The following is a 230,686-nucleotide window of genomic DNA, read 5'->3' on the forward strand; positions in this document are numbered from 1 at the left end:
GCCACCGTTGTCCATCTGCGGCACGACGACGCCCGTCTCGCGGATGCCGATGCAGATGCCAATGCGGCCCTGGAAGTATTCGCTCTGGTTGGTGATCCAGAAGCGGACCTTGCCCTGCGTATGCAGCGCGGGGTTGGGAAGGCTCGGGCCGTTGAAGGTGGTGAGGCGGACCCAGGCGTTGACGTCGGCCGGGTTGACCCACTTGAAGAACACGTCCATCGCCGCGTCGCCTTCGGTCTGCAGGCCGTCGGCGCGATAGGCGGCGTTGTTGGCATAGGTGCCGGTCTCGTTATGGACCACGTAGTTCGTCGTGGTACCCGACCATTCGGGCAGCTTGAACATCTCCTGCGACGTGGCCGGATCGTTGATGGGCGGGCCGTTGAAGCCCACCTCCTCCGAGGGGTACTGGGCCAGGGCGGCGAGCGGGCAGAGCGCGACCGCCAAGGCCAAAATGGAAGCTGTGCGTGCTGTGCGGGACATGCGGGGTTCCTCCAAAGCCGAGGTTGTCAATGTGGGCGCAAAGCCATCCCGGAGGCTCGCGCCCAGGTTTCGAAGTCCGAGCGGCCCACTGGCCGGGGCGGCGCTTCGTAACCGCCGCCCTAATCTAGAAAACACGCTCCGCCCCGTCAGTCAGCGGACGAAGCGAAGCGTGTTATGCAATCTGCCATCAATCATCTAGAACGGTCAAAAACCGAGCCAGCTTGACTATGGGACGGGTCACGGTCCCGGTCGTTACGAGCCGGGGCTCCGAAACCAGTTTCGATCTCCGGTCCAGCCGGTCTAGCGGCGGCGGAGGAACAAACCTGCGACCAGGACGAGCGAGAGCATTCCCGGCTCGGGGACGATTTCGATCGTGAGGTCGTCAAACCAAACGTCGGCGCCCGCACTGCTCAGGCCGGAGCCGATAACTACGCAGTCGAAGGTGTAGCCGGGAGCGCGCTGCTTCGTGCTGTCCAACTGATCGTTGACGTAGAACTCAATGGTGTCCGTCTTGATCAGCGCGGTCAGCTTGACCCACTCGAGCGACTTGGCGGTGTTGTAGCTGAACCAGCCGGCCTGCGGGCCGAGCAGGACGCGGCCGTTGATCTTGGTGGTATCGACGCCGCTGGAGGTGTACCCCTGGGCAATCATGTCTTGGAGCGTGCCGTCGTTGTAGCCGGCACCGGTGTAGCCGCGCAGCTCGATGTACTGCCGCGTGCTCCAGATCAGCGTGTCCAGATCCGTCCAGAACTCGATCTTGAGAGGCTGAACGTCGGTGCCGTCAACTTCCTGGCCGAGGTTCTTGTACATCCGGCGCTGGCTGTTGCTCGTTACCAGACCGAAGTGGACCGACTGCCCGTCGCTGTAGCCCTTCGCCTGGTCGAGCAGAGCGGGGACCGTCGGGTAAATCTGCGTGTAGACCGCATCCATCGCCGCCTGGTCGGCATACGAGTCGAAGTTGTCGAACCAGATCACCTCGGCCGACGCCATCGACGCCAGAGCCAGAATCAATCCCAATCCCAACACGTTGCGCATGTCACATCTCCTCCTACTGGGTGTTTGACGCGCCCCGACATCGCCGGTCCGACATTCTCCTCGCTGTCAGTCGCCGGATGCGCCGGGCTTCTTCGACTTGAACCTCGAAGACTCCGTTTTGACTCGAGCGTAACGCACGCCCGCAGCCGCTCCTGCGCGTTATCGCCGAGATAACGCTTCCTTCCCGTTGTTGGCCGCGTCCTCCGAGCCGCAGCCACTGCGCCACCCCGATGCACCGCAGAGCGATGCTGTGTTACAGTATACTCCCGTGTTTCGCGCCGAACAAGGAAAAACGCGCCGCACACCCATGCGTTCCGGGATGTGTCCGGCTGCCCGCCGCGTCAAAGGGCGATAATTGCAACTCAATGTCGCATAATGGATTACATTATCAGTGCCAGTACGCTGGACCCTCAGCGGACGCGCACGGTCCAGGGGTGCGCGATATAGGACGGTCTCCGAATTAATTGAATCTCGCGCTGCTTCCCGCGCAGAAAACGGTAAGCTGAAGGCACGGCGGCGCGCCGCACGGCACGCCGGCCGGGTGCGAGTTGTGTGGAGACGGAAGCGTTCTTAAGGTCGGTGCCCGCCGCGTGTGCGCCGCGCCCGCAGGGCACCGCAACATGCCACCAATGAAGAGGTAGCCAACATGCAGCGACCCCGTGGAACCTGGGGGCGGACGCAGTGGATCATCGTCCTGGGACTGTGCGGCCTGCTCACGGCCTCCGCCGGCGCCCAGATCGTTATCGACAACAGCGACGCGGGCTTCAGCGTCCTCGCCGAGGTGTGGGACACGGGCACGACGGCCGCGGGGCATTACGGCGACGATTACCGCTTTCGACTGACGACCGCGACCGGGGCCGCGTTTGGCGAAGTGGAGTGGCGCCCCAACCTGCCCGCCGCCGGCCTCTACGAGGTGGCGATCTACTACCCGCAGGGCAGCAACCGGGCGAACAACGCGCCGTTCACGGTGCATTATGCTAACGGCTCCCAGACGTTCGCGGTCAACCAGCGGCAGAACGGCGGACAGTGGAACGTCCTGGGAACGTTTGAGTTCGACGCCGGCACGACCGGCCGCGTGACGCTCACGAACCAGGCGAACGCCTCGGTCGTGATTGCCGACGCCGTACGTTTCCTGCTCACGACCGGCGACGTCGAGCTGACGATGGCGGTTAGTCCGATGGGCACGGGCACGACCACCCCCGCCGTCGGCGGACCGTACCCACAGGCCCTCAACGCAATCGTGCCCATCGCTGCCGCGCCAGCGCCGGGCTACGACTTCCATCATTGGGAGGTATCGGCCGGCGCGCCGGTGGCCAATCCGTCCGCGGCTTCGACCACCGTCACGATGGACGAGAGCAAGACCGTGACCGCGGTGTTCGTGGAGCAGGGCCCGACGCCGCCGGAATTCCGCGGTTTCTGGGCGGATGCGTTTCACCAGGGCTACAAGAGCACGTCCGAGATCGACACGATGATCGGGTGGGCGCTGGCCGGCAACTACAACGCGATCGTACCCGAAGTGCTCGCGTTCCAGGATCAGACGGGCAGCGGGCACGGGGCCTACTGGAATTCGAGCATCGTGCCCAAGGCGACCGACATCTCCGGCGGCATTGATCCGCTGGCGTACCTTGTGCAGCAGGCCCACGCCGCCGGCCTCGAAGTGCATTGCTGGCTGGTCGCGTTCCGCGTGTCGGCGGTGTGGCCGCCGAGCGGCAACGCGCTGGTGGCCGCACATCCGGAATGGCTGATGGTGCCGCAGGCGTCGATCGGGACGGTGGCCAAGGTCGGCAGCTATTACACGTTCGACGCCGGCTCACCCGGCGTGCAGGACTACCTGATGAGCATCGTGCGCGAGTTGTGCGAGAACTACGAGATCGACGGCGTGCACTGGGACTACATCCGCTATACGCAGACCGACGCGGGCTACCCGGCCGACACCAATTACGCCGGCTCGTCGCTCCGGCGTTTCCAGAACATCACGGGCTACGTCGGCGTTCCCGGGCCGAATGAGCCGTCCTGGAATGACTTCCGCCGGCGCACGATTACCGAGTTCGTCCGGCGGGCGATGTTCGAGGTTCCGACTTGCGTGAACCCGCGGCAGCCCTTGCGACACACGGCGGCGCTCGTGACGTGGTACCCGGCCAACACCGACTTTCACGAGACGAACCCGTACAAGGTGTTCTGCGACTGGGAATTCTGGCAGGACATGGGCTACCTGGACGCGACGGTGCCGATGTCGTACTTCGACGAGAACTCCTACCCAACGACGTATCGCGAGTGGGTGGACAACTCGGTGATGTGGGCGAACAACTACAACCGCCACACGTTCATCGGCCCGGGTATCTACATGAATACGTTTGCCGACAGTCGCACGCAACTGCTCTACGCGCGCAACGCGGGCGCCGACGGGATCTGCACGTATTCGTACGCGTCGACGAACGACGGCGGAGAAACCTGGTCGAGCTGGTACCCGTATGTCGCAGCTAACGTGTTCACCGAGCCGGTGCCGACGCCCACGATGACCTGGCGCGATCCGGAGACCGCGACCGACGGCACGGTGTACGGCCGCGTGACGGACGGCGCCACCGGCACGCCAATCGACAACGCGACGATCAAGATCAACGGGGTCGCGAGCGTCGCGACTGACGGAAACGGGTACTACATCCTCACCAAGCTGACAGCGGCCGCCGATGGCACTCTGGTTCCACTCAGCGCCGTGGCCGACGGCTACACCGAAGTGGCCCGGCCGGCGGTGCTGGTCGAGCGCGCCGGGTTCACCGAGGCGAACTTCGCGCTGGGCACCTGGCTCGCCGGCGACTACGACGTGGATGGCGACGTCGACTGGGACGACTTCCTGCGGATCGAGCCGAGCATCGTGGGGCCGGACAATGGTCCCCCGCCAGCCGGCGGCGACGTGTTCGACTTCAATGCGGATCTCGACGTCGATTTGGCGGATTTTACGCTGTTTCAGCAGTCCTTCGGACTGTAGCGTGCCGCGCACGGCGCGCGGCTGACACGCAGCATTTCACTCCTGAAACGTGCCCTGGTGAGCGTGGGCGCACGGTGGGTGGGTGTGCCGCGCGGATGCGTGGGGCGACTTGCCGCGCGCGGTAGAATAGGGTGTGCTTGTTCGGAGGGCCTGCCATGCACGCACACGGGGCAATCACGACCGTCGGCCAAACCGTTGTCGTCTTGCTGGTGCTGTCGGCCGGTGCGTTCGGGCAGGAACCGCCGGCAAGGGATCGCGATGTGACGATCACGATCACGTCACCGAACGGCGGGGAGGTCTGGACGGCTGGCACGTATCAGACGATCACGTGGACGCCGACCGGCGGCTGGCCGTTCAGCGCGGAGATCTCGCTCTGGAAGAGCGGCGCGTTCTACACCTACATCGGCACCACGTCGTCGAGCTACGGCAGTTACGACTGGCTGGTGTGTCCGCTGGTTGGTGACGGGGCGGACTATACAGTCCACATCGCCATCACCGACTCACCGACGCCAGCGGAAGACGACAGCGACGCGCCATTCGAGATCACGGGCTCCGCGCCGGTGCCGACCTTGGCGGTGACCAGCCCCAACGGCGGGGAATCGTGGGTCGCCGGCAAGACGCAGACGATCACCTGGAGCAGCACGGACCCGAGCGGGTACGTGGCGGCATGGTTGTATCAGGGCGGTGAGCGCGACTTGTTTGTCGGACACGTACCGATGAGCGCCGGGGAGCTGACGTGGGACGTGCCACCCTACCTCGGTGATGCCAGCGACTACACAGTGCGGCTCACCTGGGTGGATGAGTGCGGGCCGGCGCGCGAGGACTTCAGCGACGGGCCGTTCGCGGTCACCGACTCGCGGCCACTGCCGACGATCACGGTCACCGCGCCCAACGGCGGCGAAGTGTGGACGGCCGACACGGTGCAGACGATCACGTGGGACAGCACGTCGCCCGCGGGGGACATCGAAATCTGGCTGAACCACGATGAATCCGGGTACGAGTACATCGGCTCCGCACCGATGGCGGATGGCCAGTTCGTTTGGTCGCTCCTGCCCTGCGTGCCCGTGACCACGGATTGCCGGATCGAGGTGCGCTGGTCGGACGGCGGGCGGAGTGTGGCGGACGCGAGCGATGCCGCGTTCGAGCTGACGGGCGCGACCGAGCCGGTGCTGGTCGTGACCAATCCGAGCGCCGGCACCGAGTGGACGGCCGGCACGACGCAGACCGTCACGTGGATCAGCTCCGTGGCGCATGGCGACGTCGTGGTTGAGCTGTACAAGGGTAGTGCGTTCTACGCGGTCCTGGGCCGGGCGCCGGCGGCCGCCGGCAGTCTCACGTGGGACATTTGCCCCGACATCGGTGACGGCAGCTACACGATTCAACTGGCGCTGGAGAGTTGCGGTACATACGTGACGGGCGGGACGTTCGACATCGTCGGATCGGTGACGCCGACGCTCACGTTGATCAGCCCGACCGGCGGTGAGACCTGGATCGCGGGGCAGTCGTACACCATCCAGTGGACGAGCGCGAACCTGGCGGGCTATCTCGACATCTACCTGCCGGACAACACGCTGGTGCAGTCCGGACACGCGGTGGTGCCGATTTCGGCCGGGAGCTTCACGTGGGCCATTCCGCCGAGCCTGACTTGGCCGCCGCCGGCGCCGGTGACGCAGGCGGGCGGTGTGAAGATCCGGTCGTATGAATGCGGGCCGGCGGTGAGCGCGGCGGGCGGCGAGTTCACGATCGTGCTGGGGACAGCGCTGCCGGGCGACCTCGACGGCGACAACGACATCGATCTACGCGATCTGGCCGGGTTCCAGGCGTATTTCACGGGGCGTGGGCCAATGTTCCTCGACCCGGGGTATGACTTCTTCGACGTCGAGCCAGATGGCGACGTGGACATGGACGACTGGGCGGTGATTCGGGCGGGGTTCGACGGACCGCAAGCGTTTCCACGGCAGACGCGCGGGCGATGAGGGCGCGCGTTTGCGAGACTGAGAGGGCTGTAACGATGTACACGACTCAGCGCTGCAAGCGAGATGGGCGGGCGAGCGCCGCGCCGCGGATGCGGGCGTTCACGCTGACGGAACTGTTGGCGACGGTGGCGGCGATTGGTGCGCTGCTGCTGGTGCTGGTGCCGGCGTTGCAGGCGGCGGGCGGCCGGGATGATGCGGCGGTTTGCCTGCAGAATCTGCACGCGCTGGGGATGGCGGTGCGGACGTATGCCGACGAGTACGGCACGTTGCCAGGGCCGCTCTCGCCGGCGGTTTCGCACGACATCGCGGCGCAGACCGAAGAGTATTTTCGTGAACAGCAACTCAGTTGGAAGCTGCGAAGCGTGCTGGGCAGCGATGTTGGCGACCGCCTGATCACGTGTCCGACGGCGTCGGCGCTGAACCCGGACGCGAATTTCGTGACGTTCTTCCAGCTCACGTCGAGGGACGTTCGTCCGGTGCACTATGCGCTCAACAACGTTGGACCGAACGGCTCCGGTGGACCCGCACCCGGAGTGCGCACTACGAATCCGCCGACCTACTTCGGACTCCAGGCCCCGCCTCCCTCGTATGAAGTTACGATCGCGCCGAGACGCTGGGGGCAGATTGCGCAACCTGCTGAAGAGTGGATGATCGCCGACGCCTGGTATCGGCCGCGCACGAATCCGTCGCTGCCCGAACTCCAACAGGAAGGCCCATTGCAGACTTCTTGGACGGGCGAGGCGCTGCCGTATTTCGCGCCGCACGGCCGGAGCGCGCCCGAGAGCTATGTGTTCACCGGCTCAAGCGCCCGCAGTGCTGGCATTGTCAAGGTGCGCCAGAACAAGTCGGACGGCGCCACGAACACGTTGTTCTTCGACGGACATGCGGCGGGCGTGCCGTCGCGCACGCTCACCCGGAGTGGACTCGAACTGCTCTATGGTTTCCCCGGCACGGTGAATCCGTATACTCCGCTGCCGAGCCAGGCGATTTGGCGCTGAATGTGTATGCAGCGCCCGAAAGGGGCGCAGCGATGCACGGAGAACGCATCCAGGAACCGCGGCGGCGGGGATTCACGCTGACGGAGCTGGTGGCAACCGCGGGGGCGCTGAGTGCATTCCTCTTGCTCCTGGTGCCTGCGCTCGCGATCGATGGCGAACGCGAGAAAGACGCCCTGTGCCTGGCCAACCTGCGCGCGCTGGGCGTGGCAGTCCGGCAGTACGCGGACGACCACGGCAGCATCCTGCCGGGGCCGCTGCACGCCGCGATCTCCCATGGCGACATCGACCAGATGCCGGTGCTGATGCGACCTTTTCAGTTCCGGCGGGTACTGGGCAATATCCTGGGGGAGGACGCGGCGGAGCGCCTCAGCACGTGTCCGGTGCAGGCCGAGCTGAACCCCGACGCCAATTTCGCGCGGTTCATACACGCGACCAACCGGACCGTCTATCCCACGCACTACGTGCTCAACAACGTCGGTCTGAACTTGGACGAGGGCGGACCGATCAACCACTACCGCACAACGAAACCGCCGTTTTACTTCGGATATGCCAGCCTTTCGCCGACGCAGCCCACGCAACACGAGTACATGCTGCGCTACCCGCCGCAACACTGGGGCCGCATTGCGCACCCCGGCCAGGAATGGATGATCGCCGACGCGTGGTACCGGCCACGCACCAATCCCGCGTTTCCGGAGTTGCAGCAGGAAGGGCCGTTCCAGTCAGCCTGGTCAGGCGAGGCCCTGCCAGGCTTCGCCCCGCACGGCCGGCACGCGCCGGAGAGCTACGTGTTTACCACGACGTGGGAGCGCAGCGCCGCATGCGCCCGTATCCGACAAGACAAGTCCGACGGCGCAACAAACACGCTGTTCTTCGACGGGCACGCCACGGGGGTGCCGGCCCGGACGTTGACGCTGATGGGCTTCGAGCTGCTGTACGGCTTTCCGGGCACGGTGAACCCACAAACGCCGCTGCCGAGCCAGGCGATTTGGCGCTGACCGCGCGGCCGCGCCCGCCGCTCCCCAAGCTGCTATACTACCAGCCGACCCAGCACCGGGAGTGGCCGCATGCACCCGCGCGTCGAGCGTCTGCCCGAGCCCGAGCCCGACTATCGTCGCTTTCTCGCCGTCCTGCGGCGCGAGCGGCCGGACCGCATTCCACTGATCGAGCTGGCCGTGCACCCGGAGGTGGTGACGACCCTCCTGGCGGAGCCGCCCGTCGCGACCGGCAACCCGCGGGCCGACCTGCGCATCGCGAACCAGCGCGCGGTGCGCGTACAGCACCGCCTGGGCTATGACGTGGTGAAGGTCTCCGCGCCGATTCCGTTCGGCGTCCGGCGTTTGCAGGGGCAGGACAACTCCAGCGTCAGTCGCGGCGTGCGCGAGTGGCTCGATGAGCACCGCGGGCCGATCGGCAGCCTGGACGACGTGGAATGCTACGCCTGGCCGACGGTGCGCGACGTGGATTTCGGGCCACTGGAGGCGGCCACCGAGATCCTGCCCGACGGCATGGCGCTGATCGGGTTCGCGGGCGGCGTGCTCGAGTTCTCCATGGACCTGCTCGGCATGGAGCGGCTGATGACTTCGACACGGCGGGAGCCGGCGCTGGTCGCGGCGGTCATCGAGCGCGTGGGGCAGATCATCTACGGCGTGTTCGAGACATACTGCCGGATGGACTCGGTGTGCGCGATCTGGCTCGGTGATGACCTCGGGCACAAGCATGGTCCGCTGCTGTCGCCCAAGTGGCTGACCGAGCACATCGTGCCTTGGTACCGGCGGTTCGCGGAACTGGCGCACGAGCACGGGCGGCCGCTGCTCCTGCACACGTGTGGCAACACGGCGACGGTGATGCCGGCCATCGTGGACGCTGGGATCGATGCCAAGCACAGCTTCGAGGATGCGATCGAGCCGGTCGAATGCTTTTATGATCGCTGGATCGAGCGGATCGCGGTGCTGGGCGGCGTGGACGTGCATCTGCTGTCCGCCGGCACGGAGGCCGAAATCAAGCAGCGCACGCGCGCGATTCTGGAGCACGTGGCGCCGCGCGGCGGGTACGCGTGCGGCTCAGGGAACAGCATTCCGAGCTACGTGTCGGCGACGAACTACCTCGCGCTGATCGAAGCGGTGGCCGAATTCAACGCCGCGGCGCGCTGACGCGGGCTCACCACCAAGACACCAAGGCACCAAGAAGAGGCTTGAGTATGGATCACATGAGCGGTGGTGCGCGGGCCGGGAAGATTGCAGGATTGCGGCTGCCAGCCAGATTGATACCTGTTTTCTTGGTGTCTTGGTGTCTTGGTAGTTACTCCGTCTCTGCTGCCGCGGGGGACGAGCCGCAGGCGGGGAAGTACTTTCAGATCCGCGTGGTGGACGAGCAGACCGGGCGCGGCGTGCCGCTGATCGAGCTGAGCACGACGAACAACGCGCGCTACTACACCGACAGCAATGGCGTAGTCGCGTTTTACGAGCCCGGGCTGATGGACACCGACGTGCATTTCCTGGTCAAGGGCCACGGGTACGAGTATCCAAAGGACGGGTTTGGTTACGCCGGCAAGACGCTCGCGGTTACGCCGGGAGGCAGTGCCGAATTGAAGGTCAAGCGCATCAACATCGCCGAGCGGCTGTACCGCATCACGGGCACCGGCATCTATCGCGACAGCGTGCTGCTCGGTTTGCCCGTGCCGCTTGAAAAGCCAGTGATCAACGGGCTGGTCTGCGGCTCCGACAGCGTGCTCAACACGGTGTACCAGGGGCGGCTATGGTGGATCTGGGGCGACACGGGGCGACCGGCGTACCCACTGGGGAATTTCAACGCGAGCGGGGCCACGTCGCGGCTGCCGGCCGACGGTGGGCTCGACCCGGACGTCGGCGTGAATCTCACGTACTTCGTCGACGCCAAGGGCTTCGCGAAGGGCATGGCGCCGGTGCCGGGCGAGGGGCCGACGTGGCTGGATTCACTCTTGGCGCTGCCCGATGACACCGGACGCGAGCGGCTGCTGGCCGGCTACGCGAAGGTCCGGCAGAACATGGAGACCTACGAGCGCGGGTTCGTCGAGTTCGACGACGACAAGCAGGAGTTCGTGAAGATCGCGCAGTTCGACAAGGACGCGCCGGCGTGCCCAGGCGGACACCCGGTGCGAGCCGCGACGGACGACGGCGAGTATCTCTACTTCGGCAAGCCGGTGCTGCTCACACGCGTGCGGGCCGACCGGCAGCACTTTCTCGATGTCGCCGCGTGCGAATCGTACACCTGCCTGAAAGAGGGCACGCGCGCGGCGGATCAGCAGATTGACCGAGCGGCGGACGGCACAATTCGCTATGGATGGAAGAAGAACACGCCGTTCCTGGGGCCGCGTGAACAGGCGGACCTGGTCAAGGCAGAGGTGCTCAAACCGGAGGAAGCCCTGCTCCAGGTGCGGGACGCCGACACGGGCAAGGCCGTGCAGATTCATGGCGGATCGACTTACTGGAATCGCTATCGCAACCGGTGGGTGCTGATCGCGACTGAGCTGTTCGGCACGTCCGTGCTGGGCGAGCTGTGGTACGCGGAGGCGGATACGCCCGTCGGGCCGTGGGTTTATGCGCGCAAGGTCATTACGCACGATACGTACAGCTTCTACAACCCGAACCAGCATCCGCAGTTCGCAAAGGACAACGACCGAATTGTGTACTTTGAAGGCACGTACACGATCCTGTTCTCCGGCAACCCGACGCCGACGCCGTTCTACGAATACAACCAGATCATGTACAAGCTGGACCTGGCGGACGCGCGGCTGACCCTGCCGGTGCCGGTGTATGACATCTCTGAGGCGGGCGCGGGCCGGCGGTTTGCGACGTGCAGCGCTGTGCCGAAGGGCGCGGCAGAACCGCCGATCGCGTTTTTCGCGTGCGACCGCGCGGCGCCGGGGACGGTGCCGGTGTATGCCAATGCGAACGGGTTGGCGCTGGGTGATCCGGCTGCGGCGGCAGCGCAAGCGCCGGTCTGCTACGTGCTGCCGGCCGAAAGCACTGTGGAGTCGGTGACGACTGTGCCGCTATACGAATATGTTGGCGCCGATGGGCAACACGCGTACAGCACCGCTGCGGAGTGGTCACGGCCGGGGTATCAACGGGCAGGGGAAGTGTTCTGTCGCGTGTGGCGAAATCCGTTTGCGGCGGCGGTGCGGTTCGCACCGGGCGCGGTGCGTGCCCGTTGAGAGTGCCGCCCGAGAATCGACCGGTAATCGGTCCCACTGGAATATTCCTGGGTTTGACATCCGACACGAACTGTCTGGCCGATCGGCTCGTATGACGGTGGGGCGCAAAGGCGCAACACGTCGTGAAGGAGACTTGATGTGAGCCGCTTCAAGCCATGCGCATATCTTGCACTGTGTCCCATCTGTGTCCTACCGATCTGCCTGGCGCGAGATGGACTGCCAAACCGCGTACACGCGTGTTATGTCCGACTGGTGATCGGGTGCGACAAACTGACCTTTGAGGGGCAGGAGACCACGTGGGAGGCACTGCCCGGTCTGGTCCAGTCGGTCCCTGACCGCACCAGCACCGTGCTGGAGTTGGCCTTCTCGCCCGAGCTGGCGGTCTCCAACTCGGACCGGGCCCGCACCTTGCGGCAGGAGGCCCAGACGCAGGCCGCAGCTCTCGTGCAGGAACAGGAGCTGGCCGGACTGAACGAGATCGGCACGCGCAAGCTCGGTTCGCGCGGAACGCTGTGTCGCGCTGGGCCGTTCGAGCTCGACGCGGACATTCTGCTTGACCTGGTCGTGGGCCCGGAGCAGCAGCCGGATGCCGTGACCATTCAGTCGATTCGGTTCGGGACCCACGACGATCAGCTCGAATGCCAGATCAATGGCACGTTACGCGCTAAGTCGCCGGAATGCTACCGGGTCAGGATTGAACTCACCGATGCGCAGGGTCAACGCGTCGGCCATACCCAGCGGGTTCTGCAAGCTGACAGTGCCGGCAACACGGCACCGGCCGAGGGCGTGCTCCCGATCGGGCACAGCTTCTGCGCCATCGGGTCCAAGGCGCTGCTCGCGAGTCAGCCCACGCAGTTCACGTTCAGCATCGAACCGGTGCCGGTTGCGCCGCAACCTCCAGCGAAGTGCGACCTCCGAGGCACAGTGGTGGACGCCACGCCGAATTACTCCGCGGAGTATTTCGCGCTGCTTGAGCAGGCAGCGGCCTCCGGAAAGTTGGAGGAATTCAGACCTACCCTCGAACGCATATTTCAGCCGCGTCCGGTACCCAACGCCCTGGTCACGCTGCAGAGCGCTGCGCTGACGCGCGCCGCCGTCAGCGACACGAATGGCCAATTCGAATTCACGGGTCTGCCGTTCGGCGAGTATCAGCTCTCCGCTACGGCGCCCACCGGGCCGCCCGCAACCGGGGAACCGCGCATGGCAACGGGGAAGACCGGGATTACGCTCTGGGCCGGCAACTGCGAGGCGCGACTCGATCTGTACGCGGACCGCATCACCGTACGCGGGCGGGTCGTGGATGCCGATGGGCAGTCGGTCGCCGGGGCCAAGGTCACCGGCATCCAGGAGATTACCGAGTCTCCGTCGGACGAGGTCGTTCCCCATGTCGTGTCGGCGACATCGGGCGCGGACGGCATGTACGAACTGAGCGGGCTGAATCCGCCGAACGTGTGGCGCACGGCGGGGTACCTCTGCGGCGGCGACCCGACGCTGGATGGACATTCGTTTTACACCGTGGTGCGCGTCGATGCCGCAGGCTTCATCCAGGGTCGCGGGAGCATCCCACGGTTTCCCACAGTGACAGAGGAAGTGCTCGCCGCGTCCCGGCGACTGCTGACGATCATGCGTCAGTACGAAACCGCGGAGAAAGGTAGCTCCGAGGTGCAGGAGCGGGATGATCGCGGGCCGTTTCCGGCGAGCCGGGGCAACACGATCACCGGCATTGACATCGTACTGGAGCGCCGGCCGGCGAGCGGGCAGATCTCGGGGCGGCTGGTGGACACGCACGGCAGGCCGCGGCCGGCGCGCATGCTGGATTTCTCGCGGCTCAACGACGAGCTAGCGTCGGCACCCGGGGCCGAGTACGCGGCGAAGACGAAGCCGGACGGTGTGGCGACCGACGCGAACGGTGCTTTCGAGCTGCCGGATGTCTATCCGGGCGAGTACGCGATAATCGTGTACGGGGCGCCGCCGAACGGCTGGCACATGTTCCAGGTGCCGGTCGCAGGCCGCGTGGTCGACGTCAAGCCGGGGGCGCGCGTGGCGGGTTTCGAGATCCGGATCAATCCGGCGGAAGAATTCGCCATTTCCGGGCGGGTGCGCGACGCGCGGGGCAACCCGGTGCCGCGGCTATTCGTCGCGACCTCCATCTGCACGGGATTTCCCTGGTACGCCGAAACGAACAACGCGGGTGAGTTTCGGATCGAAGGCCTGGACGGTACGGGCCTGACATCTTTCAAGGTCAACTTCGGCCATGAGGGGCTGGCGCTGCTGAATGTCCCGCTGAATACGCGTGACCTCAACCTGGTCATGCCGGACAAGGGGAGCATCCCCGGGATGGTGCGGGACGCGCGGACCGGCGCGGCCGTCACGGACTTCGAGGTCGAAGTACCAAGCGTGCGGCTGCCGGATAGCGGCGCGGTCTGGGAACGGCCGCAGGTTCAGGTCGAGCGCGGCGCGGACGGCAACTTCACGATCTCGAACGTGCCGGCGGGCGAAGCCACCGTAATCGTGCGTGCCGCTAGGTTCGGCGCGCAGCGCTTCACGTTGCCGGTCGCAGCCAGCCGGGACAACCCGCTGGAATGCAAACTCGTCGGGCCGGCGGTGCTGACGGGCCGAACCACGCTGGACGGCGCGCCGCGCGGCGTGGCGATCGTCATCGCGGACAAGTGGTTGGGGTCTGACGAGAACGGCGCATTTCGGTTCGATCAGTTTCCGAACGGGGATTACACGGTCTGGTTCCCCGGCGGCGACTACACGGAGGGCTATGGCTGCAACTATCGCAGCGCCGCGGTGCAGCTACGCTCCGGCGAGACCACGCGGTTGGACATGGAAGTCGGCGGCACTTGTGAAGTACGCGGCACGGTCAAGTTCACCGGCGACGAGCCCGACTGCGTGGTGCGGATCGCGTCCAAGCCCGGCCCTGATCGCTGGCCCGACATGGGGCGACCCGGCCCCGGAGATTTCGTGCTGGCGTACTGCGGCGTGCGGCAATCCGGCGGAGAGTACCGGTTGCGCGCCCTGCCGCCCGGCCGCTACACGCTGACCGTCGGCCGGCACCGGCCAGAACTGCATGTGTACGTATCCGCGCTATCCAGGGTCGTCGAGCTCAAAGACGGCGAGACCCTGCAGCTCGATCTGGACGTGCCGCCAACCAAGTGAGCGTCAGGGCACCTGCGGGAACGTCTCGTCGATGGGCGTTTGGGCCAGCTCAACCAGAAAGGTCGTAAGACGCTCGCACGTCAAATCGAGGTAGCGGCGACCCTTGTCCGCCGTGGCGCGCGAGTGGTCGCCGACGCCGCAGTGATCGTTCAGCCGCGAAAAATCGCGACTGGTGCGCACCCAGCCCTTTTCCAGTGCCTCGAACCGGAACGCGCGGAAGTGACCGCTACCGGCCGCGTCGCGCTCCACCAGCTCCGGGTGCAGGGCCAGGGCAACCGAGGTCTCGAACTCGCCGGCGTGATCGTCGCGGGCCTCGAAGATCGCGTTGTATTGATCGAGCCCAACCATCCACCAATTGCATAGGAAGACATGCACCGGCAAATCGCACTGGATCTGCCGGACGAGCGGGATGAAGTCGTTGCCGCCGTGGCCGTTGACGAGCACGATTTTGCGAATGCCGTGTCGATGCAGCGAGGTGATGATGTCGCGCACGAGCGTGTCGAGCGTGCTCTGCGCGACGTGAATCGAAAGCGGGAATTCGGATAAGTTGCAGTCCACGCCGAACGGAATGACGGGCAGGCAAATAACCGACTGGCACTGCGGCCAAGCGGTTTCGCAGCACCGCCGGGCAATGTAGGTGGTATCGAGCGCGTCCTCGCCCTCGGGCAGGTGGCGGTTGTGCGCTTCGGTCGCGCCGATCGGCAGCACGGCGACCTCGTATTTGCGCTGTGCGATGCGATGCAAGTTGGTCGCGGACAGGTCCCACTCGTTAATCATTGCAGGCACCTTACTCATTCGTTTTCGCCGGCGTAGATACGTTCATCAGCACTTGTCCGACCGCGTTCCAGGTCTGGCGGCGCAGCGCATCGACCTTGCCGCTGTCGTCGGGATGCACGCGGTTGGCCAGCACGATGACGTACACGCCCTGCTCGGGATAGAAGCGGATCGCCGTGCCGGTGTAGCCGGTGTGGCCGACGGCATAGAGCGCGTCGACGCCCTGATCGCCGCGGTCCGGCGCGTAGATGTCCCACAGCAGGCCGCGTCGGTCGGGGACGCCCTTGGCGTTGACGCCGTCGGGATTCTGCACATGGGTCATGTCGTGGACGGTCTGTGCCTTCAGGATGCGCGCGCCGTCGAGCTCGCCAGCGTTGAGGATCATCTGGGCGAAGCGCGCCAGGTCGCCGACCGTGCTGAACAGGCCCGCGTTCCCGGAGACGCCGGCCTGCATGGCCGCGAGCGGATCGTGCACCTGCCCTTGCAGAAAGCCGCCATCGCCGGCGCCGTAGTCGGTTTGCGTGGTCGGAACGATGCGCGGCCGGAGCTGCTCGGGCGGGTTGTAGCCGCTGTCGGTCATCTTCAGCGGCCGGAAGACGCGCTCGGCGGCGAAGCGGTCCAGCGGCATCCCGGAGACCACTTCGACCAGCTCGCCGCAGAGAATCGCGTTGAGGCAACTGTAGACGACGGTCTTCCCTGGCGGACGGGCGAGTTCCAGGTTGCGGATGTAGGCCCGCATCTCCACGCGACAGGGGAAGCCGGCCTTTTCCTTGATGACCTTTTGCTGAGACGCATCCACGTACGGCGGCAGGCCGGACATGTGCGTCATCAGGTGGCGGACCGTGACGCCCTGCTTGTCGCCGGCGTTGAACTCCGGCAGGTACTTGCCGACCGGATCGTCGAGGCCGACGCGGCCTTCCTCGATCAGGATCATCAAGCTTGTGCCGGTCGCGATCGGCTTCGTCATGGACGCCAAATCAAAGATCGCGTCCGTGGTCATGGGCACCCGCGCCGGCTCGGTGCGCTGGAAACCATATGCCTTCTGCCACGTCTCGAAGCCGGTATCCATCTTGCGGCCGACCGCGATGACCGCACCGCTCATTTTGCCTTTCGCCAGTACCGCCGGCACGAACGCGTCGAGCGTCTCTTCCAGTGCGGCCAGGCCGCCCTCGAGTGGCGTGGTCTGCACGTCGAAGGTCCAGTCCCACTCGTTGTAGTAGAGATTGTGCCCGTCGATCTCGATCTCGCCGCGCTGGAAGTCGTTGGGCTCGCTCCGGAAGCTGGCCTTCGGCGGGTGCAGCTCGCGGGCGTAGTCGAGATTGACGATCATCCGGTACGCGTCCATGTGTCCGCAGTAGAAGTCCTGTACCTGCGGGTCCGCATGCTTCTGCACGCCGTACGAGGGATCCGCCGGCAACCAGCCCCAGGGCTCGACGTAGAACTCGGCCCAATCGTGCATGTTGGAGCCGTTGGGCAGGCTCTCCCAGCCGGACTGCCAGCGGGCGGGGATGCCCGCGGCGCGGCAGAGCGTCATGAACAGCAGCCCCTGCACGCCGCAATCGCCGCGGCGCGTGGTGAATGCCTTGTCGGAGATGTTCGCGATGGTGCCGTACTCCATTTCCGCGCAGTACTTCACGTTGGCATCGAGCCAGCGGAAGATGCGGCGGGCGCGGAGTAACGGGTTCGTTTCATCGCCGACGATTTCGTCCGCGGTGCGTTTCAGGTCGGGCGTGAACACGATGTGCGGCGGGCGCTCGGCCGTGTATTCGCGGTAGAGATCGCTGGACGTGTCATACGGCTTGACCTGCGCGGGGTCGAGCTGCGGGCAATAGGCGGCGGTCACGAACTCGAACTCCGCGGCAAAGCGCGGCGGCGTGTTCGGATCGGTAATCGTCTGCTCGAAGTAAAGCGTCCGTTGCGGGCAACCGTTGGGGGCGATGGTCGCACCCGGCGGATCGGTCGAGATCAACCGCACGTCGCGTTGCTGGCGATACTCCTGCGGGAACGGCAGCCAGCAGCGGACCTGCGCACCGGCGTGCACCCGCGGGTGGTTGGCGTTGACGCACAGCTCGTAACGCACGTGATGCCGCACCGGGCGAATCATCGGATCGGTGGCATCCTTCGCCGCGGCGACCAGGCCGGCAATGTGGCGCGGGAGATCGAACTCGTAACCGGTGGGCGCGGGCTCGGGCTTGCGCCGGGACTTCGCTTCCTCGCAGAAGCGGAACAGGTTGCCGGGCTCGCGGACGAAGTAGCGCACGGCACCGTCGATCATGCGATACTGCAGACCGCCCTGCTGCCGCCAGCGCTCGAGGTCGTCCGCGGTGACGCTCGGCAGGCGGGCGCGGAGCTTCTCCAGCAACGCCTCCGGCGTAAGCGCGTAATCCAGGCGGATGCGGCGGATGATCTCCAGCGCGACAGCGGGCGGACTGACGACCGGCGCGTTCGGATCGGGCAACGCCGCGCGGAGCATCTGCTCGGCGTCCGCAAAACGGCCCTGCTCGACCGCGGTCTGCGCGTCAGCCAGCAACTTCGCTTCGTCTTCCGCCCGGACGGCGGTCACCATCAGTCCCAGAAGCAGTACCCCGCCCCAGCGCGTGATTCGGTGCCAACCCATCGCATTCGTCCTTTTCGCCGGTTACGCTCTCCGTCGGCGTGTCGGCGGCGCCCAGAATACCGTCCCTCAAATGATGCGTCGAGGAAACCTGAAATGCTCCGTGCTGCATGCGGTTCGCTCTGGATTGTGCCGGTTGTCGTGGCCACGCTGGGGACTTCACTCGCACGGGCTCAGACCGCCCGGCCGGCCCCCGTGCGGCTCGGCATCGATGTACTCATCGCGGAAGGGTTCAAGCCGCTGGTCGGCAAGCGCGTCGGCCTGATCACGAACCCGACGGGCGTGACCGGCGATCTGCGCTCCACGATCGACGTCCTGCATGCCGCGCCAGGCGTGCAGCTCGTCACGCTGTTCGGACCCGAGCACGGCATGCGCGGCGAGACGCCGGCCGGCGATGATGTCGCGGACGACCGCGACGCGGCGACGGGCCTGCCGGTGCACTCGCTGTACGGCAAGTATCGCAAGCCGGCGCCGGAGATGCTCGCGGGGCTCGACGTGCTGGTGTACGACATTCAGGACATCGGCGCGCGCTCGTACACGTACATCAGCACGCTGGCGCTGGCGATGGAGGCGGCCGCCGAGCAGAAGGTCGCGTTTGTGGTGCTCGACCGACCCAACCCGCTGGGCGGCATCCGCATGGAAGGCCGGCCACTGGACCTGCAATTCCAGTCGTTCATCGGCCAGATTCCGGTCCCGTACCTGCATGGCATGACCGTCGGCGAGCTGGCCCAGATGATCAACGGCGAGGGCTGGACGAAGGACGGCGTGAAGTGCGACTTGCAGGTCATCCGCATGATCGGCTGGAAGCGCAGCATGTCCTTCGAGCAAACCGGCCTGGTCTGGATCCCGACGTCGCCGCACGTGCCGCGGGCGGATTCGACGTGGTACTACGCGGCCACGGGGATCATGGGCGAGTTGCAGGTGTTGAGCGAGGGGGTCGGGTACACGCTGCCGTTCGAGCTGGTCGGAGCGCCGGAGCTGAATCCGGAGAAGCTCGCCAACGAGTTGAACGGGCGGAAGCTGCCGGGCGTCTTCTTCCGCCCGACGTATTTCCAGCCGTACTACGGGCGGCTGGCGAAGAAGGTCTGCGGCGGCGTGCACGTGCTGTTCACGGACCGCGCGCAGGTGGAGCTGACGCCGATTCAATTCCACGTGATGGACGTCGTGCGCCAGCTCTATCCGGAAATCAAGTTCTTCGGTCAGAAGCGCGATAGCTCGTTCGACAAGGCGTGCGGCACGGACGAGATCCGCAAGATGTTCGCGGACGGCAAATCGATCGACGAGATCCTCGCCTTCTGGCGGCAGGGCGTGGATGAGTTCCGGACCAGGCGGGCGAAGTACCTTTTGTACGAATGACACACTGGTCGCCCATCGCGGCACTGCTCGGTTGCGCCGGCGGGTTGCTGGCCGGGTGCACGTCGGCGTCGCGGGCCGTGCCGACGTCGCAACCGACCTGGACCTATGACCAGGGCGGCATTGTACGCGGCGACGTTTCCCAGCCGCGCGTCGCACTGGTTTTTACCGGCGGCGATTATGGCGAGGGCACGGCGCATATCCTGGACGTGCTGCAGGCCGCGGGCATCAAGGCCTCGTTCTTCGTGACGGGGGCGTATATCGCGCACCCCGAGTACGCGCCGCTGCTCCGCCGCATAGTCGCCGAGGGACATTACCTCGGGCCACACTCGGATGCCCATCTGCTGTACTGCGCGTGGGAGGACCGCGGCCGATTACTGGTGACGGAGGATGAATTCCGAAAGGACCTGGAAAGGAACATCGCTGCGCTGCGCCGATTCGGCGCGCTGCGCGGTCGCCGGCCGATCTACTTCATTCCGCCGTACGAGTGGTTCAACGCGCACCAGGTCCGTTGGGCGCGCGCGATGGGTGTTGTGCTGTTCAACTTCACGCCGGGCAGCGGGTCGAACCGGGACTGGATTCCCGAGGGGCAGCGCGGCTTCGTGTCGTCGGAGACGATTCTGAACGGCATTCTGGCCTGTGAACGGCGCGACCCGCACGGGCTCAACGGTTTCCTGCTGCTCCTGCACCTGGGTTCGCAACGGCAGGACAAGATGCACGTGCAACTCCGTCCACTGGTGGAGACGCTTGCCGGGCGCGGCTACACGTTCGTACGCGTCGACGAGCTGCTCGCACCAGGTTAGAGCGGCCCCAGGTCACCCGCGGTACAGTTGTCCGCCACCTGCGCGGGCGTCTTGGCGCCTGGAATCGCCGTGTGGCAGGCGGGGTGGGTCAGGCAGAAGCGCAGGCTCACCTGGGCCATGGTCTGGCCGGGGTAGCGGTCGAACGTCGGGCCCAGCTTGTCGAGCTGCGCGAGGTAGGCGTCCAGCTTCTCGGGCGACAGGTTCATACGGCGGTGATCCTCGGCGCCGAACGTGCTCTGGCGCGTGAACTTGCCGGTCAACAGCCCGAAGAGCAGCGGGATGCGCACGATGACGCCGATGCCGAGCGCCTGGGCCTGCGGAAAGAGCACCTCCTCCGCGGCGCGTTCGAGCAGGTTGTAGCGCACCTGGATGCAATCGAGCAGGTCGGCGTGCCGCGCGAGCAAGTGCGCCTGCTCGGTCTCCTTGAACGACTGGATGCTCAGGCCCGCGTGCCGGATCTTGCCCTGGCGTTTCAGCGTCGCCAGCGCGTCCCACGGCTCGTCGCGCTCCAGCAGCGCGCGGTCCGGGCTGTGCAGTTGCAGGATGTCGAGCGCGTCCACGTTCAGGCGCCGCAGGCTCTGCTCGGCGGCAAAGAGCAAGTACTCGCGTGTGTAGTTCGGGCGGATCGGGCCGTAGCCCTGATCGTCGCCCGCGTCGCCGTGATAAAAATCACTGCCCGCTTTCGTGGCGATGACCACTTCGCCGCGGCCGCGTTCGCGCAGGACACCCGCGATCAGTTCCTCGGAGTGCCCGAACCCGTACACGTCGGCGGTGTCGATGAAGTTGACGCCCCAGTCGAGGGCGGCGTGCAGGGCGCGGCGCGACTCCTCGTCATCCGTCGGCCCCCAGTTCATGCCGCCGATCGCCCAGGCCCCGAAGCCAATCCGGGACACGCGCGGCCCGCGCGCGCCGAGTTGCGTGTACTGCATGGCGGACTCCTGTCGAAGCCGCGCCCGTTGGATCAGGGCGCCGTCCACAAGTTCAACAGCAACAAAAGCGACACGGTGCCGTCGATGATCGGCTCGTTGGTCGAGAAGTCGGCGTACACGTCATGGTACACGGCCACGTCCGATTGGAAACGCGCGAGCCGGTCGGTCCCGAAGTCGGAGAACTTCAGACCGTCATTGATCGCCTTCGTCACCGGGCCATCCACGAGCCCGCCGACTGGAAGCTGGCGCTTCAGCTTGAAGAACAGGTGATGCGGCTGGCTGGCCGCGTCGCCGTCCGCGGGCACACCGAGGACAAAGGACACGCCCCACGGATTGCGGCCGAAGATCCAGTCGCGCGCCTCGGTCGCCAGGCTGCGAAACTGCGCATCGCCGCTCATACGCTCGTAGAGCACCGCCTGCGTGGCCAGCGCGACGACGTCGTTCGTCGAGCACCACACGAGCGGCGTGCCGAGGCGGTAGGGGTTCTGCTCGGCGAGGGCCCGCACGCGTTCGAGCCCCGCGCGGTAGTAGCCGGCGAGTTGCCGGCGTGCGTCGGCATCGACGTGTGCGGCAAGTCGCCAGTGTGCGAGATTCACGTAGGGGAAGCACTCGTAGTGGCCGTGCTGCAGTTTGCCCATCCAGTCGCTCGCGCCGGCCTGCCGAGCATATTCGAGGGCCTGCTCCAGGTACGCGCGCTCCCGGGTGGCGATGTACAGCTCGGTCGCCGCCCACTCCAGGTCGTCGTAGAACGAGCGCTCGCCATAGTAATAGGGCGCCTTGACCGGCACCGACATGGCGCAGCCGGGCTTCGCTTGTGCAAGGCGATAAAGCGCCTTGGCGCGGTCGAGTTCGCCGGCCAAGGTGAGCGCGGCCGCCATGCGCCCCGCGAGACTGGCCAGCCCGGTCGATTCGTTCTTGTACTTCGGCCCCTCCGGTTTGCCCGTGGCCGGCCAGGCGGCGCGCGGCCCGCCCGGACCGCGGCCGTAATCGGTCTGGTCCTCGTGCCAGAGGCCGTCCGGCGGCGCATGATCGCGGTCGTCGCCGATCTGGACGTACAGCGTGTCCGCGTCCGGGTGAATCTTCACCAGCAGCGCCGCCCCGTAGCGGGCCTCGTCGGGCGCGCCGGCCAGAAATAGCGCGGCCACGCAATACGACGTGGTGATCATGTGCTTGATCCGGTCGGCGGCGTCGTGCCAGCCGCCGGTCAGATCGAGCTGCCGGCCGCTCAGCGCGTCGAACGCGTCCTGCTGGTGGCACTTCCGACCGGTAACCGGGTTGTCGCCGCAGCGCTGCAAACGCATGAAATCGAGCAGTTTCTCAGGCACCCCGGCATACACGTCGTCCCCGATCGCGAACGTCGGCGAGACGATATCCGCGAACCTCACGGCGTAGCGGCCGGGCTGGCGCAGCGCGGAGAAGTCGAGGCGGTAGTTATGCTGGAACGGACCCCAGCCGCCCTGGTCCGAACCGATGTCGGCAGTGACGTCGCCGACGCGGAACGACCCGGTGAGCGGTGCGGCACTCGAAAGCACGGCGATTTTCGGGTCGGCCGGGAGATAGCCGATCTGGTTGACGCGAATCCAGGCGTCGGTCGCGCCGGCCGGCCCGAGGCACGTTCCGAGTAGCAGCGCGAACCCGCAGCCACGTCTCATAACCTGCCTGCCGAGCATGAACCTTCTCCGCATGGGGTTGTGCGTCGCGTGAATAGTCCGCCTATTGCCCGAAGTTCCGCTGGAATTCCGCCAGGTCCCACATGTCGATGTCGAGGTCGCCGTCGGCGTCGCCGCGGGCGCACATGTGCGTGCTGCCGTAGACGCTGTCGGGGCCGGCCAGGCAGAAGAAGAATCGCATCAAGTCGACCGTGTCGATGTCGCCGTCGTTATCCATGTCACCCGTGCCGGGGCTGCTGTTGCACATGCTGATGTCCTGCCGGACCACGTCGCCGGGCAGGACCACGACGCCGGTGAGTTGGATCGTCGTGCAGTTGGTCTTCGACGCCGTCACGGTATACGCCGTGCCGCCGGCGGTCGCTGGAATCATCGTGACGACGAAGCAGCCGTTGCCATCCGTCTCCACCGCGGCCAGCGCCCCGACCTGGATCGTCGCGCCATCAATCGGGTCACCCGTGCCGGGGTCCGTCGCGCGGCCCCAGAGCGTGCCTTCGACCGCGGTGGCCGGATCGCGCCAGGGCATCGCCGGCGTCGCAACCGTGGAGGTGAACAGGTTGTTGGCGACGTACGTGTACCACGTCCAGTCCGCTTCCGGCGAGCCGTTCATGTCCTCGTCGGCCGTGTCCGCGTAGGCGTAATTGCAGGTGCCGTTCGCGCCCGCGTTGAGGGCGTACTGCATTTGCGTCACGCTGTCGGCCTTGCGGTTCAGATAGTTGCCCTGGCCGCAGTACATGTGCCGGCTGTAGCGCCAGCCGATCGCCGCGTTGACCCAGTTGCGATACCACTGCGCCTCATCGGACTCGTACTCGCGCTTGTAGTTCATCGGTACGCCGCCGTCGAGCCAGCCCTGCTGCATCCAGTACTTCCAGTTCTGGTGCAGGGTGTACGCACTCGAATTGGCGAAGTTGCTCGGCGCGTTGCCGAAGGTGATCAGGTCGGCGGTGAAACGCAACGGCTGCCGGGGATTCGTCGTGATAGCCGCCATCTCCACCCGCGTACGGCGCACCAGTTCATCGATCGTGCGCCGGCGAAAGTCGTCCCAGACCACGACGCCCGTCGGCGCCGGCGTGCCGGTATAGCCGGTCAATTGCCAGAAGCGCGCGAGGCCGGACCTGGTGTAGTCGAGGTCGGCGGGATAGCCCGCGTCGGTGACGGTATAGCGGATGTAGTCGTAATTGATGCCATCGATCGCGTAATTGGTGACCAGCTCGCGCACGATGCTGATCAGGTACTCCTGCACATCGGGGGAGCCGGGGTCAAGCACGTACTTGCCGTCCACCTTCGCGGGGCCGCCGTCCATGTACGCCAGCGGCACCATCAGCCATTCCGGGTGCGCGGCGAGGAGGCTGTTGCCGCTCGGCGGCCAGGACGTGCACACGCGGTACGGCACGAGCCAGGCGTGGACTTCGAGACCGTTGGCGTGGGCCTGCTGCACGAGGTACGCCAGCGGATCAATGCCGCCCGAGATGTCCGTCGCCTTGGGCAAAATGCTCGAATTCCAGTACGCGCCGTGTCCGCTGCCCGTGCGGTCGTGGTAGGCCAGCACCTCGGCGAAGATCGCGTTGTAGCGCCCGGTCAGCGCGCGGCTGATCAGGGAGTTGATTTGCGACGTGCTCTTGAAGCCCTCGCTGAAGGCATCCGCCCAGAACCCGCGCAGGGCCGGGCTGCGGTCGTCGGCCAGCGCGGCGGGAACCAGCGCGGCCAGTACGAGTGCCATCCCCGCCAGAACGCACCGGCCACGTGCAGCGACGTACTTACACATCTTCGCCATCCCAGGGCACCGTGGTTTCACGCGCGTCATTGCGGGCCACCCAGGTAGGGCAGTAGCGCCGCAAAATCCAGCGCATCCACATCCTCATCCAAATCAAGATCAAACTGCGGGCAGGGCGCGGCCAACCCGCGCGGTGCGTCCGCACACGCCTGCAGCGCCGCGATGTCCGCCAGGTCAACGTCGCGATCGTGGTCCGCGTCGCCACTCACGTACGTGAAGAGGTACGCCGTGCCGCGGTCCGCGTTGTTGAACGGCGTGCCGAACAAAATCTCCGCCAGCCCGTCGTTGTTGACGTCCGCCGCGCTCAAGGAGAAACCGATCCGGTCTTGCGCGGCCCCGATGATGCGGAGATCGGTATCGACCGCCGCGACATACGTCGCGCCCGGGTCAAAGTCACGGCCGAACAGCACCTCCACCACGCCGTTGGTTGCGGGGCCGCCGAACCGCTCGCAGGCCGCGATGTCCGCGTAGCCGTCGCCGTCGAAATCGCCGGCACTCAGCTCGTCGCCGAGGTTCTCCTCGAACTCGCCAATGAGCAAGAAGTCCGGCGGGGCGGTCAGGTAATTGATGGTCAGCGTGCCGGTCTGGTAGGTGGGGGAGCCGAGCAGGCCATAGATGAAACCGTCGCCGCGCTGCGTGTTATGCGGACCGGCATCCGCCCCCGGCGCCGCCGTGACCAGGTCCATCAGCCCGTCGCCATTGAAGTCTCCCGCCGCAGCCGCCACGCCCAGCTCGTCCTGGGCCCGCGCGCCGAGCAGCGTGATGTCCGCCGGCGCGACGGTCAACTGATACAGGTTTGCCCAGGTGGTCCGGCCGCGCCAGATATGCACGGCCCCTTCCGAGGTGAACAAACCCCGGCTGGCGTACTCGTTGGGCAGGATCAGCTCATCGATGCCGTCGCCCGTGAGATCGGCCGCCAGCACGAACGTGCCCAGCTCGTCGTACGTGCCCTTGCCGTCGATGCGCACGTTGTAGCTGGTCGCGACGGCGAGATTGCGCGTGTAACCCGGCGGGAACGGTCCACCGAAGATCACGTAGACGCGTCCGGATTGCGTCGCGCCGCCGTCCGCGCGGTGCACGCCCAGAATGAGGTCGGCATATGCATCGCCGTTGAGGTTCCCGAAACCGGCGCCATGCGCGTCGAGCCCGCCGAACAGGTTGTAGCCGCCCATGTCGCCGCCCGCGACCGGGCCGAGCACGCGCAGGCTCCAGTTGCTGGTGACGGCCAGATCGCGCACCGCCAGGTTGAAGAAGTCCGGGCCGCCATAGATCAGGTACGCGATGCCGCGGTCAGTGACGCCGGAGAGATCGGCGGTGGAGGCACACAGCACGAGGTCGGCAACCCCGTCGCCGTTGAAATCGCCCGTCGCGATCGAAGCGCCGAGGTTGTCGTCGACCGCCGCGCCGAGAATCGTCTGGTCGGGGGCGGTCTGCGTCAGATCGACGAGGCCCAGACCATGTCGGCCGGGTCCGCCGCGCAGCACGCTCACCTGGCTCAGAATCCCGCCCCAGGATTTCGAGGCGCCCACGATCACATCGTCGTAGCCGTCGCCGTCCAGGTCGCCGGAGGCCAGCGGCCGGCCCCAGTCCTGGCCGGCAATGGCCCCGCCGTAACGGGTGCCAGCATCCTGGGACTGAAACTCGCGCGGCGCGGCCTGCACGAGGCCGGCCACCGCGAGCAAGGTGGCGAGATAGCGAGTTCGCTGCATCACAAGTTCCTGGTCGGGCCGGTCACCGCTGCGCCCAGCGTCATTCCGGGCTGTTGATGTCCAGTTGCATCGCGCGGAAGTCCGCGATGTCCACGTCGCGGTCACCGTCGCCATCCTCGTTCAAGCACACGTGGCCGACGTTGTAGGTCAGGCCCGGTCCGCGCAGGCAGAAGCGGAAGATCGCGAAGTCCGTCACGTCGACCTTGCCGTCATGGTTGTAGTCGAACTGCGACGGCGGCGTGAAATTGGCGAGGAATTCCATGACGCGCTGCATCACCGCCGCCCGCACGCTGGCCGAGCCGATCGCCTCGAATGGGAACCCGAACGAGACGACATTGTACGTGGCGCCGATGTACTGCACGCCGGCCACGCCGCCCGTGCCGCCAACGTAGTTCAGGCACGCGTAAGCGCCCGGACGGGCCGTCAGCACGTCGGGCGTGCGGACGTCATACGGCGCGCCGCTGGCGACGCTGAAGCCGAACTCATCGATGTCCGCCAGGATGCTGCCCGCCGCCCCGACGGCCTGGTAGGTGCCGGCGCTGTCCGCCTGGAACCCGATCTGCAGCGTGTTCTGGGCGAACGTGGCGCCGTGGGACTGGTTGATCAGGTCGTAGGCCAGTTCCGCCCCGGAGATGAACAGGCCGCCGCCCTCGCCGAGAAACGTCGTGAGGCGCGTCTGCTCGCTCGAGCTCAGCGTCAGGTCCTCCGTGCTCTCGGTGCCCAGGATCCAGACGACGAAGTCAAAGCCGCCCAGTTGCAGGTACGAGTCCGCGACGGCTTCGTTGCTGCACGAAGAGAAGCCCCAGTCGCAGGCCGCCAACGCCTCGGCGTGCTGCACGACGTAGTCGAACGAGTTGCTCCGGCGCCAGATCTGCCGTTCGATCGACAGGCCGGCGTAAGCCTCCGGCTGCGTGAAGGTCTGAACCGGGTTGATCTGCCGTCGCAGGCGGTCGAAGCCGTTGACGAGCAGCACGCTGGCGACGCCTTCCGCCGGGCGGCGCACCGCGAGCACCTCGGTCGGCATCGATTCGCCGCCGGCGTTCGTGGCCGCGACGCGGAAGTAGCGCGTCTCGCCGATGGGCACGTCGGTGATCGTCGCGGTCAGCACGTTGCCGAGTACGATCGGAGCGCCGAAGCCGTAACCGTTGTTGGATTGATAGACCACGTAGCCGGTCGCCGGGTCCCCGCGGGCCCCGTCCGAGAGCGGCGCCACCCACGAGAGCACGACGTTTCCGCCACCGGCGTCGACCGCCCGGAAGTAGCGCGGCGTGTCGGGGGCGAACGCCAGCGGGATCGCGCTGCCGGGCAGGCTGTTGAGGAAGCGCGTGATGCCCTGCACGCAGGACCGTGCCATCGCCGAACGGACGCGATCGTCGCGCAGCAGCTTGGCATCCTGCTCGTTGTCGTGGAAGGCCAGCTCGACGATGGTCGCGTCGAACTCGTCGCCGTTGGCCTCGGTGCAGATGGCGCCGTACGAGCTGGTGTAGGTGGCCCCCGCGCGGTCCACCCAGGCGAACTCGAACTCGTCATCCATGATCAGCATGTCGTTGTCAACTTCGTCCGAGAGGATGTTCGCGTACTCCACCTGGTACGTGGTGGCGCCGAGATCGGTGATCAGGCAGATCTGGCCGCGCGCGACGCCGTTCGTCGCGTTCGTGTGGAACTCGAGGTAGACGCGCTTCCAGCGATCGACCAGCACGCCGCCGTCCGGCACCTGGTTCGCCTCGCGGCTCCACTTGGCGCTGGTGCGGACGTTGTCGCTGCCGTCGTCGTAGCCGGGGATGTCCCAGATGTCCGAATCGAAGCCGGCGGCGTTGTTGCCGAGTTCGCTCTCCGCCCAGTAGCGGCTGGCTTCCTCGTCGCGGTTATAGCCGCTGATCGTGCCGGGGCCGGGACGAACGATGTCGCCGACGCCGTCGCCCCAGCGAATCGCATCCGCGATGATCGCGCCGGCCTCGGTCGACTGGTTCGTGATCTCGACGTAGTTTTCGTCGCCGGCGACGAGGTGGTAGTCCCCGAGCCAAATCCAGGCGCTGCCGACCAGCCGGTGGTCCATCTTCAGCTCGCTGATCCCGCCACTGTGCTTGACGCGGTAGGTCTGGATCGTGCGGTTCGCGCCGGCAATCGTGAAGCAGTAGACCGGGTAGAAGCCGGTCACCGTGATGTTCGGCGTGTAGCGGGCAGTCGCCGTCTCCGTGGCGTCGGCCGAAGTCCACTGGTACACGATGCCGGAATTGGTCACGCCGTTCTCGTAGTACTTGGAACTGCTGCCCGCGCTCCACGTCCCGGTGTACGTCACCCCGGGATCATCGTTGTCCAGCACGATCTCGATCGGCTGCCAGCCCACCGGGCGGAACGGCACGACGATCGCGCCGGCGTTGAACGCGTATTGCACGAAATAGTTCAGCATGTCGATGTTGCCGTGGTCCTCGTTCATGTCGAGCAGCACCGGACGCTGCAGGTACCACGCAGAGTCGCCCGCCGTCCAGCCGTGCCCGGCCGCGGCAAACACCGTCACGCCGGTCAGCGCCCCCACCGGCTGACGTGCCGCTTGCGTCACGGGGCCGCGGGCCTGCGCCGCGCCGGTCCCCGTCGCCACGCTCAGCGGCAGTGGCACCTCGCGCGGCAGATCCGCATCGCGCGCGGCGCCGCTCGGCTCGGGCAGCATGAGTTGCTCGAGCGAGCTGTACGGCCGGTCCGTGCCGACGCGCACGCGAATCACCGTCCCGCCGAAGCGGTCGTCGTGCTGGAAGGGGCTGCCAAGCGCGAGCGCCAGGTTCTCCACGTCCACCGGCGACAGATACCACCCGTCCGGCCGCGCGGGGATCGTCAGCCGGATTTCGGCGACATCCCCCAGCCACCGCACGCTGTCGATGGTCGTGTCCGCCGGCAGCAGGCCCTGCCCGGTCTCGTTGCGCTCGCTCGTGGCGCGGGCCGCGAGCAGAGCGAGCACGGTGGGCGCCTGCGGCGCCCCGATGGGCAGGTACTGATCGGCCGGCGCGAAGAACGGCAGCCGCGCCGCGGAGCCGTCCGCGGCCCACGCCAGACCCGCAGCCAGCGCCGCGACCAGCAGACACGAACCGACCAGAGCCGCGCGCTCGATTTCCGATAGGCGGAGCATGGCTTCTCCTCCCCTCCTCAAGGTGGACAGAAACGATCCCTGAACACGGGTCAATAACTTCCCGATAACGGCCGGCGCAACGTGCGCGCACCAGCGCTATCGACTCAGCCGACAGTGTACTTGGGTCCGCAGTATGGATTCAAGGCTTAAAGACGGAAACCGTCCGAAAGCTTGGTGACTTCGACACGTCCGATAGTCATGTCGCTCGCGGAATCAAAGCGGAAATCGGCGCCCCCGTTCTGCCGGTTTGCACACCGCGCGCCCGGCATCGGCACCGTCGCGGTCTTCCAGCTCCCGCTGTCCGCGCGCACGATCACCGGCGCCGCCGGACGGTACCGGTCCGCCACCGTGCCGGTTTCCGCCGTCGAATCGAACTGCACCGTGATCGGGTCGTGCCCGGAGTCGAGGTACGTAACCCGCAGCGTGAGCGTGCCGCGGTGGTCGTAGTAATACGGGTCGGCCACGTCGTAGTACAGGTACCGCGCTGCACTGACACCCGGCCGCGTCCGCACGCAGCCCTGCCCATCCACCGTGGCGACTTCGTATACGCCATCCGCCACGTCGCGGCACAACCGCAGACCCTCCTCCACGAGCTGGCCATCCGCGGCGACGTGCAGCGCGAGGTGCAGCCGGCTGGCGAACTCGCGGCCCCCGCGGTTGGACGCGGGCGCGTTGAGCAGCGTCTTGACGACGCGGGCCCACTCGTCGGCCACCGGCACTTGCCCCGCCCTGTAGATGTCGCTGAAGTGCCGCGTCAGGTCGATGTAGAAGCGGCCGTCCTCCAGCGTATCACAGATCGCTGTGCCTTCATGCAACTCGCTCCAGGTCTCGAGGATGACCAGCCGCGGCCGGGCCTGCAGTGCCAACAGCCAGGAGGCCGCGTAGAAGCCACCGCCCAGCCGGTCGCGCGTCGGCGTGGTGCGGCCGGAGACCGGGGAGTCGTCGTAGCCCGGACCGATCTGCACGGCCCCGTCGCCGATCAGCGGGCCGCCGAGCGCCGCGCCCCAGCCGGTGCGCAGGTCCGCTTGGAACGACCAGGACGGCCCGCTGACGATCAGCGGCCGCCGGCCGGCAAAATCGGCCGCGAAGTGCGCGTAGACGTAATCCACGGTGCTCTGATCGTGTCCGGCCGCGAAGGCCGCTTCGTACAGTTGCACCAGCGGCCGGCCGTCAATGCACGCCCAGTGTCGCGGCGGTACCAGGCAGAAGAAGTCGCGGATCGTGCGGTAGAAGATCTCTTTGCCTTCGTCGGTGCGCAGGTCCACGTTGCCGCGGCCGGGCTGCGGATAGGCGTGCACGCCCAGCAGCGTCGAAGTGTCATAGAAGAGCGCGACGCGCGGCGTGGGGCCGGTCTGGGCCAGCTCGTCGAGCGCCGCCACCAGCGGTGGCAGGCCGCGCACCGAGAAGCGCAGGTCGTGCTTGTCGTATTGGTTCGGCGCCCCCCAGTACACGCACAACGCCACGTCGATGCCGGCGGCGCGCAAGTCCTCCATCTGCTGACGATGCCAGGCCGGGGATTCGTAACTCACCGTGCTGTCGTCCGGGAAGTGCTGCCGCAGGTTGGAGCGCGTCCGGGCGCGATCCCCGAAGAAGTGCTCGTCCGGCCAGCGATACCAGTAGAAGTAATGCGTCGCCACCACCCGGTCGGCGGGGGCAAAACTCGGCGCCGTCGCAATCGCATCCGGCGTCGGCACGGGCGGAATCCGCATTTCGTCGGCGGCGCCGCACCACGCCGCCGCGCCAATAACCAGCCATCCGAGCAATAAGACCACGCAGGCGCGCATCATATCTGTAGCTCCCAGTACCGGTTCACGGGGTCGTTCGCGGCGCGGTGAATTCTACCGGCTACGGCACGCCGTAGTAGCGCTGGAACAGCGCGACGTCGCGCAGGTCGACGTCCGCATCGGCGTCACCGTCGCCGGTCGCACAGAAATGGCCGGGCAGGAAACCGTACCCCGGGCCGCCCAGGCAGTAGAGCATCGGGGCGAGGTCGCCGGGGTCAATCCAGCCGTTGTCGTTGAAATCGCCCGCGGGTGTCGTCTCGACGAACGCCAGCGGACACGCCACAACCGCGCCCGCCGCGACGACGACGTCCGGCAGGCTCACCGCGCGGTAATCCGGATGCGTGGCACTCAGCGTGTACGTTCCGGGCGGCAGATGGACGAACGAATAGAACCCATCGGTGCTGGACAGGGCGGTGTGCGTGCAGCCGGCGGCGTGGACTTGCGCGTCGGTCACCGGCAGGCCATCGGGCGCGGTGACGTGGCCGACGATGATGCCCGTCGTCGGGTTGGCTTTCCACGGCAGCGCGGGCACGGGGGCCGCGACGGCATACACGCCCTCGCGATACGTCGTCCAAAAGCTGAACGAGCTCCAGGAGAAGACGCTGTTGCCGGCGGCGGCGCGCAGCCGCGCGAGGTTGATCTGATCGACGAGCGAACTCACGCCTTGGCTGGTTGAGTGACCGGGCACGATGTACGTCTCGCAGCCGCTGGTCGCCGCCAGCCAATACTGCAGCCACGTGTCCCAAGCCGTCCCCGCGCCACCGCCGTAGTACATCATGGGCACCAGCAGGTCCATCGCCCCCGCCGCGGCCCAGCCGAGCGCATCCTGATGCTGCGCCGTCGGCGCGGTGGTGGGGTTGGGGTACACGGCCGCGCTCACCTGGACGTGCGGCTTGAGCGCCATGATCGCGGCGTACATGTCGCGCACGCTGCGGGTGATCTGGTCCGCGGTCCAGGCTGAGAAGTCCAGGCCCTCGGGGTTGGTCCGTGGATCGAGGAAGCGCGCGCGGCTGACCGGGTCCCACGAAACGGTGTTTGTGCCCGGGGTGCGGATCCGGTCGAAATGCACGCCATCCACGTCGTAATGCTCGACAACGTAAAGCACCTGCTGTCGGGTGTAAGCCTGACAGGCCGGCACGCCGGGCGCGAACCAGACGTAATGCGATTCGCCGAACTGCGCCGGTGCCGTCAGGTTGTCATGGAGCAGCCAGTCGCGGGCGGCGGGATCGGCGGCGTTGCAGTGCGCGTAGAACGTGTGGTTCGGGTTCTCCGGCAACGTGTGGGCCGCGGCCGGCACACTCTGCCAGCAGGTGTGCGTGTTGATGTACGCGTGGAACTGGATGCCGTGGGCATGCGCGGCCTGGATCGCGTAGGCCAGCGGGTCCCAGCCGGGGTCCTGGCCGCCGATCAGCGGGGACCACACCTCGACCGGCGACGGGTAGAGCACGTCCGCCTGGCCCCGGATCTGAAAGAAGACCGCGTTGAAGTGCGCGTCCGCGAGGTCGGACATCAATTCGTCGATGGCGGCCTGGCAGATGTCTTGACTGGCGTGCGGCCACTCGAACCGCGTCGCCCACATGGCGCGGAATTCGGGCGTCTGCGCCGCCGCTGGGGCGCACCACGCGAATACCCACCCGCAGATGACGGCTGCGTCGAACCAGCGCATGCTTCACCTCCGGCGCCATTGTAGCGACGGGCACGGAGGCGCCCTACACGGAAAGCTGATCCGCGGCTCGAAGGATCAGCGGTCCTTCTGGGCCAGATTCTGAATATACGGCAGGATGACCGCACGCCGCGTGGCGCGCATCTCGCGCTGCCGTTCGCTCTGGCGGGCCAGTTCGTTCTCGTCGGCGGAGTCGAACAGCGACGCATACGAAAACAGGCAGAAATCGCCGGTCTTCGCGTGCGCGGCCTCGAGCTGCGCCCGGACGGCCTGCGCGGCCTGCTCGGGCGTCTGATCCCGATGCCGCCCGAACCAGAGGCCAGGGACGATGGGCACCGGCAGGCGCTCTTGCAGCCACGGCTCGGTGCGCATGACGAATTCCTCCGCGGTCTCCACGTAGTTCATGAGGATGACGGCGTCCAACAACTGCTCGCGAGCCCAGCGCGGGCCATCCTGGAAGTGCCGCAACGCGTTCGCCGCCACCGCGCCCACGGACGCCGACAGGGCCGCCTCCGGCCGGCTCTGCCGCAGCATGGCATGGATATCCGCCACGAGCTGCGTGACCTGGTCGGTGCGCCAGCGGTTCCAGGCCGCGGGGTCATCGTCGGGGGCCTTGCCGGTCGCCTCGCGATACAGCGCCAGCGTGCGCTCGTCGCGCGGGTAGTCGATGTCCGAGTCACGCGGCACCGCCGGCGGCTCGTTCGGGAAGCGGATGTAGTCCATGTGCAGGCCGTCGACGTCGTAGCGCGTCACCAGGTCGCGAAATACCTCGACGAGGTAGTTGCGCACCTCGGGCAGGCACGGGTTGACGCTCACATAGAACGATGAGAGCGCCTGCCGGTTGCCATGCTGGTCGTACCAGAACCACTCGGGGTGCTTGTTGTAGAGCTGTTCCGGGTTCGCCGGCGGCGTGGTGCCGCGCCAGGCCGGAACGACGTTCACCCACGCGTGGAGCTCGAGGTTTCGGGTGTGCGCCTCGCGGCAGGCCAGCTCCAGCGGGTCCCAGCCCGGATCCTGCCCGCCGAGCTCGTCCGCCCACGGCTCGAAGCTGGACTTGTAGAAGGCCGTGCCGTTGCCGCGGACCTGGAAGAACACGGTGTTGAAGCCGCCCTGCTGGCAGTTCTCCATGATCTGCGCGACGTCGCCAGGCGACTCGAAGTCGAAGCGCGTGACCCAGATGGCCCGCACGGGTTCGTGCATGCGCGTCCCCGCCTGGCAGCCGGTCAACAACAGCACCAGGGCACCTAGACACAAAGGTAGAACGCTGATCGAACGCGCCGCTGGACGGCGCAACCTACTCGCCTCGCTGGTCATCGTAGTCCTCGCCATGGTCGTTCTCCTTTGGTGCCTGAGAGCCTTGGTCGTTACTGCGGAGCAGTTTCCGGGCGCCGCCGGGCCAGCAGGTAGCCCCAGACGAACGACACGAGGCTGCCCAGTGGCGCGTACCAGGGCCAGGCCACCGTCGCTTTCTGCATCGTGCCGTCTGGGCCAATGATGTCCCATTGCGCCCACGCGTTGATCGCCAGCATGCCGGCTAGGCCGAGCAGCAGCACCAGCGCCTGCGCCGGCACCGGCAGGACCCGTGGTCCGGCAGCGGTCCGCGGACGACTCAGCGCCGTGTAGACAACCCAGCCGACGAAGAGCAGTCCGGCGAAGATCCAGCACACCCAATGGGATGCGTAGTTGTGCCAGGCCAACGCATAGACGTACGCCACCGAGAGCGGCGCCGACCACATGTAGCCGCGCCCGTCGACTCCCAGCGGCAGAAACGCCAGCGCGAAGCAACCCAGCAGCGCGCCGCCGGCGTATCCCGCCGCGGCCAGCGCCAGTTGCAGGATCGAAGGCTCCTTGTGCGCGACGTAATCCGTGAGGTACGCCAGCGTGCAGAGCAGGACGCCCCAGAAGATGATCAGTCCGCGGCTGAGCAGCAGGTTGCGGCGGTGCTCCTGCGCCGAATCGAGCTCGGCGTCGACGCGCTGCGTCGAACCCAGTTGGGCCAGCAGCGCCCGTCGCCGCAGGGGGGTGTAGAACGCGCCCATGATCGTCTGGCTGAGCGCGGTCAGCACGCCCATCACGGTGGAGATCGCCGCCGCCAGGGCCGCGGCCATGATCAGCCCCTTCAGGCCGACCGGCACTGCCTGGCAGATGAAGATCGGGAAGATGCGATCGCCCTTCTGCTGGAAGAGCGCGAGGGCCTCGCCGGCGAGCGGGTGGGTCTGGTAGTAGGCGAACAGGCCGACGCCGACGAGGATGACCGTCGTCGTCACGAGCTGTCCGAAGGTGCTGCCGATGATCGCCTTGCGCGCTTCACGCTCGTTGCGGCAGCAGAACATGCCCTGCACGAGGAGCTGGTCCGTGCCGTAGGAGAAGAGCCCGCCCCAGGTGCTGGCGATCACCGCGGTCCAGATGGTGAAGTCCCTGAACGGGCTGGGGCTGAAATCGAAGAAGGTGAACTTGCCCCACGGGCCGGATTCCTTGGCCGCCCAGCCGAGCCGGATGATCTCGGCGAAGCCGCCGTCGAGCCGATAGGCCACGACGAACAGCGCGGTCAGCGCGCCGACCAGGAACGTCAGGAACAGGGTGAGATTGGTCCAGATGACCGTTGTGATGCCGCCGAACAGGGCCCAGCCGATCGAGATGGCGCCGATGATGATCGCCGCCCAGGCCAGTTCGTCGAGCCCCGCATGCGTGGCCAGCAGGCGCAGTTGGTCGTTCAGCAGCACGATCAGGATCTGCAGCGTCAGATAGACGCGCGCCGCCTGCCCGAGCATCGCGCCCAGTACGAACAGCGCGCTGGTCATGGTCCGGGCGCGCTGCCCGAGCTGGTGCCCCATGTAGTCGTAGGGGCTGTAGATCTCGCGCCGGTAATACTGCGGCACCAGCACGTAGCCGACGATGATCCGCGCCAGCAGCGAACCGAAATACCCGAGCTGCAGGTACGTGAGGTTGCCGCCGAACTTGTAGGATACGTACGGCACGCCGATGAACGTCACGGCGCTGATCTCGGTGGCGATGATCGAGCCGCTGACGGCGTACCACGGCAGCTTGCGCCCGCCGAGGAAGAAGTCCCGCATCGTGGCCTGCTTGCCCGTCAGTAGTTTGCCGAGGATCGTCGTGAACGCGAGAAACGCGATCACGATGCCCCAGTCGACCAACGTGAATTGGGCGCTCAGTTCGGCTAGGAACACGTCAGGACCTCCGCAGAGACGGATCACCACAGAGACGCAGAAAACACAGAGCTGCACAGAGCAAGACGGAGCGGGCGGGCTGTGGCGTGTTGTGGCTCATCGCGGAACCGGGCCTCATGCTACAGCACCATCTGCACTATGCCGTCGCGCCGCTTCGCGACGTAGAAGTTCAGGAGCAGGCCGGTCCGCAGACCGGTCGAGCCGAGGGGATCTGGAGCTGCGCTTTGTCGAAACACCGCCCGCGCTCCATCCATCTCAAGTCCCCTCTGTGCGCCGCTGTGTTTTCTGTGTCTCTGAGGTGTTCTGTTGCCCCTCGATGATCCGTGCCACGTGCCCGTGCGCCGCGGTCAGCAGCTCCTCCGCCGTCGCCCGGTCCACGCCCTTCGCATGCATGACCAGCGCCGTTTTCACGTGTCCGCCCGAGCGCGCCAGCAAATCCGCCGCCGCCGCCCGTTCCAGCCCCGTCACGGTCATGATCATCCGCGTGCCGCGATCGACCAGCTTCTTGTTCGAGCGCGTGTTCACATCGACCATCAGGTTCTCGTACACCTTGCCGATGCGGATCATCGCGATCGTCGTGATCATGTTCAGCACGAGCTTCGTCGCCGTCCCCGCCTTCAAGCGCGTGCTGCCCGTCACGACTTCCGGCCCCACCAGCACGCGGATCGACACGTCCGCCTCGTCCGGCACGTGCTCCTTCAGCACACACCCGAAGAACACGGTCTTCGCGCCCCGCTCGCGCGCCCGGCGGATCGCGCCGTGCACGTACGGCGTGGTGCCGCCGGTCGTAATGCCCATGACCACGTCGTGCGGCCCGACCTCCATTTCGTCCATCTTCGCGGCGCCGTCCTGGGGGTAGTCCTCGGCCCCCTCGATCGCCCGCCGCAGCGCGTCCCACCCGCCGGAGATCACGCCCTGCACCATGCGCGGATCCGAGAGGAATGTCGGCGGGCACTCGGAAGCATCCAGCACGCCCAGCCGGCCGCTCGTGCCGGCCCCGACGTAGATCAGCCGGCCGCCGGCTTCGAACGCGGCCACCACCAGCTCGATCGTCTGGCAGATCTCTGCTTTGGCCGCCGCGACCGCGGCCGGAATGGTCGCGTCCTCGGCGTTCATCAGGTCCACGGCCTCAGCAATGGACATGCGATCCACGCGCATTGAATTCGGGTTGCGCAGCTCGGTCAGAAGATGGCCCCGGTCCTGCATCCGCGCGGCTCCCTGGGGTCTGGTTACATCTCGTCCCCCGGACGGTTTCGGCTAGTGTGGCAGAATCGCCTCCGGCTTGCAACGACTTGAGGGGCGATAACTGCCCGGGGTATAAACCCCGCGAGCGACCGAGTCGTGCAGCGCGAAGAGGTGCACCGATGCGCATGGCAACTGGCATGGCGGCCTGGCTGGTGACGATGGCTCTGCTCGGCGGCTGCCGGGCGCCGCAACCGGCAGCGCCCACCGTACCTCCCGCCCCCGCCACGCAACCCGCGGTCGATCCGATGACTGCCGTGAACACACTCATTGAGGCCCCGCCGGATTTCGTGGCGCAGCGGCTCGCGTCCGGCGCTTACCCGATTCCGCCCTACGCGAAGTTTCTCGCCGGCGTGAAGATCTGTCTCGATCCCGGGCATGGCGGGGATGCGCACCAGCGCGGCTACAAGCGCGGCCCCACCGGCGTGCGCGAGGCGGAGTTCAACTTCCGCGTGGCGAGCTATCTGCGCGAGCTGCTGACGTCAACCGGGGCGGAGGTCCTGCTGACGCGTGAGGGCGACGTGGATGTCTCGCTGGAAGACCGGGCCGCCATCGCCAACGAATGGAATGCCGACTTGTTCATCTCGCTGCACCACAACGCCATCGGCAACAAGCCGCAAGTGAACCACACAACCGTCTGGTATCACGCCGACGTGGACTACCGGCCGTCGAATCTCGATCTGGCGCGCTACCTGTGCGACGGACTGTATGACGCGCTCGCCTTGCCCGAAATCGCCGCCGTCCCGCTGAAGAGCGATCAACTGATGTACCCCGGCGGGTTCGGGATCCTGCGACACGCGCGGGTCACCGCGGCCCTGTGCGAGACGTCATTCTTCACGAACCCGGAAGAGGAGCAGCGGCTGCGCCAGCCGGAATACAACCTGCGCGAGGCCTACGGCCTGTTCATCGCGCTCGCCAAGTACGCCGCCGCGGGCCTGCCGCGGGCGCGGCTGGTCGAGCCGGCGGACGGCGTCCTGCCGCTCGACGCCGGTCGGAAACTGGTGTTTGCGCTCGACGACGGTCTGCGTGGGCGCAAGTCGTGGGGCAGCGAGCGGCAGATGATCCTGTCGGACTCGATCACGGCGCGGATCGACGGGCAGCTCGTGCCGCTCTCGTTTGAGAACGAGGGTTACCGCCTGACGCTCGAAGTCCCCGACGATCTCACCCCCGGGTCGCACGCGGTCGAGGTGCAGTTCCAGAACATGAACAAGAACTCGGTGCTGAACCCGCATTTCACGATTGAAGTGCAGGGGCAGACCGGGACCGTCACCACGCCGCCGTAAACGGCGATCCTATGCCCGGGTCTTGACGGCTGCGACGGCGGCACCGAGCGCGGGCGCGGCGCGCAGCCGGGAGGCCCGCAGGAAACCGGGCTTGAGCACCGCCTGCCGGGTCGTGCCGGAGCCATCGGTCAGGAACGCCCGGCACAAGGCCGAGTCGCCGGTGTGCGCGATGTTGGCCGCCAGGTACGTGTCCAGCCGCTCCCCAAACACGCCGCGGTAGCGCGGGTCAACGTAAATGAGCCCGACGCGTTGCCCGATGATCACGCGTTCCAGCAGGACCCCGCGAAACTCGTGCTCCGTCGCCAGCTTGGCATACGCCGGCCCGCGGTGCGGCGCTTCCGCCCGGCCGCCGAAGATCGTGCTGAGCCGCTCGAAGATCAACTCGGCCAGGACGAGCGCCGCCGTATCGAGCCACGCGGCCGCGCGCGGGTCGCCCGCCAGCGCCGCCGTTTCGGGATAAGGCGAGGCCGCGTCGCCCCCCTGCGTGCCGGCGTGCCGGAGCGCCCGCGGGCCTTGCAGATCCGCCCACACGCGATTCAGCGAACTCGCCGACACGAGCTTCTCGAACGTCGGCCCGAGCGCGCTGGGCATTTGCCAGCTCTTCTGGAGCCAGGGTTTGGCGGCGTCGAACGGCACAAGCCGGCCACGCAGCTTCATCGCGTCGGCGATGCCCGTGCCCCCGCCGACGTAGTACGCGTTCTGAACGTCGCGGAACAACCCCTCCGCCGCGTATTCCTCGCCGAGCCCGCAATAGTCCGCGTCGCTGCCCAGCGCGGCGACCGGGGCCGCCAGCTCGATCTGTGCGTCCGCCAGCCGCCGCTCCAGGTCCGCCAGGTACGTCGGCATGCGCGGGCCGTTGTTGATGACGTTGATGCCGCGCCCGTCCGGCGTCTTGAGACCGGGCATACCCTCGCCCACCAGGACGCGTCGGGCATTGCACTGCCGCGCCACATCAATGACGACCTCGGCCGCCGCCGCGATCCAGACGCGGCCCTGCTCGACTTCCGCCGCCGTAAGCTGCGGCCCGCCGGCGTCGCGCTGGGCAAGCTGGTCCGCCACCGGCAGCGGCGTGAAATCGGACAGGCGCTGGTACACGCGGGACGCCGTTTCCGGACGCAGGCGAAAGGCGCTGGCCTGCGCGAGGTCGTCGCACATGACCGCGTGAGCCTTCACTTCGGTCGCGCCACCGTCTACGCCGATCAGCAGTACGTCTTTCATCGCGGCTCCAGCCAATGCAATCACCGGGACACGAAGTCACAAAGCGGAATTCTAATGCAAAACGCGGACCGCCGTGCCAGCCCCGCCACCAACCGGCTCAGCGCACGGCAGTCCAGGCTCGGCTGGGTGTCTGGGTGCCTTGGTGGTGGTTCAATTCGCGGCGGCGGTGCAGCGCCTCCAGCCGCATCGCGTCCTTCGCGTTGTCGTTGCGGTCGATCGTCGTCTGGTCGATCGCGTGGTCCGTGCCGCCGGCGTGGCGAATGACCTCGTAGATCGGCTCCCACACGCGCCCGATCGTGTAGCGCTCGCTGATCCGCAGCACCAGATCGTAGTCCTCGCCGTAGTTGCGGCTGCTGGGCGTGTCGTTCGTCCCGAACCAGCCCACGTCGCGGATGACCTTGATGTGCGCCGCGCGCGGCGCGCCGGCCCCGTTGATCCGCAGCAGGTTGTTGCGCCCGTTGTCCGCGGTCCACTCGTCGTGCGTGACGACCGGGATTTCCTCGTTGCGGCGCAGTTGCTGCGTCGTCGCGTCGAGCGTCCACACCTCGTACGAGCCGACCACCATTCCGATCGTCGGATCCGAGTCGAACACCGCCAGCAGCTTCGCCACCGCGTCCGGCTTCAGGCGGTCATCGGAATCCAGCTGCACATAGTACTTGCCGCGCGCCGCGGCGATGCCCGCGTTCAGGCACAACCCGAGGTTGTTCACGTCCACCACGATCAGCCGCACCGGCGGGGCCTGCGGGTTGTAGCGCTCACCGCCGGGCATGTAGCTGCACACCGCCGCCGCGGTCGGATCCTCGTCGCCGCCGTTCACGACCACGATGACCTCGACGCGCCGCTCGGTCTGGGCCTGCACGCTCTCGATCGCCCGGCCGATGAATTCCGGCCGGTTGTTCACGGGAATCACGACCGACGCGATGCAGTCAGCGTGGGCCGCGGCCTCGTCCGGCTCGTAATGGACCGGCTGCACGTGCGCGCCTGGCGCCAGGTACGCGCCGGTGCGCTGCAGATGCGCCGTGAACGCCCGCTCCATCTCGAGCTGGACGTCTTTGCCGGCCAGCAGGTAGGCGAAGACGTTGTGCGCCTGGGCCGGGGCGGCGACGGAATACAGCGCGCCCGCGTAACGATTGGCGATATGCGCCGGCGGGTGCCGCTCGGTGAGCCGTAGCCGCAGGTCGTACCAGTCCGCCGCCTGGTAGGACTCGTCGAAGCCGCCCACTTCGCGCACCACGCCGGTGCGCAAGAGCACGGCGTGGCCGAAGTCCGTCGTGTCCCGACAGCGCCCCGGATGCCAATCGAGCAGATGGACGTCGCGGCGCTGGCCGTTGGCCTCGATGCGCTCGTAGTCCGCGTAAACCAGCCCGACCGGCGCGGCCCGGGTCGCCGCCATCAGCATGGTCTTCAGCGCGGAGCGCTTGAGCGTCACGGGTACCTGGTCGTTGTAGACCAGCAGCAGAAACTCGCCCCGCGCGGCGTGCAGGGCTGCGTTGCACAGCGCGGCCCGGTTGGCGTAGGTGCCGGGCAGGTGCACGATCCGCGCCGCTTCCGGCGCCGCGGGCAGAAAGTCCGGACGCGCCGTCGACCCGCGGTTGTCGACGATCAGAACTTCGACCGCCGGATGGTCCTGGCCCAGAGCGGCCTGGAGCCCGGCCATGAAGGCGGCTTCGTCGTAGGGCAACTCGGCGCCGCGCAACAGCGCGATGCTCACGTCAGCTTGGGGAAAGTGTGTGGTCATGGCGGTATTCTAGAGGTAATCGGCGCGCTGGCCAAGCCGGCCCCGCGCGGCGTGCAACACGCGCGGGTCGAGACGTGCACGCACTGGCGGCGCTCGCTATTTCTTCAGGTGCCGACCGATAAACTCCGCCGCATTGTCGACGGACTGGACTGCCAGCGCCTGCTCGCGATCCATCTCGATCTTGAATTCGGCCTCGAACGCCGTCACCAGTTCGACGCTCTGGACCGACTCCGCCCCCAGGTCGAAGACGAAGTTGTCGGTGGGCTTGATGTCGGCCGGATCGAGCCCCAGCACGCGGGCCGTGACGGCGATGACACGATTCAGTACGTCCTTGTCTGCCATGGCACACTCTCCCAGCAGCGCCGCCGCGGCGCCGTCGTGGTCAGTTCTGCGGAACTCCGTTGCTGTCCAACCGGATGCGCACGTCCGCCACGTGGCAGCCCTGTCCAACCGGATGCACGATCAGGGGGTTGATGTCGAGCTCGGCAATTCTTGGGAAATCACTGGCCAGCTGGCTCAGGCGCCGCAGCGCATCCTCCACCGCCGCCAGGTCGCTCGGCGGCTCGCCGCGCACGCCGTGGAGCACCGCCGAGCAGCGCAGCTCGCGGACCATCTTGCTGGCCGCCCCCGACCGGATCGGCACGATGCGGAACGTCACGTCCTTGAACGCCTCGACGTAGATCCCGCCCAGGCCGCACATCAGCATGTGCCCAAAGGTCTGGTCCCGGTTGATGCCCAGGATCAGCTCCTTGCCCGCGGGAATCATGTGCCGCACGATGACGCCCTGCAACTCGACCGGCTCCGGCCGGCTGCGCAGCGCGTCGCGCATCGCACTGTACGCCGCACGCACCTCCGCCGCGCTCGCCAGGTTCAACCACACGGCCTTCGCCTCGAACTTGTGCAGGATGCTCGGCGCCACCCCGCGCAGCACGACCGGGTAACCGCAGCGCTCGGCGGCGGCCACCGCGTCCTCGGGCGATTGCGTGAAGGCGTGCGCAACGAGCGGGAAGCCGTACGCCGCCAGCACTTCCAGGGCCTGCGGCTCCAGCAGGTAGCCGTCCGGGGCCGGATCAATCACCCGCGCGGCGCGGGCCCGATCGACGTCCGGGTAGACCTGGATCTCCGTCACCTCGCGCTCCAACCAGCGGCGATACCAGACGGCGTGGGCCATCGCCTCCACCGCCCACTCCGGCAGCACGTAGTGCGGTATGCCCTGCCGCTGCAGGATGCCGATGCCCGGGGCCACGTCCCGCGCCCCCATGAACGAGCACGACAGCGCCTTGCCGCTGTCGGCGTAACGCTCCTTGATCCGACACACCGTCTGCGCGATGGACTGGATGTTCGTCATCGACTGCGGCGTGAGAATCACCAGCACCTGGTCCACCCCGGGATCCTGGAACACCGCGTCGAGCGCCGCCTCGTAGCGGTCGTCACGCGCGTCGCCGATCACGTCAATCGGGTTCTTCATGTTCGCGGCGGCCGGCAGCGCCTTCTTCAGCGCCGCGGTCGTCGCCGGCGTGAACCGCGCCAGCTCCAGCCCGCGCTCGATCGCGGCGTCGGTCGCCATCACGCCGGGGCCGCCGGCGTTGGTGACGATCGCGATGCGGTTGCCGCGCGGCAGCGCCTGGTACGCCAGGAGCTGCGCGGTGTTGAACATCTCCTCGATCGACCCGCAGCGCACGATGCCCGACTGGTCAAACACGCCGTGGCAGACCTCCGCGCTGGCGGCCAGCGCGCCCGTGTGCGACTGGGCGGCGGCCGCGCCGGCGGCCGTCCGGCCGCCCTTGATGGCCAGGATCGGCTTCGAGTTGCTGCGTTTGCCGGTGATCTCGCGGGCCACGCGCATCAGGTCGCGGCCCTGCGTGATGCTCTCCAAGTACATCAGGATGACCGACGTGTCGGGGTCGTCCGCCAGGTAGCGCAGCAGGTCGACCTCGCCCACGTCCGCCTTGTTGCCCAGGCTGACGAATTTTGAGAAGCCGATGCCCTTGCCGGCCGCGTAATCCAGCACCGCCGTGCACAGCGCTCCGCTCTGCGACAGAAACGCGATGCGCCCGGTGGCGGGCATCGCCCGCGCAAAGCTGGCGTTCAGCCGCACCTTCGGCTCGGTATTGATCACGCCCAGGCAGTTCGGCCCGATCAGCCGCATGCCGGCCTCGGCCGCGAGCGCCTGGATGCGCTGCTCGCGCGCCAGCCCGGCCGGGCCGACCTCGCGAAAACCGGCCGAGATGATGATCGCTGCCCGGATGCCCTTATCGACGCACTGCTTGAGGGCCTGCTCACACACGTTGCCCGGAAAGACCAGGATGGCCAGGTCGACCGGGTCCGGTATGTCCAGCACGTAGTCGTACGCCCGCACGCCCGCGATGTGCTTCTTGCGCGGCGCGACCGGGTACACGACGCCGTTGAAGCGGCTGTCGAGCAGGTTGACGAAGATGTCGTGTGGCACGGTGCCGGGCGAGTTGGTCACGCCCAGCACGGCGATCGACGTGGGCTTGAAGATGGCGTCCAGCCCACTCGGACGCGTGTCCCCCGCGCGGGTTGACGGCGCGGCGGTCGTGGATGGGGTCGTACTCATCGCGTTTGCCTGTCCTCCGGTTTCAGACGCCCAGGCGTCGCCTCAGCGCGCCGCATGCGTTTTCATCGCCCGCCGCACGTGCGCATCACGGTCGGCGGCGGTCAGCTCGAACACGTGTCGCAACAGTTTTTCGTCGGCTTCGGTCAGTTGCACCTTGCGGCGCGACAGCGCCACGCGGGCCGTGTCGATCAGGGGGTTGAGCCCGAAGCCCTTGTTCACCGCGCCGTTCAGGAACCACGCGAACGGCGGGATGTACTTCGGCAGCGGCGCACCGGTCGCGACCAGAATTGCCATCGTCCCGATGATCGACCCGGTGTTCAGCAGAGTGCCGATGCTAGTCTTGACGTGATCGGCAATGAAACTGCCGACCTTGGTTGAGCCGGTGTCGATTGTCTTGCCGCCCTGCAGCACGCTCACCGTGCTGTAGTCGTTCTTCAGGTCGCTGTTGGTCGTCAGCGCGCCGAGGTTCACCCACTCGCCGACGTACGCGTGCCCGAGAAAACCGTCGTGGTACTTGTTCGAGTAGCCGTGGATGATGCTCTCCTCGACCTCCCCGCCTACGCGGCACATCGGGCCGATGCTGCAGCCTTCACGCACCTTCGCACCGAGCAGGATGCTCCCCGGGCCGACGTAGCAGGGCCCCTCGATGCGCGTGTAGGGGTGCACCTCGCACCTGGCCTCGATCGTCACCGGGCCGTTGCGCGTGTCGATGCACACGAACGGATGCACCTCGGCCCCCGCCGCCACGTAGACCTGCTCGCGCGGGCCGAACACCACCGCCGACTCGTGCACCTGGCCCTCGATCCCGTGTCTGCCGGCGGCAACGAAGTCCGCCTTCAACTCGTCCGGGTTCGCCAGCATGACGTGCCAGATGTAGTCGAACCACGCCCCGCCATAGTCCGCGCGCTCGGCCTGCCTCGCCGCCGCAACCAGGCCCGCATAATCGCGGATCGCGGTCACGTCCGCGGTCGTCCGCCAGACCGCCAGCTGGTCGTCGTGCCATTGTGCGACTTTCGGCTGCGGCGGTTTCCATTGCGTTCCGCGCACGCGCGCGTTGACGAACAGCACTTCCTCGCCGCGGCAGCCGGACAGGTCGTTCACGGCGACGCCTTTGCAGCGCGCCGCCAGCGTCGGGGCCAGGTAGTCGCGCGCCAGCAGCGCCGCCACGGGCGCGCCGGCCGCGCGCGCGATCTTGGCGGCCAGCGTGGTCGCCCCGCTCTTCAGCTCAAAAACGCCGCGCACCCAGACGAGCGGCAAGAAACGGCCGAACTGGTCATCCTCGAAGATCACAAGCTTCATACAACTCTCCGCAGTTGTCAGCTTTCTGCGCGCCGGCGCGTGCGGCCAGCGCGTCAGGCAAACGCCAGCACGCCGCGCGGGTTGGCCCAGAACCGCTGGCACACCTCCGCGGCGCCGCCCACGGCCCGGTCCTGGGTCAGAACCTCACCCTGCACGACCTTCAGATCACGCTTGTCCCAGTCCAGCACCATGCGGCGCAGGATCCGCTGGAACTCGCGCCGCAGCGGCGCGTTGTCCTGGAACATGTAGCCGCCCAACACCAGCACCTGGGGGTCGTAGGCCGCGACGGCCATCGCCGCCCCCAGCGCCAGGTAATTCGTCGTCTGCGCCAGGAGCGCCGCCAGCGGATGCTGGCCGTCCCGCGGGCGCGACTTGTACGCCGCCCGCACCAGTTCGGCCGTCGTCTCGCCATCCGGTTCACGCAGCAGCTTCTGCAGCGGCTCCGGCACCGCGGCCCGCGGCAGGCGCCGCAGCGCCGCGCACAGCGCCGGCCCGGACGCGACCGCCTCCAGGCAGCCGTTGTTGCCGCAGGCACAGCGCGCCCCGCCCGGCGCCACCACCACATGGCCGATCTCGCCCGCGCGCTGCGTCGCCCCGGCCAGCGGCTGACCACGCTGCACAAACCGGGCGCTGATCCCGCGGCCAACGTGGTAATAGACCAGGCTGTTCGCTTCGCGCCCCGCGCCGAGCAGCGCTTCCGCCGCCGCGTTCATCGTCGTCGAGGCACCCTGCACCAGTACCTCGCAGCCGTAGCGCGTGGCCAGCCGCTGGCGGAAGGGCACGTTGTGCCAGCCCAGCGCCGCGCACGTCACCACCACGCCGCGCTCATCCACGGCGCCGTTGATGCCCGCCCACAACCCGAGCAGGTCCGGCACGCCGAACCCCACCCGCGACAGCACGCCGCGCAGGTTGAGGTCGATCTGGTCCGCCACCGCCGACGGAGAGTGCTCGTCGGCCAGCCGCGCGGACACGTGATCCAGCAGGGTGCCGTCCGCCCCGACGACCGCGCAGTGCAGGTCGGAGGCCGCGATGTCCACGCCGGCGAAGCAGCCGACGTTGCGGTTGACGGCCAGCAGGATCGCCGGCCGGCCGCGGCCCCCGCCGGCCTGCCCGACGCGCTCCAGCCAGCCCGAGGTCAGCAGGCGCTGCACGGCCCCGTTGACCGTCGAGCGCTGCCGGCCGATCTGCTCGGCGAGCTTGCGCTGGGGGGTCGCGCCCAGGCGCTGGATGACTTGCAGCACGGACCAGTCCATCGGTCGAACTTTCGCGTGGGGCATTTTATTCCATTCCGAATCTATTCCCGACCCGGAACCCATCCATCCTAGAGATTCCGAGTTTTGCCTGCAAGAACGGCCGCTTGATTTTGTACCGAACCCGTATTAAATTGCGTCTTCGCGGCGCGCGGCCGCCCCGGGTGGCGACGGCGGCGCCGCGCCGCCAACCCCGTCACGACCACAAGGAGCACGCGCCGTATGGAAATCATCATCACCGAAACCTACGAAGAACTCTCGCGCCTCGCGGCCGACATGATCGAGCGGCAACTGCTCCGCAAACCCAGCAGCGTGCTTGGCCTCGCCACCGGCTCGACCCCCGTCGGCCTGTACCGCGAACTCGTGCGGCGGCACAAGGAGACCGGGCTCGATTTCTCGAAGGTGATCACCTTCAACCTCGACGAGTACCTCGACCTGTCGCCCTCGCACCCACAGAGCTACCGGTACTTCATGGACCAGAACCTGTTCCACCATATTAATGTGGACCCCAAGAACATACACGTCCCCTACGGCCACGCCGGCGAGGTCGAGGAGTTCTGCGAGTGGTACGAGTCGGAGATCAAGCGGGCTGGCGGCATCGACATCCAGGTGCTGGGGATCGGCGCCGACGGTCACATCGCGTTCAACGAGCCCGGTTCGTCGCTCGGCTCCCGCACCCGCCTCAAGACCCTCACCCGCCAGACCATCGAAGATAACGCGCGCTTCTTCGACAACCCCGAGGAAGTCCCGCGCTTCGCCATCACCATGGGCGTCGGCACCATTCTCGAAGCCCGGGAGATCCTCATCCTCGCCAACGGCGCCAAGAAGGCCGAAATCGTCGCCGAGGCGCTGGAAGGCCCCATCACCGCCCAGGTGTCCGCCAGCGCCCTCCAGATGCACCGCCACGTCACGGTCATCGTCGATGCCGCGGCCGGCGCCAAGCTCAAGCGCGCAGACTACTACCGCTGGATCTTCCAGGAAAAGAAACGCCTCATCCCGCGCCTGATCGGCAAGGTGACCTGATCCGCCCAGGCGCCGCGCACCACAGCACGCACCGGCCGCAACCAGCCGCTGGTCACGACCGGCGCGCCCGCTACAATGTGCCCATGTCGCCCGCATACCCCCCGCTGCTGCGTTCCAGCTACTCCGTGCGCACCCGCGCGGCCGCCCTGCTCTGCCTGGCCGCCGGCCTAGCCGCGGGCTGTGCCGCCCCCCCGCCCCGTAAGGTGATCACGCCGCCCCCCACTCCCCGCATCGTCAGCACCCCGGCACCCGTGCCCGTCGCCACGCCGCCGCCCGAACTGCCCGCCCGCCCGGTCGTGCAGCGCTTCGAGATCGGCCGCTCCGTCCGCGGCACCCCACTCGTCCTCGAGGTCTTTGGCAACGGCCCCGAGCGCATCTTCATCTTCGGCGGCATCCACGGCAACGAACCGACCAGCGCCGCGCTCGCGCGCCGCCTAAGCGCGCACCTGCGCGAAAACCCCGACGCCGGCGCCGGCTGCACCATCGGCATCCTCGCCGAAGCCAACCCCGACGGCCTGGCCGCGGGCACACGCGACAACGCTTCCGGCGTTGACCTCAATCGCAATTTCCCCGCCCGGAACTGGCGCGCCGGCCGCGGCGCGCGCGGCCCCCACGGCGCTACCCCCGGCAGCGAGCCCGAGACGCAGGCGATCCTGCGCGCCTTCGACTACCTCCGGCCCAGCCGCAGCATGGCCATCCACTCCATCGGCCGCGGCCGCCACTGCAACAATTACGACGGGCCGGCGGCCCCGCTCGCGCAACGCCTGGCCCGGCACAACGGCTATCCGGCCCGCGCCACCATGGGCTACGACACGCCCGGCAGCTTCGGCAGTTGGGCCGGCGTCGATCGCAACGTCCCGACGATCACCCTCGAGCTCCCCCGCGACGCAACCGCGGCCGACTGTTGGCGCGACAACCGCGCCGCCCTGCTCGAATTCATCCGCACCACAACCACCGCGGCGGAATAGCCGCCGGTGCACCCGTTCCCTGCTCAGTGAAGGGCGGGGTGGGGAGTACGTCGCCTGCGCAGGCTAATCGAGCGCCGGCAGGTACGGCTGCAGTCGCTCCGTGAACAGCGCATAGCCCGCGTCGTTCAGATGCAGCCCATCTTCCGTCAAATCGCGGCGCAGCTCGCCCGCGTCGCTCACCACCACACTGTGGAAGTCCAGGTGTGCACATCCGTACGCATCGGCTAGCCGCGCGACGTGCGGGTTGAGCTGCCGCACGAACGGATTGAGCCCTGCGTACGGCCCCGTCGTCGGCAGCACGTTCACCACCAGCAGCGGCACCCGCGGCAACCGCTCGCGAAGCGCCATCAGCACGCGCTCGTACGCATCGATGATCGCATCCATCGGCGGCTCGCCGTTCCGCCACAGCTCGCCCAGATCGTTCGCGCCGTTCTCGAACAAGATGAACCCCGGCGCGCAGCGGAACACGCTCAAATCCAGCCGCCGCAAAATGCCGCGCGGGCCGATCCCCAGCCGATCGGACACGATGCCGCGATTCACGATGTTCCGCCCGGGCAGAAACCGCTTCGTGTCGTACCACTCCAGGTGCGACGAGCCCAGCAGGACGATCCCGCCCGGCGTAACCGTCTCGCCCGCAAACTGCCGCATGCGCTCGTAATCGTGCTGCTCGGCGTCCATCCTCAGTCCCTGCACCGCCGGCTATGTGTACACCGTCTCCAGCCGCGCCTTCGGGTAATAGTGCCGGCAAATCGCCGCGTGGTCGATCCCCGCCAGCGCCATCCCCAGCGCCCCGATCTGACACATCCCTACACCGTGCCCCCACCCCGCCCCGCGCAGCGTCACTGCCACCAGCCGCCCATCCGCATCCCGCTGCGGCCGGACGGCGAACGCGCTGCTGTACAGGAACTTGCGATGCAGCACCTGCCGGATGCGATACTCGCTCTCCACGCGACTGCACACCACGTCCCCGCGCGCGTTGGCCCACTCGACTTCCACGATGTATGCCCGACCGCTCACCCCCCGGGCCCGCACCCGCAGGTCGCGCAGCTCTACCAGCTCGCGCGCATCCGTCAGCTTGTCACGCAGCAGAGCTTCGAGCTCCGCGCGCTCATACCGCACCGTCCAGCGGAAGTAATCGTCCGTCGTGTCCACCCGCCCGAGGTACCGCCCGATCGCCTCCACCGGCACCATGTTCGGGCTGCAATAGCACCGCGTCGTCTTCAGCCACGCCCCATCCAGGTACTCGTCCAGATCGTTCTGCATTGTGGCACCGGCGTCGCGCCGCTGGTCAGCGCCCGAGCTCGGCCAGGCGGGAGCTTTGCCCTCCCCAGCCAGCCCGGCCGCGCAGCGCGCCCTGAACGATTCCAGCCACCCGCGCTCCGCCGCGTCCGCCGGCGCGTCCACGATCGGCGAGATCCCCGGCTTGTCCAGCCCCCACACCGCCCACGGCGTTTCCGATATCCCGCCGCAGCTTTTCGCGTAATTCGCATCCAGCACCGCACCCGTCGGCGCCAGCAGCACTTCGCCGCGCGTGTTGCGCACCGCCGCCAGCGCCGTCGGCCCCAGATCCCCCGTGCCCTGGTACCGCTGGCAGCAGTCGTCGTTGCAGCGATCGAACGGTTCGGTCTCGTGCTTCGGCTCCGTCATCGCCAGCAGCCACGAACGCGCCACGACGCATTGCGCCTTCAGCAGATCCGCCGGGCACGCCCCGCTCATCTCCGCCGTGATGACCCCCGCGAGGTAGTCCTCCAGCGGCAATTCATTCACCAGCACCACGCCACGCCGCCCCGGCACCAGCTCCAGCACGCCCCCAAGTGTCTCATCGATCCGCTTCTGCCAGTGGAACCCCCGTCCCGCCACAACGCCGTGCACGGTTACGCCAGCGCCCGCCGGCGTCAGGCCACCGGCAGGCCGCGCGGTGGGGACGAGACGCAGCACGTCGCCGGCGATCGGGGACGCGTTGCCGACGGTCGCGGCCACGCCCGCGCCCGACCGCCGCACCTCCAGAACCGTGCCCGGCCCCAGTCGCCGTGGCTCGGTCGCCGGGCTTTCCAGCAGGTACGGCTCGTCCGGCACGCGCAGGCGGACGACGTCGAAGGCGTCCTCGTCGAGGATGATCCCGATCCGCACAAAAGGCTCGATTCGTGCGGCGGGCGTCCACGCTCGGATTCCCGTCGGTTTGGGTGCCTGGCTCATCTCACGCTCCTGCAGGCGGCAGCCCGCGACCGGGTCCCGCAAAGCTCCACTTCGCCCCCCGAAGAGGGACCGCGAAGCTCTGCTTTGCCACGTTTGGGGACAACAAGGCTCCGCGTTGCCATCTCCGGGGACCACAAAGCTCCGCTTTGCCATCTCCGGGGAGCACAAAGCTCCGCGTTGCCATCTCCGGGGAGCACAAAGCTCCGCTTTGCCGTGTCCGGGGACCACAAAGCTCCGCGTTGCCATCTCCGGGGACCACAAAGCTCCGCTTTGCCTTCTTCGGGGACAGCAAGGCTCCGTTCTGCGATCTTTGGGGACAGCAGAGCTCCGCTTTGCTCCCAGGCCGCGCGGGCCAAAGCTGCGCCCGGGAAGTGCCGATAGTACATGCAGCGGCGGCATGTGCAATCGCCCGGCACGGCTGACGCCGGCGAGATTTCGGCGCGCGGCGTCCTTTTTACGGAGAGTATTCTGGGAAACGGCGCCGTCCGGGAGCACAGGCCACGGAGTCTTCGCAGGCGAAGTCAGGCGGCGTCGGGTCATGTCCGTCAGCGCGGCCGAGGCGTCTGTCTCGGGCGCTGTGGCCGTCAGGCGGCCCTGAGGTTGGGACACGGCTCAGGCCGGTCGCCGGCAAAATGATTATATAATGCTTGAAGCCGGCAGAATGTTGTGTTAAATTGAAACAGGATCAGGTACACTGCGCGGCGCGCACGACCGGCATGCGATCATACCGGCCGGTGTGCAACCAGCGCGCAGCGTAACAATTGGGTTGACGGGCCACAAACTTGGTTGTGGCGGATTACGGCATTATTCCATACACCATGCGGAACGAAGCCATGCACAACGTATTGCGAACACGAAGACACGGATTCACTTTGATCGAGCTGCTGGTGGTGGTCGCGATCATCGCCCTGCTGATCTCGATCCTGCTGCCAGCCCTCGGCCGCGCACGCGATCAAGCCAAGGCCGTAAAATGTCTGTCAAACGTTCGATCGATGGGACAGGGCGTGATCTCCTATTCGACGGGCGACGAAGACCGCCTGCCCGGGGGCCTTCATCCGGCGATCAACCGTAACCAGGGGCTCGACGCGTTGATCAACAACCCTGACTATCCGATGTCAGAGGCGAACGCCCGCCTGTATCAAAACCGCCAGCTCACCTGGTGGTTGCGTTCCGTATACGGCGACACCCACAACTACAGCAACAGTGTCACCGACATGATCGCGACTTGTCCGGGCGCTGCGGGGATCAACCCCGACTCGAACTTCAGGACTGCGTATCAGATCACGAATCGGTACGTCTACCCGACCGACTACGTCGTGAACAACGTCGGCGAGAACGATCCGGACGGCGGCGTCTTCGGCGGTGGCCGCACGACTACCCCTCCCTACTATTTCGGCTACAGCGCCCCGTTGGGCTCGGGCGCGGCGGGGAAAGCGCTTGAGGCCAAGTACCCGCGTCAACGTTGGAGCCGGGTCAAGAAGCCCTCCGAGGAGTGGATGGTTGCCGATGCTTGGTTCCGGTCGAAGAATAACACAGCGGCCCGGGAGTTTCAGCAGGAAGGGCCGTATCAGTGGAACTGGAGCGGCTACGCATTCCCGAATTTCCCGCCGCACTTCTCGCGTCGGACATACCGGCTAATGAGTGAAGCGCAGCGCGACTCCGAGACGTCGCAACTGCGGCGCATCAAGAAGGACGGCAAGACGTCCACCGTCTTCTTTGATGGACACGCCGAGATGGTGCGCTCAAAGACGCTCAAGATGCCAACCGGGCAGGAACTGCTGTACGGCTTCAAGGGCACGGTCAACCCCGCGAAGATCTCGCCAGACCCCAACAGCGTGTTCTGGTACGCATCCTGGGAATGATCTGGAGCGAGACCGCAGGATAATCCGCAGACGGTGATCGATAAGCTCCGCGCCGCACGGCGCGGAGCTTTCTTTTTGCGGACGCATGGAACGGCCGAGCGCCGTCGCGCCGGGCGTGCCGTGCCTGCGGCGGATCGACCACTGGTTGGTCGGCTGGCCGGGGGCCCGTCCCCAGGAGACGCACGCGACACGCGCTGAGTTGGCAGCCAGACCCCTCCGCCTCGGCGGCGCAGGAGTCGGGTCAGATCAGCGAGACGCGCGGGCGCTCGCGCGGCTCGGTCGGCGCCGAGAGCGGCAGCACGACCCAGAACGTCGCCCCGTGACCCGGCTCGCTCGCCACGCCGATCTCACCCCCCAGCATCCCCGTCAGCTCCTTCGCGATCGCCAGCCCCAGCCCCGTGCCGTGGTGCGCGCGCGTCGCCGACTGGTCGATCTGCCGGAACTTCTCAAAGATCACCTGGTGGTGCTCGGGCGCGATGCCCGGCCCCGTGTCGGCGACCTCCAGCCGCACGTGCGTCTCATCCGCCCGCGCCGCCCGCAGCCACACCCGCCCCCCTTCCGGGCTGAACTTGATCGCGTTCGACATCAGGTTGAACAGGATCTGCCGGAGCTTGCCGGCGTCCGTCTGCAGCGCGGGCAGCCCCTCGGGCACCTCCAGCTCCAGTTGCAGCTTCTTGCGGTCCGCCAGCGGGCGCACGTGGTCCACCAGCATGCCGCAGACATGCGCGACCGGCACCGCCTCGACCCGCAACTCCGTCTTGCCCGCCTCGATCTTCGCCAGGTCCAAAAGATCGTTGATGATCTCCAGCAGGATCCGCCCCGAGATCAGGATGTTCTCGGCGTAGCGCAGCGTGCGCGGGTCGGCATCGCCGGTCGGCGCCTCGCGCAGCAGCTCGGCGAACCCGATGATGCTGGTCAGCGGGGTGCGCAGCTCGTGCGAGACGTTGGCCAGGAACTCGCTTTTGACGCGGTTGGCCTCGTACAGCGCGACGTTGGCCTCGGCCATCAAGGCGAGCTTCTCATCCAGCAGCCGGTTCGCCTTCTTCAGCTCCTCCTGCGACACGCGCAGCCGTTCGAGCATCGTGTTCAGGTTCTCGGAGAGCTGTTCGAACTCGTCGCCGCTGCGAATGTCCGAGCGCACCGCCAGGTCGCCGTCCGAGACGCGCAGTGCCACGGTGCGCAGCTCGTGGATCGGGGCCAGGATGAACTTCGTGGTGATCACGTAGAACACGAGGATCGCGAAGATGCCTGCCAGCGCTCCGGCCGCGACAATCACCACGCGGTTCAGCAGCGAGTACTGCTGGCTCATCTCCGCCGGCAGATCGACCAGGATCAGCCCGGCGAGCTGGTTCTCGCGGTAAGGCCGCGCGCTGCGCCCTTCCTCGTGGCAGTTCAGGCAGCGGCGCGTCACCCACACGGCCCGCGCATAGCGGAAACGGCAGCCGGTCTCTTCCCAGGTGGTGCGCAGATACTCGTCGTTGCTGGGGTGCTTGCGCAGCGTGCGCAGCGCGCGATCGACGAACGGGTCACGCTGGCTGAGATTGACGATCGACTCCGGGTCATCCGGGTTCAGTTCCAGCGGCACGAACCGCGGCTCGTGGGCCGCCAGCTCCGGCATCAGGCTGAACTTGCCGCTGTGCACGCCGCCGGCGCCGGCCGCGGTGTCGCGCGCCGGCAGGCTCAGGCGGAAATAGCCCTCCGCGATGGCGCGGGCCTCGCGGTACGGCTGCTGGAGCACGATCGATTCCATGTAGTACCACGGCACCGCCAGCGCGGCGCCGATGATCAGCACCACCGCCAGGCCGAACAGGAACCGGTACTTGGTGGCCAGCGAAATCCGGGGCAGTCGCATGCCGCTTGTCCTGCCTACGCAAACGCAGGCCGGATTATACCGGCCGCCCACGCCGCGTCCGCCACGCCGTCGCCGGTTTGCCCTCCGCGCGGCGCCCGGCGTATAGTGTGCCCGCGGGAACGGCGGCGCGGCGGGTGCGCGGCTCCGGCGGCGGACCGGGCGGCCTCCAAGACCGGCCCCACACGGCGAGGGTGCGAGGATGTCTGCAGGTTGGTGGTCCCACAGCGCACCGGCCGGCGACCGGCGGCGATACTGGCGGGCCTGCGGGCTGTGCCTGTTGGCGGCGCTGGCGCTGCCGTGCGGCGCCTGCGTGCAGATGGTCCGCCAGACCGACCAGGACGTGGCCCGCCTGATCGAAGCCCGGCAACGCGCCGCGCTGGGCCGGGCCGTGACGGCGGACGTCGGCATGCCCGACCGGCTGCCCCGGCCGGCGCGCTCCGCGTACAACCGCAACCCCAGCCCGACGACCGAAGACGTCCCGGCGTCGTTCACCGCCGCGTCGCAGCCGACGACCGCCGCCGTCGAGAGCACAGCGGCGCCGCCCCCCGTGCCCACGACGCGCCCGCCGGGGGTCTTCACGTTGACGGCCGCCCTGGCGTACGCGCAGCGGCACCAGCGCGAGTACCAGTCGGCGAAGGAAGACCTGTACCTCGCGGCGCTCGCGCTGACCGTCGAACGGCACCTCTGGACGCCGATCTTCGCCGCCAACCTGCGCACCGTGTACGGCAACTACGGGGAGGCGACGGACTTCGACCAGGCGATGCGCTTCGCCGCCGATGTCGCCGTGACGCAGCGACTGCCGTACGGCGGCGAGTTCACGGCCGGCGCGGTCAGCACGCTCATTCGCGACGTGAAGAAGACCATCACGGCGTCGGAGGGCAGCAGCGCGGAGCTGGGGTTGAAGGTGCCGTTCCTCCGTGGCGCCGGGCACATCGCCCAGGAAACGCTGATCCAGCTCGAGCGCGAACTGACGTACTCGGTGCGCGTGTTTGAGCGCTTCCGCCGGCAGCAACTGGTCACCGTCGCGCAGGCGTACTTCAACCTGCTCGCGGTGAAGCAGCGCGTGGCCGACAGCGAGGAAAGCTACCAGAACTTCGTCATGGACTTCGAGCGGGCCGCCGACATGGAGAGCATCGGCCGCGGCACGCCGCTCGACACGCAGCGCGCCGAAGGCGCCATGCTGAACCAGGAGAATGCGCTGGAGGCGGCCCGCGAGAATTTCCGCGCCAGCGCCGACAACTTCAAGCTGCTGATCGGCATGCCGGTCGACGAGTCGCTCGAGCGGGAGGACCTTGAGGACATCGAGACCATCGAGCGGCAGATCGCGGACGGCCGCTACCCGCTGCTGACCCGGCCCGGCGCCGTGAATGACGAACAGGGCGCGACCGCCGTGGCGCTGCGGCGGCGGCTGGATCTGCTCACGCTGGCGGACCGGATCGACGACGCGCGGCGCGGCGTGGCCATCAGCCGCAACGCGCTGCTGCCGGACCTGAACTGGGACTCGTCGCTGGCGCTCGAAACGGACCCGGCGCACTACCGGCTGGGCGGGTTCCGCTTCGACCGCGCCAACTGGCGGAGCGAGATCGTGCTCGGGCTGCCGCTGGAGCGAACGCAGGAGCGCGCGGACCTGCGCCGCAGCCTGATCGATGTGCAGCAGGCGCAGCGCACGTACCAGGAGCAGACGGACCGCATCCGGGCGCAGGTGCGCGCCGCGGTGCACGGGCTGATCTTGCAGGAGCGTTCACTCGAGATTCAGCGCAAGAGCGTCGAGGTCGCCGAGCGCCAGCGCGAGTTCGCCCAGATCCAGTACGAGGACGGGACGATCGACAACCGCGACAAGATCGACGCGGAGAACGCGTGGGTCAGCGCCCGCAATCAACTGAACCTGGCGAAGACCGACCGGTGGGGAGCGCTGCTGGAGTTCCGCCTGGCGACGGAAACGCTGCGCATCGAGGATGACGGCACGCAACTGCCCGACGACGCGGACGCCAGCGCGCCCTGACCGCGCGCGCTCAGGGCGCCGCCGTCGGATCCGCCGGCGGGTTTTCCTTCAGCATCCGCTCGTATTTCCGCTTCAGCTCGGCGTCGAGCACTTTCACGTCGGCCTTCTGAAACAGCGCGGTGATCAGACGGTTCATCTCCTGCGGAATCGCGTGGCCGCGGAGGGCCTGCTCCACCTCCGTCCGGACGTCCTCGAACCGCACGTCGGAAGCCGGCAGCCGGCGTTCGAGCCTGATGATGTGCCACCAGCGCCCGACGCGGATCGGCTTCGAGATCTCGCCCGGCTTCATCGAAAACGCGGCCTCGCGCAACACCGGGGCGATGTCCTCGGCGTTGAAGGCGAACGGCTCAAGCAGGCCGCCGTTGACGGCCGACTCCGCGTTCTGGCTGACCGCCCGGGCGACTTCGGCGAAGTCCGTGTTCTTCTCGAGCTGGTTCAGGGCTTCGTGCAGGCCGTTGACGTCGCCGATCTGGATATGTCGGATCTCCACGCGCTCGCCGTAGAGCCGCGCGAATTCCTCGCGCAGCGTGGCCTCGTCGACGTGGAAGTTCTGCTCAACCACCTTGCGCAGGTGCGCGTTGCGCTCCATGCCGATGCGAAACTCGGCCAGCGTCAGGCCCTTCTGCTGGAGCAGCCCGTTCAGCGATTCCCGCTTCTCGGCTTCGCTCAGCACGTGGCCGTCGGCGTCGACCCGCGGGGCGATCTTGTCCAGCGCCTGCTGGAACTCGCGCTCCACGTCGGCGGCGCTGACGGTCAGCTTCAACCGCTTGGATTCTTCCTTGGCCAGCTCAAGCACGATGAGCTGCTGCATGATCGGCAGGCCGTGAGACTCCATCAGCACATCGACCACCTGCCGCCGCGTGATCGGACGCCCGTTCACGATCACCAGCGCGTCGCCGTCCTGGGCCGGCGCCGGCGGGACCACGGCCCCCAGCAGCGCCGCCGCCAGCGGGATTAGCGCCGGCCACGAACGAATCGTCAGTGCGCTTCCACGCATGACACACCTCCAGACTGCCCAACACGTCTGGTGCTACCGTCGCACCGGCACCAGCGGCGCCCGATCGGCCCGCGCCAGCGCGACGCGCAGCCCGCGCACGCTGCCCTGCAGGTGGGCACGGACCGTGGCCAGCACCGGTCGCTCGCTCGCATGGTGCCCGACCAGCACCGCCGTGACGCCGCGCCGCAGCAGCTCCAGCGCGTCATGATGCTTCAGCTCGCCGGTCACCACCAGCGAATCCGGGTCGCGAAACGCCCGCGTGCCAAACGCCCCCGCCGCCGCCGTCACCGAACGGAAGCGGCGGCGCAGGTCGCCGACAACCGTGGCGGCGGACAGATCGACGCAGCGGCCGAGCTTGCGCAGCAGCACCGTGCCGCGCTCGGGTTTGCGCAGCCGGCCGATGCGCCCGAGCCCGACCGTGCCGCGCCCAGTTGGTTCATGCAGCGGATACACGTCGAACGCCGGCTCCTCGTAGGAATGCGCCGCGTACAGCGCCCGCACCACCGGACCCAGTCGGACGCGCGGCACGATCATCTCCAGCCGGACCTCGTCGGCGTGCTCCAGCACCTGGCGTCGCCCGACGGTCGGATGCGTGGTCTCGTCGCCACGAAACGTGCCCCGCCCGGCCAATTCAAAGCTGCATTCCGCGTAGTGGCCGATCACGCCGGCGCCCGCCGCGGCCAGCGCGCGACGCAACGCGTCCACGTCGCGCGGCGGAACGAAGACCACGAGCTTGTATTGCCGATCGGTGCTCACCTGCGGCTCCAGCGGGTAGCGCTCGACCGGCGCGAACGCGTCCAGCAGCACATCGTTGGTCCCACCGGGCGCGGCATCGAGCGCCGTGTGCAGCGCAATAATCGCGATCCGCGCCGCCAGCAGGTCCGGCAGCCGGGTCGTCGAAGCGTCAGCGGCCGGCGTCACCACGCGAATGCCCTTGAAGATCGGCGGGTGATAAACGACCAGCAGATTCACCCGGCTGCGCAACGCCTCGCGCGCCACGGCGTCCGTGAGATCAATCGCAAGCAAAACGCGCGTCGCCGGCCACTCCGGCCGCCCGGCCAGCAACCCCACGTTGTCCCAGTCGGCCGCGTATTCGAATGGGGCCAGCGCCGCGAGCGCGCCCAGCACATCCGCCACGGTGCGGTCACTCATCGCCGCTCTCCCGGTCGATCAGGTCGCCGTACGCGATCGCCAGCTTGCGCGTCACGTCGCCTGGCTTCTCGTTGCCGATGGCCTGCCGCCCGATCCGCACGACCGGCACCAGCTCGACCATGCTGTTCGTGAGGAACATCTCTTCCGACGCGAGCAGGTCATCCAGCTTGAGCGGCGCCTCGCGCACCGGCACGTCCAGCTCGACCGCCAGCTCGAACACCGCCGCCCGCGTGATCCCGGGCAGCACCGGCGTGTCCAGCGGCGGCGTGAGCAACTGCTCGTCACGCACCACGAACACCGTGCTGATCGCGCCCTCCGCGACAAACCCCTCCGGCGTGAACCAGAGCGCCTCGAAGGCGGACTGGGCATGCGCGGCCCGCAGCGACGCCAGGCGGGCAAAGTAACTGGTCGTCTTGTGGCCAACCGTCGCATCGCCGCGGCACTGGCGGCATTCCGACGCGACGACGGTTACGCCGCGCGTGTAGCATTCATCGGGGTACTTGTCCGCCGGCGCGAGCGTGGCGACGATCGTGAGCTGCGGTGTGTCCGCGGCGGTGGCGTGCAGCGAGCCCGTGGTGACGGTCAGGCGCACACGCGCATCGGCGCCCGCGTGCGGGGCGAGGACCTGCCGGACGTTCTCGTGCAGGTCGTCCGCGTCCGGGACGACCGTCCAGCCCAGCGTGCGGGCCGACGCGATCAGCCGGTCGATGTGCTGCTGCAGGCGGAAGATGCGGCCGTTATAGGCGCGCATCGTCTCGAAGAGCCCGATGCCCTGCATGAAGCCCGAATCAAAGACGCTGACCCGGGCCTCCTCGGCCGGCATGAGCGTGCCGTTGATGCTGACCCAGTGCCGCACGTTCTGCTCCTGACAGCCTGGACGCGAGTCAAACGGCGACCCGCACCGCCGCGCCCGCGATGCCCAGCCCGCGGAGGATGCCCGCCGCCTTGGCGCATGTCTCCGCGTATTCCGCGGCCGGCTGCGAGTCCGCGACGATCCCGCCGCCCACGTAGAGTGTCGCCGCCGGACCGCGAATCTGCAAAGTGCGAATCGCGACGTTGAAGGTCATCTGCCCGTCCAGGCCAAGCACGCCGAGCGCGCCCGTGTACGCCCCGCGCGCCACCGGCTCCAGCTCGTCGATGATCTCCAAGGCGCGGATCTTGGGCACGCCGCTGATCGACCCGGCTGGAAAACACGCGGCCAGCAGTTCCAGTCCGTCGCGGCCCGGGGCCAGGCGGCCCGTCACGTCCGCGACCGTGTGGAACACGGTCGGATGGACCTCGACACGTCGTGCCGCGGCGACCCGCACGCTGCCGAAGCGACACACGCGGCCCAGGTCGTTGCGGTGCAGATCAACAATCATCGCCAGCTCCGCGGCCTCCTTCGCCGACTCGAGCAGCTCCCGGCGGTTTCGCTCATCCACGGCGGGGTGCCCCGTGTGCGGACGCGTCCCCTTGATCGGCTGCGTCAACACGACATCACCGCGCACCCGCAGGAACAGCTCCGGCGACACGGAGGCAATCGCACCATCCGACCAGCGCAGTAGCGCCGCGTACGGCGCCGGGTTCGCACGCCGCACGCCAACATACGTCGCAAACGCATCCGCGATGCCTCCCACGCGCAGCCGGCGCGCCAGATTGACCTGGTAGATGTCGCCGGCCGCGATGTACGCCAAGGCCCGCGACACGGCGTGCTGAAAATCCGCCCGCGGCGGCGCGTACTCCAGCACCGCGGGCTGGAACGCAAACTCGTGACGCGTAGTCGCAGCCACCGCCCAGCGCGCCAACCACTCGTCGTCGCCGTCCGCGCTCCAGGGTAGCCCCGTCAGACCCTGCGCCCGCACGGCGAACGCCCTCTGCTCGGCGTGATCCAGCACGATTCCGCGGTCGTAGAGGCCCAGCCGCAGCAATGGCAGTCCAAGGTCCTCGGCGTGCGACGCCGGCAGACGCTCCAACTGCCGGCCCAGCTCGAACCCGATGTACCCCACCCAGCCTGGCCCGACCTCCCACGGCAGCTCGGGCAGGTGGGGCAGCCGGTCGCACGCGCGGCGCCACAACCGCCAGCCGCTCGTACCACGGTCCCGTGCAACCCCACCCGCGACCAGCGTCGCCGGCCCGCCGTCGAACTGGCTGATAACGGCACAAGGGCGCGTGCAGAGGAGGCTGAACCGGGCCCCCGGTGGGGCGGAGGCGATGTCGACCGGGCTGTCCAACCAGGCCAGCTCTCCGCCGTCGGCATACCGCCACGCGGCGGCCGGCACGTCTGCCGGCCATGCCGCTTCCCGAATGTCCCAGTCGGGGCGCATTCTGCTCTCCCAAGCGGCGCCTATAATAGCGGGCAGCCGCGAGTAACCCAAAGCGAGATTCACGAAAGCGAGCTGTCTGTAACATATTTACGTTCAATGCATTACAGCACAGTAGGCGATTCGGGGCTGCGGCGGCCATGCGGCTCGTTACCGCGCACGGAACAAACCGCCGACAACCTCGCTAACCTTCGCGTCGGACGATGGTCTTGATTGTGTGTGGTATAGTGACCTGAGCAGAACCTCGGGCAACGGTACGAGAGGATTCTGAAATGAAAGCTCGCAACGGACTGTTCGCAATCGTCGCCCTCGGATGTGCCGTCGCGCTCAGCACGCCGGCGCTCGCGGGCGGTTTCGGCTTCAGCTTCAGCTATGGCCGCGGTGGGTATTACCGGCCGGTGTATTACGCACCGCCGGCGTACGTTTACCGCTCCTACGCGCCGGTCGTGGTCTACGACGACTTCTATGCCCCGGATGTGGTGGTTTACCGGGACTACGCCCCGCGCGCGTACTATCGCAGTTACTCGTACTGCGGCCCGCGCCCGTACTACCGCAGCTACTCGTACTGCGGGCCGCGCCCGTACTACCGTAGCTACTACGCGCCGCGCTCCGTCGGCTTCTCGTTCGGGTATTCGGGCGGCCATCACCACCATCGCGGACATCGGCACTAGGCAAGCGCCAGACACAGATTCAGAATCCCCCATGCAGGCATCGTCATGGTGCCTGTCATGGGGGATACTTTTTCCCCTCTACCGCCAACGAGGCTGCGGCGCGGCTCTCATCGGCCAGGCAAGTTCGCCGGATCGTCCCCGCGATCCGGCCGAAACAGCGCCGTCGCCGGCACACGCTGCCGATCGATGCCCGGGCCGGCGTACGCCACCTCGAGCGCGACGTCGCCGGTCCGCTGGAAGAAATCCACGCAAATCGGATGCAGCCCGGCCGCGAGCGCGAGCTGGCCCGCGCGCTGCCCGGCGGAGTGCAGGCCGTCGTGATCCACGACGAGTTCATCGCCGATGTAGAGCCGGCTGCCATCGTCCGACGTAACGAAGAAACGGTATACGCCGGCGCTGGGCACGCGGATGAAGCCGGTATAGCGCAGCCCGTAGCGCTCGTTAATGCGGCGAGGCGTGAGGTCGAAATCGGCGACGTTGCCCCTGGCGACTGGCTCGAGCGCCCCGAAATCGGGCAGGCGCTCCCAGTCCCCTTCAAAATACGCGTACCGCAGGCCGTTGGTCATTTCGCCACATTCGACCGCGGGGCGGGGTGTAACCTGCGTGAACGTCGCTGCGCCCGCGTCACTGACCGGCTGACCGTCGCGGAAAACGCGCGCCTGCACGGTAGTTGTCCGGGTCAACTGCAGCGGACCCGCGACGCGTGACGACGCGGCGGTGGGCGGCGTGCCATCCACGGTGTAGCGCAGCTCCACATCCGGACGCTCGGCGGCGATCGTCACTGCAAGCGTATCGACAAAGACTTCGGAAGGCGCGGCGAACGTCGGTGGTAGCACGACGTCCGGCCTGCCGGCCATGTCCAGCACCACCACCGTGTTGGTCGAATCGGGTGCCGCGGACGGGACGCGAATGACGAGTGCGTCTTCAGCCCGGTCAACCTGGAGCGGCTGCCGGCTCTCGTCCGACAACAGGTAGGCCGTTCGCGCTTTGTTGGCGAGTCCGTGAACAGTGAGCGTTCTCTCAGCAGGCCAGTCGAACACGTGCAAGTACAGCCGCGTGTGGCCATCGGGCAGCGCCTTCTGCGTGCAACGCCCCCACGGCAGCTTGCCGAACGGCCCGGCCTGTGTGCCGTAAATCGCTTCGCCGTTCAACTTCATCCAGCGGCCGATGTCGCGCAGGCGCTCGACGCACGCCGGCGGAAATTCGCCTTCGGCCGTCGGGCCGACATTCAGCAGGAAATTGCCGCCCTTGGACGCGATGTCGGCGAGCATCCGGATGAGCTCACGGCTGGACTTCCAGTTCTGATCATGCTTGTTGTAGCCCCAGTGGTCGTTCATCGTGATGCAGGATTCCCAGTCCACGCCCGGCAGGCCGGCCGGTGGTACTTCCTGCTCCGGCGTGCCGAAGTCGCCGGCGAACTCGGCGCCCTTGGTCAGCCCCTGCATGTCGTTGCGGCCCTTGTCCACACGGTTGTTGATGATGATCGCGGGGTCCAGGCCGCGCACATACGCGTACAAGTCCAGGCCGTGGGCATGCATCCAGGTCTGCTCCCATTCGCCGTCGAACCACAGCACGCCAATTGGCCCGTACTTCGTCACCAGCTCACGCACCTGGTTCTTCAGGTAGGCGATGTAGCGGTCGAAATCCGCGCCCTCGGCCGAGCGCTGCTCCCACGTCCGCCGCGGCAGGTAGTCCGGGTGGTGCCAGTCCATGATCGAGTGGTACCAGCACATGCGCAGGCCCGCACGGCGCGTGGCCTCCGCCAGCTCGCGCAGGACATCGCGCTTGAACGGCGTGGACATCACGTCGTAATCGGTGTGCTCCGAGTCGAACAGGCAGAACCCGTCGTGGTGCTTACTGGTGATGACGATGTACTGCATGCCCGCGTCTTTGGCCATCTGGGCCCACGCGGCGGCATCGAAGCGCGTCGGGTTGAACTGCTCGCGGAAGTGCTCGTACTGCGCGACCGGAATCTGCGCCGTCGTGAGGATCCACTCACCGTGATTCGTGCGTCCTTCCCACTCACCGGCAGGAATCGCATACAACCCCCAGTGAATGAACAGGCCGAACCGCGCCGCGCGCCACCACGCCATCCGCGCGTCCTTTTCCGCCGGCGATTCGGCCGGCAGCGTCGCCGGCGTCTGGCACAGCGCTGTGCACGCGGCGTAGCCACCGGCCAGCAGCGCCAATCCGAGCATGAGCCGTGCAGTCGTTCGCATGGGTCGTACGCTCCCGAAGGATCTGGGCGGGTACGGCGGCCGACGCGGCCCGCACCCGCTGCCAGTATGCGGCGCGCCCACAGCTTTGGGAAGCGGGTTGCCACGGCGGGCGGTTTGCGGCAAGGTGTGGGGCATGGACACCGGCCTGCAGGACCAATGCGTACTGATCACGGGGGCGTCGGGCGGCATCGGGCTGCCGACGGCGGAGGCGTTCGCGGCGGAGGGTGCGCGCCTCGTGCTGCACGGCCACCGACACATGGAGCCGCTGCACGCGCTGCGCTCGCGCCTGTCCGTGCCCAGTGTCGTGCTGTCCGCTGATCTGCGCGACGAAACCCAGGTGGAGCGGCTCTTCGCGGACGCGCTGCAGTTCGCGCCGCGCATCGACGTCGTGGTCGCCAACGCCGGGGCCTGGGTGAAGGACGCCATTCCGCTGCACGAAATGACCCACGCGCAGTGGGATGAGACGCTCGCCGCCGACCTGACGAGCGTGTTCCTGACCTGCCGCGCATTCCTGCGGCATCTCGCCGCCACCCCGCGCGCGTCCGCCGCGCTCGTGCTCGTCGGCTCGACCGCAGCCATCTTCGGCGAAGCGGACCACGCCGACTACGCCGCCGCCAAGGCCGCCGTCACGTACGGGCTGATGCTGAGTTTGAAGAACGAGATTGTCCGCCTTGCGCCGCGCGGGCGCGTCAACGCGGTGTGCCCCGGCTGGACCCGGACCGCGTCCGCCGCCGATCAGCTCGCCGGCAGCGACGTGCTCCGTCGCGTCCAGGCCACCATCGCACTCAACAAGATCGCGACACCGCAGGACGTGGCGGCCGCGATCGTCTTCCTCGCCAGCGAACGGCTGGCCGGACACATTTCCGGCGTTGTCCTGCCCGTGGCCGGCGGAATGGAGGGGCGCCTGCTGCATCCGTAGTCGCATGGCCCGTGCGGCTGTTCGACGGCCTCCGCTATTGAATTGTGCGCGCCGGTGGTGCTCGGTATAGTAGTGGTGCTGAGGAACTGAGGAGACGGGGCCGTGCCGAAGCAGCTTGCGATCCTGATCGCGGACGACCACGCGCTCGTCCGCAAGACCCTGCGCCGCACACTGGAAACCGAGCCGGACCTGTTCGTGGTCGCCGACGTCGCCACGACCGACGAGGCCATCGCCGAGGCGCGCCGCCAAAAACCTGACATCGTCCTGCTCGACGTGGATATGCCGGGTGTGGTGTCATTCGACGCCGCCCGCACTATTCGCAGCGAAAACCCTGCGGTACGCGTCGTGTTTCTCAGCGCGTACTTCCAGGATCGCTACATCGCGCAGGCACTGGCCGTCGGCGCATCGGGCTACGTCACGAAGAACGAGCCGCCCGAAGTGCTCATCCAGGCGATCCGCGACGTGGCGGCGGGGTCCGCGTACTATTCGCCGGAGGTCCGGGCGCGCATCGTGCTCGATGCCAGCGGGCCGGGCCTGGGCCAGGCGGTGCGGGCCCGCGCGGGCGCGCTGACCGAGCGCGAACTGCAGGTGCTGCGATATGTCGCGCGCGGCATGTCCAAACGCGAAATCGCCGATGTGCTCCACCTGAGCGAGCGCACGGTGAACTGCCATTGCGCCAGCCTCATGACCAAGCTGAACATCCACGACCGCGTCGAGCTGGCGCGCTACGCGATTCGCGAAGGCCTGATCGAGGCTTGAAATCCCCTCAATCCGAAACTGCGCACGCGGGCACCGCGCGACCACTGGCGTTGCATTCCTGAATCTTCGCGCACCAAACATGCACCACTTCGACTTGCCTCGCGCCGTCTGACGCATATAGTCGTGATGACGTGTGTGTCGGGCCCATGCACCGCGTCTGGTCGAGCTCTTCACAGCGACGCCCCCGACGGGTGCGTCGTGCCCTGCCGCGCGGTCTCGGTCCGACAGGTTCAGCCAGGGTGTTCGGACAGAAAGGGCAGACCATGACTACAGCGACACAACGCATACCGGAAGGTTTCCACACGCTTACGCCGCACCTCGTGGTGCGTGACGCCGCGGAGGCAATCGCGTTCTACAAGCGGGCGTTCGGCGCGGAGGAATTCAGTCGCATGCCGGGGCCGGACGGCCGCAGCATCATGCACGCGGACCTGAAGATCGGCAGTTCGCACGTGTTCCTGTGCGACGAGTTCCCGGAGATGGGCGCGAAGTCGCCGCAGACGCTGGGCGGCACGCCGGTGACGATGCACATGTACGTCGAGGACGTGGACAGGGTCTTCCGTCAGGCGGTGGCGGCGGGCGCGCAGGTCGTGATGCCGCTGCGCGACCAGTTCTGGGGCGACCGCTACGGCGTACTGCACGATCCGTACGGCCATGCGTGGTCGATCGCCAGCCACGTCGAGGACCTCTCACCGGAAGAGATGCAGAAGCGTGCCGCGGCGGCGTTCGCCGGCGGCGGCTGCGGCGAGAAGCACGGATAGCACGGCGTTCGCGCCGGCGTGGCAGCCAGCGGTTGCTGCCCGAAGATGTCGGGTCGCTACCGCGCCCTATCGTAAGATACGCCGGGGCGCGTCCTGGTGAACCGGCCCCGGCGTCGTGTCTGTTCGTCCTGTCGGGCGATAGGTAGTCGGCGCGGCGCCAACGGCTCCGCGCCAACCGTCTCCCTGCCAAGGAGAGGAGTTACTTTACATCCCCATCCCGCCGCGGCCGGGCATCTTTTCCTCTTTGTCTTCCTTGATTTCGCTGATCGCCGCATCCGTCGTCAGCAGCAGGCCCGCGACGCTGGCCGCGTTCTCCAGGGCGATGCGCTCCACCTTCAGCGGCACGATCACGCCCATCTTCACCAGGTCGCCGTACTCTTCGGTCAACGCGTTGTAGCCGAAGTTGCCCTTGTTCTCGGTCACCTTCTGGCACACGATCGACCCATCCAAGCCGGCGTTCTCCGCGATCTGCTTGATCGGCGCCCGCAGCGCCCGGCGGATGATGTCCACGCCGGTCTTCTGATCGCCGCGGGCCTTCTTGGCGGCCGCGTCGAGCGCCTCGTCGCAGCGCAGCACGGCCACGCCGCCGCCGGGCAGAATACCCTCTTCGACCGCTGCCCGGCAGGCATGCAACGCGTCCTCGACGCGGGCCTTCTTTTCCTTCATCTCGACCTCGGTCGCGGCGCCGACGTTGATCTGCGCCACGCCGCCCGACAGCTTCGCGAGCCGCTCTTCCAGCTTCTCGCGGTCATAATCGCTGGTGGTCGCGTTAATCTCGTTCTTGATGGCCTCGATGCGGCCCTTCACCTTGGTAGGGTCGCCGGCACCCTCGATGATCGTGCAGGTTTCCTTGTCCACGACGACGCGCTTGGCGCGGCCAAGCTCATTAGTCGCGAGCTTCTCGAGGCTGATGCCGAGATCTTCGAATACGGCCGTGCCGCCGGTGAGCGTGGCAATGTCTTCCAGCATGGCCTTGCGGCGATCGCCGAAGCCGGGGGCCTTGACCGCGCAGCACTGCAGGATGCCGCGGAGCTTGTTGAGCACGAGCGTCGCCAGCGCTTCGCCTTCGACGTCCTCGGCGATGACGAGCAGCGGCTTGCCGGCCTTCGCGATCTGCTCCAGCAGCGGCAGCAGGTCCTTCACCGACGAGATCTTCTTCTCGTGGACCAGGATGTACGGGTTGTCGAGCGCGACTTCCATCGACTCCGGCTTGTTCACGAAGTGCGGCGAGATGTAGCCCTTGTCGAACTGCATGCCTTCGACCAGGTCCACGGTCGTCTCGATGCTCTTGCCCTCTTCGACCGTAATCACGCCATCTTTGCCGACCTTGTCCATGGCCTCGGCGATGCGGTCGCCGATCTCCTTGTCCTGGTTGGCGGCGCACATGCCGACCTGGGCGATCTGGTCCTTGCCCTTCACCGGCACGGCCTGCTTCTTCAGCGCGTCGATCACCGCCGACACGGCTAGATCAATCCCGCGCTTCAGCTCCATCGCGTTCGCGCCGGCGGCGAGGTTCTTCAGCCCCTCGTCATAGATCGCTTCGGCGTAGATGGTCGCGGTGGTGGTGCCGTCGCCGGCGTCCTTGGAGGTCTTGCTGGCGACCTCCTTGACCATCTGGGCGCCCATGTTCTCGTAGGCGTCCTCGAGCTCGATTTCCTTCGCGACGCTCACGCCGTCCTTCGTGACGGTCGGCGCGCCGAACGACTTCTCCAGCACAACGTTGCGGCCGCGCGGGCCGAGCGTCACCTTGACCGCCTTCGCCAACTGCCGCACGCCCCGGCGAATCGCCTCGCGGGCTTCCATGTCATACGCAATCTTCTTCGCAGCCATCGACCTCTCCCAATCATTGGACCTGGAGCCAACCCCATCGCGCCGGGGCTCACCGGGCCAGCGATGTCATAAAATATTGTCCCAAAACACGTTAAAGCCTTGCACCACAGCCCGCTCGCGACGCCGCTGTCAAACTGGCAGTCGGCGAAGCGGCGGCCGAGGCATCTAGTCCAGGACGGCGAGGATATCGCTCTCGTCCATGATGATCATTTCTTCGCCGTCGACTTTGACCTCGGTGCCGGCGTAGCTGCTGAACAGCACCTGGTCGCCCTTCTTGACTTGCAAGGCCTGGCGTTTGCCGGTGTCCAGCAGGCGGCCGTCGCCGACGCTGAGCACGGTGCCGCGCTTGGGCTTTTCCTTGGCGGAGTCCGGCAGGACGATGCCGCCGGCCGTTTTCTCTTCCGCGTCCAACCGCTTGACCAGGACTTTTTCCCCGAGGGGCCGGATTGAGACCTTGCTCATACGCTCTCCTTGAGTCTACTAACCGTGTCGCGCCGCTTCACGTGCGGGAGCGGGATTGCCTGTTGGGCTGCCGTGCGCGGCCAAACGGTGCGCGCACCCCGCAGCCGATGGGATCAGCAAACACCGTGCCACGGGCGCGACGGGCTGCCCCCCGGCAAGATTGAACTGTAACTTGCCTTGGGAACGAGTGTTACATGGCACTTCCCGGCACCGGGCGATGGCGCACGGCGTTCGTGTAATGGTCGGCGACGGCCCGCTCGTGTCAGGCGGATGTCAAACTGGCAGGTTGTGAGGGCAGCGACGAAGGGGCGCCCGGGGCCCCGGCTGCGGATCAGTGCCCGCCGAGATCCTGGTTGAAGGCAAACATGACGATCATGTTCTCGCGCTGCTCGTGCTGGGCGACAATGGCCATGAAGCGCTGCACGCGGGCACAGGCGTCGCCGACCAGGACGTGGTCTTCCGGGCGGGTGGCGGCAAGGTCGTTGCGGATGGCCTCGCCCATGCGCAGGAGCTGGCCGTGCTCGGACTGGATCGACTCGACCTGGCGCGCGAGGGTCGGCCGCTCCTTGAGGATGACGCCCAGGTAGCCGTCCTTTTCCTTCATCGCGATGCAGCGCTCGATGTGCGCCTGGAGGCGATCGAACGCGGCGCGCAAGCCGTCCAGCCATTGGGCGCTGTGCATGCTAGGCATGGCGGCGATATGTTCCTTCAGCACCTGACTGAGCTGCAGCAGGGCCTTGTGCTCCTCCTGCAGCCGCAGCCCGAGTTGATCATCCAGGTTCGAACTCATCGCGAATCTCCTTCGCCGCCCGCCACCTCTCAACCTTAGCCGGCATCGCCACGACCAGCGGAGGCCGGCGCCACACTATACGGCACGAGCGGCCAATTTTCACCCTCCCAACGCGCCGCGCTCTGCGCGCCCGACACGCATGCCAAAGGGGCACCGACCTCTGGTCAGTCGCGACAACCCGGGAACCTGTCCCCCACAGTTCCGAGAGTCGCCCTATACGTCGAAGTACAGGCAAAACTCGTACGGGTGCGGCCGGACGCGCAGGGCCGCGATCTCATCGCGACGCTTCTGCGCGATCCATGTGCCCAGCCAATCCGCCGTCAGCACGTCGCCCGCCTGCAAGTACGCGTGGTCGGACTCCAGCGCGGCAAGCGCGGCATCGAGGGTGACCGGCGGCAAACACGCCGGCAGCGAGCCAGGCTCGGTCCGCTGCACGATCCCGTCCAGCGCCGCCAGCAGCAGCGCGCTGCACGCCACGTACGGATTGCAGCTCAAATCGGCGGCCGTGAACCCGATCCAGCCGGCGGCGTCAGCGTCCGCCGGCGCAAACAAAGCGGCGTCACCGCCCGTACCGCCAAGCTCCGCGGCGAGTCGCCGATAGCTGTTTGTTGTCGGACAAGTCAATGCCAGCAGACTTGCGGCGTGCCGCCGCCAGCCCCCGAGCGCCCAACGCCCCTGGTCCGACTGCCCCGCCGTGCCCAGCAGCGGCTGCCCGTCTTTCAACAGCGATAGCCCGATCGGCAAACCGCTGCCGCGCTCGCCGAACAGCGGCTGCGGCATGAACGTGGCGACCTTGCCGTGCCGGGCGGCGACGTTGCGGACGACGTACTTGCAGATCATAAGCCGGTCGGCCAGCCGCAGCAGCGGCGCGGGCTGCAGGCTGATCGTCGCCTGTCCGCCGGTCGCCGGGCCGTGGCGGTGGGCCCGCACCGGCACGCTGCAAGCGCCAAGTGCCGCGACCATCTCGCTGCGCAGGTTCTGCAGGCTGTCGGCGGGCATGAGGGCGCCGTGGCCCTCGCCGATACGCAGTTGCGTGCCGAGATTGTCCGCCTCGTCGCGGCCGCGACGCCAGGCACCCTCGCGCGAGTCCACCTTGTAGCGGGCCGTGTGCAGGCCCTGCTCGTACACCGCCTGGTCGAACACGAAGAACTGCACGTCCGCGGCGCAGTGCGCCGCGTCCGCAATCTTTGACGTCGTGAGGTACCGCTCGGCACGCCGGGCGACCGCCCGCGGATCGCGCGGATCATCCCGCCCAGTGCGCGCATCCCGGCTGTCGCAGAGCAGCGCGAGCGTCGGGTGCTGGCAGAAGGGGTCGAGAAACGCGCTCTCGGCATCGGGCACGAGCCGCCGGTCGCCGCCGCACGCGAACCCCCCGGCGACGCGCGGCGCGGTGAACTCCGCCACCGGGATCGTCACATGCGCACACGCCGCCGGCAGCTCCATGTAACGCAGGTCGACGAACTCGACCTCGTGCTCGCGCGCCAGCTCGACCAGTTCCTCCGGCGTCATCACGGGCTCCTTCTCAGCAGGACCAGCGTGTCATTGTCGGGGGAAACCGGAAAGGCGCCAAACGGCGCCCGATTCGCGCGCAGTCTTCACCGATCCGCAGCACGGCAGCACAGAACCCCCCGCGCCAGCGACGCGTACCGTGGCCGCGGCGAGCCCGCCAGTGCTGTTGCAGCCGGCGCTGCCGGGCGTTGCAGCGTCGTCGCCTCCGTCAGTCTCCGCTGCTCAGCAGCGTGACGAACGGATTGATATCACCGAAACCCAGCGTGAGGTCACCGTTGCAGTCGCCCGCCAGGGGGTCGCAGTCCGGGTATACCGCGTCGTAAGCCCCCGGGTTGGACAAGGCCAGCACGAACGGGTTGATGTCGCCGAAATTCACGGCCTCGTCGCAGTTCAGATCGCCGATCCGGCGCTGGAAGCGGTTGTAGTACGGCGTCGTGCCATAGAAGTAGATCAGCCCGTAGCTCAGTTCGCTGTTATTCGCCGTGTCCCGGGGCGTCCAACTGAGCGCGGTCCATGTGCCGGTCGACACATCGTTGTTGTTCACGCGAATGGCATCATGCCACAGACCAGGGGCGTAGTTCCGACGGTAGCGAATGAGCACGTCGTCCGGCTCGCCGGTCTCGTGCGTGAAAACAATCGCCGTCCCCGCGCCGCCGCGCGCCGTCACGTCGGCCATCTGGTATGGGCCTTCCCCCGCGAGGGGCTCGCCGATGTAGTTGTAGTAATCCCACGTCTCCCCGCCATCGTGCGTGATGAAGTAGCGAATGCCTTGGCCGTTGGTCATGTAAAGCTCATGGGCACAAATGATGTGGTCGTCATAGGCGGAGATGGCGCTCCGGTCGTGGCTGCCGTCGAACGGCGCGGAGGTCGCCTCGCTCCAGCCGGTCGTGGACCGTCGCAGCACGTGCACGCGGCTGTCGGTGCCGATGTAGGACAGGAAGACGTAGTAGGTGGCGAAACCGGGATTCCAGCACAGATCGAGTCCACTGTCCGCCGCGACCCCGGCCGGCGACGTTTCCGTGAACGAAGTCCCGTCGGTCGATTCATCCCACGCAAAGCGCACGCTGTTGTCGCTCTGGCACACGGCATAGTAAATGCGATTGTCGGCGGAATCCGTGTTCGCCGCGAGCTTCGCCTCGGTGATCGTGCTCGGCGTGGCGTCGAAGACGGTGGTGTAGGCGTAGGCGATGTCCACTGCACCCGTGCTCACCAGGCACCGGCGCAGGCGGGCTTCATCGGCGGAGTTGCTGGCGACGTAGCCCACGTACACATAGTCGGAGACCACGACCATGTCGACGCTCACCGCCTGCTGGCCCGCGCCGGCGGACCAGAAATACGTCTCGGCCCATGAGTTGCCGTCGGTGGTCGACTGGTACAGTGCCCAGCCGTTGTTCGCGTCCCATCGCACGACGGCGAAGAGCTTCCCGGTGGCGGCGTCGTAGTCGAGCACAGGGGTATAGCCGCCGGTGCGCGTGCCGATCCGCACGTCAGTGAAGCGGGGCGACGCACCCGCCGGCTGCGGCGTGATCCAGTTTACGCCCAGCGCGACCGACGCGCCGTCGGATTCCAGCCACGCGAGCTTCTCAATCGCCGAGTCATAGTCGCCAGCGTCCCATGCCGCTTCGATCTCGCGCGCGGGCGCGCTCAACAGGTCGCGCGTTGCGGACGGCAGCTCCACCTGAATCTGCGCGTTACGCCGCGTGTCGTCGTCCCAGGCGCGAAGCCGCTCCGCCAGGGAAACGTCGGCCGGCGTCACGTAGCTGACCTGGTCGGGTTGGCTGGCGGCGGCACGCGGCGCGGCCGTATCGACCGCCGCCACCGGCTGCCACATGTCGTTCAGTCCCGGATCCAACAACGTTGCAGTCGGCTTGGGCAGCGACGGGGGCTCGCCCGCAGGGTCGTCCGAGTACTCGTCGGCCAGCGCCTGGTTCACGCCCACCCCGGCGCACAGCATGAGCGCAACGGTCAGGAGACAATCAAAGAGACGTCGATGGCTCGCCATTGAGAAGCTCCTTTGCCCATCCGATCAGGTCGCCGAGCCGCCCCGCCGACCGATTCACCCTTCCGCAGGCATGTGCCGCTGCGGCTCGCTTCCATTGTAATCAACGGCGAGCAGTGTGGTTCCACAAATCTGGGACTGCGCACGGGAAGTGGCCGGCGTACTTGAAGCCGGCATGAAGCCCCGGTGCATGCGCGGAATCGGCGGCCGCAGACCGCGCCAAGCTGCCGCACTGCGGGTCACGGTGGATAATGTGGTCCGATAATGGTCTTTGAGCCCTCTTCTCTACCGGCGAAGTTGGATGCCAGCAGCCTCAGCGCATGCCTGCTCGGGGCCACATCCGCAGATTGCGCTCAAGAAGACTCCTGACCGCCTTTTCGCAAGCGCAGCCAAGCGGGGCGCAGGCAGTCGCGGAGCCATTCGGTCATGCGCAGGCCCCCGCCGCGCGTTTGGCTGCGATAGATGTGCCGCGCGACGTCCTCCGGCAACACCCGCGGACGCCGCCGGGACGCCAGCCACGCCCCCACCAGCCACAGCCGGCTGAGCAGGGCCGCCCGCCGGCGACGCAGTCGCGTCAGCGCTGCACGGCCTGCCGGACGCTGCTGAGCACCTGCTCGGGGGAACGGGATGGAATCGCGGGCTGGCTCCATAACTGCTGTCGCTCAAGAATCGTCTTCGACTCGGCTTGGTAGTTTGATACGTGGCTGACCCCGCCCTCGGCCAAGTCGCCGCCGGCGTACTCCGCCGCCAGCAGCCACTGGGCCATGTCGTCGTCGTACTCGGCCGGGTAAATCAGCGCGGTCACGTAGCGGTAGCGCGCGACCTGGGGGCCCCGGTCGGCCAGGTGGACAAATGCCCGGCACGGCGCACCCTGCTCCCGCGCGAGGTGGGTCAGCGTCGCGAAGTCCTGCCGCGCCGCGGCCAAGTCATCGCGGTTGAAGAACATGCCGCTTTCGAGCTGGAACCGTTCCGGCGAAACGCCTTTCAGCTCCATCTGTCCGTCCGGCGTTGCCCGGACGATACGGTACGCCTTGCCGTGGTGGTACACCTCGTGTTCAAGCAGCAGCGCGACCTCTTCGGCCGTGTACCCGACCGCGGTCCATTCGCCGAAGTCAAAGAGGTACAGGCCGCGGTAGCGTTGCGATTGGTTCAGTTCCGGCAGCTTCATCGCAGACTCCGAGACAGCCCCCCATTATACCGCGCCTTCGGGGATGCCATAGAAAGGGAGCGGGCGAGTCGAGCATGGGCGTTTGGCGGGACTCGACTCGCCCTTCATCAGGGGAACGGAGGTTTATAAGCAGGATTCGCGACGGTTTCGCCGCTCGCACGGTCCGCACCGCCGGACAGGCGAGACACGCCATCCCGTGGCACGCCGCGAACCCCAAGCCATCATGGCAACATCGGTGGACGAACGACTGTTCAAGCCGTGGCGCGACCCAAGCTCAGCGTCCGCCACCGATGGGGTTTCAGGTTCGGTTCTCCTCCTCGGGCTGGCCGGTCCCGACCGGTGGCTCGCACGCGGGTGCCACCTCGCTCGGCACGGGGCCATCGACCAGTCCCCAAGCTAAGACCTCGTTACGCACCAGTTCCGCGAGGAACGGCCGGCTGACGACCCGATAGCCCAGCGCGAAGACCTGCGCTTCAATCTGCCCGGCCATGAAACGCGAAACCGAGTGCCGCAGCCCGTATCGTTTCTGCAGCGAAGCCACCAGCGCGGACTTCCGCCACGGAGCGCCCAGCGCGCCGGCCGGGTGCTCGTCCACGACGCGGATCCGCCGCCGCCGGGACGTCCGGAGCCGACGCTGCGCCGCCAGGTCGTCGGCGACGTCGGGCAGCCCGGTCTGCTGCAGCACGGAGCGCACGCACCGGTAAATGTAGTTCGTGGTCGGCGGGTTCGGCTCCTGCCATTCTTGCAGGTGCATCGCCACTGCCTTGGCCAGGGGCGCGGCTAGGCGCGCATCGTAGGCCCGCCCGCGCATCACCGCGGCCAGGCAGTTGGTGAGCTTCGTCAGGCTGAACCGTTCCAGCGTGCCGTCCTGCTTCGTGACCACGATTTGCCGGGTGCTCTTCACGGAGTGGGCTTGCCCTCGAACAGGTCCTGCTGGCCCGGGATGTCGTGCGCCGAGCGCTCGATCAGATCCTGGGCCTCCTCGATGAAATCACCGACGTCCTCGAACTGTCGATACACACTCGCGAACCGCACGTACGCCACTTTGTCCACTCGCCGCAGCACATCCGCGATCTTTTCCCCGATCGTCTGGCTCGAGACTTCCTTCTCGAACTTGGCGACCAGGTACTCCTCAACTTCGTCAACGACCTGCTCGATCCGCTCCGAGGAGATCGGCCGCTTGTACGCGGCCCGCAGGATGCCCTGCAGAATGTTGTCGCGGTTGTACGGGACGCGCGAGCCATCGCGCTTGATCACCGAGAGCTTGATACCCTCTTCGATCCGCTCGTACGTTGTGAAGCGCCGCCCACACTTCAGGCACCTGCGCCGACGACGAATGCATTGACTGTTGTCCGTGGCGCGCGAGTCAATGACCTTGTCGTCGTCTTCCTTGCAGAACGGACACCGCATGGAGCCCTGGTTCCGATCGCTGCGCACGGCCGTGGGCGACCGCCAAACCCAGCCACACGACCGCCAATGAGCCCGAGATCCCGCACCCGGGTGCGGCATCCACAGGTTGTTGACGCGTGCAGTGTAGACCACAATATGCGGTGTGTCAAACAAAAATGAGGGCCGCGCAAGACTTTCCGACCCGAATTCGGTATAAAGCGCCTCCCCATGGCAGCCCGCTTCGCCGAGTTCGTTCACGGTGACCTCCGCCTGCTCGGCTCATCCCTGGCGGGCGAGGAAACCTGCGTCATCGCGCCCGAGCTGAACCTCGCGTTCGACCTCGGCCGCGCGCCGCGCGAGGCCCTCGGCGTCGATCACATCTTCCTGACGCACGGCCACATGGATCACGCCGCCGGGATCGCCTACTACTTCTCCCAGCGGATGTTCGTCGACAACCAGCCCGGTCACCTGTACGTGCCCGGCGCGCTCGTCACGCCCGTCCAGCGCCTGCTGCGAATCTGGGCCGACATCGATGGCCACGAGCCCCCGGCCAACATCCACGCGGTCGAGCCCGGCACCGACGTGCCACTCCGTAAAGACCTCGTGGTGCGCCCCTTCGAAGTGAATCACCCGTGTCGCCGACACGATCGTTCGATCGTCCCGACGCTCGGTTTCGCCGCCATCGAGGTGCGGCACAAGCTCATCTCCGAGTACCAGAACCTGACCGGACCGCAACTCGTTGAGCTGAAACGACAGGGTGTGGAGATTACGCGACGCGTAGAGATTCCGCTCGTGGCATATTGCGGCGATACGGCGGTCGGCGATTTTCTGGATCTCGACTATGTGAGCGGCGCGAAGGTGCTGCTGCTGGAATGCACGTTCGTCGAGCCCGACCACGTGGAACGCGCCCGGGCCGGGAACCACATGCACATCAGCGATCTGCCGGGCGTGATCCCCCGCTTGCACAATGAGCGGATCGTGCTTACGCACCTGTCACGCCGCACAGCCCTCTCCGTCGCCAAGACCATGTTGCGAAGCGAATTAGGTGCGGCCTGGGACGAGCGGATCTCGTTCTTCATGGAACACCGGCCCCGCACCCGCCGTCGGCCGGCAGACGCGGACGAGTCCGACTGACGAGCGGGCGGCGCGCGCGTAACGCGTTACAATCAACCGTATGGCAGACACGATTCCCCTTCCAATTACGCAGGCCACTCCGCGGCAGCGCCGCCTGCCGCCGTGGTTGAAACGCCCGCTCCCCGCCGGCGAGGCGATGATCGAGACCCGCAAGCTCGTCAACGGGTTGAAGCTCAACACGGTGTGCGTCGAGGCGCGCTGCCCCAACCTGACAGAATGCTGGTCGCGACACACGGCGACCTTCATGATCCTGGGCGACAAGTGCACCCGCCGGTGCCGGTTCTGTGCCGTGCACACCGCCCGGCCGGACCCGGTGGACGACGGTGAGCCGGACCGTTTAGCCGAGGCAGCGGCGCACCTGCGGCTGCGGCACGTCGTCATCACGTCCGTGGCGCGCGACGACCTGGAGGATGAGGGTGCCGGCCACTTCGCACGCTGCATCCGCGCGCTGCGCGCTCGGTTACCGGAGGTGTCGGTCGAGGTGCTCGTTCCGGACTTTCACGCCCGGCGCCAGTGCGTGCAGATCGTCGCGGACGCGGCCCCCGAGGTTTTCAACCACAACGTGGAGACGGTCCCCAGCCTGCACAAACGCGTGCGGCCGCAGGCGAAGTACCCGCGCTCGCTCGAGACCCTGCGCCTCGCCAAGGAGCTGCGGCCGGACATGAAGACGAAGAGCGGCGTGATGGTCGGGCTTGGCGAAAGCCGGGACGAGTTGTTCCAGGTGCTGCGCGACCTGCGGGCGGCGAACTGTGACCTGCTCACGATCGGGCAGTACCTGAAGCCGTCCTCCGGCGATGGGCACGCGCCGGTGGCGCGCTACTACCATCCCGAGGAATTCGAGGAGCTGGCGGCGCGGGCCGAGGAACTCGGCTTCACCGCCGTCGCCAGCGGCCCGTTCGTGCGCAGCAGCTACTTCGCGGAGACGCTGTACCGGAAAACGGATTGACGCCCGAGCGGGCGCAACGGGGCCATCGCATGGACTTGCGAAGTCGCACGCGCTGTCTGCTCGTAGTGTGGACGCTCTCCGCGCTCACGGGCTGCGCAACATACCCGCGGGTACCGTGCCCGCCACGTGTGACGCCAGCGCTCGGCGAAATGCGGAGCGACCATGCGGCCGTGCAACTGCTGTTCGCGACGGATCGCCGACCTACAGGAGCGAAAGAGCCGGCGCTGATGTTCGGTATCGAGCGCGCCCGCGGGCTGACGTACGGGCGAAGTGAAGTGAGCATTCCCGCCCGGCACAACGCCGGCCGCGTCGACGAAGTGGTCCTCGCCGCACACGACCCCCGCCGAAATGTCGTGTTGCTGTCCGCCCTGACGCTCGATCGGCCCGGGCGCGGCCAGGTGCCCCAGCAGTTCCTGAATGAACTGCGCGCCCGCGTGGCCCAGTCGCCGCGGCGGGAAATCTTCGTCTTCATCCACGGCTACGCGGCGACGTTCGAGAGTGCGGCCCGCACGGCGGCCCAGGTCGCACACGATGTCCGCTTCGACGGCGTGCCGATCGTCTACACGTGGCCCACGCAGGGTTCCGTGCTGAGCTACCTCGTGGACGGGGCCAACGCCGAATGGACCGTGCCGTACTTCGTCGATTTCCTGGAGCTGCTGGTCCGCGAGTCCGGAGCGGAACGCATCCACCTCATGGCCCACAGCATGGGCACGCGTGTACTGGCCAACGGACTGCGCGACTACATGGCGCGCCAAGGCCGCTTGCCGCACCTGCACCCGACGGCCGTCGATGCCGAGCCGGATTTCGACCAGATCATCTTCGCCGCCGCCGACCTGGACGCCGAGATCTTCGAGCGCGACTATGTGCCCTTCGTGCTGGCGGCGGCGCGGCGGGCGACGATCTACGTCTCGACGAACGATTGGGCGCTGGGTTTGTCAGTGCGGCTGAACGGGTACTTTCGGCTCGGGCAGGGCGATCTGCCGAACGTGGACCTGGAGGCGCTGCAACGCATCGACGTGGTCGACGTGACGGCGTTTGATCGCGACTTTCTCGGCCACTTCTACTTCAGCCAGTGCCCACGCGTGCTGGAAGACCTGGCGGGCGTGCTCGACACGCCGGCCGCTCCCCGCGCCGCGCCTCCGGCGACCACCGCAAACGACAAGACCGCCCGGCGACTGCAGCGGACGTTCTACTACCGCATGAACCCGTAGGCGCAAAGCGGAGCTTTGCGGTCCCCCGTCGCGAGGCGCAAGGTGGAGCTTTGCGGTCCCCCGTCGCGAGGCGCAAGGTGGAGCTTTGCGGTCCCCCGTCGCGAGGCGCAAGGCGGAGCTTCGCGGTCCCCCGTCGCGAGGCGCAAAGCGGAGCTTCGCGGTCCCTGATCCTGCGCGTCGAAAACCGGCTCGCGCCGCGTTACCCTACCAAGGTGCGGCGGCCCGCCCCCGTGACCCATGGCCGCCGCAGACGAGGTAATCATGAGCCAGACCGTGCGTACCCGCTTCGCGCCCTCGCCGACCGGATACCTCCACATCGGCGGCGCGCGGACGGCACTGTTCAACTACCTGTTGGCCAAACGGCTCGGCGGGAAATTCGTGCTGCGCATCGAAGACACCGACCAGACCCGCAACATCGAGGCGGCCGACCAGAAGCTGCTCGAAGACCTGCGCTGGCTCGGGCTGCACTGGGACGAGGGACCGGAGGTCGGCGGACCGCACGGGCCGTACTACCAGTCGCAGCGCCGCCACCTGTACGACGAGCACGCCCGCCGCCTGCTCGACGCCGGCCAGGCCTACTACGCCATGGAGACGCGCGAGGAGCTCGACGCCATGCGCAAGGCCGCTCAGCAGCGCGGCGAAAAGGGCTTTCGCTATCCGCGACCGGCGCGCTTCCCCTCCGAGTCCGAGGCACAAGCAGCCCGTGGCGCCGGCCGGGAGGTGGTCGTGCGGTTCAAGATGCCCGAGCGCGACTTCGTCGTGCCGGACCAAATCCTCGGCGACGTCGCGATCGGCGCGGCCGAGCTGAGCGATTTCGTCATCGTCAAGAGCGACGGCTGGCCCACGTACAATTACGCCGTCGTCGTCGACGACGCGTCGATGCAGATCACGCACGTGCTCCGCGGCCAGGAGCACCTGATGAACACGCCCGGCCAGATCGCACTGTACGAAGCCTTCGGCTACACGCCGCCCGCGTTCGCCCACCTGCCGATCATCTTCAACATGAGCGGCACGAAGATGAGCAAGCGCGAGAAGGACAAGGTGGTGCGCGACGCGGCGAAAACGGCGCAGCTCGATGATGCGCGCCTGATGACGCTGGCCGGCGTGGACGACGCCGCGCTGGTGCAGGCCTGGCGGCAGGGCGAGACGCAATTGCCGGGCGAGGCTCTGCAGCGGCTGGCCCGCGCGCTGCACGTGCATCTGCCGGAAATCGAGATCCACGATTTCCGCCGGAGCGGGTATTTGCCCGAGGTGCTGGTGAACTTTATCGCGCTGTTGGGCTGGTCGCCGGGCACCGACCAGGAAAAGTTCACGCTGGCGGAGCTGTGCGCGGCGTTTGGCGTCGAGCGCGTCGGCAAGACGAATGCGCGCTTCGATCGCGACAAGCTGTTGAACTTCAATACGACGGCGCTGGAGGCGGCGCCCATGGCGCGCAAGCTGGCGGCGTTTCGCGATTTTCTGAGCGTGAATGAGCCGGGGCCGTTGGCCGGCCTCGACGACGCGCAGCTCACGCACCTGATCGAGCTCTGCCAGGGCTTCCGCACGTTCCCCGACATCGAATACAAGTGCGGGGCGCTATTCGTGCCGGACGCGGCGGTGCGCTACGACGAGGATGCGCTCAAGAAACACCTACTGAAGGGCGAGTCGGCTGGCGTAAAGGTCCTGAAGGAAATGCAGACGCGGCTGGCGGCGCTGGACGACTGGTCACCGGCCCGGCTGGACGCTCTCATCCGCGGCTATGCCGAGGAGCATGGGCTCGGGCTTGGCAAGGTCGCGCAGCCGCTGCGGGTGGCGGTGACCGGGACGACGGTGAGCCCGCAGATTTTCGATACGCTGGCGGTGCTGGGGCGGGACCGGACACTGGCCCGTATCGCGCGCACATTGGAAATGGTGGCCGGCGCTGCGAAATCTGCTGTATAATGTGTGTAGCGGCGCATGGCTGGTTTATGGACCGCCGGGCGCGCAGGTCTGGGTGCAAAACGGGAGCGAGTGGAGGTCGTGGAGATGTCGCGGATGCGCGTGTCCGTCGGGCACCACGGCATGGCGTGGCCGGCCGTCCTCGGTGCGTTGCTGCTGCTGACCGGCTGCCAGGGCGCCGTAGTCGGCGACTGGTACCTGGTCGAGGCGATCCCCAATCGACAGACGTTCAGCATCGACCGTGCCAGCTTTCGAGCCAACGGGACGTATGCGGCGACAACGACCATCGAGGGCGTGACGACCGAGGACAAGGGCACGTACGATTTCAACGGTTTCAAGTTGCGGCTGCGGCCGGACGCCGGCGGGCAACGGGCGTACACGACGAGTGTGCAGCCGGGCCAGTTGCAGCTCACGAGCGGTAATCGGAAGGTGCTTCTGAAGAAGGGCAAGAAAGGCGTGTAGCGTCGGCCCGCGGTGACCGTACGAGTCGCGCCAGCTAGGATGGCCAGGACCATGACGACAAAGACGAGCGGCGAAACCGTACGCTGCCGGGTCGTGTATTCCGGCCGCGTGCAGGGGGTGTGTTTTCGGGCCACGACGGCGGAGCTGTCGCGCGAGGCCGCAGTGGTCGGCTACGTGCGGAACCAGCCGGACGGCACGGTGGAGCTGGAGGCCGAGGGGGCCGCGCGGGATGTGGAGGCGCTGCTCAACGCGGTGGCAACGGAGTATTCCGGCTTCATCGCGCAAGCGCAGCGCAGCGCGCTCCCGCCGCGCGGCGACGAGACCCGCTTCGAGATCCGCTACTGAACAGGGGTGCAGTACGGGTACGGAAAGGCGGTCCGGAGCCTTTGCTGCTTCCAACGTGGAGTTCCTTCAGACAGGACCCTTGCCCCATAGATCTAGGACACATCCGGCAAACGAACGGAGCGGTTTGTAACACGGTGTGTTAGGTAACAACCTGGCACTGGATCCGCCTGATGTTCACGTATGTCTTTTGGTTGGGCGTCGTCATCCTGGCGATAATACAGATTGGGCTGTGCTACTCAGATCTTTATGTCCCGCTGAACGCCGACGTGGGCCTTTATTCTAGCCCTGCCGGCGAAGGACTATTCTCGTTGTCAAGCCGCACGCATGGCGGCTTGATTGACGCGGTCACTGAATATCGCGTCCTTGAGAATGGGCTTATCGTTGGTCGGACGACACGGCGTTTCTTTGTGATTGCTCCTGCAGGCGAGGTGAAGTTGTTTGCGGATAGGCCCCAATGGCTTAAGGAGTGCGGGGCCGCGCAAGTGGAGCTGGGTCTGCCGTCACGGTTCGATGATCCCTACTATTGGATGGCACAGAAGGGGCTCATTGTCTGTGCGATCTTGTGGTTTGTTGCGGGCATCGCTGCCTGGGGCGTGAAGATCAGGTCCGCGAGAGCTCGCGAGTACTGAAAATAAATCGGGACAGTCAACGATTATCTACATCAGAATCGGCGGCTGTCGGTGTTCGCGGCGATGTTGCCACCCGGTTTGTCGCGCTGCCGAGCCAATGACACGCGGCGCCGATGTCAACGGCATGGCGACGATGCGCGGGTCACTCGCTGCCGCGCGCGGCTCGGACGGGCCGCGCGCCGGGTCCAGCTTTGGCAGTTCGGTCGATGAAGCTGCGTTGGCGCGGCCGCCGGGGCCGATTCGAGCCCGCAGGTCTGCACCACAAAACGGATGCTGCGTGGTTCAGCCGGGGGGACGGGGGAGATTCTGGACATCCGGATCCTTGGCTTCCTTGAAACGCTCCGGGTGCTGCTGGCGATACTCCTCCATGCCCTTCGGCTCCGGAAACGCCCGCGCCACGTCGAACTCCCAGAGAGCACACTCCTCCTTCAGCTGCGGGAGCAACGGATCGTAGACGGCCTGCCGCAGGTACAACGGCGCCTGCTGCCAGAGCCGGATCTTCTGCAACGTCGCGGCGGACGACAGCCGCAGCGTGTCGCCCGGCATCACCGCCGGCCGGTCGAACCAGCGCCCGAACGCGTCGATCTGCAGATCGACGAACTCCGGGATCCGCTTGCCGGCCCAGCCCGGATCGGTGCGCTTCTCGCGCATGTAGTGCTCGTGATACTCGCGCGCCGTGTTCATCAGCCGGATATAGCCGGTGACATCCCCGTCGGCCAGTTCGTTGTAGGCGCTGGTGAACCACGCATCCAGCACCAGCAGGATGTCCCGCAGCCCCGCCGCCTCGGTGGCGTCCAGGAAACTGTCCATCACGAAATCGTGCAGCGACTTCGCCACCGCGGGGTTCGGCTCGCCGCTGGGCGTCAGGGCGTAGACCGTGCGCAGATATCTGAAGTAGTGGTTCGCATCCGCGTCGCGGCCCGACATGTAGAGCAGCCGGATCGCCTCCGTCAGGAAGTTGATGTGCCCGCTGCGGTAGGTCTCGCCGGCCCCGGCGCCGGTCGTATCATCCGGATCGAACAGCGGCCCGTATCTCACGAAGGCCTGGTGCATCGACTCGATCATGTTCAGGTCGCGGCCGTAACTGAGATACGAGCGGTTGACGTCGTCGGGGTTCGGCTCGAACACCAGCCGCCCGCGCACAAACAGGTTGCGCAGGCAGAAGAAGATGATCCGCGCCGTGTTGGTCTTGTCGTTGCCGTAGCGGCTGATCGTCTCCCCGCCGGCGATCAGGCCGCGCGTCGCCCAGTACAGCCCCTGGCTGTCCACGGTCCGCCAGTCCATCGGCCCGAACTCCCGGACCAGCTCGAGCATGTCGCGTGGCTCCATCTTGTAGACTTCGCGGAGCACCTTGCGCTGCAGGAACTGCACGAGGGCCTCACCGGCGGGGTTGCGCGCCTGGACGCCGAGGATCCGGTCCAGGTCCTCCTCGCGTGCGCGCTGCTCATAACTGCCGACCGGGCGCCGCGCGACGCGGGCCAGCGTCGCACTGGGGTCCACCAGGTCGCGATACGGCTTGAAGAACGCAAACGCGAGCCCCTCGCTCCGCCAGTACTGGTCCTCGCTCAGGGGGTCGTCACTGAGATTCAGGCCGCGCTGGCGCAGGGCGGCGATCATCGCGGCCGTTTCCGGCTGCCGCCGCACCAGCTCCGCCAGCGTGTCCGGGGCGGACACCAGCGGCGCCAACTGGGCTTCCGCGGCGCGCTGGGCGATCTCGAATTCCGAGTGCTGGGGCGGCGGCGCCACCTCCCCCGGCGCGATGGCCGGCTGCTCCCGGGGCTTGAATTCCTGCCCGCGGGCGGCCAGCGCTTCGCGGCGCCGCGCCTCGTTCTGCTCGAACGTCAGCCGGCCGGCCTGCGCGAGCCGGTCCAGCTCCGTGTCGGCCTTAATCTCGTCCGCCAGCGCGCTGGTATTGAGCCCTTCCAGGGGGTCCGGGGCCGGGCCGAGCACCAGGTGCATCCGCCACGCCCAGTTGCACTTGTACGCATAGTGGTGGTCGTCCGTGGGCTCGCTCATCTTGTTGTTGAACGTCCAGGCGAGCTGCTTGTACAGGTTCACCGCGCGCGGGTTCAGCGGAATGCCATGATCCCGCAGCAGCTTCACGCCGTTATACACCCAGTTCCAGCGCTCCTGCGGCGTGAAGGTGGTGACGGAGATGTTCCAGGCCAGGTTCCAGGCGGCGTTCTCCCAGACGGACGGGAAGTGCGGCTGCAGCGCGCAAATCCACTCATGAAGCTGCATCGCGTCGTAGTAGCGGCCCTGCTCCTTGAGCGCGTCCGCCCGGATGAACGCGACGTCGGCGATCAGGCCGCGAAACGCCCCGAACGCCTGGATGTAGAACACGTACGCGGGCGGCGTGTTCGCCACCGGCGATTCCGACCCCATGATGTTGAGCTGCGTGCGCCCGCGGTTGATCGTCGCGATGCGCGTGGACGCGAGCGCCACGAGGCCGGCCCCGCAGACGAGCGCGATGAGCTGAATTGTCCGGGGTCGAAACATGCACACGCACCCTGCGGCCGCCGCCACCGGGGCCTTACACCGTGACCTCCGCGACCTCGCGGCGCTGGAAGATCAGCCAGCCGGGCAGCAGCAACAGCAGCCCGCCATACAGAACTGTATGCGCGCTGCATGCGCCCAGCACGCCCAGCGAGATATACTCACCGTCCACCAGGTACTGCGCTCCGTTGTAGCGCACAAAATCCGGGAACGCCGCCCGCAGGAACGGCACCAGAAACGCACGCACGGATGGTCCCCAGGCGCCGTACGGGTCCGTGCCCGGCATAATGACCTCCATGTTGGCCCCGATCGACTCCATCACGAACGGGAGCAACAGGCAGATCACGTAGAACGCGCTCGTGCACAGGCACGCCACCGGGAACGACACGAACACGCCGAAGAACAGGCCGACCGCGCTCAGCAGCAGCAACTGGCACATGATCATGCCGAGGGCTTTGCTGAAATTGACCTCGAAGCTGCCGACCTTGTACAGCACCTGCAGCGAATCCTCGCCCTCGAAGTAGACCGAGGTGTTGACCTGCGGCGGATACGGGTTGACGACCTGGAGCACCAGCTCGCCGTTGCGCACGACCGGCCCGGCGCGGACCAGGAACTGGTGCAGATCGCTGGAGTGTTCATCGGTCTCCCGCTGCGCCAGCGGCACCCCGGTCACCGGGTCGTGGATCACCCACCCGATCCGCACGTTTTCGCCCGGCGGCAGCGGCAGGCCCCGCGCCTTGTAGCGGATCTGGAGCACGGTGTCCTCGCGTTCCGGCGCCGTGAGGTTCTTGAACTGGTAGAAGCGGTAGCCCCCCGGCTCGATGGTCCGCCACTGGCTGAGGAGCTCGGTGATGCGCGCATGCCGCGCGGCCGCTTCGCCGCTCTTGTCCAGGCCGCCCGAACGCAGGCGCTCCTGAATCTCCTTGGTAACCTGCTCGTCGATCTCGGCCAGCGGCACGACCGGCTTGGACGCGACCCGCGCGGTCCAGACCACGTCGCGGACCTGGAGCCGGTCGCGCTCGAACTGCTCCGGCCGCGCCGCGATGAACCGCGCGAAGCCGTAGATCGCCCCGCCGGCCAGCACCACGATCAGCACGTTGAGCAGGTTCACGCCCAGCCACTTGCCGACCAGGATCTGAAACCGCGCGACCGGCTTGGTGACCACCAGGTGCAGCGAGCGTTCCTTGATCTCGTTGGTGAGCGTCGCACAGGAAAAGAACACCGTCGCCAGGCTCAACAGCGCGCTCAACGCCCCCAGCGAGTAGGCCAGGAAATTCTGCAGCCGCCCCGTCAGCGTGTCGTCGCCGCGCAGCGCGAACGGCATGCGCAGCACCAAAAACACCAGCACGACCAGGAACACGAGCACGATGCGCATGCGAACACCTTCGGCAAACGTCAGCCGGGCGATCGCCAGGACGCGCCTCATGTCCGCTCCTGCCGTTGCTCATCCCCGCCGGCCAGCTCGTCGAGCAGCCCGCGATCCACGTCGTCCAGCGCCGGCGGCGCGGCGGGCGTCGGCTCCCCGGCGGCCGGCGGCGGTGGCGCCGCGCGCGGTCCCGCAACCAGGTCGCCGAGCACGCCGGTATCCACCCCGGCCGGTTCCGGCTCGCGCGCCCGCGGCGCGGGCGCGGCCGGCGCCGGCACGGGCTCCGTTCGCAGCAGCGACTCGATGACCGCCTTGCCTTCCTGCTCGGCCCCGAGGAAACCCGCAATCTCGCCCGCCGGCGCGCTGCCCGCGGTCTCCATGTGCTGCTCGCGCGCCCGCTCCACGATGCGCAGGAAGAGCGCTTCCAGCCGGTCGCGCGGCGTCGAGATCTCCAGCTTCTTGCCCGCCCGCTGCTCGACCAGCCGCGTCAGCTCCGCCAGCGTGTCCTGATCGAGCCGTTCACACGTCATCTGCAGCATGTCCCGGCGGCTGAGAATGTCCTCCAGCCGCCCGGTCTCCTGGGCCCGCCCACCGTACAGGATCGTCACGCGGTCGCAGACTTCCTCCACGTCCGCGAGCAGGTGGCTCGAGAGCAGAATCGTCTTCTGGTACACGCGGCCCAACCGCAGAATGATGTCCTTCACCAGCTTCGAGCCGATCGGGTCGAGACCGCTGGTCGGCTCGTCCAGGATCAGCAGGTCGGGATCGTTGATCAGCGCCTGCGCCAGCCCGATCCGCCGGGCCATGCCTTTCGAGTACTCGCCCACCGGCCGGCGGGCCGCCGAGCGCAGCCCGACCATTTCGAGCAATTCCTCCGTGCGGCGGCGGCGGTCGCGGCGGTCGAGCCGGAAAAGCGTGCCGTAATAGTCGAGCGTCTCGCGCGCGTTCAGGAAACGGTAGAGGTACGACTCCTCGGGCAGGTAGCCGATGCGGGTCTTGGTGCGCACGTCATCCGGCGGGCGGCCGAAAACGGTGATGCGGCCGCGCGTGGGATAGAGCAGGCCGAGCAGCATCTTGATGGTCGTGCTCTTGCCGGAGCCGTTGGGGCCGAGCAGGCCGAAGACCTCGCCGGGGTAGATCTCCAGGTCGAAGTCGCTGACCGCGCGGACGCGCGCCCGGCGCCAGAAGTCCTTGAAGACCTTGGTCAGGCCGATGGCCTTGATGACGGGTGGCGTACTCACGGTGTTCCTCACACGGGTGGTGGGCCGCGCGGGCCCGCGTCACTGCCGCTTCAGAGCGCGCTGCTCCTGGAGTTCGAGCTGCCGCTGCACGTCGCTCTTCACGTGGATTTCGAGTTCGCGCGTCTCCGGAACGAAGATGATCTCGTTCTCGGGGCGCCCCAGCAGGTCGGCCCGCATCTGCGCCCAGCGATCCAGCAGCGTGATACGCGGCTGCACCGCCCGCTGGGCAAGGTAGTCGGTAAACTCCTTGAACTCGCTGCGCAAGCTCTCGTTGACCCGGTCGGCCCGGGCCACGGCCTCGCTCAACTTGACGGCCACCTGCCCGGCACCATTCCGGCGGGCCGCATCCAGCACGGCGTTGATCTCCGCCAACTGCACCTGCAGCTCCGTGTCACTTGCCCCGGCCAACTGCGCGTCGCCGTAGCGCGTAATCTTCTCCAGCAATTCCGGGTACTTGTCGCCGGCGGCCTGGTTGAGGACCTGGGTGGCCTCCTCCTCGGCACGTTCCTGGAGGCTCAGCCGCTCGTTCTCGGCCCGCACGACGTCCACGAACGCCTCGCGTACAGCACCGGGCTCGATCGTGTTGGCGACCACTTGCACGACCTGCACGCCGGTGTTCAGGTTGTCCAGCGACTGCTGCAGCCGGCGCTGCACGCTCTGGCGGACGTCATCGAGGGCGGTGCGCGTGACCTGCTCGATCGTGCGCCCCGCGACCTCGCGGATCACCGCGGTCTCGGTCAGGCGCTTCAGCAGGGGGGTGAAGTCCGCGGGCCGCTCGCCGACGTGCTGCACGAAGAGCGCGGCGTCATCGATGCGATATTGCACCTCCCAGCGCCCGTGCGAGAGGTTGCGGTCGCCGGTCAGCATGGCCCCGTCCGTGCCGGGGTTCAGCTCGCCGGACAGGCGGACGATTGCTGCGAGGTCCTTCGTCGTGGCCGCCTCTTCATGGCTGAACAGGAACGTCGTAATCGTCTCTTCCAGGACCTGCCCGGTGATGACGTACTTGCGGTCGAACGGATCGGGCAGCGCGAGGTGCCAGCCCTGGGCGAAGATCGGGGTGCGGCCGCGTTCGCTGTCGGTGAGCCGCAGCTCACCGAACCGCGCCACGAGGCCCTGCTCGCCCGGCTGCACGCGAAACAGGCCCGACAGGATGTACAGCACCACCAGGACGACCATCAGCACGCGCAGGATGTTGAAGCTGGCGCGCAGCGCGCGGACCAGCGACTCCTGCGCGGGATCACTGGGGCGCGGCGCGGGCAGACCGGTCGGCTCGGGGCCGTGTACATGCGCGTGGGTCGGATCGCTGCTCATTGCCCCGGCCTCCCGTCCGTCGGCTGGCTGGTCGCCGCCACCGGCGGCCGCACGAACGGCTCAAATAGCGGCGAGCGTTCATCCAGGAAGAACGTGGTTTTCTGCGCCAGCGATTGCTTGAGCGCGTCCAGCCAGCGCAGCCACTCGAAGAACTCGCGGTCCTCGGGCGCGATCATGGCCAGGATACGCGTGCTGGCCTGGATGCCGGCCGACTCGATCTCCTTCGCCCGCCGGTCGGCAAACGCGAGGATCTGCATGGCGCTGGCCTCGGCGCGGGCCTTGATGCCTTCGGCGCGCGACTTGCCTTCCTGGCGGTAGCGGGCGGCAAGCTTGTTGCGCTCCTGTCGCATGCTCTCGAAGACCTGCTGCGTCGCCTCCTTGGGCAGCGAGATACGCTGGAAGCCGATCTGGGTCACATCAATGCCGTAATCGGCCAGCAATTCCGCCCGGGCCCCGTCCAGCATCTGCTGGAGCAGCCGCGTGTAGCTCGCTTCCTTCTGCTGCTGGTCCAGGTTCACGAAGTCGGCCAGCGTGCTTTGTCCGATGACCGCGGCCTGCGACTGGGCCAGCCGCGGGCGCATGCGGTTCTCCGCCTCCTTGACCGTCCGGACCCGCGTGTAAAACTTCAACGGGTCCGCAATCGTCCACACGGCGTAGGACCCGACGATCAGGTTCTTGCCGTCGACCGTCTTGATCTCCGTCTCCGGCGTGTCCAGCGTGCGCAGCCGGATGTCGTAGGTCTCGATCGAGTCGATCAGCGGCCAGCGGAACTTCAGGCCGGGCTCGCGGATGATGCTGTTCTCATCCGCTTTCCCCAGCCGAACCTTCACCGCCACCTCACTGAAATTCACCTGATACGTGCAGGCGAAGAACACGAGGATGCCCACCACCAGGAGGGCGATGAACAGGTTGAACAGTGATTGCTTGCTCATGATGGCTCCTCGCGGCGCTCCGCCGCACCCGCGGCGGGAGCCGTTCGTACCTCGAATCTAGCGCTTGCGGTCCGGAGCGATGTCCTGCGGCTGCAACTGCGGCTGATCTTCTGAGATAAAACGCACGCGCACGGTCCGACCGCCGGGGTCGAACGCCAGGAAATACTTCCGGGCATCCTTCAGCCCGTTTACGAGCACCTCCGCCAGCCGCCGGGTCTTGTAGACGCTCGGGGCCGTGTAGTACGCGGTGCGCTCGTTCTGCAGCTCGATGACGTCCCGCGCGGCCGTCATCTCCTTCGTCCAGCGCGCGGCCAGCGCCTTGGCCAGCGCCACGGCCGCCTCGCCTTCCAGACGTGCCAGCGTGAAGTCCTGCGCCAGCTGCTCTTCCCAGTAGTCCCGCGCCAGGCGCGCCTCGGTCGCCCGCAGCAGGGCCGCCGCCAGCTCGGGCGACAGCCGGGTCGCCGCTTCGCTGCGCACCGGCGCGACCGCCGCCTCCAGCGCCGCGGCCGCCGCCTGCTCGTCCCGTGCCGCCTGCGTTACCGCCACGGCCGCCGCGCGCCGTTCTTCCAGCGTGCGCCCCAGCCCCAGCTCGAAATCCTGCTCAATCTCGCGCTGCCGCTCGAGGGCCTGCGCGTGCTGCGCCACGGCGGCAATGTGCGCCTCGAACAGCCCGGCCTGCGCTTTCAGCCGCTCGACGTAGTGCGCCACCACGGCCGGGTCCCCCCGACCCAGCTTCTGTTCGGCTTCGTTGACGGTCTCGCTTGCCTGGCGGTTCCGCTCGACCGCGTTGGACAGCCGGCGGGCCCGCTGCGCGTCGCCGGCCACTTTCGACAGGCGCTCGTTTTCCGTCACGAGCGCCGTGCGCACGTCCGCCACGCTCTGCTGCTGGGCCGTCACCACGCCGCGATACGCTTCCGCAACGGCCTTCTCTGGATGCACATTCGTCACCCCGACGTAGACGACCGCGAGACCCAGCTCGCGCACCCGCCGGTCGATCCGCTCACGCAGGATCCTGCCGATCTCGCTGAGCTCGCGGCCCAGCAAGCCGTCCACCGTCGTGCCCGCCGCAAAGCTGCTCACCTCCTCCCAGGCCATGTCGCGCAGGGTCTGGTCCGGGTTCACCATCCGTTGCGTGAACTCGGCCAGCCGCTCGGCCTGGATCCGGTATTGCACGGCCACATCCATGCGCACCAGGTTGACCGGCGAATCCTTAGCGCCGGTCGGCGTTTCCGCGACCGGCTGCGTCGCGGGCACCTCGCCGTCCAGCAGCGACCGCGGCGGCGGACAGGTCAGGAAATCGAAATGCGTCTGGCCGAGGTGCTTCTCGTCGGTCCAGAGCTGGACGGTCATCGCGTCGGTGTAATCCGGCTCCCCCGCGAGCAACTGAAAGCCGACGTTGATCTGGTGCAGTTGCCCGGTGTTGTACGCTCGCGTCCGATCGATCGGCCACGGCAACTTGAAATGCAGGCCCGGCTGATAGGGCGCCTCAGCATTCAGTTGCCGCCCCCAGCGCTCGATGATCACGTGCTCGTAGGGCTGCACGATCACGATGCACGTCAGCAGCCATAGCGCCACCGCCCCCACCAGCGCCATCGGCACGAAGGTCCGCTGCAGAAGCTGGTAGAACCAGGTCTGCGAAACCTGGAAACCGAACTGGTAGTTGATGGCGTCCGCGATGGACGACGCGATCCCGCCCGGCTCCGCGAACAGCCCCAGCAGCCGGCTGTCGAAGCACGCCCGCGGCTCCACGCCCGGCGCCCGCGGACGATAGATATCGAGCACGAAGTTGATGAGCGTCTCGAACGCCAACACCACCATCAGGCTCGGAATCACGTACGCCAGCACGTGCTCCCAGGCGGCGACGCCCGCGTACAGCTGCACGCCCAGGCACACCAGCAGCGCCATCGTTACCAGGGCGTTGCCCAGCATGTACGAACCGCAGCCGCGCAGGAGCTGCCACTCACGGACCCGCCCCATGCCGGAGGCATAGCGCGAGAACAGAAATACGCCCAGCATCACCACCGCGAGAATGACCAGCGCGATCGGGATGTTGACGACCGTCGGCCAGCCCTCGCCGCCGATGGTCAGCCCGGGCGCCCGGACCCCGCCCACGACCCGCCCCACTGCCAGCTTCCGCCAGATCAGGATCCCCATCACTGCCAGGTACAGGGCCGACACCAGCCCGAAGACCGGTACCAGCCAGCGCTGCATCCACTGCAGGCGCGCCTCCGCCACGCGGAACCCCAGCCCGGCTGCGCCTTCCGCGCCAAACAGGGCCTCGCCGCCGCCCGTGGCCTGACGCTCGCGGCGCAGCTCCTCGAGATCGAGGGCTTCGAGCGCCGCCAGCTCCCGCTGCCGAAAAACCAGCAGCGCGACGAACCAGAGCGGCACGCCACCGAGCAGGTACCACGCCACCTGGTACGTGGCCACGGAGTGAGTCGTCAGCGCCAGCGCCAGCACGCCGCCCGTGGCGACAAGCTGGATGACGAGGCCGCCCAGACTGGCCCGGCGGCTACGGGTATGCAGGGTCTCGGTCACGACGCACCTCTGTGAAAGACCAGCGAACCGGCCCGCGCGCCGGGCGTAACGTTCCTTGTTCGGCGGCGCAAAGCCGGGCATAATGGCGGACGCGCGGGCCGCAGGTAAGCGGTCCGGCCGCCAGTCGTTGCGAACCGGTGCTCAACTTGGCCAAGCTCCTCGCCATCGCCCAGAATACGTTCATCGAGACGATCCGCCAGCCGATCTACGGCGTGCTGATGTGGGTCGCCGCCGGGCTGCTCATGCTGAACCCGAGCCTGGCCGGCTTCTCGCTCGAAAACAATGAGGGCGACATCAAGATCGTCAAGGACGTGGGCCTGGCCACGCTGTTGCTGTACGGGCTGCTGGCCAGCGTCTTCAGCGCCACCAGCGTCATCACGCGGGAAATCGAATCGCACACGGTGCTGACCGTCGTCTCCAAGCCGGTCCCCCGCCCGCTCTTCCTGCTTGGCAAGTATCTCGGCGTATGCGCGGCCGTGCTGGTCGGCTACTACTTCCTCTGCCTGGTGTTCCTGATGACCGTCCGGCACGGCACGATGGCTATGGCCTCCGACCCGTTCGACATGCCCGTGCTGTTGTTCTCCGGTCTGGCGATCTTCATCAGCCTGGTCGCCGCCACGTTCGGCAATTACGTCTACGGCTGGCACTTCCCGGCAGCCCTCACCGCGTGGGTCGTGTCGCTCGGCACCGTCGCACTCGTCGCCGTCCTGTTCATCTCGAAGAAATGGGAGCCGCAATCCCCCGGTACCGATTTCGGCGACATGCAGATGGTCTACGCGATTGCGCTGACCTTCTGCGGCGTGCTGATCCTGACGGCCTTTGCCGTCACGCTGGCCACACGCTTCAGCCAGGTGATGACCCTCTTCTTCTGTGCCGTGGTCTACGTCCTGGGCCTGTTGTCCGACCACTTCCTCGGCCAGCCCGCCATGGCCGGCACGGCGTGGGTCTACACGGTCCTCTACGCCATCGTCCCGAACTTCCAGTTCTTCTGGGCCGGCGACGCGCTGACGCAGCAGCAGATCATCCCCGCGACCCAGGTAGCCCAAGTCGCCGCCTACGCCGCGCTCTACTCGCTCGGCGTACTGGGCCTGGGCGTCACCCTGTTTGAAACCCGCGAAGTCGGCTGACGCACGGTCCGGAAATTCGCGCCATGCCGCGGTTCGGCGGGCCCCGGCCACACCTGTCGCCGCCAGAACCACGCCGTCGGATGTCAGTGCTGGTGGAAAGCGGTTCGTCATCAGACCGGTTGCAGAGCGACCTTGCCAGGCGCGGCCGACTCCGGCGCGACCCGCGCCGCCGGCCGGTGCGACTCGATGTGCTCGCCGAAGCGCACCATGCGAGCGCTGTTGAACACCACAATCGCCGACGAGAACGTGTGCAGGAACGCCGCCAGCATCGGGTGCACACTCCCGAACACGATCAAGACCTCGACCGCGATGATGAACGTCACGCCGAAGATCAGGTTCTGCCAGACGACCTTCGTCGTCGCCCGCGACAGGCTCACCATGAACGGTAGCCGCCGCAGATCGTTGCTCATCAGCGCCACGCTGGCGCTGTTCATCGCCACGTCACTGCCGGCCGCGCCCATCGCCACGCCCAGGTTGCCCGCGGCCAGGGCCGGCGCGTCGTTCACGCCGTCGCCCACCACCGCCACCGTGTGCCCCTTGCGCTTCAGCGCGTCCACCAGCGCCAGCTTGTCCTGCGGCAAGACCTCGGCCTGCACGTCCGAGCAGCCCATCTCCCCGGCCACCCGCCGCGCCACCGACCACCGGTCACCCGTCACCATGATCAGGTCACGAATACCCAGTTGCCGCAGCTCGTCCATCGCCAGCTTCGCCTCCGGCCGCGTGCGATCCTCCAGCCCGACCCAGCCCAGGCAACGATGGCCACGCACCACGTACAGCGTGCTCAGGCCCTCCGGCTCCGCGTATTTCTCATCCTGCAGCGGCGTCAGATCCACGCCCGCCTGCTGAATCCAGGTCCGGCGGCCAACCTGCACCGTCTGCCCCCCGAGCTGGGCCTTGACACCCTTGCCCGACACTTCCTCGAACCCGGTCGCTTCATCGAGCGGCACACGCGCCTTTTCGGCCACTGCGACGATCGCCCGAGCCACCGGGTGCCGGCTGAGCCGCTCCACCGACGCCGCGGTCCGCAGCAGTTCCGCCGCGTCCACGCCCGGCGCCGGCATGAGGCGGGTGACCGCGAGCTCGCCCGTCGTCAGCGTGCCGGTCTTGTCAAACACGACCGCCGTGAGCTTGCGGGCCCACTCAAGGTTGCTGACGTCCTTGATGTACACGCCGAGCCGGGCGGCGGCGGACAGCGCCGCCACGATCGCCGTCGGCGTGGCAAGAATCAGCGCACACGGACAGGCAATGACCAGCAGGGCGATCGTCTTGTTCATGTCCTGCGTGAAGAACCAGACGACACCGGCGATCATCAGCGTGACCGGCGTGTACCACGAGGCATACTGGTCGATCAACCGCATCAGCGGGATCTTCGTCCGCTCCGCCTCGAGAATCAGGTCCTGCACGCGGCCCAGCGTCGTGTCGTGCCCAACCTTGGTCACCTTGATCTTCAGTGCGCCGGTCACGTTGTTCGTGCCGCCGTAAACCTCATCGCCGGACACTTTTTCCGCGGGCAGCGACTCGCCGGTGATGTTCGCTTCATTGATCGTGGAGTGCCCCTCGACGATCTGACCATCCGCGGGAACGTTGTCGCCCGGAAGCACCACGACGGTGTCGCCGGGCCGCAGGTTATGGGCTTCGACCTCTTCCTGACGGCCATCCGCCAGCAGCCGGCGGGCCTTGGTCGGCGTCAAGCGCACCAGGCCCTCGATCGCTGCCCGCGCCCCCAGCGCGGTGCGCGTCTCGATGAGCATGCTCAGAAGCAGGAAGAAGGCGACGACGCCCGCAGTCTGGTACTCCTCTTTGGCCATGGCGGCCAGGATTGCCAAGGCGACCAGCTCGTCCATGTGCAGGTGGCCGGTCAGGAGCGCCTTCAGTGCGTGCCACCAGAGCGGGATGGCCAAAAGCAGGGCACCGACCAGGGCCAGCGCGTTGCTGTAGAATTTGGCGCTCTGTCCACCACCCGGCGAACTGAACATCCAGCCCGCCACGAAGGAGGCGAGCACGAGCACGCCGCCCAGGAGCGTTGCAATGAGCTTGACTGTCGCGCGCCAGGTTTCCGACTTGACCGACAGATGATCGTGCCTCATATCTCACCGTCGCCGCAGAGGTTAAGACTGCGGCTCAGAATCCGCCACCACCCAAGCGCAGCACGAGATGTGTGAATGTAAGCACGAGCGGCGCCATGTCAACGTGGTGCCGGGAGCGCACCAGTGGTACTCACCAGTACTTACGAATACGCCGGTCGCGTCTGGCCGGTTCGCGCCGTCCGGCCCAAGCGGAACTTCCGGTCATCGATCGCTGGTTGCCCGCGCGTTCCGCGACCGCAGCCGGTGCGACGTGGCCGCGGAGACCAGCCGGCCGCGCCCCGACCCTGCCACCCACGCCCGGCTACGTCGGCTTCGGTGCCTCTTCGGCCGCACCCTCGGCACCCTCCACCTTGGCCTTTTTCTTGGTGGTCTTGGCCTTCCGGTGGGCAATCTTGGGCAGGCCGAGCACGCTCTGCTCCTCAAGCCACTTTTCTTCATCCTTGAGCCGGGCCACCCGCTCGGCCCGGGTCAGCACATTCCGGTGGCGTTCCAGCGAGCTCTTCGTGCGCAGCGAACGATCGATCGACATCGGGGGTCTCCACGGATACAGACCCGTAAGGATAGCGGCCCGGAGCACCCGGGGCAACCCCGCCGGCGACCGGTTCCCGGCCCGCCGACCATCCCATAACTGCGCCCCGAATCACCGTGCGCGGTAGCGCTCCCCAATCCCGCCGATACCTGCTATACTGTGCGTGAAGTCCACGTGCCCGCCGACGGGGCGGGCACGGCAGTTCGTCGCACCGACCACCGGCCGATGACGCAACGCGCCCCACCGCGGGGCGCCTTGCGTCCTCGGCTTGTGCCGAGGAACCTGCTGATGCCATCTCAACGTGTTCTCGAAGCCTGCCAGGAACGTATGGGCTACCGCTTCGTCGACCCCAACCTCCTGCGTCTCGCTCTGCACCACGCCTCCTCCGCGAACCATCGCCGCGACAGCAACGAGCGCATGGAGTTCCTGGGCGACGCCGTCCTGGGCCTCGTCGTCTGCCAGGCCCTCTATGAGCAGCTCCCGGAAGCCCTCGAAGGCGATATGACCAAGATCAAGTCCGCCGTCGTTTCCCGCCGGACGTGTGCCCGCGTGGCCCGCGATCTGCACCTGACCGAGGGGCTCGTGCTGGGCCAGGGAATGGACAACGGCGACCAACTGCCAAGCTCGCTGGCGGCCGGCACGCTGGAGGCGGTGATCGCGGCGATCTACCTGGACGGCGGCCTGGAGCCGGCTCGGACGTTCATTCTGCGCCACATGGACGCTGAGCTGCGGGAAGTGATCGACTCGCAGCACCAGTTCAACTTCAAGTCGCATCTGCAGCAGTGGGCCCAGCGCCAATTGAGCGCGACACCCACGTACGAGCTGCTGGACGAGAAGGGGCCGGACCATTCCAAGTGCTTCGAGATCGCGGTGACGATCGCCGGCCGGCAATTCCCGAGCGCCTGGGGCCCGAACAAGAAGGAGGCGGAACAAAAGGCCGCCCGCCTCGCCCTCATCTCGGTCGGCGAACTCCCCGAAGGCCCCTACGAAGACGCCGCCCGCTGCTGAGGCCGGATTGAACCAGACCGGGGCTGGCGCCACGAAAGCGAGCTCCGGCGGTATTTCGATCAACATTAGGGTCTGAATAGGGCTTACTGCAGCCGTACGTAGTACGCCCGGTGGCAACCAGCGCCGGGGAGCTGGATGACGCACGCGACTGGCCCGAATCCCTCGATAGCACCGATATTGCTCAGGGGGTAGTCGATGAGGCGGAAGGAGCTTCGAGTGAACTGCCCCCCTGAAATGAGTCCAGGTGGAATGTTAGGATGACGGTGCTTGGTGCACCGGTTCACCGGGACTCGGCAAGGAGGTCGGGTATGCGGACGGGCAGGCACACGGCAGAGCAGATCGTGGCCAAGCTACGGCAGGCAGAAGTCGAGCTGGCCAGGGGCCAGTCGATCGCCCAAATAAGCAAGCATTGGGGCATCACGGAGCAGACCTACTACCGCTGGCGGAAGGAGTTTGGCGGCCTGCGGCTGGACCAGGCCAAGCGGCTCAAGCAGTTGGAGCAGGAGAACACCCGGCTGAAGAAGGTCGTGGCTGATCTGACGCTGGATATGCGCCGCTTTACGACGGGCACGCCGCAGGGCGAGGTCGCGCCGCAACCGACCGCAACCGGGAATGTTGGGGGAACTGTGGGGGAGGAGGATGCAGGGCAGTCACGGACCGACGGTCAGCGTCGGTCGCAAACCCCGCCGGCGGCGTGAGTTGCCGCCGGCATTACGGAGATCAGAGATGAAAGAACGGAGAGGGGGGGATTCGAACCCCCGGTACGGTTGCCCGCACACCGGTTTTCGAAACCGGCCCGATCGGCCACTCCGGCACCTCTCCGGCCTTGCCACGCCCCGGGCTGCAACTGCCAGCCCCGCCGGCGCGATAGCCCGGAAAGTATAACCCATTCGCCCTACCGCGCCTATTCGGCCTGCGAACCATCACGCACGAGCTGACGTTACCCACCGTCCCCTGCCCTGTCGCCCCGCGCTACGCCGCAGCGCGGACGTCGACCGCTTTGGCTGACGCGGCGCGCGATTCGTTCCGCCGGGGCATGCCGGTGGTTCGCTCGCTGCCGCTCGCGGCTCGGATCGACTTTCCCCTCCTGCACTACGCCGGCGGCGCCTTCGGCCCCAGCACACGCACATCGCCCTGCCGCCGCGTGACGCCCGCCGCATCCAGTCGCTCCACGATCGGCACCACGAACTTGCGCGACGAGTTCAGCAGCGTCCGAATCTCCGCCACCGTGATCGGCTTCCCGCCACGCAGCACCTGCGCCACGCGCGTCACCAATTCCTCCCAGCGCCGCGCATGCAGCCAGAGGCCGTCCGCGATCCGCACCAATTGCCCCCGCGCCAGCGCCAGATCGATCAGCTCACGCAGCCGCTTCTCGTTCCGCGGCGTCCGGCAACGCAACGTCGCCAGCTCCGGCGGCTGAAACGCCCCCGCCTCGAACTCCGCCAGCATCTCGTCGAGCAGCGTCTGATCCGCCGGCGACAGCGCGTCCTTGTGACCGCGCGGCACGATGCGATCACCGGCGAGCGCAACCACGCCCTGTGTCACGAACCACTCGGCCAGCGCCGCCCGAAAACGCTCCGGACAGACGCGCGGCATCCACCCCGTCCACTCGCTGCGCGGCACGCCCGGCACCCTCGGGTTCGCCTCCAGAAACGCCTTCAAGCGCCGCTCCAAGTCCGCCCCGAGCGTTGTCAGATGCGACGCATGCACGAGCAGACGCTGCGAAGCCGTCTCGAGCTGGCGCAGCACGCCCTTGTCGAGCAGGCTCCGGCACATCCGCGCCACCTCCTCGGCGTCGGCTACGCCCGCCTCCGCGGCCAGCCGCGCCTCGCCGAGCCCCTGCCAACCCGCCGCCCGAATGACCTCCTCCAGCCGCTCTCTCGGGCCTCCCGCGCACAGGATCGGCCATGCCTCGGCCTGCGGCGGATGCCGCGCCGTCCAGCGCCGCACCGTCGGCCGCAGCACGCGCCCGCCACCCAAGGTGCGCGTCGCGCTCTCGTCGCGCAGGATGAAATGCTGGCCCCACGTCGCGACGATCGGCTCGGCGGTCTTGAGCTGCGCCGCCACGCCGCGGCACACGTCGGCGGCGGGCTTCTCCGCCAGGCGCAGCTCCGCCAGCACGTCGCTTGTCGCAACGTGCAGCCGCAGCCGCAGCGTCTGCCGCCGTGTCTTGCCCGGCATGCGCAGTGTCGTCAACCATGCTTCAAGACACGTCGTCGGCCGCAGATAGCCGGGCGTCGCCAACTCCTGGCCGCGGCGCACCTCTTCCACCGCGATGCCCGCCAGGTTTACGCCCAGCCGCAGGCGCCCGCTGGCGGCCTCGCGCTCGTCATTGTGAATCTGAATGTCGCGTGCTCGCACGCGCTTCCCCGCGGGCCACAACTCCAGCTCGTCATCCCGCCGCACCGCGCCATGTGCGACCGAGCCCGTCGCGACCGTGCCGCGCCCGGCAACCACGAACGCGCGATCGATCGGCATGCGGAACCACCGATACGGCGCCCGCGCCTGCTGCGGATCGCGCGCCAGATCCACGAGCACGCGCCGTACATCATCCAGGCCACGCCCCGTCTGGGCCGACGTCCGCACGCAGGCCAGCGGCCCCAGCCCGTGCGTCGCGAGCAGCGCGCGCGCCTCTTCCTCCACTTGGTCCGCCCACTCGTCATCCACGAGGTCCATCTTCGTCAGCACGAGCACGCAGCGCTCGACGCCCAGCAGGCTCAGCACTTCCGCGTGCTCGCGCGTCTGCGGCATCACCGAGTCGTCCGCCGCCACGACAAGCAGCGCCACGTCCACACCCGTCGCGCCCGCGACCATGTTCCGAATGAAGCGCTCGTGCCCCGGCACATCGACGAAGGAGAGATCACAGTCCTCAATGCGGCTGTGCGCGAACCCGAGGTCAATCGTCATGCCCCGGGCCTTTTCCTCCGGCAGGCGATCGGGATCCGTGCCGGTCAGCGCCCGCACAAGCCGACTCTTGCCGTGATCGATGTGCCCTGCCGTTCCGATGACCAGTGTCCGGTTCTCAGGCATGGCGGGCATTGTAGATTCGTCGGCGGCCATCGGCACGCGCAGAACAGAATCGGCCAATTGATCTATTCGCCCGAAAATCTGCAATTGTTCCATGGCGGGCCGGATGGTCCTAACATCCAGACCCAAAAAGACTTGTGTGTCCTTCCGGGCCGCGACGCACCGCGCGCATCCTCCGCGCGTTAGGGGAAACCCTAATAGACGCACCGCTCCCGGTGACTTATTCTATTCAATGGCCAAGGTGATCTAGATTGACGCACACGGCTCGTCAAGCTGGGGGGGCTTGGCGGGCCGTTTTGTTGGCTGATGGCATCGCCCCGCCCGCGTTCCTCCCCACGCCTGATCAATCCACAAAAAAAGCCCGAGTGGGGGGCCGACAGGCCGGGGGGGAAACCTGTACGTGCCGCTCGCCACTCGAGCGCTTTAATTCTAGTTCCTTCGTGGTGGCGGGCAAGTCCGACCGGGGTAAGATTTTTGCAGGACTGAAACGGGCGGGTGCGACTTGACGGGACGTCCGAAAACGATCCCGGGTGCTGGTCGCAGGAGGCCCGTTGCGGTGACAGCCGCGTGCGGTTCAAATGCCGTACGTTTCCGCCACCGGACGGGGCTCCGTGGCCGATCAGAAGGGAATAGATGCGATCGTTGCTCTCTGTGTCGACGTTCGTCCTCGCCTTCAGCGAGCTTAGCAGCGTGGAAGGCTGGATGCAGCAGGCCTTCTACCCGGCCCTTCTGGGCATCCTGGTTATTGCCAGCCTCGGCATTCCGATCCCGGAAGACATCCCGCTCATCGCCGCCGGCGTCCTGCTCAACACGCACCCTGGGATCGGCACGTGGTACGGCACATTTATCGTCGCGATGATCGGCATCATGACCGGCGACCTGGTGCTCTACTCGCTTGGCCGCCGATGGGGGCCGGACGTCGTGAACCACCGTTCGGTGCGCTGGATGATCACGCCCGAGCGTTTCACGCGCGTCGCGCGGCGTTTCCGCGTGCACGGCACCTGGTTCTGCTTCTTCGGCCGGTTCTTCGTCGGCATCCGCGCCGTGATGTGCATGACCGCCGGGGCCACCCGCTTCCCGTACTGGCGTTTCTTCATTGCCGATTTCGCCGGTGCAGCACTCTCGATCCCGCTGTTCGTTTTCCTGGGGTACTGGTTCGCCGACATGATCCCCACGCTGCGGCGCTACCTGACCAGCGCACAGGCGCTACTGGTCGTCTGCGCGGCGGTGGGCCTGTTCATCGCCTTCCATGTCTACCGGGTGCGTCGCCGCGCGCCCGAGAAGGCCCGCCAGACCCCGGTGCGGGACACCGCTCAGCCACCTGTCCCCCCCGCCCGTCGCACGCCGGTCTGCCCGTCCCGCGCCGAGGTGGAGTAGCGCACCTGCGCCGTGGGGCCGCCAGTGCTACGCCAGCCGTGGCGTCAGCAACTGCGCCGCCCGCCGGGCTTCCGCGTTCGATTCCAGCCGGATGTACAGCGCGCTGCCCTCGGCGAGTGAGGCGGCCCACAGCCCGGTGATGTTGATCCGCGCATCCGCGAGCGTCCGCGCGATGCCGGCGACCAGCCCGGGCCGATCCGGCCCGACGATGCGCAGCGCGTGCAGGCTGGCGTTCTTCTCCAGCCCCGCATCCAGCGCCGCGTGCGTCTGCTGCGGCCCGACCACCGGGGCCACGAACATCAGCCCTGCGCTGGACAGCACGTCCCCCGACGGCCGCACGATCGCGAATTCGAGGTTCGCCCCTGCCCGTTGCAGCGCTTCGAGCTTCTCCGCCAGCGCGCCGGGCCGGTCCTCCAGCTCACACGTCCAGACATCCACCATCGTGATCTCGAATGCCATCGCCTGCCCTTCCGATCTGCTCCCGGCGCACCGATACAGCCCCCGGCGCGGCGCGTCAAGCCGGCTGTCGCCACGGATTGTCGCCCGTGCCGGCGCCAGTTAGAATCCCGCCCTGCGCGTAACACCGATGCTTGCCCTGCGCGTGGATCACGCAGCGCCCCGGTGCGGGACTTGTCAGGGTGATTGATGCCCGCCACGTTGAAGGCTCAGACCGTCGAGGAGCTGACCCGCACGCTGGGTCACGAGATGTTCGCCCGCATGCGCAGCAACAACCCGCGCTGCTACCACTTCGCCTGGTGGCAGGAGCGGATGCTGCAGATCTGCATGCAGGACGAGTGGTTCAAGGTCCAGGCGTTCCGCTTCATCGACGTCCTGCCCATGATGCAGACCGATGTCGATGTCGCCCGGCACCTCAAAGAGTACTTCGTACTCCCGGAACACGTGCGCCATGGCTCCAACGGCCACGAGCAGCACCGCCCGCGCGACGATGCCGACGCCGCCCTCCGTGAACTGGAAGCGGTCCCGGCCACCCACGCCCTCACGCAGTGGGTCTCACGCCTCATGAACTTCCGCCGGCTGGACTCGCTCACCGCGCGCCTCTTCGCGCTGGTGGCGCGCAAAAGTTCCGCACTCATGGCCGGCAGCTTCATCGCCGGCTCCAACATCACCGAGGCCGAACGGGCCATCCGCAAACTGCGCGACCGCAAGCTCGCCTTCACGATCGACGTGCTGGGCGAGGCAGCGTTGTCCGCGTCCGAGGCGGAGACTTACCAGCAGACGTATCTCGATCTGATCGATCAGTTGCCGCGCCGCGCGGCCACCTGGTCGCCCGTGCCGCTTGTAGACGAGGCTGACGGCCAGCCCGTCCCGCGCGTCAACGTGTCGGTGAAGCTGACCTCGCTGTACCCCGGCTTCGATCCCATCGCGCCCGACGCCGCCAAGGCTCGCGCCAAAGAGCTGCTGCGACCGCTCTTCCGCAAGGCCATGCAAGGTGGTGCCCATCTCCATCTCGACATGGAGCATTACGCGATCAAGGACCTGACGCTGGACGTCTACGAAGAGCTTCTCCTCGAGCCCGAGTTCCGCGACTACCCCCACTTCGGAATCGTCATCCAGGCCTATCTCCGCGACGGGGACAAGGACGCCGACCGCGTGATCGAGTTCGCCCGGCGGCGCGGTACGCCGTTCTGGGTGCGCCTGGTCAAAGGTGCCTACTGGGACTCCGAGACCGTCTGGGCGGCCCAGCGCCACTGGCCGGTCCCGGTCTGGTGGCAGAAGTGGGAGTCCGACGCCTGCTACGAGCGCATGACGCAGAAACTGCTGGCCAATTATCAACACACGCGCTGCGCGTTCGCCAGTCACAATATCCGCAGCCTCGCGCACGCCATGGCCGTGCGTCAGCTCCTCGAGGTCCCTGGCTGGGCGTTCGAGCTCCAGATGCTTTACGGCATGGGCGACCCGATCAAGGCCGCTGGCGTCGGCCTGGGCCAGCGCTGCCGCATCTACACCCCCTACGGGAACATGCTTGCGGGCATGGCCTACCTGATCCGGCGACTGCTGGAAAACACCGCCAATGAGTCCTTTCTGCGCCAATCGGCCAGCGACGACGCCGACGAGGACGCGCTCCTCGAGGATCCCGTGGCCATCGGCCGGCGCACCCCGCCGCCGTCGCGCCCGGTTGTTGTTCGCTATGAATTCGAGGAACCCATCATGGACCCGTTCGAAAATACGCCCAATGCAGACTTCACCTCGGAAACCAGCCGCCAGCGCATGCAGGCCGGCCTGGCCCAGGTCCGCGCCGAGCTCGGCCGCGAGTACCCCCTGATGATCGGCGGCCAGCCCGTCACCACCGGCCAGTGGTTCGAGTCGCACAACCCCGCCCGCCCGAAGGAAGTCGTCGGTCGCATCGCCCAGGCCAATGATGAAATGGTCAACCGCGCCGTCACGGCGGCGGCGGCCGCGCAGCGCGCCTGGCGGCTGGTCCCGGCGGCTGACCGCGCGGAGCACGTCACGCGCATCGGACAGCAGCTCGAAGCCCGGCGTTTCGAACTCGCGGCCCTCATGGCCATCGAGTGCGGCAAGACCTGGCGCGAAGCGGACGCCGACGTCTCCGAGGCGATCGACTACTGCACGTACTACGCGCGTGAGATGGTGCGTATCGCCGAGCACCCGCGCCGCCGCGACATCGAGGGCGAAACCAACGAGTACTTCTATGCCCCGCGCGGCGTCGTCGCCGTGATCAGCCCGTGGAACTTCCCGCTGGCGCTGCTGGCCAACATGACCGCCGCCGCCGTCGTGACCGGCAACGCGGTCGTGATGAAACCGGCCAGCGCCGCGGCCACGGTCGCTGCCAGGTTCATGGAAGCCTGCACCGCCGCCGGGCTGCCCGCCGGCGTGGTCAACTACCTGCCCGGCCCGGGCGTGACCGTCGGCGAAGCCCTGGTGCGCCACCCCGGCGTGGCGATCGTTGCCTTCACCGGTTCGCGCGCAGTCGGCTGCCGGATCAACCAACTCGCCAGCGCCGCGCCCACGGCGCGCCCTGGCCTCAAGCGGGTCATCGCCGAGATGGGCGGCAAGAATGCGGTCATCGTCGACGCGAACGCCGACCTCGACGAAGCGATCAAGGGCATCATCGCGAGTGCCTTCAGCTACGCCGGTCAGAAGTGCTCGGCGGCGTCGCGCGTGATCGTGCTCGACGCGCTGCACGATCGCCTGATGGAGCGGCTGATCGAGGCTGCGCGGTCCAAGGGCGTCGGCCCGGCCGAGGAGCCGACCACCGCCATTCCGCCGGTGATCGACGCGCGCGCCCGCGAGGCGATCCTGAAGTACATCGAAATCGGCCGCCAGGAGGCCACGTGCGTCCTGGCCGTCGATACGCAGCGGCTTGTCCAGGAGACCGGTGGCTACTACGTCGGCCCGCACATCTTTGACGACGTGCCCCCGACCGCCCGCATTGCCCGCGAGGAGATCTTCGGCCCCGTCCTGTGCGTGCTCCGGGCCCGCGACTTCGACGACGCCATCCGCATCTTCAACGACTCCGACTACGCCCTCACCGGCGGGGTCTTCTCGCGCAGCCCCGCCAACCTCGAACGCGCCCGCGCCGAGTGCGAATGCGGCAATCTCTACATCAACCGCCCGATCACCGGCTCCCGGGTCGATCTCCAGCCCTACGGCGGCTTCAAGCTGTCGGGCATCGGATCGAAGTTCGGCGGCCCCGACTATCTCATCCAGTACTGCGAACCACGCACGGTCACCGAGAACACCCTGCGCCGCGGCTTCGCCCCCAGCGAGGAAGTGGTCGAAGCTCTGGGCTGACCCGGGAGCGCTGCCTGCGACCCCGGATGTTATTGGACGTGTCCCCGCGTTCAGGGTTGCCGACGCACGTGGCACGGGGAATAATGCAGGTGCCCGCGGGCCGCGTGTGCTCGCATGGCCTTATCCTACTTGCTCTTCCTGGTGCTGCGATGTCCGGAACCTCAAGCCCCCGACGACGTTGGGCATTCACGCTCATCGAGTTGCTCACCGTCGTCGCGATCATCTCCCTCCTGATCAGCATCCTGGTCCCGTCGCTGTCCGGTGCCCGCGACGCGGCCAAGAACGCCAAGACCAGATCCATCATGAAGGCCGCCGGCGAGGGCCTGGAGCTGTTCCGCAACGAGAATGAGCAGGAACTCCGCGGTAACAACTACCCACCTTCGACCCCCGGGGATGACCCGACAGAGAGCGGCAACAACAACAGCCCCGGCAACGAGGAGCTGTGCGGCGCGCAGTGGCTCGTGCGCTACCTGCTCGGCAAGGACCTGAACGGCTACGTCGCCCGGCGCAACGTGCCCGTGGGCGCGATCGGAACGACGCCGGGCTTTGAGCAGGAAGGCTGGTATGACCCGAACTCGGCCCTGCCGCGCAGCGGCCCGTACCTGCCGCTCAATTCCGCCATGCTGAAGTCGCCCAAGCAGCTCCCGGGCGCGCCGGCCAGCGCTGACGGCGACAGCCCGCGCTTCAAGAACCCGGTAATTATCGATAACTGGGATATGCCCATTCTCTACTACGCCGCGAACACGATGTACGGCCAGAACCCCAACGCGAACATGACGACGTACCCGGGTGCCAACCCGGACAAGGGCATCTACAGCTACGTGGACAACGCATTCTTCACCGGCCTGTGCACCGAGTCGGGTTGCGCGGCGGACTACCCGCCGTGGCTCTTCCGGGGTGACGAACACAAGCTCTTCTACCCGGGCGCCTGGACGAGCTCACCGCCCGCAACGCCGGCCGCGTGGGCCAGCCAGATCGCCGACCCCGCCTACCGGAACTCGTTCCCATACATCATCATGAACAAAGAGGCCTACCAGTCGACCGGCGGGGCGTCGAAAGGCACGGTCATCCCCTACCGCCGGGATTCGTTCCTGTTGCTCAGCCCGGGCAAGGATGGCCGGTTCGGCACCGACGACGACATCTGGAACTTCAAGTAAAGACCGCGCGGCGCATTACGTTCCGGGCACGGCGATGGGCCTGCACCCATGCGATGCAGGCCCGTTGGTTTGCGTCCCGCCCCCGGCCGTCCGGGTCCGCACTGGCATGTGTGGGCGCGCGGTTTCGCGCCCCTGACCGGTCGCGCACCTGTGACCGTCGGCCGGGGGGTACCTCGGCCGCGCAGGAATTCTCGTTCCAGCGTCACATAACCGTTGACGTAGAGCATCTCATCTAGGTACCTTAGCGCATGGGTTTGGGTCAGAAGAAGAAGTACGGTCCCCGCGCGGCGTGAGCAGTTCGCCCGACGCCGCTCGGAGTGACTGTCGTGGCAGGGGAGTTGGAGAGAGGACCGGCAGATGACGATCCGTACGTATGCGCCGGGCGCACTGCGCCGCGTTGTCGGCGCAGGGATGGTCTGGGGGCTGGTTCTGTTGTATGGCGGGTTCGGCGCCGCGGGCGCAGAACGCTGTGTGCTTGTCGAGGACTTCACGGCGACGTGGTGTGGCCCCTGCCACACGGTCAGCACGTGGCTGGCCGAGATGCAGGAGCTCTATCCTGCTACGTTCGCGCTGCTGCAGGAACATGTGAGCAGCACGGACGCCTACGCGATCGCCTGGGGAAAGTCACGCTTCTTGAGCTACGGCAACGCGTCTTCGATCCCCAATGTCTGGTTCGATGGCACGATCCAGGTGCTCGGCACCAACCCCGGTTACGACGGCTACTATGCTGCTTACGCCACGCGCGCCGCGCTGCCGACCGACGTTACCGTTGAGTTGGGCGCGGAGCAGATCGAGGGGCCGACGTTCCGTTTCAAGGTCCGCGTGGGACTCGAGTCGGGCGGCCAACCGAAGACGGTCCGCGTGTATCTCGTGCGGGCCCTCGACCGCTACCCGAATCCGGCGAATGCGTACGACCGCAATTGCCTGATGGAAGCTGCGCCGACCGCCGATGTCGCACTGTCGCCGGGTCACAAGGAAACCATCGAGTCGGTCATGACGTTCGACCCGGCCAGCTGGACGCGTCAGCCCGACATCCGCGCGTTCGCGTGGGCCCAGGTCCCCGGCGACACCGGCCCCCGCAACGTGTACCAGTCCGTCCGCGCGGCCTGGCCATTAACGCCGCTGCCGCCGGATCTCACCCCGGGCGACCTGAATTGCGACGCGGAAGTGGACTTTGACGACATTAATGCGTTCGTGCTCGCCCTGAGCAATCCGCCGGGGTATCTGGAGTTCTATCCCGACTGCAACATCATGAATGCGGACATCAACGGTGACGGCGTGGTTGATTTCGGCGACATCAATCCGTTTGTCACGCTGCTGAGCGGCCCGCCGCCGGGTGGCGCGAGTACGACCGCGTTCGTGCACGTCCGCGCCGAGGTGCTCCGCCGGCTCGGAATGGCGGACCGTTAGACGCGCGGCGCAGCGTCCAGCCGCACTTCGCGTCCGCTTTCCGCCGACGCATAGAGTGCTTCCAGCACCCGCGCCACGGTCAGGCTCTGCTCCGCGGGTACGGGCGACGGGCCACCACTGCGGATGGCCGCGAGAAACGCGTGCAGCTCGCTGCGGTGGCCGTCCGTCCCCAGGCCGCTGACGACTTTCGTGTCGACCAGCGCCCCCTCCTGCACGTGCGCCAGCCGCAGGTCCGGCCAGCGCACCCCGCCCTCCGTCCCGTGCAGCCAGACGCTGCACAGCTCCGGCTCCGGCATGTTGAGCAGCCAGCTCACTTCCAGGGAGAGTGCAGCGCCATCCGCGAACCGGATCAGGCCGGCCGCGAAATCTTCCACCTCAAACGCCGCCGGCGCATACGTGCCCCATTGGTTGGTCACGTCCGGCCGCCGCCCGAGCTGACACGTCGCCACGCCGCTGACGCTGGCCGGCGTCGGCTGGTCCAGCAGGTGCAGTGCCAGGTCGAGCACGTGCACACCCAGATCCATCCCCGGCCCGCGCCCCGCCTGCGCCCGCGTCAGGAAACCCGGTGTCGTGGGCGCAAAACGCCGGCGCAGCCACCACGCCCGCGTGTAGTACACGTCCCCCAGCCGGCCGGCGTCGATCATCCGCTTGAGCGTGCGGCTGCGCTCTTCGAACCGCAGGTGCTGCGCCGTCATCAGTAGCCGCCCGCTCCGGTCGCGCGCCGCGATCATCGCCGCGATGTCCGCCGCGCGCACCGCGAGCGGTTTCTCGCACAGGCAGTGCTTGCCGACCTCAAGCGCCGCCACCACGCTTTCCCGGTGGAACATGTTCGGTGTCGCGACGATGACCGCGTCGGCCCGTGGCTCGCTGACGGCGTCATTCAATGACTCGTAGACCTTTTTTACGCCGAATTGCGCCGCCACCCGCCGGGCCGCTTCCGGCGCGACGTCATACACGCCGACCAGCTCGGCGTCCGGCGACTCCACGCAGTTTTGCACATGCAGTTGCCCCATGCCCCCGGTGCCGATCACCACCACGCCAATCGGGTCCGACTTCATTGCGTTTCTCGCCTGCTGCCCAGCGGGAGCGCGACTCTACGGCCCGCCGTCAGCCCGGGCAAGCGATCGGCCGCCGGGTTGCCACGCCGCGGGGCGCATCTATAATGCCCGTTCCAACTATGTTCACCGTGATCGACCATCCAGTGGGGGGCTGAGAGGATCGCCGTGGCTGACACTGCACCGGGTTTCCTGGACCGCCATCATTTCCTGCTGCGACGCCTGCACTCGTTGTCGGGCATCATTCCGGTCGGCGCGTTCCTGATCAATCACCTGCTGGCGAACTCGACGGCCTTCCTCGGACAGAAGCACTTCGACCACCACATCGGGATCATCCACGATCTCCCCTGGCTGGTCGTGATCGAGTTCGTCTTCATCTTCATCCCGATCGCATTCCACGCGATTTACGGCATCCTGATCGCGTGGCAGGGCAAGCTCAACCAGAATCAGTACCCCTACATGGACAACTGGCGCTACACCCTCCAACGCATCACCGCCTACATCACGATCGTCTTCATCCTCGTCCACCTGGCCCACTTCCGCTTCGCTTACCTCTTCGGCGGCGAGGAGTACGGCAGTGCCTACCCGGCGTTCTTCGCGTTTACCAAAGCCGGCTTCCAGAATATGTGGCTGCCGTTGTGGACCTGGATTGTCCTGTACGCCATCGGCCTGACCGCGGCGGTGTACCACTTCTGCAACGGCATCGTGACCTTCTGCATCACCTGGGGCATCACGGTCGGCGTCACAGCTCGCCGCAAGATGTCCATGGCCGCCGGCGGTCTCGGTGCGATCCTGATGATCTGGGGCGTGCTGTCGCTGGTCGCGTTCGCGCAAACTCCGAACAAGGACTCCGGTCCGCATTCGACCGCGACGTTGCGGGTGGTGGACAGCCAAGCAGCGCTGGTGTCCCGTCCCTGACTGAAGACTGACTACTGATAACCGAGAACTCTGATGGCCAAACAACGCGTTATCGTCGTCGGCGGCGGCCTCGGGGGCCTCTGGGCCACCTTGCGGCTCGCCGAAGCCGGCGTGCCCGTCGACCTGTTCTCGCTCTTCCCCGTCAAGCGCTCGCACTCGTGCTGCGCCCAGGGCGGCATCAACGCCGTGCTCGACGTGAAGGGCCAGCATGATTCCATCTGGCAGCACATCGTCGACACGATCAAGGGCGGCGACTACCTCGCCGACCAACCTCCGATCAAGACCATGTGCGAAGACGCCCCCGGCCTCATCCGCACGTACGATCGCATGGGCGTTACCTTCAGCCGTACGCCCGAAGGCGTGATGGATCAGCGCCTCTTCGGCGGCGTCAAGAATCGCCGGACGGCGTTCGCCGGCGCGACCACCGGCCAGCAACTGCTCTACACCTCGGATGAGCAGGTCCGGGCGAAGGAAGCCCTCGGCCTCGTCCAGAAGTACGAGAATTGGGAATTTCTCTCCATCGTTCGCGACAGCGACGGCGTCTGCCGCGGCATCGTCGCCCTCGACCTCAACACCATGAAGGTCCAGGCCTTCCGCGCCGACGCCGTCATTCTCGCGACCGGCGGCCTCGGCCTCATCTTCGGTCGGTCCACGATGTCCACCAACTCGACCGGCTGCGCCGCCTCGCGCGTCTATCAGCAGGGCGCGAAGTTCGCCAACGGCGAGTTCGTCCAGTTCCACCCCACCGCCATGAAGGGCCACGACAAGCTCCGCCTGATGAGCGAGGCCTGCCGCGGCGAGGGCGGCCGCATGTGGGTGCCGAAGAAAGCCGGCGACCCGCGCCGCCCGCAGGACATCCCCGAAGCGGAGCGTTTCTACTTCCTCGAAGAGTGGTACCCGACCTACGGCAACACCGTCCCGCGCGACGTCGCCAGCCGGGCGATCTATCGCCTGACGCGGCACATGGGGCTCGGCGTGGTCGGGTCGTCCGGTGCGCCGGCAGACATCGTTTACCTCGACCTCTCGCACAAGCCGCGCGAGTTTCTCGAGACCCGCCTCGGCGGCATCCTGGAGATGTACCAGACGTTCAGCGGCGAAGACCCCTTCACCGGCCCGATGAAGGTCTTCCCCGCCGTCCACTACAGCATGGGTGGCCTCTACGTCACCTTCGCCAAGGACGAGAAGACCGGCGGCATGCAACAGGTCAGCCCGAAGAACCACGCGACCACCATCCCCGGCCTCTACGCCGCTGGTGAATGCGACTTCGCGTATCACGGCGCCAACCGCCTCGGCGCGAACTCGCTGCTCAGCGCGTCGTTCAGCGGCCGGGTCGCCGGCGACGCGGCGGCGGCCTACGTCAAAGGCCTGAAGAAAGGCCGCGCCGACGCCCCCGACGCCGTGTTCGAAGCGGAGCGCAAGCGCCAGGACGAGATCAACACGGCCATCATGGGCCGCACGACCGGCGAGAATGCCTTCGCGCTGCACCACGAATTGGGCGAGCTGATGCAGGAGCACGTGTTCGTGGAGCGCGAGAACGCCGGCTTGGACAAGGCGCTCGCGGGCCTGGCGAAGCTGAAGGAGCGGTCGCAGCGCATCGCCCTCGACGACAGGAGCCCGTGGGCGAACCAGTCCCTATCCTGGGCCCGCCAGGTGCAGGATATGATCGTACTGGCCGAGGTCATCGCGAAGGGTGCCCGGCTGCGGGATGAATGCCGTGGTTCGCACTACAAGGCCGAGTTCGAGCTGAAGGTGCCCGAAGGCAAGTTCGCGGGCGACCCCGAGTACGAGGCGTACAAGCAGCGCTGGAAGGCCAGCAACGAGAAGTGGATGAAGCACACGGTGGCCAGCCACACGCCCGACGGCCCGCAGATCGAGTACATCCCGATCGACGCCAGCGTGATGGCCCCCGAGACGCCGAGAGACTACAGATAACCACAGAGACGCAGAGGACACAGAGAAACACAGAGAAAGAACTGTGATGGGGCCGCCAGCAACGGTTCTGGCTGTACTTTGCGAATGAGAGGTACAACCAGCCCCTGGCAATGGCAGTAGAGTACAACAAGACGTGTGGAACGGTGTACGACTTCGAAGGAGCTTCGTCCTGCCTGTGGCGCTGACCATAGTCACCGCTGGGTGCGTTTGCATTGATGGGGTCGCATCTCTTGAAGTGACCGGCAAGATCGTTGATCGCAACCTACAGCCGCTCACCGACACGCCGGTCGAAATCCGCCTGCTTGATGGCGGAGATCCGGTGCGCCCGTCACCGATTCAAACGACAAGCACCGCTCAGGGCGACATCGAGGCCGCATCAGGCTATTCGCTCTACGGCGGAACAGTGCCGTTCTGCTTCGTTTGGTTGCCGGACCGTCCACCGCCTCCGCCCGCGTTCGATGCGATCGAGGTCAGTGCGTCGATCCCGGGCGGGTGCCGGCAGATATCGGTCCCGCTGAAGCCGGGCATGCTGCTTCGCACCGACAACGGCGGACGGCTCGAGCTGGGTGTGGTGACGCTGGAGGACTCTGCCAGGGAATAGTGAGCCCTGTGTAACCTCTGTGTTCTCTGTGCCTCTGTGGTGATCCGTCGCGCAGGCGAGCGCGAGTTTGAGGTTGATATGACGCCGAATGAAGTCCGTTTCCAGATCAAGCGCCAGGACGGCCCCCGGTCCACGCCGTACTGGGAGAACTTCAAGATGCCCTACGCGCCGGGCCACAACGTGGTCTCGGCGCTCATGTACCTCCGCCAGCACCCGCTCACGGTCGACGGCCGGCGGGTCAACCCCGTCGTCTGGGAGTCCAATTGCATGGAGGAGGTGTGCGGCGCGTGCAGCATGCTGGTCAACGGCGTGCCGCGGCAGGCCTGCGCCGCGCTGATCGACGAGCTGGAGCAGCCGATCCGGCTGGAGCCGCTCACGAAGTTCCCCGTCGTGCGCGACCTCCAGGTCGATCGCCAGAAGATGTTCGACGCCCTGCTGAAGGTGAAGGCCTGGGTCCCGGTCGACGGCTCCTGGGACATCCACCGCCACGCGCCGCTCATCTCGCCCGGCGAGCAGTCGCTGCGTTACCTCTTCTCGCGCTGCATGACCTGCGGCTGCTGCATGGAGGCCTGCCCCCAGTTCCATGCGGGCTCGGAGTTCATCGGCCCCGCCCCGCTCGGCCAGGTGCGCCTGCACAACGCGCACCCCACCGGCGGCTACTTCAAGGAGGACCGCCTCCACGCCGTCATGGGCCCCGGCGGCATCACCGACTGCGGCAACGCCCAGAACTGCGTGAAGGTCTGCCCGAAGGATATCCCGCTCACGGAAGCCATCGGCGAGATTGGCCGGCAGACCACGATGCAGTGGCTGCGGGATTTGTTCTTGAAGTAGGCGGCGCGCCTGTAATCTGAAGTCCCCCACGGCCTGCCTGCAGCAGACCGTGCCACCCTTGGCTGCGGCGGCTCGTGCCGACCTACGTCGTGAGCGTGATGATGTCCCCCGGCTCCGCGACGCCCGTCGCGAATCGCCGCACGTGCGGCTCCTTCGCCCGCAGCACGTCGTCCGGCGTGCCGTCCGCGATGAACCGCCCGTCGTAGAGCATGAGCACGCGGTCCCCGACTTCTGCCGTGCTCTTCATGTCGTGCGTCACCACCACGCCGGTGACGTGGAACTCCTGCTGCATCTGCCGGATCAGCTTGTTGATCACGTCCGAGCGCTGCGGGTCCAGCCCGGCCGTCGGCTCGTCGTACAGGATGACCTTCGGCGGCGGGTCCATCGCGATCGCTCGCGCAATCGCCACGCGTTTCTTCTCGCCGCCCGACAGTTCCGCCGGCCGCTTCCGCTCGAACCCGCTCAGCCCGACGAGGTTCAGGCAGCGTGACGCCAGCGCGAGGATCTTCTTGCGATCGATGCGCCCCGTCGCGTTCTCCAGCATCGGGAACTCGACGTTCTCGATCACCGTCATCGAGTCGAACAGCGCGTTGAGCTGAAAAACGAACGCGATCTGCCGCCGGATCTCCACCCACGCCCGCTCGCCCAGGTTGTCGATCCGCTGGCCTTCGAAGTACACCTCGCCGCGGTCCGGCCGCAGCAGCCCGACGATGTGCTTGAGCAGTACGCTCTTGCCCGTGCCCGAGCGCCCGATGATCACCGTATTGCGGCCGCGCTCGACGCGCAGGTCGATCTGGTCCAGCACGCGCTGGGCTCCAAACGACTTGCTCACGCCGCGGAGCTCGATGATCGTCTGCCCGTCGTTCACCGCGCGCGGCCCTCTAGATCAGCGACCGGAACCCGAACCACACGCTGTACAGCCCGTTCAGCAGGAAGCCCAGGAACAGGTCCAGCATGAGAATCAGGATGAAGCTCGTCACGAAGCTCTGCGTGCACGCCTGCCCGACGCCCTCCGCCCCCGGCTTGCAGTGGAACCCGTTGAAGCAGCTCACCAGCCCGATCGCTCCGCCGAAGAAGACCGACTTGAACAGACCGCTGCCCACGTCCCACAGCTCGACCGTCTGCCGCGCGTAAAACCAGAACGGCTCCGAGTCGCCGTGGTACACCACCACGTACACCGCCCACGCCCCCAGCGTACCCATCAGGTTCGCATAGCACGTCAGCAGCGGCGACAGCACCACGCACGCCACGAATCGCGGCGTCACCAGGTATCGCACCGGGTCCGCCCCCATCGAGCGCAGCGCCAGAAGCTGCTCCGTGACGTTCATCGTCCCCAGCTCGGCGGTCAGCGCCCCGCCCGCCCGGCCGGCCAACATCACGCCCGCCAGCACCGGCCCCAGCTCCGAGCACACCGAGATGATGATGATCGCCCCCAGCCGATCCGACATGCCGGCCGCGTCGAACTGCGCCCAGCCCTGCACGATCAGCACCATCCCGATGAACATGCCCGTCAGCATGATCACCGGCACCGAGCGCGCCCCGATGTGAAAGCACTGCGGCAGAAAACGCCGCCAGCCCCGGATCGTCACCAGTTCGAGCGGGATGAACGATGTCGCCGCCGCGCAGAAGCCCCAGAAGCGGCCGAAGTTCCGCAGCGAACTGGCCACGCCACCGCTCGCGGCGGCGCCGACGCGGGCGATCGGTTCAAGCACGAGCCTCTGCTGCGGCATGGTTCGCTTCGCACTCTCTGCCGGCGTCGCACCCACCGGCACGCCCCGGCCACTGCCCGGCCACAGTCCCGGCCGGCCGGATTGAATCTCGGTTCCGGGTGGCGCATGTTATCGAAATCCGCCCCGCAATGCGATATGATGCCGGCCCGTTGGAGACCGGCCCCGGCACGACGCCGGGCCGTGGAGCGAGCAGGGATGGTCCGCATGTCGCGCACGGATGAGCGTCAGGCGGCGCTGCGATTCTGCCTCGTAGCGTTCGGCTGGCTGGTTTGCCTTTTCGCATGGGGTGCGATCCTCAGTTTCAACATCGCCGACCCGCCCGCGACCACCGTCTGGCCCAACCTCAACCCCGCCCGCAACTTGTGCGGCTCTGTCGGCGCCTGGCTCGCCTACCTGGCCTTCAAGTACTTCGGCCTGGCCACCTACCCGCTTTTGTTCCTCGTCCACGCCGCCGTCATCGCCGCCTCGAAGCCCGGCCGCCTCAATGACGTCTGGCTGCGCTTCGTGGGCCTGCTCCTGATCGTCACCGCGACGGCGACGTTTGCCACTCTCTTCATCACTCCCACCGACAAATACCTGATCACCGGCCCCGGCGGCGTGCTCGGCACGGCCACCGCCGCGCTGCTGGTGCCTCGGCTCCAGTTGTTCGGCAGCATCCTGCTCATGGCCCTGGCGCTCGTCGTCGGCCTGCTGCTCGCCGCTGACAACCTCGTGCTCGGCTTCATCCGCTGGGCCCGCTGGGCCGGCGAAACGTCCACCCCCGCACTGGTTCGCGGCAGTACCGCCATCGCGGGCGCCGGCATTGCCGTCGCCAATGGCGTCGCGTCCACACTGGTCGGCCGCGGCGGCAGCACGAGCACGACCGCGGCCCCGCGGCCGACCCCACCGCCGCGCGCGGCTCAGCCGCTGCGCCCGGGGCCCGCGCGCCCGAAGCCGGTCGCGCCCGACGAGGAAGAGGACGAGGTCGCCGAGGAGCCGGACGAAGAGCAGGCGCAAACCCTGGAAGAGGTGGAGGCCCCGGCGCCCGCCGCGGCGCCGCCCGAACCGCCGCGGCCGCGCACGCCGGCGTCCATCCCCGTCGTGAAGGACATCGCGCCGCCGCCGCGGAAGAAGCCGGCCGAGGCCGCGCCGCCGCCACGTCCGACCACCGACGACGACTACGAGTTGCCGCCGATGGAGCTGCTCAACCGGTCGATTGCGGTGGACAAGGGCTCCGTCGAGGCGCTCTGCCGCGAGAAGGCGTATACGCTGGAGCAGACGCTCAACGAATTCCGTCTCGCCGTCGAGGTCGTCGCGATTGAGACTGGCCCGGTCATCACCGTCTTCGAGCTGAAGCTCGCCCCCGGGATCAAGGTCAGCCAGATCGTCTCGCTCAGCAACGACATGGCCCGCGCGCTGAAGGCTCCCGCGGTCCGCGTCGTCGCGCCGCTGCCCGGCAAGAGCACCATCGGCATCGAGGTCCCCAACATCGACAAGGAGAAGGTGCGCCTGCGCGACGTCATGGAAATGTCCGCCTCGCGGACCGAGCACCTCGCCATCCCGCTCTACATGGGCAAGGACGCCTCCGGCCAGCCGCTCATCGCCGACCTCACGCGCATGCCGCACCTGCTCATCGCCGGCACCACGGGCTCCGGCAAGAGCGTCTGCGTCACCAGCCTGATCATGTCCATCCTGATGACCCGCGCGCCGTCCGAGGTCAACCTGATCCTCATCGATCCGAAGGTCGTCGAGCTGGCCGCGTACAAGGACGTGCCGCACCTGATCTGCCCGATCGTCACCGAAGTCACGAAGGCCGAGGGCATCCTCGACTGGGCCTCCACCAAGATGGACGAACGCTACGCCCTGCTCGCCGAGGCCGGCGTCAAGGACATCCGCTCCTACAACCGCCTCGGCTACGACGCGCTCTGCGAACGCCTCCAGCCCACCACGCCGGACGAAATGACCAAGATCCCCGTCCGGCTGCCGTACATCGTCATCATGATCGACGAGCTGGCTGACCTGATGATGACCTCGGCGAAGGAGGTGGAGTTCTACCTATGTCGCATCGCGCAGAAGAGCCGCGCCGTCGGCATCCACCTGATCGTCTCCACGCAGCGCCCCCAGGCGAACGTCGTCACCGGCCTGATCAAGTCCAACCTGCCCAGCCGCATCGCGTTCCGCGTCTCGTCGCGCCTCGACTCGCGCATCGTTCTCGACCAGAACGGCGGCGAGGTGCTCATGGGCCAGGGCGACATGCTGTTTCTCCCGCCCGGCAGCTCCAAGCTCGTCCGCGCGCAGGGCACGTTCGTCGATGACGACGAGCTGCGCGCGGTCGTGAAGCACTGCCGCGAGCAGCGCGCCCCGGAGTTCCATCCGGAATTGGTGCGCATGCCCGGCGAAGGCGGCGGCGGGCTCGACGAGCGCGACGAGCTGTTCGACCAGGCGGTGGACATCGTCATCGCGACGGGCCGCGGCTCGGTCAGCTTGCTGCAGCGGCGACTGACGATCGGCTACGGCCGCGCGTCGCGCCTGATCGACCAGATGTACGCGGCCGGCATTGTCGGCGAATACAAAGGCAGCCAGGCCCGCGAGGTCGTCGTGACGGCGGAGGAGTGGGAAGCGATCAAGAACCAGCGCAACCGCGAAGAGGCGGACGAAGTCTCTGACTCGCCGGAGTAAGGTTCGCCGGAGTCAGGCTTGTCGAGGTAGGGCGAAGCTCCAGCTTCGCCCCCACTCGGAAGGCGGACGGAGGTTGCCAGGGGCTGCGAGCCTTCGGAGGGCCAAGTTGCTCTCTTGCGCGTGCGCGCCCTGCCGTCTTCGCCCGGAGGGCGCGCGGTGTCTGCCAGGGACTTCCAGTCTTGCTGTTACCCACATCTTGGGGCTGGTATCCTCCGGGTGAGCGAGAGGGTTGCGGCGCTGCTCAGCAAGGATGCCGAGCAGCGTGGCGCTGTTGAGCGAGGGCGGCCATGGACGGCATGCAATCATTGGCCCGTGCGCGTTCCGGGTATTTTTGCCACCCTCTTCCGGTAATTCCTGCCACATAGGCTCGCGGCTGCGCCGCGAGGGATTTGTCGCTTTGGTGCCAGTCCCGAAGGGCAGGGGAAGAACGGGCGGAGCACGCGGTGCGGGCCGCCGCCCGCCCTTCGGTCTTGGCCCCCGGGGCGGCGCTCGAGTCGGTTCCCACCGGAGCTCTATCCTCCGCCCGGGTCGTCACCGCCGCCGACCCGATTTGCTGTTTGCTTACGCCCGGGGGCTACCGAGCCTTGCGGAGCGCGTCGTGCGAACGCGTCGCGGGGGCAATCGAGATGCGGAGGAAGTGCGTTTGAACGTGGCGGCGGGGCTGGTGAAGCTCTTACCTTCACGGTACGAGCCGAGCTACCGCGACCGCGAACCGATTGCCTGCTGGGTCGTACGTGCCTGGGAGCCGCAGCCACCGGCCAACGCGGAGGCCCTGGAACGGTTGTTGTGTACGAGTCTGCCTTGCGAGGAGCCGACCGCGGCGTTGTTCGTGGCCGAGGGTTATTCGCTGCGTTGGTTGATCGAGGAATTCCACAAGGCCGAGAAGACGGGGTGCAGCGTGGAGTTGCGCCGGCTGGAACACACGGATCGCCTCGAACCGCGGCTGGGCCTGCTGAGCGTGCTGGCCGTCTGGCTGCTCGAACTGAAGTTTGTGGCACGGGCTGAACCGGACCGGTCCGCGGGCGAGGTCTATGATCCGCTCGCGGTGCGCGTCATGGCCAAGTACCTGAAACGGTCCGCCGAAGGGCTAATCGTGGCGCGCTTCCGGTCCGGCATTGGGCGTCTCGGCGGTCACCTTGGCCGCAAACGCGACGGTCCGGTCGGCTGGCTCCGCGCCTGGCGCGGCTGGGAAAGTTTCCAACTGATCCTGCTCGGAGCCACGCTCGCAGCGGACGGTCGAGATGCGGGTAACAGCAACAGTGGTGTGCTCCTGCCACGGCCTGGCTGCGCCAGACAGTGCCCCCGTCGTGACGACCAGGCGCAACCACCGCCCGGCTGCGTTAGGCAGTGCCGCCCGACCCGGAAGTGCGACCTGGAAAATGCGCCGCTCTCGGACTTTGATCGGGCATTTAGCAGCCCGCGTCCGATCATGCGGCGCCGGTCCCCCGCCCGCAGCGGTTGTTATCTGTCCACACCCTGAATTCGAGCCACCCCGGGCGGCGGCCGATGCCCCAGGCAGTACCGCAGCATGGGAGCCGTGATGACGCTCGACCTCGATGAACTGGTAGAGGGCTGGGACTGTCCGCCGGGAGAACTGCGGGCCCGCGCGGTGGTCGGCCGCGATGGCCGCGAACTGCTGCAACTGCGGATCGACCTCGGCGTGATGCAGATGATTGCCGAGGGGCGCCCGGACGGCGAGCGCTACCACGGATTCCCCACGGCGCGGGCGTATATCGAGCACGAGCTGTGTGTCGGCGGCGAGCAGCTCTCGGCGGTCGACTGGCAGGAACTGGAGCGCGAGCTGCTGCAGACCAACTATCGCCGGATGGCGTACTCCGCCGTGGCGGAGGAGGCACTGCAGGGCAGCGCGGACGAGGGAGCGCGGCGTTATATCCGGAGCGCGCTGCGGGACATCGAGGAATGCCTGGCGGACCTGCAGATGATCAAGCAACATGGGCCCGGGCCGGAAGAGTATCCGGCGCTGGAGCCGACGCTGGTTTTCGACCGCGCCCGGCTGGCGGCGCAGCTTCAGATTGTCGAGGGGCAGTTCGAGGAGGCGATCGAGCAGGCGGAGGCGGGGGCCAACGCGCTGGAGGAGCTGCTGAAAGCGCTGGGTTACGAGGATGAGCAGCGCGCGGACGACCCCGGGTTGCGCTACCTGCGCGGGCTCGGCACGCAGCTCCGGCGGGAATACGGCATTTCGCAGACGCTGCACGAGCAGTTGGCGGCCGCGATCGAGAATGAGGATTTCGAGACGGCGGCGGAGATCCGCGACGAGATGCGCCGGCGGCAGCGGGCGCTGCCGCGCCAGGACGAGCCGGGGGCCTGAAAAGAGCGGCCCGAGCGGCGGCGCGAGGCGCCGCGCCGCTCGGGCGCGCAGTTCAGGGGGCGGTCGCGGGGGCGACTACACCATGGCCTTGAGGTTCTTCAGGGGGCGGACCTTGACCACTTTGCGGGCGGGCTTGGCCTTGAACATCATCTCCTCGCCGGTGAAGGGATTGATGCCCTTGCGCGCCTTGGTGGCGGGCTTCTTGGTGACGGTGATCTTCATCAGGCCGGGGACGGTGAAGATGCCCGGGCCCCTGGTGAGATCCTTTTTGATCAGGCCGGCCATCTCGTTGAAGACGGTCGCGACCTGCTTGCGCGAGAGGCCGGTGGTCTCGGCCAGGGCACCGTACACTTCGCCCTTGGTGCGCGCCTTGGTGATCCCCTTGCTCTTGGATGCTTTCATTGCAGTTCTGCCTCCACGGACAGCGGCGCGCGGGTCGCGCGACCGGGGTCCGCACCTGGTCCCACCGCCAGCATCATGGACGTAAGCCGTGGCGCACGCACAACGGCGAGAGAAGGCCACGCCCATGACCGCAAACGACCGCGTTTGCTGCTGGCTGCGTGACCACCTTCTCGCATGCCGCCCGCCGCGCGTCAAGGGGTTTTCGGCGTTGGACGGCGGAAAAGTCCGATTTTTTTAGGGTTTTCCGGGGGCGAAGTGCGGCGCACCCCTGTTTTCAAGCCAAATCCGCGGCCCCCGGGGCCTCGGGCTCCTGGTTGACCAGGTCGATGCAGCGCCGCAGCAAGCCGCAACTCTTGCGGTCGAAACGCAGTTTCAGGCGCGGCAGCTCCGGGTATTCTCCGTTTTCCGCCGGCAGGATCGGCACCTGCTCGAGCTTCCCGCCGGTCACGATCGCGCCGTATTCGTCGTTGATGCGCTCCAGCGTGGACGGCGCCAGCGGGCGGCGCAGACGCAGCACCAGCTCGTCACCGACGTAGCGCATGGAGTGATACACGCGGTAGAACTGCACGACCTCGCGCACCGCCACCTCCACATCGTCGGTGATCCGGAAGAGGTGCATATCGTCAGGGTTGATCATGCCCGCGTTGAGCAGCTCAGCCTTCACGTACGCCCGCCACTGCAGCCAGTAGGTGCCGCCCGGCTGCTCCAGCATCACGATGGGAATCAGGGATGCCTTCCCGGTCTGGATCAGCGTCAGGGCCTCGAAGCCCTCGTCCTGCGTCCCGAAGCCCCCCGGGAACAGCGCCACCGCCGACGCCTCCTTCATGAACATCAGCTTCCGCGTGAAGAAGTACCGGAAGTTCACCAGCTTGGCGTCCTCGGCGATGATCGGGTTGGTCTTCTGCTCGAACGGCAGGCGGATCGCGACCCCAAAGCTGGCCTCCGGACCCGCGCCGCCGTGACCGGCCTTCATGATTCCATCGCCCGCCCCGGTGATCACCATCCAGCCGTTCTCGCGGATCCGGCGGGCAAAACGCACGGCCGTCTGGTAGTCCGGATGGTCCTCGGGCGTACGGCTCGAGCCGAAAATGCTGATCTTGCGCGTGCCGCTGTACGGGGCAAAGACCTTCAGGGCGTAGCGCAGCTCCGCAACCGCCTTGTTGAGCAGCTTGACGTCGCCGCGGCCGGCCTGGTCCCGCGCCAGGCGGCAGAGGGTGACCAGCATCTCCTCGAACAGGTCCTGGTTATCGCCACACAGAAACTGGTCGGCGAACGCCCGGATCGCCGCGGCACGGTTCTGACGGCGCTCCGCCGCCGTGTGGTCCTCGGGTATGGTGGCCAACCGCTACTCCCGCACTAGGATTCAAACTGGTCCGCCGTGGCCGAATCCCGGCCCTGGCGCGGTACCGCCGGCCGCCTGCCGGTCGGAAGCGATGGATTCTAGCACAGACTGCGGGCGGGAGAAATTGCCCCCCGGCTGGCATTTGACCTGCGCCAGGGGGCTTCGTAGGATAAGCGGCTTGTGGGTAGATGGTTATGCGGATCGGCAGCAGTTAGCCGATGGCGGGCCCGGTGTTCATGGACACGCAAACATTAGCACGAGCGGCCATCTTCGCGTACCTCGCGGTTCTGACGCTCATCTGCATCTACGGAGCTCACCGCTACTTCCTGGTCCTGTTGTACTACGCCGCCCGTCGGCGGGTGCCGCAGCCGCGGTCGAAGTTCGCGGAGCTGCCGCGGGTCACGGTCCAACTGCCGATGTACAACGAGCAGTACGTCGCGCAGCGGATCATTGAGCGGACGTGCCAGATCGACTATCCCCGGGACCGGTTACAGATCCAGGTCCTCGACGATTCCACCGACGACACGCAGCAGATCGCGCAGGAAATGGTCACGCGGATGCGCGCCGCGGGACACAACATCGTCTATCGGCATCGGACGAACCGCGTCGGTTTCAAGGCCGGCGCCCTCGAGGAGGCAACGCGCGAGGCCACCGGCGACTTCATCGCCATCTTTGACGCCGACTTCCTGCCGCCGCCGAACATCCTGCTGGAGACGATCCATTACTTCACGGATGAGCGCGTCGGCATGGTCCAGTCGCGCTGGGAACACCTGAACCGCGACCTGTCGCTGCTCACCCAGGCCCAGGCCATCCTGCTCGACGGCCACTTCGTCATCGAGCACACCGCGCGCAACCGCACCGGCCGGTTCATGAGTTTCAACGGCACGGCGGGCGTCTGGCGGAAGGCCGCGATCACCGATGCCGGCGGCTGGCAGCACGACACGCTGACCGAGGACCTCGACCTCTCCTACCGGGCACAGCTCAAGGGCTGGCGGTTCGTGTTCCTGCCAAACCTGACTTCGCCGGCCGAGCTGCCGCCGGAGATGAACGCGTTCAAAGCGCAGCAACACCGCTGGACGAAGGGTGGAGCCCAGACCTGTCTGAAGGTGCTGCCGCGGGTGCTGCGGAGCGACGTCAGTTGGAAGGTGAAGCTGGAGGCTTTCTTCCATCTGACCAGCGGGGCGGTCTACGTGCTGGTGGTGATCCTGAGCCTGCTGGTCGGACCGGCGCTGGTCGCCAAGCTGACGCTCACCAAGCCGCAGGCTTCGTGGGTGTACTGGTTCGAGTTCCTGCTGTTCATCATCGGCTTCGGCTCGACGACGGCGTTCTATATCGTCAGTCAGCAGCAGCTGCTCCGCGGCTGGTGGTACGGGCTGCGCCACGTGCCGACGCTGATGGCCGTGGGCATCGGCATCGCGTTCAACAACGCGATCGCGGCGCTGGACGGGTTCTTCGGGCAGACCGGGGAGTTCGTCCGGACGCCGAAGTTCGGCGACGCGGCCCAGGTGAGCGGCGACTGGCGGACGCGGCTGGGGGCGTTTCAACTCAAGAAAAACTGGCAGGCCTGGCTCGAACTGATCATGGCGCTGTATCTGACGGGCTGTGCCGTGGCGCTGCTGTTCTTCGACCGCTGGTTCGAGCGCGTCTCGATGGCCCTGCCGTTCCTGCTGATCTTCATCGTCGGCTACTTCTACGTCGCCTTCCAGACGTTCTACACGCGCTGGCTCTCGCGCCACCGCCCCAACGCGACGGCGTAAGCGGTCCGGCCGGCGGGTTTTGTCCGCCAGCAGTCGAGGGGTATTCCACCGAGTCCGGCGCATGACACCCGCGCCGGGACGGGAACGGGCCATTCTCCAGCCCGCAAGGCCGAGCTGGAGTAGCCGGGGGTCAGTCCGTGTGATCGGCCGCCAGCAGCGGCGTCAGTTGCTGTTCCACCGCTTTCGCTGACTCGGGCGACATCAATGGCAGGTTCGTCCGTACGTTCGCCGCCGCGGCGCGAAGCCCGGCCCGCGCGAGGTGCCGGGCTGCTTCCATGTCCGCCCGCAACAACGGGTTGCCGACTTCCTGCAGCGCCTGCACCGCGTCCGCGACCTTGGCGCAGAATCCCGCCGTCTCCAGCGGCACCGCCCCGGCCACCCACGCCGCCTCCTGCACGCGCGCCGCCCGCTGCGGGTCGGACTTGTCCAGAGCCAGCGCCGCGTTCAGCACGCCATACGCCGTCGCATCCTCGTCCATGAGCTGCCGGAGGTGCTGGCGCGCGCGGTGCAGGCGCTCGGCGAGGTTCTGCACCTGCGGCGCGACGGCCGCGAACTTCGGTCGACCGAGCGTGTACGCCGCCACCATCTGCCCCAAGCCCGCCGCCAGCGCACCGGTCAGGGCCGCGACGCTGCCGCCCCCGGGCGTCGGCGTGCGCGACGCTAGCTGCTCCAGGAACTCGTCGATGCTCAACTCTGCCAGGGACATGTCCGCACTCCGCCGCGGCTGGCCGGCGAACCCGCGCACGTTGCCGCCGCAGCGCGCATAATACGCCCCGGCGCCGCAGCGCCCAATCGGTGAACCCATGCTTGGACTGCACCAGGACGAAATCGACCGGCGCTACATGCAGCAGGCGGTGGAGCTGGCCCGCAAAGCCCTCGACAGCGAGGACGTCCCCATCGGCGCCCTCGTCGTCCACGAAGACCACATCATCGGCCGCGGCTACAACCAGCGCGAGAAGCTGCGGGACCCCACCGCCCACGCCGAAATGCTGGCAATCACGGCAGCAGCCGAATACCTCGGCCAGTGGCGGCTGGATGACTGCACGCTGTATGTCACGCTGGAGCCCTGTGCCATGTGCGCCGGCGCCCTCGTCCTGGCCCGGCTGCAACGGCTGGTCTACGGCGCCACCGACCCCAAGGCCGGCGCGTGCGGCTCGGTGTTTGACATCGTCCGTGACCCGCGTCTCAACCACCAAGTCGAGACCATCGGCGGCGTGCTGACCGAGCCGGCGGCCGAGCTGCTGCGCGATTTCTTCCGCCATCGCCGGGAAATCGGCGACTGACGCCGGCGTGTCCGGCCGGGTATAAAGCCACGATGTCCGCACTCGCGCCCCCCCGCACAGATCACCAGTGGCCCGGCGTGGTCGTGCTGATTCTCTGTGCCACGCTGTGGAGCCTCAACGGCCCGCTGATCAAGCTGTTGGACAAGGCCGCAGTGCCGGCACTGACGATCGCCTGCGGCCGTTCGCTGATCGGCGGCCTCGTGTTCCTGCCCTTCGCTTGGCCGCGCCGCGCCACCGTCCGCCAGGTGCGCCCCGCCTGGCCCGTCGTGACCATGCTGACATTCACGATCATGACCGCCTCGTTCGTCATCGCGAACACGAAAACCGCCGCGACGAACGCCATCGTGCTGCAGTACACCTCGCCGATCTGGGTGTTCCTCTTGGCGCCGCTCATCCTGCGCGAACGATCCAGCCGCGCCGAGGGCGCCGTGCTGCTGGTCGCGATGGCCGGCGTCGGCGTGATCCTGGCCGGCAATCCGCCGCGCGATCTGCCCGGCCTCGGCTGGGCGCTGCTCAGCGGCTGGGGCTACGGCACGCTGACTGTCCTGCTCCGCAAGCTGCGACCGGTCAGCCCGGCCGTCGTCGCCGCGGCGAACGCGCTGGGCTCCGGGCTGCTGCTGCTGACGCCGGTGCTGCTGAGCGGCGCGTACCGGCTTAACGCGTACCAGTTGTCCGTCCTGTTGCTGCTCGCGCTGGTCCAGTTCACGCTGCCGTACCTGATGTTCTCGTGGGCGCTGCAGCGCGTGGACGCGCACCGGGCCGCCCTCCTGCTCCTGCTCGAAGTCGTCCTCAACCCGATCTGGACGTTCTTCGCGGTCGGCGAAATCCCCCCGGCGGCCACGCTCGTCGGTGGGCCGCTGATCCTTGCCGGCGTCGTGCTCTCCCTGGTCGTCGGCCACCGCCGCGCGCGGGCGGCCGCGGCGGAGCTGGCCCCACCGGGAGGGCCTTGAGCCAACCGGCCACCGGCGTTATTTACGGTACAATCCCTGCTCTGCCGGGTGTGCGACCCGGCGAGGCTCTGGTACGGAACGCATGCCGCAGACGGCGTTCATCCTGGTCCTGACGGACGACGAGGCCCGTGGGCAGCGTCTGCGCGAGGTGCTGCGCGAGAAATTCGGCCACGTGTGCAGCGTCGTCCAGGCCCTGCGCGAAGCGCTGGACTCGATCCGCGCCCGTCCGCCGGACGTCGTGCTGACGCACCCGCAGGTCGGCGGCGCCCCGACGCTGGCCCCGCTGGCCGAGTTGCTCGACGGCGTGTCCCGCGACGCGGCCCTCCTGGTACGCGGCACCGCCGAACTGCCCCAGGTGCGGCACATTCACCTCGCCAGCATCGCCGACACCGCCGATGTCGACACGCTGGCCCAGACCGTCAGCACCGCGGCGCGCCGCGCCGTGGCCCGCCGCGAGGACCGCCTGCTGAAGGACTCGATCGCCGACCAGCAGGCCGAGGCGTTCGAGGGCATCGTCGGGGTGTCGCCCGCAATGCGGCGGATCGTCGAGCGGATCAAGAAAGCCGCCCGCAACAAGTTGACCGTGCTGATCCTCGGTGAGACCGGTACCGGCAAGGATCTGATTGCGGAGGCGATTCATCGGCAGTCGGACCGCGCGGCGCGGCCGATGAAGTCCGTCAACTGTGCCGGCCTGAACGAGAACCTGTTGGAGAGCGAGCTCTTCGGCCACGTGCGCGGGGCCTTCACCGGCGCGGTCAGTGATCGCAAGGGCTACTTCGTGGCCGCGGATGGCGGGACGCTGTTCCTGGACGAGATCGGCGACATGCCGCCGGCGATGCAGGCCAAGTTCCTGCGGGCCCTGGAGCGGCGCGAGATTACGCCGGTCGGGTCGACGGACGTGCGACGGGTGGATGTGCGCGTGATCGCGGCGACGAACGTCGATTTGCAGAAATACGTTGAGGACAACAAGTTCCGCGAGGATCTGTACTACCGGCTGAATCAGTGGGTAATCGAAGTGCCGCCGCTGCGCGAACGCCGCGACGACATCCCCATCCTCGCCGACTACCTGCGCCAGCGGGCGAACAAGGCCCACGGCGCGACGTGCACCGGCATCTCGAGCGAGGCGATGGGCTATCTCACGAAGTACTACTGGCCCGGCAATGTCCGCGAGCTGGCCAACGTGATCGAGGCTATCGTGGTCGAGGCGGAGAACCGGCAGCTCGAAGCCGACGACCTGCCCGAGCGGATCCGCGGCTCGCGCGAGATCGTCCCGGCCTCCGCGTCCGGCATGGTCGGCCTGACCATGGCCCAGGTCGAGCGCATGATGATTGAGCGGACGCTCCAGGCCACACACGGCAACCGCGAGCAGGCCGCCAAGATCCTCGACATCGGCACGCGCACGCTTTATCGCAAGATCAAGGAATACGGGCTGTAGCGGGCCCGCTACGGGCTCGTGTAGGTGTGCCCGGCGCGCGTTGCGAAATGCGTAATTAAGCCCGTGTCGCCCGCGTGTTGCAGCCAGAGCGACCGTCGCAGCGGAAAGCGGCTCTCGTCGATCTGGTCACTCCCCTCCATGCGCGGGAACTTTGGTGCCTTTGGATCCGGTCCCACGCTCCAAATGGCATAGCGCACCGGACAGGGTGGTTCGGAGCGCAAAGCACGATGACGCGTGCCGGTCTCGGCGTCGCAGCGCGGGAAATCGTCCGGCACCCAGATCCACGCACGCGGCTGATAGGGAGTCGCCGGGAAGTCGTAGAACTGCCCGTTGTACCAGATCGGCCCCGGCGCCCGGTACTTGTACGTCTGCCACGGCGCGAAGAGGTCGACGTACTGCGCCTGGTGCTTGTGCTCCGTACTCGGCGGCGGTGCCAGCCAGCGCTCGCGCGACAATTCTTCCGGCAATTGCAGTTCCACGTTCTCGCCGCAGCCCATCCGCGCCGGCGGCAGACGATCACGGTTGCCCAGCGCGTACGCCTCGAGCGCCACGCCGATCTGCCGCAGCTCGGCATGGACGCGCACAATCCGCGCGTGCCGGCGCCCCTGCCCGAGCGCCGGCAGCAGCACCGCCAGCAGCATCGCGATGATCGCGACCACAACCAGCACTTCGATCAGCGTGAAGCCCTGCGCTGGTCGCCGGCGGACACTCATGGTTGCGTCAGTAGCCCCACAAACGGGTTGATGTCACGGAAGTTGACCGCACCGTCACCATCAATATCGGCATTGCTCGTCGGGCAGCAGGGAAAATCCGCACCGTAGCTCTCGGGGCTGGTGAGCGCCAACACAAACGGGTTGATGTCGCCGAACCCCACCGCGCCGCTGCAGTCCACATCGCCCGTGAGCATCAGCTCGTGCGGTCGCACGTAGCCTGTCGCCGCCGGAATCCACAGGCGATAGCCGTACGTGTACGGGCTGCCCGCCGTCGCCTCCTGGTCAAAGATCCCGATCAGGTCCACCTGCCCCGCTGGCGGCGGGCACGTGCTGAATCCGGCGCCGCGGCCCAACAGCACGGGGAGGGTGCGACCAGTGTCGTCCATGATCGTCAGCTGTGCGTTGGGCCCCCAGCCCGCCGTGCTCACAAATGAAACATTCAGGATTTCGACCAGCGTGCCCTGGAACCACTCCGCCCCGGACAGCCGGCTCGGGTCAAAGATGAACTGATCGCTCGTGTCCTTCACGTACGCGAGCGTGATAGTCGCCGGCACCAGGCCATACCCGGCCTCGAGCAGCACAATATCGTAGTCCATCTCCGGCGCGTTGAAGTGCTTTTCGTTCACGTTGGTCTTACCGCGATAGAACATGCCCGGGGCTCGCGCCCGCACCTCGACAAGATCACCGGGCACGAAAGCGTGCCCTGTCACGGGATCGTGCTCCAGACGTTCCAGCTCGGCCAGCCACTCCGCATCCGTGTAGCTGCCGTCCGGGTGATTGCCCACCATCTTGCCAATGTTCTGACCCATCCAGCACGCCGTCCCCCCAAAATCGGCGTCGCCCACGGCCTGCACGTACACCTGCCACTGGCCGCCGATGAACGGATTGGCGCCCGGCGCCGGGTCGAGCAGATCGCTGGCCCGATTTACCCAGACGCCGCGCAGCTTTACGGGGTCGACGGTAGGGAACGTGCCCTCGCCGAACGCGTTAACCGCCTGGTACTCCGCGTGCTGCGTGTACGGCATGGCCGCCCAATCCGGCTCCGTGCCGTAGGCCCCGGGAATCGACAGCGCCAGACTCACCACCACCGTCATGCGTAGCCACCGCGTCATGTTCCGCTCCTTGTGCGCCTGAAGCTCTCATCGGTAATACGATTCCGAGAATCGTAATAACAACCGCCCGACCTTGTCTAGTCCATCCGAAACCGGTCCGCCGCGCAGAACTTGCCAGCGCCGCCCCGGCAAGCTACACCACTCGCCGAGCGCCGCGACGGCCCCGCGCTACCGGAGTACACCGTCATGTCTGAACTCGTCCGGATCAGCATCTCGCTCGAACCCACTCTCGCCCGGCGGCTGGAGCGCCTCATGCAAAACAGCGGCGTTGCCAACCGTTCGGAATTCGTCCGCGATCTTGTCCGCCAGCGGCTGGTCGAGGAGGAGTGGGCCGATACGCGCCAAACCGTGGTGGCCACCATCACGCTCGTCTACGACCACCACGCGCGTGAGTTGCTCGACCGGCTCACCGCCATCCAGCATGATCACGCCGACGCGATTCTGGCCTCGACACACGTCCATCTTTCGCACCACATGTGCGCCGAGATGATCATGGTGCGGGGCAGACCCGCGCAGCTTTGCCGGTTGGCCGACGCGCTCCGCCAGCAACGTGGCGTGGTCCACGCGGCGCTCAGCCCGGCCACGACCGGCGAAGCCCTGCGCTAACTTGCCGAGGGCGAGTGGCCGGAATAACTCGGAGCGGCACGCTCAGTTGATTTTCCATTCTCAAGTGCGGCGCGGTGACCAGTGCCCATGTACGCCGTCGCCGGGCCCGGCATAATGCGGACGTCCCGCGGCCGGGCTGCGGCGCGGCGGGAGGCCCGGCAATCAATCGCTGCCGCAGGCGTTGGGCCTGATGTGAGGACATCGTGGACCGGACCGGCCTGGATGAGCTCCTCCGGCGCGCCCGTCAGCGCGACGCCGACGCGCTCGGCCGGCTGGTCGAGTTGTACAGCCCACGTGTCTTCGGGCTGGTCTATCGGCTCGCGGGCTCCCGGGATGCGGCCGAAGACCTCTTGCAGGAGACGTTCCTGCGGGTCGTGCGCGTGATCGGGGAGTATGAGCATGTGGGCAAATTCGAAGCCTGGCTCTTCCGCATCGCCGCGAACCTCGCCCGCGACCGGGCCCGCAAGCGACAACGGCGCGGCGAAGGCGGCGTGCATGATGACGCTAACGGCGCGACGTCGGCACGCCCCGCGCCTGCCGTCGCTGACGAACCGGCGCAGGCCCTGGAGCGACGCGAGGCCGGTGAGCGGCTGGCTGCCGGTTTGCAGCGGCTGCCCGACGCCGATCGAGAGATTATCCTGTTGCGGCACTACTCGGAGCTGTCGTTTCGCGAGATCGCGGACTTGCTGCATGTCCCGCTTGGGACGGCCTTGGCTCGCGCGCACCGGGCCTTGCAGCGACTCCGGCGCGAGCTGAGCGCGGAAGAATGATCATGGACGGCGATTTGCATGGGCTGGAGCGCACGGTCGAGCGGGAGATGGGACTCCTGCGCGGCCTGCCGGACGTGGCGCCGCGCCCGGAGTGTCTCGCGCGCGTGCAGGCCGCCGTGCGGGCGGAGGCGCTGCGCGCGGCGCGGCGCGGGCCGCTGCGGCGCTGGGTGCGCGTCGCCAGTGGTGTGGCGGCGGCGGCGGCGCTGGTGTTCGGCTGGACGACGTGGTCGCGTGCCACCCGTGGGCCGGCCCTGCCCGATCCGGAAGCCGTCGTGGCCGAATGGGCAGCGGCGCTGGACGAGTCCAACTACTGCCTGCGGCAGTTGACCACCAGCGGCTGGGCGCGCGGCGATGCGACGCGCGACGCGGCCGCGGAGCTGGACGAGTTGCTGCAAGGGCTCGATGATTCGTTCGAACGTTTTGAGGGTCTGTAGCCGGTGACGCACGCAAGCGTACAACTCGGCCGCTGGGGCGCGCTGGGCGTGGTGCTGCTGCTCGGCGGGTGGGCCGTGCCGGCTGGCGCGCAGGGTCCGCCGAAGCGCGAGGGCTTCCGGTCACCGCCCACGACGCAGGACGCCGGGCGCGGCGGTTTCCGCGGCCGCCGGATGGAGCACGTGATGCGCGGGCTCTTCCGGATCGAGCCGGAGGACGAGGGTCCGTTACAACCGGGCGAGGCGGAAGAGCTGCTCGAGTTTGCCCGCGAGCATGCGCCGCGGCTGCACCGGGCGATGACCGCGCTGCGGGAGCGGAGTCCCGAGCGTTTCGCCGAGCGGATGACGACGCATGCGCCGCGGCTGCGGCACCTGCGGCGGGTGTGGGCGCGCAATCCGCGGCTGGGGGCGATCATCCAGACCTACGCAGAGAACCTGATCGAGATCGAGCGCGGCGCGCGGGCGCTGCGCAAGACGCCGGCGGATTCGCCGACCTATGAGCGCGACCTGCAGGCGCTGCGCGACTTGATCGCGGACAACTTGCGGCGCGAGTCGGATGCGCTGGAGGCGCTGGCGGAGCATCTCGATGCGCAGCGCGCCACGCGCGTGGCGGAGCGCGTCACGCAACTCACCAGCGCAGGCGCTGATCTGTCGACCGAGCCGGAGAAGGTGCGCGATCTGGTGGCGACGTATCTCGCGGCCGCCGGCGACGCGGAGCGCAACGCGGCACGCGAGAAGCTGGAGGCGGCGGTCACGCACCAGTTGACCACCGAGAGCGCGGCGCTGCGCGAGCGGGCGGCGCGGCAGCGCGAGCACGCGCCGGAAGAAGTGGATCGCCGGGTCGAACACGCGCTGGCGCCCGGCCCACCCGGCCGCCCGGACCAGCACCCGCCCCACCGGTAGCATCGAAGTCGCGCGGCGCTAATCAGAGCCCGGAGCGGAAGCGACGGGCCGTAGAACCCAAAGCGGAAACGGCGCGCCCAGCCACGGAATTGCGCATCCGCAGACCCACTCGCTGGCGCTCGGGGCTTTGGTGCGCGGCCTCACACCGTCGCAACAATCAGAAAAGAATGACTGAAGTACCGGCGGAAGAGGCGCTTCCACGCCTTCAGCCACCGGCGCTGCGGCTGGATCCAGTAGCCCTCCACCGGCTCGAACCCGCAGCGACGCAGCAGCCGGGTGAGCGTGACGGGGTCGAACCAGACCACATGGCCCTCGTTGCAGCGCGGCCGGCCGCGCCGCCAGATGTGCCACGCCTGCAGTGCGTAAAACGGGTTCGGCGTTGTCAGAATCAGCTTGCCGCCGGGCTTCAGGTGGCGGCGTACCGCGGTGAGGAACAGCCCGGGGTTGTCCAGGTGCTCGATGAGCTCGCCGGCGACGATCGTGTCGAACTGCCAGCCGAGGTCGAGCGTCTGGACGTTGGCGCAGACGGCGTGGTAGCCGGCGCTCTGCAGGGCGGCGACACCCTCGGCGTCGTGGTCCACGCCCACCGCATCAGGGTTCACTTCGACCAGCCGGCGAAAAAGCAAGTCGGGCGCGTGGGCGCTGGTGTGTCCGGACCGGCGGGCGGGCCGGGCATCGACGCAGCCGAGGTCGAGGACCGCCGTCCCGGGGACGATGTGCGGGGCGATGGCGTCGAAGCGGTCGCGGATGGTCGTGTCGAACACGGCGGCGAGTGTGGCGTGGGCGGCGGTAGGGGTCAAGCGGTGGAGGCAGCACCGCGTGGGAACGTGGGAACGCGAGCACGTGGGAACGAGGGCGGACCGCGCCGGACCGGTCCGCGGGCGAGGTCTATGATCCGCTCGTGGTGCGCGTCATGGCCAAGTACCTGAAACGGTCCGCCGAAGGGCTAACCGTGGCGCGCTTCCGGTCCGGCATTGGGCGTCTCAGCGGTCACCTTGGCCGCAAACGCGACGGTCCGGTCGGCTGGCTCCGCGCCTGGCGCGGCTGGGAAAGTTTCCAATTGATCCTGCTCGGAGCCACGCTCGCAGCGGACGGTCGAGATGCGGGTAACAGCAACAGTGGTGTGCTCCTGCCACGGCTTGGCTGCGCCCAATCGTGCTACACCGTCGCGCGCGTCAGTGCCCCTTCAGCTCACTCACGATGCTGCTGACCATCTTCTTGGCGTCGCCGAAGACCATCACCGTGTTGGGCAGGTAGAACAGCTCGTTCTCGATCCCGGCAAAGCCCGGGTTCAGGCTGCGCTTGAAGACCATGACGGTCTTCGCCTTGTCCACGTCGAAGATCGGCATGCCGAAAATCGGGCTGCCGCGGTCGTGGCGGGCCGCCGGGTTGACTACGTCATTGGCCCCGATGACCAGCGCCACGTCGCACTGGTCCATCTCGGAGTTCAGCTCCAGGTCGGCGAGCTGCTCGTACGGCACGTTCGCTTCGGCCAGCAGCACGTTCATGTGCCCCGGCATGCGGCCGGCCACCGGATGTACGCCGTACCGGACTTCCACGCCTTTCTTGCCCAACTGGGCGGCCATCTCGGCGACGGCGTGCTGGGCCTGGGCCACGGCCATGCCATAGCCCGGGATGATGAAGACCTTCTGGGCGGCCTCGAGCACCATGACCGCCTCCTCGGCGTCCATCTGCCGGACGGTCTTACCCTCGGCCGACGTGGCGCCGGCCGAGCTGAGCTCCTGCCCGAACCCGCCGGCCACCACGTTCAGCAGCGAGCGGTTCATGGCGTTGCACATGATCTTGGTCAGGATGATGCCCGACGCGCCAACGAGCGACCCGCTGATGATCAGGCAGTAGTTGTCCAGCGCGAAACCGGTGGTCATCGCCGCCAGGCCGGAGTACGAGTTCAGCAGCGAGATCACGACCGGCATGTCGGCGCCGCCGATCGGGATGACCGCCATTACGCCAAGCACGGCGGCAATCAGATACAGGGCGATGATGGCCCAGAGCCCGGCCTGGTAGTCGCGGGTCATCAGGACGCCCAGCCCGACGCAGACCAGCAGCAGCACGATGCTGAGCAGGTGGTGGCGCGGCACGAGCAGCGGGTTGCTGATGGACCGGCCCTTGATCTTCCAGCCTTCCAGCTTGCCGTAGGCCGTCACGCTGCCGGTGAAGGTCACCATGCCGATCAGCGCACTCAGCCCGATCGTGATCAGCGTGTCCAGGCGCGGGTCCCGGAGCGGGTCGAAATACACGCGCAGGAACTCGGCGAAGGCGACGGTCGCCGAGCCGAGGCCGCCGAAGCCGTTCAGCATGCCCACCATCTGCGGCATCGCGGTCATCTGGACGCGGAGCGCGAGCACGGCGCCGATGACCGAGCCGGTGATGAGCCCGGCGCCGATCGTCCACCAGCTCACGATCTCCTTGTCACCCAGCGTCACGACGATGGCGATGAGCATGCCGACAGCCGAAAGCAGGTTGCCGCGGCGGGCCGAGCGCGGGTGCGACATCATCTTCAGGCCGAAGATGAACAGGGCGGCGGAGACGAGGTAGGCGAGGTTGATGCCCAGCTTGAGCAGGCTGTCGGCGTGTTCCGCGGCCTCCGTCAGGGCCGCCGCTGTTGCCGGGGCGCTGCTGATGGCCTGGGCCAGAAGCCCGCTCACATGCGATAGGTCGTTCATGCGCAGGCTCCTACTTCTTCTTGAACATGGCCAGCATGCGATCCGTCACCTTGTACCCGCCGACCACGTTGATCATCGCGAAGGTCACCGCCAGGAACCCGAGAACCTCGCTCCAGGCGCCCTTGTGCAGGCCGGCGATCACGACTGCGCCGACGATCGTGATCCCCGAGATCGCGTTCGAGCCGGACATCAGCGGCGTGTGCAGGATGGGCGGCACCTTGGCGATCACTTCGAAGCCGATGAACATCGCCAGCACAAAGATCACGAAGTTGTTGGTGAAGAGCTCGATCACGCGCGACCCTCGCTTTCCATGGCGGCCTTGACCCCCGTGTGGACGACCTGGCCCGCGTGCGTCACCAGCGCGCCGGCGATGATCTCGTCCGTCAGGTCCAGGTTGAATTTCTGGTCTTTCCAGAACTCCAGGATGAACGTTGTCAGGTTTCGCGAATACAACGTGCTGCCGTCCTTCGGCATGTCGGACGGCAGGTTCAGCGGGCCGATGATCTTCACGCCGTTCTCGATCACCGTCTCCCCCGGCCGCGTCAACTCGCAGTTGCCGCCCGCCTCGGCCGCCAGGTCGACGATCACCGAGCCGGGCTGCATTCGGCGCACCATCTCGGCGGTAATGAGCTTTGGGGCCTTCACGCCGCCGATCAGCGCGGTCGTGATGACGACGTCGTTGAGCGCGCACTGCTGGGCGATGAGCTCGGCCTGCTTGCGGTAGAACTCCGCGGAGAGCTCCTTCGCGTAGCCGCTGGCGGTCTGCGCGTCCTCGGCGCTCTCGACGCCGACGAACTTGCCGCCCAGGCTCTGGATCTGCTCCGCGACGACCCGCCGCGTGTCCGTCGCGCTGACCGTCGCCCCCAGGCGCTTGGCGGTGGCGATCGCCTGCAACCCGGCCACGCCCGCGCCGATTACGAAGACCTTCGCCGAAAAGATCGTCCCGGCGGCGGTCATCGCCATCGGGAAGTACCGGCACAGCGCGTTCGCCGCGATCAGCACGGCCTTGTAGCCGGCGATGTTCGACATCGCGGACAGCGTGTCCATGGACTGCGCCCGCGTGGTGCGCGGGATACAGTCGGTGGAGAACGCGGTGATGTTGCGTTCGGCCAGCCTGCGGACCGCGTCGCGGTTCTTGATCGGCAGCAACGTGGTGAGCAGCATGGCGCCGGCGCGCATCTGCTGAATCTCGGCCGCGGTGGGCGGCTGCACCATCAGCACGAAATCCGCGCCGCCCAGCAGGCCAGCGGCGTCGGTCGCGAGCGTCGCGCCCACCGCCCGGTAGGCGTCATCGTCGAAGAACGACGCGCTACCCGCACCGCTCTGCACGGCGACCTCGAGGCCCTTGCCAATGAGCTTCTTGCAGGACTCCGGCACCAGCGCGACGCGCCGCTCGCCGTCCCGCGTTTCCTTCGGCACCGCAATCTTCATAGTGTCCTCTCTCAGCCGCCGGCGTGGCACCGGCGCAGCCCCGGCAGATCGGCCCACGGCCCTGGCAAACACGTGGGATGTGCTATTGTAGTCACGAGGTCGCGCCGGTAAAGGCGGGGCGCGGCGCGCCTACGCGGACCGATACAACCCGTGCTCCGCGATGTAGCCACGGACCGCTTCCGGGACGAGATGACGGATGCTCCGGCCGGCCCGCACGCGGGCGCGGAGGTCCGTGCCGGAAACGTCGATCCGTGGGCTTTCGATCACGTGCTGCAGCAGCCGCTCGCACTGCGCCACGGAAAAGCACCGGCCGAGGCGGGCGGCGTCCGGCGGCGCGTAACCCGAACGGGCCGCCGTCACGATGGTGCACGCGTCGACCAGCTCCGTCGCGTGATACCACGACTCCAGCTCCAGCAGGCTGTCCATGCCAACCAGCCAGCACAGCTCGACCGCCGGCCCATGCGCGGCGCGGAAGTGCGCGACCGTGTTGAGCGTGTAATTCGGCCCCGGCTGCCCCAGCTCCCAGTCGCTGACCTCGAACTGCGGATCGTCCGCGACCGCCAGCCGGCACATCGCGAGCCGGTCCGCCGGCGGCGTCAGCGTGCGGCGCTGCTTGTGCGGCGGGCTGGCGCTGGGGATCAGGATGACGCGCGGCACCTGCAGCCGCTCGGCGATGAACCGGCTGACGATCAGATGTCCGTGGTGGATGGGATCGAACGAACCGCCGTAGAGCAGGATGCGGTCCACAGGCAACATTCCCGGTGGGAGGGGTCAGGCGTGCTGGCTGCCCCGTGACTCCAGCGCGGCCTCCAGCTCATGCAGCGCGACCGGCACGTCCTCGAGTTGCGGATGGATGCGCAGCGCCTGCCGGTAGCAGTGCAGCGCCCCGCGCAGGTTGCCGCGCTCCACACAGGCATGCCCCAGAGCCGCCGCCGCACCGAAGTGGTACGGATTCAGCCGCAGCGCCTGCCGGTATGCCTGCTCCGCCTCTTCCACGCGCTCCATCATGGACAAGGCCAGCCCGCGCTGGAAGTGGGCCTCGGCGAAATCCGGCTCCGCGGCGACGAGTGCGTCGAAGGTCCGCACCGCCGCCCGGCTGTCCCCGGTCTCCAGATAGCCGATGCCGCTCGCCAGTCGCCGGTTGCCGTCCGCCGACCCCGCCTGCATCCACAGCGACCAAAGGCAGTGCTCGGCGAGCTGCACCACGCCCGCGTCCTCGTGGTGCAGACACAGCGCCAGCACGGCACTCTCGCGCATGGTCCCATACATGCCCAGGTAGAGCACCGCAGCGCGCACCGCGCTCGGGTCGGGGGCGGCCAGCAGCGACACGAGTCCCGCAGGCGTCGGCTTCTCGCGAATCAGGGCCTCGAGGACCGTGCGGTCGACGTGCACGCCGGGGATGACCCGGCGGAGGATCCGATTGATTGTGGCGTCGTATGTCACCCTTCCACCGTTCCAGCCAAACGTCCTGCGGCCGGTGCGCCTCCTCGCCTGTCAGACCATCCTTGAGGTCGCGGCGCAATCGGATTCGTCGCTTGCCAGGGACGGACACGTCCCCGTGCACCGAATGGTATGCCCATGCGGTAGGAAGGGTCAAATAAGCATTGTGCCGGCGCGGCCCCCCGGCACCATTGGTAATTAACGTCCTGATATGATGTTACGTGCTGGCCGTCGGGAGCGGGAACGGTCGCGGAAAGCCCTTTCTCCCCGCAGGGCACGAATAACTCCAATTCGTGCCGCGAGCAACCGATGAGGGGCAGTCATGCGGCAGGGTGGCCGCTTTTTGCCCAGTGCCGGGCCGGCCCCCGCATCCGCCGGCTACTGCGTCAGGACGGCCTGTTCGAGGGCTGCCCGCAACTTGGTCAGGGCCTTGTTCTGGATCTGCCGGACGCGCTCCTTGGTCACGCCGATCATCTCGCCGACCTGTTCGAGCGTCTTGGCCTTTTCGGCCGGGTCGCCCGCGCACGGGTCGAGCGCGAAGCGGGCCAGGATGACCTTCTGTTCGACGTCGCTGAGGCGCGCGCTGTTGTCCGTGAGAATCGATTTGAGTTCGTGCACGCACTCGCCCTCCGCCCGCACCCGGTTTTGTTCCAGACTGTTGCCGCGCTCCAGCGCCGGATCGAACTCGGTGGGGAAACGTCCCCGGTGCCGTGCCATCCGCGTCGCGACGCGCGAGAAGCTCTTCAGGATCGCGCGACAGGCATACGTGCTGAAGCGATAGCCGCGCGCGCAGTCGAACTTGTTCACCGCACGCAGCAGCGCCAGGTTGCCCTCGCTGATCAGGTCCGTCAGATCCACGCCGGTGATCCGCGTCCGCTTGGCCATCGCCAGCACCAGCGGGATGTTCTCCCGCACCACCTCGCCGCGCGTCCCGGTCGTCAACTGCTCCCACCGCAGCAGGGCCCGTGCGGCTTCCTCCGTGAGGCGCCGCCCGGCGAACTCGGTGAGGATGTTGAACATCTGCCGGCGGCAGTAATTCAGCCGCAGAAAGAGGTATCGCTCGCGCTCGAGCTGGCGCACCGCCTCGCCCGGCTGTTCGAGTCCGTAGACGCCGCTGTCGTCACTGTGGGTCGGCACGTCCTCCCATTCGTACAGCGGCCGGTGCAGCAGCCCCGCTGCGGCCGGCTGGTCCAGAAACGGGTCGGGGACGTACTCGACGGGTTCGCTGACCAGGCGCTTGAGCAACTTGGCTTCGGCCGCGCTCAGCACTTGCATCACGGGCGCGGAAGGCAATTTCGCCTTGGGCACCAGCTTGACCAGATTCGTCGACGTGGTCGTCGGCTCAACAGGAAGCATCGCTTCTCCCATCCTGCACTCGCATCCTTCTCCTGACGCGGCGCGCGGCTCTGCCCGCGCGACGCGGCCTCTGAATGGGGCTGCACATCCAGTGGATGCACACCACCACGCAGAAATACAAACATGGAGCCGTGGTCCCGGCAGGGGGGAGCCGACAAGACATGCCGGGTACGGCAACAAGGGGAGCCAAGGGAAGTATACTCAACTTCGTCGTCGCGAGCAAGAGAAACTTGTCACTACCGCTCCCGGATCGGGGCACGTGCGATAACACATGGACATGCAATCATTTACCGCGGTTTCGGCGCCCGTGGTCATGCGAAGACCGACGACGGTTTTCCGCGTCGCCACGCGGCGGATTCCCCACTGCCCGATAGTACCTGACCGCCCGGCCCGGCCGCGCACCGCGGTCATACCGCCTGCTCTGACGCGAGCACGCCCCCGCAAACGCGCCCTCGGCTCGCCACCCCGCGCGGCGGGCGGTGCCTATCCCGGTTGCGGCGGCGCGACTGGCGCGGCCTGCGGCTGCGTAGTCGCCGGCGGCGGCGCGATGATCTGGATCGGCACGCTCAGCGTCCGGTACTCGGCGTCGGCGGCCGTGGTCTTGATTTCAATCCGCGGCTCCACGCCGGCGGGGATGCGGTCGCCCGGCGGCAGCACGACGGTGACCTCGTAAACGGCGGCGGACTTGCCAGCAGCGCCGGGCGCGGCCTGCCCGAAGGTCACCTTGATCGCGTCGTGACTGGCCTGCGCGGACTCGATCTCGCACGGGTAGTCCGGCGCGTGCGAAACGCGCAGCACGCGCGTCATCGGGCTCACCGCGTTCCTGGGCAGATACAGCTTCGCGGGCCGCACCGACACCGGCGGCTGCACGAACCCGTACATCGGCACCGAGATTTCCGGCACGAGTTCGATCCCCGTCGTCAGGACGACGTTCGCCTGGTAGCGGTCAACCTTGAGCGGCGGCTGCGTCCTGGCCGTCAGCTTGTAGCGCTGCCCCGGTTCGATCTCCTGGATCTCGACCGCGAAGGGCCCGAAGTCCTGGCCCTCCTTCAGCTTGAGGAATAGCTTGTCTGTGTACTTGTTGACGACCTCGACGGCCTTCGATTCCTGCGATTGCTGGTAAAGCTGCCCGAAGATCATCCCGTCCTTCGGCTCGAGCTCATAGATCGGCTTCACCTCGCCGGTGATCTTGATGACGGTGGAGCCGCGGGCCGGGTCGTTGCATGTCAGCGTGACGGTCTGGTTAGCCGGTCCCAGCCGGCGCAGCGAGTCATACGTGATCGTCATCGTGTCCGACGCGCCGGGCGCCAGCGGGCTCTTCGGCTTCGTGGGCACGGTGCAGCCGCAGGAGCTCTTGACCTCGAGGGTCAACGGGGCGTCACCCGTGTTCTTGATGGTGAATTCCTGCTTCAGCGGCTGGCCCTGCCACGCCGTGCCGAAGTTGAACTCGGTCGGGCTGATCTCGAAGCGCGGTCCCGCGCCGGCCGGTGCCGCCGCCGGCGCCTGCGCCCAGGCCGCGCCCCCGCACGCCATCCCCGCAATCCACACCGCGCCCCACGCCCAGTATCGGCTAACCATGAACTGCAATCTCCTGCCAAGGCCCCAGGGGTTTCAGGCACACGCGCGGGCCCGCCGCCCGCGCTGCCACCGCCAGCCGGCGACTATGGCACCGGCTGTTGCGGGCTTTCCGGCGGCCCGCGCAGCTTCAGGTCCCACTCGTGCGGGTCGCTGGTCACCAGCACTTCAAGCTTCGGAAAGTCCTTGTCGTCGGTCGTGTACGTGATCACGGCCCCCTCGGGCGGCAATGCGCTCGCGGGCGGCAGCTTCACCTGCGTCCGCACGACACACGTCAGCTTGGGCGTCAGCTTCTCCAGCCCGCCGATCGGTGGCTCCGGCGCCCGCACCGTGACCTTGATATCCGGGTGGTTCGCGGTCGCGCCGGTGACATTGAACGGGCCGGTGCCGTAGTACTGCAGGCTCACGGCGCGTTCACCGGCCGTCGTGGCCGTCTTCGGGTCCAGGTAGATGATCGGGGGCATGACTTGGACGCGCGACATGATCTCGACACGCGCGCCGATCGAAACCTGCGACTCCTTGGACAGCCCCGTCGAGAAGATCAGTCGGCCGCGCCGCAGCGACCCCGGCGGCAACTCGTGCTTCGTCTTGGCCGTCACGATGTACACCAGCCCCGGCGTGACTTCCTGCACCTCAACGTCCAGGTCCGGCAGGTTGGTCGAGATCAGCTTCAGCTTCATTGGCTCCGACATCTGGTTCTCGAGCCGGATGCTGCCGGTCTGCCCGGCCGACGGATCGAGCGAACGGATGGTGAGCCCGCCGAGCGGCGTGCGCTTGACGGCGCGGCGGACGACCCCGTCGATCCGCATCTCGACCTTCGGCCGCGCCGGGTCGTTGCTTTCGATGATGACCTTCGAGTCGACGTGGTCCTGCTTGCCCTCGGAGTTGTACCGCACCTTGACCTCGGTGTTTTCGCCGGCGGGGATGCGGTCGCGGGCCGGCTGGACGACGGTGCAGCCGCAGGTCGAGGTGACGTTGGTGAGGACGAGCTCGGCGTTGCCTTCGTTCCGGACGATCAGCGTCATCGTCGGGCTGTCGGGGTGCCAGACCTCGCCGAAGTTCCACGCTTCCTGCGACAGGACCAGCTTGGGGGCCTTGGTCTGCTGTGCCAAGGCCGCGCCGGGCAGGCTCGTGCACGTCAGGAGCACAACCAGCCAGGTGAATCGGTACATCTGCATCCGCGACCTCCGCGGCCAACGCCGTCGGGCGCATACCCCGCACTCACGGGGCCCGCCCGCCGGACCACTCCGTCCCCGGTTCACCTTAGTATGCGTTGACGCCGCCGCGGCTGCAACCGGCGCAGCGGGCGCGGAATGTCTTCGGGGAAGCGTACGCCGGGCCAGACGTCTGGTTCGCCGTCTGGCCCGGCCAAGCCGTGGATGCTCTTGCGGCGGGCTGCGACCGCGCCGCCGTTACTTGGCCGCCTGTGTAATCAGCGTGACGAACGGGTTGATGTCGCCGAAGTCCACCGTCCGGTCGCCGTTGATGTCGCCCAGCCCCATGTCGCAGTCCGGGTACATCGCTTCGTAAGCCGCCGGATTCGTCAGCACGAGCACGAACGGGTTGATGTCGCCGAACCCGACCCGCCCGCTGCAGTCGAGGTCACCCACCACGCCGGTGCCGCCGTCGCGACGGATGTAACCCTCGTCAAAGGGGATCTCCGTCTCGCCTGGTTCGAACAGGCTCTGCACATCCACCCACACGCCGCCGATCTTCGCGTAGCAGTTCAGCGCGTTGAGCCGCAGCGTGGAGCCGTTCTTGATCACCAGCCCGTCCGGGCCCCCCAGTCCGTACAGGTACAGGGCTTCCGGCACGTTGGTGCCGCGGTTGCCGTTGTTCACCACCTCCATGAGCTGCACCACCGTCGGCTGCGTGTCCGTGCCGACGATCAACTGGCCCAGGCCGAAGTTCAGCACGCTCTCATCCGGCGGCGGAATGCCCACGTCCGTCCCGCCGATCTCGAGATACTGCGGCATCGTGCCGTCGAACTCCAGGATGCCCGCCTGAGCGCTCATGTTCGCCTCGGCGGTGTACGCGAACTGGAAGTTCCTACCCACCGAGACCTGTCCGCCGGCCGCGATGCTGAAGCTGCCCGCGTCGAGGAACAGGTTGCCGGCCACATCCATCGTGGACGTCACGTCGGTCACTGCGATCTGGACGTTGCTGGAGGCCGTCAGGTTGCCGAACAGCATCGTCGCGGCGCCGCCGATCGTGAACTTCGTCGGGCCGGTGCCGGTGACGGACTGAAGGTGTGAGAGGTTCACGGTCCCGCCGCTCTCGGCGGTCACCTCAAACCGATCCTCGCCGCGCGCCGGCCCCGCGATGGTCTGCACGCTGGACAGGTCCAGCGTGCCGCCGTTGGTCGCCGTCACCCGGTGGACGGTCGTGTAGCCCGAATTGTCGTTGAACGCGGCATTGAACGTCTGGAGTGATGACAGGTCGAGCACGCTGCCGGTCCCGTCCACGGAGAACAACGTGTGCGTCGTGTTGTCCACCGTCAGGCCTTGCGATGAATACGTGGCCGCCGTCACGTCCCCGTATGCGCAGCCGAACTGCAGCCCGCCCGCCACGGCGATCTTCGAGTTATCCAGGCTCTGCAGCGCGCCGGTCGCGAACGTGCGCGCCGGATTCAGGCTCAGCACCCCGTACTGCACGGTTACGAGCTGCGGAGCGTTGATCGCACCGCCGTCCGTGATGTTCACCGTGTTCGTGGAGCCGCTGAGCGCCACCAGGTTGTTCGCGTTGAGCGTCGCGCCGCTCGGCACGTTGAGCGTCCCGCCCGCAAATGTCGTCAGCACGGGCAGGTCCAGCGTCGTCCCGGCTGCCAGATCAAAGGTCGTGCGCGCCACCTCGCTCAGCGCCGGCAACATGTAGCTGGGCGCGTTGAGCTGGAACCGCACGTAGCCGCCGTTGACCGACTGCAGCCCCGTCAGGTCCAGCACGCCGCCGCTGTTGAGGACGAATTCCAGGCGGTCCTCGCCGCGAATCGGTCCCGTGACGTTCTGCACGCTGGACAAATCCAGCACGCCACCGTTGGTCGCTGCCACCCGGTGGACGGTCGTGTAGCCTGAGTTGTCGTTGAACGATCCGTTCAGCGTCTGCAGGGACGACAGGTCCAGCACGCTGCCGGTCCCGTCGACCGACAACAGGGTGTGCGTCGTGTTTTCCGCCGTCAGGCCTTGCGATGAATACGTGGGCGCCACCACGTCCCCGTACGCGCAGCCGAACTGCATCCCCCCCGCCACGGCGAGCTTCGAATTGTCCAGGCTCTGGAGCGGGCCCGTCACAAACGTGCGCAGTGGGTTCAGACTGACCACCGCGTATTGCAGGCTGACGAGCTGCGGGGCATTCAAGGCACCCCCATCCGCGATGTTCAAGGCATTGGTGGAACTGCCGAATCCCAGCAGGTTATTCGCGTTCACCGTGGCCGCGCTCGGCACGTTGAGCGTCCCGCCCGAAAACGTCGTCAACAGGGGCACGTCCAGCGTCGTCCCCACAGCCAGATCGAAGGTCGTGTTGGCCACCGTTAGCAGCGAAGGCAGCGCGTAGCTCGGCGTGCTGATCAGGAAGCGGACATAGCCGCCGCTGACCGACTGCAGCCCGGTCAGTGGCAGTGTGCCGTCGTTGCTGATGATGAACTCGAAACGGTCCTCACTGCGCCAGGGCCCCGTCACATCCTGGAGGCCGGACAGATCCAGCACTCCGCTGTTGGTCGCCAAGACCCGATGAACGGTCACGTACCCCGAGTTGTCGTTAAAGGACGCGTTGAGCGTCTGCAACGTAGACAGGTCCAGCACGCTGCCGGCCCCGTGCGCCGAGAACAGCGTGTGCGTCGTGTTGTTCGCCGTCAGGCCTTGGGAGGAGTACGTGGTCGCGGCCAGCGCGAGTTGCCCGCCGCCGTACGCCGCCAGGCGCGACTGGTTCCCATAGAACGCGGTCCCGGCAGCCAGCGCCAGGAAATCGCCGTTGTCCGCGCTGATCACGCCGGCGATGTGGGCATCGTCCAGTACCGTCAGGCTCGTGCCGGGATCAATGTACAACGTGCTGCCGGCCGCCAGGTTCAGGTCGGTGACCGTACCTGGAACGTCGACGTCGAAATACACCGTGAAGGCGGCCGGAATGACGACGTCGTACGTCGTCATGCCGTCGTTCAGCGGCACCATCCCGATGTCCCAGTTCCCCGCGGTGGCATACAGGCCGTCGCCCGCTGCGCCCGTCCACGTGGCGGTCGTCTGTCCAGCCGAAGATGCCGCCAGCCAGCCCAGCCCCAATAGCAGAATTGCGCAACGGCCAGACAGATGGCGCGCTCCGAGTGAAAGCAGTCGTTTCATTTCCCTTCTCCCATTTGCATGAAATGCATTCGTGCGGCCCCCGTTTGGGGCCGTCCAAGGTCATCATACCGCTCCCGGGCCCGTTCCCGCTTATGTTTTCAAGCTTTTTTCGGGCGGGCGCGTGGTCGCGTAGCCCACCACTGGGCGTGGATCGACGCGTAACGCCGGCACTGCCCACCACTCTCACGCCCATGTGGCACGACCCGAGGTAGCCAGGCCGCGGCGCGAATCGCTGTCCTCCTTCTTCCTCAGCCCTGTTGGGGCTCAATGACCGTACCCCCCAGAGGCACCGATCTCACACCGAGCCCGTCGCTCTCTGCGAATGGGTCCGAAACCCGGCGTCACTGCCGACGGCACCCCTGAGCCTGGTAGGACGTGCGGACGCGGACTGGGTCACGCCGCCCGCGTAAACGCGCCACGAAGCCGTCGCGCGCCGCGGTCTGCTGACCTATGACTGATCACTGATGGCTGAGGACTTATGACCGCCGCCTTCCGGCCTACCCGCCCAGGTTCGGGTTTGCCTGCCAGGCGCGGACTGCGCTGATCGCGGCCGGACCCGCCACCACCACGGCGATCGCCGGGAAGATGAACAGGACCAGCGGGATCATGAGCTTGACCGCGGTCTTCTGGGCCTTTTCCTCGGCGGCCTGCCGGCGCTTGATGCGCAGCGCGTCCGCCTGGTTCCGCAAGGCGCGCGCGATGCTCGTGCCGAACTTCTCGGCCTGCACCACGACTGAGACGAGGCTGCGCATCTCCTCCACGGCCGCCCGGCGGGCCATCTTCTCCAGCGCCTCGTTGCGCTGCAGGCCCATCTGCGTCTCCATCGTGGCGATGCGCAGCTCTTCGGAGAGTTCCGGATGCACCGAGGCCATCTCGTCGCCGACCCGCTTGAACGCCGCGTCGAGCGCGAGCCCGGACTCGACCGACACGACCAGCAGGTCCAGCGTGTCGGGCAAGCCGTGACGGATCTTCTGCTTGCGGTTGCTGGCGGTGACGCTCAGCCAGAGATCGGGCAGCATCAGGCCGGCCCCGGCGCAGAAGAACGCCAGGCCGGCGACGCTGAGCATCTGCATGTGCGCAGCCCAGCCACCCAACCCGCCCAGCACCAGGCCGGTCAGCGCGAGCGCGGTCTTGCTAGCCAGAAACGTCATCTGGGCCTGAGCCTGGCGGAAACCGGCACTGGCCAGTTTCATGCGCAGGTTGCTCTGGGCCTCCTCGTTCGTCGGCATGACGAGCTTGGAGAGCACCGGGGCCGCCTTGCGCACCAGCTCGTTGGTGGAGGACTCGCGGGCCCGCGCCCGGATCTCGGCCTCTTCGTCGGCGCCGCGCCGCCCCCACAGGCGCCGCTTGACGGCGTCCTTGTCATTCCGCCGGCGCGGCAGCACGCTGTACGCGATCAGCCCCAGGGCGACGATGAAGAGGATGATGACCGTGAGTACGTTCGTGTCCATGGCGTTTTTCCCGGCCGCGCGGGCGGCGCGCGGGCGGCCTCCTTCCTCACACCTTGATATTCACGATCTTCTTGATGAGGGCCCAGCCCATGAGCTGCATCACGATCGCGACGGTCAGCGCCATCTTACCGGTCGAGTCGGTGATCAGCAGGCTCATGTACTCCGGGTTCACCCACATCAGAATGAAGAACACCAGCACGGGCAGGGCCAGCAGCACGTAGCCCGACAAGCGTCCCTCCGCCGTCAGGGCCTTCACCGTCCCGAACAGTTGGATACGCTCGCGGATCACCGAGCTGATCTTGTCCAGCACCTCGGCCAGGTCACCGCCCACCTGGCGCTGGATCAGCACCGCCGTCACGAAGAAGCGTACGTCCAGCACGTTGACGCGCTCGGCCAGGTTGCGCAGCGCGTCCTCGATCTTCAGGCCCAGGTTCTGCTCGTGGAAAACGCGGCCGAACTCGGTGCCTGCCGGATCGGGCAGCTCCTTCGCAATGAGCTGCATCGCCGTCGCCAGCGAGTTGCCGGCCCGCAGCGCCTGCCCCAGCAGCTCGAACACGTCCGGCAATTGCTCGGTGAGCCGTTTCAGTCGCTTGTTCCGCCGGCGTGTCAGGTACAGGATCGGCAGGACGTAGACGCCGGCCACCACGCCGGCCACCGCCACGGGCGACACCTTGAGGACCAGCAGCACCGCCAGGGCAACCGCCGCGACGGCCGTCAGGTTCACGAGGGTCTGCGCCGCCGACCAGGGCATGTTGGCCTGCTCCAGGATGCGCTGGAACCGGGCCGTGACACTCAGCTTCGCGATCGCGCGGGCCAGCGCCCCGGTCGCTTCGGCCGTCTGCTTGCGGAAGTTCTCGAAGTCCAGCTCGGTGTCGCGCTGCTTGCTTGCCCCGCCCTTGAGCCGGTTGACGACGCGCCGCCGGTCGCCGGCGCGCAGGTCCATGACGACATGGAAGACACCATAGGCCAGCAGGATCGAGCCGAGCAGGGGCAGGAGGATCAGGAACGCCGATTGCACGACGGACCCTGCTCCCAGTAATAGCAGATGTGGAATCATGCCTTATTGCTCATCGACCACTAGATCACGAGGGTTGAACCAGTCGTTATCGACGACGGCGCCGGCGGAGCGGATCCGGTCCAGGAATCCCGGGCGTACGCCGGTGGAAACGATGCGCCCGTAAGCCTTCCCGGTGGGGCCCACGCCGTCCTGCTCGAACTTGAAGATGTCCTGCATGGTGACGACGTCGCCCTCCATGCCTTGCACTTCGGTGACCGACACGATTTTGCGCGGTCCGCCGGTCAGGCGGGCGGCCTGCACGATCACGTTGACGGCGGAGGCGAACTGCTGGCGGATGGCCCGCGAGGGCAACTCGAAGCCGGCCATCATGACCATCGTCTCGACGCGCTGCACGGCGTCGCGCGTGCTGTTGGCGTGGATCGTGGTCATTGAGCCCTCGTGGCCGGTGTTCATGGCCTGGAGCATGTCCAGCGTCTCGCCGCCGCGGCACTCGCCGACGACGATCCGGTCGGGGCGCATGCGCAGGGCGTTGATCAGCAGGTCACGGATGGTGATGCGGCCCTTGCCCTCGATGTTGGGGGGGCGCGTCTCGAGGCGGACGACGTGCGGCTGGCGGAGCTGCAGTTCGGCCGCGTCTTCGATGGTGACGATGCGCTCGTCGTCCGGGATGAAGCTGGACAGGTTGTTCAGCAGGGTCGTCTTGCCGGAGCCCGTGCCGCCGAGGATGACGATGTTGAGGCCGGAGACGACGCAGGCCCGCAGAAACTCGACGATCTGGGGCGCGCAGGAACGAAAACGCAGGTAGTCGTCCCACGTGATGGGGTCTTTGCCGAAGCGCCGGATCGACACCGACGGTCCGTCGATCGCCAGGGGCGGGATGATCGCGTTCACACGGCTGCCGTCCTTGAGGCGCGCGTCGACCATCGGCGAGACTTCGTCGCAGCGCCGGCCGAGCGGTGAAACGATCTTGTCGATCACGTGCAGCAGGTGGCCATTGTCCTTGAACTTCACATCGGTGAGCGACAACCGGCCGGCGCGCTCGACGTACACGTGGTGCGGGCCGTTGATCAGGATGTCCGATACCGCCGGGTCGGCCAGCAGCGACTCGAGCGGCCCGAGCCCGAAGGTCTCGTCCAGGATCTCCTGCACGAGCCGCTGCTTCTCGGCGAAGTTGAGCAGCGAGTCGGCCTCGTCGCACAGGTCGGTGACGATCTGCCGCACCTGGTTGCGGATCTCCTCGCTGGCGTTCTGGGCCAGCTTGGTCATGTCGAGCTGGTCGACCAGCTTGCGGTGGATCCCGGCCTTCATCTCCTGGTACTTCCGCAAGCGCTCGTCGGCGAGCGGGTCGGGCCGTGCCTTGGCGGCCGACGGGGGCGTCGGTCCCCGGGGGGTCGTGACTGGCGCCGCCGGCTCCGGCAGCGGCGGCTTGGTGGTCGGCGGTGATGCGACGCGCGCGGGGTTTCCCGTGCTTTCCTTGACCGTCTTCTTGGTGAACAGCGCCATCCGATGCTCCTCAGGACCGGCCCGTGCCCCCCGCTAGCTGCGAAAGAGGGAGAACAGGCGTTTCTTCGGCGACTCGTTGCTTTTCTCGGTGTCCGTGGACGCGCCGCTCGGTTGGCCGAGGGCGATCTCCTGGGCCATCTGCTGCAGCGCGGCCCGCAGCCGCGACTTGGGCGCGAAATCCGCGAGCGGCGTGCCGACGTTCACCGCCGTGCTCACCGTCTTCCAGTCCTCGGGCAACGTCCACTGCAGCTTGCGATTGAGCGTCGTCTCGACGTCCCCCGGCTCGAGATACCCGGACTCGCGGTTGAAGCGATTGCACACCAGGCGCACCTGGTCGACGTTGTAACCGCCGCGCCGCAGCTCGTGCAGCAGCCGGTCCGCGTTGCGCACCGGCGGCACCAGCAGTTGCAGCACGAGCAGGTACAGATCGGTCATGTCGAAGACCGCCCGCGCGGACGGGTCGATCCGTACCGGCCCGTCGACGACGACGAAATCGTAGTGTTCGAGCAGCGCGGCCAGCACGCCGGCGCAGTGCGCGGCGCTGATCCGTTCGGCCTGCTCAACGTCGTTGGGATGTGCGAGCACGTGCACGCCGCTGGGGTGCTTGACCATCACGCGCTCGATCATCTGGGCCTCGATGTGCTCGGGCGTCTCGCACAGCTCCGCGATGGTGTAGGTGGGCTGCGCGTCCAGGAACATCGCGACCTGCCCAAAGCGGAAATCCAGGTCGACCACCGCCACCTTCGGCTTGCCCTGGCCGCCCGCCCAGTTCTCCAACTGCGCCAGCTCGACCGCCAGATTCGTCGCAATCGTGGTCGCGCCCACCCCGCCGCAGCAGCCGACGACCGGCAGCAGGCGCCCGGCCCGCCGGCCACCGGCAGGAGCTTCGTGCGCGACGCGCCGCAGGATCTCCGCCAGTTGCTCGGGCGGGAACGGCTTCCACAGCAGCTCGCGCATGCCTGCCCGCATGGCGCGCATGACCAGCTCCGCGTCGCGGTCCTCGGTCATCGCGATGCTGGCCAGTTGGTCCTTGCGCGGCGTGAGCAGCGGCGCGACGACTTCCATCATCGCCGCCGGGTTCGGGTCCAGGTGCAGCAGGACCACCTCGGCCGGGAACTGGTTGAGCGCCTGGACGAGCAGCGCGGGCTCGTCCACCTCGGCGACGATCTTGACGCCCTCGATGCTCAGCAGCAGCGAGCGCAGTTCCGGCGCGGCCTGCTCGTCGGTGTTGACGACGATGACCCGCACCGGCTTGCTCACGGCTGTCGGACTCCTTCGTGGCCGGCCACCTGCACTCCGGCCGCCAGAACAGGGCCTGGTCTTCCAGCCCTGCTCTCGCGGCCACGGCGGCCCGGGTGTCGTGTCTCGCGATCGCTCGGGCCGGGCCGCAACCCCGACGGGCCGCGCCCCGCACCGGCGACCGAACGGCTACTCGATCAGCGCGACCGTGCGCTTTCCGCCCAGCGAGCGGAAGATCATGTCAAGCTGATCGGCATACTCCTCCGGCGTGCCTTCCGCGTGGAAGTGCTGACCGCCGGTCATCATCGCGATCTCGGCCATGAGATCGATATCGGCGTCACCGCTGACGCTGATCGTGTAGATGCGGATCCCCTGATCCGCGGCCAGTTGCGCCATCTCGCGCACGTAACTGAAAACGTTCTCCGTGAAGCCTTCGTACACGCCGTTCTCATTGACGTTCGGCTTGCCGTCGGACATCAGGACGATGACTTTCGCGGATGAGCTGCGGGCCCGCGCGGACTGCAGCTCGGTGATGCCGGCCAGGATGCCGCCCCCGATGTTCGTGTAGCTGTTGTAATGGGCGGACTGCATGTGGTAGAGCCGCTCCGGCACCGCCTGGAGCTGATCCGTCAGGTCCACCTCGTGGCGGGTCGTCTGGGCGAAGACCTCCAGCGACATGTGGTCCAGGCTATCCAGCCCCACGATCACGTCGGTCATGGCCTGCACGGCGTCCTTCACGGCGCGCAGCGGCTGCTCGGGCGTCTGCCACAGGATGTTCGTCTGGTTGTACTGCGAGGCCGATTCGAGCAGGTAGTTGGTGAAGGTCTTCAGCCCGAAGCGGTAACGCAACGCGGAGTTGATCCCGGTCATCGCGTTCGAGCCGGTGACGTAGCTGATGTATCCGGACCACGTCCACGAGACCCGGTACTCGGGGTACGCGCGCCAGGTGAACTCGCCGGCCACGTTGTCTTCAACGCGGCTGTCGCCGTCGCCCCCGGGCGTGCCGCCCACCCGGCCGCTTTTCCAGGTCGCCAGGCCGAGGATCACCGCCGTGCGGTTGCGCCACTGGTTCGTGTAGCTGCCGTCCTGGGCCGCACTCGCCAGGCAGGAGATCTCGTCGGCCGAGTAGCCGCGCGCCGCGAGGCTGGCGAGTCCGGCGGCGTTCGTGAAGTTGTAGCCGCTGCGGCTGTACCACAGACCCGGGTCCGAGGCCGGATCATACGTCTGCGGCACCACCGGGCTGCCCCACGTGTCCATCGCGCCGATGGTGGGGCCGAGGTCATCGGCGTACTCGGTTTCATCTTCCGCGCCGGGCACATACGGCCGCGACGGCGCCGGACCATCCAGCGCGCACCAGATGTCGCGCAGGTTGATCTGCATGGCCGGCCGCGGGTCCCCCTGATCGCCATAGTAATCCTTGTAGTGCCGCAGCTCGCTGTCGTCATCCATCGAGCCCGACAGGTCGATCACCACCGCGATGTCACGCGGGATCAGCACGGCCGCGGCCCGCGCTTCGAGTTCGGTGCCGCTCTGCCCGAAGATCGGAGCAAACAGGAACGGCACGTGCACCGGCGCGGCGCCGTCCTCGCCCCCCACCCGTCGCACGGTCACGCGGACCGCGTCGTAGTTGGAGCTGCCCGGCTCAAACTGAAACTTGCCCGTCGCCGGGTCCAATATCGCCCGGCCGAACTCGACATCCTGACTCAGCACCGCTGGCGGCTGGCCGCCCACCGCGTTCTGGCTGGCGTACAAGTTCGCCGCCGCCACCGCAGCCGCCTGCGGATCTCCCCTTTGGTAGTTGCCGACCAGTTCCATCGCCGCCGCCAGCGCCGCGGCGTCCGCCGCGACCTGCAGTTCGGTCTGCGCAGTGCGCAGGCTCCCGATGTCGAGCACCAGCGCCCCCATTCCCAGGATGACCGCCGAGCAGACTACCACTTGCACCACCACGGTTCCGCTACGCCGATGGCTGCATCGCGCACGGTACATGACACGCTCCTTTCCCTCTCAAAGCGTCCGGTCAATCACGATCTGTCCCGAACATCCCGGCTTGGGCAGGACGGTACCGCGCTCTGCCCCTGCCCGCCGGGCTACAGCAGCATCACCTCCTAACGCACGATTCGCAGCGCACCCACCTGCCCATTGCTGGAAGGTGCGTCATGATGCACGACCACCCCCGGGCCGGTGTACGCCACCGGCTGGATCAGCAATCGCTTGTGGTTCGGGTTGCCGTGCAGGTCAATCGTCATCACGCGGCCGAAGCGCAGGTCCACGATCCGGTACACCGCGTTCGCGCCGTTGCCCGTCACCTGGTCGTGCAAAAAGAACCCGATTACATCCCCGATGCGCTGCTCGACCGCATCCGACAGGCCGACCTTCAGTCCGGGCGTGCCGGTAATGTTGTACGTCGTCGGCTGGCCAGCACTGTCATAAAACGTCAGCTCTGACGTGCCGATCTCCAACTCCAAGTCCGCCGCCGTGACGCCGTACAGGATTTGCTCCTCCAGCGCCGGCACCCCATGGTTGGGCGTACCGATGTTGAGCAGACCGAAATTGCCGGGGGCGTTGTCCCAGTACGGATAAAGCTTGACTTCGCGGACGTCATCCGCAGTTTCCAGCACGATGTCGCTGTCACTGTCGTAGGAGTACTCGTCCGGCCCGTTCTCCAGCATGTCGGCGTAAACATCGCGGTGGATCGTGAAGGGCACCAGCGGCCCGTATTGCGTGGTCTGCCGGTAGCCGGCGAAGCGGTCGTCGAATGCGGCGATCGCGCTGGCCCCCACGCCGCCCTCCGCGAACCCCAGAATCCTGGCGAAATTGTGGACCACCGCGCCATTGCTGCTGCCGTCCGTCCGCCGGGCGAGCACCCGGACGGCGTTGAACCGCGCATCGCCCGAGGTGTCGAGCGGCGCCGCCGGGTTGTCCAGGTCCAGTGTGCCGGCGACTACATCGGCGGCGTCCAGCAGCGTGGGCTGGCCCAGCGTCACGTTGAGCGCCGCGTAGGCCTGGGCCCGCTGGATCGCGATATTCCGCAGGTCGTTGCTCTGCAACAGACCCGCGTTCTCGAGGTAAACCGAAGCGCCCGCCAGCGCGCCTGCATCCGCCGAGCGCTGCAGCTCTGTGCGGGCGAGATGGAGTTGGGCGATGTCCAGCGCCAGCGCGCAGAATCCGAGCAGGACCGTTGAGCAGACGACGACCTGCACCACCACGGTGCCGACCCGGCGGTGGTTACGTCGCGCACGGTACATGAGTGGCTCCTTTTCCTGGGTCCGCGTCCGGGGGGTCGGCGATTTCGCCCGGACAGCCCGGCCAGAGCACTGCCGTACAGCGTTGTGCCTCTGCTCGCCGGGTAACAACGGATCATCCTCCTAGCGTACGATTCGCAAAGCACCCACCTGCCCGCGGCTGGAGGGTGCGTAGTCATGAACCACCACGCCCGGGCCGGTGTACGCCACCGGCTGAATCACGAGCCGCTTGGTCTTCGGGGAGCCGGTCAGGTCGATATGCATGATCCGCCCAAAACGCATGTCGACGATGTGGTAGATCGCGTTCTGGCCGTCCAGGGTCACCGCGTCGTGCAGGAAAAACCCGACGACGTCGCCCATACGGGCGATGACGGAGTCCTCCATCGTTACCTTCAGACCGGGTGAGCCGGTAATGTTGTAAGCGATGGGCTGGCCGTTGGGGCCGACAAAAGTCAACTCCGAGGTCCCGATTTCCGCCTCCAGGTCAGCCGCCGACACGCCGTCGAGAATCTGTTGTTCCAGAAACGTACTGCCCTGGTTGCCGGTGCCGATGTTCAGCACGCCGAAGTTGCCGGCGCCGTCGCCTTCGCCACTCAGCTTGTACGGGTAGAGATGCACCTCAACGACGTTGTCAGTCCCGTCGTGCACCTGGTCCGCGCTGTGGTCGTAATAGAACTGATCGGGTCCGTTCAGCAGTTGCTGGTTGTAGATGTCCCGGTAAATCGTGAACGGGAGCACCAGGTTACACTCCTCGGTCACCCGGTAGCCGCCAAAACGATCGTCGAACGCCGCCGTCGCCCAGGCCGTGACGTCGCCCTGGTTGAAGCCGAGGATCTTCGCGAAGCTGAACACGACCGCGCCGTTGGCGCTGTCCGACGTCCGGCGGACCAGCACCTGCACGGCGTTGAAACGGTTCGCGCCCGAGGTGTCCAGGGCCGCCTGCGGGTTCTGCCAGTTCAGCGTTCCCGCCACCACGTCGGCCGGCTCCACGAACGTCGGTGCCCCCAGCGTCAGGTTTGACTGCGAGAACTGCAGGGCCCGCTGGTACGCCAACGCGCCGAGGGTGTCGCTCTGGATCAGTCCTTCGTCCTCGGCATACGCCGACGCGCCCGCCAGCGCCGCCGCATCAGCGCTGCGCTGCAGCTCCGTCCGGGCCAGGTGCATCTGGCCGATGTCCAGCACCAGGGCGCACAGCCCGATCAGCACCGTCGAGCACACGGCTACCTGCGCCACCACGGCCGCTCGCCGTGGCTGGCGCCGCAGAAATCGATGTTTGGTTTGCATCTCTCTACCTCCAACAGGCCCCCGGCCTGTTTTCGCGAACCCGAAGCCGGCTCGACGGCAGGCCGCGTGTCGCCGGCCTCCGGCCGCCGCGGCGTATCGGGACTGTGCCGATGCCGTCCGACCGCGGGGTCATCGGTGTGGCCGCAGTGAAACCGCGGCTGGCCGGCGCCCCCGGTCGCGCCCGCCAGCGCCGTACTGCACCTCGGCTCACCCACACCGTCATGCCTAAGATCCTTCCTTGCTGCCGGCCAGGCCCATCGGCCCGCGCAGCCGTAGCGCCGCGCTGTCGCCCACCCGCTTGGGCTTGGGCGTCGGCTCGGCGGCCTTGTCGTTGCCGTTCGCGGCGCCGTTCGCGGGCGTCTGCCCCTCGAGCTGGCCCAGGCCGAACAGCTCCCAGTCGTTCGGCGGCCGGTGATCGGCGCCGGGCAGATACGTGACCTGGTCGGGGTTGAGCGGTGCGACCAGCTCCGGCGTCACCAGCACGACCAGCTCCGTCTGGCTGGATTGATAGTTGACCGAGCTGAACAGCGCCCCGATGACGGGCACGTCGCCCAGCGCGGGGACCTTCGAGCTGGTTGCGCGGCTCCGCTCGCTGAGCAGTCCGCCGACGGCGAACGTCTGCCCCGAGCCGAGTTCGACCACGGTGTCGACGCGGCGCTGGGTGAGACCCGGGACCACGTAGCCGCCGATGGTCACGGCGGTGCTGTAGTCCGGTTCGCTCACCTCGGGCGAGACCTTGAGGCGGATGAGATCGTCGCTGAGGACCGTGGGCGTGAAGCGCATCCGCACGCCGAACTCACGGAACTCGACGGTGATCGAATTGTTGTTGCCGCCCTGCGGGACGGGGATGGGAAACTCACCGCCGGCGAGGAACGTGGCTTCCTGTCCGCTAACGGCCACCAGGTTGGGCTCGGCGAGCACCTGCAGCAGGCCGTTCTCGCGCAGGGCCTGGATGAAGACCTGCATCTGCACGCGCGGGAACCCGATCGAGAGCGTCGGGGTGGCCGTGAGGTTCATCGTCTGCGTGCCGAAGGGAATCCGGCCCGTCGCCGAGTAGCCGTCGACCGCGCTGATGTCCACGGGGTTGATGCCGCCAAGGTTGGAGACGCCGAAGGCATCGGCGAAGTCATCGCCGGCCAGCCAGCCGTTGAAGCCGAGCTGGCGCGTCGCGGACCGGTTCAGCTCCGCGACGGTGCAGCGCAGCAGGACCTGGTAGACGCCGGCGACGCGCATCTGGTTGATGACCTGGCGCGAGTAGATCTGGGCGACCTGCAGGATGCGCTCGGCCGACTCGGCATCCGGCACGGTGCCGGACAGCACCACCGCGTCCATGAGCGCGGAGACCTCGACCCGGGCGCGGGGGACGAGCGCGCGGATGCTGGCGGCCAGGCGTTCGAGGTCCAGGTCGACCGCCACCGTGAACGTCTGCTGCGCGCCGCCATCCACGGTCGCGACGAGCTGCGTCGTCCCGAAGGCCTTGCCGTTCACGAGGATCTGGTTCGGCGCGGTCGCGGTCACGTCCGCGATCTCCGGGTTGGCCAGGTGCACTTCACGCACCGGCTGGCTGAAGTCGACGAGCGCCGCCTGGTTCACGGGGACGCTGATCAACTGCGACTGCCCGCGGGCCTGGCGCACCCGGATCTGCAGGCCCTCCGCGGTCGGCGGGGCTGCGGGCGGCGCGGCGGGCTGGGCCCGCGCTGCGGAGACGCCCAGGAGCGCGACGACTCCCCACACTGTTAGCAGTGAGCACCGGCGAATTTCGGCGATAGCAGTGGGCACGTTCATTCTGAGAACTCCTCGGTCTCATCGGGTTCGGTCTGGTTGCTGTCCGGCGTGTCGCTCGCTTCGACGGGCGGGCTCGGCGGCGCGGGCTGCGGCGGCTGGGCCGGCGCAGGCTGCGGCGGTGCCGGCGGTGCGGCCGGCGCCGGACGCGGCGCGGCGACCGCCCCGCGCGCCTCGATCACCCGCTCGCTCGAATTGCGATCCTTGAAGGCCACGACCTCTTCGGACTTGCCACGGTAAATGTGCAGGCGCCACGGCTCCGGCTGCGGCTCCACCGCCGCCAGCGCGGCGCGCTCGCCGAGCTTGTCGAACAGGCCGCGGACGAACTCCAGCGCGGGGCTCGGTCCCGGCGGCGGCGCGGGCTGGGGCGCGGGCTCGGCCTTGGCTTCCGGCTCCTCATCGCCCAGCAGTTCGCCGTCGCTGACGCTGGCCGGGTCGTCGAGCGTCACGTTGTCCTCAGAGCCGCGCAGGCTCAGCTTGACGCGTCCCTCCTGCTCGGTCAGCAGCAGCCTGGGCACGTCCTCGGGCTTCACGAACAGCGTCACCGCCCGGATCATGCGGCTCGGGTCGACCTTCGGCTTCGGGCCCACGCCATCCTCCTCGCGCGACGTGTCGGGGCTGAGCCGCTGGCCCACCGCGGCCACCTCGGCATTCTCGATGATCGTCTTGGCGATGGTCTCGGTGCGGCCGTTGCGGCGCACCTTGAATGAACCCACCACGTCCACGAAACAGCCTGGCTCGATGTTGTAGTCCACACCCGAGCCGGCATCGATCTTCACCGCGATCGCGCGATACCCCGGCTTCACCAGGATGCCCGGCCGGCTCCCCGGCGGCGCCAGCATCTCCTCCAGAATCGGCAGGCCGGCCGGCGCCGTCACGCAGGGCACGCGTCCGATCAAGTTCTCTTTCTTCTGGAACGACCCCGCCGGCACCAGCTCCGTCGGGTATTCCACGGCCTTCAGGAGCTGCTCGGTGATCGCCGTCCCGCGCGAGATGTTCTCGCGGGCCGCCAGCAGCCTCACTTTGGCCGTGGGCCGCTGCGTCGCACGCGCGTTCTTGAGGGTGTTGATCCCCAGGAAGAGAGCCAGGCCACCAATGCCCAGCCCGGCGGCCAGCGGTATCAGGGCTTTCGCGTTCATCGTTGTCCTTCCTCGCGCGACTCCCGGGTCGCGCCTATGCCGCCGCGCGGGCCGATCGACGGCCGGGGCGGCCTGAGCCAAACAAGCACCTGGTCGGCCGGTCGGGCCGCCCCGCTACTCGACAGCCTCCTTGCGCATCGAGCAGGTCGATTGCAGCGTCCCGTCGACGTTGCCGAAGTAGCAGCCCACCAGGCTCACGTCCGCGTACGGGATCGAGACGGTCACGACGCCGCTTGGGCGGCCGCTTTCATCGGCCCCGACATCCGTCGTGCACGTCGTCAGCCCCAGCGGCTGCACGTATGCATTCACGCGCGCCAGCACGTCATCCTGGGTCGCCGCCGGCAACGCCGCGGTGCGCGCACCCTCGCGGGCCGCGGTCACGATGGCCTGTCGCACGGTGAAGACCCAGCCGTACTCGATGATGCCAAAGAGCATGGTCAGCAAAACGGGCGTGACGATCGCCAGCTCGACCGCCGCCGCCCCACGCCTGTGTCGATGAACTAGCTTCTTGATCACGTGAGCCAACCTCCGAAGTAGTAAGTCAACAGGACTAACCACGTGCCGGCCGTGAGCGGCACGCCATACGGCAGAAGCTGGCTCGTGTCACCGAACGTCTTCGCGCCGCCGAACTCGCCGAAGGCGGTGTCGAACCGGCGCATCTTGGTCAGGATCATCTGCATGTTGGTGAAGGCGTGCACCGTCCGCCCGGACGTGTAAATCATGATGACCGCGGCGATGCCACCGATGATGGCCCCGACCGCAAAGCTCATTAGCGTCAGCCACGGACCCAGCCAGCAGCCGATCGCCGCCATGAGCTTGACATCCCCCGCGCCCATCCCATGCATGGCCCAGGGTACGATAAGAACGCCGAACCCAACCAGTAATCCAAGCAGGCCCCAGCCCACCCCGCCCAGCACGCCATTCTCCCCGGACGTGTACCAACCGAACGCGAGCCCCTGCGCGAGCAGACCGGCGGCCGCCAGGCTGGCGTTCAGCCAGTTGGGCACGCGCCGCTGGGAGTAGTCGATCCACGAGGCGTACAAGATGCCCGGCCCGAGGATCGCGAAAACTATCGTCCAGTAATGAGTTGCGAAGAAACTCATGTTCAGCTCGCGACTTGCCAAGCCTGTCGTCTGAAGTCCCGGCCGGAACGTCCGCTACCGGCGACCCACCTTTACATCGGACGTTCAGTAGGGTGAGGCGAGAAAGACGAGCGGCGGCTACCGCGTGTGCGGTGCCGCCGCTCACTAGCCTTCTGCCGAGACGACTGCGCCGCCGCCTGGACTACGGAACGTCCGAACCGTCGCCGGCCGGCATCTGACCCGACAGGGTATTGAACGTACCCTTCAGGGCGCTGCCGAGCGCAGTAATCGCGGCAATGCACGCCACGATGATCAGAGCCAGCATCACCGCGTACTCAGTCGCGGTCGGGCCATCCTCGCTCACGAGGAACGCACGCATGCGGGAAACCAACGCGTTCATGGATCTTCCTTTCTTCTTCGCAGTTGCAGCGACCGAAGTCGCCAGCCGTGACTTAACGCCTCCCTGCGACCCTCAGCGAATCCACAATCTTTCCACTCCGGACAGCCCGGGCCAGGAGCCCGGCCGTGCCGAAATTGCTGCCCTCTGAAAGCTGTCTTGCGTTTTCCCCAGATCCAGGCGTCCATGCCCGGCCTGTCACGCCGGCCGTCGGATGACTTCCAGCGTGACACTCAAAAGGATCCAAAACGGCGAAGGCCTGAGCAAGCCGGATGGGCAAAATAGGTAAGAATTTTGCGCGTCCTAAAGCACGATGGCGCGGCCTGCCTGCGCAAGCAATTGCCGTACGGAGGCTTAGGACTTCACGTCCGACTCGGCATTCATCGAAGGGAGCGCACTCCGCAGCACGGCCAGCGGGCAGGGCCGCGCCTGCCAGCGCTCAAACTGCGCAGCCGCCTGCCGGATGAACATCTCAACACCATCGATGACCTGGCAGCCGTGCGCCCGCGCCACGCGCAACAGACGCGTCTCCGCCGGCCGGTACACAGTATCCATCACTAGTGTGCCGGCCCGCAGGCAGTCGTCCGGTAACGGCGTGTCGTTCGTGGCGGGCCACAGCCCCACGGAAGTGCAGTTGATGAGGATCTCCCCGACGTAACGCACGCGTGCATCCCACGGCTGCCACGCGCAGCGCAGCTCATGCGCCAAGTGGGCAGCACGCTCCGCGGAGCGGTTGTACAGAGTGACCGCGCAGCCGGCGTCCACCAGCTCCGCGACGACCGCGCGGGCGACGCCGCCGGCACCCAGGACAGCCACCGCGCGCTCGCGACCGAGGCCGGCCCGGGCCGCGTCCAGCGCAGCGCGTGCGCCGAGTCCGTCCGTGTTGTCGCCCTCCCACGTGCCGTCGGGGCCGCGCGTCAGCGTGTTGACGGCGCCGCAGCGGCGTGCCCGCGGCGTGACGGCGTGGCCCTTTTCGTCCAGCCAGCGAAGTGCAGATTCTTTGTGCGGCAAAGTGACGCTGAGTCCCATAACGACCGCGGCCGCCGCGCCGCTCACCGCGTCCATGAACGCGGCGAAGGCGCCGTAATCCGGCAGGACCGGCCAAGGCAGGTAGACGCCATCCACACCAGCGGCGGCCAGCGCGGCATTGTGAATCGCGGGGCTCTGCGAGTGTGCGACCGGCCAGCCGACGACGCCGAAAACGCGCGTCTCCGGGCCGAGCGTGTCCCAGCGATAGAGGCTGCGCAGCGCGGCAATCGTAGGCTGTCCGGGGGCAGATGCCTCGTCGGTGCTCAAACAGGAAAATGTGCCCCACGCGCCGAACTTGCGCGCCAGCACGCGCGTCGACAGGCCGGCCGCGCCCATCGCGAGCGCGATCAGCGGGCGGCCGGCGGCCCGGCGGCGCAGTTGTTCCAGCACGCGCACGCTGTCCGTGGCGTCGCGGGCGGTGAACACCGCTTTGAGGACGTCGGCCGGCGTTGCGGCCAGGGCATCAAAAACCGTAGCGAGGTCAGCCGGCGTCGCCTGCAAATCGTGGTGCGAGATGATGAGCTGATTGCCGCGCCGCGCGCCGGCGATGCGGTCCCGCGCACCGGCGGAGCGCTGCCAGGTCGCGAGTTCGACATCGATGTAGTCAGGCTTGTGCAGCGCCAGCCGTTCGAGCAATGCAATGCGCTCGTCTTCGCCGCCCGTCCATGCCCCACCCTCGGCGGCGCTGCGGACCGTGATGATCAGCGGCACGCTGCGCGACTGCGCGAGCAGCGCTTCGACGGCGGCGACGTCGCCGATGCGATCCACGCGCAGTTCGACGACGTCCGCGCCGGCGGCTTGGGCCGCACGCACCTGGTCCGCTAGCGGCACGGCGGCCGACACGATCGGAACCACGATGTGCGTCGAGGAACACACGCCTGACTCCTGCGCGGCGGCGCGCCAGCGCACCACTCTGGTATCTCGACCATCAGGGTGGTACGGGCATCTTGCCCGTTTCTGCCACGGGCGGGACGCCCGTACCACCCTACCATCCACGGCGGTCTCCAGCGCGGCGGCGGCCTAGAGCGTGTTGAGCAGGCGCTCCAGCGGTGTTTTCAGCGCGCTGGCGATGCGCGCCAGCGTCCACGTGGAGGTGGCGCTCTTGCCCAGCTCAATCTGCGAGAGTTGAGCCACAGTCAGACCGCATTCGTTCGCGATGTCCGCGAGGGTGCGTTCGGCGGCGGTGCGCACGGCCCGCAGGCGCGCGCCCAGTCGCTGATTGAAAGCCTGCTCGGAGCGGATGCCGACGCCGATCTCGAGCAGCTGGCGTTCGACCGCTTCGAGCAGCGTGGCCTGTTGGACGGGTTTTTCGAGCAGGTCGCGGGCCCCGGCGCGCATCGCGGCGATGACCTGGCCGACCTCCGGGAACGCAGCGATCGCGATCAAACGCGTGTCGGGTGCAACCTGGCGCAGCGACGCCAACACCTCCAGCCCGTCGACGCCTGCCAGGCGGAGATCTACGAGGGCGACGTGGCACGGGGCGCGGCCGGCGTGCGCGAGCCCATCCCGGGGATCCGTGAAGGTGACGACGTCGCAAGCGGCCTCACGCAGCCACGCGCCGACGCGGCGGCAGACCGCCTCCTCATCGTCGATTACCAGGGCCCGGACCGGGATCATCCGCATCATGGGCGGGCATTGTCGCGGATTTGAGCACCGCGTGCCACCGGGCGGAAACCGGCCCGCGACTTGTGTGTAAAACTGTCACGGCGCGTCGAAACGGCCTAAGTGGGCTGGACAAGCGGGCTCCGGGTGTACAATTTGCTGTACGCTGGGAGGTCTGCGGAGACGAATATGAGCAGGATTGCGACATGGTTGGTGTTGACGGGGCTGGCGACCGCCGGCGCCCTGGCCCAGGGCTACGGGGAACCGCCCCACCCGGGAAACATGCCGCCGGCCGGCTTCTGGCCGACCGAGAAGATGATGGACGGCTTCATCAACCGGATCACAGACGAGTTGGGCCGGATCTATGGGTTCGACGAGGACCAGGTCTGGAACACGCGCGACTCGATCAAGGCCCGCTTCCCGCAGTGGATGCAGGAGCACCGTGCCGAGCTGCAGGAGTTGACCAACCAGTACCTCGAATCAGTTTTCGCCGACGAGCCGCCGACGCCGGAAGAAGTCGCCGAATGGGCCCGGCGGGCCAAGCCGCTCTTCCAGGAATTCACGACGCTGGTCACCGAGACCACGGAAGAGATGCGCACGTACATGACCGATGAGCAGCAGGTGATCCTCGACGGGCAGCGGGCGGCGATGGACGTCGGCCTGAACTACATGCAGCAGCGGTTGTCGAGCTGGGAGAAGGGCGGCTACGACTGGGAGACCGAGTGGCCACAGAGTGAGAAATTCAAGCGTGTGGAACGGGAACGTCGCCAGCGGCTGGAGCGCGAGGCGCGGCAGGCGGAGGCGATCGCGATGGGCCAGAACCCGGACGCGGGCCCGGGCGCAGCGACGGCTCAGCCGGGCACCGCGCCCGACGCCAGACCGACGCCCGACAAGGCCACGGCGCCGACGGCGAAGCCCGGCGCCGTGACGCCCAAGGACGAGTGGACGAAGTATGTTGAGGACTTCATCCGGCGCTACCAGCTCGAGGCGGACCAGCAAACCAAGGCCCGTCAGTTCCTGCGTGATCAACAGGAACTGCGCGACAAGTACGTCCGCCGCAAGCTCGACGCGATCCAGGCCGTCGAGAACAAGCTGAAGGCGGCACAAAGCGAGGAAGAGCGCACCAAGGTCAAGGCGGAGCTCGCCGAATTGAACCGGCCAATCGAGCGCTACTTCGAACGCTTGAAGGAACGCCTCGATACGTTGCCGACGCGGAAACAGCGGCAGGAGGCGGCGCAGTCCAACGACGGCAAGCGCGGCCCGGCGCAGGTTTCGGAAGAGAAGCGCACCGCGATGCGCGAGCAGTTGCAGGGGAAGGCGACGGAAGGCAAGGCTGGCTCCGGCGAAAAGCCGGAGCCCGCGCCGCAGACGCAGCCGAAGTAGTCTGTCCCCGAGCAGCGCGCAAAAAAAGAGAGTCCGAGCTCGCCGAAACTCGGACCCTCCAAGCCAGGCTGCCCGCTCAACCGAGCGGTGACCCACAGCCTCAACCACCAGTATCGTTACAGTGACGGCCCGGGCTTAGTAACGCCGCGCGCGGCGCAGCGTCCGAGTCGGCCGAACTGCGTGGACATGCGGCACGCCGTCTACGAGTGGGGGGCCGACCGTTGCTCAAGCGAGTAACAAGCCAGACGTGCGTTCCCCGGGTTCCGATAGGCGTCTACCGAGCGGTCGCGTGCCCACGGCGAAATCAAGACGACGCGCGTCCGAATACCCAGGCAGCGGCAAAGCACCGCCGCCATTGACAGAAGCAGACGGCGTATTTAGTGTGTTCGATTGGGTTTCGTCGGTGCCAGTGACCGACGCGCGCGGTCGATAGACTCTCCGAGGCTGGTTCTTGACGCACCTGGTCGAAGTTGTTTGCCTGGTCCTCTTCCTGCTCCTTGTCGCCCTGCCGAGCATCTACGGTTTTCATATGTACTTGCTCATGTATCTGGCCAGCCGGCGGCGCCGGCGGGTGCGGACCCAGCAGCGCGCGGCGATCGAGCGCTACCAGCGCGTGACTCCCGACGACGCCTGGCCGCGCGTCACCACCCAGCTTCCGCTCTACAACGAGATCGACGTGGCGCGGCGCGTGATCGAGGCCGCTGCCCGCATGGACTACCCCGCCGGCAAGCATGAAGTCCAGGTGCTCGATGACAGCACCGACGGCACGCGCGCTGTGGTCGATGAGGTCGCAGCGGAGCTGTGCGCCCAGGGCTACGACGTCAAGGTCGTCCGCCGGCCGACGCGGGCCCACTATAAAGCGGGCGCCCTGGCGCATGGTTTGAAAACCGCCACCGGCGAGTTCGTCGCCATCTTCGACGCCGACTTCGTCCCGGATCGCGGCTTCCTCCGCCGCCTGATCCCGCTGTTCGCCGGCCGCGACGACGTCTGCGTCGTGCAGGGGCGCTGGGGCCATCTCAACGCCAATGAGAGCTGGATCACCGAGGGTCTGTCGCTGGGCCTCGACATGCACTTCGCCATCGAGCAGGCCGCCCGCAACTGGAACGGCCTGCTGATGAACTTCAACGGCACCGGCGGCATCTGGCGCAAAGCCGCGATCGATGACCCGCGCGTCGGCGGCTGGAGCGGCGATACCATCACCGAAGACCTTGACCTGTCGTACCGCGCGCAGCTCGCCGGCTGGAACATGATCTTCTGCGACGACGTCGTCTGCCCGGCGGAAATCCCGGCTGATGTGAACGCCCTCAAGGCCCAGCAGCGGCGGTGGGCCGTCGGCATCATGCAGGTCGCCCGCAAGCTGTTGCCGGCGGTGTGGCATTCGCCCCGCCTCTCGGTCTGGCAGAAGCTCCAGGCGACTGTGCATCTGACGCAGTACGCGATCGCCGTGCCGATGATCCTGGTCGCCCTGGTCGGGCGCCTGCTGCCGCTGATGCTGACGGGCGACCGCTGGCCGGCGTGGATTCAGTGGCTGTGCATGGCGTTCCTGCTGGCGGCGGTGGCGCCGTGCATCGCGTACATGAACGCCCGCTACGTCATCGGCGGCGGCATCCCCGGCCCGCTGCGCATCCTCAAGCTCATGGTCCTGGGGCTGGGGCTGTGCGTGAACAACGGCGTCGCGGTGCTCACCGGCCTGGTCCAGAACGGCGGCGAGTTCGTCCGCACGCCGAAGTCCGGCAGCACCACGCAGAAAAGGAGCGGAGGCACCTATGCCAGCCTGCGCTCACGGCTGTGGATCTTCGAGTTACTGCTGGGCGTGTACTGCCTCGCGCAATGGGTGATCTTCCTGCCGAAGGACGGCATCGGCGGCGTGTTCCTGCTGCTCTACGCGATCGGCCTGCTGCTGATGGGCTGGGGCTCGCGGCCGCGCCCGGCGCCGCGCGCCGCGGTCGTCGCGCTGCGCACCGTGCCGGCCACGGCGGTGCCCACGGCTCCGCCACTGGTCCAACCCAGCCCCGGCCGCGTGCCGGTCTCCACGCTCCCCTCATAGAAAATCCGCGATCACCGTGTCCGCAAGCAGCAACCCCCTGCGCGTCAGGCGGATGCCCGTCTCGTCCACGACCAGCAATCCATCCGCGCGGTGCGGCTCGAGCGCCGCAGCGAACAGCGCCGCCGGATCCTGTCCGTAGCGGTCCGCGAACCGCCGCCGGTCGATCCCGGCCGTCAGACGCATTTCGAGCATGGCTGTTTCGCGCGCTCGTCGCTCGGGCGGCAGACGCTCTTCTTCGACGCGCGGTGATCGCGCGCCCTGAATCGCCGCCACGTACGCCGCCGTGTCCGCGACGTTCTGATAACGCACCTCGTCGATGAACCCCGCGGCGGCCGGTCCCAGGCCGACGTACGGCTCGTTGTGCCAGTACCGCAGGTTGTGCCGGCACTCAGCGCCCGGGCGGGCGAAGTTGCTGATCTCGTAGTGGGCCAGCCCCGCCGCCGCCAGCACGTCGATCGTCGTTTCGTACATGTCCGCTTCGAGGTCGGGGTCGACGCGCAGCACCGCGCCCGCGTCAAGCCGCTCTCGAAGCAGCGTGCCGGGTTCATAGGTCAACCCGTAGCACGACATGTGCTCCGGCTCCAACTTCAGGGCGGCGTGCAGCGACTGCCGCCAGGAAGCCAGCGTCTGGCCGGGGATGCCGAAGATGAGGTCCAGGCTGAGTCGCCGGATTCCGGCGCGGCGGCAGGTCGCGAGCGTCTGGCTCACCTGCTCCGGGCGGTGTGTGCGGTCGAGGACCTTGAGTTCGTCCGGGTTGAAGCTCTGGGCGCCGACGGACACGCGGTTCACGCCCGCGCCGACGAGCACGTCAGCAATCTCTGCGGTAACGGTGGCCGGGTTCGCCTCAACCGTGAATTCGACGTCCCGCCCCGGCGCGCACGCCCGCAGGGCCGCCAGCAGCCGGGCGAGCTGGTCCGCCGGCAGGACCGTCGGCGTGCCGCCACCCACAAAAATCGTGTCCACGGCGAAGCCGCCCGTGCAGGTCGCCGCCGCCAGTTCGGCCAGCACGGCATCCACCAGGGGGCCGACCGCGCCCGGGTCGAGCACCTGTGAGTAGAAGTCGCAATAACCGCACAGCCGGCGGCAAAACGGGACATGGACATAGAGTGAACGGCAGGGGCTGGACATTGTCAGGGTACCGGCTTTCGCATAGCATACGGCGTTGCGTCCGTGACGCATCATAGTCGGCGTCGCGAGCCTCCGGGGGGGCGGACTGCGGCTTGGGTCGCTCCGCCGGCGCAGGTGAGCGCTGCGGCTTTGCGAGGGAAGCTGGGCATGAACGTCGTCTTGGTGATGTTTAAGGACAATGAGCGGCGGGAATTCCCCCTCAGCGGGGATAAGACCGTGATCGGACGGCGTCAGGACTGCCAGCTACGCATCCCGACGAAGGATGTGTCGCGCCAGCACTGCGTGCTCATCATCGACGACGCGTCGCTCGTCGCGAAGGACCTGGGCAGCTCGAACGGGACGTTCGTGAACGGCAAGCGGATCGCGGAGTCGGAGCTGAAACCGGGCGACCGGCTCCGGCTGGGGCCCGTGACCTTTGTCGTGCAGATCAACGGCAAGCCGGCGGAGATCAAGCCCGAGGATGTCACGCTGCAGTCCACGGCCGAGCCGACCGCGGCCGCCGACGATGAAGAAACGTTCGACCTCAACGAAGAAGACTTCGATCTGGACGATCCGCTCTCCGCGCTTGAGGACGATGACGACGACGATATGCCGTGACGCGGCCGTCGCCGGGGTCAGTATCCGCATTTTCAGCCATGTCACCATCCGACACCGATCGGCACACCCGGGTCCGTCCGCGCGCCGCGCGCCGCTGGCGCCTCGTCCTGCTGAGCGGAGCCTGCCTGGTGCCGGTGCTGCTGCTGGGGGCGTTTCTGGCGCTGACGTTTCGGCCGGCGTGGTATCAGCCCGGGGCGGTGGATCGCGGTCGGTTGCTCGCGGACAAGACCGCGCTCGCCCAGCTCCAGGACGACATCAGTGCGGCCCTGAACGCCGGCCGCACGGCCCGATTCCGGCTGGATGAGGCGCAGCTCAACCGGTGGCTGACGGCGCGCGGCGAGCTGTGGCCGGAGCTGGGAGCGGACCCGGAGGGCATCGGGCAACCCGTGGTGCGCCTGGCGGATGGGGTTATCCGCGTCGCCGTGCTCGCGCGTGTGCGCGGTGCGGAGGCGATTGTTGAGCTGGCCGGACGCGTGGAGCCGACCGCGGAGAGCATCGTGGTGCACTGCGCGCACGTGCGGGTGGGTGCGGTGCCCATCCCGCGCGACTGGGTGCTCGGCCAGGTGTCGCGGCGACTCGCGCGGGCGGCGAATACGAAGTTGACTGTCGCGCATGGAGCGCTGCGGCTGGCGAACGAGTGGGTCTGGCCGAATGGCAAGCGTCGTTTTCGCGCGGCGGAGATCGTCGTGTCGGCCGGCGCGGTCGAGGTCGCGCTGGAGCCGCTGGGCTCAGCGGGCCGCTGAGTTGACGAATCCCGGCTGAAGCGCGCACAGTGATTGCCGCGAGAGTCGCGGGCAGCGGAGGGTCGGTATGTCCGTGGAGCGGATCGGCGCTGATGTGCGCGTGCACCCCGTGGGCGCGGTGACAGGGACCGTGCGACCGCCGGGGTCGAAGAGCCTGACCAATCGGTACCTCGCGTGCGCCGCGCTGGCCGATGGCCGCAGCACGCTGGAGGGGGCCTCGCTCTCGGATGACACACATGCCATGCTCGCAGGGCTCACGGCGCTGGGCGTGGGGGCCGACGTCGTCGCGGGGCGGCCGGAAATCACCATCGCCGGCGGTCGTGGCAACCTCACGGCGGATGACGTCGAGATTGACGTTGGCAACGCTGGCACGGCGATGCGCTTTTTGACGGCGCTCGCGTGCCTGGGGTTCGGCCGGCGGCGGTTGGACGGCTCGCCACGGATGCGGGCGCGGCCGATCGGCGCGCTGGTCGATGCGCTGACGGCGCTCGGGGCGCAGATCGGCTACGAAGGCACGCCGGGCTGTCCGCCGCTGGGGGTGCTCGCGCGCGGGCTGAGCGGCGGCGAGGTCGTGTTCAACACGCCGCCGTCGAGCCAGTTCCTCAGCGCGCTGCTGATGGTGGCGCCGTACGCGACGCAGGATGTGCTCATGCGCGTCGAGGGCCCGCTGACCAGCCGGCCGTACGTGGATATGACCATCGATGTCATGCGCGACATGGGCGTCGAAGCCCTCGCGACCGACGAGGGGCGTTTCGTCGTGCCGGCATTCCAGCGCTATCAGGCCGGCACATACGCGATCGAACCCGACGCCAGCGCCGCAACGTATTTCTGGGTGGCGGCGGCGATCACCGGCGGGCGTATACGCGTGGAGGGCCTGACGCGTCGCAGCCGGCAAGGTGACGTGGGTTTTGTCGATGTGCTGGCGCAGGCGGGGTGCGCGCTCCACGTAGACGACACCGGCCTGGAGGTCGTCGGGCCGGCGGACGGAAGGCTGGCCGGCATCGACGTCGATCTCAACACAATGCCGGACACGGTGCAGACGCTGGCGGTGGCGGCGCTGTTCGCCTCCGGCCCGACGCACATCCGCAATGTGGCGAACCTGCGGATCAAGGAGACGGACCGCATCGCCGCCTTGGCGACCGAGCTGACGCGACTGGGGGCGCGCGTCGAGACGCGCCCGGACGGCCTGACCATTCAACCCCCGGAGCGCTTGCGGCCCGCGGAGATCCGGACGTACGACGACCATCGCATGGCGATGAGCTTCGCGCTGGCGGGCCTGGTAACGGAGGGCGTCGTGATTCAGGATGCGGACTGCGTGTCAAAGAGCTTTCCGGGGTACTTCGACGTGCTGGGCCGCCTGACGGGGCGCACGTAGCGTAGTGCAATTCGCGTCTGCCGGCATTTGTCGCGCACACGCGGTGCCCTTCGCGCATTGATAGTGTGGAACGGCGTCCACTGGGCGCACGCGGCAGCGGACCGGCGGCAGGCGACGGGACAGGTCGGATGCATACGGGGACGAGCGACCCCAGAACCGGAGACCGGGTGGATATCGCTGCCATCTACGAAGCCACCTGGCCGCAGCTACGCCGGATCGCCGCGGGCCTGACGCTGGCGGCCGCCGATGCCGAGGACGCATTGCACGACGCCTATGTCGTGTTGCTGCAGCGCGGCCCGACGGCGTGCAGTGGCATGTCGGCCACTGATACCGAGCGCTGGCTGGTGCGGGTGCTCGTGAACCGCTGCCTGCTGCTGCACCGCCGGCGCGGGCGCTGGCGACGCTGGCTGGCCCGGAGCGCAGGGTGGTGGAGATCGGGCCGGACTGTGACCGGTGAGTCAGGCTGCGAGGCATCGGAAGCGCGGCAGGTGACGCGCGCCGCGCTGGAAAACCTGCCGGAGGACGAACGCGTGTGTGTGGTGTTGCGCCACTTCTGTGAACTGGACTCCGCGGAAATCGCCGCCCTGCTGGAGATTCCCGCCGGAACGGTGCGCAGCCGGCTGCGGCGTGGACGGCTCGCGTTGGCGGAGCCGCTGCTGGCGAAGGGATTGGTGGACCATGGCGCCTGAGACCTGCGACCTGATCGCCGAGCGCTTGGTGGACTACGCCGACCGCGAGTTGTCGCCGGCGGAGGCAGCCGGCGTGGCGGAGCACGTTGCGGCGTGCCCGGCGTGTCGGCGGCGGCTGGCCGCGCTGCGACAGTCGCTGGCGGCGGCGCAAGGTGTCTGGCAGAGCGTGGTGGATGAAGTAAGACCCACCGGCCCGACAACCGCGTCGCGCCGGCGGTCGGCGCGCCGGTGGTTACCGCGGGTCGGAGTGGCAGTCACAGCGGCGGCCACCCTGTTGTTTGCCGTTGCGCGTTTCGGCCGTACGCCGGAGACGGCGCCGGTCAAGCCGGTGGCCATGACAGCCGCGCAGGTGGAGCGTGAGATTCAGGACGCCGGTGCCGCACAAGCGATGCTGCTGGTGGGTGACCAGCTCGCCGAGACACCCGGCGGCCGGCCGTACGCGGAAGCTCGTTTTTATTACATCACGGAGCACTACCCGGCTACGAGCGCCGCCGCCGAAGCCCGCGCGCGCCTGGCCGCGCTGACCGAGAGAGGATGATCCAATGCCGACAATTACGACTCGTCGCGTACTCCTGATCGTGGCACTGGCGTGGTGTGTTCGCTTGACGTTGGCGCAGCCGACGACGTCGTCGGCGCCCGCGCTGGCGTATGTCCGCGGCGAACCCCGCGCCGCGGAAAAGCGCTGGGATGGCCTACCGGGCCTGGAGCATCCGCGAGTCGCGGCGACCCTGGAAACGCGGCCGGCACTGGCCGAGCCGCCCGATGGCCGCAAGATGAACATCCCAAGAGAAATCATCAAGAGCGCACTGGCGAGCGTGTTCGGCTCGCAGCGTCCGATGGGGCCCGTCACGACAGGTGGTCGGGACCGCGAAGCGGATGCCTTCTACGTTTTGAAGACCGGCGCTGGCATCGAGCGCACCGCGGTGTTTGTTGGCGAGGAGCGGGTGGCAGATCGGTGGACTGTCTACGCGGGAAGTGACGACGAGGCGCAGGCACTGGTGGAAGCGCTCCTACGTGCCTTCCCCCAGGTCGTTGCGGCCGAACTCGAACCGGCGCGCCAGAAATTCGCGCAGGCCAGCGAGCGGGTTGACGCGACGAACCGCACGATCGCCGACTGCGAACAGCAGATTCAGCAGCGCGAGCACGCGTGCCGCAACGCGGGCGTTGCCGAGATGACCGACGAGGCGATTGACGGCGCCATCGCGCGCTTCAACCAGGAGCAGCGTCTCAACCAGGTGGATATCGCCGGCATCGAGGCGAGCCTGGCCAGCGCGAAGCAGCGCGGCGGCACTGGCGAACTGAGCCCCACGCTGGCCCGCATCCAGGTGGAACTCGAGATCCAGCTCGTAGGCAAGCTGGCGCGCAAGGAGGCGCTGACGCAGGAATTGCAGGCGCTGCAGCGTGGCCGCACGGAGCGACGACACATCCGTGAGCTGGAGAAGAAGCTCGCAGAAGCGAACACATGGCTGGAAAGATACGGTCAGCGCATCCGTGCCATGTGCGCGGACGAGGTCGCCGCACTCGAAGACGTCGCGCGCGTTACCGTGGTCGACGACCGCGTTGAGATCAGCCCCATTGTCGCGCCCGGCGCACCATAGGCGGCGCGCCTCCGCCAGCTTGGGCTGTCGCCGCCGCGTCGGCGCCGGGCTGGCCCGGGGGGTTTCGCTGCGCCCGCGCCCGGCGCGATCCGGCGCCCCCCACAGCTCTGCACCCAGGTGTGGTATATTGCCGATAGTGAATTTTCGGCAGCCCCGTCCACACCTGGAGGTTGAGCGTGAACATCCTGTTGATCATGGCGGTCGCCGCCCTCGCCTTGATCCTGGGCGGTCGTTTCTACGCGCCCCTGCTGGCGCGCGTGCTAGGCGAGCGGGCGGATCGGCCAACCCCGGCCGCGCTGGTCAACGACGGACGCGACTACGTACCCACGCCGACGCCGGTTGTCTTCGCACACCACTACGCCTCGATCGCCGGCGCCGGGCCGATCATCGGCCCCGTGCTCGCGATCTACTACGGCTGGGGCCCGGCCCTGCTGTGGATCGTGCTGGGCGGCATCTTCCTCGGGGCGGTCCACGATTTCGCCGCCACGCACATCACGATGCGCGAAGGCGGCAAGAACCTCGCCGTCGTGGCCCGCCGCTACATCGGCCCGGCGGCGTTCGCCATGATGCTCGTCATGCTGGTGGCGCTGCTGGTGTTGGTCTGCGCGGCGTTCCTGGACCTCTCGGCGGCGGCCCTGACGTCCAAGGTGCCGGTGAAGATGCTCGGCCTCGGCGCGGACCAGACGACCTTCCGGACGACGGACCAGCGGCTCTTCACCCTGGACAGCCAGACGTTGGCCGGTGCGAGCGCCGCCGACGTCGTGGCCCGCCTGCGGCAACCCTTCCTGGCGCACGACCGCCCGCTGTCGGACGAGGCGCGCGTGACCGCGCTCGACGGTGGCCTGGCCTGGCAGATCGACGACCAGGAGAACCTGTACGTCGTGCGGCCGGACGGCCATCAACTGGGCGTTCACGAGCAACAGGCCGTGATCGGCGGCATCGCCTCCACCTCGGTGGTCGTGATCACGATGTTCTCGCCCCTGCTGGGCTTCCTGTACCTGAAGCGAAAAACGCCGGTCTGGCTGTGTTCGCTGCTCGCGATCGGCATCTGCGGGCTGTCGATCTGGATCGGGTTGCGCCTGCCCATGGCCGTCGAGCCGCTCACGTGGAAACTGCTGCTCAGCGCCTACGTGCTGGTGGCGGCCGGCGTGCCGGTCTGGCTGTTCCTGCAAAGCCGGGACTTCATCAACGTGCACATCCTGTACGTCGGCATGGCGTTCCTCGTCGTGGCGCTCGTCGCGGCGGCCATCCGCGGCGGGGGCCAGTTCGCCGGCGCGACGCCGATTCCGTTCAACAACTGGGCCGTCGCCAGTGCGAGCCCCAAGCTGGGGCCGGGGTGGCCGATCCTGTTCATCACGATCGCCTGCGGCGCGGTCAGCGGGTTTCACAGCCTGTGTGCCGGCGGGACGACCTGCAAGCAATTGCGCAGCGAGCCGGCCGCGCGGCACGTGGGCTACAACGCCATGCTGCTCGAGAGCTTCCTGGCGGTCTGTGTGGTGTGCTGCCTGATCGTGGGCCTGTCGCTGGCGGGTTACCAGCACTTCTGCTATCCGGCGGTGGGCAAAGGCAACGCGGTGCTGACCTTCGCGATGAGCGTGGGTAACACGACGGGGCTCGGCCTGGCCATCCCCGTGGCGTTTGGCGCGCTCGGGGCCATGCTGCTGCTCGAGGGCTTTCTGGTCACGACGCTGGACACCGCGATCCGCCTGACGCGGTACATGATCGAGGAAGGCTGGGCCACGCTGTTCCGGCGCTACGACGTTTTCGCGGAAGTCGCGCGCAGCTACGACGCGACATCCGAGCTGGGCGCGCGCGGCGCGGTCGAGATGACCGGGGCCGGCGGACTGACGATCACCAAGCCGGCGCTCCAGGACGCCCCGGCGCCGGCGCGGCCGCAGGAGACGCACGGCGTCCTCCGGGCGTTCTTCCGGCTGCTGCGCCACTACTGGGTCAACTCCGGCATCGCCGTCGGTCTGATGCTGCTGCTCGGCCTCGGCAACGGCTACAACGTGGTGTGGAAGATTTTCGGCTCGGCGAACCAGCTCCTGGCCGCGCTGGCGCTGATCGTCGCGAGCTGCTGGCTCGTCGCGCGGCAGCGACCGGTCTGGTACACGCTGCTGCCGGCGGTGTTCATGCTCGCCACGTCGGCGTACTCGCTGATCTACCTGCTGCGCACGCAGTACCTCGCGCAGTGGCCGAGCGCCGCGCCGCTGGCCATCACGGCGATCATCGTGCTGATCATGACGGCCGGCATCGTGCTGCTGGCGATCGGCCGGTTCGTACGGGACCTGTCGCGGGCCCCCGCGCCGGCGTGAACCGCCGCCCGCAGTTCCGCTATACTGTCGCCGCGCCGGGGGCTCGGTGCGTGACGTCGGGCGCATGCGAGCCGTGCACGGAGTGCGCTGATGCCGGAGTGGCTGCAAGCTCTGCCCAACAGCCTGAGTGATCCGCTCGTGCGTCGCATCGTCTGGGCGGCGGTGGGGATCATCGTGCTGGTGATCGTGCTGCGGATCATCCGGCGGGTGCGGTACGGGCTGGCCAACGCGCGTTTGCGGGCGACGCTGGCGCGCGAGCGCGACGAAATGCACCAGCAGCAGGAGGAGGCCCACCGGCTGGCGGAGCAAATCCTGGCCACCAGCTCGACGGCCCGCATCGCCGGGTACGCGATCGTGCGGCAGGTGGAGACGTTGATCACCGAGGCGCGGCCGGCGTCGGCCGGCGCGATGGAGCTGTTGAAGGCGACTGCGGCCCGCAAAGGCGCGAATGCCCTGATCAACGTGCAGACGCAGCAGACCGCGGGAGGCAAGTGGGTGGCCAACGGCGACGCGGTGGTGGTGAAGCTGATCCCGCGCCGCGGCGAAAAGGGGGGCTGAGGAAGGGATCGAGGGAATGAGGGATCGAGGGATCAAGGGACGGGGAACAGGGAACAGAACCCCAAGCGGCAGCGCCGGGCCGGCGCAGCGCGACGATGTTACAGAAGGGTGGCGACGTCGCGGCGGCGCCAGAACCCCGAGCGGCAGCGAGTGGGTCTTGTGGCACCGGCGTCCCGCCGGTGTCGCTGGCCGCGCTGCGCTCGCCGGCTGGCGCCGCCGCGCGGTAGTGCGAAGTTGTACTTCGCACAGTCGCGGCTCGCTTCCCCGCGCAGCGCGCCCGTCGCCAATCAGAACCCCGAGCGGCAGCGAGTGGGCCGGCGCAGCGCGCAGCACACAGCGCGCTCCTCGCTCATCATGGTGGATTATACGTGGCTGTCGCTCGATCTTGTCCCTCGATCTTAAGGGGCCAAGTAGGAACCGGTGTTCTCATGAAAAACGTGTCTATGGCACCTATGACGCTGATGATGCTCCTTGTCGTTGGATGCGTTGGCCCATCGGCAGATGAACGGGCCGTAGTGAGAATGGAGGCGCCCCGGATTAACGTGCACACCTATACGGTTCCGGAGAGGCTAAGAAAGACGATCACTGCGGAAGGATGTTCAGTGGAGGAACCGTCGGGACTAGACGAAGGGGCGCGACGGCTTCTGATCGTTTCCGGCACTGGCGTAGTGCATTGGCCATCTGCGACAGTCAAAGTTGAGCGCGACCGGGTCATAATCAACGGCACCGACATCGGATCATGGGGTGAAGGTTACCGTAACGTCACCGTCGCCAAGGATGGTCGTGTGTTTCCGGACTCATCTATCCCGTGGGAGCACCGGTTTTTCAAGCTCTGGTAGGGACCGTCCATTGGTGACGTGTGAGCATCCGGAAGGTTGTCGCAGCGACTATGGCTGGTCTTGCTGCCCTCGGATGCAACGGTTGAGGAAAATGGGGACATTCTGCCTTCTACTATATTTGTTTATTAGGGACAGCCACCTATAATCTTGGCGTGATCGGGGAAGATCGCACTTTCTTCTGCCCGCTGCGCTGGCCCGCTCGCTGCCGCTCGGGGTTCTGGCGCAGTCGGCGACCCGCCTCTTCCCCGTGGCTGTTTCGCCCCGTCGCTCCGTCGTTTCCCCTCCGTGCCTCGGTCGCGCGTCCGGGTCCGGTCAATCGGCCGACTCGGGGGTTGGCCGCTACGCGCGCTGCGCGGGCCCTCGCTGGCGCTTCGGGCTCGATCAGATGCGTGCGCGCGAGCGTACCGCCTCACTGAAACGGACGCATAACAGGGGTGGGACGGGCGTCCCGCCCGTCGTCGGAACGGGCAAGATGCCCGTACCACCCAGGCTGGAGTGATCCTGAAACACTTCGCTAGCGGCGATGGAACTGCCGCTCCAGGTCGCGGAGGGACAGACGCAGCGTCGTCGGGCGGCCGTGCGGACAGTGGCTGCTGCGCTCCGCTACAGCGCGGCGTTGCAGGAGTGCATCGATTTCCGCCGGCGTCAGCGGGTCGCCCGCCTTCACCGCCGCCTTGCACGCCATCATGTCCAGCACTTCGTGCAGCAGCGTGTCCGGGTTCGGCCGGGCGCCCTGCTCGGCGAGCAGGTCCAGCAAGTCGCGCACGAACCGCTCGTGGTCCACACGCTCCAGCAGCAGCGTCGGAAACGACTGCAGCGCCACGCTCTGCGGGCCGGCGGGCGACAGCTCGATCCCCAGCCGGGCGAGGGCCGCGGCGTGCGTCTCCAGCGCTTCCAGCCGGTCCGGCGGCACGCGGACGAGTTGCGGCAAGAGCAGCCGCTGCGATTCGAGGTTGCGCTCGGCGATGCGCTGCCGCAGCTCCTCGTACAGGATGCGCTCGTGCAACGCGTGCTGATCGACGAGCATCAGGCCGTCATCGGTCTCGACCACGAGATACGTGTTGTGGATTTGCAGGGCGCGCGTCGGCGGGGCTTCGGCCGTGAACTCGCCCGGCTCCGGCGTCAGACGCTCCGACGGCCGCAGGCGCGCGACCTCGGCCGGGGTGGTGCGAACCGGCGGCGACGCCCCGCTTGAATCGGTGGGCGGTGCCCACCCTACGGCTGAATCGGCGGGCGATGCTGGCCCTGCGGTGGCGGGAGTGATGGGCGGTGCCCACCCTACGGTCGGCGCGGGCGCGACGTGTGGGGCCCTCGCTTGCGCTTCGGGCTCTGATGGCGTGCCTGCGTGCCTGGGTGCCTCGGCCGCCGGTCCCCGCCGGAAGAAATCCACCATCGCCGCCTTCACGCGCTCGCGATAGTCCTCGTCCTCGCGCGGCGTGCGGAGCGGGTGATCCAGGTTGCTCGACAGGAACTTGTCGCGCAGCGCCGCCAGCACCTGCCCGTGCACGTAGTTCGAGTCCTGCCAGCGCACCTCGACCTTGGTCGGATGCACGTTCACATCCACGTGCCCCGGATCGATCGTGATGAACAGGAACGCGACCGGCGAGCGCGACGGATCGATGAGGCTGCGATATGCCTCCTTGATCGCGTGCGAGACGAAGCGGTCGCGCACGAAGCGGCCGTTGACGAAGACATACTCCCACTTGGTCGAGCCGCGACTCTCCGCGGGCGGCGCGACCAGCCCCTCAACCAGCACGCCGCCGCCCTCCCGGCGAATCGGTAGCAGGACCGCGGCGAGTTCCGGCCCGTAGAAGTCGGCGATGCGCTGCCGGCGATCGGTCGTGGAAGCCAGGCGGTGCGTGACGCGGTCCTGGTGTTTCAGCGTGAAGGCGATCTCTGGCTGGGCGAGGGCGATCCGCGCTAGCTGCTCGGTGATGTGCCCCATTTCGGTCTGGTTGGTGCGGAGGAACTTCCGCCGGGCGGGCACGGGGTAGAACAGATCGCGGACCTCGACGGTGGTCCCGGGCGGCGCGGAGCAGGGCCGCGGCCCGCGCAGTTGCCCGGCCTCGACCTGCAGCTCGTGCCCCACGTCGCTGTCGCGCCGGCGCGAGATCAGTTTCAGGCGTGCGACGGCCGCGATGCTGGCGAGGGCTTCGCCGCGAAAGCCCAGCGTGTGGATGTTGAAGAGGTCCTCGTCGGTGCGGATCTTGCTGGTGGCGTGTTGCGTGACGGCCAGCTCCAGGTCGGCGGCGTCCATGCCGGCGCCGTCGTCCGTCACCTGGATCAGCCCCCGGCCGCCGTCGAGAATGGCGATGTCGACGCGCCGGGCCCCGGCGTCCAGCGCGTTTTCCACGAGCTCCTTGACGACGCTGGCCGGCCGCTCGATGCACTCGCCGGCGGCGATCCGGCTGATGAGGGCGGGCGGCAGCAGGCGAATCTCACCCATCGAATCCGGGCCTCCATTCGCCGGAAGTATAGCCGGGAGTGATAGAATGCCGCGAACGGGTTGTGGGGTCCCGGCGGGTGTCGCCGGCCGCGCGACCGGACAGGACCTGCGAGCAGGAGCCAGAGCGTGGACAGGATCAGTGCTTATCTGCATGACCATCAGCGTGAGCACCGAGAGTGGATGACCGCGCTGTGCCGGATCCCCAGCATCAGCACGAAGCCCGAGCACAAGGACGATTGTGTCGCGGCGGCCCGCTGGACGCGGGACCTGTGCACCCGCATCGGGCTCAAGGCCGAGGTGCACGCGACTGGCGGGCATCCGTTGGTGTACGCGGAGCACTGCCAGGCGGCGGGCGCGCCGACCTTCCTGGTTTATGGCCATCTCGACGTGCAGCCGGAGGGCGACCTGAAGCTGTGGGACGCTGGGCCGTTCGAGCCGGTCGAGAAGGATGGGCTGTTAATCTGTCGCGGCTCGGCGGATGACAAGGGACAGGTGCTAATTCACCTGCGGGCGGTCGCCGCGTGGCTCGCGGTCGAGAAGCGGCTGCCGGTGAACCTGAAATTCCTGCTCGAAGGCGAAGAGGAAATCTCGTCGCCGCATCTGGGGCCGTTCCTGGAGAAGCACCGCGACCTGCTGCGCTGCGAGCACATCCTGATCTCTGACACGGGGATGTACGCGGACGGCTGGCCGACGGTGACGTATGGAACGCGGGGTCTGCTCTACAAGGAAATCCGGCTCAGCGGGCCGAAGCACGACCTGCACAGCGGATCATTCGGCGGGACGATCGCGAACCCGGCGAACGTGCTGGCGCGGATTATTGCCTCGCTGCACGATGCCGACGGCCGCGTCACGATTCCGGGATTCTATGACGATGTCGCCGAGGCCAGCTCCGCCGAGCGCGAGCAGCTCCGGTCGCTGCCGTTCGACGAGCAAGAATACCTCGCGGACACGGGCTGCCCGGGCGTGACCGGCGAAAAGGGTTACAGCACCAACGAACGCCGGTGGATTCGCCCGACGCTCGACGTGAACGGCATTTACGGCGGGTTCATGGCCGAGGGTGCGAACACGATCATCCCGGCCCGCGCGGGTGCGAAGGTCAGCATGCGGCTGGTCCCCAACCAGAAAGGCGCGCGGATCGGCGAGCTCTTCGAGCAGGCGATCCGGGCGCGCTGCCCCGACACGGTCCGGCTCGAGATTCTGCACCACGGCTCGGCTGACGCGTACGGGGCCCCGCTCGACAGCCGGCCGATGCAGGCGGCCCGGCGCGCGCTGCGTGAGGCGTTCGACCGCGAGCCGGCGTTTGTCCGCGAGGGCGGCTCGCTGCCGATCCTGCCGCTGTTCAAGCGTGTGCTCGGCGCGGACAGCCTGATGCTGGGCTTTGCTGGCCCGAACTGCAACGCGCACGGGCCGAACGAGAACGTGCGGCTGGAGGACCTGGATCGTGGGGCCGACGCCGTCGCCCGGCTTTACGCGTACTTAACGGAACGCTGACACGCCGGCAGTTGACCGATCGCGCCGCGATCCGGTTCAATACCTGACTCCCCGGCGTGCAAGCGAGGACGCAGAGTGATCCCGGTTTCCATCCGCAGTGTGGTCAAGCGATTCGGCCGCGTCCGGGCGCTCGATGATGTCACCCTGGACATCGAGCGCGGCGAGCTGTTTTTTCTGCTCGGTCCGTCCGGCTGTGGCAAGACGACCCTGCTGCGGACGATCGCGGGGTTCTATACGCCGGATGCGGGCCGCGTGCTGTTCGGTGACACGGATGTAACCGTTTTGCCGCCGCAGCGTCGCAACACGGGCATGGTGTTTCAGAACTATGCGCTCTGGCCGCACATGAGCGTGGAGGCGAACGTCGCCTTCGGGCTCAAGGTCCGCCATGTGCCGCGCCGGGAGCGCAATCGGCGCGTGGCTGAAGCGCTCGCCACGGTCCGCATGGACCCGTACGCCCGCCGCAAGCCGAATCAGCTCTCCGGCGGGCAACAGCAGCGCGTCGCCTTGGCCCGCGCGCTGGTGATCCGCCCGCAGTGTCTGCTGCTCGACGAGCCGCTGAGCAACCTGGACGCGAAGTTGCGGCTGGAGATGCGCGGCGAGATCCGCCGGCTGTGCAAAGAGGCCGGCCTGACGGGCGTCTATGTGACGCATGATCAGAAGGAGGCGCTCTCGATCGCCGACCGGATGGCGGTGATGTTCGACGGGCGAATCGGGCAGGTCGGCACGCCGCGCGAGCTGTATCGTCGGCCGGCGAACGCGGCGACCGCGGATTTTCTGGGGGAAACGAACTTCCTGGATGCGACGATCCGCAGCGCCGCGGGCGAACGGCGGATCGTCGATACGCCGATGGGCGCGTTGCACGCGGTGGCGGACGGCGGCGCGCCGACGACCGGCCCGTGCACGCTGTCGATTCGCCCGGAGGCGGTCACGGTGGACGCGGACGAACGAGCGGAGAACCGGCTGAGCGCGGAAGTGGCCGAGAGCGTGTATCTCGGCGATGCGCTGCAATTGACGCTGACGGTGGGCGACGTGCGCTTGCGGGCGACCGTGGCCGAGCGTGCCCGGCGCGCGGCGCTCGCGCCCGGCCAGACGCTGGCCTGTGCCGTTGATCCCCATGACGTTGTGATCTTGAGAGACTGAGAGACATGCGAATTGCCATTGGAATGTTGATCGCACTGGTTTTCGGGGCGGCCCTCTTGCCCGGCGCGTACGCCGAGGAATATGACCTGGAGATCATCTCGCCGCACAACGAGTACATTCAGGCCGAATTCGAACGCGCGTTCGTCGCCCAGGTCGGCCGGCCGTTGAAGATCCGCTGGATCAAGAAGGGCACCGGCCAGATCATGCAGCAGCTCGACGCCCAGGACCGCGCGACCAAGGGTGGCTCGTTCGGGCTCGATGTGTTCTTCGGCGGCGGCGTCCCCGATCACGACCAGGCGGCGGCGCGGGGCTATCTCGAGGTGGCGAACATCCCGGCAGAGATTCTCGCGGGCATTCCCCGGGAAATCGCCGGCGTGGCGAACTATGGCGCCAACAACATCTGGATCGGCTCGGCGCATTCGGCGTTCGGCATCCTGGAGCATCTGCCGGGCCTGAAGAACCAGAATCTGCCGGAACTCGAGCAGTGGTCCGACCTTGGTGAGCCGCGGATGTTCAGTTGGGTCGTGATCGCGGACCCGCGCAAATCGTCCAGTGTGCGCGTCAGCTATGAGCTGATCCTTCAGCAGTACGGCTGGGAAAAGGGTTGGCCGCTGTTAATGCAGATCGCGGCGAACGCGCGGCTGATCACGGACTCGTCCAGCGCTGTGCCGAACGAGATCGCCACGGGCAACGTTCTGGCCGGGCCGTGCATCGACTTCTACGCCTACGGCCGCGTGACCCAGGCCGGTGCGGACGTGCTCAAGTACGTCAAACCCGCCGGCGGCTTCTCGGTCACGCCCGATCCGATCTCCATGCTGCGTCAGCCGCCGCACCGCGCGCTTGCCGAGCGGTTTATCACGTTCGTCCTCAGTCCCGAGGGACAGCGGCTGTGGATCCTGCCGGCGGGCGTGGACGGCGGCCCGGCGCAGAACGCGCTGTATCGGATGCCGGTGCGGCCGGACGTGTGTCGCCAGTATGCCGCGCAGATGCTCGTCATGGACCCGTACCAGATGGAGCAGGAGGGCATTCTCCGCAAGGTGGACGACGAGCTGCAGCGCGCCCGCAACACGCTGCTGTCCGAGCTGATGGGGGCGGCGCTGCTGGACCTGCACAAGGACCTGCGCGAAACGTGGAAGGCGCTGATCGACGGTGGCATGAAGCCCGCCGCGCTGGAAGAATGGACCAGGCTGCCGTTCAGCGCAGCGGAGTCGCTCGAGATCGCCAGGAAGCTGGAGGGCGACGAGGGCCAGCGCGAACGCGAGGTTCGCCGCATCGCCCGCGACTGGACCCGGCAGTTCAAAGAGAAGTACGACCGCGTGAAGCGGCTCGCGAAGTAGACCGGCATGCACAAGCACGGCCCGCTCCAGCTCGCAGTGTTCGTGGAACCGATGTTCCAGGAGAACGCCCTGCTGCTCTGGACGGCGGACGGGCCGGCGGCGTGGCTGATTGATCCCGGGTTGCCGCCGCACGCGGAACAGATGCGCGCAGCGCTCCGGGCGCGCCAGCTCACCGCGGCGGCGATCCTGCTCACGCATTGCCACGCCGACCACATCGCCGGTGCGGGCGAGCTGTGCGCGTCACTGGACGGCGTGCAGCTCTATGCGCCGCGCGACGAGGAGCACATGCTCTCCGATCCAGAGGCGAACCTCTCCGCGCCGTTCGGGTTCAACGTCACGACGCCGCCGGCCAATCGGCTGCTCGCCCCGGGCGAAACGCTCACGCTCGGCGCCCTGACCTGGCAGGTCCTCGACGTCGCCGGCCATTCGCCGGGCGGACTCGCGTTCTACTGCGCCGCCGCCGGCGTGGTCATCACGGGTGATGCGCTCTTCGCCGGCAGCATCGGCCGGTACGATTTTCCCGGCAGCTCCGGCGCGCGGCTGCTCGCCAACATCCGTCAACATCTGTTGACGTTGCCGCCGGAGACGGTGGTCTATGCGGGGCACGGGCCGGCGACGACGATCGGCGACGAGCTCGAAACTAACCCGTTCCTGGACGAGGATTTCCGCGCATGAGGCCGCTGGGGCTGTTGCTGCTCCCGCTCTGCGTCGGCTGCGCGACCGGCGGACGGCAGGTGGCGGACGCATTCCCGCCGGGCAGCGTCGCCGCGCCATGGGTGCTGCAGAGCGAGGTGTGGGCCGGCAGCTTTGACGCGGCCGCCTCCGCGCTGGGCGACGACGCGGAAATCTGGCGGAAATACAATCCGACCCGCGTGTGGTTGGCCGTGTATACACATGAGAGCGAGACCGAGCGCAGTCTCAAGGTGCGGTGCTTCGCGTTCGGTTCGGCCGACGATGCCCGCCGGGCGTTCGCGCGTTTTCAGCCGCTCGAGGCGAAGCCGTTCGCGTACGGCGACGCGGGCTGCTGGACCGAGATCGGCGTGCTGTTCCAGTGGGGGCGGCTGGTGTGCGACATCTTCGGCGACCGCGCCTCGTGGGGCAGCCAGGTGCAGTCGTCGCTGCTAGCGGCGCACATCGCGCGGCGCATGCCTCCGGGTGCACCCGGCGATCCGCAATGAACGCGGGCGGGCTCATCGCGCACGCGTGTGCGCTGCTCGCCGCGGTGAGCGCGGGCTGCACGCGCCCCCCGGCCACACCGACCGGGCAACCCACGACCAGCGCTGCGGTCAGCACGCTGCGCGACTGGGTCGTCGATCCGCCGCTGGTCGACAGCGAGCGCGCGTTGCCTTGTCCGCGGTTGCTCAGTGCCGCCCCGAACATCACGGAGATCTGCGGCGCGCTCGGCCTGACTGAGCATCTTGTGGGCCGGACGCGCTACTGCCTGTATCCGCCCGCGATCGCGCGCGTGCGCTCCATCGGCGCGCTCAACGATCTGAACGTCGAGACACTGCTCCAGATTCGCCCCGAGTTGATCATTGTCTCCGGCGCGAGTCGCGCGATCGCCGACCGACTCACACGGCTTGGCCTGCGGTACGAGGCTGTGCCGGACTGGACGCTGGCCGACTTGTTCACGGCGATCGAGCGGATCGGCGGTCTGACCGGCCGCCCGCGGACCGCGGCGCGGCTTATCGATGGCATCCGCGCGGACCTGGACACGGTCACGACACGTTACCACACGATGCGTCCGGCCCGCGTGCTGCTGTTGACCGGGCCGCTGGCCGCTCCGCCGACGCCGCCCGATGCAGCCGGCCCGGGCTCGTTCTACGACGACCTGTTGCGGCGCGTGGGGCACACGAACGTCGTCGCGGCCGGGGGAGGCGCCTTTGCCCCAGTCGCGCTGGAATTCGTGCTGCGCGCCGATCCGGATGTGATCATCGAGCTGGCCCCGGATGCGACGCAGCGCCCCGCCGGCGACGCTGATGCGCTGCGCGCGTGGGCGCAGGTTGGCCCCCTGCGGGCAGTCGCCACCCGGCGCGTGCACGTGCTCATCGGTCCGCAGCATTTTGAGCTTGGGCCGCGCATTGCGCAGACATTTGAGGCGATTTGCAGCATCATGGCCAACGAGCAACATGAATCCGCCGCCCACTGACAACGCGACCGGCCCGCGCCTCGTGTGCGCGCACCTGCACCTCCGCCGGGGCGGACGCGACGTCGTGCAGGACGTGAACTTCACGCTGGCCGGCGACGAATGCGCGTCGCTGGTGGGACCGAACGGGTCGGGCAAGACGTCCCTGCTGCTGGCGCTGCTGGGATTGCTGCCGCCGACGAGCGGCACCGTGCGGCTCGACGGCGTGGACGTGGGCCGCCTGGCGCCGCGCGCCCGGGCACGCTATGCCGCCTACGTGCCGCAAAGCCTCGAACGCGTGCCGGCGTTTCGCGTTGCTGAAGTCGTCGCCGGCGGGCGCTATGCACACGCCGGTGCCTGGCGACCGCTGGCGGCGCGCGACCACGCGGTGATCGACCAGGCCCTGGCGCGCTGCGGTTTGACCAGCCGCGCGGACCAGCCGTTCGATACCGTCAGTGGTGGCGAGCGCCAGAAGACGCTGCTGGCCGCCGCCCTCGCGCAGGATGCGCAAATGTTGTTTCTCGACGAACCGGATACGGCCCTCGATCCGGCGGTGCAAATCGAACTGGTGGCCATCCTGCGCAGCTGGCACGACACCGGCCGCGGCATCCTGCTCATCAGCCACGACCTGCAAATGCCGGCCGCGCTGGGCGGTCGTGTCATCGCGCTCCGCGCGGGGCGCATGGTCGCGGACGGGCCGGCGGCGGAAGTGCTGACGCCGGAGCGGCTGGCGTTGGTCTACGACGCCCCCTTTGGCACGGCGACGACGGCGGACGGCACGCGGGTCGTCTTGCCCGCGTGGTGGCGCGCCGCGTCACCGCGCCTCTGATTTACTCTTTGCGCTGAGTTCTTTTCCGCCGAGCAGTCGCCGGATGTTCTCGCGGTGGCGAACGATGATGACCAGGCCCAGCAGGCAGGCCACGGTCAGCAGCGGCCAGTACTCCGCCAGCGTCAGGCCGGTCAGGTGGGCATAGGCGAAGAATGCGGCCGGAAAGACGACCGCCAGGGTGAGCGAGCCGGCCGAGACCGCGCCGGTGGTGAAGCGCACCAGTGCGTAGGCGACGAGCGCCACGGCCATCGCAATGGTGTAGTGGGGCCAGAGGCCGAGCGCGACGCCGACGGTTGTGGCGACGCCCTTGCCGCCGCGGAAGCGCAGGTACACCGGAAACACGTGGCCAAGCACGGCGGCCAGCGCGACCAGCAACAGCAGCAGGTGACGGCGCGGGTCCGCAGCCTGGCCGGGCAGCAGCAGGGAGGCGCCGAGCGTCGGGGCGAAACCCTTCAGGATGTCGAGGGCGAGGCAGAGGTAGCCCCACTTGCGGCCGACGACGCGCCCGACGTTCGTGGCCCCAATGTTGTGGCTGCCCTGCGCACGGATGTCCACGCCGTGGGCGCGGCCGATCAGCAGCCCGAACGGAATGGCCCCGAGCAGGTATGCGCCGACAATGAAAGCCGCAGCGACCACGCGCGAATACTCCACTCCGCAGCGCACGAGGGCCGGCTCAGTTTCCGGAAGACAAACTCATCCCCGTCTGGCGCCGGAGCCGGACGCCTCGTGCAGGGCGGCTTTCAGGCCGGGCAGGCCGCCTTCGATCGTCCGCCGATCGACGCAGTAGCTCAGTCGCATGTGCCCCGGCCGGCCGAAGCCCGTCCCCGGCACCGCCAAGACCCGGTGTTTCAGCAACAGGTCGACGAACGCCTTGTCGTCCGCGATCGGCGTCTGCGGGAACGCATACAGCGCACCACGCGGCGTCACCAGCTTGTACCCGAACTCGCGCAGCGCGTTGCACAGCAGGTCCCGGTTCTGCCGGTAGAACGACACGTCGCACAGGGCGTCCGCGCAGCGCGCGATCACACGCTGCATGAAGGCCGCGGCGTTCACGAAGCCCATCGTCCGGTTCAGCATCGTCAGCGCCCCGAGCACCAGCTCCCGCTCGGGCACCGTCGCCGGCACGACGACGTAGCCGGCGCGCTCGCCCGCGATGCTCAGATCCTTCGAATAGCTCGAAACCAGCAGCGTCCGGGGATAGAACTGCGCCGGCGTCGGGCACCAGTCGAGGTCGAAAATGATCCGCCGGTACGGATCGTCGCACAGGATGTACAACGGCCGCTCCGGCCGGTCGTGGCGGGCCAGCAGTTCCGCCAGCGCGCGGCATTTCTCCGCCGTGTAGACCGCCCCGCTCGGATTGTTCGGCGTGTTGATCAGCACGGCGCGCGTGCGGTCGCTGAGCGCCGCGGCGATGGCCGGCATGTCGGGCTGAAACTCGGCGTCCGTCTGCACGAGCGTCATCCGGGCGCCGACCTGCTCGATGTAGAAGCGGTACTCGGGAAAGTACGGCGCGAGCACGATGACCTCGTCGCCCGGGTTGCAGATCGCCCGCAGGACGACATTCATCGCCCCCGCCGCGCCGCTGGTCATGATCACCGCGCCGGTCTCGATCGGCAGGCGGTACTCCGCGCTTGCGAAGCGGGCCACCGCCGCCCGGGTCTCATCGAAGCCGACGTTGGGCATGTACCGGTGCAGGGCCGGGCTGAACTCCGCCGCGACGGCCTTGAGCGCGCCGAAGAACGCCGGGGGCGGGGTCGCATTCGGGTTGCCGAGCGAGAAGTCGAAGACCTGGTCCGCGCCGAACTCGGCCTTCAGTCGCCGGCCCTTCTCGAACATCTCACGGATGAAGGACGCGCCCGCCATGTCGGCCGCGACCTTCTGTGCGATGGCGTGCGACATCCCTTTCCCCTGCTGCGCGGCTACTCGTTGGGCAGCTTGTCCTGAATGACTTCGTGATCGATCCGGTATCCGCCGGGGGCGTCGGGATCCTCGACGAACGTGAAGATGACTTGGTCGCCGCAACTGTAATCCACGCCCAGCAGCAGCTCCAGGCCCTCGGCCGTGCCCGCGGTCGGCAGGCCCGTGGTGCTGGAATCCTCCAGGTTCTGCGAGAAGTGCACGACGGTGTCGAAGATCTCGGGGATGAAGCTGGTCGTGTCGTCCGCCTTGGTGTCGACCACGCGGTCGTACAGGTGTTGCGTGCCGACGGCCAGGTTGCGCGCACACGCGATCGTGACTTGGCTGCTGACGGCGTGCCCGTCGACGCTGAGCTGCCGGAAATTCACGGCCCCCGGCGACCGATCCCACTCGTCCCACGTCCCGTACGAGAAGCCGGCGGCAAAGTCCGTCGTGTTGTTGAAGGACACGGTGATGTTGCCGGTTTTCTCTTTCGTCAGGTTTGCGACGATCGTCTGATTGCACCCGCACTGGACCCAACCCAACGCCGCCACACACCCCACCAGCCCGGTGCTCACCGTGATTCTGCAGTTCATCGTGTTCACCTGCGAAGCGACTACCTGAGCCGAACGTTCCGTACACCCTGATTATCGGTTCCACCGGCCAGAGCGTCTGCCGAATCTTACCGGGACCGCGCCGAAACGCCAACCGTGCACCCCGACCGGGCTGCCCCCGACCGGTGAGGGCTTGACCGGCACTCGCGGCGGCAATTAATGTGCGCGGCGGATCGCGTGGCGTTTTGAGCGCCGGCCGGAAAACGACCGATAAGCTCCGCGGCGGGGCGGCCGCACGGAGCCGTCGCGCGTGAAAGGCGAAGGGCTATGCGCATCGGATTGCTGATTACGCTTGGACTGTCCTGGCTGCTGGTCGGCGGCACCTGCCTGCCCGTGATCGACAACACGCAGCGCGAGCCGGTGCAAGGGCGCGTGCTGGGCATCACCATCATGCAGCCCAACGAGGATGCCACCGTGCGCGGCGGGGATTCCGTCAGTATCGAATGGGCCGCAGCCAACCTCAGCGGCGAAGCGGCGACGATCACCATCGTGGCCGAGTCACGCCGCGATCTCTCGGTCACCACGCTGGTGGACGCCGAGGAGCTGTCCGGGATCGGCGATTCCGACGTCATTACGTGGGATACCATCGGCTTTGACGGGCCATACGCGATCATCGGGCGTATCGACACGGCGTCCGATTCGGTGAGTGATACCAGCCGAGGGCTTGTCACGATCGATGCGCCGCCGGCCTTCACGTTCACCGCGCCAACCGACAACGTCATATTCCGCCCGGATACGGACGGCAGGCTGACGATCGCATGGGTGGGCAGCGATGGCGAAGCGACGGCACGCATCGGGCTGGATCCTGATACCGATCACGTGAACGGTAACGAGATTTACATCCACGAGGTCGAGTTACCGCTGACGCCCACTGCCGGCAGCCTGCGCTGGAATGGTACCACCGAGGGCGGCGTTGATGTGGCGCTCGGCACTTACAACCTTTTCGCGAGCGCAAACGACGGCGTCAACGAGGTTGTTTTTGTTGACGCTCCCGGCCAGATCACGCTCGCCGACTAGGGTGCGGGGAGGTGGCGGCCGGGCCACGGCCCATATTCACGGCGGGGACCGGACATCTACACCAAAAAACCGCATGGGCCTGGATTGAATCGCTGTCTAATCCGATGTATAGTTAATAAAGCAGGTGTCGTGATTGGTGGCGCGTTGATCACTCGCCGGCAGGGAGATGGCTGGATGTCGCTGGATCTCGTTCCGCTCGGTAAGCGGTTTCGCGTGACCGGAATCAAGGCTCAGGGCCCGCTGCCCTATCGGCTGATGGAAATGGGCTTCATTGAGGGCACCGAGGTCGAGGTGGTGCGGCGGGCGCCGCTCGGCGATCCGCTGCAACTCCGCGTGGGCGACTACGAGCTTTCATTGCGCTCCAGCGAGGCCGCGCTGATCGATGTGTCCGCGCTCTAGGCGTCGCGCCCGCAGTGAACGCGGTCGCGGCTGCCTCGCCGGGTTTGAAACGGATGGTTCCCACGCGGTGGTGCCGGGGGCGCGCTGACCGAGGTTTGCCGTTGCCGCCCCCCGCTTCTGCAACCGACTCCCCCCAGCAAGAGTCACCCTCGCCGCGCCCGGATGCTGCGTCGCGCGTCATCGCCTTGGTCGGTAACCCCAACACGGGCAAGACCTCGCTCTTCAACGCGCTGACGGGTTTTCGGCGGCACGTCGCGAACTACCCGGGCGTGACCGTCGACGTCGCCCGCGGACCGATCCGCGGCGCGCGGGTGCCGCTCGAACTGCTGGATTTGCCGGGCACGTACAGCCTGGCGGCGGCCTCGCCGGACGAGATGATCCTGTGCGACGCGCTGTGCGGGCGGGCGGCGGCGCGTCCGGCGGCGGTGCTGGCGATCATTGATGCGTCCAACCCGGTCCGCAACCTGTATTTGCTCAGCCAGGTGCTCGAAATCGGCCTGCCGGTCGTGGTCGCGTTGAACATGGTCGACGTGGCGCGGGCCCGCGGGATCGAGGTGGACGCTGTGCGACTCGCCAAGCGGCTGGGCGTGCCAGTCGTGCCGGTGATCGCGAGCGCGCCGGAGACGGTGGCCCCGCTTGTGCCGGTTCTGGAGGCTGCAGTGGGCGGCGCGGCGCCGGCGACGCGGGTGGATTTGCCGTCGGAGCTGCGGGCGGAGGCGGACCGGCTGGCTGCCACGTCCGGGCTGCGGATCTGTCCGGCCGAGGCCCTGCGCATTCTCGCGACGCCCGATGGGCACGCGGAGCGCTGGTTCGTCGCGCGCGGCGGCGACGCGCAGCCGTTTCGCGCGGCGCGCCTGCGACTGCAGGCGCGCGGGCTGGATCCGGCGCCGAGCGAAGTGCGGGCACGGTACGCGTGGATCGATCGTACGCTGAGCGGCGTGGTGGCACGGCAACTGGTGACGAGCGCCACGTGGTCGAGCCGGCTGGACCGTGTGTTGACGCACCGCGTGCTCGGAGCACTGACGCTGCTCGGCGTGCTCTACGGCCTGTTTGTCGCGATCTACGCGGGGGCACAGCCGCTGATGCACGCCTTGGATCACGTTTTTGGCTGGCTGGGCGCCGTCGTGACGCAGGTGGTTCCGCCGGGGGTGGTGCGCAGCCTGCTGGTGGACGGGCTGATTGCCGGCGTGGGTGGGGTCCTGGGCTTTCTGCCCCAGATCCTGATTCTCTTCGCGTTTATCGCCGTGCTGGAGGACTGCGGCTACCTGTCGCGGGCGGCGTTCATGGTGGACCGGCTCATGCGACCGCTGGGGCTGAGCGGGCGCGCGTTCATCCCGCTGCTGTCCTCGTTCGCCTGCGCGGTGCCGGCGATCATGGGCACGCGGGCGATTGCCGACCGGCGCGAGCGGTTCATCACGATCCTGATCGCGCCGTTCATGAGCTGTTCGGCCCGGCTGCCGATTTACGTGCTGCTCACTGGCGCGTTCGTGCCGGCGCAGGCCTGGATCGGCGGATGGGTGCGGCTGGACGCGCTGGTGATGCTGGGACTGTACCTGGTCGGCGTCGTGGTGGCAGTGCCGATCGCCCTGCTGCTGCGGCGGACGGTGTTCGCTGGCCCGGCGGCCGGCTTCCTGCTGGAGTTGCCGGCGTACAAGGTGCCGCGTTTCCGCACGGTACTGCAGCGCGTCTACCTGGCGGGGCGCAGCTTCGTGGTGCGCGCCGGGACCGTGATCCTGGTGGTGAACCTGGTGGTCTGGGCGCTGGCGTACTTTCCGCGCAGCCCGCAGACGCAGGCGCGGGTTGCGCAGGAGCAGACCTGGGCCGGCTGGGACGCCGCCACGTACGAATCCATGCTCGCCGGGGCGTACCTGCGCGAGAGCTACCTGGGGCAGATGGGGCACCGGATTGAACCGCTGCTGCGACCGCTGGGCTGGGATTGGCGCATCGGGGTCGGCGTGCTCGCGTCGTTCCCCGCGCGGGAGGTGATCATCGCGACGCTGGGGACGATCGCGAACCTCGCGGAGGGGGCCGACGCGCAGTCCCCATCGCTGGAGGGCGCCCTGCGGCGCATGACCTGGGAAGACACGGGGGCTCCGCTGTTCACGCTGCCGGTCGCGCTGTCCGTGATGGTCTTCTTTGCGCTGTGCGCACAATGCGCGAGCACGCTCGTGGTGATAGGGCGCGAGACCGGGTCGTGGGGCTGGCCCGTGGCCTCCTTCACCGTCATGACCGCGCTGGCTTACCTCGCGGCCTGGGGCGTCTCGGCCGGCGCGCGGGCCTGCGGATTGTGACGCACGGGGGCGGTCCGTGCTTGGGCAGGGGTTCCCCGGCGGCTACAATGCTGCCGCTGTCGCCGGAGCGGCGGCCGGCGGGCTGACCTGGTGATCGTGCGGGCAGACGACGATGAAGCAGAAGCGCAAGCAGGACTTTGTGCTCGGCCTGGCCACCATCATTTTCGTGGGGCTCTTCCTGGCAACCGTGATGTTCCTGTATCCGGCGATGCAGGCGGGGGGCCGGCCGGTTCAGGTCCGCTTTCCGCACGAGGCGGGCCTCGCGCCGCTGAAAGTCGGCAGTGCCGTCCTGCTGGCCGGTTCGATCGAAGTGGGCCGCGTGACGAGCATCGCGGTCGAGGAACTCAACATCCCGGTCACGCAGGGCCTCCAGAAGCGCACGTTCTTCGTTGTGAACGCCGAGATCCGCGGCGACGTGCCGATTTACGGCAACTGCCAGATCACCACCGATCAGCCGGCGATCGGCGGCAACGGCTACGTTTCGATCCTCAACGTCGGCACGTCGGACGTACCGCTCACCGGCCCGGTCGAGGGGTTGCCGCCGCAGAGCCTCTCGGCGGCGATCTCGACGCTGTCACGGCGGCTGCTGGGCCCGGGCGGGCTCGTCGATCGGCTGAATGACGCGGTCGATCCGGACGCCGAGAAATCCATTGTCCACAAGCTGCTGGTCAGCCTGGACGACATCAACACGATGACGCGCACGCTGCGCGGTCAGATGGACGCGCAGGAGCAGGACGCGCTGCTGCACAAGATCCACCGCGTGCTGGACGACTTCAACGCCACGACCGCGGCGCTGCGCGGCGAGCTGCAGGCTGGCAATGACGCCGCGCTGCTCAGCAAGGTCCACGTCGCGCTGGGGCACCTGGATGAGGGCCTGAGCGAGGCGGCCGCGCTGCTGAAAGAAAACCGCCCGGTCGTGCGCGACACGCTCGCCAGCGTCGAGCATGCCACCCGCACGATTGATCGCGAGCTGGTCGCCGCGCTGCGCAATGAGCTCGACCCGGCCAACGTCACCGGCACGCTCGGCAAGCTGCACACGGCGATGGACCGGGTCAATGCGTCGCTGGCCGATGTGCGCGTCATGACCTCCGAAGGCCAGCGCCTGGTCGTGCTCAGCCGGCCGGCGATCGAGAAGGCCCTCGGCAACTTCGTGAACATGAGCGAGCAGTTGCGCCTGGCCAGCCAGGAAGTCCTGCTCAATCCGTCGAAATTGATCTGGGGTCCGACCCGCGCGCGCGAGGACAAGCTGTTGATCTTCCGGGCCGCGAGCAGCTTTGCCGAGGCCGCGAGCCAGCTTGACAACGCCGCCAGCCGGCTAGAGGCCGTGCTGAAGACGCTGCCCGCCGAGGGCGCGCCGGCCGAACTGGACGACGCGGAGCTGCGGGCGATCTACGAGTCGGTGCAAGCGGCGTTTCAGCGTTTCGGCCGGGCCGAAGAAGTGCTCTGGGACCAGTTGAAGTGATGGGGGCCTCCGCGATGTCCACACCGGCCGGGTATGACGTCGTGATCGTCGGCGGCGGCCCTGCCGGCTGTGCCGCGGCCATCGCGGCGCGCCGCCAGCGGCTCGCGGTGTTGCTGGTCGAGCCGCGGGCGCCGGTGGCGTCGCCGGGTTGCGCCGGCTGGCTCGGGCCGGCGGCTGTGCGGCTGTGCGGCGAGTGCGGCGTGGACGCGCAGTCGGCGGGCGCGGCGACGTTCACCGGCCTGCGGCTGTGGACCTGGGATCTGGCGACGAAAGTCGCGATTGATGACCCGGAGCTGACGGGCTGGGTCGTCAGTGCGCCGGCCCTGGGCCAGGCGCTGCTCGCCGCGGCGCGCGTGGCCGGCGCCGAAGTGCGGACCGCCGCCGTCGTGCACGTTCAGCTCGGCGAGACCAACGCGACGCTGCGGCTTTCGGACGGCGAGCAGGTCAGCGGGCAGGTTGTGTTGATCGCCGATGGGGCCGCCTCGCCCACCGCGCGGCTGGCAAACCTGGCCGGTGCGCCGCCGGACGGTTCGGCCGGCCGCGCGGCGCGGGTATGCGGCCGGTTGGCAACGGACGGCGTCGGGCTGGACGTGATCATAGGCGCGGGGCGCGCGCTGCGCGTTGCCACGGTGGCCCGGCGAGGACGCGAGGTCTGCCTGACGCTGGTGACGCACGAGAGCGCATCGCCGGCGGAGGCCCAGCTTGCGGCGCTGCTCGCGACGGTGCGCGCGGCGGGGGCCTGGCCAATCGCGGAAGCGGATGTGCCGGCGGCGGTGCCCTGTCTGGCCGGGGCCGCGCTCGAGCTCGATTCGCACGTCGGCAAACGCTGCCTGCTTGTGGGTGATGCCGGCGGATTCAGCGCCGCATTCAGCAATGAGGGCATTTATCCGGCCTTGCGGTCGGGTTGGCTGGCGGCCGAGGCGGTGGCGCGGGCGGTGCGCGCCCCCGTGCTGCAGGATGAGCTGGGCAGTTTCAGCGCGGCCTGGCGGGCGGACCTGGCGGACTATCTGCGCATGCCCAATACAGACCTGGGTTTGCTGCTGCCGATGGTATTCAACAATGCCCAGATGTCGCGGCGGGTGGGGCGGGCCTTCCTGCTGGGACAGGCTTTCTGACGCCGTTGCGGCAGCCGCCTATGATGTATTGCCATGGCCACTGGATTGAAGGATCACCGCGTGACGGCAGACTTGAAGGACCTCCGCATTATTCACTATCCCGATCCCCGCCTGCGACAGGTGTGCGAGCCGGTCACGGAATTCGACGGCGCGCTGGCCGCGCTCGTGCAGCGCATGTTCGAGCTGATGGAGACCGGCAAGGGCGTGGGGCTGGCGGCGTCGCAGGTGGGCGTCACGAAGCGCGTCATTGTCGTGAATCCCACGGGTGAGCCCGGTGACAACCAGGTCTTCGTCAATCCCGCGATTCACGAGCCGCACGGTTCTGTCGAGGCCGAGGAAGGCTGCCTGTCGCTACCGGGGATCAATGTCCAGGTCCGCCGGGCCCAGAGCTGCCGCTTGACCGCCCAGGACCTGCACGGCAACCCGGTCGAACTCGACCTCAAGGACCTCTTTGCCCGCATCTGCCAGCACGAGACCGATCACCTCAACGGCGTCATGATCATCGATCGCATGGGCCCGACGGACCGCATCGCGACCCGCAAGACGCTCAAGGCCCTCGAAGACTCGTTCAAGTCGCGTTCGAGCCGCTAAACCGCCGGCGCATTCCCCAGCGTGCCGATCGTGCGTACCATGGGTGGTGGCGCGTGCGGCACCGAGGGCGAACGGCGATGCGAATGCTCTTTCTGGGTACGGGTGATTTCGGCGTGCCGGCCCTGCGGGCGTTGATGCAGCGCGGCCACGAGTTTGCGGCCGTCATCAGTCAGCCGGACCGTCCCGCCGGGCGCGGCCGCGAAGTGCGCCCGACACCGATCCACGCGCTGGCCGACGAACTGCACCTGCGGCACATTCAGACCGAGGACGTCAACGCGCTGGACCTGGCCGACGTGCTGGGCGGCGCGGCGCTCGGCGTCGTGGCGGCGTTCGGCCAGAAGATCGGGCCGCAGTTGCTCGCGGCACTGCCGCGCGGATGCGTCAACATCCACGGCTCGCTGCTGCCGAAGTACCGCGGCGCCGCCCCATATCAGCGCGCGATCCTCAACGGCGATGAGGTCACCGGCGTCACGGTGTTCCAGCTCGACGAGCGTTGGGACGCCGGCGGCATCCTGGGGCAGCGCCGCACGCCGATCGACGACGGCGAGACGGCGGATGAACTGCATGACCGGCTGGCGCTGCTTGGTGCGGAATTGATCATCGATGTCGTCGCGGATGTCGCGGCTGATCGCGTGCGGCCCGTGCCGCAGGATGTTTCACAGGCCACGCGTGCCCCCAAGCTCTCCAAGGCCGACGGCACCGTGGATTGGGCGCAGCCGGCGCGGCGCGTCGTCCGCCGTATACATGGCCTGTGGTCGTGGCCGGCCGCGGCGTGCCTGTTCGCTTCGCGTACTGGCAAACAGGAGCGCGTGTTGCTCGCCCGCGCCGCGGTGGCCGACCAAACCGCGGCGCCGACGGACGCGATTCCGCCGGGCGCGTTCTGTGCGGATCGCACGGTGCAGACCGGGCTGGGTCGCGTGCGACTGCTCGAAGTCCGACCCGCGGGCGGCAAGCTGATGCCGTTCGAGGCTTTCGCCAACGGCCGGCGCATCGCGCCGCCGGATCGATTTCTGCCGGTGGTGCCGTGAGACGCGACGAAGCCCCGCTGGACGGACGGACCGCGGCCGTGTGTGCGGTGAGCGACGCACTCACCGGACGCCGTTTTGTGAGCGAAGCGCTGCGCGCGTGGCGCGCGGCGGGGCGCCTCGCCGGCCACGAAGCCGCGCTCGCGCTGGAGATCGGGCAGGGCACGCTGCGGCATATCGTCACGATTGAGCACGTGCTGGGGAAGGTCGCGCGTGTGGAACGCGCGCGGATGCCGGCCCGACTGCGCGCCGTGCTCGACACCGCCGCTTACCAGGTCATCTGGCTGGAGCGCATCCCCGTGTTCGCCGCCGTCGATGAGGCGGTGGAGCTCGCGCGGCGCCTGGTCCGCGGCCGCGCGCCGGGCATGGTGAACGCCGTGCTGCGGCGACTGGCGGGTGCGATCACTGAGCGGCGTGTGCCGTGGCGGCGGCTGGATCCGACGCACGTACGCGTGAACTGGGAGCAGGCCTGCGCGTTTTCGCAGCCGGTCCTGCCGGAACCCACCGGCGAGGCGGGCCGGTGCGCGCATCTCGCCGCGGCGACCGGCGAGCGCCGCCCGCGCTTCGCGGAACTGGTCGCCCGCCATGGACCGGAACGCGCCGAGGCCGCCACGTGGGCCGCGCAGGCGCTGCCGCCGACGGCGTTGCACGCGAACACACTGCGGTTGTTGAGCGCGGAGCTCGAGCCGCTTCTACGCGCGGCCCACGGCGACGCCGTCCGCGTCGTGGGAGATACAGCGTTTGTTCCGCCGGCCGTGTCCGTGGTGGAGACGCCGCCTTTCGCCGAGGGTCTCGTGTTCGTGCAGGACCCGACGGCGTACGCGGCCGCGCAGGCCGTCGCGGCCAGCCCCGGCGAGCGCGTGCTCGATCTATGTGCGGCGCCGGGCGGGAAGTCGATCGTGCTCGCGCTGGCCATGAACGATCGCGGCGAGGTCGTGGCCTGTGACACGGCGCCCGAGCGTCTGGAGCGCCTGGCGGAGAACGTCGCACGCCTGGGCCTGCGCTGCGTGCAACGGCGCGTGGTGTCGCACTCCGGCGCTGAGCTGAACGCGGAGCACGGACGCTTCGACGCCGCGCTGGTCGATGTACCCTGCTCGAACACGGGGGTCATCGCGCGGCGGCCGGAGGCACGGCTGGGCCTGACGCGCCGCAAGCTGGAATCGCTATGCGAAGTGCAGGCGGCGCTGCTGCGGCAGGCGGCGGCGTGTGTTCGCCCCGGCGGCCGGCTGGTCTACAGCACGTGCAGCATCGAGCCGGAGGAAAACGAACAGATGGTGGCAGCGTTCCTGCGCGACAATCCGGATTGGCGGCTGGATGAGCAGGTGACGACGCTGCCCGCGGCCGGCCCGCAGTGGTCGGACTGGCATGACGGCGGCTATTACGCGCGGCTGGTCCGGGCGGCGCGTTAGCCGGACGTCGGCCGCAGCGTCTTGTGCGTGCCGTCACACCACGGCGGGGTCTTGGTCTGGTGGCACTGGCAGACCCACTTCTTGCCGGCTTCGGCCACTTCCACCTTGATGGGGTGCGCGCCGGTGTCGCGCCGCTTGTGCGCGCCGTCGCAGTACGGCAACTTCTCAGACCAGCCGCACGCGCAGTAGGCCTTCTTGCCGGGCGTTTCGTCGATCTCGATAGGCGCGTTGCCGTGTCGGGGAGCGGGCATGACGTGTCCTTTCCTGCTGTCGATCGTGCCATTATAGACGCGGCCGGCGGCGGTGGCATCGCCGCTTGTTCGGTCGCGGCGGCGGGTCTATAACCACGGTGGCCGGTCGCTGGCCCTCGGAGCTGCCTCATGACCAATGCCGACATCGCCCGCGCGTTCGCCGAGATCGCCGATCTGCTCGAGATTCAGGGGGCCGATGCCTTTCGCGTGAATTCGTATCGGCGTGTGGCGCGCACACTCGAAGACCTCGCATCGGACATCCATGACGTGGCCGCACGCGGTGAGTTGGCGTCGCTGCCGGGCGTGGGCAAGAGCTCGGCGCAGAAGATCCAGGAGCTGCTCGACACCGGCCGGATCGCGATGCGCGACGAGTTGACCGCCGCGGTGCCGGAGTCGCTGCTCGCGCTGCTGTCGATCCCGTCGGTCGGGCCGAAGAAGGTCGCCTTGCTCTGGAAGGAACGCGGCATCACGTCGGTGGCCGACTTGAAGGCCGCGATCGAGGCCGGCCGGCTCGACGGGCTCAAAGGTTTCGGGGCCAAGAGCATCGAGCAGATCGCACGCGGGATCGAGTTTCTCGAACGCAGCGCCGGCCGCACGCGCCTCGGCGAAGGCTGGGCCGTCGCGAATCAACTGCGCGCGGCCCTCGCCGAAATGAAGGGCGTCACGCGCGTCGAGGCCGCCGGCTCGCTGCGTCGTGGCCGCGAGACGATCGGCGACCTCGATCTGCTGTGCATCGCGGCGGATGGCGAGACGATCATCCGGCAATTCACGGAACTGCCGGGTGTGATGCAGGTGCTCGGCGCCGGCGGAACGAAGGGCTCCATCCTTGTCTCGACGCCACGCGGGCGAACCGTGCAGGTGGACCTGCGCGTCGTGCCCGCGGAATCGTTCGGCGCCGCGTGGCAGTACTTCACCGGCAGCAAGGAGCACAACGTGCGGCTGCGCGAGCTGGCGGTGAAACGCGGTTGGAGCCTCAACGAGTACGGGCTCACCGAGGGCAAGAAGGTCATCGCGTCGCGGACCGAGGAGGATGTTTACGCGGCGCTCGATCTGCCGTGGATTCCGCCGGAGCTGCGCGAAGATCGTGACGAGTTCGAGCCGGGGGCGGTGCCCGACGACCTGCTGACGCTGGAGCACATTCGCGGCGATCTGCACATGCACACGTACGCGAGCGACGGGCGTAATACGATCGAGGAGATGGCCACCGCCGCGAAGGCCCGCGGCTACAAGTACATCTGCATCACCGATCATTCGCCGGCCAGCGCGATCGCGAACGGGCTGAAGCCGGCGCGCCTGCGGGCGCACATCAAGGACGTGCGGGCGGCTGCGGAGAAGGTGAAGGGGCTGACGGTGTGGATCGGCACGGAGGTGGACATCCACGCCGACGGGACGCTGGACTATCCTGACGAACTGCTCGCGGAGCTGGATTTCGTGACCGCGTCGATTCACGCCGGCATGGGCAGTGACATGGCGGCGAACACGCGGCGGACGCTGGCGGCGATGAGTAATCCGCACGTGCATTGCATCGGGCATCCGACGGGGCGGCTGATCAACGAGCGCGACGCGATGCCGCTGGACATGGAGGCGATCGCGCGGGAGGCGGCGCGCACCGGCACGGCGCTGGAGATCAACGCGAACTATTACCGTCTGGACCTGAAGGATCAGCACGCCCGGCTGGCCCGCGACCTGGGCGCGACGATCCTGATCAACACCGACGCGCACGCGACCGACCAGCTCGAGCAAATGGAATTCGGCGTCATCACGGCCCGCCGGGCGGGACTGCGCAAAGGCGACGTGCTGAACACGCGGCCGGCGAAGGAAGTGCAGGCGTTCGCGGCAAAGAAACGCGCGCGCGGGTGAGTGATACGGTGACAACGTGATAAGGTGGTAAGGGGAGGCGCGCGGGGCCTGTCTTGTGAAGATGCAATCGCGAGCGCCCGCGCCACGCCTCAGCGCGGCGGCACGATTGTGGGGGGCTGGCCGCGGGCCCGTTGGCAGTCGGCTTCGAAACGCCGAAGCTCGCTTGAGAACACCGGCTCGTCGACAAACTCAACGTGATTGACATAGAGGATCGGCGCGCCTTTGCCCCAGAAATACTGCGGATCCCCGTAGGCAACTATCCACGACACCGGATCAGTCAGGGCAATGCCGGCAACGTAGCTCCAATGACACGCGGATTGCGTGTGATCAAGCCCCGGCACCACGAGCATGTCGGGCGTTGCGTAGCCGATGGCGACGAGCGTCTGCAGGTCCGGTGGAAAATTGCCATTGTGCTCTGATGCGAAGATATTCAGCGCTGGAATGAGATAGTGGAGATTCTCAATCGCGCCGATGCGTCGCTTCCAGCGGACCGATTCTCGCGTTGTGTATGCCGATCCGATCAATCCCAGAATGCCGAGAACCATGGCGAGTAGCGCGATGTTGTCCCCGCGGAAGTGCACCGGATCACGAAGCACGCGACGCCGCGCGAGGGCGGCCACTACCACGGCGAGTGCGGCAAGCGGTGCGCCGAGACACGGAATCAGGCCAAGAATCCCGAGGATAAGTGCCTTGAGCGCAAATGCCATGCTGGGTCTGGCCGGCTCCGTTGCATATTGGACGTTGCCTTGCGTATCAGGCTGCAAGTTGAGGTCCCTCGTTGACGGCTGTACGTGCCTCGCGTGCGCCCAGCCGGCCGACGCATGGACAGGTTGGGTCAGACGCAGACTTCCATATTCTCCCAAACACGGGTTCAACACAACCGGCTTTGGAGAGGGCGCAGTCTGAGTTCGCCCACGACCAGCGCTGCGCGGACCCGGCGCTGCCGCTTGGGTTCTGGTGGCCCCACGGCACCACCCTTTATCACCTTATCACGTTATCACCTTATCACCGCGTAGCTCCGCCAAACCCTCGTCCTCGCGCGGCGGCCGCGCTTCTTGTCAGAACTCCCCCGCCGGCCGCTAGGAGTTGGTGATGGGTGACACGGAATCAAGCCCATAAGGAAATCAGGAAATCAGGAGATCGGACATGAAAGCTCTGGGAAACACGATGCGGCGGATGGCGGTGGTGAGTGCGATGGCGGCGGTGCTGGTGGCGGCGTGCGGGTGCGACCTGGGCCTGACGAGCCTGCTGAACACGGTCGGCACGCTGAGCAACCTCGGCGGGACGGACCTGTGGGACACGGGTGGTTGGGATACCGGCGGCTGGGACACCTACCCGGACTCGACGCTGTACGATCCGACTGCCACGATCCAGAGCGTCATCGACTACCGGCAGGACGTGTACGACAACGTGAACGCCGGCTGGGACGAGTACATCATGCAGTAACCCGACGAAGCAAGGGTTGGGCCAGCGCGGGATCCGCGAGCGCAAGTTCGCGGATCCCGCGCGTTTTTGGGGGCGGGGCGGAAATCTCAAATTCGCTTGACGGCCGCCAAAAGTTAGGTTAATATTAGGTATCTGGTGCGGGACTCACGCGACCGCATCATCAGTGGGAACGGAAGATGCTCTCGCTCGTAACAGACATCCTGCCGATCGCGCCCGGCGTGTGCGCGCCAACTACCACCACCACACGCCGGGCCACCCACCTTGCCGGTGTTTGCCGGCCGGAGTTGGGGGTGAGGTCGAAGGCGGGATCGGCGGAGGCGGGGGCCCTGACCGTTTTGAGTGTGGATGCGTGCGCTGGCAACACCCACGATGACACTCCCCTCCCTCACAGGGAGGCGGCAGGGGAAGGGTCGAAAGATCGGGCGCTGCAAGACCGGGCGTTTCACCCCCACCCTACCCTCCCCCTCAGAGGGGGAGGGGTTTATCCGTGTCCTTCTCTCCCCTTAAGAGAGGGAGGGGTTCTGAAAGCGACTCCTGTGGCGGGCGAGCCTCCCGGTGGGTCGTGTTTTCACGAGCGACATTCCGGCGGCGATGGTCGGGAGGTCCACCGCGCGCTGAGTGATACCCTCCTCCCTTGTGGGGAGGGGGCAGGGGGAGGGTTGAGCGGCGGGGCGTTACACCCCCACCCTGCCCTCCCCCTGGGAAGGATAGGGGCATGCTCGCGCCCTGCTCCCCTGGTCGGAGGGGAAAGGGGTTGCTCCTCCCTCCCGCTGGAAGAAATAAGGGCTGGCGAGTTTGCAGCTTGGACGCCGCGGAATCCGCGCTTGGCGCAACTGGCCGAGCAGATTCGACGCTTGCAGCAGCGCGGGCATGGGCCGCCGGCGCATTGTCCGAGCGGCTTGCCGGCGCTCGATGCAGCGCTGGGCGGCGGGTTCGCGCTGGCCGCCGTACATGAATTGATCGCGGTCGACGACGGCGTGGCGGCCTGTTCCGTGGCTTTACGGGCCGCGACCCGCGCCGCCGGCGACCACAAGTGGATCGTGTATATCGATACGCGGGGTGATCTTTACCCGCCCGGCGTCGCCCAACTGGGCGTGCCACTGGGGCGGCTGTTGATCGTGCGTGCGACACGGGCGGCGGATGCCCTCTGGGTTGGCGAGCAGACGTTGCGTTGTCGCGCCGTCGCCGCTGTCGTGCTCCCGCTGCGCACGCTCGACGCCTACACCTCGCGACGCCTGCAACTGGCAGCCGAAGCGGGCAGGGGCCTCGGTCTGCTGATTCGCCGGGACGCGTCCGGCGGGCCGACTTTTGCCGCCAGCCGTGTGCGGTTGGAGGCGCTGGTCGGCGCGGGCGCCGGCCGCTGTCAGCGGGCTACCGTACTCAAGTTGCGGGAGGGACGACCGGGGGGTGCGTCGATCGTGGAGTTGCCGGATGCGGCGGATGTTGTGCCTGTACATGCCGTATCTGCCGACGGAGCGGGCGCGCCGCTCCGTCGGGCCAGCGGATGAGCCCGCGCGCCCGTTGGTGCTGACGCGGCCCAGCGGCTCGTCGCTGGTTGTGGAAGATGTGTGTCCGCGCGCCCGGCAGCTTGGCCTGCGGCCGGGGCTTTCGCTCGGGCAGGCACAGGCCATCGTGCCCGAGCTGGCGGTTCGGCCATACGAGCCGCAGCGCGATCAGCAGGCGCTGGTGCGTTTGGCGCAGTGGGCGTTGCGGTTCAGTCCGCTGGTCGAGCCCATGCCGCCGGACACGCTGCTGCTCGACATCACCGGATGTCAGTTGCTCTTCGGAGGAGAAGAGAACATTGCGCGTCAGGCCGTGGCGGGCCTGGCGTGCTACGGTTTTCAGGCGCGGGCGGCGATCGCCGACACGGTCGGCGCCGCGTATGCGCTGGCGGCGGCGGGCGGTACGGCGATTCAGATTGCGCCCGCGGGGCAGTTGAGCGCCTGCTTGGCGCCGTTGCCGCCGGCGGTGTTGCGCATTGAGCCGCGGGTCGTCGCGCGTCTGGACGCGCTCGGCGTCCGCAGCGTCGGCGATCTGCTGATGTTGCCGCGTGCGTCGTTGCCGGCCCGCTTTGGTGCCCGGCTCGTGTTGCGTTTGCAGCAGGCGCTGGGCGAGGCGCCGGAGCCGGTCTCGCCGTATCGCCCGGAAGAAGTGCCGAGCGCGGCGCTGCCGTTCGAGGCACCGGTCACGGACGGACAGGCAGTCGCGTGGGCGGTCGAGCGGCTGCTGGCGGAGCTGTTCACGCAGTTGCGCCGACGGGAGCTGGCGCTGCGGCGGCTGGTGTGCGTGCTGTATGGCGAGCGCATCCCGCCGCGCGTGGTCACCATCGGGCTGGCGCGGGCATCGCGCGTGCCGGAGCATGTCGGGAAGCTGCTGCACCAGCGCCTGGAGTCGGTGGATCTGGCGCCCGGCGTAACCGGCCTGCGCCTGGTGGCTCGCGAGACGTCGCGCTGGACCGCCGGGCAGATCGGGCTGTTCGAGCCGTGCACGCCGGACGATGACGAGGCCCTCGGTTGCCTGGTGGATCGCGTCGTCGGGCGTCTGGGGTATGACGCGGTGGTGCGGCCGCGGTTGCTGGATGATCATCAGCCGGAGAGGGCGTTTCGGTATGTGTCGGTGGCCGAGGCAGGTTGTGCGGCGGAGGCGGGTACGGAGGAGACGTATGCGTATGTTCCGGCCCGGCCGGTGTGCCTATTTGCGCGGCCGGTGCCGATTCGCGTGATTGCGCTGGTGCCCGACGGGCCGCCGACGTGGTTCTGGTATTCGGGGCGCGAATACCGGGTGGCTAGCGCCCGGGGTCCGGAGCGGCTGGAAACGGCGTGGTGGCGTGGCCCGGACATGCGCCGCGACTATTTTCGCGTGACGGCGGAGACCGGCGCGCAATTCTGGATTTTCCGCGCCCTGATCGAAGGGCAGTGGTTCCTGCACGGCGTGTTCGCGTAAAAAACCGCGGCGCGGCGGTTCCAACATGGCGTGTGGTTTCTAATGGGCGGCCTGCCGCGCTTATGCTCTACTGCACATGGCCCGGTGCCCAACGGCGCCCCAACCGCGAGGAGAAGCCGCATGACCGCACGCGACAGCGAACTATGCCTGCAAGAAGAGTTGCTGCTTCTGCTGCTGCGCGATGAGAAGGGTACGGTGGATCACCGCGCCGGCATGTACCAGTTCGCGCTGGGAGGGGCCCTGCTCGCCGAACTGCTGCTGGCGGAGCGCGTGACCATCGCCGACGAAAAACGCCGGTTTGTCACCGTTGTGGAACCCGCGCTGCTGGGTGAACCCGTGCTCGACGACTGCCTGACGCGCCTGCGCGACGCAAAACGCCGGGCGAAAGCCGAGACCTGGGTTGCGCGTTTCGCCAACCTGCGCCGCCTGCGGCACCGCGTCGCGGCCGGGCTGTGCCGCCGCGGCGTGCTGCACGAGACCGAGGACCGCATCCTGTGGATCTTCACGCGCCGGCGCTACCCCGAGCGCGATCACCGCTACGAGCAGCGCATCATCAGCCGCCTCGACCGGGCGATCTTCAGCGATACGCAGCAGGTTGACGCCCGTACGGCCGCGCTGGTCGCGCTCGCGGACAGCGGGCATCTGTTGCCGATCGTGTTTGAGAAAAAGCGGCTGCGCGAGCGCCGCGCGCGGATCAAGGCCGTGGCCGCCGGCGACTATTCCAGCCGCGCGGTCCGCGCCGCGGTGCAGGCCGCCCGCGCCGCCGCCCAGGCGGCGATGGCCGCCGCGGTAATCGCGGCCACGGCAGCGTCGACGAGTTGAGATCCCGTAGCGGGTGCTACGCCCCCAGCTCGCGGCTGCGGTGAAAGGCGGCCTCAACGCCGGCGATGATGTGCTCAAAGACCTGGCTGTCGCGCATGGACGCGAGCGCGGCCGCCGTGGTGCCGCCCGGCGAAGTTACCTTTTCGCGCAGTGTGCCGGGGGCCTCACCGGACTCGAGCATCATGCGTGCCGCGCCAAGCGCGGTCTGTTTCGCCAGCAGGCTCGCATAGTGCGGCGAGAGTCCGATGCGCTTCGCCGCCTCCATGAGCGCTTCCGTGAAAAAGTAGTAGTAGGCCGGTCCGGTCCCCGAGACGGCCGTGACGGCGTCCATGAGAGCCTCGTCGGTGATGTGCACGCTCTTGCCGCCAGCATCGAAGATCCGTTGCGCGCGCAGCAGGTCGGCCTCGCTGGCGTAGCGCCCGGCACACACGCCCGCCATGCCGGCCCCGACGTGCGACGCCAGGTTCGGCATGGTGCGCACCACGCGGGCCTTGATCTGCGGAAAACACTCCTCCAGCGACCGCGTGGAGACGCCCGCCATGATCGACACGACCAAGTGATCCTCGCGGACCAGGTTCGCGAAATCGTGCACAGCGTCGCGATACTGCTGCGGCTTGACGGCCAGCAGAATGATGTAACTCTCGCGCACCAGGTGGCGATTGTCGTCGGTGGTTGTAATGTGAAAGCGCTGCTCAAAAAGCTGGCGGCGCTGTGGGTTCGGGTCCGAGGCGATGATGCGGTCCTCCAGCAGGATGCTGTTGCGGAGGATGCCGTGGACGATGCCCTCGGCGGCATTGCCCGCCCCGATGACTCCGATCTCATACTGCGTGGGCACGGTGCGCTCCTCGCATAAACCCCGCGGCCCGCTCCCGCCGGCCACGCCACTGCGATCTACTCACCGGGTCGCGCTGCCGCGACGGGCGTTACGGGCGTGGCCGGCGGCGTCGGGGCGGGGGACGCGGGTACCAGCGGGTTGACGGGAGTGTTCGGCATGACGACGGCACTGGCCGGCAACGTCCGCGGCACCACGGTCAGCACGTCGTCAAACAGCCGCCGAATCTCGATCGCCGCGCGCCGGCCGCTGTCGCCCAGCTTCCAGACTACGGTGCCCTTGCCGCAGGCTTCGGCATAGGCCTGTCGGAGACAGAGGCACGTCCGCGCCAGTGGGAACCCGTATTTGCCGACGGCCTCCATCGCGATCTGGGCCAGGCGCGTGCGCGGCTGCACGCGGTTCAGGATCGTCACGACCTGGGGACGCTCCGTACGATGCACGCGCAGCCGGAGGTTGTAGAGCATCCGCGCCGTGCGATACGAGGCGCGCACATCCATCATCGACGGCCCGATCGGCAGCAGCACCAGGTCGGCGGCCGCCGCCAGCACCACCGTCTCCGCGCTCAGTGCCGCCGGCCCATCCGCGAGCACGACGTCGTAGACCGCACTGAGCCGCGGCAGGCGCTCATTCAGCTGGGCGACCGTCTCGCAGCGCTCGATGCGCAGGCCCGGCGCGGCCTGCGCCAGCCACTCAGACGTGCTCGCCTGGGCGTCGGCGTCGACCACCGCCAACCGGACCCCGCGCTCGCGCAACCAGACGGCGGCGTGGACGGCAATCGTGGACTTCCCCACGCCGCCCTTGCTGTTTACAACTGCGACAAACATGCCGCCCGGTCCCTAATGTCTGGTTGCAGGTGGCGCCGCGGCACTACGCGGCGCCGCTTCTACGACATGCGGTTCAGGTCCACTGCACGCGGGCGCGATCGGCGGCTCCGCCGTGCGCGGCAGGTGCTCCGTGAAGCGCGTCGCGCCCGGGGCCCGCAGCTCGCCGGCGGGCGCTGCGCCCAGCCGGATCGTGGCCTGCGGTGGCGGCGGACTCTCCGGCGTGTGGCAGACGAACTTGTCGCGCCCCTGCTGCTTGGCGGCGTACATCGCCCGATCGGCGGCGTCGATGAGTTGTCGCGCGTCCCATCCGCGGCACCATTCAGCCGCGCCGATGCTGGCGGCAATCGGCAGCGGCGTGTCCTGGTACTGCGCCGCGTCCTCGTGGATCGAATCCAGCAGCCGCCGGGCGACCTGTTGCGCGCCCTGCAAATCGGTGGCGGGCAGCATAATGATGAACTCGTCGCCGCCGACGCGGGCCGCGCCGTCGAACTGCCGCAGCACGCCGCTGATCCGCCCGGCCAGGTGCCGCAAGAGGCAGTCGCCGGCGGCGTGACCGGCGCGGTCGTTCACGGCCTTCAGGCCGTCGAGATCGAGCATGAGGATGGAGAGCGTGGCGCCGAAGCGCTCGGCGCGGTGGATTTCCTTCTCCAGCGCTTCCATCATCCAGCGCTGGTTGAACAGGCCGGTCAGGCTGTCCACGCGGGCTTCGAGTCGTGATTGCTCGAAGGCGCAGGCGTGGTGCACGGCCCGGCCGAGGAAGGCCAGAATCTCCTCCAGCGGCAGGCCGACCTCGGTCTGGATCGTGCGGGCACAGCCACTGAAGCAGAGCACCCCCCACAGGCGGCCCGCGCTTTGCAGCGGCGCGACCAGGCAAGCCTCGTCCGGGTACGGTCGCGGCACGTCCCGGTTGATACCGTGACTGGCGCGTTGCGCGCCCGCACGGTCCGTGCGGAGGATATGCCCCGTGCGGGCGACCGCCGCCATCAAGCTGGTCTGCACTGCGTCCAGGCGCACGGTCAGATCAATGGGGCGTGTGTGTGTAGTTTCGGCCAGTGTCAGCACGTCCTGGCCGGGGCCGCGCAGGTACAGTGAGGCGTCACGGTAGCCCAGGCGCGGCGGCAGGCTACTCACGCACTGGCGGCACAACGCCTTCAGGTCGAGTTCGAGAAACTCGAGCAGCCACGCCGGCAGCGGGCGGCCACCGCTCGGGCCGACCATCAGCGGCGCGCCGGGTGTCGATGCCGGCACGCCGGCCCAGAGGACCTCGAGCACGGCCGGCGAGCAGGGTTTGCGGATGAAGCGGCCCGCGGCGAGCCCGCCTGGGAGCGGTTGTTGGAATGAATGGAAGTAGACGCGCTGCCGGGCGGTGGGGGCGGCGGTGCCGGGGGTCGTGTCCAGGTCGATCCAGACCTGCGCGACCTCCAACGGGCCGCACTGCGCAACTTCATCCGAGCCAAGGCATTGGAGCAGGCAGCGCGGGGGACGGCGGCGGGCCACCGCGGCCCGGAACGACCGGTCGTCGGTGATCAGCAGCACATCCGTGTGTCGTCCGGGCATCGCAGTTCCACTTTGCGCTTACCAATGCGCTTTATCGGGGGCCGGCAGCAAATAACTGTAGTCCGCGCGCGGTCTCGCCCGCGGCGGGGAAGCGCAATTTTGATGTGCCGACCGGCAGGAATCGACCGATAGGAAGGGGCGCTGCGGCGTCGCGCCGCAGCCGCGCTGAACGTGCAGGATGCAGGTGCAACGCTCAGGATGAGCAAGCCGCGGATGTTCAACTCGCTCGGCGAACTGCTGGCCGGCCGCTGGCAGATTCCGCTCGCGCTGGTGGCGGCGGCGGCGGTCGGGTTCGCGCTCTACCGCGCCAGACCGCAGCCCCCCCAAGTCGACCTGCAGACCGTTCTGACCGACCTCACCGTACTCGAGGAAACCTCCGGCGTGACCGCGGCCGCCAACGCCGCCGCCAATCTGCTGGAGCTGAAGCCGCCCCTGCCGCCCGAGCAGCGCGCCGCGTTGCACGACCGCGTGGCGGAGTTGCTGTTTCGGGCCGAGCGTGATCAGGCCACGCACCGCGCGGAAAACGCCCGCCGGCTGCTGGAGCATGATCGCGCGGCGCAGGCCCTGGGCGTGCCGACCGCGCCGGAGAAGCTGCTGCGCGCCGCGCTGGCGCGGCAGTGGCTCGGCGAAAACGACGCGGCCAGCGCCGGGCTGCAGGCCGCCCTGGCCGCCGGGCTGCGGGCGAAGGATCGCTGGACGGCACGGCGGGCACTGGTCGAACTGCTCGTCGGCGACCCGAAACAACGCACGGCGGTGCTGGAGGACGTGCTGCGCGAGGATGACGTCAGCGCGGCCCAGCAATGGTGGGCGCTGCACACGGCGGTGAGCGACGCGCTCGCGGGCGACGACCCCGCCCGGGCGCGGGAGTTGCTCACCGCGTACGGTGACGGGCTGAAGAACTCGGATCTCAAGGGCTACCTGGACTACCTCTGGGCGTGCGTGGCGCTGCATGAGGGCCGCCCGGAAGAGGCCGGCCCGATGATGCGCTGGGTGGACACGTGGCTGAAGCGCGGTCGCCGGGCCAGTCAGGAGCTGGATGGGCTCGCGCACCTGCCCAGCCTGAACAGTTGGCTCGCGGGGCGGATTGCCCTGGCGCAGCGCCAGCCGGCCGATGCGCTGGTGGCGTTCGACGAAGCCCTGGAGTTTCACCCGGGTCCGGAGCTGCGGATCGCCGTGCACACCGGGCGCGGACTGGCGCTGGCCGCGCTCGAACAGCATTCCGAGGCGCTGGCCGCGTTCCAGGTGGCCGTGGATGAGGCCCGGCGCGCCCCCGCGCGTCATCAGCGGGCGCTCACCGAGCTCCAGCAGGCTGTCACGCAGCTCGCCTTCGCGCAGCAGTCCGCTCGCAACCGGCCGGCGACGCTCGACTATCTGACGCTGGCAGCCGCGCTGACGCCGGACACGGACCCGGAGAGGCAACTGGAACTGTTCGAGCAGTTGGGCCGCGAATATCAGGCCGCGGCGGCAGCGGAAAGCGATCCAGACGTGCGGCGCCGCGACTGCGGGCAGGCTGGGCACTACCTGGAGCGTGCGGCCCAGCGGGCCCGTTTCGACGAGACGCGCCTGGCGGCGCTGTTGTGGAACGCGGCGAACGAGTACGACCGGGCGGGGCGGGTCCACGACATGCAGCGCATGCTGCGGCAATTCATCGCTGGGCGGACTAACCACCCGGCGATGCCGCGGGCCGTCCTGCAAATGGCCCGCGCGTACGACATGTTCGGCGACGTCGACGGGGCGCTGACCTGGTACCAGCGCGTGATTGACGAGTACCCGCGGCTGGAGGAGGCGGCGCGCGCCAAGGTGCTGCAGGCGGGGGTCCTGGTATCGCTGGGGGTGGAGCATTTCCCGGTCGCCGAGCAGACGCTCACCAACCTGCTCGCCGACGGCAGCGTCGCGCCGAGTGCGGCCGTGTACCGCGACGCGCTGCTGGCGTTGTGCGAGTTGGTTTACCACCAGGAGCGGTTCGCCGAGGCCATCGGCCGGCTGCAGGACTTCCTGGCGCTGTATCCCGAGGATCCGGAGCAGTACCGCGCGCGGTTCATGCTGGCCGACGCGCACCGGCGCAGCGCGTACGTGCTGCGCGACCGGCCGCCGGCCAGCGAGCCCAGCCTGGCGGTGGCCGCGGAGAGCCGGCAGCGCTTCCAGCGCGCCGCGGATCTGTTTGACGAGCTGCTGGGCGATCTGGGCACCGTGGCCCGTCCGGACGCGGCGCTCCGCCTGTATGCGCGGCTGGCCCTGTTCTACCGGGGGGATTGTCTGTTCGAGCTGAACGACCCGGACACGCTGCAGGCGGCGCTGGCCGTCTATCGCGCCGCCGCGGCCCGCTACGACACCGAGCCCGCGGCGCTCACCGCGCAAGTCCAGGCGGCCAACACGCTATTGCGCCTGGGCGACGTGACCGAGGCCGCCCGGGCGGTGGAGCGGGCCCGCTGGCTGCTGCGCAGCATTCCGGCCGAGGCTTTCACGCGACTCAACGGCGGGAGCCGGGCCGAGTGGGAGCAGTTCCTCTCCGTGCTTTCGTCGTCGGACCTGTTTCAGACCGTGTTTGCCGCCCGACCGTGACGGCCCGTGTTCCGCAGAGGAGCAAGCGTATGAGCACCACCCTCACCAGCCAACTGGATCCGAACCGGCTGATTGCCCTGCTCGAGCAACAGCGCGATCTGTACCTGAAGCTGCGCGAGTTGAGCGACAAGCAGCGCTCGATGATCGCGGGCGACCGCCCGGAACTCCTGCTGCACATCCTGCGCGATCGGCAGGACCTCGTGACTTCGCTGGCGCGGCTGAACGACCAGTTGTCGCCGTTCCGCCGCAACTGGGACGCGATGTACTCCGCGCTGCCGGATGAGCGCCGCGCGCAGGCTTCAGGGCTGCTGCAGGAGATCAACGGATTGCTGCGGGTGATCCTGCGCACCGACCAGGAAGACGGCGCGCTGCTGTCGGCCCGCAAGCAGGCCACGGCGCTCGACATCGCCAGCACGACGGGCGGGCGGAGCGTGAACGCCGCCTACGCGCGCCAGGGCGGCGCGGGCGCGGGACCCGCGGCGGCGGATATCACGGGCTGACGCGGTGCGGCCCGCGCGAGACCTGACGGAGTGAACGATGTCGGATGCGCATGACAGCCTGACCGCCACCGCGAGCGGGGGTGGCTTGTCCGAGATCCTGCGCGAGTACATGGACGTCACGGGCCGCCTGCAGCATACGCACCAGGCCCTGCAGCAGGAGGTCGTCCGGCTGCGGGCGGAGCTGGCGGGCAAGGACCGCGAGCTGGAGCTGCGCCGCCGGCTGGCGGCGCTGGGCGAGCTGGCGGCCGGCGTGGCGCACGAGGTGCGCAATCCGCTCGGGGCGATCCAGCTCTACAGCGGGCTGCTGCGCAACCAGTGCGCGACCCACAAGCTGGCGCCCGCGCTCCAGCTCATCGAGAAAATCGACGCCGGCATCCAGGCCATCGAGGCCGTCGTGCAGGACACGCTCGCGCTCGTGCCGCGCGATCGCAAGCTGGCCGCGTGCCGGCTGGCGGAGATCTTCGCGCGGGTGCGCGACGCGACGCTGAAAACGCTGACGGCGTGCCGCGTGGACCTGGTGCTGGACTGCGCCGACGACACCCTCGCGGTGCGGGCCGACCCCGACGGCCTGCAGCGCGTGCTGATCAACCTGGTGGTCAACGCGGCTGAGGCTTCGCCGGCCGGGCGCACCGTCGAGCTGCGCGCCGCGGCCACGACGGACACGGAAGTCGCGCTGGGCGTGCGCGACGAGGGGCCCGGGCTGCCGGAGGAAATCCGGCACCGCATCTTCGACCCCTTCTTCACCACCAAGCAACACGGGACGGGTCTGGGACTGACGATTGCACACCGCCTGATTGACGCGTACGGCGGGCGCCTGACGGCCGGCAACCGGCCGGCGGGCGGGGCGGAGTTCGTGATCACGCTGCCGCGTGCGGCGGCGACAGAGATGGCGGAAGAACCGGATACGACAGCACGGCAGTTTAGCGCCGCGTAGGCCAAGGAGGCCCCATGGCATGCATCTGCGTAATTGACGACCAGGCGATGATGCGGGACTCGCTCGAAGCGACCCTGGCGGCCCGCGACCACAAGGTGCTCGCATTCGAAAACGCCCAGGAAGCGCTCACCATGATCAAGCAGCAGTCGTTTGACGTGGTGCTCACCGATCTGCGCATGCCCGGGCTGGATGGCGTGGGCCTGCTGCGCGAGATGCGCCGCATGGGGATCGACGTGCCGGTGATCCTGATGACCGCGCACGGCTCGGTCGGCAGCGCCGTCGAGGCCATGAAGCTCGGCGCGTTTGACTACATCCAGAAGCCCTTCGACGGCCAGGAGATCGAGATCATCATCGAGCGCGCCCTCCGCGAACGGACCCTGGTGCGCGACAATGAGATCCTGCGCCGCACGATCGAGGACCTCAGCCGCGACCGGCAGCTCGTCGGCGAATCGCCCGGCATGCGGCCCGTGCTCGACAAGATCCAGCGCGTGGCCCAGAGCTCCGCGACCGTGCTGATTACCGGCGAAAGCGGCACGGGCAAGGAGCTGATCGCCCGGGCCATCCACGCCGCCTCGCCGCGCGCGGACCAGCCCATGTTGTGCGTGAACTGCGCCGCCCTCTCGCCGACGCTGCTGGAGAGCGAACTGTTCGGCCACGAGAAGGGCGCTTTCACCGGCGCGGACCGGATGCGCAAGGGCCGCTTCGAGCTGGCGGACGGCGGCACGCTGCTGCTGGACGAGGTGTCCGAGATCGCGCCGCCGCTGCAGGCCAAGCTGCTGCGTGTGCTCCAGGAGCACGAGTACGAGCGCGTCGGCAGCTCGGTGACGCGGCGCGTGGACGTGCGCGTCATCGCCACGACGAACCGTGACCTGCGCGACTGGGCGGCGAAGGCCCGCTTCCGCGAGGATCTCTACTACCGGCTGAGCGTGCTGCCGATCGAAGTCCCGGCGCTGCGCGACCGGCGCGAGGATATCCCCCTGCTGATGGACTACTTCATCGGGCACATCGCCGCCCGCGAAGGCCGCGAGCGACCCAAGTTCGCGGCGGAGGCGTTGCGCGTGCTCCAGGAGTACAGCTGGCCCGGCAACGTGCGCGAACTCGAAAACCTGTGCGAGCGCGTCTGCGTGCTGGAGGCCGGCCGCGAAGTCACCGCCGCCACGGTCGCCCCGTTCCTCAACGGCCCGATCAAGACGGCCGTGGCCGCCGCGCAAGGCGTGCAGTATCGCGACGGACAAATCCTGGGCGACGCGGAGCGCGATCTGATCCTGCGGACGCTGGAGCGCTTCGGTGGGCACCGGGAGCGGACCGCCCGGGCCCTGGGGATCGGGCTGCGCACGCTGGGGCTCAAGCTCAAGCGCTGGCGGGAAGAGGGCTCGTTCCAGGAGGAGCGGCGCCGCCGCGCCACCGTGATGGTGTGACGCGGTCCGGCACGCGACTTGCCTGTATCTGGAGAGCCTCGGCCCGTAGCGGACGGCAGGAATGTGGATTGACCGCCTGACAGCCTCGCGCACCATGCACGCCCTCGAGCTGGCGGCGCGCTTCGCGGAACAGCGCCAGCAGGTCCTGGCCGAGAACCTCGCCAACATCGACACCCCCGACTACCAGACCCGGCGGCTGGATCCCAAGGCCTTCCAGGCGTCGCTGCACAAGGCCCTGGCGGCGGCCCGCCAGGACGGGCAGCGCCGGCTGAAGCTGCGCGGCAACGCGCAATTCGCGACCGAACCGGACGGCGAAATCCGTGTCCGTCCGGCGACGGAACCGGCCCCCAACGTGCTTTTTCACGACGGCACCAATGCCCGGCTGGAACAGACCCTGACCGACATCAGCCGGAACGCGATGTCGTACGAAATGTCGACCAGCTTGCTGCGCGGCAAGTTCCAGAACCTGCTGCGCGCGATCCGAGGCAGGACTGAATGATCCGTGCGCTGGATATCAGCGGGTCAGCCCTCACGGCCCAGCGCGTCCGACTGGACGTGATCTCCGGCAACATCGCCAATGCCGAGGTCACGCGCCAGGAAGACGGCACCTGTGTGCCCTACCGGCGCCGCTTCGTGACCTTCATGACCGGCGACGGGCAGGGCGGGCCCGGCGTCCACGTGGACGAAGTTGCGCTCGACGCGTCGCCGTTCCGGGAGAAATACGACCCCGGGCACGCCGACGCGGACCCGCGCGGCTACGTTCAACTCCCGAACGTCAGCATCACGATGGAGTATGTGGACGCGCTGGCGGCCAGCCGGGCGTACGAGGCGAACGCCGCGATGGTCGGCGTGACGCGCACGATGATTCAGCAGGCGTTGCGCCTGTTCGCGTAAAGCGCGCGCCCCGCCGGGGCGCCACGGGAGCGCGGAGACCGATATGGTGGATCCGATCTCACCCGAGCGTCTCACGCCGCTGCGGCCGTCGCCGACCCCCGGCGTGGTGTCCTTCGACCGGGAAACGGCGCCGGCGGACTTCGCGACGCAACTGCGCGCGCAACTGGAGCAGGTCAATCGCATGCAGGCCGAGGCGGACGAGGGTATTCAGAACCTGATCGCCGGGCGGAACGACAACATCACCGAGGTGTTGACGTCGGCCCGCAAGGCCGAGGTGGCCTTCAGTCTGCTGATGGAGATCCGCAACAAGCTCGTGGATGCGTACACCGAGCTGAAGCAGCTGCGCGTGTAGCGCGGCGGCGGGGTCCGCGCGGAGCGCGGGTGTGACCGGGTGGGCGGAGCCGGCCCGGGTGCAAGGATGCGTGGCGGCGGAGTCCGCCCGGAGTGACCAGGATGGGCGCACTCCAAAAAACGATGGCTCAGGTCGTGGCGCGCCTGCGCGACATCAACACGTCGCAACGGATCGCGCTGCTGCTGGGCGGGGCCCTGGTGGCCATCTCCCTGCTCTGGCTGGTCCAGTGGGCCGCCCGCCCGGAGATGGTGCCCCTGCTCGACCAGGACCTGCAGGCCGAGGAGATCACGCAGCTCCGGGGCGGCCTCGAGACGCTGGGCGAGCGCAACGAGCTGCGCGGCAGCCGGGTCTACGTGCGCGCCGCCGCGAACCGCCAGGCGCTCATCGCCCAGTTGCAGCAGCAGGAGAAGCTCCCCGCCAACACCAGCACCGCCTTCTCCAACCTCGTCAAGCAATCCGACCCGTGGATCTCGATGGAGGAGAGCAACCGCCGCTGGACCTTCGCGCTCCAGCAGGCGCTCGAGCAGGTGCTGCGGCAATTCAACGGCGTCAAGAGCGCCAGTGTCTTCCTGAACCTCGGAACGCACGCCAAGGCGTTCACGCGCACCCCGCCGCCCAGTTCGGCCAGCGTCACGCTGACGATGAAGCAGGACGCCGAGGTCCCGCGGCCGCTGGCCCTCGCTGCCGCCCGCCTGGTGTCCGGGGCGGTCAGCGGCCTGCCCGTGCACAACGTTGAGGTGGTCGATGCCGCGACGGGCCGCGTGGCGCTCGACTGGGACGGCGAGCAGGACGTGGGCACGCAGCTTGAACGCCGGCTGGCGAAAGAGGAGCTGCGCTACGCCGAGAAGATCCGCCAGCAGGTCCCCGACGCCAAGGCCCTGGTCAGCGTGCAGGTCGAGCTGAATTCCACCACGACCAACACGCAAACGGAGCAGCCGCTCAAGGGCATCCCGAAGACGGAGCGCACGACGCGCCAGGAGACGACCCGCGGCCGCCAGGCCGACGTGCCGGGCGTGCAGGCCAACGTCGGGCTGACGGCCGGGGGCGGCGGCAGCGTCGAGACGCAGTCCGAAGAGACGTCCGAGACCGAGACCGAGGTGGGCCTGGCGCGCAAGGTGGAGGCCACGCCCGCGGGTGAGGTCCAGAAGGTCACTGCGGCCATCAGCCTGTCGCACACCTATCTCGAAGGCGTGTTGCGGCGCACCGGCGTGGCCGCGGACCCGCCCACCGACGCTCAGATCGAAGAGGTCTTCCAGCGCGAGCGGACGCGCCTGCTGGCGCAGGTGGTCCAACTGGTGAAACCGCAGGTCGAGGACAACGTCGCGATTTCGCGCTACTACGATACGGCGGGCGAGGCCGCCGGGGCAAGCAAGGCGGGGACCCTCAACGAAACACTCGACCTGGTGCGGAGCTACGGACCGCAATCCGGGCTGGGGCTGCTGGCGCTCGTGGCGCTCGGGCTGATGCTGCGGATGGCGAAGCGTTCGGACACGGCCGAGTCGTTCGGGCTCGAGCTGGGGCTGCCGAAGGAGGCCATCGAGGCGGCGCGGGCAGCGGCGCAGGACGTGTCGCGGGTCGCCGGACGCCCGGGCGCGGCGGGCGGACGCCGGGGCGGCGGCGCGGGCGGCGCGCACACGGTGGACAGCGGCCTGCCGACGGTGGAGGCCACGCTGGCGCCCAGTATCGAGAGTGCCGCGATCACGGAGGGCATGCTGGTGGCCCAGGAGGTAGATCCGGCCACGGTGCAGACGCGGAAGATGCTCGAGCAGGTCGCGCAGATGGTCGAGAGCGACTCCGAGAGCGTGGCCTCGCTGGTCGAGCAGTGGGTGCAGCGCAACGAGCAATACCACGACGAGGCGACGTAAGCCATGGCCCGCGCCTTTCGCACCGAAATCAAGAGCATCGAGGACCTGAGCGGCCTGCGCAAGGCCGCCGTGCTGCTCGTCGCGCTGCGCCAGGACACCGCGGCCAAGATCATGAAGAATATGGATCGCGAGCGCGTCGAGGAACTCTCGCGCGAAATCGCCGCCATCGACGCGATCGCCCCCGAGGTGCGCGAGCACGTTATCCGCGAGTTCTACAACCTCGTGCTGGCGCGGCAGTACGCCGACGCCGGCGGCATGGCCTGGGCCCGGGCCCTGCTGCAGAAGACGCTCCCGCCCGACGAGGCCCGCCGCGTCGTGGCGATCATCGAACACCAGGTCCACGAGCAGCCGTTCAGCTTCCTGCAGAAGACCGAGAAAGAGAACCTGGTGACGTTCCTGCAGGAGGAGCACCCGCAGACGATCGCGCTGGTGCTGTCGCACGTGCCATCCGGGATGGCCACGGACATTCTCTCCGCGCTGCCGACCGAGCGGCAGATCGAGGTCGTTTCGCGCATCGCCAACATGGACCAGACCAGCCCGGACGTCATCAAGGAGGTCGAGCGCGGCCTCGAGAAGCGCCTGGCGGGCCTGGTGTCCGAGCGGTTCGAGCGCGTCGGCGGCATCGCCGCGGTGGCCGAGATCCTCAACATGGCCGGCCGCTCCACCGAGAAGGCCATTCTCGAGGGCCTGGAGCAGGACAACCCGCAGCTCGTCGAGCAGATCCGCCGCCTGATGTTCGTCTTCGAGGACATCATCCGCGTGAACGACAAGGGCATCCAGGCGGTGCTCAAGGAGGTCGAGAACGAGGAGCTGGCCCTGGCGCTCAAGACCGCGAGCGAGGACCTCAAGAACAAGGTCTTCAACAACATGTCCGAACGCGCCGCCCAGCTCATCAAGGAGGAAATGGAGTTCATGGGCCCGGTGCGCATCAGCGACGTCGAGGCCGCGCAGCAGCGCATCGTGGACGTGGTGCGCCGCCTCGAGGACGCCGGCGAGGTCATCATCGCCGGCCGCGGCGGCGAGAAGGAACTGATTGTCTAGCGCCAGCGACGCGAGAATCTGCCCATGGGCGGTGTGATCCGGCGAGAAAACGTGCCCGCCGCCTCGGCGTTCTCCTTTCAGGACGTCGAGTCCGAGGCGGAACGCATCCTGGCCCGCGCGCGGGCCCACGCGGCGCGCGTGCTCCAGGAGGCCGACGTCCGCTCGGCCGAGCTGGCCCGGCAGCGTCAGCGGGCCGGCTACGAACAGGGCCTGGCCGAAGGGCGGGTCGTCGGCCTGCAGCAGGCAAAGGAAGAGGCCCGGGCGGCGGCGCTGCAGACGGCCCAGGCCGAGCTGTCGCACCTGACGCAGGCGCTGCGCGCGGCGCTGGACCGGGTTGAAGCCGACAAGCGCCGCCTGCTCGCGCAGGCCGAATCCGGCCTGATCGAGCTCGCCGTCGCGATCGCGCGGCGCGTGTGCAAGACGCTGACGGAGCGGTCCGCCGCCCCCGCGCTGGCCAATGCCCGCGCGGTGCTGGAGCTGGTCCAGCACCACGACGACGCGGTGCTGCGCGTAAACCCCGCGGATTACGAGCTGCTGCGTGAAGTGGCTTCGCCGACCGCCGGGCACATCGCGGGCCTGGAACATGTCACCGTGACGCCTGAGCCGGACGTGGCGCGCGGCGGCTGCCGATTGGAGACCCGCGCCGCCGAGATCGACGCCTCCATTGTCGGCCAGCTCGACCGGGTCGCGGCGGCGATCTGCGCGTCCGCCGAGGCGCCGCCGGCCCCGACACCGGAGCCGACCCCGTGAGCGCGGCCACGGTCACCCGCGCGCGGCCGAGCGCGCCGGCGTGTTCCGCGCCGAGCGTCTTCACCACGGTCGCGGAGGAGGTTGCGGGACTGCTCAGCGAGCGCGTCGTGGGGCGCGTGCGGGCGGTGCGCGGTCTGACCGTCAGCGCCGGGGGCCTGCCCGTGCCGGTCGGGGCGCGCTGCGAGATCCACACGCGGCGCGACGGCGTCGTCGCCGCCGAAGTCGTCGGTCTGCGCGACGCGGAGGCCCTGCTCTCGGCGTTCGGCGAGGCGACCGGCATTGCCCCGGATGATCGCGTCGTCTGCGTGTCCGGGCCGCCACGCGTGCCGGTGGGCATGGATTTGCTCGGACGGGTCATCGACGCGCAGGGCCGGCCGCTGGACGGGCGCCCGCCGCCGCTGCTGAACCTGCGCTACCCGCTGTACAACGCGGCGCCGCCCGCGCTGCTGCGTCGGCCGATTGACGAGCCGCTCGGGCTGGGGATCCGGGCGATTGACGGGCTGCTCACCGCGGGCCGCGGGCAGCGCCTGGGCATTTTCGCGGGCACGGGCGTGGGCAAGAGCGTGCTGATGGGCATGATCTGTCGCCACACGCAGGCCGCGGCGAACGTGGTCGTGCTGGTGGGCGAGCGCGGCCGCGAAGTGGGCGATTTCATCACACGGCAGCTCGGGCCGGAAGGCTTGGCGCGGAGCGTCGTCGTGGTCTGCACGTCCGACGAGGCCCCGGCGCTGCGCGTGCGGACCTGCCTGCACGCGACGGCCATCGCCGAGTATTTCCGCGACCAGGGGCTCGACGTGCTGCTGCTGATGGACTCGCTGACCCGCATGGCGATGGCGCAGCGGCAGATCGGCCTGGCCGCCGGCGAGCCGCCCACGGCGAAGGGCTATCCGCCGAGCGTGTACGCCCTGCTGCCGCGGCTCCTGGAGCGCGCCGGGCGGACCGCGACGGGCAGCATCACCGGCATCTACACCGTGCTCGTCGAGGGCGACGACCTGGACGAGCCGCTCGCCGACGCGGTGCGCGGCATTCTCGACGGCCACATCTGGCTGTCGCGGGCACTGGCAAACCGCGGCCACTACCCCGCCGTGGACGTGCTCAACAGCATCAGCCGCGTGGCGCCGGACGTGACCCCGCCCGAGCACCAGCAGGCGGCCCGCACGGTGCGGCGGGTGCTGGCGACCTGGAACGACATCGAGGACCTGGTGAGCATCGGGGCGTACGTGCCGGGCGCCAACCCGGACTACGACGTGGCCGTGCAGTCGCGCGCCGCGGTGAGCGCCTATCTCACGCAGGCACAAGCGGAGCACTGCACGTTCGCCGAGGCGTCCGACGGCCTCTGCCAGCTTGGCGCGCTGCTGGAGAAGACGCGGCAGGCGGCGGTCAGTCGGAAGGCGGCGGCCAAGCCGGCCGAGGTCCAGCCGCGCTGAGGCGGCCTGAGGAATCGACATGGCGCGACGGTTTCAGTTTCGGCTGGAGACGCTGCTGCGGGTGCGGCAACTGCGCGAGCGCGAGGCGAAGCGCAATGTCGCCGCTCAGCGCGCGGAAATTGCGCGGCTCGACCGGCTGAACGAGCAGACCGCGGAGGAAATCGCGCGGCAGCAGGAAATCCTGCTGCAGGGCCAGCAGCGGGGCGTGCTCGACCCGCTGACGCTGCAGCGCGGGCGGGCCTGGATCGGGCACCTGCGGCGCACGATCGCCCAGCGGCACGTGCAGCGGGCCGAAATGGTGTCCCGTCTGCGGGAATTACAGGCCCTGTGGCAGGCGGCGCGCACGCAGGCGCGCATCATCGAGAAGCTCCGCGAGCGCCGCTGGACGGAATACCGCCGAACGCGGGACCGTCAGGAGCAGGCGGCGGCGGACGAGTTGGCACAGCAGTTGCACGGCTACGACCTGCGGTAGCGGCGCGGTGCGCCGGGTGAAAACGTGTTCGCAAAGTTCTTCAACACCGTGGCGACGATCGCGCTCGCGTCCGTCCTGGCCGCCGGTGGCTTCGTCGGCTACCTGGTCGGCACCGGGAAGCTGAACGCAACCCGCGTGGAGCTGGTTGCCGACGTGCTGCGCGGCAAGCTCGACCAGCTCCCCGATCCGAATGCCGTGGTGGCTAGCCAGCCGACGACGCAGGTGGCGCGCGAAGTGCCGCGTGCCCCAACCGAGGACGAGGTGCGCGAGCTGCGCAAGCGTGAGCACCTCGAGCGCCTGGCGGCCGAGCGGGCCGTCCGCGACCTCGAAGCCCAGCAGCGCCTGCTGGACCAGGCCCTGCAGCACGTGTTGCAGGAGCAGGAGAAGCTGGCGTTGGAAAAGTCCGAGTTCGCCAGGCAGCGCGAGCAGATCAAGGTTGCCGCCCATGACGAGGGCTTCCAGAAAGAGCTCGAGCTGGTCTCGGGACTCGCGCCGCGGCAGGCCAAGGAACACGTGCTGCGCCTGTGGGAGCGGCAGCCCGCGGACGCCGTGCGGCTGATGAACGCCATGGACGAGGGGCGCGCCCGGCGCATCCTCGAGCAGTTCAAGACGCCCGCCGAGTTGAGTATCCAGACCGATCTGCTGGAGCAGATCCGCTTACAGGGAATGGAAGGCAACGCTGAGCAGTCAAGGATGACCCGCGGCGCCGCGGCACGTTAGGTGCGACGATGCAGGTCAACCTGGTCCCGCCGACCGGCCCCGCCCGGTCACCCGGCAGCAGTGGCCGCGAGGCGCTGCTGTCGCAATTGCTGCAAGCTCTCCAACCCGATGAAACGGCCCAGGCGCGCCACGCGCAGCACGTCGAGCGCCACGCCGAAAAGCTGCGCCGCAAGGATGAACGCCAGGACGCCGCGACGGCACAGACCGCCACCGAGTTGCGGCCGTCGGAGCGCATGCAGCAGGCCGAGCGCGACATGGCTCCGGGCAGCCACGCCGCGCACCGCGCGCAGTGGCGCCAGGCGGCGCAGCAGTCCGAGGCCGGCCGGCGTGAATTCCGACGCGCCTTGGCCGATGCCAGCGAGCGCGGGCGCGGCGAGCGTCCCACGAGCGCGCCGCACGCCGCGCGCAATGCCGCGCGGTCATCGAAGAATGCTCCCATCCCTGCGCCCACGTCGCCAGCGCCCACCGACGGCTCTGCCCAGTCCCTGACGCCCGCCCGTGCGCCGGTCGCGCGCGTCGCGACGAGCGTGACGCCCGGGCCGGTTCCCGCCGGCGCTTCGCGCGCAGCACTCGTGCCGGCGGCGCCTGCGCCCGCGGCGCCCGCGCCGAACACCGGGGCTTCCGCTACGGTCGTGGCAACTGCGCCCGCGGCGCGCGCCGCGGCCGGACGCGTGACCGCGCTCTCGTCGCCGGCGGCCGTGACCAACAGCGTACCGCGTTCGTCACCGCCGGTGGTCAGCGCGATCGCGGACGGTCGCGGCGGTGTGACGGCCGGCAAGCACACGCTCCGGCCGGTCGCGCGGGGCGAAGGCCTTGCGGAGGGCAAATCTGACGCGAACGTTGAGCGGATTGTGCGCATCATCCAGGCCCGCATCGGCAAGGACCGCGCGGTGACGACGCTGCGCCTCGACCCGCCGGAACTCGGTACGATCCGGCTGCACATGGACTTGCGCCAGGAGCAGTTGCTGTTGCGGGTCGAGACGCAAACCCCGGAGGCACAGCGTTTGCTGTCCGGGGAACTGGACACGCTGCGACGCAGTCTCGAGGCGGCCGGCATCCACCTGGAGCGCGTCGAGGTGCGGTCCGCGGCGCCGGCCCCGCCGGCGTCGGAGCCGCAGACCCAGCCGCAGGCCGAGGGCTGGACGGGCGCCCAGCAGCAAGCTGCCCGTGAGGATGCCGGGTCCGCCGGAGGCGGGCTGTCCTGGGAACCGGAAGCCCCCCGCGCGGAATCGCCGGACCTGCCCGGCGGTGACGCGGAAGCGGAACCGGCGGCGGAGTCGCTGGTGAACGTGTTGGCGTAGCGCGGCGCGGAGCGCGGCGCGCGTGAAGGGCCCCGGCCGCAGGCCGGAGCCGAGTCCAAGGCGTTGGCCATGCAGACGAATGCTCTCGGAGCAGTGACCGGCACAGCAACGGCGACCCGGGCTGGCAGCATGAATGAGCTGACCAGCGCGGATTTCTTCAATCTCCTGGTCACCGAGCTGCGCCAGCAGGATCCGCTCGAACCCACCAAGACGGCGGACATGATCAGCCAGGTCTCGCAGATTCGCAGCATCGAGCTGTCCAAGAACCTGACCGATGCCCTCACGCAATTGAGCCAGCAGCAGCACACCAGCGGCACCGCCGAGCTGCTCGGCAAGTACGTCACCGCGATGCTCGTGGATTCCAGCGGCACGGTGCAAGAGATCTCCGGCATCGTCACCGGCGTGCGCTTCGACGCCGACGGCACCGCGGTGCTCGAGCTCGACACCGGCCAGTACATCCCCGCGGCGAATGTGACGCGCATCACTGCGGCCCAGAACGCCGCGACGCAGACCACGGCCACGACCGACGCCACCGACAAGACCGGCACGACGGCGTCCACCAAGAAGGACAAGGCCGGCGCGAGCGAGGACGCAGGCCCGCTGCCGTGGTTGTCGCTCAGCGGCAGCCTCAATCTCTAGCGCGCAGGCGCCCAAGCGAGGGTTTTCTCATGGGTCTGACTACGGCCATGTACACGGCGCTGAGCGGTTTGCAGGTCAACCAGACGCGGATCGAGACCATCGGCCACAATATCGCCAACGTCAACACGACCGCCTACAAGGGCTCGCGGACGCTCTTCCAGACGCAGTTCGCCCGCACGCTGTCGCTGGGCACGCCGCCCAGTGAGACCAGCGGCGGCACCAACCCGATGCAGGTCGGACTCGGGGCCATGATCGGCACGACGCAGCGCAACACGAACTCCGGGTCGCTCGAAACCACCGGCATCGCCAGCGACATGGCCGTCGACGGCGCCGGCTATTTCGTCGTGCAGACGCCGGCCGGGCATACGTACTACACGCGCGACGGCTCTTTCTCGCTCAACTCCGCGAACCAGCTCGTTACGCAGGACGGCTACTACCTGCGCGGCTACGGCGTGGACGAGAACTACCAGGTGATCCCGGGCCAGCTCCAGAACCTCGAGATTCCGCTCGGGCGCATGAGCATCGCCCGCGCCACCGAGAACGTGTCCATCGACGGCGATCTCAGCGCCGCCGAGACGATCGCCACGCGCGGCAGCGAGCACAACTCGCAGCCGCTCGTGAACGGGGGCGGGGCGGCGGTCACTGCGAACACGCTGCTGACCGACGTGCGGGCCGCGGCCCAGCCCGGCTCCGTACTGTTCGCCGACGGCGATGTCATCACCGTCTCCGGCGCTGCCCGCGGCGGCCGCGCGCTGCAGCCGGAGGAGTTCACGGTCGGCGTCACCGGCAGCACGCTGGGGGACTTCGCCGCCTGGCTGCAGAACGCGCTCGGGATCCAGACGGATCCGGCCCTGGCGGGCAGTCCCGGCGTGTCCATCGCAGGCGGTGCGCTGGTGATCCGCAGCAACACCGGCGAGCCCAACGCCATCGCGATCACCGGGAACGACCTCACCAGCAACAACGTGGCCGTGCCGCTGCCGCTGCAGTTCACACAGATCAACGAGGCGGCCGGGACCGGGGTCTTCACGTCCTTCACAGTCTACGATTCGCTGGGCAACGCGGTCCCGGTGAACGCGACCTTCACGCTGGAGGACACGCCCGACACCGGGCCGGTCTGGCGCTACTACCTGGAATCCGCCGCCAACGACCTGACCCCCCACAGCTACGCGACCGGGACACTGTCCTTCGACACGGCTGGCAACTTCGTCAGCGCCACCGGCAACCAGATCCTGATCGACCGCACCGGCACCGGCGCCGCGGCCCCGCTGAGCGTGACGATCGACTTCTCCGCCCTGAACGGGCAATCCACCGCCGTGTCGAACGTGCTGATGGCCGACCAGGACGGTTACCCGCCCGGGACGCTGAGCGGCTACGGCGTGGGGACCGATGGAACCATCACCGGCCTCTTCAGCAACGGGCTGGCACGCACGCTCGGGCAGGTGGCGCTGGCGACGTTCGCCAACGACGGAGGCCTGGTGGCCGAGGCGAACAACCTGTACTCGGCCGGGGCCAACTCCGGGCCCCCGGCGGTGACCACGGCCGGCTCGCTCGGGGCCGGCCTGATCCAGGGCGGGACCCTGGAACTGTCGAACGTGGACCTCTCCAGCGAGTTCATCGGCCTGATCACGTCCAGCACGGGCTACCAGGCCGCCAGCCGCGTTATCAGCGTGTCCAACGAGATGCTGGATCAACTGCTCATGACGCTGCGTTAAGGCCAGTGCCGGCGGAGGACCGGCCGTCGCGCAAAGAACTTTGCGCGGCTGCGCACAATGTGCCCAGGGACCGGGCTGAAGTCTGATAAGACGTGCAGTCGGGCGCCGCCCCCGACGCGCGGTGTGCCGCCGACCCGCCGCCGTCGATAGATGGGGTGAGTTGACGGACTCGATCTGGTTCGAGAGCAGGACGACCGATGGCAGACAAACCCGAGGCTACCGAAGCCGCCCCCAAGTCCAAGAGCCGCCTCCCCCTGACGCTCGGTCTGGTGCTGGGCGTCGCCGTCGTCGAGGCCATCGCCTTCATCGCGATCTTCAAGTTCGCCGGCAGCGGTCCAGAACCGGCGCACGGGGAGAATGCCCCCGTGATCGAACCGGTGGCGGAGACACAGCCGACGGCCACCGCGGAGGTGGCGGTGCTCAACCGCTGCCGGGTGCCCAACGACAAGACCGGCCGGCTCTACCTCTACGACTTCGATGTCGCGGTCGTCGTGCCGGCGGACAAGAAGGAGTGGATGGAGGAACTCGTGAAGTCGCGCGGCAGCGAGATCGGCGACCGGATCGCCCGTATTCTGCGCGGCGCTACCGATCGCATGCTGAAGGAGGACGATCTGCGCGCGCTGCGCCAGCAAATGCTCGAAGGGCTCCAGGAGGTCGTCGAGGACGACCAGGTCATCCAGCGTGTCCTGATTCCACGCTTCGTCCCCATGCGCTCGGACTGATCGGCCCACGCGTCGCAGACGCGCCAGACGCCACAAGGATGTGCGGCCCACATGCCAGACGACACGACCAATCCCGATCCCAACCTCGCCGGCGAGGACGGCGCCGCCACGCTGCCCGCGGAGCCGCAGAACGCGGCCCCGGCGGACGCTGGGGACGCGCTGCCCACCGAACCGGTCAGCGACGTCGTCCCGGCCGACGTGCCCGCTGAGGTCACGCCGGACGAGCCGACGGCCGACCCCGGCGACGTCGTGAGCGCAGCGCCGGCCGACGCGACCCCCACGCCACTGGCGGGCGACGCGACTGCGCTCAGCGCAGCGCCCGCCGCGGAAAGCGTCCCCGAGGCGGACGGTGGACTGGCCAGCAACATGATTGACCAGGCCGAGTTGGACGCGCTGGCCGGGCAGTTGTCCGGGCTCAAGGATGACTCCCCCGGGCCCCTGCCAGCCGCGACCGATGCCGACCCGCCGGTAATGGACGACGCGATTGCCCGTGCGATGGCCGAGGCCATTGCCGCCGAGTCGGCGGCGGCCGGCAGCGCGGCGCCCGCCGACGCGGCGCCGGGCGCTGCAGAACCGGCCGTGGTAGGAGCCACGACGGTCCGCGTGTCGGCGGACCAGGCGCAGGGATTCACCCCCCCGGAACTGCCGACCGCGGAAGCCGAGAGCGCCACGACGATCGACATGCTCGATGACGTGCAGCTCGACGTGAAGATTGAGCTCGGCCGGACGAACATGTACATCGAAGACGTGCTCAAGCTGGGCGCGGGCTCCGTGGTGGAACTCGACAAGCTCGCGGGCGACCCGGTGGACATCTACGTCAACGACCTGTTGATCGCGCGGGGCGAGGTGCTGGTCCTGAACGACAACTTCTGTGTCCGCATCAACGCGATCCACAGCTCGGTCGGAGAACTCGAACGCGCCTGAACACGGATGAGGGAGCGCACGGTGCCAAGGATGGCTGCATTGGTGGTGCTCGTTGCCCTGGGCTGCGGCGCAGCCGCGGCGGAGCCGCCCGTCACGTCGGCCACGCCGCCGGCCACGCCAGTCGTCACCGACGATCCCTGGTCTTCGCCGGACATCGTCGCCCCGCGCATGGACTCCCGCCCGCTGCCCCGTGCGACCGCGACGCCGGGAACTCCCGCCGGCACGGTTGTCGCGACCGACCGCCCCAAGTCCTGGCTGCGGACGACCGCCGCGCTGGGCGGCGTGGTGGCCCTCATCGTGATCCTCGCGTGGGGCTACCGGGCCGCGACCGGCCAAGCGGGCGCGTGGCGTCTAGCACGCGGCGGGCGGCACGCCGGCCTGATGGAAGTCGTCGGCCGCACGGCGCTTTCGCCGCGGCAGTCGTTGTGCCTGGTGCGCGTCGGACCGCGCCTCGTGTTGCTGGGCGTGACGCCGGACGCGGTGCGGTCCCTGGATGTGATTCAAGATGCCGACCTGACGGCCCGCCTGCTGGGCCAGGCGACGCAACAACGCCCGGACAGCAGCACGGCAGAGTTTGCGCGCTGCCTGGAGCGCGAGGCCGACAGCTATGAGACCGAGGAGCACGGCGCCGACGAGACGTTGACGCCCGAGGCGGAGCGCATCGTCAGCCTGCGGCAGCGCCTGGCGGGCGCCGTCGAACGCCTGCGGGTCAGCGCCCGCGGGGCATAGGCCGTGGGCGGCGGCGGAGCCGTCTTCGTGACCAAGGAGTGGTCGATGGTCCGCAGGGCGGGTCATCCGAAATATGCCGTCCGCCCAGATCGCGGCGTCGCGCTGCTGGCCCTGCTGCTGGTGCTCGCGCGCGGTGCCATGCCGGCAACCGGGCAGGATGCGCCGCGGGGGCGCGGCGCGAGCGAGGCGGAGCTCGTGGGGCCGCCCGCCACGGCTACGGAGACCGCCCACGCCCGCGATCCGCTGTTCGTGCCGGACCTGGATCGCTGGCTGCCGAAGGCCACCAATCGCGAGGCCCTCAGCAACTCGCTGCAGATCCTCGTGCTGCTGACGCTGCTCACCGTGGCGCCCAGCCTGCTGCTCATGATGACCTGCTTCATGCGCATGCTGGTCGTGTTGGCGCTGCTGCGGCAGGCGCTCGGCACGCAGCAACTGCCGCCCTCGCAGGTCATGGTCGGCCTGGCACTCTTCCTGACCATCCTGGTCATGGCCCCGACCTGGGACCGCATCAATCAGCACGCGGTGCAGCCGTACCTGAACGAACAACTGGACCAGCTCGACGCGGTCGCCATCGCCGGCGGCGAGCTGCGCGGCTTCATGTTCAACCAGATCAAGAACGCCGGCAACGCGCAGGACGTGTACCTGATGTACGAATACGCCGCCAAGCGCACCGTGGCGGCGGACGAGGTGCTTGACGAGGCCGCGGTGCCGATGACGGCGCTGGTGCCGGCGTTCATCCTGAGTGAGTTGAAGGTCGCGTTCATCCTCGGTTTCCGCATTTACCTGCCGTTCCTGGTGATTGACATGGTGATCGCCACCATCCTGGTGTCGATGGGCATGATGATGCTGCCGCCGGTGCTGATCTCGCTGCCGTTCAAGCTGCTGCTGTTCGTGCTGGCGGATGGCTGGCACCTGGTGGTCGGTTCGTTGATGGCCAGTGTGAGCTGAGGGCGCGCATGGATACGGCCTGGGCACTTGATCTTGGACGCGAGGCGCTGATCACGGCGCTGGTCATCTCCGGCCCGGTGCTGGGCACCGGACTGATCGTGGGCCTGGTCATCAGCCTGGTGCAGACCGTGACGCAAATCCAGGACCAGACCCTCAGCATCGTGCCGAAGATCGTCGCGATGGTGGCCGCCACGCTGTTCTTCGTGCCGTGGCTGGCGCAGCGCGTCGTGGAGTACTCGCAGCAGTTGTTCGCCGGGCACTGAGGCGCGGCGCGTACCCTGGCGGAGCCGGAATGCCGTTCGAGCTGTTGGCCCAGTATTTGAAGCTGCCGGTCTTCGGGCTGGTGGCGGCGCGTCTCGGCGGGCTGATCATGTTTCAGCCGCTGCTGGGGACGCTGTCCGTGCCGGTGCGGCTGCGGCTCATGTTCGTGCTGGGCCTGGCCGCGTTGATGACGCCGCTCGTCCATCTGCCGGGCGACGCGCCGGACACGCCGCTCACCGTCGCGCTCGCGCTGGGGTCCGAGGTGCTGCTGGGCGCGCTGATCGGGCTGGTGACGGTCGGCTGCTTCCTCGGGCTGCAGTATGGCGGCCTGCTGGTGGCGCAGGAATCCGGCCTCGCGTTCGGGCAAATCGCCGACCCGACTTCCGAGGACGAAGAGACGGTCCCCGGCGTGTTCTACCTGCAGCTCGGCGCGGTCGTGTACCTGATCATCGGCGGACATCGCGCGCTCTTGTGCACCTGCCTGGACACTTTCGAGACCATCCCGTTGCTGGCGGACCGGCCGTATGCCGTCTTCGGCACGGAGCTGCTCTGCCAGGCGCTGACGCTCAGCGGCGAAGTGGCTTTCCGGGTGGCGGGCCCGGCGCTGCTGGCGCTGTTTCTCGTGAACCTGGCGCTGGGGTTCATCTCGCGCACGATGCCGCAACTGAACATCCTGGCAGTCGGATTCTCCCTGAAGGCCTTGATTGCCTTTGTGGTGATGGCGATCGCCCTGCCCACCGCGACGGACGCGTTCGTGAGTGTCTTCGAACGCGGCTACCGGTGGTTCAACGAATTGATCGGAGTTCCAGGCTAGGCCCGGCCCATGGCGCACGACGACGCTGGCGACAAGACCGAACAACCGACTCCACGCCGCCGCGAGGAGGCGCGCGAGGAGGGACAGATCGCCCGCAGCGCGGACCTGACGGCGGCGGTCGCGCTGCTGGGCGGGCTGCTGCTGCTCAAGGCCTTCGGGCCGGGCATGCTCGCGACCATGCTCGCCATGACCCGCGCGCTCGGCGAAGCGCCATCGATCACCGCCGATGGACTCTGGCCTTGGATGCGGCAGGTCGGCGGCGCGGCCGGCGAAATGCTCCTGCCGTTCCTGGGGCTGCTGGTGGTGATCATCATCGCCGGCACCGCGGCCCAGTCCGGACTGCTCCTGACCTGGAAACGGCTCGCGTTGAAGCCGGACCGCATCGATCCCGTCGCCGGCGCGAAGCGGCTGTTCTCGTCGGAGGCGCTCACGCGCCTGGGCGTGGGGCTGCTCAAGATGGCCGCGGTGACCTGGATCGCCTACCTGACGATCGCCGGCCGCATGGGTGCGGTGCTGACCGCGGGCAAGCTGCATACCGCCGGTGTGCTTGGCCTGGGCGCGGAAGTGCTCTTTGACCTGGCCGTGCGGCTGGCGATTGCGCTGCTCGTGCTGGGCATCCTGGATTACCTCATTCAGCGCTGGAAGCTGGAGCGCCGCCTGCGGATGACGAAGCAGGAAGTGCGCGACGAGCTGAAGAAGATGGAGGGCGACCCGCTGGTCAAGCAGCGGCGTCGCCAGATCCAGGCGCGCCTGGCGCTGCAGCGCATCCGCGCGGAGGTGCCGCGGGCCGACGTGGTTGTCACCAACCCGACGCACTTCGCCGTCGCCCTGCGCTACGACGAGGCCACCATGAGCGCGCCGCGCGTCACCGCGAAGGGGCGCGATCTGCTGGCCGAACGGATCCGCCAGCTCGCCCAGCAGCATGGCGTCCCGATCGTGCAGCGCCCGCCGCTGGCCCGCGCGCTGTACACCGGCGTCGAGGTCGGACAGGAAGTGCCGCCGGCTTTCTACCGGGCCGTCGCGGAAGTGTTGGCGTATGTCTATCAGCTTTCCGGCCGCGTGGCCGGGTAGCCGGAGCCGCAACCGTGATTCAGGATTTCTAGCCCACGACGAACTGCGATGCCGCGTACGCTCGAAGAAATCCCGGCCCTGCAGTTCATGGCCCGCAACCGCGGACTGCTGTTCCCCATCGCGGCGGCGGCGCTGATCTTCGTCATCCTCATCCCGCTGCCGACCATGGCGCTGGATTTTCTCCTGCTCACCAACATGCTGCTGACGACGGTCGTGCTCATGACCGTCATGTACATCCGCAGCCCGCTCGAGTTTTCCAGCTTCCCCTCGCTGCTGCTGGCCCTCACGCTCTTCCGCCTCGTCCTGAACACCGCTACTACCCGGCTCATTCTCGCCAACGGCGCCCAGGGCACCACCGCCGCCGGCCACGTCGTCGAGGCCTTCGGCCTGTTCGTGTCGGCCAACTCGCTCGCCGTCGGCGTGATCATCTTCCTGATCATCACCGTGATCCAGTTCGTCGTCATCACCAAGGGCGCCACGCGCATCGCCGAAGTCGCGGCCCGCTTCACGCTGGACGGCATGCCCGGCAAGCAGATGGCCATCGACGCCGACCTGAACGCCGGCAGCATCGACGAGGCCGAGGCCCGTCGCCGCCGCACCGAGATCGCCCGCGAATCGGACTTCTACGGGGCCATGGACGGTGCCAGCAAGTTCGTCCGCGGCGACGCCATCGCCGGCATCATCATCACGTTCGTCAACATCCTCGGCGGCCTCTACGTCGGCATGGTCGAGCACAACCTCTCGCTGATGCAGTCGCTCGAAATCTACACCAAGCTGACCATCGGCGACGGCCTCGCCAGTCAGATCCCCGCGTTCATCATCTCAGTCGGCGCGGGCATGCTCGTTACCCGCAGCACGGGCCAGACCAACATGGGCGAGGAAGTGCTCGGCCAGTTGCTCGCCAAGCCGACGGCCCTGCTCGTCGCCGCGGGCTTCCTCTTCGTCATGACGTTGACGCCGCTGCCGAAGGTCCCCCTGCTGACCATGGCCAGCGGGTGCGGCCTGCTCGCCTATTTCCTGAAGCGCACGCAGACGCGGGCTGCCGTGCGGCAGGTCACCGAGCAGCGCACCCGGGAGCGGGCCAAGCCTGAGAAGATCGAGAGCCACCTCAGCGTCGACCCGCTCGAACTGCAGGTGGGTTTCGGGCTGGTCCGGCTGATCGACCGCGCCCGCGGCGGCGACATGCTCGACCGCATCGCGGGCATCCGCAAGCAGATCGCCCTCGACCTGGGCCTGGTCGTGCCGCCGGTGCGCATCCGCGACCACGCCGAACTCAAGCCGCACCAGTATCGCGTTCTGCTCCGCGGGCAGGAGATCGCGCGCGACGAGCTTTACCCCGACCAGTTGCTGGCCATCGACTCCGGCCTGGCCAGCCAGCACCTGAATGGCATCGAGGTACGCGAGCCGGCCTTCGGCCTGCGCGCCTGGTGGATCGAACCCGCCCAGCGCGACCACGCCGAGCGGGCGAACTACACGATCGTCGAGCCGTCCGGCGTGCTCGCGACGCACCTCACCGAGATCATCAAGCGGCACGCCGCCGACCTGCTGACGCGCGCGGACACCCAGGCCCTGCTGGACCATCTCAAGCAGCGCAACGCCGGCCTCGTCGACGAGGTCGTGCCCAACCTGCTGAAGACCGGGCAGGTGCAGAAGGTGCTGCAGGGCCTGCTGCACGAGCGCGTGCCCGTCCGCGACCTGGAGACTATCCTCGAAATCCTCGGCGACTGGGCGCCGAAGACCAAGGACCTCGAAATCCTGACGGAGTACGCCCGCAACGGCTTGGCCCGCACGATCTGCGCCCAGTACAAGGATCCCGCCGGCGTCATCCACGTCGTGACGCTCGATCCCGCGACGGAGGATTACATCCAGGGCAACATCCAGCGGCTCGAGAGCGGCTCGTCGCTCGCGCTGCCGCCCGACCGCCAGGCCGAGCTGGCCGTGAAATGCAAACGCCAGGTGGAAGCCGCCGCCGCCAATGCCGGCGCCGCGCCGGTCGCCGTGTTGTGTTCTCCCCAGGTGCGCCTGTGGACCCGCCGGGTCATCGAGCCCGTGCTGCCGCAGACGCCCGTGCTCGCGCTCAACGAGATCGTGCGCGGCATCGATGTCCAGGCTCACGGAGTAGTCAGCCTTGAATTCCAGCGTGCGAACGTTCCAAGCCCCGTCCATGCGTGAAGCGCTGGAGCGCGTCAAAAGCGCGCTGGGGCCCGACGCCGTCATCCTCGGGACGCGCAGCCTGCCGGCGCCCGGCCTGGGCGGACTGGCCGGGCGGCAGCGCGTCGAGATCACCGCGGCCCCGCCGGGCCTGGCCACGCCGGCCCCGCGCGTCCGCCGGCGGCGCGCGGAAACCGCGTCCGCCGCCGCACCCGCCGCCCAGGCGGAAACACCGGCGCTGCCCCAGCACCTGTACCCGTACTACGTTCAGTTGGTCCAGAATGAAGTGGCCGCGGAACTTGCCGCGCGCCTCGTCCGGCAGGCGGCCACGCGCGTCACCGATGGCCCCCACACCGAGCCTACCGTGCTGCGCGCCGCCCTGCGCGATTACATCGCGCAACTGCTGCCCCAGGCTGGCGGCATCGACCTCTCCGCGGGCACGCCGCGGCGCGTCGCGCTGGTCGGCCCGTCGGGCAG

Annotated in this window: 189 protein-coding genes, 1 tRNA gene and 1 pseudogene (2 of these 191 running past the window's edge); 102 read left to right on the forward strand and 89 right to left on the reverse strand. The window is 68.0% G+C overall.

The genetic code is table 11. The annotated features are described in order from the left end of the window. Nucleotides 1–480 carry the 5' portion of a hypothetical protein gene (locus tag KA383_01635; GenBank protein MBP7744802.1) on the reverse strand. The gene continues 3,966 nt to the left of window position 1, outside the view, so 480 of the gene's 4,446 nt are visible here — the first part of the coding sequence; its start codon is at nt 478–480; the stop codon falls past the left edge of the window. Between the two features lie 300 nt (nt 481–780). After that, nucleotides 781–1,515: a hypothetical protein gene (locus KA383_01640; protein ID MBP7744803.1), complete on the reverse strand. Its 735-nt coding sequence runs from the start codon at nt 1,513–1,515 to the stop codon at nt 781–783. A gap of 646 nt (nt 1,516–2,161) precedes the next feature. Here KA383_01640 and KA383_01645 point away from each other — a divergent pair. The 7 genes from KA383_01645 to KA383_01675 all read left to right on the forward strand — a co-directional run bounded on the left by KA383_01645 (nt 2,162) and on the right by KA383_01675 (nt 14,829). Beyond that, complete coding sequence (locus tag KA383_01645; GenBank protein MBP7744804.1) at nt 2,162–4,501, forward strand: family 10 glycosylhydrolase; 2,340 nt, start codon at nt 2,162–2,164, stop codon at nt 4,499–4,501. A 155-nt stretch (nt 4,502–4,656) separates the two neighbouring features. Continuing rightward, nucleotides 4,657–6,477, forward strand: a complete 1,821-nt coding sequence (locus KA383_01650; GenBank protein ID MBP7744805.1) for a hypothetical protein — start codon at nt 4,657–4,659, stop codon at nt 6,475–6,477. Between the two features lie 35 nt (nt 6,478–6,512). Beyond that, nucleotides 6,513–7,475, forward strand: coding sequence for a hypothetical protein (locus tag KA383_01655; GenBank protein ID MBP7744806.1), 963 nt, complete (start codon nt 6,513–6,515; stop codon nt 7,473–7,475). Nucleotides 7,476–7,507: 32 nt separating this feature from the next. Next, the gene (locus tag KA383_01660; GenBank protein MBP7744807.1) at nt 7,508–8,470 is read left to right on the forward strand and encodes a type II secretion system protein; all 963 of its coding nucleotides are present in this window, start codon (nt 7,508–7,510) and stop codon (nt 8,468–8,470) included. 69 nt (nt 8,471–8,539) lie between these two features. Beyond that, nucleotides 8,540–9,625: a hypothetical protein gene (locus tag KA383_01665; GenBank protein ID MBP7744808.1), complete on the forward strand. Its 1,086-nt coding sequence runs from the start codon at nt 8,540–8,542 to the stop codon at nt 9,623–9,625. Nucleotides 9,626–9,750: 125 nt separating this feature from the next. Then, nucleotides 9,751–11,667 (forward strand): hypothetical protein, encoded by a 1,917-nt coding sequence (locus tag KA383_01670; GenBank protein MBP7744809.1) that lies wholly within the window; start codon nt 9,751–9,753, stop codon nt 11,665–11,667. A gap of 252 nt (nt 11,668–11,919) precedes the next feature. Beyond that, nucleotides 11,920–14,829 carry a carboxypeptidase regulatory-like domain-containing protein gene (locus tag KA383_01675; GenBank protein ID MBP7744810.1) on the forward strand — a complete coding sequence of 970 codons (2,910 nt, stop codon included), beginning with the start codon at nt 11,920–11,922 and terminating at the stop codon, nt 14,827–14,829. Between the two features lie 3 nt (nt 14,830–14,832). Here KA383_01675 and KA383_01680 read toward each other — a convergent pair whose 3' ends face one another. Together KA383_01680 and KA383_01685 are read right to left on the reverse strand one after the other, a co-directional pair. After that, nucleotides 14,833–15,606, reverse strand: coding sequence for a creatininase family protein (locus KA383_01680; GenBank protein MBP7744811.1), 774 nt, complete (start codon nt 15,604–15,606; stop codon nt 14,833–14,835). Between the two features lie 10 nt (nt 15,607–15,616). Then, on the reverse strand, nt 15,617–18,220 hold the full coding sequence (locus KA383_01685; GenBank protein ID MBP7744812.1) for a serine hydrolase: 2,604 nt from the start codon (nt 18,218–18,220) through the stop codon (nt 15,617–15,619). 93 nt (nt 18,221–18,313) lie between these two features. Between KA383_01685 and KA383_01690 the strand changes: the two genes are divergently transcribed. Next, nucleotides 18,314–19,573: a DUF1343 domain-containing protein gene (locus KA383_01690; GenBank protein ID MBP7744813.1), complete on the forward strand. Its 1,260-nt coding sequence runs from the start codon at nt 18,314–18,316 to the stop codon at nt 19,571–19,573. Then, the gene (locus tag KA383_01695; protein MBP7744814.1) at nt 19,570–20,373 is read left to right on the forward strand and encodes a polysaccharide deacetylase family protein; all 804 of its coding nucleotides are present in this window, start codon (nt 19,570–19,572) and stop codon (nt 20,371–20,373) included. The genes KA383_01690 and KA383_01695 overlap by 4 nt, the downstream gene beginning before the upstream one ends. Here KA383_01695 and KA383_01700 read toward each other — a convergent pair. The 10 genes from KA383_01700 to murQ form a co-directional block, all read right to left on the reverse strand. Then, nucleotides 20,370–21,302 carry an aldo/keto reductase gene (locus KA383_01700; protein MBP7744815.1) on the reverse strand — a complete coding sequence of 311 codons (933 nt, stop codon included), beginning with the start codon at nt 21,300–21,302 and terminating at the stop codon, nt 20,370–20,372. The genes KA383_01695 and KA383_01700 overlap by 4 nt on opposite strands. Nucleotides 21,303–21,334: 32 nt before the next feature. Further along, nucleotides 21,335–22,954, reverse strand: a complete 1,620-nt coding sequence (locus KA383_01705; GenBank protein MBP7744816.1) for a glycoside hydrolase family 9 protein — start codon at nt 22,952–22,954, stop codon at nt 21,335–21,337. Between the two features lie 61 nt (nt 22,955–23,015). Beyond that, a complete protein-coding gene (locus tag KA383_01710) occupies nt 23,016–24,743 on the reverse strand; it encodes a family 10 glycosylhydrolase (protein MBP7744817.1) in 1,728 nt (575 codons plus the stop codon). A 26-nt stretch (nt 24,744–24,769) separates the two neighbouring features. Continuing rightward, nucleotides 24,770–26,452, reverse strand: coding sequence for an FG-GAP repeat protein (locus KA383_01715; GenBank protein ID MBP7744818.1), 1,683 nt, complete (start codon nt 26,450–26,452; stop codon nt 24,770–24,772). 40 nt (nt 26,453–26,492) lie between these two features. Beyond that, nucleotides 26,493–29,573 carry a hypothetical protein gene (locus KA383_01720; GenBank protein MBP7744819.1) on the reverse strand — a complete coding sequence of 1,027 codons (3,081 nt, stop codon included), beginning with the start codon at nt 29,571–29,573 and terminating at the stop codon, nt 26,493–26,495. Between the two features lie 146 nt (nt 29,574–29,719). Beyond that, complete coding sequence (locus KA383_01725; GenBank protein ID MBP7744820.1) at nt 29,720–31,360, reverse strand: DUF5010 domain-containing protein; 1,641 nt, start codon at nt 31,358–31,360, stop codon at nt 29,720–29,722. Nucleotides 31,361–31,418: 58 nt separating this feature from the next. Continuing rightward, nucleotides 31,419–33,023 (reverse strand): family 10 glycosylhydrolase, encoded by a 1,605-nt coding sequence (locus KA383_01730; GenBank protein ID MBP7744821.1) that lies wholly within the window; start codon nt 33,021–33,023, stop codon nt 31,419–31,421. A 75-nt stretch (nt 33,024–33,098) separates the two neighbouring features. Continuing rightward, complete coding sequence (locus KA383_01735; GenBank protein ID MBP7744822.1) at nt 33,099–34,349, reverse strand: family 10 glycosylhydrolase; 1,251 nt, start codon at nt 34,347–34,349, stop codon at nt 33,099–33,101. 35 nt (nt 34,350–34,384) lie between these two features. Continuing rightward, nucleotides 34,385–36,208, reverse strand: coding sequence for a hypothetical protein (locus KA383_01740; protein MBP7744823.1), 1,824 nt, complete (start codon nt 36,206–36,208; stop codon nt 34,385–34,387). A gap of 255 nt (nt 36,209–36,463) precedes the next feature. After that, a complete protein-coding gene (gene murQ / locus KA383_01745; protein ID MBP7744824.1) occupies nt 36,464–37,414 on the reverse strand; it encodes an N-acetylmuramic acid 6-phosphate etherase in 951 nt (316 codons plus the stop codon). A 158-nt stretch (nt 37,415–37,572) separates the two neighbouring features. Here murQ and KA383_01750 point away from each other — a divergent pair, with 158 nt between their 5' ends. After that, nucleotides 37,573–38,733, forward strand: coding sequence for an N-acetylmuramoyl-L-alanine amidase (locus KA383_01750; GenBank protein ID MBP7744825.1), 1,161 nt, complete (start codon nt 37,573–37,575; stop codon nt 38,731–38,733). A 9-nt stretch (nt 38,734–38,742) separates the two neighbouring features. Here the strand turns inward: KA383_01750 and KA383_01755 are convergent, their stop codons facing one another. The 6 genes from KA383_01755 to KA383_01780 form a co-directional block, all read right to left on the reverse strand. After that, nucleotides 38,743–39,951 carry a hypothetical protein gene (locus KA383_01755; GenBank protein ID MBP7744826.1) on the reverse strand — a complete coding sequence of 403 codons (1,209 nt, stop codon included), beginning with the start codon at nt 39,949–39,951 and terminating at the stop codon, nt 38,743–38,745. Between the two features lie 97 nt (nt 39,952–40,048). Continuing rightward, nucleotides 40,049–41,689: a glycosyltransferase gene (locus KA383_01760; GenBank protein MBP7744827.1), complete on the reverse strand. Its 1,641-nt coding sequence runs from the start codon at nt 41,687–41,689 to the stop codon at nt 40,049–40,051. A 96-nt stretch (nt 41,690–41,785) separates the two neighbouring features. Then, nucleotides 41,786–42,031: an acyl carrier protein gene (locus KA383_01765; protein MBP7744828.1), complete on the reverse strand. Its 246-nt coding sequence runs from the start codon at nt 42,029–42,031 to the stop codon at nt 41,786–41,788. 40 nt (nt 42,032–42,071) lie between these two features. Beyond that, entirely contained in the window at nt 42,072–44,267 is a 2,196-nt protein-coding gene (locus tag KA383_01770) for an acetate--CoA ligase family protein (protein MBP7744829.1), read from the reverse strand. A 42-nt stretch (nt 44,268–44,309) separates the two neighbouring features. Further along, the gene (locus KA383_01775) at nt 44,310–45,566 is read right to left on the reverse strand and encodes a hypothetical protein (protein ID MBP7744830.1); all 1,257 of its coding nucleotides are present in this window, start codon (nt 45,564–45,566) and stop codon (nt 44,310–44,312) included. Nucleotides 45,567–45,619: 53 nt separating this feature from the next. After that, entirely contained in the window at nt 45,620–46,819 is a 1,200-nt protein-coding gene (locus KA383_01780) for an ROK family transcriptional regulator (protein MBP7744831.1), read from the reverse strand. Nucleotides 46,820–47,038: 219 nt separating this feature from the next. Between KA383_01780 and nagB the strand changes: the two genes are divergently transcribed. Both nagB and KA383_01790 read left to right on the forward strand, forming a co-directional pair. Continuing rightward, on the forward strand, nt 47,039–47,839 hold the full coding sequence (nagB, locus tag KA383_01785; GenBank protein ID MBP7744832.1) for a glucosamine-6-phosphate deaminase: 801 nt from the start codon (nt 47,039–47,041) through the stop codon (nt 47,837–47,839). A gap of 83 nt (nt 47,840–47,922) precedes the next feature. After that, entirely contained in the window at nt 47,923–48,807 is an 885-nt protein-coding gene (locus KA383_01790; protein MBP7744833.1) for a DUF2817 domain-containing protein, read from the forward strand. Between the two features lie 63 nt (nt 48,808–48,870). On the opposite strand, the gene KA383_01795 is transcribed toward KA383_01790, so the two are convergent. Together KA383_01795 and KA383_01800 are read right to left on the reverse strand one after the other, a co-directional pair. Continuing rightward, nucleotides 48,871–49,485: a hypothetical protein gene (locus KA383_01795; protein MBP7744834.1), complete on the reverse strand. Its 615-nt coding sequence runs from the start codon at nt 49,483–49,485 to the stop codon at nt 48,871–48,873. 21 nt (nt 49,486–49,506) lie between these two features. Next, entirely contained in the window at nt 49,507–51,003 is a 1,497-nt protein-coding gene (locus KA383_01800) for a SpoIID/LytB domain-containing protein (protein ID MBP7744835.1), read from the reverse strand. A gap of 818 nt (nt 51,004–51,821) precedes the next feature. Here KA383_01800 and KA383_01805 point away from each other — a divergent pair. Further along, nucleotides 51,822–52,865, forward strand: a complete 1,044-nt coding sequence (locus KA383_01805) for a prepilin-type N-terminal cleavage/methylation domain-containing protein (protein MBP7744836.1) — start codon at nt 51,822–51,824, stop codon at nt 52,863–52,865. A gap of 241 nt (nt 52,866–53,106) precedes the next feature. Here KA383_01805 and KA383_01810 read toward each other — a convergent pair whose 3' ends face one another. After that, nucleotides 53,107–54,717 (reverse strand): HAMP domain-containing protein, encoded by a 1,611-nt coding sequence (locus tag KA383_01810; protein MBP7744837.1) that lies wholly within the window; start codon nt 54,715–54,717, stop codon nt 53,107–53,109. A gap of 199 nt (nt 54,718–54,916) precedes the next feature. Here KA383_01810 and KA383_01815 point away from each other — a divergent pair, with 199 nt between their 5' ends. Further along, entirely contained in the window at nt 54,917–56,719 is a 1,803-nt protein-coding gene (locus tag KA383_01815) for a TolC family protein (protein ID MBP7744838.1), read from the forward strand. Nucleotides 56,720–56,729: 10 nt separating this feature from the next. Here the strand turns inward: KA383_01815 and KA383_01820 are convergent, their stop codons facing one another. The 4 genes from KA383_01820 to KA383_01835 are packed head-to-tail and all read right to left on the reverse strand — an operon-like array spanning nt 56,730 to nt 61,171. Then, on the reverse strand, nt 56,730–57,716 hold the full coding sequence (locus KA383_01820) for a peptidylprolyl isomerase (GenBank protein MBP7744839.1): 987 nt from the start codon (nt 57,714–57,716) through the stop codon (nt 56,730–56,732). Nucleotides 57,717–57,749: 33 nt separating this feature from the next. Next, complete coding sequence (locus KA383_01825; protein MBP7744840.1) at nt 57,750–58,868, reverse strand: Nif3-like dinuclear metal center hexameric protein; 1,119 nt, start codon at nt 58,866–58,868, stop codon at nt 57,750–57,752. Next, nucleotides 58,861–59,724 carry an aminotransferase class IV family protein gene (locus tag KA383_01830; GenBank protein ID MBP7744841.1) on the reverse strand — a complete coding sequence of 288 codons (864 nt, stop codon included), beginning with the start codon at nt 59,722–59,724 and terminating at the stop codon, nt 58,861–58,863. Before KA383_01830 ends, KA383_01825 begins: the two co-directional genes overlap by 8 nt. 28 nt (nt 59,725–59,752) lie before the next feature. Next, nucleotides 59,753–61,171, reverse strand: coding sequence for an anthranilate synthase component I family protein (locus KA383_01835; GenBank protein MBP7744842.1), 1,419 nt, complete (start codon nt 61,169–61,171; stop codon nt 59,753–59,755). A gap of 269 nt (nt 61,172–61,440) precedes the next feature. Between KA383_01835 and KA383_01840 the strand changes: the two genes are divergently transcribed. Beyond that, nucleotides 61,441–61,839: a hypothetical protein gene (locus KA383_01840; protein MBP7744843.1), complete on the forward strand. Its 399-nt coding sequence runs from the start codon at nt 61,441–61,443 to the stop codon at nt 61,837–61,839. Between the two features lie 107 nt (nt 61,840–61,946). Here KA383_01840 and KA383_01845 read toward each other — a convergent pair whose 3' ends face one another. Continuing rightward, nucleotides 61,947–64,058, reverse strand: a complete 2,112-nt coding sequence (locus KA383_01845; GenBank protein MBP7744844.1) for an alpha-L-fucosidase — start codon at nt 64,056–64,058, stop codon at nt 61,947–61,949. Between the two features lie 133 nt (nt 64,059–64,191). Between KA383_01845 and KA383_01850 the strand changes: the two genes are divergently transcribed. From KA383_01850 to KA383_01860, 3 genes are all read left to right on the forward strand, one after another. Continuing rightward, nucleotides 64,192–64,977, forward strand: a complete 786-nt coding sequence (locus KA383_01850) for an SDR family oxidoreductase (protein MBP7744845.1) — start codon at nt 64,192–64,194, stop codon at nt 64,975–64,977. 102 nt (nt 64,978–65,079) lie between these two features. After that, complete coding sequence (locus tag KA383_01855) at nt 65,080–65,736, forward strand: response regulator transcription factor (protein ID MBP7744846.1); 657 nt, start codon at nt 65,080–65,082, stop codon at nt 65,734–65,736. 263 nt (nt 65,737–65,999) lie between these two features. Further along, nucleotides 66,000–66,494 (forward strand): VOC family protein, encoded by a 495-nt coding sequence (locus KA383_01860; protein ID MBP7744847.1) that lies wholly within the window; start codon nt 66,000–66,002, stop codon nt 66,492–66,494. 204 nt (nt 66,495–66,698) lie between these two features. Here the strand turns inward: KA383_01860 and groL are convergent, their stop codons facing one another. From groL to nrdR, 8 genes are all read right to left on the reverse strand, one after another. Further along, entirely contained in the window at nt 66,699–68,324 is a 1,626-nt protein-coding gene (gene groL / locus KA383_01865; protein MBP7744848.1) for a chaperonin GroEL, read from the reverse strand. Between the two features lie 165 nt (nt 68,325–68,489). Next, entirely contained in the window at nt 68,490–68,786 is a 297-nt protein-coding gene (gene groES, locus KA383_01870) for a co-chaperone GroES (protein MBP7744849.1), read from the reverse strand. 331 nt (nt 68,787–69,117) lie between these two features. Continuing rightward, nucleotides 69,118–69,576 (reverse strand): hemerythrin domain-containing protein, encoded by a 459-nt coding sequence (locus KA383_01875; protein ID MBP7744850.1) that lies wholly within the window; start codon nt 69,574–69,576, stop codon nt 69,118–69,120. 213 nt (nt 69,577–69,789) lie between these two features. Continuing rightward, nucleotides 69,790–71,085 (reverse strand): hypothetical protein, encoded by a 1,296-nt coding sequence (locus tag KA383_01880; protein MBP7744851.1) that lies wholly within the window; start codon nt 71,083–71,085, stop codon nt 69,790–69,792. A 208-nt stretch (nt 71,086–71,293) separates the two neighbouring features. Beyond that, entirely contained in the window at nt 71,294–73,087 is a 1,794-nt protein-coding gene (locus KA383_01885) for a hypothetical protein (GenBank protein MBP7744852.1), read from the reverse strand. 571 nt (nt 73,088–73,658) lie between these two features. Continuing rightward, a complete protein-coding gene (locus KA383_01890; protein ID MBP7744853.1) occupies nt 73,659–74,252 on the reverse strand; it encodes a hypothetical protein in 594 nt (197 codons plus the stop codon). A gap of 298 nt (nt 74,253–74,550) precedes the next feature. Then, nucleotides 74,551–75,156 (reverse strand): hypothetical protein, encoded by a 606-nt coding sequence (locus KA383_01895; GenBank protein ID MBP7744854.1) that lies wholly within the window; start codon nt 75,154–75,156, stop codon nt 74,551–74,553. After that, nucleotides 75,153–75,662, reverse strand: coding sequence for a transcriptional repressor NrdR (nrdR, locus tag KA383_01900; protein ID MBP7744855.1), 510 nt, complete (start codon nt 75,660–75,662; stop codon nt 75,153–75,155). The genes KA383_01895 and nrdR overlap by 4 nt, the downstream gene beginning before the upstream one ends. A gap of 207 nt (nt 75,663–75,869) precedes the next feature. Here nrdR and KA383_01905 point away from each other — a divergent pair, with 207 nt between their 5' ends. The 7 genes from KA383_01905 to KA383_01935 all read left to right on the forward strand — a co-directional run bounded on the left by KA383_01905 (nt 75,870) and on the right by KA383_01935 (nt 82,285). Further along, nucleotides 75,870–76,775 (forward strand): MBL fold metallo-hydrolase, encoded by a 906-nt coding sequence (locus KA383_01905; protein MBP7744856.1) that lies wholly within the window; start codon nt 75,870–75,872, stop codon nt 76,773–76,775. A gap of 40 nt (nt 76,776–76,815) precedes the next feature. Next, complete coding sequence (gene lipA / locus KA383_01910; protein MBP7744857.1) at nt 76,816–77,721, forward strand: lipoyl synthase; 906 nt, start codon at nt 76,816–76,818, stop codon at nt 77,719–77,721. A 29-nt stretch (nt 77,722–77,750) separates the two neighbouring features. Further along, entirely contained in the window at nt 77,751–78,932 is a 1,182-nt protein-coding gene (locus KA383_01915; protein MBP7744858.1) for an alpha/beta hydrolase, read from the forward strand. A 261-nt stretch (nt 78,933–79,193) separates the two neighbouring features. Then, on the forward strand, nt 79,194–80,852 hold the full coding sequence (locus tag KA383_01920) for a glutamate--tRNA ligase (protein MBP7744859.1): 1,659 nt from the start codon (nt 79,194–79,196) through the stop codon (nt 80,850–80,852). An 84-nt stretch (nt 80,853–80,936) separates the two neighbouring features. Beyond that, nucleotides 80,937–81,311: a hypothetical protein gene (locus KA383_01925; protein MBP7744860.1), complete on the forward strand. Its 375-nt coding sequence runs from the start codon at nt 80,937–80,939 to the stop codon at nt 81,309–81,311. A gap of 51 nt (nt 81,312–81,362) precedes the next feature. Continuing rightward, on the forward strand, nt 81,363–81,656 hold the full coding sequence (locus KA383_01930; GenBank protein ID MBP7744861.1) for an acylphosphatase: 294 nt from the start codon (nt 81,363–81,365) through the stop codon (nt 81,654–81,656). A 170-nt stretch (nt 81,657–81,826) separates the two neighbouring features. Beyond that, a complete protein-coding gene (locus KA383_01935; protein MBP7744862.1) occupies nt 81,827–82,285 on the forward strand; it encodes a hypothetical protein in 459 nt (152 codons plus the stop codon). A 282-nt stretch (nt 82,286–82,567) separates the two neighbouring features. Here the strand turns inward: KA383_01935 and KA383_01940 are convergent, their stop codons facing one another. The 6 genes and pseudogenes from KA383_01940 to KA383_01965 form a co-directional block, all read right to left on the reverse strand. Then, on the reverse strand, nt 82,568–84,784 hold the full coding sequence (locus KA383_01940) for a hypothetical protein (protein MBP7744863.1): 2,217 nt from the start codon (nt 84,782–84,784) through the stop codon (nt 82,568–82,570). Between the two features lie 34 nt (nt 84,785–84,818). After that, entirely contained in the window at nt 84,819–86,207 is a 1,389-nt protein-coding gene (locus KA383_01945; protein MBP7744864.1) for a hypothetical protein, read from the reverse strand. A 323-nt stretch (nt 86,208–86,530) separates the two neighbouring features. Further along, a pseudogene (locus tag KA383_01950) lies at nt 86,531–87,388 on the reverse strand (ABC transporter ATP-binding protein). A 39-nt stretch (nt 87,389–87,427) separates the two neighbouring features. Further along, nucleotides 87,428–88,699: a hypothetical protein gene (locus KA383_01955; GenBank protein MBP7744865.1), complete on the reverse strand. Its 1,272-nt coding sequence runs from the start codon at nt 88,697–88,699 to the stop codon at nt 87,428–87,430. Further along, entirely contained in the window at nt 88,696–89,631 is a 936-nt protein-coding gene (locus KA383_01960; GenBank protein ID MBP7744866.1) for a protease modulator HflC, read from the reverse strand. Before KA383_01960 ends, KA383_01955 begins: the two co-directional genes overlap by 4 nt. A gap of 57 nt (nt 89,632–89,688) precedes the next feature. Next, the gene (locus KA383_01965; GenBank protein MBP7744867.1) at nt 89,689–92,169 is read right to left on the reverse strand and encodes a hypothetical protein; all 2,481 of its coding nucleotides are present in this window, start codon (nt 92,167–92,169) and stop codon (nt 89,689–89,691) included. A gap of 146 nt (nt 92,170–92,315) precedes the next feature. Between KA383_01965 and KA383_01970 the strand changes: the two genes are divergently transcribed. Next, the gene (locus KA383_01970; protein MBP7744868.1) at nt 92,316–93,296 is read left to right on the forward strand and encodes a hypothetical protein; all 981 of its coding nucleotides are present in this window, start codon (nt 92,316–92,318) and stop codon (nt 93,294–93,296) included. 110 nt (nt 93,297–93,406) lie between these two features. Here the strand turns inward: KA383_01970 and cadA are convergent, their stop codons facing one another. After that, nucleotides 93,407–95,383, reverse strand: coding sequence for a cadmium-translocating P-type ATPase (gene cadA / locus KA383_01975; GenBank protein ID MBP7744869.1), 1,977 nt, complete (start codon nt 95,381–95,383; stop codon nt 93,407–93,409). Nucleotides 95,384–95,684: 301 nt separating this feature from the next. Beyond that, nucleotides 95,685–95,912: a small basic protein gene (locus tag KA383_01980; GenBank protein MBP7744870.1), complete on the reverse strand. Its 228-nt coding sequence runs from the start codon at nt 95,910–95,912 to the stop codon at nt 95,685–95,687. Between the two features lie 288 nt (nt 95,913–96,200). On the opposite strand from KA383_01980, the gene rnc reads away from it, so the two are divergent. Then, nucleotides 96,201–96,920 (forward strand): ribonuclease III, encoded by a 720-nt coding sequence (gene rnc / locus KA383_01985; protein MBP7744871.1) that lies wholly within the window; start codon nt 96,201–96,203, stop codon nt 96,918–96,920. Nucleotides 96,921–97,228: 308 nt separating this feature from the next. Further along, a complete protein-coding gene (locus KA383_01990; protein MBP7744872.1) occupies nt 97,229–97,618 on the forward strand; it encodes a transposase in 390 nt (129 codons plus the stop codon). Between the two features lie 37 nt (nt 97,619–97,655). Here KA383_01990 and KA383_01995 read toward each other — a convergent pair. After that, nucleotides 97,656–97,742 (reverse strand) — tRNA-Ser (locus KA383_01995). Between the two features lie 270 nt (nt 97,743–98,012). Beyond that, a complete protein-coding gene (selB, locus tag KA383_02000) occupies nt 98,013–99,950 on the reverse strand; it encodes a selenocysteine-specific translation elongation factor (GenBank protein MBP7744873.1) in 1,938 nt (645 codons plus the stop codon). Nucleotides 99,951–100,580: 630 nt separating this feature from the next. Here selB and KA383_02005 point away from each other — a divergent pair. Beyond that, nucleotides 100,581–101,324 carry a DedA family protein gene (locus KA383_02005; GenBank protein MBP7744874.1) on the forward strand — a complete coding sequence of 248 codons (744 nt, stop codon included), beginning with the start codon at nt 100,581–100,583 and terminating at the stop codon, nt 101,322–101,324. Between the two features lie 27 nt (nt 101,325–101,351). Here KA383_02005 and KA383_02010 read toward each other — a convergent pair whose 3' ends face one another. Then, complete coding sequence (locus tag KA383_02010; GenBank protein ID MBP7744875.1) at nt 101,352–101,783, reverse strand: ACT domain-containing protein; 432 nt, start codon at nt 101,781–101,783, stop codon at nt 101,352–101,354. Between the two features lie 186 nt (nt 101,784–101,969). Here KA383_02010 and KA383_02015 point away from each other — a divergent pair, with 186 nt between their 5' ends. The 3 genes from KA383_02015 to KA383_02025 all read left to right on the forward strand — a co-directional run bounded on the left by KA383_02015 (nt 101,970) and on the right by KA383_02025 (nt 107,665). Continuing rightward, nucleotides 101,970–105,098 (forward strand): proline dehydrogenase family protein, encoded by a 3,129-nt coding sequence (locus tag KA383_02015; protein ID MBP7744876.1) that lies wholly within the window; start codon nt 101,970–101,972, stop codon nt 105,096–105,098. Nucleotides 105,099–105,247: 149 nt separating this feature from the next. Next, the gene (locus KA383_02020; protein ID MBP7744877.1) at nt 105,248–106,255 is read left to right on the forward strand and encodes a prepilin-type N-terminal cleavage/methylation domain-containing protein; all 1,008 of its coding nucleotides are present in this window, start codon (nt 105,248–105,250) and stop codon (nt 106,253–106,255) included. A 357-nt stretch (nt 106,256–106,612) separates the two neighbouring features. After that, nucleotides 106,613–107,665, forward strand: a complete 1,053-nt coding sequence (locus KA383_02025; GenBank protein MBP7744878.1) for a hypothetical protein — start codon at nt 106,613–106,615, stop codon at nt 107,663–107,665. Here KA383_02025 and KA383_02030 read toward each other — a convergent pair. After that, nucleotides 107,662–108,723 (reverse strand): Gfo/Idh/MocA family oxidoreductase, encoded by a 1,062-nt coding sequence (locus KA383_02030; protein MBP7744879.1) that lies wholly within the window; start codon nt 108,721–108,723, stop codon nt 107,662–107,664. The two genes, KA383_02025 and KA383_02030, sit on opposite strands and share 4 nt — an antisense overlap. 165 nt (nt 108,724–108,888) lie before the next feature. Here KA383_02030 and KA383_02035 point away from each other — a divergent pair, with 165 nt between their 5' ends. The 4 genes from KA383_02035 (at nt 108,889) to sdhB (ending at nt 113,002) form a co-directional block, all read left to right on the forward strand. Continuing rightward, on the forward strand, nt 108,889–109,638 hold the full coding sequence (locus KA383_02035) for a succinate dehydrogenase (protein MBP7744880.1): 750 nt from the start codon (nt 108,889–108,891) through the stop codon (nt 109,636–109,638). A gap of 33 nt (nt 109,639–109,671) precedes the next feature. Further along, complete coding sequence (sdhA, locus tag KA383_02040; protein ID MBP7744881.1) at nt 109,672–111,570, forward strand: succinate dehydrogenase (quinone) flavoprotein subunit; 1,899 nt, start codon at nt 109,672–109,674, stop codon at nt 111,568–111,570. A gap of 235 nt (nt 111,571–111,805) precedes the next feature. Then, a complete protein-coding gene (locus tag KA383_02045) occupies nt 111,806–112,171 on the forward strand; it encodes a hypothetical protein (protein MBP7744882.1) in 366 nt (121 codons plus the stop codon). A gap of 78 nt (nt 112,172–112,249) precedes the next feature. After that, nucleotides 112,250–113,002 (forward strand): succinate dehydrogenase iron-sulfur subunit, encoded by a 753-nt coding sequence (gene sdhB / locus KA383_02050; GenBank protein MBP7744883.1) that lies wholly within the window; start codon nt 112,250–112,252, stop codon nt 113,000–113,002. An 82-nt stretch (nt 113,003–113,084) separates the two neighbouring features. On the opposite strand, the gene KA383_02055 is transcribed toward sdhB, so the two are convergent. After that, the gene (locus KA383_02055) at nt 113,085–113,870 is read right to left on the reverse strand and encodes an ATP-binding cassette domain-containing protein (GenBank protein MBP7744884.1); all 786 of its coding nucleotides are present in this window, start codon (nt 113,868–113,870) and stop codon (nt 113,085–113,087) included. A 13-nt stretch (nt 113,871–113,883) separates the two neighbouring features. Then, on the reverse strand, nt 113,884–114,732 hold the full coding sequence (locus tag KA383_02060) for an ABC transporter permease (protein ID MBP7744885.1): 849 nt from the start codon (nt 114,730–114,732) through the stop codon (nt 113,884–113,886). 204 nt (nt 114,733–114,936) lie between these two features. On the opposite strand from KA383_02060, the gene KA383_02065 reads away from it, so the two are divergent. From KA383_02065 to KA383_02075, 3 genes are all read left to right on the forward strand, one after another. Beyond that, nucleotides 114,937–117,390: a DNA translocase FtsK gene (locus KA383_02065; GenBank protein ID MBP7744886.1), complete on the forward strand. Its 2,454-nt coding sequence runs from the start codon at nt 114,937–114,939 to the stop codon at nt 117,388–117,390. A 598-nt stretch (nt 117,391–117,988) separates the two neighbouring features. After that, nucleotides 117,989–118,870 carry a hypothetical protein gene (locus tag KA383_02070; protein MBP7744887.1) on the forward strand — a complete coding sequence of 294 codons (882 nt, stop codon included), beginning with the start codon at nt 117,989–117,991 and terminating at the stop codon, nt 118,868–118,870. Nucleotides 118,871–118,930: 60 nt separating this feature from the next. Beyond that, the gene (locus KA383_02075; GenBank protein ID MBP7744888.1) at nt 118,931–119,719 is read left to right on the forward strand and encodes a UvrB/UvrC motif-containing protein; all 789 of its coding nucleotides are present in this window, start codon (nt 118,931–118,933) and stop codon (nt 119,717–119,719) included. A 75-nt stretch (nt 119,720–119,794) separates the two neighbouring features. Here KA383_02075 and KA383_02080 read toward each other — a convergent pair whose 3' ends face one another. Together KA383_02080 and KA383_02085 are read right to left on the reverse strand one after the other, a co-directional pair. Next, nucleotides 119,795–120,121, reverse strand: coding sequence for an HU family DNA-binding protein (locus tag KA383_02080; protein MBP7744889.1), 327 nt, complete (start codon nt 120,119–120,121; stop codon nt 119,795–119,797). A gap of 274 nt (nt 120,122–120,395) precedes the next feature. Continuing rightward, a complete protein-coding gene (locus tag KA383_02085; GenBank protein ID MBP7744890.1) occupies nt 120,396–121,463 on the reverse strand; it encodes an LOG family protein in 1,068 nt (355 codons plus the stop codon). A gap of 236 nt (nt 121,464–121,699) precedes the next feature. On the opposite strand from KA383_02085, the gene KA383_02090 reads away from it, so the two are divergent. Further along, nucleotides 121,700–123,220 carry a glycosyltransferase family 2 protein gene (locus KA383_02090; GenBank protein ID MBP7744891.1) on the forward strand — a complete coding sequence of 507 codons (1,521 nt, stop codon included), beginning with the start codon at nt 121,700–121,702 and terminating at the stop codon, nt 123,218–123,220. Between the two features lie 130 nt (nt 123,221–123,350). On the opposite strand, the gene KA383_02095 is transcribed toward KA383_02090, so the two are convergent. Next, on the reverse strand, nt 123,351–124,025 hold the full coding sequence (locus KA383_02095) for a cyclodeaminase/cyclohydrolase family protein (protein ID MBP7744892.1): 675 nt from the start codon (nt 124,023–124,025) through the stop codon (nt 123,351–123,353). Here KA383_02095 and tadA point away from each other — a divergent pair. The 3 genes from tadA (at nt 124,024) to KA383_02110 (ending at nt 126,888) form a co-directional block, all read left to right on the forward strand. Further along, nucleotides 124,024–124,503 (forward strand): tRNA adenosine(34) deaminase TadA, encoded by a 480-nt coding sequence (gene tadA / locus KA383_02100; GenBank protein MBP7744893.1) that lies wholly within the window; start codon nt 124,024–124,026, stop codon nt 124,501–124,503. The two genes, KA383_02095 and tadA, sit on opposite strands and share 2 nt — an antisense overlap. A 32-nt stretch (nt 124,504–124,535) precedes the next feature. Next, entirely contained in the window at nt 124,536–125,453 is a 918-nt protein-coding gene (locus KA383_02105; GenBank protein ID MBP7744894.1) for a DMT family transporter, read from the forward strand. An 82-nt stretch (nt 125,454–125,535) separates the two neighbouring features. After that, nucleotides 125,536–126,888: a sigma-54-dependent Fis family transcriptional regulator gene (locus KA383_02110; protein MBP7744895.1), complete on the forward strand. Its 1,353-nt coding sequence runs from the start codon at nt 125,536–125,538 to the stop codon at nt 126,886–126,888. A gap of 8 nt (nt 126,889–126,896) precedes the next feature. On the opposite strand, the gene KA383_02115 is transcribed toward KA383_02110, so the two are convergent. Together KA383_02115 and KA383_02120 are read right to left on the reverse strand one after the other, a co-directional pair. Continuing rightward, on the reverse strand, nt 126,897–127,601 hold the full coding sequence (locus KA383_02115) for a type II secretion system protein (protein ID MBP7744896.1): 705 nt from the start codon (nt 127,599–127,601) through the stop codon (nt 126,897–126,899). Beyond that, nucleotides 127,598–128,713 carry a hypothetical protein gene (locus KA383_02120; GenBank protein ID MBP7744897.1) on the reverse strand — a complete coding sequence of 372 codons (1,116 nt, stop codon included), beginning with the start codon at nt 128,711–128,713 and terminating at the stop codon, nt 127,598–127,600. Before KA383_02120 ends, KA383_02115 begins: the two co-directional genes overlap by 4 nt. 186 nt (nt 128,714–128,899) lie before the next feature. Here KA383_02120 and nikR point away from each other — a divergent pair, with 186 nt between their 5' ends. The 4 genes from nikR (at nt 128,900) to KA383_02140 (ending at nt 131,423) form a co-directional block, all read left to right on the forward strand. Next, nucleotides 128,900–129,319 (forward strand): nickel-responsive transcriptional regulator NikR, encoded by a 420-nt coding sequence (gene nikR / locus KA383_02125; GenBank protein ID MBP7744898.1) that lies wholly within the window; start codon nt 128,900–128,902, stop codon nt 129,317–129,319. A gap of 203 nt (nt 129,320–129,522) precedes the next feature. Then, the gene (locus KA383_02130) at nt 129,523–130,089 is read left to right on the forward strand and encodes a sigma-70 family RNA polymerase sigma factor (GenBank protein MBP7744899.1); all 567 of its coding nucleotides are present in this window, start codon (nt 129,523–129,525) and stop codon (nt 130,087–130,089) included. A 2-nt stretch (nt 130,090–130,091) separates the two neighbouring features. Then, nucleotides 130,092–130,523, forward strand: a complete 432-nt coding sequence (locus KA383_02135) for a hypothetical protein (GenBank protein ID MBP7744900.1) — start codon at nt 130,092–130,094, stop codon at nt 130,521–130,523. A 3-nt stretch (nt 130,524–130,526) separates the two neighbouring features. Next, nucleotides 130,527–131,423: a hypothetical protein gene (locus tag KA383_02140; protein ID MBP7744901.1), complete on the forward strand. Its 897-nt coding sequence runs from the start codon at nt 130,527–130,529 to the stop codon at nt 131,421–131,423. 140 nt (nt 131,424–131,563) lie between these two features. Here the strand turns inward: KA383_02140 and KA383_02145 are convergent, their stop codons facing one another. From KA383_02145 to KA383_02260, 24 genes are all read right to left on the reverse strand, one after another. Continuing rightward, entirely contained in the window at nt 131,564–132,223 is a 660-nt protein-coding gene (locus KA383_02145; GenBank protein MBP7744902.1) for a class I SAM-dependent methyltransferase, read from the reverse strand. A gap of 375 nt (nt 132,224–132,598) precedes the next feature. Beyond that, the gene (locus tag KA383_02150; GenBank protein MBP7744903.1) at nt 132,599–134,107 is read right to left on the reverse strand and encodes an NAD(P)(+) transhydrogenase (Re/Si-specific) subunit beta; all 1,509 of its coding nucleotides are present in this window, start codon (nt 134,105–134,107) and stop codon (nt 132,599–132,601) included. A gap of 10 nt (nt 134,108–134,117) precedes the next feature. Beyond that, entirely contained in the window at nt 134,118–134,354 is a 237-nt protein-coding gene (locus tag KA383_02155) for an NAD(P) transhydrogenase subunit alpha (GenBank protein MBP7744904.1), read from the reverse strand. Nucleotides 134,355–134,395: 41 nt separating this feature from the next. Next, nucleotides 134,396–135,538 (reverse strand): Re/Si-specific NAD(P)(+) transhydrogenase subunit alpha, encoded by a 1,143-nt coding sequence (locus KA383_02160; GenBank protein MBP7744905.1) that lies wholly within the window; start codon nt 135,536–135,538, stop codon nt 134,396–134,398. Nucleotides 135,539–135,667: 129 nt separating this feature from the next. After that, nucleotides 135,668–136,285: a nicotinate (nicotinamide) nucleotide adenylyltransferase gene (gene nadD, locus KA383_02165; GenBank protein ID MBP7744906.1), complete on the reverse strand. Its 618-nt coding sequence runs from the start codon at nt 136,283–136,285 to the stop codon at nt 135,668–135,670. Nucleotides 136,286–136,309: 24 nt separating this feature from the next. Continuing rightward, nucleotides 136,310–136,981, reverse strand: a complete 672-nt coding sequence (locus tag KA383_02170) for a tetratricopeptide repeat protein (protein MBP7744907.1) — start codon at nt 136,979–136,981, stop codon at nt 136,310–136,312. Between the two features lie 375 nt (nt 136,982–137,356). After that, entirely contained in the window at nt 137,357–138,334 is a 978-nt protein-coding gene (locus KA383_02175; protein ID MBP7744908.1) for a sigma-70 family RNA polymerase sigma factor, read from the reverse strand. A 483-nt stretch (nt 138,335–138,817) separates the two neighbouring features. After that, nucleotides 138,818–139,912 carry a DUF1573 domain-containing protein gene (locus tag KA383_02180; GenBank protein MBP7744909.1) on the reverse strand — a complete coding sequence of 365 codons (1,095 nt, stop codon included), beginning with the start codon at nt 139,910–139,912 and terminating at the stop codon, nt 138,818–138,820. An 83-nt stretch (nt 139,913–139,995) separates the two neighbouring features. After that, complete coding sequence (locus KA383_02185; protein MBP7744910.1) at nt 139,996–141,087, reverse strand: DUF1573 domain-containing protein; 1,092 nt, start codon at nt 141,085–141,087, stop codon at nt 139,996–139,998. A 234-nt stretch (nt 141,088–141,321) separates the two neighbouring features. Beyond that, a complete protein-coding gene (locus KA383_02190; protein MBP7744911.1) occupies nt 141,322–144,240 on the reverse strand; it encodes a hypothetical protein in 2,919 nt (972 codons plus the stop codon). A gap of 497 nt (nt 144,241–144,737) precedes the next feature. Beyond that, the gene (locus KA383_02195; GenBank protein MBP7744912.1) at nt 144,738–145,691 is read right to left on the reverse strand and encodes a type II secretion system F family protein; all 954 of its coding nucleotides are present in this window, start codon (nt 145,689–145,691) and stop codon (nt 144,738–144,740) included. Nucleotides 145,692–145,737: 46 nt separating this feature from the next. Beyond that, a complete protein-coding gene (locus tag KA383_02200) occupies nt 145,738–146,748 on the reverse strand; it encodes a type II secretion system F family protein (protein MBP7744913.1) in 1,011 nt (336 codons plus the stop codon). Between the two features lie 3 nt (nt 146,749–146,751). Next, nucleotides 146,752–148,017 carry a CpaF family protein gene (locus KA383_02205; GenBank protein MBP7744914.1) on the reverse strand — a complete coding sequence of 422 codons (1,266 nt, stop codon included), beginning with the start codon at nt 148,015–148,017 and terminating at the stop codon, nt 146,752–146,754. A gap of 228 nt (nt 148,018–148,245) precedes the next feature. Then, a complete protein-coding gene (locus KA383_02210) occupies nt 148,246–149,472 on the reverse strand; it encodes an AAA family ATPase (protein MBP7744915.1) in 1,227 nt (408 codons plus the stop codon). Between the two features lie 168 nt (nt 149,473–149,640). Next, nucleotides 149,641–151,437: a VWA domain-containing protein gene (locus KA383_02215; protein ID MBP7744916.1), complete on the reverse strand. Its 1,797-nt coding sequence runs from the start codon at nt 151,435–151,437 to the stop codon at nt 149,641–149,643. 119 nt (nt 151,438–151,556) lie between these two features. Beyond that, complete coding sequence (locus KA383_02220) at nt 151,557–152,696, reverse strand: hypothetical protein (GenBank protein MBP7744917.1); 1,140 nt, start codon at nt 152,694–152,696, stop codon at nt 151,557–151,559. Between the two features lie 120 nt (nt 152,697–152,816). Then, nucleotides 152,817–153,977 carry a hypothetical protein gene (locus KA383_02225; GenBank protein MBP7744918.1) on the reverse strand — a complete coding sequence of 387 codons (1,161 nt, stop codon included), beginning with the start codon at nt 153,975–153,977 and terminating at the stop codon, nt 152,817–152,819. Nucleotides 153,978–154,202: 225 nt separating this feature from the next. Next, a complete protein-coding gene (locus KA383_02230; GenBank protein ID MBP7744919.1) occupies nt 154,203–155,762 on the reverse strand; it encodes a type II and III secretion system protein family protein in 1,560 nt (519 codons plus the stop codon). Then, nucleotides 155,759–156,898: a Flp pilus assembly protein CpaB gene (gene cpaB / locus KA383_02235; protein MBP7744920.1), complete on the reverse strand. Its 1,140-nt coding sequence runs from the start codon at nt 156,896–156,898 to the stop codon at nt 155,759–155,761. Before cpaB ends, KA383_02230 begins: the two co-directional genes overlap by 4 nt. A 114-nt stretch (nt 156,899–157,012) precedes the next feature. Next, nucleotides 157,013–157,414: a pilus assembly protein gene (locus tag KA383_02240; GenBank protein MBP7744921.1), complete on the reverse strand. Its 402-nt coding sequence runs from the start codon at nt 157,412–157,414 to the stop codon at nt 157,013–157,015. Further along, nucleotides 157,411–158,001, reverse strand: coding sequence for a prepilin peptidase (locus tag KA383_02245; GenBank protein ID MBP7744922.1), 591 nt, complete (start codon nt 157,999–158,001; stop codon nt 157,411–157,413). Before KA383_02245 ends, KA383_02240 begins: the two co-directional genes overlap by 4 nt. Before the next feature lie 181 nt (nt 158,002–158,182). After that, nucleotides 158,183–158,380 (reverse strand): Flp family type IVb pilin, encoded by a 198-nt coding sequence (locus KA383_02250; GenBank protein ID MBP7744923.1) that lies wholly within the window; start codon nt 158,378–158,380, stop codon nt 158,183–158,185. 351 nt (nt 158,381–158,731) lie between these two features. Further along, nucleotides 158,732–160,282, reverse strand: a complete 1,551-nt coding sequence (gene aroE, locus KA383_02255) for a shikimate dehydrogenase (GenBank protein ID MBP7744924.1) — start codon at nt 160,280–160,282, stop codon at nt 158,732–158,734. Between the two features lie 144 nt (nt 160,283–160,426). Beyond that, nucleotides 160,427–161,032: a response regulator gene (locus KA383_02260; GenBank protein MBP7744925.1), complete on the reverse strand. Its 606-nt coding sequence runs from the start codon at nt 161,030–161,032 to the stop codon at nt 160,427–160,429. A gap of 165 nt (nt 161,033–161,197) precedes the next feature. Here KA383_02260 and KA383_02265 point away from each other — a divergent pair, with 165 nt between their 5' ends. Both KA383_02265 and KA383_02270 read left to right on the forward strand, forming a co-directional pair. After that, nucleotides 161,198–162,391: a hypothetical protein gene (locus KA383_02265; GenBank protein ID MBP7744926.1), complete on the forward strand. Its 1,194-nt coding sequence runs from the start codon at nt 161,198–161,200 to the stop codon at nt 162,389–162,391. A 451-nt stretch (nt 162,392–162,842) separates the two neighbouring features. Further along, nucleotides 162,843–164,438: a glycosyltransferase gene (locus KA383_02270; protein MBP7744927.1), complete on the forward strand. Its 1,596-nt coding sequence runs from the start codon at nt 162,843–162,845 to the stop codon at nt 164,436–164,438. Here the strand turns inward: KA383_02270 and hemW are convergent. Further along, on the reverse strand, nt 164,433–165,566 hold the full coding sequence (hemW, locus tag KA383_02275; protein ID MBP7744928.1) for a radical SAM family heme chaperone HemW: 1,134 nt from the start codon (nt 165,564–165,566) through the stop codon (nt 164,433–164,435). The genes KA383_02270 and hemW overlap by 6 nt on opposite strands. A gap of 147 nt (nt 165,567–165,713) precedes the next feature. On the opposite strand from hemW, the gene KA383_02280 reads away from it, so the two are divergent. The 8 genes from KA383_02280 to KA383_02315 all read left to right on the forward strand — a co-directional run bounded on the left by KA383_02280 (nt 165,714) and on the right by KA383_02315 (nt 173,441). Further along, a complete protein-coding gene (locus KA383_02280; GenBank protein MBP7744929.1) occupies nt 165,714–166,163 on the forward strand; it encodes an FHA domain-containing protein in 450 nt (149 codons plus the stop codon). A gap of 38 nt (nt 166,164–166,201) precedes the next feature. Beyond that, a complete protein-coding gene (locus KA383_02285; GenBank protein MBP7744930.1) occupies nt 166,202–166,906 on the forward strand; it encodes a hypothetical protein in 705 nt (234 codons plus the stop codon). Between the two features lie 67 nt (nt 166,907–166,973). Further along, the gene (gene aroA, locus KA383_02290; GenBank protein ID MBP7744931.1) at nt 166,974–168,281 is read left to right on the forward strand and encodes a 3-phosphoshikimate 1-carboxyvinyltransferase; all 1,308 of its coding nucleotides are present in this window, start codon (nt 166,974–166,976) and stop codon (nt 168,279–168,281) included. 167 nt (nt 168,282–168,448) lie between these two features. Continuing rightward, nucleotides 168,449–168,970: a sigma-70 family RNA polymerase sigma factor gene (locus KA383_02295; GenBank protein ID MBP7744932.1), complete on the forward strand. Its 522-nt coding sequence runs from the start codon at nt 168,449–168,451 to the stop codon at nt 168,968–168,970. Continuing rightward, on the forward strand, nt 168,960–169,508 hold the full coding sequence (locus tag KA383_02300; GenBank protein MBP7744933.1) for a zf-HC2 domain-containing protein: 549 nt from the start codon (nt 168,960–168,962) through the stop codon (nt 169,506–169,508). The genes KA383_02295 and KA383_02300 overlap by 11 nt, the downstream gene beginning before the upstream one ends. Nucleotides 169,509–169,578: 70 nt before the next feature. Next, nucleotides 169,579–170,568: a hypothetical protein gene (locus KA383_02305; GenBank protein ID MBP7744934.1), complete on the forward strand. Its 990-nt coding sequence runs from the start codon at nt 169,579–169,581 to the stop codon at nt 170,566–170,568. Nucleotides 170,569–170,744: 176 nt separating this feature from the next. Further along, nucleotides 170,745–172,883, forward strand: a complete 2,139-nt coding sequence (locus tag KA383_02310; protein MBP7744935.1) for a hypothetical protein — start codon at nt 170,745–170,747, stop codon at nt 172,881–172,883. Nucleotides 172,884–172,973: 90 nt separating this feature from the next. Further along, a complete protein-coding gene (locus KA383_02315) occupies nt 172,974–173,441 on the forward strand; it encodes a hypothetical protein (GenBank protein MBP7744936.1) in 468 nt (155 codons plus the stop codon). A 1,353-nt stretch (nt 173,442–174,794) separates the two neighbouring features. Here KA383_02315 and mutL read toward each other — a convergent pair. After that, on the reverse strand, nt 174,795–176,726 hold the full coding sequence (gene mutL, locus KA383_02320; GenBank protein MBP7744937.1) for a DNA mismatch repair endonuclease MutL: 1,932 nt from the start codon (nt 176,724–176,726) through the stop codon (nt 174,795–174,797). Between the two features lie 126 nt (nt 176,727–176,852). Between mutL and KA383_02325 the strand changes: the two genes are divergently transcribed. The 7 genes from KA383_02325 to KA383_02355 all read left to right on the forward strand — a co-directional run bounded on the left by KA383_02325 (nt 176,853) and on the right by KA383_02355 (nt 183,648). Next, nucleotides 176,853–178,217 carry a dipeptidase gene (locus KA383_02325; GenBank protein ID MBP7744938.1) on the forward strand — a complete coding sequence of 455 codons (1,365 nt, stop codon included), beginning with the start codon at nt 176,853–176,855 and terminating at the stop codon, nt 178,215–178,217. A 75-nt stretch (nt 178,218–178,292) separates the two neighbouring features. Beyond that, nucleotides 178,293–179,357 carry an ABC transporter ATP-binding protein gene (locus tag KA383_02330; GenBank protein ID MBP7744939.1) on the forward strand — a complete coding sequence of 355 codons (1,065 nt, stop codon included), beginning with the start codon at nt 178,293–178,295 and terminating at the stop codon, nt 179,355–179,357. Between the two features lie 5 nt (nt 179,358–179,362). Continuing rightward, the gene (locus tag KA383_02335) at nt 179,363–180,694 is read left to right on the forward strand and encodes an ABC transporter substrate-binding protein (GenBank protein ID MBP7744940.1); all 1,332 of its coding nucleotides are present in this window, start codon (nt 179,363–179,365) and stop codon (nt 180,692–180,694) included. Between the two features lie 6 nt (nt 180,695–180,700). Beyond that, complete coding sequence (locus KA383_02340; protein MBP7744941.1) at nt 180,701–181,369, forward strand: MBL fold metallo-hydrolase; 669 nt, start codon at nt 180,701–180,703, stop codon at nt 181,367–181,369. Beyond that, on the forward strand, nt 181,366–181,872 hold the full coding sequence (locus KA383_02345; protein ID MBP7744942.1) for a hypothetical protein: 507 nt from the start codon (nt 181,366–181,368) through the stop codon (nt 181,870–181,872). Before KA383_02340 ends, KA383_02345 begins: the two co-directional genes overlap by 4 nt. Beyond that, complete coding sequence (locus KA383_02350; GenBank protein ID MBP7744943.1) at nt 181,869–182,843, forward strand: ABC transporter substrate-binding protein; 975 nt, start codon at nt 181,869–181,871, stop codon at nt 182,841–182,843. The genes KA383_02345 and KA383_02350 overlap by 4 nt, the downstream gene beginning before the upstream one ends. Beyond that, nucleotides 182,824–183,648: an ABC transporter ATP-binding protein gene (locus tag KA383_02355; GenBank protein ID MBP7744944.1), complete on the forward strand. Its 825-nt coding sequence runs from the start codon at nt 182,824–182,826 to the stop codon at nt 183,646–183,648. The genes KA383_02350 and KA383_02355 overlap by 20 nt, the downstream gene beginning before the upstream one ends. Here KA383_02355 and plsY read toward each other — a convergent pair. Genes plsY through KA383_02370 form a run of 3 tightly spaced genes read right to left on the reverse strand, consistent with a single transcriptional unit; the run spans nt 183,634 to nt 186,140 of the window. Beyond that, entirely contained in the window at nt 183,634–184,284 is a 651-nt protein-coding gene (plsY, locus tag KA383_02360) for a glycerol-3-phosphate 1-O-acyltransferase PlsY (protein MBP7744945.1), read from the reverse strand. The genes KA383_02355 and plsY overlap by 15 nt on opposite strands. Before the next feature lie 57 nt (nt 184,285–184,341). After that, complete coding sequence (locus tag KA383_02365) at nt 184,342–185,547, reverse strand: pyridoxal phosphate-dependent aminotransferase (GenBank protein MBP7744946.1); 1,206 nt, start codon at nt 185,545–185,547, stop codon at nt 184,342–184,344. A 20-nt stretch (nt 185,548–185,567) separates the two neighbouring features. After that, a complete protein-coding gene (locus tag KA383_02370) occupies nt 185,568–186,140 on the reverse strand; it encodes a hypothetical protein (protein ID MBP7744947.1) in 573 nt (190 codons plus the stop codon). A gap of 285 nt (nt 186,141–186,425) precedes the next feature. On the opposite strand from KA383_02370, the gene KA383_02375 reads away from it, so the two are divergent. From KA383_02375 to KA383_02410, 8 genes are all read left to right on the forward strand, one after another. After that, a complete protein-coding gene (locus KA383_02375; GenBank protein MBP7744948.1) occupies nt 186,426–187,175 on the forward strand; it encodes a hypothetical protein in 750 nt (249 codons plus the stop codon). 174 nt (nt 187,176–187,349) lie between these two features. Further along, nucleotides 187,350–187,574 carry a ferrous iron transport protein A gene (locus KA383_02380; protein ID MBP7744949.1) on the forward strand — a complete coding sequence of 75 codons (225 nt, stop codon included), beginning with the start codon at nt 187,350–187,352 and terminating at the stop codon, nt 187,572–187,574. A 185-nt stretch (nt 187,575–187,759) separates the two neighbouring features. Further along, complete coding sequence (gene feoB / locus KA383_02385) at nt 187,760–189,865, forward strand: ferrous iron transport protein B (protein ID MBP7744950.1); 2,106 nt, start codon at nt 187,760–187,762, stop codon at nt 189,863–189,865. Between the two features lie 112 nt (nt 189,866–189,977). Continuing rightward, on the forward strand, nt 189,978–191,327 hold the full coding sequence (locus KA383_02390) for a hypothetical protein (protein ID MBP7744951.1): 1,350 nt from the start codon (nt 189,978–189,980) through the stop codon (nt 191,325–191,327). Nucleotides 191,328–191,341: 14 nt separating this feature from the next. Next, a complete protein-coding gene (locus KA383_02395) occupies nt 191,342–192,442 on the forward strand; it encodes an FAD-dependent oxidoreductase (GenBank protein MBP7744952.1) in 1,101 nt (366 codons plus the stop codon). A 33-nt stretch (nt 192,443–192,475) separates the two neighbouring features. Then, nucleotides 192,476–193,033: a peptide deformylase gene (gene def / locus KA383_02400; GenBank protein ID MBP7744953.1), complete on the forward strand. Its 558-nt coding sequence runs from the start codon at nt 192,476–192,478 to the stop codon at nt 193,031–193,033. Nucleotides 193,034–193,110: 77 nt separating this feature from the next. Then, nucleotides 193,111–194,061, forward strand: coding sequence for a methionyl-tRNA formyltransferase (fmt, locus tag KA383_02405; protein ID MBP7744954.1), 951 nt, complete (start codon nt 193,111–193,113; stop codon nt 194,059–194,061). Beyond that, complete coding sequence (locus tag KA383_02410) at nt 194,058–195,467, forward strand: methyltransferase domain-containing protein (GenBank protein ID MBP7744955.1); 1,410 nt, start codon at nt 194,058–194,060, stop codon at nt 195,465–195,467. The genes fmt and KA383_02410 overlap by 4 nt, the downstream gene beginning before the upstream one ends. On the opposite strand, the gene KA383_02415 is transcribed toward KA383_02410, so the two are convergent. Beyond that, the gene (locus KA383_02415) at nt 195,464–195,718 is read right to left on the reverse strand and encodes a CDGSH iron-sulfur domain-containing protein (GenBank protein ID MBP7744956.1); all 255 of its coding nucleotides are present in this window, start codon (nt 195,716–195,718) and stop codon (nt 195,464–195,466) included. The genes KA383_02410 and KA383_02415 overlap by 4 nt on opposite strands. A gap of 129 nt (nt 195,719–195,847) precedes the next feature. Here KA383_02415 and polX point away from each other — a divergent pair, with 129 nt between their 5' ends. After that, nucleotides 195,848–197,578 (forward strand): DNA polymerase/3'-5' exonuclease PolX, encoded by a 1,731-nt coding sequence (gene polX, locus KA383_02420; GenBank protein ID MBP7744957.1) that lies wholly within the window; start codon nt 195,848–195,850, stop codon nt 197,576–197,578. Nucleotides 197,579–197,667: 89 nt separating this feature from the next. On the opposite strand, the gene KA383_02425 is transcribed toward polX, so the two are convergent. Then, nucleotides 197,668–198,285, reverse strand: coding sequence for a hypothetical protein (locus KA383_02425; GenBank protein MBP7744958.1), 618 nt, complete (start codon nt 198,283–198,285; stop codon nt 197,668–197,670). Between the two features lie 439 nt (nt 198,286–198,724). Here KA383_02425 and KA383_02430 point away from each other — a divergent pair, with 439 nt between their 5' ends. From KA383_02430 to KA383_02445, 4 genes are all read left to right on the forward strand, one after another. Continuing rightward, a complete protein-coding gene (locus KA383_02430; GenBank protein MBP7744959.1) occupies nt 198,725–199,024 on the forward strand; it encodes a hypothetical protein in 300 nt (99 codons plus the stop codon). 824 nt (nt 199,025–199,848) lie between these two features. Next, nucleotides 199,849–200,532: a hypothetical protein gene (locus KA383_02435; protein MBP7744960.1), complete on the forward strand. Its 684-nt coding sequence runs from the start codon at nt 199,849–199,851 to the stop codon at nt 200,530–200,532. Beyond that, nucleotides 200,456–201,967, forward strand: a complete 1,512-nt coding sequence (locus KA383_02440; GenBank protein ID MBP7744961.1) for a DNA polymerase Y family protein — start codon at nt 200,456–200,458, stop codon at nt 201,965–201,967. The genes KA383_02435 and KA383_02440 overlap by 77 nt, the downstream gene beginning before the upstream one ends. 120 nt (nt 201,968–202,087) lie before the next feature. Next, on the forward strand, nt 202,088–202,789 hold the full coding sequence (locus tag KA383_02445) for a GPP34 family phosphoprotein (protein ID MBP7744962.1): 702 nt from the start codon (nt 202,088–202,090) through the stop codon (nt 202,787–202,789). A gap of 16 nt (nt 202,790–202,805) precedes the next feature. On the opposite strand, the gene KA383_02450 is transcribed toward KA383_02445, so the two are convergent. The 3 genes from KA383_02450 to KA383_02460 are packed head-to-tail and all read right to left on the reverse strand — an operon-like array spanning nt 202,806 to nt 206,002. Continuing rightward, nucleotides 202,806–203,624, reverse strand: a complete 819-nt coding sequence (locus tag KA383_02450) for a pyrroline-5-carboxylate reductase (protein MBP7744963.1) — start codon at nt 203,622–203,624, stop codon at nt 202,806–202,808. A gap of 56 nt (nt 203,625–203,680) precedes the next feature. Then, nucleotides 203,681–204,445 carry a ParA family protein gene (locus KA383_02455; protein ID MBP7744964.1) on the reverse strand — a complete coding sequence of 255 codons (765 nt, stop codon included), beginning with the start codon at nt 204,443–204,445 and terminating at the stop codon, nt 203,681–203,683. Nucleotides 204,446–204,457: 12 nt separating this feature from the next. Further along, a complete protein-coding gene (locus KA383_02460) occupies nt 204,458–206,002 on the reverse strand; it encodes a sensor domain-containing diguanylate cyclase (protein MBP7744965.1) in 1,545 nt (514 codons plus the stop codon). A gap of 198 nt (nt 206,003–206,200) precedes the next feature. Here KA383_02460 and KA383_02465 point away from each other — a divergent pair, with 198 nt between their 5' ends. The 25 genes from KA383_02465 to KA383_02585 form a co-directional block, all read left to right on the forward strand. Next, nucleotides 206,201–208,564, forward strand: a complete 2,364-nt coding sequence (locus tag KA383_02465) for a tetratricopeptide repeat protein (protein ID MBP7744966.1) — start codon at nt 206,201–206,203, stop codon at nt 208,562–208,564. A 29-nt stretch (nt 208,565–208,593) separates the two neighbouring features. After that, nucleotides 208,594–209,064: a hypothetical protein gene (locus KA383_02470; protein ID MBP7744967.1), complete on the forward strand. Its 471-nt coding sequence runs from the start codon at nt 208,594–208,596 to the stop codon at nt 209,062–209,064. Nucleotides 209,065–209,101: 37 nt separating this feature from the next. Continuing rightward, nucleotides 209,102–209,998 carry a hypothetical protein gene (locus tag KA383_02475; GenBank protein MBP7744968.1) on the forward strand — a complete coding sequence of 299 codons (897 nt, stop codon included), beginning with the start codon at nt 209,102–209,104 and terminating at the stop codon, nt 209,996–209,998. A 14-nt stretch (nt 209,999–210,012) separates the two neighbouring features. After that, entirely contained in the window at nt 210,013–211,416 is a 1,404-nt protein-coding gene (locus KA383_02480) for a sigma-54-dependent Fis family transcriptional regulator (GenBank protein MBP7744969.1), read from the forward strand. Between the two features lie 61 nt (nt 211,417–211,477). Then, nucleotides 211,478–211,915, forward strand: a complete 438-nt coding sequence (flgB, locus tag KA383_02485; protein MBP7744970.1) for a flagellar basal body rod protein FlgB — start codon at nt 211,478–211,480, stop codon at nt 211,913–211,915. Next, nucleotides 211,912–212,310, forward strand: a complete 399-nt coding sequence (gene flgC, locus KA383_02490; GenBank protein ID MBP7744971.1) for a flagellar basal body rod protein FlgC — start codon at nt 211,912–211,914, stop codon at nt 212,308–212,310. The genes flgB and flgC overlap by 4 nt, the downstream gene beginning before the upstream one ends. 43 nt (nt 212,311–212,353) lie before the next feature. Continuing rightward, nucleotides 212,354–212,662, forward strand: coding sequence for a flagellar hook-basal body complex protein FliE (gene fliE / locus KA383_02495; protein MBP7744972.1), 309 nt, complete (start codon nt 212,354–212,356; stop codon nt 212,660–212,662). 101 nt (nt 212,663–212,763) lie between these two features. Next, the gene (locus KA383_02500; protein ID MBP7744973.1) at nt 212,764–214,527 is read left to right on the forward strand and encodes a hypothetical protein; all 1,764 of its coding nucleotides are present in this window, start codon (nt 212,764–212,766) and stop codon (nt 214,525–214,527) included. Nucleotides 214,528–214,530: 3 nt separating this feature from the next. Further along, nucleotides 214,531–215,568 carry a flagellar motor switch protein FliG gene (fliG, locus tag KA383_02505; protein MBP7744974.1) on the forward strand — a complete coding sequence of 346 codons (1,038 nt, stop codon included), beginning with the start codon at nt 214,531–214,533 and terminating at the stop codon, nt 215,566–215,568. A 24-nt stretch (nt 215,569–215,592) separates the two neighbouring features. Next, entirely contained in the window at nt 215,593–216,318 is a 726-nt protein-coding gene (locus KA383_02510; GenBank protein MBP7744975.1) for a hypothetical protein, read from the forward strand. Further along, complete coding sequence (locus KA383_02515) at nt 216,315–217,745, forward strand: FliI/YscN family ATPase (protein ID MBP7744976.1); 1,431 nt, start codon at nt 216,315–216,317, stop codon at nt 217,743–217,745. Before KA383_02510 ends, KA383_02515 begins: the two co-directional genes overlap by 4 nt. A gap of 19 nt (nt 217,746–217,764) precedes the next feature. Then, nucleotides 217,765–218,217 carry a flagellar FliJ family protein gene (locus KA383_02520; GenBank protein MBP7744977.1) on the forward strand — a complete coding sequence of 151 codons (453 nt, stop codon included), beginning with the start codon at nt 217,765–217,767 and terminating at the stop codon, nt 218,215–218,217. Nucleotides 218,218–218,241: 24 nt separating this feature from the next. Continuing rightward, nucleotides 218,242–218,937 (forward strand): hypothetical protein, encoded by a 696-nt coding sequence (locus tag KA383_02525; GenBank protein MBP7744978.1) that lies wholly within the window; start codon nt 218,242–218,244, stop codon nt 218,935–218,937. Between the two features lie 8 nt (nt 218,938–218,945). After that, nucleotides 218,946–220,238, forward strand: coding sequence for a flagellar hook-length control protein FliK (locus KA383_02530; GenBank protein MBP7744979.1), 1,293 nt, complete (start codon nt 218,946–218,948; stop codon nt 220,236–220,238). A gap of 69 nt (nt 220,239–220,307) precedes the next feature. Then, nucleotides 220,308–220,877, forward strand: a complete 570-nt coding sequence (locus KA383_02535; protein MBP7744980.1) for a hypothetical protein — start codon at nt 220,308–220,310, stop codon at nt 220,875–220,877. 29 nt (nt 220,878–220,906) lie between these two features. Continuing rightward, the gene (locus tag KA383_02540) at nt 220,907–222,589 is read left to right on the forward strand and encodes a flagellar hook-basal body complex protein (protein ID MBP7744981.1); all 1,683 of its coding nucleotides are present in this window, start codon (nt 220,907–220,909) and stop codon (nt 222,587–222,589) included. A gap of 197 nt (nt 222,590–222,786) precedes the next feature. Continuing rightward, on the forward strand, nt 222,787–223,311 hold the full coding sequence (locus KA383_02545; GenBank protein MBP7744982.1) for a hypothetical protein: 525 nt from the start codon (nt 222,787–222,789) through the stop codon (nt 223,309–223,311). Between the two features lie 495 nt (nt 223,312–223,806). After that, complete coding sequence (gene fliN, locus KA383_02550) at nt 223,807–224,235, forward strand: flagellar motor switch protein FliN (protein ID MBP7744983.1); 429 nt, start codon at nt 223,807–223,809, stop codon at nt 224,233–224,235. Between the two features lie 30 nt (nt 224,236–224,265). Then, complete coding sequence (locus KA383_02555) at nt 224,266–224,964, forward strand: flagellar biosynthetic protein FliO (protein ID MBP7744984.1); 699 nt, start codon at nt 224,266–224,268, stop codon at nt 224,962–224,964. Between the two features lie 45 nt (nt 224,965–225,009). Then, the gene (gene fliP, locus KA383_02560) at nt 225,010–225,912 is read left to right on the forward strand and encodes a flagellar type III secretion system pore protein FliP (GenBank protein MBP7744985.1); all 903 of its coding nucleotides are present in this window, start codon (nt 225,010–225,012) and stop codon (nt 225,910–225,912) included. Nucleotides 225,913–225,920: 8 nt separating this feature from the next. After that, nucleotides 225,921–226,175 (forward strand): flagellar biosynthesis protein FliQ, encoded by a 255-nt coding sequence (gene fliQ, locus KA383_02565; protein ID MBP7744986.1) that lies wholly within the window; start codon nt 225,921–225,923, stop codon nt 226,173–226,175. Nucleotides 226,176–226,204: 29 nt separating this feature from the next. Continuing rightward, nucleotides 226,205–226,987, forward strand: a complete 783-nt coding sequence (locus tag KA383_02570) for a flagellar biosynthetic protein FliR (GenBank protein MBP7744987.1) — start codon at nt 226,205–226,207, stop codon at nt 226,985–226,987. Nucleotides 226,988–226,996: 9 nt separating this feature from the next. Continuing rightward, nucleotides 226,997–228,058 (forward strand): flagellar biosynthesis protein FlhB, encoded by a 1,062-nt coding sequence (flhB, locus tag KA383_02575; GenBank protein MBP7744988.1) that lies wholly within the window; start codon nt 226,997–226,999, stop codon nt 228,056–228,058. Between the two features lie 78 nt (nt 228,059–228,136). Beyond that, complete coding sequence (flhA, locus tag KA383_02580; GenBank protein ID MBP7744989.1) at nt 228,137–230,230, forward strand: flagellar biosynthesis protein FlhA; 2,094 nt, start codon at nt 228,137–228,139, stop codon at nt 230,228–230,230. Further along, nucleotides 230,223–230,686 carry the 5' end (the start) of a flagellar GTP-binding protein gene (locus KA383_02585; protein ID MBP7744990.1) on the forward strand. Its footprint extends 553 nt past the window's final position, so 464 of the gene's 1,017 nt are visible here — the first part of the coding sequence; the start codon lies at nt 230,223–230,225; its stop codon lies beyond the right edge, outside the window. Before flhA ends, KA383_02585 begins: the two co-directional genes overlap by 8 nt.

Source organism: Phycisphaerae bacterium, from assembly GCA_017999985.1.
Taxonomy (GTDB): domain Bacteria; phylum Planctomycetota; class Phycisphaerae; order UBA1845; family Fen-1342; genus JAGNKU01.

What these genes read in the sequence shown, in the direction of transcription:
- KA383_01640 (MBP7744803.1), bottom strand. Translation starts at nt 1,515, where the DNA reads ATGCGCAACGTGTTGGGATTGGGATTGATTCTGGCTCTGGCGTCGATG.
- KA383_01645 (MBP7744804.1), top strand. Translation starts at nt 2,162, where the DNA reads ATGCAGCGACCCCGTGGAACCTGGGGGCGGACGCAGTGGATCATCGTC.
- KA383_01650 (MBP7744805.1), top strand. Translation starts at nt 4,657, where the DNA reads ATGCACGCACACGGGGCAATCACGACCGTCGGCCAAACCGTTGTCGTC.
- KA383_01655 (MBP7744806.1), top strand. Translation starts at nt 6,513, where the DNA reads ATGTACACGACTCAGCGCTGCAAGCGAGATGGGCGGGCGAGCGCCGCG.
- KA383_01660 (MBP7744807.1), top strand. Translation starts at nt 7,508, where the DNA reads ATGCACGGAGAACGCATCCAGGAACCGCGGCGGCGGGGATTCACGCTG.
- KA383_01665 (MBP7744808.1), top strand. Translation starts at nt 8,540, where the DNA reads ATGCACCCGCGCGTCGAGCGTCTGCCCGAGCCCGAGCCCGACTATCGT.
- KA383_01680 (MBP7744811.1), bottom strand. Translation starts at nt 15,606, where the DNA reads ATGATTAACGAGTGGGACCTGTCCGCGACCAACTTGCATCGCATCGCA.
- KA383_01685 (MBP7744812.1), bottom strand. Translation starts at nt 18,220, where the DNA reads ATGGGTTGGCACCGAATCACGCGCTGGGGCGGGGTACTGCTTCTGGGA.
- KA383_01690 (MBP7744813.1), top strand. Translation starts at nt 18,314, where the DNA reads ATGCTCCGTGCTGCATGCGGTTCGCTCTGGATTGTGCCGGTTGTCGTG.
- KA383_01695 (MBP7744814.1), top strand. Translation starts at nt 19,570, where the DNA reads ATGACACACTGGTCGCCCATCGCGGCACTGCTCGGTTGCGCCGGCGGG.
- KA383_01700 (MBP7744815.1), bottom strand. Translation starts at nt 21,302, where the DNA reads ATGCAGTACACGCAACTCGGCGCGCGCGGGCCGCGCGTGTCCCGGATT.
- KA383_01705 (MBP7744816.1), bottom strand. Translation starts at nt 22,954, where the DNA reads ATGAGACGTGGCTGCGGGTTCGCGCTGCTACTCGGAACGTGCCTCGGG.
- KA383_01710 (MBP7744817.1), bottom strand. Translation starts at nt 24,743, where the DNA reads ATGGCGAAGATGTGTAAGTACGTCGCTGCACGTGGCCGGTGCGTTCTG.
- KA383_01715 (MBP7744818.1), bottom strand. Translation starts at nt 26,452, where the DNA reads ATGCAGCGAACTCGCTATCTCGCCACCTTGCTCGCGGTGGCCGGCCTC.
- KA383_01720 (MBP7744819.1), bottom strand. Translation starts at nt 29,573, where the DNA reads ATGCTCCGCCTATCGGAAATCGAGCGCGCGGCTCTGGTCGGTTCGTGT.
- KA383_01725 (MBP7744820.1), bottom strand. Translation starts at nt 31,360, where the DNA reads ATGATGCGCGCCTGCGTGGTCTTATTGCTCGGATGGCTGGTTATTGGC.
- KA383_01730 (MBP7744821.1), bottom strand. Translation starts at nt 33,023, where the DNA reads ATGCGCTGGTTCGACGCAGCCGTCATCTGCGGGTGGGTATTCGCGTGG.
- KA383_01735 (MBP7744822.1), bottom strand. Translation starts at nt 34,349, where the DNA reads ATGGCGAGGACTACGATGACCAGCGAGGCGAGTAGGTTGCGCCGTCCA.
- murQ (MBP7744824.1), bottom strand. Translation starts at nt 37,414, where the DNA reads ATGCAGGACCGGGGCCATCTTCTGACCGAGCTGCGCAACCCGAATTCA.
- KA383_01750 (MBP7744825.1), top strand. Translation starts at nt 37,573, where the DNA reads ATGCGCATGGCAACTGGCATGGCGGCCTGGCTGGTGACGATGGCTCTG.
- KA383_01755 (MBP7744826.1), bottom strand. Translation starts at nt 39,951, where the DNA reads ATGAAAGACGTACTGCTGATCGGCGTAGACGGTGGCGCGACCGAAGTG.
- KA383_01760 (MBP7744827.1), bottom strand. Translation starts at nt 41,689, where the DNA reads ATGACCACACACTTTCCCCAAGCTGACGTGAGCATCGCGCTGTTGCGC.
- KA383_01765 (MBP7744828.1), bottom strand. Translation starts at nt 42,031, where the DNA reads ATGGCAGACAAGGACGTACTGAATCGTGTCATCGCCGTCACGGCCCGC.
- KA383_01770 (MBP7744829.1), bottom strand. Translation starts at nt 44,267, where the DNA reads ATGAGTACGACCCCATCCACGACCGCCGCGCCGTCAACCCGCGCGGGG.
- KA383_01775 (MBP7744830.1), bottom strand. Translation starts at nt 45,566, where the DNA reads ATGAAGCTTGTGATCTTCGAGGATGACCAGTTCGGCCGTTTCTTGCCG.
- KA383_01780 (MBP7744831.1), bottom strand. Translation starts at nt 46,819, where the DNA reads ATGGACTGGTCCGTGCTGCAAGTCATCCAGCGCCTGGGCGCGACCCCC.
- nagB (MBP7744832.1), top strand. Translation starts at nt 47,039, where the DNA reads ATGGAAATCATCATCACCGAAACCTACGAAGAACTCTCGCGCCTCGCG.
- KA383_01790 (MBP7744833.1), top strand. Translation starts at nt 47,923, where the DNA reads ATGTCGCCCGCATACCCCCCGCTGCTGCGTTCCAGCTACTCCGTGCGC.
- KA383_01795 (MBP7744834.1), bottom strand. Translation starts at nt 49,485, where the DNA reads ATGGACGCCGAGCAGCACGATTACGAGCGCATGCGGCAGTTTGCGGGC.
- KA383_01800 (MBP7744835.1), bottom strand. Translation starts at nt 51,003, where the DNA reads ATGAGCCAGGCACCCAAACCGACGGGAATCCGAGCGTGGACGCCCGCC.
- KA383_01805 (MBP7744836.1), top strand. Translation starts at nt 51,822, where the DNA reads ATGCGGAACGAAGCCATGCACAACGTATTGCGAACACGAAGACACGGA.
- KA383_01810 (MBP7744837.1), bottom strand. Translation starts at nt 54,717, where the DNA reads ATGCGACTGCCCCGGATTTCGCTGGCCACCAAGTACCGGTTCCTGTTC.
- KA383_01815 (MBP7744838.1), top strand. Translation starts at nt 54,917, where the DNA reads ATGTCTGCAGGTTGGTGGTCCCACAGCGCACCGGCCGGCGACCGGCGG.
- KA383_01820 (MBP7744839.1), bottom strand. Translation starts at nt 57,716, where the DNA reads ATGCGTGGAAGCGCACTGACGATTCGTTCGTGGCCGGCGCTAATCCCG.
- KA383_01825 (MBP7744840.1), bottom strand. Translation starts at nt 58,868, where the DNA reads ATGAGTGACCGCACCGTGGCGGATGTGCTGGGCGCGCTCGCGGCGCTG.
- KA383_01835 (MBP7744842.1), bottom strand. Translation starts at nt 61,171, where the DNA reads ATGCGCCCCGACTGGGACATTCGGGAAGCGGCATGGCCGGCAGACGTG.
- KA383_01840 (MBP7744843.1), top strand. Translation starts at nt 61,441, where the DNA reads ATGAAAGCTCGCAACGGACTGTTCGCAATCGTCGCCCTCGGATGTGCC.
- KA383_01845 (MBP7744844.1), bottom strand. Translation starts at nt 64,058, where the DNA reads ATGCGAACGACTGCACGGCTCATGCTCGGATTGGCGCTGCTGGCCGGT.
- KA383_01850 (MBP7744845.1), top strand. Translation starts at nt 64,192, where the DNA reads ATGGACACCGGCCTGCAGGACCAATGCGTACTGATCACGGGGGCGTCG.
- KA383_01860 (MBP7744847.1), top strand. Translation starts at nt 66,000, where the DNA reads ATGACTACAGCGACACAACGCATACCGGAAGGTTTCCACACGCTTACG.
- groL (MBP7744848.1), bottom strand. Translation starts at nt 68,324, where the DNA reads ATGGCTGCGAAGAAGATTGCGTATGACATGGAAGCCCGCGAGGCGATT.
- groES (MBP7744849.1), bottom strand. Translation starts at nt 68,786, where the DNA reads ATGAGCAAGGTCTCAATCCGGCCCCTCGGGGAAAAAGTCCTGGTCAAG.
- KA383_01875 (MBP7744850.1), bottom strand. Translation starts at nt 69,576, where the DNA reads ATGAGTTCGAACCTGGATGATCAACTCGGGCTGCGGCTGCAGGAGGAG.
- KA383_01880 (MBP7744851.1), bottom strand. Translation starts at nt 71,085, where the DNA reads ATGACGCCGGAGGAACTGGTCGAGCTGGCGCGCGAGCACGAGGTCGAG.
- KA383_01885 (MBP7744852.1), bottom strand. Translation starts at nt 73,087, where the DNA reads ATGGCGAGCCATCGACGTCTCTTTGATTGTCTCCTGACCGTTGCGCTC.
- KA383_01890 (MBP7744853.1), bottom strand. Translation starts at nt 74,252, where the DNA reads ATGAAGCTGCCGGAACTGAACCAATCGCAACGCTACCGCGGCCTGTAC.
- nrdR (MBP7744855.1), bottom strand. Translation starts at nt 75,662, where the DNA reads ATGCGGTGTCCGTTCTGCAAGGAAGACGACGACAAGGTCATTGACTCG.
- KA383_01905 (MBP7744856.1), top strand. Translation starts at nt 75,870, where the DNA reads ATGGCAGCCCGCTTCGCCGAGTTCGTTCACGGTGACCTCCGCCTGCTC.
- lipA (MBP7744857.1), top strand. Translation starts at nt 76,816, where the DNA reads ATGGCAGACACGATTCCCCTTCCAATTACGCAGGCCACTCCGCGGCAG.
- KA383_01915 (MBP7744858.1), top strand. Translation starts at nt 77,751, where the DNA reads ATGGACTTGCGAAGTCGCACGCGCTGTCTGCTCGTAGTGTGGACGCTC.
- KA383_01920 (MBP7744859.1), top strand. Translation starts at nt 79,194, where the DNA reads ATGAGCCAGACCGTGCGTACCCGCTTCGCGCCCTCGCCGACCGGATAC.
- KA383_01925 (MBP7744860.1), top strand. Translation starts at nt 80,937, where the DNA reads ATGTCGCGGATGCGCGTGTCCGTCGGGCACCACGGCATGGCGTGGCCG.
- KA383_01930 (MBP7744861.1), top strand. Translation starts at nt 81,363, where the DNA reads ATGACGACAAAGACGAGCGGCGAAACCGTACGCTGCCGGGTCGTGTAT.
- KA383_01935 (MBP7744862.1), top strand. Translation starts at nt 81,827, where the DNA reads ATGTTCACGTATGTCTTTTGGTTGGGCGTCGTCATCCTGGCGATAATA.
- KA383_01940 (MBP7744863.1), bottom strand. Translation starts at nt 84,784, where the DNA reads ATGTTTCGACCCCGGACAATTCAGCTCATCGCGCTCGTCTGCGGGGCC.
- KA383_01945 (MBP7744864.1), bottom strand. Translation starts at nt 86,207, where the DNA reads ATGAGGCGCGTCCTGGCGATCGCCCGGCTGACGTTTGCCGAAGGTGTT.
- KA383_01955 (MBP7744865.1), bottom strand. Translation starts at nt 88,699, where the DNA reads ATGAGCAGCGATCCGACCCACGCGCATGTACACGGCCCCGAGCCGACC.
- KA383_01960 (MBP7744866.1), bottom strand. Translation starts at nt 89,631, where the DNA reads ATGAGCAAGCAATCACTGTTCAACCTGTTCATCGCCCTCCTGGTGGTG.
- cadA (MBP7744869.1), bottom strand. Translation starts at nt 95,383, where the DNA reads ATGAGGCACGATCATCTGTCGGTCAAGTCGGAAACCTGGCGCGCGACA.
- KA383_01980 (MBP7744870.1), bottom strand. Translation starts at nt 95,912, where the DNA reads ATGTCGATCGATCGTTCGCTGCGCACGAAGAGCTCGCTGGAACGCCAC.
- rnc (MBP7744871.1), top strand. Translation starts at nt 96,201, where the DNA reads ATGCCATCTCAACGTGTTCTCGAAGCCTGCCAGGAACGTATGGGCTAC.
- KA383_01990 (MBP7744872.1), top strand. Translation starts at nt 97,229, where the DNA reads ATGCGGACGGGCAGGCACACGGCAGAGCAGATCGTGGCCAAGCTACGG.
- selB (MBP7744873.1), bottom strand. Translation starts at nt 99,950, where the DNA reads ATGCCTGAGAACCGGACACTGGTCATCGGAACGGCAGGGCACATCGAT.
- KA383_02005 (MBP7744874.1), top strand. Translation starts at nt 100,581, where the DNA reads ATGCGATCGTTGCTCTCTGTGTCGACGTTCGTCCTCGCCTTCAGCGAG.
- KA383_02010 (MBP7744875.1), bottom strand. Translation starts at nt 101,783, where the DNA reads ATGGCATTCGAGATCACGATGGTGGATGTCTGGACGTGTGAGCTGGAG.
- KA383_02015 (MBP7744876.1), top strand. Translation starts at nt 101,970, where the DNA reads ATGCCCGCCACGTTGAAGGCTCAGACCGTCGAGGAGCTGACCCGCACG.
- KA383_02020 (MBP7744877.1), top strand. Translation starts at nt 105,248, where the DNA reads ATGTCCGGAACCTCAAGCCCCCGACGACGTTGGGCATTCACGCTCATC.
- KA383_02025 (MBP7744878.1), top strand. Translation starts at nt 106,613, where the DNA reads ATGACGATCCGTACGTATGCGCCGGGCGCACTGCGCCGCGTTGTCGGC.
- KA383_02030 (MBP7744879.1), bottom strand. Translation starts at nt 108,723, where the DNA reads ATGAAGTCGGACCCGATTGGCGTGGTGGTGATCGGCACCGGGGGCATG.
- sdhA (MBP7744881.1), top strand. Translation starts at nt 109,672, where the DNA reads ATGGCCAAACAACGCGTTATCGTCGTCGGCGGCGGCCTCGGGGGCCTC.
- sdhB (MBP7744883.1), top strand. Translation starts at nt 112,250, where the DNA reads ATGACGCCGAATGAAGTCCGTTTCCAGATCAAGCGCCAGGACGGCCCC.
- KA383_02060 (MBP7744885.1), bottom strand. Translation starts at nt 114,732, where the DNA reads ATGCCGCAGCAGAGGCTCGTGCTTGAACCGATCGCCCGCGTCGGCGCC.
- KA383_02065 (MBP7744886.1), top strand. Translation starts at nt 114,937, where the DNA reads ATGTCGCGCACGGATGAGCGTCAGGCGGCGCTGCGATTCTGCCTCGTA.
- KA383_02075 (MBP7744888.1), top strand. Translation starts at nt 118,931, where the DNA reads ATGACGCTCGACCTCGATGAACTGGTAGAGGGCTGGGACTGTCCGCCG.
- KA383_02080 (MBP7744889.1), bottom strand. Translation starts at nt 120,121, where the DNA reads ATGAAAGCATCCAAGAGCAAGGGGATCACCAAGGCGCGCACCAAGGGC.
- KA383_02090 (MBP7744891.1), top strand. Translation starts at nt 121,700, where the DNA reads ATGGACACGCAAACATTAGCACGAGCGGCCATCTTCGCGTACCTCGCG.
- tadA (MBP7744893.1), top strand. Translation starts at nt 124,024, where the DNA reads ATGCTTGGACTGCACCAGGACGAAATCGACCGGCGCTACATGCAGCAG.
- KA383_02095 (MBP7744892.1), bottom strand. Translation starts at nt 124,025, where the DNA reads ATGGGTTCACCGATTGGGCGCTGCGGCGCCGGGGCGTATTATGCGCGC.
- KA383_02105 (MBP7744894.1), top strand. Translation starts at nt 124,536, where the DNA reads ATGTCCGCACTCGCGCCCCCCCGCACAGATCACCAGTGGCCCGGCGTG.
- KA383_02110 (MBP7744895.1), top strand. Translation starts at nt 125,536, where the DNA reads ATGCCGCAGACGGCGTTCATCCTGGTCCTGACGGACGACGAGGCCCGT.
- KA383_02115 (MBP7744896.1), bottom strand. Translation starts at nt 127,601, where the DNA reads ATGAGTGTCCGCCGGCGACCAGCGCAGGGCTTCACGCTGATCGAAGTG.
- KA383_02120 (MBP7744897.1), bottom strand. Translation starts at nt 128,713, where the DNA reads ATGACGCGGTGGCTACGCATGACGGTGGTGGTGAGTCTGGCGCTGTCG.
- nikR (MBP7744898.1), top strand. Translation starts at nt 128,900, where the DNA reads ATGTCTGAACTCGTCCGGATCAGCATCTCGCTCGAACCCACTCTCGCC.
- KA383_02135 (MBP7744900.1), top strand. Translation starts at nt 130,092, where the DNA reads ATGGACGGCGATTTGCATGGGCTGGAGCGCACGGTCGAGCGGGAGATG.
- KA383_02150 (MBP7744903.1), bottom strand. Translation starts at nt 134,107, where the DNA reads ATGAACGACCTATCGCATGTGAGCGGGCTTCTGGCCCAGGCCATCAGC.
- KA383_02155 (MBP7744904.1), bottom strand. Translation starts at nt 134,354, where the DNA reads ATGTTCATCGGCTTCGAAGTGATCGCCAAGGTGCCGCCCATCCTGCAC.
- KA383_02160 (MBP7744905.1), bottom strand. Translation starts at nt 135,538, where the DNA reads ATGAAGATTGCGGTGCCGAAGGAAACGCGGGACGGCGAGCGGCGCGTC.
- KA383_02175 (MBP7744908.1), bottom strand. Translation starts at nt 138,334, where the DNA reads ATGCTTCCTGTTGAGCCGACGACCACGTCGACGAATCTGGTCAAGCTG.
- KA383_02180 (MBP7744909.1), bottom strand. Translation starts at nt 139,912, where the DNA reads ATGGTTAGCCGATACTGGGCGTGGGGCGCGGTGTGGATTGCGGGGATG.
- KA383_02185 (MBP7744910.1), bottom strand. Translation starts at nt 141,087, where the DNA reads ATGCAGATGTACCGATTCACCTGGCTGGTTGTGCTCCTGACGTGCACG.
- KA383_02190 (MBP7744911.1), bottom strand. Translation starts at nt 144,240, where the DNA reads ATGAAACGACTGCTTTCACTCGGAGCGCGCCATCTGTCTGGCCGTTGC.
- KA383_02195 (MBP7744912.1), bottom strand. Translation starts at nt 145,691, where the DNA reads ATGGACACGAACGTACTCACGGTCATCATCCTCTTCATCGTCGCCCTG.
- KA383_02200 (MBP7744913.1), bottom strand. Translation starts at nt 146,748, where the DNA reads ATGATTCCACATCTGCTATTACTGGGAGCAGGGTCCGTCGTGCAATCG.
- KA383_02205 (MBP7744914.1), bottom strand. Translation starts at nt 148,017, where the DNA reads ATGAAGGCCGGGATCCACCGCAAGCTGGTCGACCAGCTCGACATGACC.
- KA383_02215 (MBP7744916.1), bottom strand. Translation starts at nt 151,437, where the DNA reads ATGTACCGTGCGCGATGCAGCCATCGGCGTAGCGGAACCGTGGTGGTG.
- KA383_02220 (MBP7744917.1), bottom strand. Translation starts at nt 152,696, where the DNA reads ATGTACCGTGCGCGACGTAACCACCGCCGGGTCGGCACCGTGGTGGTG.
- KA383_02225 (MBP7744918.1), bottom strand. Translation starts at nt 153,977, where the DNA reads ATGCAAACCAAACATCGATTTCTGCGGCGCCAGCCACGGCGAGCGGCC.
- KA383_02230 (MBP7744919.1), bottom strand. Translation starts at nt 155,762, where the DNA reads ATGAACGTGCCCACTGCTATCGCCGAAATTCGCCGGTGCTCACTGCTA.
- cpaB (MBP7744920.1), bottom strand. Translation starts at nt 156,898, where the DNA reads ATGAACGCGAAAGCCCTGATACCGCTGGCCGCCGGGCTGGGCATTGGT.
- KA383_02245 (MBP7744922.1), bottom strand. Translation starts at nt 158,001, where the DNA reads ATGAGTTTCTTCGCAACTCATTACTGGACGATAGTTTTCGCGATCCTC.
- KA383_02250 (MBP7744923.1), bottom strand. Translation starts at nt 158,380, where the DNA reads ATGAACGCGTTGGTTTCCCGCATGCGTGCGTTCCTCGTGAGCGAGGAT.
- KA383_02260 (MBP7744925.1), bottom strand. Translation starts at nt 161,032, where the DNA reads ATGATGCGGATGATCCCGGTCCGGGCCCTGGTAATCGACGATGAGGAG.
- KA383_02265 (MBP7744926.1), top strand. Translation starts at nt 161,198, where the DNA reads ATGAGCAGGATTGCGACATGGTTGGTGTTGACGGGGCTGGCGACCGCC.
- hemW (MBP7744928.1), bottom strand. Translation starts at nt 165,566, where the DNA reads ATGTCCAGCCCCTGCCGTTCACTCTATGTCCATGTCCCGTTTTGCCGC.
- KA383_02280 (MBP7744929.1), top strand. Translation starts at nt 165,714, where the DNA reads ATGAACGTCGTCTTGGTGATGTTTAAGGACAATGAGCGGCGGGAATTC.
- KA383_02285 (MBP7744930.1), top strand. Translation starts at nt 166,202, where the DNA reads ATGTCACCATCCGACACCGATCGGCACACCCGGGTCCGTCCGCGCGCC.
- aroA (MBP7744931.1), top strand. Translation starts at nt 166,974, where the DNA reads ATGTCCGTGGAGCGGATCGGCGCTGATGTGCGCGTGCACCCCGTGGGC.
- KA383_02300 (MBP7744933.1), top strand. Translation starts at nt 168,960, where the DNA reads ATGGCGCCTGAGACCTGCGACCTGATCGCCGAGCGCTTGGTGGACTAC.
- KA383_02315 (MBP7744936.1), top strand. Translation starts at nt 172,974, where the DNA reads ATGCCGGAGTGGCTGCAAGCTCTGCCCAACAGCCTGAGTGATCCGCTC.
- mutL (MBP7744937.1), bottom strand. Translation starts at nt 176,726, where the DNA reads ATGGGTGAGATTCGCCTGCTGCCGCCCGCCCTCATCAGCCGGATCGCC.
- KA383_02335 (MBP7744940.1), top strand. Translation starts at nt 179,363, where the DNA reads ATGCGAATTGCCATTGGAATGTTGATCGCACTGGTTTTCGGGGCGGCC.
- KA383_02340 (MBP7744941.1), top strand. Translation starts at nt 180,701, where the DNA reads ATGCACAAGCACGGCCCGCTCCAGCTCGCAGTGTTCGTGGAACCGATG.
- KA383_02345 (MBP7744942.1), top strand. Translation starts at nt 181,366, where the DNA reads ATGAGGCCGCTGGGGCTGTTGCTGCTCCCGCTCTGCGTCGGCTGCGCG.
- KA383_02350 (MBP7744943.1), top strand. Translation starts at nt 181,869, where the DNA reads ATGAACGCGGGCGGGCTCATCGCGCACGCGTGTGCGCTGCTCGCCGCG.
- KA383_02355 (MBP7744944.1), top strand. Translation starts at nt 182,824, where the DNA reads ATGAATCCGCCGCCCACTGACAACGCGACCGGCCCGCGCCTCGTGTGC.
- KA383_02365 (MBP7744946.1), bottom strand. Translation starts at nt 185,547, where the DNA reads ATGTCGCACGCCATCGCACAGAAGGTCGCGGCCGACATGGCGGGCGCG.
- KA383_02370 (MBP7744947.1), bottom strand. Translation starts at nt 186,140, where the DNA reads ATGAACTGCAGAATCACGGTGAGCACCGGGCTGGTGGGGTGTGTGGCG.
- KA383_02375 (MBP7744948.1), top strand. Translation starts at nt 186,426, where the DNA reads ATGCGCATCGGATTGCTGATTACGCTTGGACTGTCCTGGCTGCTGGTC.
- KA383_02380 (MBP7744949.1), top strand. Translation starts at nt 187,350, where the DNA reads ATGTCGCTGGATCTCGTTCCGCTCGGTAAGCGGTTTCGCGTGACCGGA.
- KA383_02390 (MBP7744951.1), top strand. Translation starts at nt 189,978, where the DNA reads ATGAAGCAGAAGCGCAAGCAGGACTTTGTGCTCGGCCTGGCCACCATC.
- KA383_02395 (MBP7744952.1), top strand. Translation starts at nt 191,342, where the DNA reads ATGTCCACACCGGCCGGGTATGACGTCGTGATCGTCGGCGGCGGCCCT.
- def (MBP7744953.1), top strand. Translation starts at nt 192,476, where the DNA reads ATGGCCACTGGATTGAAGGATCACCGCGTGACGGCAGACTTGAAGGAC.
- fmt (MBP7744954.1), top strand. Translation starts at nt 193,111, where the DNA reads ATGCGAATGCTCTTTCTGGGTACGGGTGATTTCGGCGTGCCGGCCCTG.
- KA383_02415 (MBP7744956.1), bottom strand. Translation starts at nt 195,718, where the DNA reads ATGCCCGCTCCCCGACACGGCAACGCGCCTATCGAGATCGACGAAACG.
- polX (MBP7744957.1), top strand. Translation starts at nt 195,848, where the DNA reads ATGACCAATGCCGACATCGCCCGCGCGTTCGCCGAGATCGCCGATCTG.
- KA383_02425 (MBP7744958.1), bottom strand. Translation starts at nt 198,285, where the DNA reads ATGGCATTTGCGCTCAAGGCACTTATCCTCGGGATTCTTGGCCTGATT.
- KA383_02430 (MBP7744959.1), top strand. Translation starts at nt 198,725, where the DNA reads ATGAAAGCTCTGGGAAACACGATGCGGCGGATGGCGGTGGTGAGTGCG.
- KA383_02440 (MBP7744961.1), top strand. Translation starts at nt 200,456, where the DNA reads ATGCGGCGGATGTTGTGCCTGTACATGCCGTATCTGCCGACGGAGCGG.
- KA383_02445 (MBP7744962.1), top strand. Translation starts at nt 202,088, where the DNA reads ATGACCGCACGCGACAGCGAACTATGCCTGCAAGAAGAGTTGCTGCTT.
- KA383_02455 (MBP7744964.1), bottom strand. Translation starts at nt 204,445, where the DNA reads ATGTTTGTCGCAGTTGTAAACAGCAAGGGCGGCGTGGGGAAGTCCACG.
- KA383_02460 (MBP7744965.1), bottom strand. Translation starts at nt 206,002, where the DNA reads ATGCCCGGACGACACACGGATGTGCTGCTGATCACCGACGACCGGTCG.
- KA383_02465 (MBP7744966.1), top strand. Translation starts at nt 206,201, where the DNA reads ATGAGCAAGCCGCGGATGTTCAACTCGCTCGGCGAACTGCTGGCCGGC.
- KA383_02470 (MBP7744967.1), top strand. Translation starts at nt 208,594, where the DNA reads ATGAGCACCACCCTCACCAGCCAACTGGATCCGAACCGGCTGATTGCC.
- KA383_02475 (MBP7744968.1), top strand. Translation starts at nt 209,102, where the DNA reads ATGTCGGATGCGCATGACAGCCTGACCGCCACCGCGAGCGGGGGTGGC.
- KA383_02480 (MBP7744969.1), top strand. Translation starts at nt 210,013, where the DNA reads ATGGCATGCATCTGCGTAATTGACGACCAGGCGATGATGCGGGACTCG.
- flgB (MBP7744970.1), top strand. Translation starts at nt 211,478, where the DNA reads ATGTGGATTGACCGCCTGACAGCCTCGCGCACCATGCACGCCCTCGAG.
- flgC (MBP7744971.1), top strand. Translation starts at nt 211,912, where the DNA reads ATGATCCGTGCGCTGGATATCAGCGGGTCAGCCCTCACGGCCCAGCGC.
- fliE (MBP7744972.1), top strand. Translation starts at nt 212,354, where the DNA reads ATGGTGGATCCGATCTCACCCGAGCGTCTCACGCCGCTGCGGCCGTCG.
- KA383_02500 (MBP7744973.1), top strand. Translation starts at nt 212,764, where the DNA reads ATGGGCGCACTCCAAAAAACGATGGCTCAGGTCGTGGCGCGCCTGCGC.
- fliG (MBP7744974.1), top strand. Translation starts at nt 214,531, where the DNA reads ATGGCCCGCGCCTTTCGCACCGAAATCAAGAGCATCGAGGACCTGAGC.
- KA383_02510 (MBP7744975.1), top strand. Translation starts at nt 215,593, where the DNA reads ATGGGCGGTGTGATCCGGCGAGAAAACGTGCCCGCCGCCTCGGCGTTC.
- KA383_02520 (MBP7744977.1), top strand. Translation starts at nt 217,765, where the DNA reads ATGGCGCGACGGTTTCAGTTTCGGCTGGAGACGCTGCTGCGGGTGCGG.
- KA383_02530 (MBP7744979.1), top strand. Translation starts at nt 218,946, where the DNA reads ATGCAGGTCAACCTGGTCCCGCCGACCGGCCCCGCCCGGTCACCCGGC.
- KA383_02535 (MBP7744980.1), top strand. Translation starts at nt 220,308, where the DNA reads ATGCAGACGAATGCTCTCGGAGCAGTGACCGGCACAGCAACGGCGACC.
- KA383_02540 (MBP7744981.1), top strand. Translation starts at nt 220,907, where the DNA reads ATGGGTCTGACTACGGCCATGTACACGGCGCTGAGCGGTTTGCAGGTC.
- KA383_02545 (MBP7744982.1), top strand. Translation starts at nt 222,787, where the DNA reads ATGGCAGACAAACCCGAGGCTACCGAAGCCGCCCCCAAGTCCAAGAGC.
- fliN (MBP7744983.1), top strand. Translation starts at nt 223,807, where the DNA reads ATGGCCGAGGCCATTGCCGCCGAGTCGGCGGCGGCCGGCAGCGCGGCG.
- KA383_02555 (MBP7744984.1), top strand. Translation starts at nt 224,266, where the DNA reads ATGGCTGCATTGGTGGTGCTCGTTGCCCTGGGCTGCGGCGCAGCCGCG.
- fliP (MBP7744985.1), top strand. Translation starts at nt 225,010, where the DNA reads ATGGTCCGCAGGGCGGGTCATCCGAAATATGCCGTCCGCCCAGATCGC.
- fliQ (MBP7744986.1), top strand. Translation starts at nt 225,921, where the DNA reads ATGGATACGGCCTGGGCACTTGATCTTGGACGCGAGGCGCTGATCACG.
- KA383_02570 (MBP7744987.1), top strand. Translation starts at nt 226,205, where the DNA reads ATGCCGTTCGAGCTGTTGGCCCAGTATTTGAAGCTGCCGGTCTTCGGG.
- flhB (MBP7744988.1), top strand. Translation starts at nt 226,997, where the DNA reads ATGGCGCACGACGACGCTGGCGACAAGACCGAACAACCGACTCCACGC.